Raw genomic sequence first — 230,686 nt, 5'->3', positions numbered from 1 at the left:
GTCAAGCCCAGGGTGTACCTGGGCCAATGCCGCGAAGAACATCGGTGCCTGGCTCCTGAGCCGAATGAAGTACGGCTGTTTCTTCTTGGGGTTGTCCGGATCCTTGACCCACTCGTACCAACCGTCTGCCACCACCAGCGCTCGCCCATTCGGCCAGAGCTGCTTGAAGAACTTGCCGGTGGTGACGGTCTCGACTCGGGCGTTGATCGGGTCAGGGCGTTTGCCCTTGGCCCAGAAGGGCGCCCAGCCCCAGTGCACCGGATCAATCCGTAGGCCTTCCTCCACGGTGTGCAGAATCAGCACGCGGGTAGTGGGGGCGATGTTGTAGCGGGCGATCGGCTCGTTGTCGTAGCCGCTGATGACGTCCTGCTCGGCCTCAAGCTCGCGCAGGTAGTCGGCCATGCCCTGGTACTGCGCAAATCGTCCGCACATGCTGACCACCTCCGCCTGTCGCCATCCCACTCATTTGAATTGACCGCAAGACACCTACACTATTAACTGTATATTCGTACAGGTATATCGGAAGTCGTGCGTCATGAGCTTTACCATTCTAGGTCCTTTGGCAGGGGGCGGCGTTGCGCTGCCGCTCTGTGCCTTCAAGGTGCCGGCGGGATTCCCGTCACCGGCCGCTGATCACATCGAGCGGCAGATCTCATTGGATGAGCTTTTGAATATACGGGCACCCCATGTGTACCTGGTCTCGATCCAGGGCGATAGCATGCAGGGGCGGGCATCTTCGACGGTGATCTGGTCGTAGTGGACCGGTCCCTGGAGCCGCAGCACGGGCATATTGTCGTCGCCCTGCTGAACAACGACCCGGTGTGCAAGCGACTGCGCAAACAGGGGCCCGAGGTGATCCTGATGTCGGAGAACCCGCGCTACCCCTCCCGTTACGTCATGGAAGGCGATGAGCTGTCGATCTGGGGGGTAGTGACCTTCAGTGTGCGCAGCCATGGCCATTAAGCCCCCAGCGCCAGCCTTTGCGCTGATCGACTGCAACAGCTTCTACGCCAGTTGCGAACGTGTGTTTCGGCCAGACCTGGCCCATACCCCCATCATCGTCCTGAGCAACAACGACGGCTGCGTGATCGCCCGCTCCGCGGATGTCAAGCCGCACATCAAGATGGGCGAGCCGTACTTCCAGATCCGGGACAAGATCCGTCAGCACGGGATCGTGCCGTTCTCCTCCAACTACGCGCTGTATGGCGACATGAGCCAGCGGGTCATGACCGTGATCGAGTCCATGGTGCCGGCGCTGGAGGTCTACAGCATCGACGAGGCCTTTGCTGAACTCACCGGCATGACCGAGAACCTAGAACAACTGGGACGCCGTATACGGGCCCAGGTGCTCAGGAGTACCGGCATTCCGGTGGGGGTGGGGATCGCCGGGACCAAGACCCTCGCCAAGCTCGCCAACCATGGCGCGAAGAAGTGGCAGGCGCAGTTGGGCGGTGTCCTGGATGTGCGGGCACCTCACCGCCGGGAGAAGCTGCTCAAGGCCTGTGATGTGTCGGAGGTGTGGGGTATTGGCCGCAAGATGACCGCGCATCTGGCCGGGATGGACATCAGGACCGCCTGGCAGCTCTCCCAAGCTGATCCCTGGATGCTGCGCAAAAATTTCAGCGTGGTGATCGAGAAGACTGCCCGGGAGCTGGCCGGTACGCCGTGCCTGGAGCTGGATGAGCCAGACGCACCCAAGCAGGAGATCTGCTGCAGCCGGATGTTCGGCCAGCGTCTGCAAACCTTGCCGCCGATCAAGGAGGCGGTCGCCACGTACATGATGCGTGCCTCGGAAAAGCTCAGGGCCCAGCAGTCCCTGTGCAAGAAGATTCGGATCAGCATCCGCACCGGGATGTTCAACCCGGAGGAGGCCAAGTACGCCAACGGGGTGGTGATCGATCTGCCGTACCCCACGGACGATGTGCGCCTGCTGACGAAGAGGGCCGTCGACGCCCTCGACCAACTCTTCCGTCCTGGCTTTCGGTACAGCAAGGCCGAGGTGTTGCTGCTCAATCTCTGCCAGCGCGGTGAGTACACCGACGACCTGTTCGCCGAATCACAACCTGAGCAAGCCACCAAGGTGATGACCGTCCTGGACCAGATCAACCAGCGCTGGGGCAGGGGCACCCTGCGCGCTGCCAGCGTTCCGACCAAGCCAGAATGGGGCATGCGTCGGGAGATGATGAGCCGCAGCTTCACGACGCGGCTGGATCAGTTGTGGAGGATCTCCTGTACCTGAGTACCGGTGCCGATTTTTGGTGTTAAGTCCGGGGTCTATTCGGCTATCTCATGGGGGGATCGATGAGCACGGTGTGGTAGTTGGCCAAGGAAAACCATCAGCATAGATGTTCTTTTTAGGCGTGGAGTACAAATGTACTCTTTGCCTTTTCAGCGTTGCCTCTCTTCGTGCGAAGGATATTAATGTGCCATCATTGGTTCAGTACGCCCAAATCAGACAATGGCAGTCGCGAGTTTTGACAAGGAGTAAGGCATGCTTGATCTCATCTACATCGTGGAAACCCCTCTCGTACCGAATTCGGGGAGGAATGACGATGGCAGCTACGAGCCAAATTTCACTATGGGTGGGCGCGATGGCGTTTCGAAAGTAGGTACTGCAATCGGTGGCAGTGCTGTTGCGACAGCAGCGGCTTTGGGTTCATTCGGTGTTCCAGCGACAGTGATCGCCTCCGCGCTGGTTGGGATACCCGGTGTACTTTCACTATTTTCTAAAGACCCGACAGAGAAGGTGACGGAAGAATCTGCCGAAAATCAGCAAGCATGCGCATTGGCCGCTTATGTGGCCAAGCACTCTTTCTCTCCTGAGGAGGTCAAGACCAAGGGCTATCGCTTTCAGCCAGGTCATCCGATTGTGGGCAAGGCCTATCGCAAGCACCCGCTCATGGAGTATCCAAACTCGGAGAGCAGTAACCTCTACATCCCGAGTGATAGTTATGACTCTATTCTTCTTGAGGAGCGTGAGTCTGAACTGATCAAGCTACTGGTGGCGCTGGGTGCCACCAAAATCACCATCACCAAGAAAACTTCAAATAAGCACAATGAAGAAACCAGTGGTGGTTTGACTGTGACGGCGGGAGTGGCTGGGGGAGGAGGGGCGGAATTTTCCGTTAGCAACGAAAAGTTGAATGATGGGCTTGATACCCGTGAGTTCACGCTCTCGGGGAAAAAATGGAGCACAGAGAGCCGGGTTGGGAGAGAAAATTTCCTCTGGCTCGCCTATGAGCCCTCCTGGAAGGCCGTTGTGTTTGCTCGAGAGTATGGAGGTTGCCTGTCGGCCTCTCTTGAGATCAAAGAAAACACCACGTTCTCTACAGACAAGAATCTGGAACTGACGGTCAAGGCGAAGCTCGCCGAGGTTGGTGCCCACGCGGGACTGTCAGCCAAAAGCGCTGAAGAGAAGAGTTACTTGGTCCGAGTCGAGTTCTCACCGATTGAAGCCATTGGTTAGCTTGACTGCTCTGTTGCTTACCCAAGAGACCAGCGAAATCAGGCAACTGCTGCCACATCAGTGGCTGGCAGCATAGAGCCCTGCAAAGAGAGCGATATGATTCGGTTAGCCCAAGCCAGTGATGAACCCGATATCAGGCATTATGCTGAACAGGCCTATGGTCGTTATGAACCACTTATGGGGCATAGGCCTGTATCGAAGACCGCCGATTTCAGCCTGCAAATGGATGCTTAAATAATATTTGAGTAGCGATTTTCTGTAAGAGTGATGAGGATGTGGTATTTATGCAGCAGCTTGATTTCCCTGTTCCGTATAAGGATCGTTGTTTAAGAACTTCAAGTGGTACCTATGTGGTTTGGCCCTTCCTGAATGCAGAGAAAGGTGCTGGACCTTATGAGCTATTCTTGGATACTAATGCGCTCACCAATGTTGAGTGGGCTTCACAGTTACCAGCGGAAGTCCGGCTTCAGTCGATTCTCAATCCACTGCCTGCTTTGCAGGAACAATGGTTTTCTAATCTTGAGCTTAGAAAAAATCCTGTTCAGAAAATTGAGGAGATGATTCAGGAGTTGGTTGAGCTTGGCTTTGTGTTTCGCCAAAATTTTGCTCGGGATCAGGTCGCTTTATTAGAAAAAAATGAGGCTGCGTTGAGAGCACAGTTCAGCCTTTTATTTCCCTACATAGCAATCATGAAATCGTTGCTCTCAAAGAAGACACCGGTTGACTTAGCGATTGAGCAGCTTAATAGACTCGGTAATGCCGATATTCCTCGATTTACATCTAGTCTGATGCTGACAGCCCTTGGTGTCGTCTTGAAAAGCCGGCAAGCACTAAAGCTGAATGATGATGCGAAGCCAGCATATTCGTATTTTGAGTCTTTTTTGGCATTTCAGCCAGGAAAGAAAGGAGAGACCGACCATATGACTATCTCCTATTTGCGCAACCGTGCAGGAGATCTGAATCTTTGGTTAACACTTCCGGTCTTGCGAGAGCAGAGATATGAGTTCGTTGGAGTGCCAGCCGTAGTAACAGGCGATAAGGCATTGCATAGGCTTATTTTGCGTGTCCTACCGCCTTTATGTCATGAAAGCCATAAAGCCGCTTTTACCATTTACCCGGAAGGACTGGAAGATCCTCTTTGGAAGAAGATTTTGCAGGTGGTGAACTCTGTTGAGGTTAGAGGCCGTGGCACGAAGGAGGAACATGCGCAGCGGCTGTCTAAATTGTTCGAGCTGGCTAAGGAATTTTGTGCTAATCCGGAAGAACGTTTAGTTTTGGATGAGGCATGGCAACAGTGGTGTTCGCCAGGTCTTGGTCTAGCGATTGAGCTATAGCTTGCTGGCTGTTAAGGTCTCAATAGCTTTGTATGATAGTTTGGCTGCTTAAATTAGCAACCATAATAATTAGCTGTCTATAGACTTTTCTGAGGGGTTCTGATTCATAACCTCTGGAAAGTATAGAGGTCCACTAATCTCGGGCACGGTTTTAGGCGAAAATAATCACCACACGACGGTGTTCAATGAACAGACGACGTACCTTCGCTTCTGCGTTCAAGCGTGAGGCAGCCAACCTGGCTCTCGACCAGGACTACAGCCACATTGAGGCTGCCCGATCACTTGGAAGCCAGACGCGAGTCTCGTTTTAAGGTTGTTGCAGGTACATTCGGCCCCCTTGATCGAGCGATTCGAACGTTGGGCCCGAACACACCTTGCCGCTGGGTTTTCTCTCCAAGGCGCGGCAGAGGCCTTATACGTGCATCCCCGTACGCTCCAGCGCTGCGCGGAAGCGATACTGGGCAAGTCCCCTCTGGCATTTTTCCAGGATTTGCGGGTGGAGCAAGCAAAGCACCTGGTCGCCACTGGGCACGACCTAGAGGTGATTGCTGAAAAGGTCGGCTATTGCGACGCCGCCACGCTGCGTAATCGACTGCGCAGAAAACTGGGACGTGGTGTGCGCGAGCTCCGCTCGGAGTTGGGATAGTTCGGTGACCCAGACAACTTTCGGGGCTCTGTCGTTTTCTACGCCAAGGGGCGTTCTTGTTGGATAACGTGGCAGTCCGGCTCAGTACTGTGGGGCAAGGTGTTGGAAGGGCGTTGATCCGGTTTGTGAGGATGCCGACCGACAGTGAAATGGATACGGTTCATTTCCACAGAGCATGGAAATGGTGAACCGGTCCGTAGCCACCTCCCACCTGTAATTGATCAGCTGCACCAAGCGCGGCCGTCAAATACTCCTTGGCGCCAGAGACTGCCAGCGCCATCGTCGACCCGGGTAGCAGGGCCGTGATCGCTGCCGAAAGCGTGCATCCTGTACCGTGCGAGTTGCGTGTAGCGATTCGTGGGGCATCCAGCTCCAGTGTGTGTCCCTTGCCCGCCAGCAGATCGACGCTACGTTGCCCCTCCAGGTGCCCACCTTTGAGCAGCACCCAATCCGCGCCCAACTTCCCCATTTCCCTTACTGCGACCCGCATGGCTTGCAATGATCGAGGTTCTTCGCCCTGCAGCAGCACGCCGGCCTCAGGCAGGTTTGGAGTGATCAGAGTGGACAGCGGGATCAGGCGTTCCCGAATGGCCGCAACAGCCTCAGGATCCACCAGCCGATCACCACTCTTGGCGACCATGACGGGGTCCAGCACGATGGGACAGTCGGCACGCGCTCGTAGACACCGAGCAATGACTTCAACAATGCCAGCGTTGGCAACCATGCCAATTTTCACGGCATCGACCCGCACATCGTCGAAGACGGCCTCGATCTGCTCGGCAACGAAGGAGGGGGCCAGGGGCACGAAGCGACGTACCCCGTGCGTATTCTGCGCGACGACCGCGGTGATGACGCTCATGCCATAGGCGCCCAGGGCGGAAAAAGTCTTCAAATCGGCCTGAATGCCTGCGCCACCGGTAGGGTCGGTGCCTGCGATCGTGAGTACATTGGCTATCACGTTGTGACAATCTCCTGGGCGTAAGCGACCCGCGTGCTGCGTCAGCGGCGCATGATCAAGACTCAGCGCGCGTCTGGATTCATTCAGATCGATTAGGGCGAGCCATCGGCCTGGGCGGTCCGCTGCGCGATGGCATGGATCACCGCCACCATGTCCAGTCCACCCTGTCCCAGCGCCTCGGTTTCGCCATACAGCGCGTGGCATACGTCCAGCAGCGGCGAGGCGATGCCGAGGTCACGTGCGGCTTGTGCCACCAGGCGACTGTTCTTGAGAACATCGGTGATGGCGGCCTGAACCGAAAAGTCCTGCGCCACCAGCTTACCAAGCTTGCCCCGCGAAACGTCGCTGGCCATGGGGCCCGCGTTCAGGGCCTGGGCGAACTGCGCCAGATCGACACCCTGGCGTTGGGCAAAGTGCGTGGCTTCGGCCAGCCCCGTGACCATGGTGATGAGGAACAGGTTCACCGCGAGCTTCATTGTCAGCGCACCAGGTACGTCGCCACACACTAAGCTGTCGCGGCATAACGGCTGTATCAGGCTTCGTACCGCCTCGACCGGTTCGGGCATGCCCGCCAGCATGACGACGAGCTGGCCGGCTTCGGCAGGTTTGCGCGAACCGGAAACCGGTGCCTCCACGTACTGACCGCGGCCTCTGCCGATCTCATCGGCCAGCAAGCGCGAGTAGCCGGGCGAGGTGGTACTCATGTTCACGATCAACCGTCCCCCCATCCGTTGCTCGAACAAGGGCGTGTGTCGACCGAGTACCTCATCGATCGCTGCTTCATGCGCCAGCATCAGAATGAGGGTCTCGCACTGGGAGAACAGGGCGTCCAGGCTGTCAGCCACCTCGGCGCCAGCCGCGCGCAGCGTGTCGTAGTGGTTGTTGGAGCGACTCCAGACAATGAGTGGCACGCCACTGCGAGCCAGGTTGAGGGCCATCGGTGTCCCCATCACGCCCAGGCCGATAAATCCGGTCGGTTTGTTCATCGGATGCAGCCTCTGTAGTCGTTTGAATGGTTCATTTCGACCTCGTGTTTGTGGCATCGGCCGGGACCACTTCTGTTGGCGTCAGCACTCCAGCGGTTTTGAAAAGCGCTCACGAATGGAGCGGATGATGCCTGCGCCATCCAGGCCACACTGGGCGAGCAGGGCGCTGCGCTCACCATGGTCAATGAAGTTGTCCTCAAGGCCAAGCTGCAGCACAGGACAAACCGTGCCGCCCATCAGCATGGCTTCCACGCACGCCGAACCCGCCCCACCCATGACACAGCCTTCCTCGACGGTGACCAGGACATCATGCGTACTGGCCATTTCCTGGACCAGTTGCGTATCGATCGGTTTTACAAAGCGCATGTTGACCAGCGTCGCGTCCAGTTCTTCGGCGGCCACCCTGGCGGGTGTGACCATCGACCCGAAGGCAAGGATAGCGATACGTGCGCCTGCAAGCCGCGTGGTGGTGCGGCGGATCTCTCCCTTACCGATCGGGATGAGTTGCATCTGCGCAACGGTCGGTACACCCACACCTGCGCCGCGGGGGTAGCGCACAGCCGTCGGATTCGGTTGTTGCAACGCCGTGTGCAGCATTTGCCGACACTCGTTCTCGTCCGACGCAGCCATCACCGTCATGTTGGGAATGCAGCGCAGGAAGGCTAGGTCGTAGGCGCCGAGGTGGGTGGCGCCGTCAGCACCGACAATGCCCGCGCGGTCGATCGCAAAGACGACAGGCAGGTTTTGCAGCGCGACGTCGTGAATCAACTGATCGTAGGCCCGTTGCAGAAAGGTCGAGTAAATGCCGACTACTGGCCTCAAGCCTTGCGCAGCGAGGCCTGCGGCGAAGGTCACGGCATGCTGCTCCGCAATGCCCACGTCGTGGTAGCGTTGCGCGAAGCGCTTCGAGAACTCCACCATCCCCGAGCCTTCTCCCATCGCCGGCGTGATACCCACGACGCGTGGGTCCTGTTCTGCGGCGTCGCACAGCCATTCGCCGAACACCTGTGAGTAGGTCTTGGGCGGCGGCGAGGCGGCCGCTTTGACGCCATGAGAGGGGTCGAATCGTCCGGGGCTGTGATACCGCACGGGATCGGCCTCGGCGGGCGCGTAGCCCATGCCTTTGCGGGTCACGACGTGCAGCAATTGAGGGCCGCGCAGGCTCTTCATGTTGCGCAGCGTGGACACCAGTACGCCGAGGTCATGACCGTCCACCGGACCGATATAGTTGAACCCCAACGTCTCGAAAAGCGTCGACGGCAGCAGCAGTCCCTTGAGCTGCGTTTCCAGACGATGAGCCATGTCGCGCAGCGGCGGCGCGGCGAGCAGGGTATGCCCGACCCCTGTGCGCACCGCTGTGTAGAAAGGGCCCGACATCAGTCGCGCGAGATGGCCGCTGAGTGCACCTACCGGCGCCGAAATGGACATCGCGTTGTCATTCAGGACCACAATGAACGGCAGGTCGTGCTCAACGCCTGCATTGTTCATGGCTTCGAACGCCATGCCTGCGCTCATCGCCCCGTCACCGATTACCGCCACCGCATGACGTTCCTGGCACTGCAGCCTGGAGGCGAGCGCCATTCCCAGCGCGGCCGAGACGGACGTGCTCGAATGGGCGGTGCCGAACGTGTCGAATGGCGACTCGGCGCGTACCGGGAAGCCCGAGATGCCACCAGCCTGGCGCACGGTGTGCATGCGGTCGCGACGGCCCGTCAGGATCTTGTGCGCATAGGTCTGATGGCCTACGTCCCAGACGATGCGGTCGTGTGGGGTGTTGAAGACATAGTGCAGCGCGATCGTCAGTTCAACGACACCCAGGTTCGGCGACAGATGGCCACCTGTGTTCGCAACACTGTTGAGTAGGAAGGTGCGCAACTCGTTCGCGAGTTGCGGCAGTTGGCTGGGATTGAGGCGACGCAGGTCGGACGGCCCATCAATGCTGTGAAGCAGGTCGATCATGGAAGGTCCTTGACTGAAGAGGCGGAGGCTGGCATTCGCTACGGAGCAATATAATTGCATTTGCAACTATATTAAGTCCGACGCGCTGCCGTCGGCAAGGATGACCGCGCCGTACGCCGCTTGAGACAGCCCGTCAGTTGAAAGCGTTGAGGGTTCCCAGCGTGATGGCGGTACGCGCGGCTGAGTGGTAAGAGCAAGAACATCGTAGGGAGGACGCTGGAACAAGCCCTTTGCATCTGTGTCGTCGTTGACGTCTCAATGGGCGTTGACCAAGGCGCAGAGCCGAGCATCCTTGATGGCGAGTACATCAAATAAACCCAAGGCGCGCAGCGCAGGAAGCGATTCGATGATGTCGCGCTCCGCTTTCGCTCGTTCCTCGTCAGAAGTTGATTCAGACCACGTCCTCGCGTTATGCAAGAACGCGGCGACTGTGCCTTTGCGTACGTTAAGACCGGCGAAATAGGTGCTGTTCACGTCGTCTGGCAGAATGTCACTGGCTTTCATGGGATTCTCTCGTGGGGAGGTAATTGATCTCGAAACTGACTTTAGCGACATGCCGTTGGCTTGACTGCCGTAACAATGCCTACCTATCCTGCGTTTGTGCCACGCCGACATCGCTTCCTCATTGACACATCGCCCACTACGCAGGCCCCTCGGATGTCTTCTCCGCTTGTCGCACCGGAACTGATCACCAGGCTCTCTGCGCGTGACATCCTTGCCGTTTGCCAGCGAAGTGACGCGGTACGTGAAACGCCCATGCATAGCCATTCCCAAGGGCAGTTGCTCGGCAGCGCCGAGGGGTTGATCGCGGTGGAAACGTCCGCCCAGCGCTTCGTGATACCGGCGACTCACTCCATTTGGTTGCCACCGAACTGTGAACACGCTTTCCGATCCTGCGCAGGTTTTTCAGGCTGGTCGGTTTACGTGGCGCAGGAAGGATGTGCTGAGTTGCCTTTGCAACCAAAGATCATCCAATCAAACAACGTTCTGTTATCGCTGATTGATCGGGCAACGCGGTGGACGGGATCCGTCAGATCAGGTCCTGAACAGCGTTTGGCGAGTGTCATCCTTGATGAAATCACGTCCTCCCCTGAAGAACCGCTTGGGCTACCTATGCCCCAGGATCCACGTCTCCTACGAATCGCCACTGCTTTACTGGGCGATCTGTCGAGCATCAGCGGGCAGAGGTCGTGGGCGGACTGGGGAGAGATGTCGACGCGCACCCTCGCGAGAAAATTTGTCGCTGAAACCGGGTTCAGCTTTACCTCATGGCGCCAGCGGGCACGTGCTCTGCGCGCCATCGAACAACTGAGTCGTGGAGACTCTGTAACCAAGGTTGCACTCGACTTGGGTTATGAGAATGTCAGCGCATTCATCGCCATGTTCAAGCGAGTGTTGGGGGTGACACCGGGGCGTTACATTGAGGGGGCCAAGCCCTACCGCTCAGAACTTGAACGCGAGAAGGCCCGATGAGGTGCCCGTCGGCAGCTTGAGGAGCGGATGCCAGCCTTTCATGACAGGCGCATCGACCTTTACCGGTGACCCTTGAGGGGCGCGGCGTGCGTTTGCAGAGGCAGTGGCCTGCACCGTCTCACCCTTGCCGGTCGCCGCCCACACTTAGGCCGCCTGGAGGCGATCCAGCCGCTTTTGGGTGTAGGAGCAATTGATTTGGATGATTATACGCGGGGCACCACGGCGCCAAGGACTGGAGCTCACACCAACGGCGGTTATACCTGCTCGATGAGCCGACGATTTCTCAGCACTGGGGACGCTGTACGTCGATGGGTGGTGAAAAGATCAGCGTGTTTTCCAGTCCAATATGAGTCTTCATCACAGAGTTGATAGGTTATGGGAAATCCGGTTTTTACGTTCAGTACTCAGGCGCTCCCTCCCAGGTCGCGATTCGAGGCCTGGCGTGAGGAGGTCAATGCCATCTTCGACATCAACATCGGCAAAACGGAGTCATCAGGATTCAATTACCGTCTAACGACCAGTTTTTTAGGCGAAATCTTGATGGGCTGTGGTGTCTGGGAGGGAGAGTGCGCGCCGGTGCACTACGGTGTGAAACGGCCTCTGCAGATGATTCGCCGTGATGGACTCGATCATTACTACCTCTGCCTGAGCCTCTCCCACTCAATCCATGGCTCGGCAGGGCGCACAACACTTGCTGCGGGGCGTTCGCAGATCTACGTGCTCGACCTGGCACGCGAACTCGACAGCGTGATTGCCGCCGGCGACACGATCATCCTCACAATCCCTCGCGATGTCCTCAGCGCCCGCCTGGGCGCCAAGGACCTTCATGGGCTGGTGCTGCAAGGGGCGTTAGGCGACTTGCTTGCCGATCACATGCGCGCCTTGCAGCATCGACTTTCTTGCCTCCAGCACGATGACATCCCCTACGTTCAAGAAGCTACGCTGGCCATGGTCGCCGCGGCACTGGCGCCCAGTGCTGCCAACCTCACGGATGCCGAGGGGCCAATCGATCACACGCTGCTCCATCGCGCGCGTCAACTGATTGAACAGCATCTGCACCGACCCGATCTGTCTCCGGCCTTCGTGGCCGGGCAGTTGGGCCTTTCACGGGCACGGTTGTACCGACTGTTTGCACAGGAGTCGGGAGTGTCGGCTTACATTCAGCTCCGCCGGCTGAACAAGGCCCGGGAGCATCTTCAAAGCGACCTCGGCAACCAACAGCGTATTTCCAGTCTGGGGTTCCAGTTCGGTTTTAAAAGCGATGCGCATTTCAGTCGCTCGTTCAAGGCGGCGTTCGGTTACTCACCCACGCAAGCCCGGGAGCAGGCCGCCGCCGGGCGGCTGCGTCATGAAGAAAAGTCAAACCGTGCACATACCGGATTTTCCCTGCAAAAGATCCTTGATCAGATGCAGGCCGATTGAGACGCACAGTCAACAGTTTGAGACGCTCAGGCAAGAGAATTTTCTCGGGCGTTCAGGTGTAACTTTATAATCGGTATCAACTTGTTTCGGGGCTGGTTCAGCTCTTGTTGCCGGGTATTGAGGGCGTATTTTATGCGCCTTGGGCTGGTGGATAGTTCGTGTGCAGGGCTCGTTCGCGAAAGAAGAAGTAACTGTCTAGGAATATGGCTAAGGGGATGGTAATGAAAAGATTGGTTTTAATGGCTGTTTTAAGTTCGGCTATCACCAGCGGCTGCAGCTCAATGCCATCAATGCCGTCAATGCCCATGGTGATGGGAGATGACAAATTTTCAGAAAGCTACGTGGCCTCACATATCTTCAAGGGCAAAACCACTCTGGCTGAGGTCTCAAGCTTGTATGGGGAGCCGGACTCTAAAAGTAATTACAGCGATGGCAGCTCCAGCGTCATTTACAGGAAGCGTACCGCACGAGACAACCTGACATCGCTTTATAATTTGGTGGGCACGATTCCTGGTACTGACTCTGCAAAGTCAGCGCTCGCCCAAGCCAGCAACAAAACTTATGACCTGGATAAGGCGAACAATTCGATTAAAGAGCTCTCAGGAAATAAAGGCCATGATAGCAACTACCTTAATGTGACGTTCGACAAGAACGGTATTGTCAAATCATGGTCGCAATAATTGAGCGTTGATGAGGCTAGAGTCGGGGCCCCGTTCACTGCCCAGGGGCTGGTCAGCTGTCGTCCCGCTTGGCGTAGGCGACACTGGCTGGGCAGTAGGCTCATAGGCTGGGGTAACGTGAAGATGACCAAGCCCCTGGCCTCTATTAGCAGCCGATGTCCTTCACCAACTGTCCACGAACCGGCTTGAGCGCCGCCTGTTCAGCTGCTGGCAACGTCGTCCAGACCTTCAACCCGGACCGCTGCTCAATCTCTTCAACCGTGACCTGGTAGCTGCAGAAGTTGGCTGCTCGAGGGGTGTCCTGGTCCATGATGAAGGCCGCAAAGGTCCCCTCAGTCGGCGTGCTGTTGGTGAAGATGATCTTCCAGTAGCCGCTGGGGATGGTGTGCGGCTTGGTGGTGCTGGGCAGGGTGCCGATGTACCGCTCGTACAGCGTGCCCGTCAGCACATACACCGAATCAATCCCCACCCGTTGAACCAGGGCCCGTTCCTTGTCTTCCAGCCGTGCCCAGGCGCCCTGGTTCAGATCGCTCTTTTGCGGGGTGATGTTGGACAGGTAGTTCAGCGTCTGCCAGTCACTGACGCCGGCCATGGAGGCAAGGTTCGCCTGGTGGCCGCGGTCGGTCTTCAGCGTTTCATTGGCCAGCTTGTAGTCGGCATCGTCCAAGGTCTCGCCGGCCGGAATGTCCGGATCGGTTTTCCAGTTGCGCGGGCGATTGGGGTAGGGGGTGTCCTTGGTGACGCGATACGCCACCCACTTGGCAAACTTGGTCTGCGCATCGTTGTTCAGCGTGTAGGCGGTTCTGACCAGCGTGACGTTGCTGCCTCCGGTGGGGCAGCCCACCGAGCAGTTATCGATCTGCGGGGCGGGCCCTGTAACCTCAGGAGGAGGCGCAGGTGCCGTTTCAGGAGCGCGGTAGGGCTCAAGAGTCGAACAGGCGCTGACCAGGGCCAGCAGCAGATAAAGGCCGGTGTGCTTGAGATTCCGATTCACGATGAAGCTCCATTGATTTGATGTGCAGTAACCGTTCACGCAATGCCCACAGCGGGGCCGCGCGGTAGTAAAGCAACATGGTTAAAGCATTGCCTAGTTTGGGGGGGAGTGACTTTTAAGTCAAAAAAACGACGCTTTATGCGCGATGTTCTTTATAAAAATAAATATTTTTCAACCACTTAGGTTTGTATCAGGGTGAGTTGGATTAGCCATTTTTTTGACTATTTTCTGGTGCGGTCTTAGTTAAATTTATGGCTGGGTGATGGCTAAATGGTGGCTTATGTGGCAGGCTGGACCGAATCGCATCGATAGCCAGCGCAGGGAGCAAAAAATGAGTCGGGCATTCTTATCTCATAATAGCTTTGATAAGGATTTTGTTGGTGAGGTATTCAATAGGCTTGGAGCGGCTAGGGCGGTATATGATGCTGAGACTTTCCAAACATGTTGTGATTTATCCATTCAGATAAGGGATGGTTTAGAGGACTGTGATGTATATGTCTTGTTTCTCTCTAAGTCCTCAGTAGAGTCTGGATGGGTGAGGGCGGAGCAGGACCTAGCTCGAGAATTGCAGACTAGATGGAAGCTGAAAAGCGTTCTGGTGTTTCAGCTGGATTCGACTGGCTGGGGTGAGCTTCCTAAATGGGCGACAAAATATGTTGTTTCATGTCCCCCCTCTCCCGAGCATGTGGCGCTAAGAATTAGGGATGAGCTTAGGAAGGAGGTTTTTGAATCTCCAGTTTGTTATGGTCGAGATGAAGAAATAAAGTCTCTTAATCTGAAGATACTTGAGCTTGATGAGGCGCCAACGCATATTTTCTTATCAGGTCCGACGGGTATAGGACGGAAGACTCTAGTAAATAGTTTGTACTCGACCCTTTATAAGCACGTTTCGTCGTTTAAGATTTCAGTGTCTTATGGTGAAAATGATGATGTATACGCATTGTATCGGAAGCTTCTAGGGTATTCTGCACATTGGCGAGCCCGAGAGTTAGTTGAAAAAGTTAATGATTTTGCTAAGCTTTCAGATAAGGATCAGGTTGTTGCGCTCGGTGATTTAATTGTTTCTATAACGACGAAGTTTGATCAGGTTCTGTTTGTTGACGTCGGAAGTAATGCCTTTGGTGAGGATGGCAAGCCTCTAGGGTGGCTTTCGGTTTTGTTAAATATATTGGAGCCGAAAGGCTATCCCTATCTTGTAATTTTGTCGAATAGATATCTATCCTCATCTGGAGGTGTTTCTCATCAGGTTAAACCGCTAGATGATGAAAATTCTAGGTATCTTTTTAAAATACTTTTGGCTCAGAGTTCAATTGTTTTTCCAAATGCGCAGGAGAGGCGTTTAGTTGAAAATAGTGTGATCGGGCATCCGGGGTTGATAAATGCGGTTGTGAATTATCTTAGGGTTAATCCGAGATATCGCCCGAATAGGACACATGCAAGTATTCTGCAGATTATAAATCAGCAGGTTGAGAAAATGCTTGTGGATTTTATAAAGAACAATCCAGGCCATGAGAGAGCTGTGGCTCTTTTTGGTGATGCATTCATTCTCTCGTATGCTGAAATTATATTGCTGGTATCGCATTGGCCCGACCTAGAAGAGTCTGTTGATCAATTACTTGATGCAGGATTTCTATCGGATGTTAATAGCTATTATCAATTGGCGCCCTATCTTCAACGGTATGCTCAGCGTTTGAGTGAACAGCTTACTGCACAGATGTACGAGGTGCGGAAAATTCTTTTATCCGACTCGGCAGGTAATGATGAAAATTCTTATGTTTCTACTGAACTGCTGGATGCGAGGATTATAGAGCATTTGGTGTCAGGTACGCCAATTCCTGATTATATGTCCGGTTTGGTCATGCCTGCTCAGCAAATTAAGGCGGCTAAGCGAGAGTATGATATAAGGAACTATAGAAGTTCTTTTTCACTTGCGAAGGAAGCTTACCTGCAAACTAGTAAGCTTAGTCAAAGTGGTAGAGTGGAATCCTGGCGGTTAATAGGACTTTCATCTGCGAGGATTCCCAATGATGAGGGGCTGGCTTTTTTTGAAGCAGAGGCGGTTCGATTGCCGGAAACGGGTAGGAAAAAAGCTACTTTCCACTTTGTGAGTGGTCTCAAGGCTCGCTTGCAGGGTAACCTCAGAGATGCACTCCCATGTTTTGTGAATTGTTATGACGTTGGCGATGCAGACGCTCATGTATGTAGGGAGCTAGCCTATATTCATGCGTTTGAAGGTGAGTTGGAGAAGGCTCAGGAATATATTCGTGAAGCCAGGAGGCTGGCGCCATCAAGTCCATATATTATTGATATAGAAACTTTGATTTTGTTAGAGCGTTATCGTAGGCGTCGTGATCCAGTGATTTTGGATGAAATTGATAGCTGTATAGAAAGACTTGAGGAGGCTGATGTAAGGGAGAATAAGCAATTTTCGCAGATTCGTGCAAGTATGCGAGATGTATTGGCTAATGAGGGGGCGGAGTCGCTAAGGAGGACATTTAATGGGCGTCATCATCTGCCCATACATGCAAAAATCTCTCTATTGGGTGTTCTTTCGACTAAAGGGAAAACTGAGCAGTATTCGCAGTTATTAGGCGAGATAAAGGAGGCGCTTAGGTCTAATTCCAACAAAATGGCTGAGATTGAACTCGCAAAAATGCAAATTACACATTTGGCATATGCCAATCAACATGGTGAAGCGCAACAAATTTTAGCGCGTCATCGGAGAAGGTTTACGGAGTATGGTGCGAGTGAGTTGGAAAAATTAATATCGGACACGCGATCTGCGCTTGGTGCTAACAAATAATTCTTCTCCCTAAGGTCGCTGATTTTTCGTGAGCCCTCACTTCGGCGAGGGCTGCTGTAGTCTTGGTTTTTAACTGAGCCAGGTGTTAGTGTTTTTTTGAAAGTTATAAAAATATGGGTTTTGTATAATTGTTTTTGGATTTTAAGGTTTTGGTTGTTTCTGCATTAAGTAATTGAGGGTGTTTTGATGTGAGCTTTTTAGGGTCTCAAGGGTTCCCGAGACTTTCGTTAAATTTAATTATCAAGTAGTCGATTTGCAGATGAGATATATGCAATGAGCACAGAACTGAGCGAGGAAGACATGCGCCTGGCGCTTTTCGGTCCCTCCACTCCAGTCGCCAAACCAATCCCCGCGCCAGCACCTGAAATTGAGTTCGAGCCGACTCCACCTTCGGCGCCGGTGCCGACGCCAACGGCTGCCCCCAAACGCCGACCCACCTCCAAGCCACTCTCCCAAAGCTGCGCGTGATCCTGCACGCCACCAAGGAGTTCGAAGGCAAGGTCGAGGTCCTCACCTACGACGCCAACACCCTGAGCACCTTCACGGCCGAGCAGGAAGCCAAGGCCGAGGCGAAAAAGAAGAAGTTCCGGTATTTTGAGGTGGTGTCGATCAAGCCGGTCTGATCCCCCGGGCTATCCATCCCTAGCTTCGGCGCGAGGGTGTCCTTCCAGCCAATTCGCTCGGGGCACAATGCAATCCAGCCGCCACGGGCGCCACGCCACAACGACCTTCCGGAGTATGAGGGATGACGAGACTTCCACTTGTTGAAGTCGATTTGAGTCACGCGACAAACTCGGGTGAGGTCCACACCCTCTTGAGCAATGCTCTTGATTTTCCTGGGTGGTACGGCTGCAACTGGGATGCCTTCTGGGACGCCATAACCGGTCTGGTCCCAATGCCCCTGAAACTGAAAATCCTGGGCTGGGACAGCTTTTCCAGGCGCTTGCCAAACGATGCCAGATTGCTGAAAGAATGCCTGGATGATATGCAGGCGCAGTACCCTGAAGATGCATCTGATGTCGAGTTCGGTTGAGCTGAGGGCTGGCCCTACACCCTAGAGTGTCACCACATCCATTGGAAGACCAAGTGCCCATCGATACGCAAGCCATTGCCACATTCCGCGTGCTGCCCCAGAGCCAACTCGACGAAGAGGCATTCGATGACTACCCCGTCTGGTCGGAGTATTACGACCACGAGGAAATCGATGATGTCGTGCGATGGGGACTGGATCGGGAACTGGTCCTCCAGCTGTTCAAGTTGAACGCCGCCGGCAACGAGCACTGCGTCTACACCCTGCTGGAATCCAATCCATTTCCACCGCGGATGCGCCTGTTCGTGCGTGCCTCGATCGAGACGGCCGATGGGAAGCGCCTCAAGGGCTACGTGGTGAATGAGGACGCTTACTGCCTCACGATCTTCCATGAAGGTGAGAGCTTCCACTTCAGCACGCATCCGTTGCTGAAGGATTTGAACCACGAGCACGAGAGGGCTCTGCTGGCTGCCCTTGGGACCGAGGCGCAGGTCTTTCCCGTCAGGTACCACACCGAATTCAACGACACCGACGGCCAACTGATCGCCGGGACATTCCTCTATGGCGGGCAGAGCGCTTCAATCGGGTAATGCATCGGGTGGGCAGGACCATGGACCCAGTAGCCGGCATTCTGTAGCCTGCCGGGAGCATGGAATCGAACACGGAAGACAGCCCCCTCAATGAACCGCCTGACCATCGTTCAGCACACCTCCAAATACATCACCCAGCCATACCCGACGTTCGCCATTGATGGCCTGCCGTTTGAGGTCTGGCTACCGCAGCAAAACCCAGACACGGAGATGGACCTGGTGAGCGCGCATTGGGGGCTCGACAACGATAGGGATGTCGAGCTGATCTGGGACCGGAGCTATTCAACGGCCCCAGGCTGGAAAACACTGGTTCCGCTGCTGGTCTGCTCGGAGGACCTGGATCTGAACTGCGCTGTCGTGGCGGTTGAACAGGTAGCGGATCAAGAGCGTATTCATTGGCAGCGGTTCGGGGTAATGCGAGGCTGGATACATGACGCAGACCCGAGGTCGGCTGGTTTGAGGGTGTACCCCCCGTCTCGTTTGAACGAGCGGAGTTCATGAGCGCCCTGGACAGCTTTCGCAAGGTCATTGGCCTCAAGCTCGACTGGTACGACTAACGTGGAAACCGTCGAGCATTGGCACAGGCTCAGCCACCGCCGATAGCACCTGCCCACGCAGTCGTCTCTCTGCTGAGGGAGCGACCCACTTCCTGCTGTTCGAGATTCCATGAATACCCAACTTGGCCGTTTGATTTCTGACTACCAGGCCAGCGTCCGAATGGCCGTGCAGCTCATGCAACGCTCGGGTTTCGAACTGCCGGCGACCCCTACCGATTGGGTGGCTGCTGACATTCCCGAGCAAGGAACGCTTGAGGGCGGCGTACGCTACTTCAAGCATGGCCATGGCTGCGCCGTTCTGCTTTCCACGGGCGCCGTGAGCTTTGACTTTGGGGCGCAGGGACAGATCGACGGTTTCAATGTGGGACGGCTTGCAGGCTTTGCAGCATCCCGATTGCCCGGGTACGGCTTTGCGACGGAGGATGCGCTCAAGGCGTGTTTCAAGGCTGAGGTGGAGCAGGGCGCGCTGGTGTATTCAGGGGACGTCCTCTACTACGTTGCCGGTGCGGCTCATTCATACGCCGTCGACCTCTACACGGGCAGCCCATCGCGGCTGGAAGTTGAGAGCGCCAGCTACCACGAGTTTCTCGAACGATGGGAGCAAGGCTTGTTTGCTGGGCAGCGACTGGGCCAGGCGTTCTACAACCATTTTCGCCTGTATCGACTCGCTGACCAGGCCTGTTTACAGGGCCTGTATGAGGCCGACGGCGATAAAGCCCGTGCTCTGATTTCTCGGGTTTTTCAGATCCGCTAGCACGGGGCGCCGGCATCGGCGTCAGGCCCGACGGATACGAGTAGAGCGGGAAGCTGTGCTCCTGCTTCCCGCTTTTCCCTGAAGCCCGTCGTGATCAGCTGCTGGCGCTGATCGACTGCCCATTCAGGAACTGATCCATCCTCGACTGCGCCAGCTCAATCAGGTACACCACGCCCATCGCCACCTTGCGATTGGGGCCGGTCTGGTTGTCGGCGTTCTCATAGGCCGTGGCCGCGGCCGACTGCAGGATTGAGTGGATGTCGACCAGGACCTCTTCTTGGCCGAGCAGCGTAGGTGAGTTGCATGGCGGTATCACTGCGGGCAGAGGAGTAGGCTCCGTACCTGCATCCGGGCCGAGGTTGTGGTGGGCCAGTGCTCGATCGGCGATGCGGGAGTCGATGATTGCTGCGTTGCGTTTCGCCGGCGGATTGGGGGTTACTTTGAACATGTCTGCACTTCCAATGTTAAGTGGAACTGCCTGCGTCGCGACTAAACGAGTGGGAGGCAGCTGTACGCAGGTTAGTCGTACCGGAACATTGGGAACCCGGCGCGCTCGAAAGCGCCCTACGCACAGCCACCATCAAGCAGGGCACAGAAATGCCCGATTGGGAGGTGACGCTTGTGCGACCAATGTAAGATTTCCAGGCGACTAAACCTGATCACTGATGAGCAGTGACGGGCCGAAGACTAGCGGCGAGATTTGGCGCAAAACAAGCACTTGGGATTGTCTCGGAAATTTCACTCAAGGGAAAGCGAGTTGTCTTGCAGGAGGCTGAATAAGCCAAACTTCTTTGCTCTTGCTGCCGAATCCACCGTTATTTGGGAAAAATCCTACAAGCCCATATTAGAGCCCTCTGCCAAGCTGATTTGAACGTCGTACTGGCCGTCGGTACGACGACAGAAATCTCAATCGCGAGGTGGAAGCATGGCTACCGAAACAAAGAAAAAAGGACTCATCTACCGCTTGGGATACGCATTCGGCTGGTTCTCTGGTCGCTATCGCAGACTGGAGGAACCGGTCCTTCGCTGGGCAATGAAAAAAGGCATGCCCGCCACGTTGGCGAGCTTGCTGAGTGGGTTGGTGCGACTATCTCTGATCGGTTTGTTCCTATACCTAGCGTTTTGGGTTGTGGTCGTGATTTTTGGAGTATACATAGTCAAAGAGATGGTTAACTATGAAATAGACTCCAGTGAAGATGAGGGAAAATTTGATGATACAGATTTTTGCCCTGATCGATTCTCTCCTGAGTATATTCATGACCCGAGATTTGATCATAAGCCATGAGCTTGATTTTTCACTTCTTCGAAAGCAGCTTAGTTGCGGATTTCTTTAGTACGTTCTTGCCCGCGCCTCCGTATTGTCGAACATCGCTAGTACCATCTGCGAATCCTCGAAGAGCTGATCCAGCATGTTGCCCAGCCCAACCTAAAGCCGTTATCCAGAAAGTTGGCAGGAAAATAAATATCGCTCCCATCACCATACTCAACAGAAAATCCGCCTGCTCATTGTTCAGTCCCATCAACGGGTTCAGGGTCGCGTGGGGCGAGCCGGATCCGTACAGGGCATCGAAGATGGTGCTGTCCATCCAGCGTGCCAACTGGAACCAGAAATCCACGAAGATCAGTGCGAACTGCACTACCGATATCGTGACCAGCGCTTTCAAGTCGTAGCTGCCGAGCACCAGCACCAACGGAATGCATATCACCAGCGCCATCTTCAAGAAGGCCATGATCATCGGCAGCGCCTGGCGAACCACATCCATGGCTGGCATGTTCGTCAGCGTGCCCATGGTCGTTCCCACTGCTCCTGTTACCCTGGCGGCAACGTCAGGTATCGAGGAACCGATCCTTCCGCCGTAGTCGGTATAGACCTTGCCCTGGGTCATCTGCTGGTTCCTCGGCGACACCACCTGCCGAATGAGTGCTTCGTCCACCTTGTCCTTGCTGGTAAAGGTGGCCCACTTTGTGAAGCGCTCCAGAAGGGAGCTGTCCACTTCGGCAAGTAGTCGGCTTTTCAGTCCCTCCTTTTCGTCACTCCACCACTGCTTGCACGTCGGGTAGCCGCCACCGCTGGGTACTTTCGCCAGGCCCGCGTCCCGCTCTGGATCGTAAGGCCATGCGTCGCGTGGAGTCTTGGAATGATAGGTGTCGTAGAAGCCCGTGTTCTGCAGGAAATACCGCGAGCCAATCCAGTTGGTGTCGTTGGTCTGCTCCTCGGTCAGGGTCGGTTGCTTCATGAACAGCTTGGCTCGGGAGTAGCCATAGCAATTGTCGACGAAGTCGGCCACCTCCTGGGCCAGCAGCGGGTTTTTCAGGCGGGTGTTATTCACTTCCATGCGCATCTGCCGCAGATCCGTCCCGCAAGGTATGGCTGCTACGGCGGCACCACTGATCGCTTTGGATACCGAATGCACAAAGAACCACCAGATCGGCACTTTCGCACTCTGGCCGTTCAGGGTGGTGAAGGACTTTGACCAACCGGTGTTCTGGGGCAGGGGGGCCTGATGCTGACACTGTTCCGAACGACTCTGGTCGAACTTGAGGGTGCTCAGACTCACCGTGATGAAGGGCACCCCGGCGAACATCACCACCGCAGTCGCCAACCACAGGCGATGCTCGATGCTGGCGCTGGCCGCCAGCGCCGCATCAGCACCACCGCCTTCCTCTCGGCCCTGAACCATTCCTGCAGAATGATCACCAGGAACGGCAACGCGAAGAAGCCTGAGTCCATCAGCACGTTCCAGATGCCATTGCTGACCAGCCAACCCACCAGGGTCAGGTAGAACTCCAGGTAGTCGTTGGTGTAGAGCGTCATACCAGGCTCTCCCACAACGCACTGATCCGCACCAGTTCGATCAGCAGGATGCCGAAGACCGCAGTCACTTCAGCCCTTTTCACAGTGTGGAGAAAGACCGGTTGAACCTTGAGCGTCCGGCGGCGAAACCAGACCCACCCCCACGCAGCGAGACCGAAGAACACGATGCGAGCGATCAGAAAGAGCCAGTAGTTGTGGATCTGCCACTCCTGCCACTGTGCAAAACGCATCAGGGAAAGCCCACCGATCGTCACAAGGCTCCCCACGAGCACGCTCAATAGAGCGAACACCATGGGCACAAAGACAATCAGCGCCAGGAGCTTGAGATATTTGCGCGTGGTCAGGTTCATGGCTTCACCGCCTGTGTCTGCGCACACCGTACAGCGGCATAGCCATACTCAGCGGCCAGTGGCAGCTCGCGGCGTTTAGACGATGGACCTAATACCGCCGGGGCATAGCGCAGGAGGAGGGCGCTTATAGACCTGGCTACGGCCGGCGCAAGCACGGTCCTCTGCATTGAGGCGGTATTGGAGGCCGCAGCTGGCGTGTGTAGGAGGTGGAGTTGAGACATGGTGAGGCTCCTGAAAGAGAAGCCTCAAATCCTCCCCATGGCTGCGCGTAGGCGCAGCAGGAAAACTGGTTTCACGGAGGCTCTTTTGGTACAGGGGATCGCTCGTTGAAGACTGACTGCTTCCTGAAATTCAAACGGGTTTCAGGGCTTTCACACAGCCTGGGTCAAAAGCAGCCGCTCGCCAGTGACCGCTTCAGACCTGATGGCTGCCTCATTATGCCGGTTGGGCCGTTCCCTGCTTCTTGCGCAGATTGTCTGTTCAGACAACCGCTACCTGCGAAGTAAAACGTTGAACGGTGTTGTCCACGTCCGCAAGGATCAGATCAGCCCCTTTTCAGCGACCATCATGACCGCAGCGTTGGTGTTACCCGAGGTCACATTGGGGAATATGGACGCGTCGACGATGCGCAGCCCGTCCAGCCCATGCACCGCCAACCGTGCGTCCACCACCGTGGTCGCCGAATCGTTGCCCATCGCGCAACTGCCGCACAGGTGATAGATCGACCCGCAGTTCTCGCGAAAGTACTGCAGCATGCTTGCATCGTCGTCCACGGCGGGCCCCGGCAGCACTTCCTCGACGGTGATCGCCTGTAGCGCCGGGGCCTGCATGATCTTGCGCATCAGGCGGCTGCCCTGGATGGCTTCGTCGATGTCCTTCTGCGTGCTCAGGTAGTTTGGGTCGATTAACGCAGGCTCACGCGGATCGCGCGAGGCGATGCGCACTTCGCCGCGGCTGGTCGGTCGACACGGGTTAAAGCACAGCAAAAAGCCCGAGTAAGGCTCCGGTTGCAGACTGGCCTTGTTGTTCTTCGGGATCTGATAGGACAGCGGGTTGAAGTACAACTGCAGGTTCGGGTGTGCCTGTCCGGCATCACTACGAAAGAACCCGCCGGACTGGTTGACGCTCAAGGCCAGTGGCCCTTTGCGGGTCAGCAGGTATTGCAGGCCGAGTTTGAGCTTGCCCAGCAGTGAGCCGAACACATCGTTCAGGGTCGGGATGTTGGCTTTGTAGTAATAGCTCACGCACAGGTGGTCTTGCAGGTTCTTGCCCACCGCCGGCAGGTGATGGCGGGTTTCGATGCCGTGGCGCTCGAGCAGGGCACGATCACCGATGCCTGATAGTTGGAGGATCTTCGGTGTGTCTACCGCACCTGCGGCCAGGATGACCTCGCGGCGGGCGTGGAACTCGCGCTGCACGCCGTTCTGCGAAATACGCACGCCGACCGCGCGCTTGCCCTCAAGCAGCACCTGCTCGACCAGCGCATGATGCTCGATGTACAGATTCGGGCGGCCCATTGCCGGGTGCAGGTAGGCAAAACTGCTGGAGCTGCGCCGGCCGTCACGCACGTTGACGTCATAGATGCCGGCACCTTCAAAGTGCTTGCCGTTGAAGTCTTCGCTGCGCGGGTAGCCCAGTTGCTCGCAGCCTTCGAGAAACACATCGCAGATCGGATGGGCCTGGCCCTTCATCGGCGTGATGCCGATCGGCCCGCTGGCACCGTGGTATTGGCTGGCGCCGGCCGGGTGCGATTCAAGCTTGCGGAAATACGGCAGCACGTCCTTGAACGACCAGCCCTCGGCACCTTGGGCCGCCCAGTCGTCGAAGTCGTGGGCCTGGCCGCGTACATAGATCATCGCGTTGATCGAGCCCGACCCGCCCTGGACCTTGCCCCGCGGCGCATACAGGTTGCGCCCGGCCAGTTGGGCCTGTGGCTGGGTGTAGTACATCCAGTTGAACGTGGGGTTGTAGTAGAGCTTGGCAAAGCCCACCGGCAGCTTGAACCAGGGCGAGCTGTCCTTGCCCCCGGCTTCGAGCAGCAGCACGCTGTGGCGCCCCGACTCGCTCAGGCGTGCAGCGAGGATGCAACCGGCCGAGCCCGCGCCGGCGATGATGTAGTCAAAATCGTTCATGTATTGCTAACCCTGTGAATAGAAGGCCGCCCCGAGCCCGAGGCGGCTTGACGCTCAACCTTTGGCCGGCGAGATGTCCTTGACGTCGACCGGGTGCGGCGCCATCTGCAGATGCAGGCGCTCGCCTTCATAGCCCGAATGACGGTGCACCACGTCCATGTTCAGCTCGACCCCCAGGCCCGGCTCGCGGGAAGGAATGATGTAACCGTCCTCCCACTGCAGGGGTATTTTGAGGATCTGGGCGTGAAAGCCATCCCAGGTACCGATGCTTTCCTGGATCAGGAAGTTCGGCGTACAGGCAGCCAGTTGGAAGCTTGCCGCGGCGCCGATCGGACCGTTGTAGAGGTGCGGGGCGATTTGCGCGTAGTAGGCCTCGGCCATGCTGGCGATCTTCTTGCCCTCAAGCAGGCCGCCGCAGCGCCCCACGTTCATCTGCAGGATCGATGCACCGCCGGCCTGCAACAGCTTGAAGAACTCGTACTTGGTGGTCAGGCGCTCGCCGGTGGCAATGGGTATGCTGGTTTTGGTCGCCACATGGGCCATGGCCTCTTCCTGCCCGGGCGGGATGGGCTCCTCGAACCACAGCGGGTCGTACTTCTCCAGGCGCTTGGCTAGACGGATCGCCGAGGACGGCACCATCTGCCCATGGGTGCCGAACAGCAGGTCGCAACGGTTGCCCACCGCTTCGCGGATGCGCTTGCAGAAGGTTTCGCAGCGTTCCAGTACTTCCAGCGACAGCTGGTGGCCAGAGAAGGCGGTATAGGGGCCGGCCGGGTCGAACTTCAGCGCGGTAAAGCCCAAGTGCATGTTCTGCACGGCGCATTCTGCGGCCAGGTCCGGGTCGCTGTAATCGTACTCCCCCTGAGCGTTGACCGGGTAAAGGTAGGTGTAGGAGCGCAGACGCTCGTGCACCTGGCCGCCGAGCAGCTCGTATACCGGTTTGTTCGCGGCCTTGCCGATGATGTCCCAGCAGGCCATCTCCAGTCCGCTGACCACACCCATCATGGTCAGGTCCGGGCGCTGGGTGAAACCGCTGGAGTAGGCACGGCGGAAGAAACGCTCGATATGGTGCGGGTCCTGGTCGAGCAGGTATCGCTCGAACACATCCTTGATCACCGGCACCATGGCGCGGGGGTGGAAAGTCGCGGCGTAGATCTCGCCGACACCCTCGATGCCGCAGTCGGTCTTGAGCGTGACGAACAGCCAGTACATGCCGCCGATGTGCGGCGGTGGCACGGCCACCACGTGGGTCTGCAGGGATACGATCTTCATGCTTTGCTCGCCTTGGACTTGATGCGTTTGTTCAGGATGAGGGTGGCGACGACGCCGAGCAGGCCCATCACCACGACGTAGGAGAAGTAGATCTGGTAGCCGACGACGCCTGGGAAGTGATCGATGATCCAGCCGTTGAGCAGGGGCAGGAACACGTCCGGTGAGTAGCCGACCAGAGAGATGATTCCGATCGCCAGGCCCGTGACCCGCAGTGGAACCTGGCAGTCATCGAGGATGGCCCAGTACAGGCCGCGGATGGCGTAGGTCATCAGACCGATAAAGATCACCAGAAACACCAGCACACCCAGCACATGCAGGCTCGGCAACACAATCAGGCCGATCATCCCGACGGCGGCGAGGACCATCGCCCAGGTCAGTACGCCGGTCTTGGAGAAGCGGTCGCCCAGCCAGCCGCCGCCGATGCCGCCCAGCGGGCGCATCCACAGTTTGATGGTGGTGATCAGGCCGGCGGCCGTGGCGCTCAGTCCGAAGCCGCCCTCCTGCAGGTAGGCCGAGAAGCTGTAGGTGGCCCAGAAGAAGTGGTAGCCGCAGAACACGATGGCGGTGACCAGCCACAGTTCCGGGATGGCCATCAGGGTGCGCAGGTCTTGCAGCAGGTTGGCCTTCTCGCGCACCTGGGCGGCGCTGGCCTTAACCTGTGGGTCGCGCACCAGCATCAGTGCCAGACCCAGTATCACGCAGCAGGCGGCATAGAAGTGGATGACCCGGGTCAGGCCCTCGGCGCTGCCAGCGTTAGTGTCGGCCACCTCGGCGAACAGGGCGATGGCGATGGTCGCCAGCAGCGCCTCGACCAGACCACGACCGCCGTCGAGCACGCCGAAGAAGCGGCCTTGCTCACTCTCGCCAGCAATCATCTTGACCCGCTTGATCAACGAGGCCCAAAAGGTCAGGCCGGTGGTAATACCGAAACCGCAGAAGATCGCCAGCAGCGCTTCAAAGCCTGGCAGTTGCGCGTACCAGATGCCTAAGAGGCCAGTGCCGACCAGCGAGAAACTGATCAGCAAGCGCGGCGAAAGGCGGTCGGCCAGCCAGCCGCTGGGCAGATAGCTGACCAGGAAGGCCGTGCCGAGGATCGAGTACAGGTAGCCCAACTCGCTGTTGTTGATCGAAAGCGCCTCAAGCATGGTGCTCTGGTACACCTGGCGCAGGTACAGCATCGGGTAGATGGCGCCTGCGGCCAGTACCAGCAAGGCCAGTTGCAGGTAGCGCGACAAGTTGGCGGAAGGAGTGGGCACGCTGAGCGCCTCGGCGTTTATTGTCTTTTTCATTGTTGTTCTCGTGGACGGATCTGTCGTCGGGGGTATCGCTGGGCAGTGGAGGGCGCGCAGGCAGCGCACCCTCGATGGTTCAGTGCTTGAGCACGACCAGACGGGTCTGGGTGAACTCGAGCATCCCGTGCTTGCCGTCATCGCCCCCCAGGCCCGAGCGTTTCCAGCCGGCGTGGTAGCCCTGGTACGGGTCGGCAGGGGTTCGATTGACGTAAAGCTCGCCGGCCTCAATGGCGTTGGCCAGCTTCATGGCGCTGCGGTAGTTCTCGCTGTAGAGCACCGACGACAGCCCGAACTGGTGGTCGTTGGCCATGGCCAGGGCCTCGTCGAGGGTGTCGTAGGCCAGTACCGGCAACACCGGGCCGAAGGTCTCTTCCTGGACGATCTCCATGTCCTGGCGGCAATGGCTGAGCAGGGTTGCCGGGTAGAAGTTGCCCGGGCCCTCGGGCAGGTAGCCACCGGCTTCGATGCGGGCGCCCGCCGCCACGGCGCGCTGCACCTTGGCGTGGATTTCGTCACGCGAACCTGCGCTGATCAGCGGGCCCATGCAGGCCGCATCCTCGGCGCGGTTGCCGATGCGCACCTCGGCGAACTTCTCGCGCAGCAGCGTCAGCAAGCGCTGGTGCACACTGGCCTGAACGTAGACTCGCTCAATGGCAGTGCACAGTTGGCCGCAGTGGGTGGTCTTGGAGGCAACGATGGCGCAAGCCGCCGCTTCCAGGTCGGCGTCGGCCTCGATGATGGCTGGGGTCTTGCCGCCCAGCTCCAGCGATGGCTTGGCAATGTTTGCCTTGCAGTACTCAAGCACGGTACGACCGGCACGCACGCTGCCGGTGAGGGTGATCATACCCACTGCCGGCTGGGTGCAAAGGGTGGCGGCGACATCGTGCTGCATCGCCAGGATGTTGATTACGCCGTCCGGCAATTGTGCCTGCTGCACGGCCCGGGCGATGGCGAAGGCTGACAACGGGGTGTTGTTGCTCGGACGCACCACCACGGTGTTGCCGGCAATCAGCGCCGGGGCGAGCTTGCGCAGCAGGGTGTAGACCGGGTAGTTGAACGGGATCAGGCAGGCGACCACGCCTATGGCTTCGCGCTTGAGCAGGATGGTTTCGTCAGGGCTGTCACTGGGGATCACTTCGCCTTCGATACGTCGTGCCCATTCAGCGTGGTAGCGGGTGATCTCGGCCGCGTACAGCGCTTCGTTGCGGGCATCGCTGGGTGCCTTGCCGGATTCGCTGGCCAAGGCTGCACCGATGTCGTCGGCGCAGGCTTCAAGGGCGTCGGCCAGACGGCGTAGGTGCTGTGCGCGTTCGATCGAGGGCAAGGCGCCCCAGGTGCGCTGGGCGCGACTGGCGGCTTCGACGGCCAAGATGGCTTGGTCATGGCTGGCGGCGCTGACGCTGCCGACCACCTCGTCGGTGGCTGGATCGAACACGCTCAGGGCGGGCTGTTCGGGGGCGACGATGAAGCGACCATCGATGAAGTTGTGTTCTATACGCATGAAGGGGTCCGCTTGCGGGGTGAACAGGCCCACAAGGGCTGGCGAACGGGCACGAGGCCGCGCTGGCGCAGCGGTTTTTCTTGTGGGTTATGGCGGACAATTTGTCGCAGGCGGGGGCGGGGGACAAACGATTAATGCGTGAGGGTAATGTGCTTAAAACGCATGTTACTCAGGTGCAGCGAGGATGGCTTGGCTGGCAAGCTCGACAAGCCACGGCCCCCCTTATTCACACCTGGCCACCTCTGAAACCCCGCCCAGGTTGCGCTCGGCCAGCCACACCTCCTGCATCAGCCATTCGCGAAACTGCTCCACGTGCGCCGGCAACTGCTGCTCCGGCCGGGTTACCCACCAGTACGACTGGTGCCCGTCGACCTGCACATCCAGCACTTGCACCAGTTGCCCAGCCGCCAGTTCCCTGGCGACCATCTGCCGGTCGGCGATGGTGATGCCCAGCCCGTCGATAGCGGCGCGGATGGCCATATCCAGCAGGTCAAACTCGTAGCCGCCCCTCAGGTCCACGCCCTGGATTCGCGCTGCATCCAGCCAATGGCGCCAGGTCAGAAAGCGTTGGTCCTCGCGGGCCAGTACATGCAGCAAGGTCATGTGGTGCAGGTCAACCCGGCGTTCTTCCTGCTGCGCCAGCAGCGACGGCGAGCACACGGCGATGTGCCGCTCGTGCATCAGCAGCGAACTGTCCAGACCGTCCCATTCGCCATTGCCGAAGCGGATCGCGCAGTCAAGGGTGGCGATTTCCGCCAGGTTATCCTGCAGGTGAGTGGTGAGCGTCACCTCGAGCCCGGGGCAGGCTTCGCGCAGGCGCCCCAGGCGCGGCAGCAGCCAGCGGCTGGCGAAGGTCGGCGGGGCGTTGAGGCGGATGCGCGTGGGGTGCTGGCGCTGCTGGATGCCGCGCACGGTCAGTTCGATGCGGTCGAAGGATTGTTGCAGGGCGTTGAGCAGCGTGCGCCCGGCGTCGGTGAGCTGAAGGTGATGGTGGCGGCGCTGTAGCAGTGATTCGCCGAGCTGCTCTTCGAGCTGACGCACTTGGCGGCTGACAGCGCTCTGGGTGACGTTGAGCAGCTCGGCGGCGCGGGTGAAACTGCCGGTGCTGCCAGCCACCTCGAAGGCTTTGAGGGCGTTGAGTGCGGGAATCTTGCGTTTCACTCGCCGGTTCTCCTGGGATGGGCTGCTGTGCAGCCCCAGGGTTTAAAAGTAATAGCCGATATTCATGTACAGCTGGTTCTCCCATTGATCGCTGCCGCCCTGGGCGAGGCTTTCGGTGTAACTACTACCGCCGATGTACGGATCGTTGCGTCCGTTGAGCCACTCCAGCGCGATGTAGACGCTACGCACCGAGAACGAGGTGCCGAGGATAAAGCGCTCGGAGCTGTCAAAGCCGGCGGCGGACTTGTCGAAGCGGCTGTAGTTGCCGTAGAGCTTGACCCCACTGACCCAATCGCCGAGGAAGGTGCCGGGCACGCTGTAGCTGAGGTCGCCGACATACAGGTTACCGCGACTGGCGACATTGTAGGTGCCGTCGTAGCCACCGAAGGTCACTTGCTCGCTGTTATCCGGGTTGCGTGGCGACATCTGCTGGCGGGCGGCAAGCATCTGCACGCCCCACGGGCCGTTCGTGCCCAGGTAATGCACGCCGATCACGTTGCGCCGGCCATCATCGTGGGTGTCGCGGTTTTCCAGGCGCGAGGTCAGGCCGGAGAGGCCCGCCTCGGATTGCCAGTCTCCCAGCTTGAACGACCGCGCCAGGCGGGCGACGGCAATCTGCCGTTCCTGATTGCGGCTGCCGTTTGCGACATAGTCGTCAGCCGAGGTCACCACGCTTGAGTAGGTGGTGCCGTTGCTGGTGCCGCGTCCTGGCCAGGCGGGGCGGCCATACACGCCCAGTTGAAGGTTCCAATCGCCTTGCTGGTGGATGTACTTGGCGCCCACCGCCTCGACGTCCTCAAGGCCTATGACGTTGCCCAGGGTTTCGTAGAAGGTGCTGCCGAAGTAGGGCTGCAGGCCAAAGGGGATCTTGTTCAAACCCACCTGCACCTGGCGATTCTCGTCGAACTTGTAGCCGACCCAGGCGTACTCCGCGAACTGGATATCGCCGACCTTGTCGGTGTACTGGTAGGGGTAGGCCTGGCCGTAGAAGCGGTAGCGCACCGCGCCGATCCAAGTGTCGGAATCGTAGTTGGCGCGCAGCATGATGGTGTCAAGGCCGGCCTTGTCGATGTTGCGGTCCGGGTCGTGGTCAAATCGCGCGCGGATCGCACCGCCGACATCGAGGTGCTCGGTGATCGGCACGGCGTGGGCGACAGCGCTGAGGGTCAGCAGGAGGGGCAACAGGGTGTGACGCAACGCGAGTGCGGGCATGGATGGGATACCTTTGGTGGTTTCTTATCGTTATCGGGGCTGCTGTGCAGTCCATCGCGGGGCAAGCCCGCGATTGGGGGCGACCCTATCCAACGCCCCTGCCTCGGCACAAACGAGCAATACGCACCGGTAACCCGAGAAAAACGCATGTTTGCAGGCGGTCGCACCCCTGTAGAATCGCCCTACAAAAACAACGATCATCAGACACTCATCATGCGAACCCTGCCGCCTTTGAACATGCTCAAGGTCTTCGAGGAAGTTGCCCGCCATCGCAGCTTCAATCGTGCCGCTGATGCGCTGAATGTCACCCAGGGCGCCGTCAGTCGGCAGATCAAGCAGTTGGAGGATTACCTGGGCGTTGTGCTGTTCGTCCGGGGCCCGCGTGGCTTAACCCTGACCGAGGCCGGCAACACCCTGGCCCCGCTCCTGGGCGAGGCGTTCGACCGCATCGAGCGGGGTTTGGAAGCGGTGCGCGTGCCCAACCTGCGCCAGCGTTTGCGCATCCTCGCCCCGCCGACCTGGGCCACCCGTTGGCTGTCGCCACGCCTGCGCGGCTTCATGCAGCGCTACCCGGACATGAGCCTCAGCGTCACCAGCCAGCGTGATGACGAACATCCCGGCGAGCTCGACTGCCGCATCCTGTTCAGCCGCGAAGCAGAGGGCTTCGCCAATCGCCGCCTGCTGGTGATGGAGCGGCACATGGCTGTGGCCAGCCCCGAGCTGTTTCTGGACGGGCGCGAGCCTTGCCTGCGCGATCACCCCCTGTTGCATATCCTCCACGAAGGACGCCGTCTGCACGTGTGGGAGAACTGGCTGGCGGCCACCGGCCGCAGCGATGTCGATGCCGACAGCGGTATCGAGTTCGGCACCCTGGACCAGGTGATCCATACCGCCTTGGCAGGGGGTGGGCTGGCGGTGATCGACCGCCAGATGATTGAGCGCGAACTGGCCAGCGGCAGCCTGCTGCCGATCACCCCGGTTGAGGTGATCGGGCCTTATGGCTACTGGCTGGAGGTGCCAGGCGACAAGCGCGGGTTATCCAAGGTGGAGCGGTTTGCAGATTGGCTGGCGGCTGTGAGCAACCCTTGAGTCCTCGGGACAAGTCGTAGCGGCAAGCTGTCCCACCGGCTGGCAGCACTACCCCTGTGGCAGTGGGCTTTTTCCATGATGGGGCTGCGCAGCAGCCTGCTTATCCCCACGGCATGCATCGGCCAGCGACAGGCTCTTGGTCTCCGGCGCCCAGGCCATCGACACCAGAGCGCCGAACAGCAGAATCCCGGCGAGGATCGCCATGGTCGGATTCAGGCCGATGCCTGCCACGCTCACCGGTAGCAGGAAGGTACTGATCGCCGACCCCAGCCGGCTGGCCGCCGTCGCCAGGCCGATACCACTGGCGCGCACTTCGGTGGGGAAGCTCTCGGCCGGATACACTCCGACCAGGTTGCTCACGGCCGACAGCACCAGGGTGAACAGCCCGAACAGCGCCACCATCGCCCAGGCCAGGCTGCTGGGCATCAACACCAGCAGGAACAGCGCCGCCGCCAGGATCAGGAAACTGTTGATCAAGAAGCCCCGGCGGCTGAACTTGATGGTGCACCAGATTCCCAACAGCGCGCCGACGATCAGGAGGGCATTGAGCATCATCTCGGTGCCGAAGCCTTCAGCCAACCCCATCTTCTGCAGGATCGCCGGCAGGAAGGTGTAGATGGCGAAGTAGGGCATGACGATGCAGATAAAGAACAGGCAGTTGAATGCCGTGCGCTTACGGTACTCACGGCTCAACAGGGTGCCAAAGCCTGTATGGCTGGGCTGGGCCACCTCATCGTCGAGTATCACGTGGGCGCCCAGGTGCTTGCGCACGATGGCTCGCGCTTCTTCGACCCGGCCCTGGTGCATCAGCCAGCGTGGCGACTCGGGTGTGCCGATACGGGCAATGAGGATCATCGCCGCCGGAATGGCCGAGGATGCCAGCATCCAGCGCCAGGCATCGTCGCCCAAGGGGAGCAGGGCAGTGCCGACAAAGGTGGCGGCGACATAACCGAAGGTCCAGATCACGCTGAACGAGCCCAGCAGTACGCCGCGGTGCTTGCGCGGCGAGAACTCGGCGAGCATGGCGTGACCGACGCTGAAGTCGCCGCCCAGCCCGATCCCGATCAGCACCCGGCAGAGGAACAGCTGCATCGCGCTTTCGACGAAGAACTGCATCACCGAGGCCAGGGTTATGAGCACGAAGCTGATCAGGAATATCTTCTGGCGCCCCAAACGGTCGGAGATCCAGCCGAAAAACAGGCTGCCCAAAAACAGCCCGAGCAGCGCCGAGGCGCCGATGAGCCCTTGCCAGAAGGGGGTCAGTTGCATCTGCGGATTGATCAGGGTGAAGGCGATGCCGATCAGGCCGAGGATGTAACCGTCGGTGAAATGTGCGCCGAAGGTCAGGCCGGCGATCTTGATATGAAAGGGTCCGATCGCCAGGTCGTCGATCTTCACTGTCTGTCCCGTCATGTTGACACCTCGTTGTTATTGTTTGGGTCAGGGAAAAGGTTGATCCCTGTGGGAGCGGGTTTGCCGGGGGGCAGAGCCGCCCCGAACACCGATCGGGCCGTTGTCCGGGGCCGCCGTTGCCCTCTTGGCGGGTCACTCGCTCCCACGGAGGGATGGCGTTGCGCGAAATCTCAGCGGTTCAATCCACCCATGAGCACGTACTTGATCTCCAGATAATCTTCCAGGCCATACCGGGAACCTTCACGGCCCATGCCCGATTCCTTGATGCCACCAAAAGGCGCCACCTCGGTGGAGATAATCCCTTCGTTGACCCCGACGATTCCGGCCTCCAGGCCCTCGGTCATGCGCCAGACAAGGCCGATGTCGCGGCTGTAGAAGTACGCCGACAGGCCATAGGGGGTGTCGTTGGCCAGACGCAGGACTTGGGCTTCATCCTGGAAGCGAAAGCACGCCGCCACCGGACCGAAAGTCTCCTCGCTGGCGATCAGCATGTCCGGTGTGGCCTCGGTCAACACCGTCGGCTCGTAGAAGGTGCCGCCCAACGAATGCCGACGACCACCGCAGAGCAGGCGCGCGCCTTGCTCCAGGGCATCGCCTACGTGCTGCTCGACCTTGGCCAGCGCTGCGCTGTTGATCAGTGGGCCTTGCTCGGTCTCACCCTGCAGTGCATCCCCGACGCGCAGGGCTTGCACGGCCTCGGCGAGCTTGCGGGTGAAGACGTCGTACACGCCGTCCTGAATGTAGAAACGGTTGACGCACACGCAGGTCTGCCCGGTGTTGCGGAACTTCGAGGCCATGGCCCCGCGCACGGCGGCGTCCAGATCGGCGTCGTCGAAGACGATGAACGGCGCGTTGCCACCCAGTTCCAGCGAGACCTTTTTCAGGGTGTCGGCGGCCTGGCGCATCAGTAGCTTGCCGGTGTGGGTGGAGCCGGTGAACGACAGCTTGCGCACCACCGCCGAGGCCTGCAGTGCACCGCCGATGGCCGGTGCATCGCCGGAGACGATGTTGAACACACCCGCTGGCACACCGGCCTGCTCGGCCAGTAGCGCCAGGGCGAAGGCTGACAGTGGGGTTTCCTCGGAGGGTTTGAGGATCAGTGTGCAGCCGGCTGCCAGGGCCGGACCGACCTTGCGTGTGACCATCGCCAGAGGGAAGTTCCACGGCGTGATCGCTGCCACCACCCCGATCGGCTCCTTGGTGACCAGCACCCGGGCATCGGCCTTGGGCGTGGGAATGACGTCGCCGTATACGCGTCGGCCTTCCTCGGCGAACCACTCCAGAAAGCTTGCCGCGTAGGCCACTTCGCCCTTGGCTTCGGCCAGCGGCTTGCCTTGCTCACGGCTGAGCAGCGTGGCGAGGGCGTCGCGCTGCTCAAGCATCAGTTCGGACCAGCGGCGCAGGACCTGCGCCCTTTCCTTGGCCAGCTTGCCGCGCCAGGCAGGCAGGGCGCGATCGGCGGCGGCGATGGCCGCGACGGTTTCCTCGGTGCCGCCGCGTGGCACCTGCGCGAGTGTCTCGCCCGTGGCCGGGTTGTATACCGGGTAGGTGGCGCCACCGGTCAGCCATTGACCGTCGATGTAGTGACCCGCTTTGAGCAGCGTACTCATGCCACGGCCTCCTGAATCGCAAAGTCGCCACGCGGCGGCCGGCCGACCCGCAGGATGCGTTTACCGGCGGTGTAGTCATTGATCAGGTCGCAGGGCGTATAGTTGCGTTCCAGCTCGTACAGATCCTCTTCGTCAAGGCGCATCTCCAGCGCCGCCAGGGCGCTGTCGAACTGCGCGGTGGAGTCGGCGCCGACCAGCATGCTGTCCACGCCTGGGTGTTGCAGGACCCAGGCCTGGGCCACCTGCGCGTTGGACACGCCGTGGCGCTGGGCCACGCGCTGCACCGAGCGGGCGATGTCGAACGAGGTTTCGTCGCTGTACATCTGCTGGGTGAAGAAGTCGGTCTGGTTGCGAGTTGACTGCGCATCACCCGTTAGCAGGCCGCGGGCCAGCGGGCTGAACACGGAAACGCCCAGACCCTGGTCGCGGCAGAACGGGATCATCTCGCGTTCTTCTTCACGGTAGGCGCAGTTGAGCTGCAACTGCATGTTGATGGGCTTGGTCCAGCCGTTGCGCTCGCAGGCCAGGAGGATTTTCGCCAACTGTCCGGTGAGCATGGTCGAGACTCCGATGTAGCGGGCCTTGCCGGCGCGAACGATGTCGTTGAGTGCTTGCATGGTTTCTTCGACCGGTGTGTTCACGTCGAAGAAGTGCAACATGTAGATGTCGAAGTAATCCATCCCGGCGCGCTGCAGCGAGGCGTCGATGCCCTCGAATATGTGCTTGCGCGAGTGGCCGCTGGCGTTGATGCCGCTGCGGGTGCCGTAGCCGACCTTGGTGGTGACCACTACGTCGTCGCGCCGTACCAGGCGCTTGAGGATGCGTCCAACCACTTCCTCGCCAACGCCGGCGGAGTAGAAATCGGCCAGATCGATGAAGTTGACCCCCTGGTCCAGCGCGTAGCGCACGATCGGCTCGCTGGCCGCCTCGTCGAAGATCCATGGCTTCCACTGGGGCGTGCCCATGTTCATGGTGCCGAGGCACAGCTTTGAAACCTGCAGGCCAGAGTTGCCCAAACGGATGTATTTCATGGCGCGACCTCAGGCTTTGGGGGTGTAGAAAGGGTTGGCGATCTGGTTGACCACGTCGGCCAGTTGCGAGCGTGCCGGCAGCCCCTGGAGGGCGGCGCGGATCGCGGTGCGGCAGGCGTTGTAGTTATTCAGGTACACGGCATCAAGGTCATCGCAGGCCGGGTTGACCCAGTTGGCGGTGACGATGGCCCATTCGTCTTCGGCTTCGGCCGGCAGCGTGCCCTCGAGCAGGGCTTCGGTGATGGCTTTGGCGATACCGGCCTGGGACGCGCCCCAGGTGGCGTTGGCGTGCAGGTCTCCGTCGATTACAGCCTTGTTGACGTAGAGCGTCATGGGTTTGACCGGAATGTTCGGCTGGGCGATGACCATGAACGGGCAATGGCCCTGGCTGGGGGACGCCAGGCTGTTGGCGAAGGCCTGGCCGGCCGGGCCGTTGCGCGGTCCCATCATGATGTTGATATGCGCGGCATTGACGCCGGGACCTTCGAAACCTTCGCCGATGTACAGGGCAAGTTGCTTCATGACAAAACCTCGATCACTCACGGGATGAACGAAGCCTCGGCGGCGCTTGCCGCGCGAGGCCCGAAATCAGGTGCTCGACACGCAACAAGGGCGAACGGGGCCTGCAATGCAGGCAGGGCGCGATGCTCTTTGTTGTTGTTGGGCGAGCGGTGCTGGCGGTGGCCAGTCGCGAGGATTTTTATCAGACGGGTAACAGCGGGGAGTATCTAGAAGTAATCACAGGGGTATGAGGGCAGGTAATAACCCTGATTGCGTTGTCGCGACTGGAGCCCAGCACAATGCGATGTGTGCTGCGCGCGAAAACCCCCAACGCTGCTCACCGTAGGGGGGACGGACATCGCCCCATTGGGTAAGGAAATCCTTATGGATGAAGGTTCTGGTCTCGGCAATGCACTGGCGCAGGCACCAAAGCACCCGAAATTCAAACCGCAAAAGCGACCAGCAGCCGGTACGAGCGAACAGCAGCAGAGTAGGGTACGCATGCAGCTCATAGAAGCGCGACATGCACAACGCAATCGCCTCCTCAAGCAAGCCGCAATACCCCACGACGTACTCCCCCCGACACTTGATTGAAACCCACGTGCGGTTCGTCCTCCGGCGAGCTCAGCGTTCCCGTACAGACAATCGTGAACTGCCGTTGGAACCGGTCCAGTCGCAACGCCGAACCGGCTAGGTAGGGGGCATAGGCTTTCATATGTAAATGAAGAGTCTTGTTCTTGTGCATAAAGGGTGAAATATGCTTCTATCATTAGAGTGATCTCAAAATGATATTATTTCGGGCTGAGAGGAGAGTCTGCTGTGAGTGAAACGGAAGTTGCTGTGGAGATTTTGAATTCTCGGTTTGATGACTTGTTTAATTTTGGCAAGGGGATGTATAAGGCATTCGACGAAAATAAAAGAGTAAAAACTTTTCAAGCCTACGAAAGGTATATACTGAATGCGCGTAGCAAACTTTCTAAGGTGAAGTCTTTTTTTGTTTCGGATAAGCCGACAGGCTTTTATGATTATTATGCCCCGTTAGATATTTCTTGCGGGGGGACTTCTCTTGAAGGCCCGGGGTTTTTGCAATGCATAAGTTCGAGTGAACGCGTAGTCGTTATCGGTACTGGTGGGTGTGGTAAATCTATCTTTATGCGTCACATTTTCCTTGATTGTATTAAGGTGGGGCAGTACGTACCGGTTTTCATTGAGCTGAGAGATTTAAATGACTCCCCGCGAACGTTAGAGGAACATATATTTTATGTCCTGGAGAATGGGGGGTTTGATGTAGAGGGTGAAATTGTCTCCAGGTCAATGAAGGCTGGGAAGTTTTGTTTTTTGTTTGATGGTTTTGATGAGCTTGTTGAGGGGCGTCGTCGAGAGGTTGGTGGTTATATCAAGGAGATTTCTTCAAGGTTCTCCGGGTGCCCGGTTATAACTTCCTCGAGGCCGGATGAAATTTTTAAAGGCTGGAATCAGTTCAGTGTTTTTTGTGTTGAGCCCTTGAGTAAGGGGACGGCTGCTTCATTGGTTGATAAATTGCCAGTGGATGAGGAGGTGAAGAGAAGGTTCTTGAAGGAGTTGGATGAAAGACTGTATGAGGAGCATAAGTCATTTTTGTCAAATCCCTTGCTCCTTTCTATTATGCTACTTACATATAATCAGAATGCGGATGTTCCAAGAAAGTTAAGCCTTTTTTATAGTCAGGCGTATGAGGCGCTCTTTCAGAGGCACGATGCTGCCAAAGGGGCGTATTCAAGGGAAAGAGCAACCGATTTAGATATTCTTGATTTCTCCAAGGTGTTTTCGCTGTTCTCGTTGATTACCTATGACAAGCGGCTCTTTAGGATGTCTAGAGTTGATTGTTTGGATTATATTGAGGGAAGTAAGAAGAATCTCGATTTAAAGCTTGATTTTGATCGTAATGATTTTTTGAAAGATCTGTTGGGTTCTACGTGTTTGTTAGTTGAGGATGGGTTGCAGGTTGCTTATTCTCATAGGTCTTTTCAGGAATATTTTGTTTCTCTTTACATCGTTAGAGAGGAGCCTGGCGTGCAGGCTGAGTTGTTGAGTCGTTATTGGGATCCGTCAGGGGATGAAAAAATTGTTGCCTTGTCGTATGAGCAAAACTCTGCGGTGGTCGAAAGAGGTTTGCTAATTCCTTATTTGGAGAAAACTTTCAATGCTCTTGGGGTGGACTCGGAAATTACACCGGCTCATCACTATGAGTACATTTGCCAGACGTATGATTTTATGATGTTAGATAGTAGGGGGATGGCGTTTTTTCATGTCAATGATAAGTCAAGTGGTAATAGGGTTGCTCATGGTATAGTTAGTACGGCAAATAGGATTTGCGGTAGTTGGGATTTTCCACCTCTTGAGGTTTACAAGACGCTCGAGAGTAAAGTTCGTGACGGTTTTGGTTGTCGAGATCGTGATTTTCATATAAAGGTTCGTGATATTAAATTTGACTCGGACGTCTTCAGGCTGCTTCGTGACTCGAACACCCCTTATGGTATTTCTTATCTTAAAGCAGCATTTGAGTTGTACGTTAAGCTCAAGGAGAAGCACTCTGGGCATGCCAAGGGGCTATTTGATTTGCTAGGCGGAAGAAGAGAATTCTGACTTGTGTTGCCGCGACTTGGCTTGGGGCTGTTCAAGGGAAAAATGTTATAACCAAGCCAACTGCGTGCTCAGCTTCCGGTCCGAAATTTACGTGGCAACGCGGTACCGGGTAGGTAGGGGTTGCGAATGAACGGAAACGGCAGTCCCGGTCCTTCAATGTATCTCTCGGACGGTCACGAACGGCTGCTATGGGCCGCTGCCACTCACAAACGACCGTTTTCGGCCAAGAGCGGACGTTTTGGGCTACTCTTCGCTCCGGTAGACGCCTGCATAAGACGCTTCGACCTCAGCAGACCTATTCCTACCGTGTGGCGTAACCCACTTGCAATAGACACGCTCAGTGCGAATCGAGTAGTGTCTCAGATAAATTAGCTTAATCGTTATGCACAATTTGATTCCGGCAAAATGAGTGAAGAAATTAGAAACTGGTATATCTATATTTTGAAGCTTGAACTGAACTCATGGTACGTGGGCACAGCTAAGGGGTTGAGATCAAGGCTGCGAAGCCATGGTAAGAAAAGCCCTTACTCTACATTAAAGAAAAAGGGCGCTTTCAAATATATGGAGAGAGGCCTCACGGGAAAAAGAAAAGCAACTCATTTGCATGCGGCTTTTAGAACGATTGGCGATTGTTTCTGGGTTACAGAGGTTGAAAATACTATCACCGTAGCCATGGGGAGAAAGTATGGCTTCGATAAAGTCAGGGGCGGCTCTATAATTCAGCCTTGGAGTTACGAGTTAAGTAATATTGAGGTGGAGGATCTAATTCGACAATTTAATTGTAGTGATATTAGGTTAAAGTACAAGCTAAACGAAATAAATTTAATTCAAGAAAAGCCATTTGTCTTCCCGCTTACTCGGCGAAGGAATGCATAGCAAGGCATTCAAGTACGCTCGCCGGGAAGCGCTTTCAGTGTACCTCTTAATTTCGTGCTATGCACTACAGGGAATTTTCAATGTCTGAGCAATGTATTAAATTAAAGTGTGAGTTTTGCACGTCTTCAGATATAAGGGCTTTCGTTCAGCATGGCAGTTATTTTTTGCGCTGCATCTCTTGCAGTCAATCACATGTCGCCACAAGCTGGCTTGCGCTCTCTTCAGGAATCACAGAATTATTGCGAGCCACCGTCGTAGGCGAAGACTTTCAAGAAATAGAATTTCTTGCTGAGGGCGTTGGCCCCAACTTCATTTCAAAAGTTTCTAAAGCAGCATATGCAGGCCAGCTTGTAATGCTTACGTCGAGCAGAAAAAATGCATAACATGCCAATCAAGTTCGCGCCTTCGGCGCCGGACGTTGCTACGCAACGCCACTTGTTTCATCGTTATAGGTCGACAGCTGCCGCTCAAGATGCTCCGTTTGCGCTGATCAGATCCGATGCAAACAGCTGGTCAAGTCGAATGCAAATGACCGGTCAGCGGCAATGCAAACGGGTGGTCGAGTGGAGTGCAATTGCCCAATCTGTCGGCTGCTGCTGTGTTTGTGTGCAGAAACAGGCCGTAATCAAGGCAAGACGCTACGTTTCGCGCTCCTCAGTCACTGGCACTGCCCATCAGAATCCATCGCTGCCCGTCAGCGTGAATGTCGAAGGCAAAATCCCACCACACCGGGTAAGCCGGATGACCTTCGGCGAGCCAGAACGAGCTGAGGGTGTCGGCCTGGTCCAGGCGCACACGGCTGAGCAGTGCCTCGGCCAAACGGATGATCTCCAAGCGCTTACCCGGTAGATCCACCGGCCCATAGCCGCCATCTCCCGAGTGCAGCAGGTGCTCCAGTACCTCGCTGCGCACATCAATGGCAGACACGGGTGTCACTCTGCCCACGACACTGTGTTGGCTGACCGAGTGGCATAGCTGCTCCTCGAGTGAGCGATCGGCGTCAAAGGGGCCGTAGATGCCTACCCAGACGGTGTAATTCATCCCCTCCAGCAGATGCTCAAGTCTCTGAATTTCGGGTGCCCGGGTGTCTGCGGTCATTCGCATCGTGGCGACTCCATCCTGCGGCGGGTGAGTGGGTAGTGTGCGGCAAGGCGGACGACAGCGGTAGGGCGTTGCCGCGATGTCGCCCTCAAGCGATTTTACCTGTCGGTCGGCGGCAGGTTTGTGGGGGATGCACAGACTGCCGGCGCTATCGAAAGATGAAAAAAATTTCATCTTCCAAATTTGGAAAATTTCATTGTTCGTATTTAGCAAAAACTATTCCAATTTATGTAGTAGCTCCTGAAGTTTCATCTAATTATCTCATGCTGAACCGCGGCTGAATGGAAATGTTAAAAACTGTTCTTGCGAGAAAATTCGCAGGAAAAGCCCCGTGCCGCCTGATAGAAATATGGCGTTTTGATAACACTCCAAAGCCTGATTAAAACCGGGGGAAGAGGGCTTTGTTCAGCCTTTAATTTAACGGTTGCCCTCAGTCAGAACCCTTGAAGCGTTGTTAAGTATCGAGTCAGTTACGAAGTCAGGCAGGCATGCTGACCTAGGGATTTTTTGTGTCAGGAAGCGCATCAATGGACAGGGCTCCCCATCCCGCTGAAATCACCCAGGGCGACAGCGGCATTGCCTCGCTTGTGGTCATTGCCCAACTTTCGGGTGTGGCGGTCAGCGCTGAACGTCTGCGGCACCTGTCCGGGCTCTCCAAGCCGGTCGACACCCTGACCCTGGTGCGCCTGGCTCGACAGATCGACCTCAAGGCCCGTGCCACCCATACCCAGATCAGTCGCCTCGCACAGACACCGTTGCCAGCGATTGTCGAGATGGGGGATGGCCGCTTTCTGGTGCTGGCCAAATGCGCAAACGAGCAGGTCCTGCTGCACGACGAAGTGCAGCAGCGGACCTTCCAGATCAGCATGAGTGACTTCGAAAAAGTCTGGTCCGGTCGTTTGATCCTCATCACCTCGCGTGCGGTGCTGGCGCAAGGCGGTGGGAAGTTCGACCTGTCGTGGTTCATTCCCTCGATCGTCAAGTACCGCAAGCAGTTTCTGGAAGTGCTGACCGGGTCGTTCTTCCTGCAATTGTTTGGACTGGTCTCACCGCTGTTCATGCAGGTGGTCATCGACAAGGTGCTGGTGCACAAGTCGATGTCGACCCTGGATGTCCTGGTGTTCGGCCTGGTCACCATCTCGGTGTTCGAAGCGTTGCTGGGCGGCCTGCGTACCTACGTCTTCAGCCACACGACCAACCGGGTCGACGTTGAGCTGGGGGCTCGCCTGTTCAACCATCTGCTGGGCCTGCCACTGGCCTACTTCCAGGCCAGGCGTGTGGGCGACAGCGTGGCGCGGGTACGCGAACTGGAAAACATCCGCAACTTCCTCACCGGCAATGCGCTGACGGTGGCGATGGACCTGTTCTTCACCTTGGTGTTCTTCGCGGTGATGCTGACCTATTCGCCGTGGCTGACCCTGATCGTGTTCGTCTCGCTGCCGTGCTACGTCGCCTTGTCGGTGCTGGTGACGCCGGTGCTCAAGGCGCGGCTCGATGAGAAATTCCGTCGCAGCTCGGAAAACCAGTCGTTTCTGGTCGAGTCCGTAACCGGTATCGAAACCCTCAAGTCGATGGCTGTCGAACCTCTGATGCAACGGCGCTGGGAGGAGCAACTGGCGGCCTATGTCTCCAGCGCCTTCAAGGCCTCCAACCTCTCCAGCTCGGCCAACCAGGTGGCCTCCCTGATCAGCAAGCTCACCACGGCGGCATTGCTGTGGTTCGGGGCTCGACTGGTGATCGGGGGCGATCTGTCGGTGGGTGAGCTGATCGCCTTCAACATGCTCTCCGGCCGCGTCAGTGGCCCCATCCTGCGCCTGGCACAACTGTGGCAGGACTTCCAGCAGGTACGGCTGTCCATGGCCCGGCTGGGCGATATTCTGGACAACAAGGCCGAGTCCGGCGCATCTGCCGGGCAAGCCTCGATGCCACCGGTGAAAGGTGAGGTGGTCTTCGACCGCGTGGTGTTTCGCTATCGCGCCGATGGCCCCGAGATCCTGCGTGGCCTCTCGCTGACGGCCCAGGCCGGCAGCGTGATCGGTATCGTTGGTCCCTCCGGCTCAGGCAAAAGCACCCTGACCAAGTTGATACAGCGCCTTTACTCACCTGAGCGCGGACGGGTGCTGATCGATGGCATGGACCTGTCCGTGCTCGATCCTGCGTCACTGCGCCGGCAGATCGGCGTGGTCCTGCAGGAGAACATGCTGTTCAAGGGCACGGTGCGCGACAACATCGCTTTCGCTTCGCCCGGCATGGCCTTCGAGCAGGTGGTCGAAGCTGCGGAGTTGGCCGGCGCTCACGATTTCATCCTGGAACTGCCCCAGGGCTACGACACTGAACTGGGAGAGCGGGGTACAGGCCTGTCCGGTGGGCAACGGCAACGCATCGCAATTGCCCGGGCCCTGGCGACCCAACCGAAGATCCTGATCTTCGATGAGGCCACCTCCGCGCTGGACGCCGAGTCCGAATCCATCATCCACGGCAACATGCACAAGATCTGCAAGGGGCGCACGGTGTTCATCATCGCCCACCGCCTGTCTGCCGTCAGGATCGCTCAGCGCATCATCACCGTCGAGAAGGGCGCCATCGTCGAAGAGGGCAGCCACGAGGAACTGCTCGAACAGAACGGCCGCTATGCCTCGCTGTGGCGCCACCAGACGGGGCATCTCCATGTCGCTGCTTGATCGCTTGTTCCCCCGGTTGCGGCATTACCGCGACATTGCCCGTGCGGCCCTCGAAGCAGAGAAGGCCCAGGGCAGCAGTGTGCAGCGAAGGCGCGATGAGGTCGAATTTCTGCCCGCAGCACTGGAGGTGCTCGAAACCCCCGCATCGCCCATAGGACGTGGCTTGATGTGGATGTTGATGCTGCTGTTCGCGATCGCCCTGATCTGGTCCATCGTCGGCAAGCTGGATGTGGTGGCGGTGGCCGAGGGCAAGGTCGTGCCCAATGGCAACAGCAAGACCATCCAGCCGCTGGAGGCGGGAATCGTCAAGGCGATCATGGTCGACAATGGTCAGCACGTGACCCAGGGCCAGGCGCTGATCGACCTGGACCCGACTGAGGCCACCGCCGATGTCAGCAAGTCCAGAACGGCTCGAATCGACGCGATGCTGGTGATCAATCGTGCCCAGGCCTTGCTGGATACCCAAACGACCAACCGGGCGCCGGTGGTCGAGGCGGTGCAGGATGCGAGCGAAGACCGCCAGCGTGATACCCAGCGCTTTGCCGAAAGTGCCTTCTACGAACAGCGCAGCAAGCTCACGGGCCTGCGTTCGGAACTGCAAAAGCGCCTGCAGGAGCTGCAGACCACTCAGCACAAGATCAGCGGCCTGCAGCAGACCTTGCCCATGACCCGTGCGGAGGAGGAGGACTACAAGACCCTGCTGCAGCAAAGCTATGTGCCACGGCACGCGTACCTGGAAAAGATGCAGGCGCGCATCCAGCAGGAGCAGGAACTGGCCGCGCAGCAGAGCTATGCCAAGGAGCTGCAAGCCACCATCCAGGAACAACGCGACGATATCGATACGGCGATCGCCCAGTTTCGTCGTGAACAACTCGACCTGCTCAATCAGGCGCAACAGCAGTTGGGCCAGGACCAAGGCGATGAAACCAAGTCCCGGCAACGCCAGGGCCAAACCCACCTGACCGCTCCCGTGAGCGGTACCGTCCAGGAGCTGGCGGTGCACACCATCGGTGGGGTGGTGACACCTGCCCAGGCCTTGCTGGTGATCGTTCCGGACGACGTTGGGCTGGAAGTCGATGCGCAGATTCTCAACCGGGACATTGGTTTTGTCCGGCCGGGGCAGGAGGCCGAGATCAAGCTGGACGCCTTTCCGTACACCCACTACGGGACGATCGCCGGCAGGGTCATGTCGATTTCGCAAGACTCGGTGAAGGACGACAAGCTGGGACTAGTTTATCCAGCCCGAATCGAACTCGGTGCGCACCAAATTCTCGCTGACGGCAAGAGCATTCCGTTGGAGCCGGGGATGACCAGTTCGGTGGAGATCAAGACCGAGCAACGGCGGATTATCGAATACCTGCTGACACCGCTGTTGAGGTACGAAAGCGAGGCACTGAGAGAACGATAAAACTCATTCTATCTGACGGTTCCTCAGAGTGAGTTTTTTTATTAATGGGGGTTTTGCTTTTAAACTTTTCCGGGAAGAGATGGGGGGTTTAAGAGCGGTATAGGAGATGAAGTAGTGATAAAGCCAGCGCCGTCCCTGAGCAGCAATGAGGATGAGTTTTTTTATGGTGCGCATGAAGGTCGTCTAATGAAAGTCATGAGGCGGCCTGCAGGCTCTCTGCGAGGCTGCTGGAAAGCGCTATTGATCTTGGCAGTTTTCACTTCTCATGAGGCCTGCGCTGATTCTTCCCCAGGTGACAATAATCCTCTGTGGGTGACGAGCGTTTGCAGTAAATTTGATTTTTCTGCATGGGATAAAATAAGTGCGCATCCCCCCTATCGTCTAAAGTATGTCGTTAAGCGTACTCTCTATACATATACTGCGGAGAAGTTCTCTGATAATTCGGGGTCTTCACCCAAGGCGAAATTTCCAGACGATTTTGTTGACGGTTCTGGTCGGCCTGCGCATTTAACGAGTTCATGTGCTGTTGGAAAAATGACCTATGAGATTTACGTTGATGGTACTCGACTGGAGGCCGGCGAGATCAATGTTGGATTAAAGGTTGATAACTGATTAATTCTTATAGGTGCAAGGAGTGTAGCATGGCAAATAGCATGTCGGGCTTGAACGCTAATCAACTGGACGTAGCCAATCAAATTATAGCTGCGGGTATCCAGGCCGGAGAGCCAGCAATTGTCATCCAGTCGGCCGTTCTGATTGCATTTTCAGAGTCATCGCTTGGTGAGCATATGCACACGGATGGTCACTCTGCTACGGGGCTTTTTCAGTTTCAGCCACCCTCATGGGAACCACTTTGGAATAATTTTGTAATTGCCAATCCTGATAATCCTTTGTCAAGCCTATCGGCGGAACAGGCCATAAATGAATCCGATGCACAAATTCAGATTATGTATAAGAATCTGAATAAGTGGTATGCCGGATACGATGAAGGGAGCTTGGCTAGAAACTATCTGCCGGGTCACGATTTATACACGAGTGTGACAGTTCCTTTGCAGAATTCCGGTATCGATATTTTAACGAATTTTCTCGATTACTCATACCTGCGTCACAATACGACTGTTGATCAAACGACCAAAATTATAAATGCTGATTATACGCCAGAAAATCTCGGGATTTCTTCCCAGATGATCTCGTCGCAGATGCAGGGTTCTTCGGCTGGGCAGGAAAATTCATCAGTGAGTGAAGATGGTCTAACGGTGACCACAAGTATCAAGGATGATAACGGTACTGTAATTGGTCAAGATATACAGACGTACACAGACGCTGATCGGGATACGTTATTATCTGAAGTCGTAACGGAGAAGAGCAATGTGGGTGGTACGGCAGCCACGACTACGACCACGATCAGTTATAACCCCGACGGTAGCTCTTGCACGTTTGATAGCACAGTCACAGACAGCAATACTGGCTCGGTGCTGAACTCCACTTCGGGTACTCAAGATAGCAATGGTTCTGTTAGTGAGAATGTGGCAGGAAATAATGCCAACGTTAATCTTTCTGGCGCAAATTTATCGATCGCCGATGACACATCAGCCAATGTCAATGGCTCTCATAACGACATAACCGCCGGCTCAGACTCGAAAGTCAGTCTGTCAAACGATTCGGATTGGGATGTCCTGACCATGATGAAAAACGGCGAGGTGATCCTCGCTAGTGCAGACGACGATATTGAAGTTCACGCCACTGGTGGCTCTGTGGCCATGGGAACAGGCAACGGTGTTGCCATTGATGGCGACAACGTCAAGATCATCGGTGGTGATAACAACCAAGTCACCACCCAGGGTGCCGATGAAGATGTCACGTTGGGCAATGGGAGCACCCTGAAAGTCGAGAGTGGTTCTGCAACGGCAAACCTCAGCGACAGTTCTGTTGATGTTGCGCAAGGGGCCAAGGCCACTATCGCCGGTAGCGAAGACTCAGTCGGGGCCGGTGCGAACGATACGATTACACTGGCATCAGGATCAGACAATGATGTGCTCTCCTTGGCCGGAGCTGGCACAGTCAATATTGCTGACAGCGATATCGGGGAAGCCATTAGCGCAAGCGGCAGTACCTTTTCATTGGGGCAGGGGGTCAGTGCTACCATCAGCGGTAGTGCCGATTACTTCGCAGGGAGCAACGACACTTTAACCCTGCTGGGCTCAGGCGATTTGATCACAGGCGCTGGCAATACCATCAACGCCAGTAACGCTAGCCTGACTCTCTCTACGGGAACCGGTGTAGCGAGCGATGTGCTCATCGGAGACAACAACTCCATTTCGGCCAACGGCAGTGTGCTGACCCTGGATGGTTCCGGTGAGTCCATCATTGGGGGCAGCAATACCCTGGAGTTTTCTGGCAGCAACGAATCCGTGTCAGGAAACTTCGATACCATCCACCTGGATGATGGTGGCTCTGCCACGCTGAACACCTACGGGGCTTCGATCACCTTGGGCGATGGTGTGACCCTGATCAGTGATGGCGACGGTTCCAACACCATCACTGCCACCGCTGACGACAAGCTCACCATCGGCAACGACTCCTACTACACCGACACGCTGATCGTTTCCAATAACCAGAACATCGCGTTGGACGGTGGTGTTTACCTCAACCTGGTGGGGACGGGCAACGCGCTGACAGGCGCCGGCGGTGACACTATTTCGGGTAGCGGTGATACGTTCACGTTCCTCGGCTCAGGCGACTCGGTGACCGGCTCCGGTGACACGATTGCTGCCATTAACGACTCGCTGTTCATTTCCGGGGGAGCCAGTGGTGCCGCAGACGTTGTGATCGGTGACAACAACTCCATTTCGGCCAACAGCAGTGTGTTGAGCTTGCAGGGATCGGGTGAGTCTGTCACTGGGAGCGGCGACACCGTTGAACTCTCTGGTACCGGCGAGTCTGTCTTTGGCAACTTTGAGACCATCACGCTGGACGACGCTGCATCGGCTGTCTTGCATACCTACGGTGCTTCAATCAGCCTGGGCGCCGGTGCGACACTGACCAGTGATGGTGACGGTTCCAACACCATCACTGCCACCGCTGACGACAAGCTCACCATCGGCAACGACTCCTACTACACCGACACGCTGATCGTTTCCAATAACCAGAACATCGCATTGGACGGTGGTGTTTACCTCAACCTGGTCGGGACGGGCAACGCGCTCACAGGTGCCGGCGGTGACACCATTTCGGGTAGCGGTGATACGTTCACGTTCCTCGGCTCAGGCGACTCGGTGACCGGCTCCGGTGACACGATTGCGGCCATTAACGACTCGCTGTTCATTTCCGGGGGAGCCAGTGGTGCCGCAGACGTTGTGATCGGTGACAACAACTCCATTTCGGCCAACAGCAGTGTGTTGAGCTTGCAGGGATCGGGTGAGTCTGTCACTGGGAGCGGCGACACCGTTGAACTCTCTGGTACCGGCGAGTCTGTCTTTGGCAACTTTGAGACCATCACGCTGGACGACGCTGCATCGGCTGTCTTGCATACCTACGGCGCTTCAATCAGCCTGGGCGCCGGTGCGACACTGACCAGTGATGGTGACGGTTCCAACACCATCACCGCGACCTCTGACGACAAGGTCACCATCGGCTATGACTCTTACTACACCGATACGCTGAACGTTTCCAACAACCAGAACATAACGTTGGACGGCGGCGTCTACGTCAATATTGTCGGGGCAGGAAATACGATCACGGGTGCCGGCGGTGATTCAGTGTACGGCAGCAACGACACATTCACGTTCCTGGGCTCGGGCGATTCAATTTCGGGTGCAGGCGACACCATCAACGCCAGTAATGACAGCCTGAGTATTACGATGGGAGCTGGTGGCGCGAGCGATATTGTCGTGGGGGATAGCAACTCCATTTCGGCCAATAACAGCGTGCTCACCTTGGAGGGATCGGGTGATAACCTATCGGGTAACTACGACTCGTTGAGCATCGGGGAGGGGGATAGCGCGTCTCTCAATACCTACGGGGCGACGGTGACCTTGGGTGCCGGTTCTAGCCTGGTCAGTTCCGGCAGCGGTTTCAACTCCATTTACGCAGCTTCCGATTCCACCGTGCTGTTGAATGCAGTGGCGAACTCGAGTTACTACTTCAACGATACGCTGTACGCCAATGATAACCAGAGCATCACGCTGGGTACCGGCGCCTCGGTCAATGTGGTGGGTAGCGGCAATACCCTGGCAGTGGATGGTGGGGATGTTGTAACAGCCAGCAACGACACGCTGAACATTTTGGGTAGCAACGACTCCATCACCGGTGGTGGTGATGCAATCTCCGCCAGCGGCGACAGCTTGTGGATTTCGAACAATGGCGCTGCAAGTGACGTCGTCACTGGCGACAACGACACCCTGTCGGCCGACCACAGTGCCGTAACCCTTGCGGGTGCTGGTGAGTCGGTCACGGGCACTTTTGACACCTTGTCGCTGACCGGTACGGACGAAACCGTCTCAGGTAACTACAACTCGGTCACTTTCGGTCCTAACACCACGGCATCGGTGACGAGCTACGGCGACACGATCTCCTTGGGAGCAGGCTCGAGCCTGAGCAGCGTTGGTGACGGTTTCAACACGATTTACGCTACCTCGGACGACACGCTGTCTATTGGGGCAACAGTTAACTCTGACTACTACTTCACCAATAAGCTTTACGTGGATGATAACCAGAACATCAGTCTGGCCAGCGGTTCATCCCTCAACGTTGTGGGCAGTGGCAACACCGTCACTGCCAACGGTAGCGACAACATCATCGCCAGTAACGACACGCTGGACCTGGTGGGCGGTGGCGATGCAATCACCGGTGCGGGTGACGCGATCACCGCTAGTGGCGAAAGTTTGTCTATCTCCAATGCCGGTGGTGGTGCCAGCGACGTCATCACGGGTGACGGCAACACGGTGTCGGCCGATAACAGTGCCGTGACCTTGGTGGGCTCGAACGAAACCCTGTCGGCTAGCCATGCCGCTGTATCCATGACTGGCACAAACGAGAATGTGGTCGGTTACTACGATTTCTTCAGCTTCGGAGATGGCAGCTCAGTCAATCTCAATGGCTATGGCCATGGCATTACACTGGGCAGCGATGTCGCGTTGATCAGCGATGGTTGGGGCGACAACACCATCAATGCCAGCACTGGGGATCTTATCCACATTGGGACCACGGGGGGCAGTGAGTACAGCACCGATACTATCAATGCCAAAGGCGACCAAGTCTTTCTCGATACAAGCGCAGCGGTCAACGTCGTAGGCTATGGTAACGACATCACGGCCAGCGGCTCGGACAGTATCTCGGCCAGCGACAATAACATCAGCGTCCTGGGTGATGGGTCTGTTATCACGGGGTCGGGTGACGCGATTTCGGCCAATGGGCAGAGCCTGACCATCAGCAACCGGTATAGCAATGCCACGGATGTTGTCACAGGCAACAACAACGCGATCTCCGCGAACAACAGCAACATCACGCTCGACGGTTCCTCCAATGTGCTGTCCGGTAGCAACAACACCCTTACCGTCAGCTTCGGGAAAGCCGTATCGATCAATGGCTCGGGGAACGTGATACAAGGGTCATCGGATCAGATCACCCTTCTGGGCGATAACAGCACGATGGTCGTCCAGGGCAACAAGGATAATTTCTCCGCGACCGGCATCAATGACCGCATCATCGATGACCGCGCTGATGGCACCTCTGTCGTTTACAACTGGAGCGGCAGCGGTGTTGAAACCGACACCGTCTACTCCGGCGCTGACGGTTCGGGCGACATCATTGGTGGTTACGGCTACACCGGTAGCGGCCCCGGGGAGGACCTGCCGGGCAGCTACGGTGGTGGGGATGAGGGGGGCGGATACGGTTTTGCCGGTACGCAGTCCCTGGTGTCCTCTCGTGTTGGGGCCGACATTGGTTCTATCGCGCAATACGACCTGAGCCACGGTAATTTCTCCGCCGCGCAATCGGCGGAGGCGGCCCAGCACCAGGCAGCCAGCATTGCAGCGTTGACGCCCACCGCAGGCTCCGGCTCTGCCGTCTTGGAAGGCGCCAAGTGGGACCAGCAGGTCATCACCTGGAGCCTGGCGGACAGCCCCGGAACCCAGGCTGCTCCGTTCTCTGGCTACATGGGCAGTGCTGAGGCGTCTGTTGTGCAGGCGGCCTTTGGCGCCTGGGCCAGTGCGATGCCAGGCGTTACGTTCGAAGAGGTGACCGACTCCGCGCAGTCTGATATCCGGATCGGCTTTGGCGATTTCGATAGCGCCAACACCGGTGTGGTTGGCTACACCAGCTATCAGGCCAAAGCCGGCCAGTTGGAGTCGAGCACCATCATTCGAGTTGAAGACACGGCGCAGGACACACTGACCACCGGCGCCGATGGGCAACAGACCTATGCCGGCACCGACGCCACGCTTTCCCAAGTGCTGCTACATGAAATCGGTCACGCCCTGGGCCTGGCGGACAACGCTGACCAGAACTCGGTGATGAACTACCAGCTCACCGCCAGCAACCGTACGTTGGATCAGACCGACTTGGCGGGTATCGGGTCGCTCTATGGCGGCAGCGCCAACACCTCGCCAGTGGGCGGCAGCGGCGTGAGCCAGCTGATTCAGGCGATGTCCACGTTTGGTGCTGACGGTGGGGTGGCTGACACCACGTTGTTGCCGCCTTCGTTGGCAGACCAGAAGGTGACACTGAGCGCGTCTTCTCACGCGGCTTGATTGCCCGACCACGTCCTTCCATCAACCGATCGATACCCCTGACGGCGATCAGCCGCCAGGGGTGTCGCCTGTCAGCGTACGGTGATTTCGGCGTGCTGTTCCGAAGTCGAAAACGCCTAAGGAGTGCCCTTTGGCTACTCAGTTTCACGCGATATCGGGTTTGCCGCGCTCGGGGTCGACGCTCTTGTCGGCCTTGCTGCGCCAGAACCCACGATTTTCTGCCGCCATTACCAGTCCGGTTGCCGCACTGGTGGGGGCCGCGCATGCCAAGATGTGCGGCGGTGAGTTCGGTGGCTTTTTCGATGACCATAAACGCGCAACGATCCTGCGCGCGGTCGTCGAGTCCTACTACACCGAGCAGATTTCCGACATGCCCGATGACAGGGTGCTCTTCGACACCAACCGCACCTGGACGGGGCGGGCGGCGCTATGGGGAGCCCTGTACCCCCAGTCACGGATCATCTGCTGCGTCCGCGAGGTCGGCTGGATCATCGACAGCATCGAGCGCATGCTCGCCAAGAATCCCCTGCAACTGTCGCGCATGTTCAACTTCCAGCCGGGCGCGTCTGTCTATGCCCGGGCCGAAACCCTGATGAACTCCGACACCGGCCTAATCGGCCTGGCCTGGAGCAATCTGCGCGAAGCCTGGTTCGGCGAGCAGGCCAAGCGCCTGATCCTGGTCCCATACGATCACCTGGTCAAAGAGCCGCAGCGCACCCTCGAGCGGCTTTACGCCGAATTGGGGCAGCCCTGGTTCGAACATGACCTGCAGAACGTGGTGTACGACGAGCCGGAATACGATGCCCAACTGGGGATGCCTGGCCTGCACGCCGTGCGTAAAACTGTCGAGTATCAGGCCCGTCCACTCTGCATTCCGCCAGATCTTTTTGCTCGCTACGCGACGACCAGCTTCTGGAACCATACCGAACTCAACACGCGTGGCGTGACGATCATCTGAGTAGGAAGTGAAGGGCCAGGATGAGTGCGCAAAGCATGCTGAAAACTCGTAAGGCGATGTCGTTCACTCAGAGCGTGACCTTCGCGCTGGTGATCGGAATGGGGCCGGCAGCGGCTTGGGGATTCGGACCTTCCGATCCGCTGCGCCAGTTCAATGATGTGCCGGCCACCGCCGCCAACCACATGTTCGATTCAGCACCCGAGGTGGATGGCTGCACGGACAATTCCAGGGTCGACCTGAGCCTGCTGGACATCGTCTCCGGTGCGCTGTGCCACAACCCCAAGACCCGCGAGGCCTGGGCCAACGTCAAGGTACAAACCGCACAGGTGGGCGTATCCAAGGCCGCCTACCTGCCGACCCTGAGCAGCACGCTACAGGAGGCCAAAGACAGCTCGACCAGCCACGGCACCTCGTCCAATCCATTCGTGATCCAGTCCAACAGCCATTTCCAGAACGCCGTCATGACCTTGAACTGGGTGCTGTACGACTTCGGTGCCCGATCGGCAGGCGTCGACTACGCCCAGAGCAAACTCGCCTCGGCGCTGGCCGAGCAGGACAATGCCCTGCAGACGGTCTTCGCCAGCACCGTGAAGGACTACTACGCCGCCCTGGTGGCGCAGAAGGACCGACAGGCGACCCGGCAGATCGAAGCCGATGCCAAGCAGGTGCTGGATGCTGCCGCCTTGCGCGTTCGCCATGGGGTGGCAGCGATCAGCGACCAGTTGCAAGCCCAGACCTCCTATTACCAGGCCACCTTCAATCGCAACAAAGCCGAAGGCGACTGGAGAAGCGCGCTGGGGCAGGTGGCGATCGACATGGGAAGGCGTCCTAATCTAGCCCTGCATCTGCTCGGAGAGGAGGGCGTAGCCCCACCGGACCTGGCGTTTGAAGAGTCCGTCGAGGACCTGCTCAAGACCGCCCAGCAACGACACCCCTCACTGATTGCCGCTCGTGCCGAACTGGCCGCAGCCCAGGCCAACGAACAGGTGGTCCGTGCCCAGGGGCGGCCGACGATCAGCTTCGTCGGCAAATACAGCTACGACAACCAGCCCCAAAGCTCCGGTGCCGGCCAGCAGTTCACGGGGGAGACGGTGCGGGATCGATCGGTTTCCCTGCAGGTGAACATCCCTCTGTTCGAGGGCTTCACCCGGACCTACCAGGTCCGCGGTGCACAAGCCCAGACCGAGAGCAAGGAGGCGGCCCTGAACGATGCCGAACTGCAGGTGGCCTCCAGCGTCTGGACGGATTACCAGACCCTGAAAGTCGATACCGAAAACGTGCGCACCAGTCAGCAGGTGCTGGAGAGTGCCAGGCAATCCTTCGACGCGGCGCAGGCACGCTACGCCAAGGGGGTGACCGGCATTCTCGAAGTCATCACCACCCAGACGGCTTTGGCCAACGCTCAACAGCAACAGATCAGTGCCCTGGCCGGCTGGCAGAACGCACGCACTCAGCTCGCATCGAGTCTGGGTAACCTGGACCTGAAGAGTATCTACCCATAGTCGGATGAAACTGATCTACCCAGTCGGTGTAGTGCAATACACCCCGTTATCGGAACGGTGCGCGTTGCTGGATATCAAGGCATCTTAGAGGGGGGAGGTTTGGGATGAGCGTGTTCGTGAAAGTGAGAGCTGTATTGGTTTTTAGCATGCTCGGTATTGGCAGTTGTCTGAGCGTGTTTGCAGATGACCAGACATGCTCGCTGAACACTACGCTAGGCGTGGCACAGTGCTCGGGAGAGAAGCTCAAGATACTGGAACAACAGCTGCAATCGAGCTACGAGGCTGCCCTTGATGAGCTGCCTGAAACAGATAACTGGGATACGAGAAAGACCAAGGGGCAGTTGATCAGGGCGCAGACTGCTTGGAAGACCTTCAGGGACGAGCACTGCCGCTATGTGGGTGGGCTTCAGGGAGGGAACAACATGATGGTGAACGTGTTCTCTAACGAGTGTGCGATTGAGGAAACGAAAAAACGAATTGGTTTTTTCAGCCATCTACCCAGGGGCGGTTGAGAGCCCATTTAGTCGTGATGCAGACCAGGCAGCGGAGCACACGGACCAGAAAAGGCTCGAGAGGGAAATCGGGCGTTGCGCTCTTGCTGAGTGATAAGGGGTGGAGAACCCAACGCCCGAAGGCGAAGGGTTTCCGTTCAAGATGACACGCGAAATCAAGGAGCGCGTCTGTCGCAGACGTCCATGAGCCGCAACACGGATAGCATCGCGACCTGAGGGCACATGCGGCGACGGCACCGATTAGCCCTCAGATTCCTGGTTCATTGGCATGCTGCTGACAAGCTCAGCAGTACGCGCCCAGCACAATGATTACCCCGGTACAGGTCTGTCAAAAAACGCTCTGCAACAAGCTTTTTCCGCAGTGGGGTGTTTGTATGAAACTTGAGATATCGCTGCCGTGGGGGCTCCGGGAAGCATGTAAGAAACCTCTTGCATTGCCTTACGCTGTTGCTGCTTCTCGTGTGCGTAATGCTCAATCGGCCCGGACTGACGCCTGTTCGCCAGGGTAAGCACTGCTGGTCGTACCCAACGTCGGCTTGCATTCGTTCAAATCCCGTTGATACCAGTGAGCCAGTCACCACTTCTATCGGTGTCGGCCGGTCGCACGAGCGATGTCGATCGTGGCAAGTGGGCCTGCCGCCAATGCGAAACTCTGATTCAAGCGCCGGTACCGGCACAGGTGATCGACAAGGGCACACCCACCGACGGCTTGTTGGCTCACGTGATGGTGGCCAAATTCGCCGACCATCTTCCGCTGTACCGGCAGGAAAAGATCTTCGGCCGTGCCGGTTTGGCGATCCCGCGCTCGACGCTGGCTCAGTTGGTGGGCCAAACCGGCGTACAACTGCAACCGCTGGTAGATGTAGTGCGCGAGTCCGTGTTGGCCCGGCAGGTCATCCATGCCGATGAAACTCCGGTGCAGATGTTGGCGGCAGTCGAAAAAAACGCATCGTGCGTATGTCTGGGCCTACTGCACGGCACCATGCTGCGCATTGAAAGCGGTGGCCTACGACTTCAGCCCCAGCCGTGCCGGCGAACATGCGCGCAACATCCTGGGCACCTGGAACGGCAAGTTGGTGTGCGATGACTTCGCGGGTTACAACGCCGGCTTCGAGCAAGGCATCACCGAAATCGGTTGCATGGCCCACGCCCGGCGTAAATTTTTCGACCTGCATGTGGCGAATAAAAGCCAGTTGGCCGAACAAGCGCTGTCGCAGACTGGCTCATCGCTCGATCGTCAGCAAATCGGTGCTGGCACCCTGTTGATAACGGGGCCCCTATGCATTTTGACCATGGTCAGCTAAGCAGGTGAATGGCCACATTTGCCACGTTGCGGGCATCATCGATGCCGCGGTGGTAGGTGCCTTCCCATTCGAGCCCTAGCATCTCCACGGCAGGCTGCAGACCCATCGCGCGGCACTCGAAAACTTTCCAGTGCCATTTCTTCAAATTGGTGTGAAGCATACCGTCCAGCATCGGTTTGCACCGTAAACGTTCGGCATCTTTCTGAAGCTGTTTGTAGTCGTAATCACCCCACGAACACCACATTGAATTGGGGTAGGCCTCTAGGAAAGCATCAAGCATCTGAGCAACCCTGGCATAGCCAGGAGCAGCATCAACATCGCTTTGCTTGATCGTGGTTAGCTTTCGGCAGAAGTCGGTAAGTACCGGGTGCAGGGTGGGCCGGACAAAGCTCTGAAAGTGGTCGACCACCTGGAGCGATGAGAGGTCGATCACAACCAAGCCAATCTCAATCGTTTCCATATCCTCACGATGCACGAGCAGTCGGCGTGGAGGCTCTCCCGGCTTGGCTTCCTCATCGCACGTAGCCTCAAGGTCGACGCAGAGTAGGTAATCATGGGGGTGTAAAACCTCCCTTAGCGCACCTAAATGCTGGGGCTTACGAACAGGTACCATGGTCAGCTCTATTTTTTGGATTGATGAAAAATACCCAACACCTTGTTGGCCGTCGGGAAAATTATCCGATGCCAATGCGCATTGTCCACCGGATGGCTCATCCTGAGAGTGCTGCATAGGTGAGCGTATATCCTGGGCAGACTGACAACGTTTCGCTCCGCTACGGCTCAGCAGGGTAGCCGCAGACTTTTCTTACAGACGATGTCGGTGAACCTGATGCACCGTATCAGCCAGTCGCCATCGCCCACGCGTGAGTGGCAAGTGAAAATAACGAACAGTGCGACTCCACTCAGGCCAATGGGGCCTTGTCCCAGCATGCGCCTGCAGAAACGGCTCCTCCCGCCGATACATTCACGTTCAGATTCTGCGAGCCACTGACTTCATGAACCTCTCCGACGCTGTCCTGATTCTGCTCCTGGCCGCCCGTATCCATGGTACGGACGAAGCCGTGCGGGCCTCAGCCAAGAGCTGCGTGAAGAAGCTGCCCCGGTCCAAACGTGACCCGATCTACAATGTGATCAACAGCCGCAGTCCCATGGAACTGATCGCTTTCCTGGCCGAAAACCTCGAGGATTGAAAACGCCTGCATGAACACCGGCTTCCGGGCGCACGTCCGGTCCTTCATGCAGCTTGATGTCAGGTGCCAGGCGCTCGAAGAGAGTCGCTCCTCTAGGGGCAAATTGAGCATTTCAAGGACAGGCGGGTAGGGTGGGCGCACTACCTGCAAAAACGAGATTTCTGGAATGAGTGATACCTACACGGCCTACGAACATGCCAATCGCAATCAGGCCGAGATCGAAAGCAGCAGCACCTGCGCCTGCTATGGCTGCTACGCCAGCTTTGCCGCTAGCGAGGTCACTCGGTTCACCCACACAACGGCCTGGTGTCCTCGCTGTGAGGCCTGGGCCACGGTGATGGGTGATGCCTCGGGACTGCCTCTGGAACGGGCTTTCCTTGAGGCGGTGCACGATCACTGGATCGGCCCCCAGGAATGGCTGGACGAACAGGCTGAGCGGACTCACCTGATCGCGAAAGCGCTCTATGAGAAACCGGACAGTCCTCCTGCTACGCCTGCGAAAACCCGGCCATGGTGGCGGTTGTGGTAAATCTCATCGACGGCAAGGTCCGGGTGCCCGATTGCCGGTCCATCCTGGAAGTTATCCGCCTGATCAAGCGTGAAGGTCCTGTGTGGGCATCACGCTACGTCACTCTCCGTTTCCCCAGTCCAGTTGATGCCTGGGTTCTGGTGTATCCACTCTGGGAAAACAGCGCCCCGTATTTTGACGTCATGTACACCCAGGCTCTGCCACCTGAGACGGCGCTGGCTGGACTGTTGGAGAGGTACCCGAAGTGCTCCATTCTGGACTGGTCACCTGGCCGACTGGCCTGTGTTGAGGCCCTTGATGCAAGCGTAGAGACGTTCGCGCAGATCATTCAGGACGTCGTTGAAACGATCAGCGGCGAGCGCATTACAGGCCTCGAAGCTTTCTACGAACACGCCAGCAGAGCGTGAGCTGCTCACTTGCATACTCGATGGCGCTGACCCGTCTCTGACCGGCGATACTCTTCATGTTCAAGCCGTTCACCTTACACGGATAGCGGGGACGTTATTGGGATGCTGGCACCGCTTTGGCTGGACGCCCGCGCACAACGGGCTTGGCCGGCACGCTCTTGCCGTATTCATTCCACCAGGCGGCTAGCGCCTGCATCGTGGGGCCCAGGCCGCGGGCCTTGGTCGTGATCTCGTACTCTACGCGGGGTGGCACTTGCGCAAACACAGTGCGCGACACCAATCCGTCCGCCTCCAGCTCGCGCAGTTGCGCCGTCAGCATATGTTGGGTGATGCCAGGGATGGCCTTTCTCAGCTCACCGAAGCGATAGATTCGCTGGTTGAGCAGCCACATGATCTCCAGTTTCCACTTGCCCGACAGTAACGCGAAAGCACGACGCATTTCCTCGTGCATGTTGACCCCATCGGCTTCATTAGTCTGGTTTTCCATACTAGGCATCACTTTTTCATCCTACTTGTTGGATTTCATCTTAGACAACATCCTTGGGCCAAGTCGATATGAACCCCTTGGAGTCCTCTCATGGCTGCGATCTACGCCTATTGGATCAGCACGGTATTGCTGAGCCTTCTCTACCTGATGTCTGCGACGCTGTACGTCATCAAAAAGGACTGGGTGCACCAGACCCTGACTGAGCTGAACTATCCGGCCAGCTATCTGGTGCCCTTCATGGTTGTTGTGAAGGTGCTCGGCCCGTTGGCGATCCTGTCGCGGATCAACGTGCCGCTGAGTGATTTGGCCTATGCCGGCATGTTCTTCCACCTTTTGCTGTCCGGGTCGGCACACCTGGGCGTGCACAAACCCAAAGGCGTATTGCCGGCGCTCATTGGTCTCGTTCTCCTGATCGTTTCCTTCACCACTCAAAACGCCGCCCGTGACGTCCCGTCGCCCTATGGCGTAGTCGCGGCAACACCTCAATTCATCCCTAACTGAAAGGAGCCAGTCATGGCCAGACTCAACGGAAAAGTCGCCATCGTCACGGGGGCCGGCCGCGGTATTGGCTGTGCTACCGCAAAGCGCTTCGCAGCCGAAGGCGCAAAGGTAGCCGTTCTCTCACTGACCCCGGCGAATGTGGAGGCGGTCGTTGCCGATATCACTGCCGCTGGCGGCACAGCTCTTGGCGTGGCTTGTGACATCGGCAGCGCTGAACAGATCAAGGCGGCCGTGGACACGGTGGTGGCCGCCTACGGTGGTATCGACATCCTGGTGAACAATGCCTTCGATCCCAGCGCACCGTTTTCCTCCATCCTGGACCTTTCGGTGGAGCAACTGCAGCGCAATTTCGAGATCGGTCCTGTCGCCTACCTGAGGACGATGCAGGCGGCCTACCCCTACCTCAAGGCCAGCGGGGAGGGCCGCATCATCAACTTCGGCTCGCTGGCAGGCGTCACTGGCCTGGCGGGATATGGGCCCTACAACATGGCAAAAGAGGCCGTACGGGCCCTGACCCGAACCGCTGCGCGCGAGTGGGCTGCCGACGGGATTACGGTGAACAACGTCCTGCCGGTTGCTGAAACCTGGGGGCCGGAGGTCAACGCACCGGCACCGACCAACCCGATGGGGCGCTATGGGTCCCCAGAGAAAGACATTGCCCCCGTCGTGTTGTTTCTGGCCAGCAAGGATAGCCAGTTCATCACTGGCTCAAGCCTCACCCCCGACGGTGGTTCCATCATCGACAGTGCCCGCTGATACCAATCCAGATCGATAAGCGCGAGGTCATGAAAAAGCCCGGCAGAGCCGGGCTGGAGTGAGGTACCGCTACAGCTTGAACCCAGTCATTTCTCGACCGGTTCTCCCTGGAGCGACAGGAGCAAATACGGCACTCCCTGCGGTGGATCCATTCGCCTCAGCGTCAGTGCCAGAGCACCTTCCTTTTGCTCTGAGGAGGACAGGGCAAAATCCACCTGCCTCGCCTGAGGGTTCTGGTTGTGGGCCCTGGCCACTGCCTGAAACAGATCCATCAACCGACTCTCGTACGTCGAGCGCCGACGATCGGCCGGATCCAGCAGCACCTGGTCCCACACCTGCGCAGTGATCGCGATGCCATATTCCATTACCTGGTCAACGCGTTGTTTCTTCATTCGGGGCATCTGATTTCTCCTTCAATGTGAGAAACCACCTGCCCCAACCGGGAAGTGGTTTCCCGGTGACAGCGATTACGATTGCAGCGTCAAGCGTTGCAGCAGGTGACGCCTGTGTTGTCGAGCGCTTGCAGGGCAAACCCTCGCCATCTGGGTGAAATCAGAAAGCCCCTGAGTTCCATGGCTTCCCGGCGGGCCCTCCTGGCCGATTCAAAAGCCTCCTGGCTCATGTCCTGGTGCGCCTGCTCGTAGAGCGCCGCCATCCGCTGTCCAACAGCCCACACTTCAGCTGCCGTCCGGCAGGGACGTCGCCACACGATCTCCGATGCCTGAATGACACCGGACAGCACTCGTCGAGCGTCATCGCTGGCACAGGCCATGGGCTTGCGCCGATAGACCTTCGTCAGCGTGTCGTAGACCTCCACCGTCCGTGGATCGAACGAGGCCACGGCGCCGAGCTTTGGATACGCATGCAGCTCGTAAAAGCGCGACTCGCACAACGCAATCGCCTCTTCAAGCAAGCCGCAATATCCCACGACGTACTCACCCGACACGGAGTAGAACCCCACGTGCGGTTCGTCCTGGGGCAAGCTCAACACGCCCGTACAGACAATGGTGAACTGTCGTTGGAACCGATCCAGTCGCAACGCCGTACCGGGTAGGTAAGGGTTACGAATGAACGGAAACGGCAGCCGTAGAACATTCACAGGTTTTTCCATGTAGCTCTCCTCAGGGGCGGGATGGACCTCGCCCCATAGGGCAAGGAAATCCCTATGGATGGATGTCAGGTTCAGGCCGCGGCTATGCACCGGCACAGGCGCACAAGGCACCCGAAATGCAAACCGCGAACGCGATCAGCATCCGGTACGAGCGAACAGCAAAGTGGGGTATCTGCCACACCACAAACCTGACGAAAAATCAGGGGGCAGGGCAGTGCGTAATGGGTGGGCGATGCCAACCGGTAGCACGCCCATGAAGTGGATGCCGACGAACAACGAACCTCACAGGAGGCCAGCGTTCGGATCAGCGAGTCAGCCCAGGGCCGACGCAGTCAAAGAAGAGCGATCAACGCTCGAAAGTGCAAAAGCAGGGCATCGCGATTCTCCGGGTTCAGAAACAGAATGCGGAGAACACTTCGCCCGGCGGGGAGTGTTCCCCGCGTGGGTGGTTACAACAGATGGTCCTACTTGAAGAACCTGAGTGCAGCGAACAGCAAGCTTCCTGCAATCCCTTGCAGTGCGGTCATGACGACCACCATCCTTACGGTGAGTGTGGTGTTCAGGTTGGCCATCTCTTTCAGCAGGCTCAGTTCCACAGTTTTCAGCTCTGTGCGGACCTGAGCGATATCCGCCTTCAGTTCAGAGCGAACTGCTGTGATCTCGGCCTTCAGTTCAGATCGAACTGTTGTGATCTCAGCCTTCAGATCATTCCGAACTTCTGCGATCTCAGCCTTCAGATCATTTCGAACTTCTGCGATCTCAGCCTTCAGTTCATTCCGAACTTCTGTGAGATCGGTTTTGTTTGCCAATACTGAGGTCACATCTCTCTCCCAGGCTTCAACGAGCGCAGTAGCGTTTTGCTCTGAGACGTTGGATGCAACCATCGCCTTGTACAGAGCTGTTTCCATTTTCATTTGACCTCCAGATTTCAGTAGGAGGGCCAGCCCATACGGGCTAGGCCCGTATGGGGGAAACATCAAGTTCAGCGTGCTTCCACCGACCGCAATGGCAGTCGATTGGTCGCATCACTGGAAGCTTGGCGACCTGTTGGTTGGATCACGCGCAATGGCGCATCGTAGCCCCAGATCCCAGCTACTTTGGCATGTTGCTGACAAGGCCAGCAGTACGCCCCTCCACCATGAATGTCCCAGCCGCTGGCAGTCAAAGTGCTCTGTGCAACAGGCTATTTCTGGAGCGGGGCATCCGTAGGAAACAGGGACAGAGTCTATTGAGTCCGTCCTTATGGACGCTGTAGGAACACCTCTGCATTGAGTGTCGGACGCTGCTGTATTTCACGTGCGGCTGGTTCTCGCTTCAGGGCGGGAGCAGGCGCGAATGGCTGCTATGGACCCAAGCCGTCGTGATGCAGCTTCCGAGTCATGGCTTGAACGGATCGATCCAGCCAGGCCGAAGTCCTGCCTCGTATTCTTGGCGTACGTATTCGAGCGACTCTGCGCATCCCATTTGCGCCTCGGTAGCGCCTATGCATCCCCAGCAATCCCCGCCGGTATTGCCTGATAGCGGATCTTGCGGATTGTCGAGTAGGCGTGCGCAGATCGTGCAGTGTTGCGGCTTTTTGCTGTTTGTCATATTACTCTTCCGATATGTTCCTTCTTAGCCCTCGCGTGCTACCTCGAGGGCAGGAATGGCAGCCGCTCAGGGGATTGCAGCCACGCCGTCATTGTTGCACCCTCATCACTCATTCTGGCACGGGAGGGCAGCATGGACTGGAGTGACATGCGGATCTTCCTGGCGATTGCTCGCAGTGGCTCGTTGGGAGGGGCCGCCAGGGCGCTGGAGGTCAGTCACCCGACGGTCGGGCGACGCTTGCAGGTGCTCGAACAGGCCAGTGGGCAAGCGTTCTTCCTGCGCACTGCCCAGGGGCTGGTGCTCACCGACAATGGCGAGCGGATTCTCGACCTGGCGCTGGCCATGGAGCACAGTGCGCTGGCCATCGAACGTCGCCTGGCGGGGCATGGCGATCAGCCGGAGGGGCTGTTGCGCATCTCCTCGGCCGACTGGTTCGCCTGCCATGTCCTGTCGCCGGTGCTGGCCGAACTGGCACGACGGTATCCATTGATCGTGCCCGAAGTCATTGCCGGGCATCGGCTGTTCGACCTTGCCCGCCGCGATGCCGACATCGCTTTCCGGATCGTGCCCTTCACCGAGCCTGACATCGTCCAGCGCAAGTTGACGACCTTGCCGTACGGGCTCTACACCGCAGTGCATGCCCCAGCGCCACACCCGGACGGCGAGGGCCTGGGGTTGATCCTGATGAACATTGCCCAGGCCCATTACCCGGATGTGCACTGGCTGCAGCAGCGTTACCCGCAGGCCCGCACCGTGTTCACCAGCAGCAGCCGGACGGTTCAGGCACAGATGTGCGCGCAAGGGCTGGGGGTCGCCGTGTTGCCACGTATGCTCGGCGACTCGGTACCCGGCCTGCGGCTGCTGGACGAGCACCAGCCACCACCGGGGCGGGACATCTGGATGGGCTATCACCGCGACATGCGTCAACTGGACCGGCTGCGTGCACTGGCCGACCTTGCCTCCAGCATGATCGGCGCAGGGTAGCAGGTTGCCGCCGCTCAGCTCGGGCGCATCGACGCTGCCTCCGCCAGCGGTGCCGGCTGCCGCGCCAACGTCAGGCTCAGGGCAACCCCTACAGCCAGGCAGGCGGCCATGCACAGCACGGCGACCGTGAAGGCGTGGCTGATGCGGGCTGCGGTTGCCTGCTCCCCCAGCACGGTATAGAACACGCCACCGATGACAGCCACGCTCAGCGAGGTGCTGATCTGCAAGGTCGCGCTGGTGATGCCTGCGATCATCCCGGCATACGCCGGTGCGACCCGGCCCGTGACCAGGCGCATCAACGTCGGCAGGGCCAGGCCCTGTCCCTGCCCGATTAGGAACAGGATGACCGCCAGGGACGTGAAGGGCGGGGCAAGGCCAGGGGGAGTCACTGACATCAGCCAACCCAGCCAGAGCAAGCCGATGACCTCCAGCGCCATGCCTACCGGGTTCACGTAACCGCCGAGCACGCGCCTGAGCAGGGGAACCGAGAGCGGTCCGATCAGGAAGCCGGCGCCGAACGGCAGGAAAACCAGGCCGGCATGCAGTGCGGTCATATGCAGTGCACCTTGCAGGTAGATCGAAAACAACAGGAAGAACACGCCAATGGCGTAGAAGCACAGCGCTATGGATAACGCCCGGCCCAGCCCGGGGGCTTGCAGCGCGGCCGGTGTCAGCAAAGGGGTTCCGCCGGCGCGGTGCAGGCGCGCCTCGTAGCGCCAGAACAACGCCCCAGTACAGGCGCAGCGGCGAGCGACAGCCACGCCCACCACGGCCATCCCGCTTCGCGGCCCTCGATCAACGGCACGACCAGGGCGCCGAGGGCCAGCATCGACAACGCCGTACCCACCAGGTCCAGTTTGCTTGCCTGCAGCGCACGGGTGTCCTTGAGCACGGGGATACCGAATGCAATCACCAGCAGTGCAATTGGCAGGTTGACCAGGAATATCGCGCGCCAGCCCATGCCGAAGAGGTCGAGCGCGATCAGCACGCCACCCAGCGCCTGGCCGATCACTGACGCCAGGCCAAACACAGCCCCGTACAGGCTCAGGGCCAATGACTTTTCCGCTGCCGGAAAAATCGTCTGTACCGAGGCGAGTGCCTGCGGCGCCATCACGGCAGCGCTAACGCCCTGCAAGGCGCGCCCGAGCACCAGTACCCATGGCGCAGTCGCCACGCCGCACAGCAGCGAGGCAGCGGCGAAGCCCAGCAGGCCGACGAAGAACATCCGCCCGCGCCCATACAGGTCGCCAAGGCGCCCGCCAGTGATCAGCGTCACGGCATAGAGCGTCGCGTAGGATGCGATCACCAACTGCTCGGCAGAGGCACCTGTGCCCAGGTCGGCCTGTATCGAGGGCAGCGCGACGTTGACGATGAAGAAATCCAGCGGAGGCAGAAACGCACCGACCAGCAAGATGGCGAACATCAACCAGCGCCGGGGTTCGCTGGCTTCGTTTTCGATTCGAGACATGACAGGCATCCTGTGTGGCAACTCAGGTTCGATACGCGTGCAGGCCAGGTTTCCTGGAGCAGGGTTGTCGCCCCGCTCGTGCCTGGCCGATGGGCCACACTCTAGGGAATCACATCCCGGCGCGCGCCTTACGAAACTGCACGGGCAACGTTCATTGCTGTCAGTCTCGCTGGCACCTCAGCATGGGGTAGGGTGGTTGGGCTTGCGCTCATCGCGGCTGGCTTGCCGGGCCTCGGCGCGTACCACCAGGCAGATGCCGACCGCCGATAGCGCCATCTCCGCTGCCATCGGCCAGGACAACGGCTCATCGAACATCGCCCAGGCCCAGAGCAGGGTGATCGGCGGGCTGAGGTACAGCACGCTGGCGACGCGGGTGGCCGAGGACCTGCGCAGGCAGACCCAGTACAACCCATAGCCGCCAAGCGGCGACAGGACTGCGGTCCACGACACGCTCAGTGCAGAGCCTGCGCTGGTAACCGTGCCAGGCTGCGTTGGCTGCCTTCGAGGGCGGCGAAGGCGAAACTGGAGACGAAACACTGCAGCCAGAGGTTGGGCAACAAGCCCAGGGGTAGAGACGCCACACGTATTCAACCTGATCGTGTATTGGGCGTCACTTGCAGACCACACGCCTGGTTTCGAAGCCAGTGAAGACCATCGCCTGTTCATGCTGGGGCTGGCGCGTACTTGTCGGAAGAACCGCAGGTTTATCATGTCGACGGTGCCGGCTTTCCCACGGGTGTTTGATCGACTTACAGGGGGGGCGAGCAAGGCCGTCGGGTCAGGACGCACTTGGTTTTTTCTCGAATGCGGCCTCCAGTACTTGCTCGATCTCGGCCAGCTTGTGTTCGGTGCCTGCCACCACGACCGCAGTCTGATTGGCGCAATTCACCAATAGCTCCAGTGTCGCCGGATGGTGATCGCCCGGAAATTTCCGGAGCACGAAATGAACCGTCGCATGACTGCGCCAGGTGGCCTGATCCATGGACCAACGAGGGTCGGCGAATGCAAAAATGACCGCCTGGGTTTGCCTATCAAGGAGCGAGGGCACATACACCCATTGGCTGTTGCGCGCTTCCCAGGCGGCGACCTTGACCGCGAATCTGCCGCCTGGAGCGATGATTTTTTCCATTTCTTCCATTTGCCACAGCTCCTGGGGCAGGTTGTTCAGCGTCTGGAGGTAGGCTGCGGCAATTAGCCGGCAATGGATAGCGAAGCCGTAGAATTGCTGGCCTTTGCAACTGTCCGCTTTCGACCCAAAGCAGCCCTCCATGGATTGCTGCTATCGGCGAAAGGCGGACGTTCCCAGCAGGGGGCCGCAGCTCCCGCTACTGCCGTATTCCTCCTCGCCTACTTTTTGCCCCTCATGGCTCCTGTAACCAGACTTGATCTTGCTTTTTTCCACCTTCTACGGTGCCCATGTAAAATGAGAGCTCTGGATACAATAGTGTCTTGTTAACTGTCAGTATAAACATTGATGCTGCGAATGATTTGAAATGACTAAATAGATTTGTGTCTGGCCATTGAAACCGAACCAGTTGACGTTGGCCTGCCACTTCAGGGTAGGCCGAATCTCTGCCTTCCTGATCAATGTATATCAACAAGCCATCTTCGATACTGAGAACCATATTGTGCTTGTGTCGCTGCTCGACGTCAGGCTCATATAAATCGTCAATGAACAAGGGAAGCCCTTCCAACTTGAAGTCGAGTTTCTGGCAAATCAATATTGTGGGGATCAGATCGTGTGGGTCATGCAGTGGGTTGAAGTCAGTGTAGCTCTGCTTGTAAAGTACGCGAGGGTGCGAGATCCTTTCGCTGAGGGCCTTTGTCCTCGCGAGTTTATTTAGTGATTTGCCAAACTCAGCGCGAGATAGGGTCGATTTCACCTCGGCAACGCAGAATACGGTCTCGACTGGGTAGAAGCGGTGTCGATCGCCCTCCTGAAATAGTGGGGTCATTCGCGGATCGAACACAACTACATCACATTGTGTGCTCACGTCATTCATCGAAGTGATGAGAAATCCTGTAGATAGATCGAGCGATCCTGGGATCAGGAACCTCAAGAAATCTTTGACAATGTTTTCGCGGTACATGCCGTATTCGCCTGAATGGCGAAGACGACCAGCCTCAGGGTTGAAGAATACTTCAGTAGCCAGCGTCGAAAACGCTGACTTGAATACACTGATCTTCTCTCGAAGCAGCGCGTCGAAGATATCGTTGCTCATGTCGCTCCCATCGAGATACTCACAGCAAACTGCTTTATATATAGCCGCTCTTTACGCACACGATTGCAGGAGGGCGATAGCTTACACATTAGCTCCTTGTCGAGAATCACACCAGCCTAGGCGCATGGCCGCAACGGGTCAAAAGCTGCCTGCCGTGGAGATCCTTTTGGTCGGAAGCAGTCTTTTGATGAATGACAGCTTTTTTGGAGAGGGCAAGTCGTTACGGTAGCAGCATTTCCAAACGTTGCATCGAGATCCCGCCCAAATTGACGCAATATCTTCATTAACGGCTACCGAACGAACTATTTGCGGTCGTTAGTCAGGGATTCTTTAGGCCAAACTTATACAGTAGGATGCCTTGATCGCTGATGGTAAGTTTCGACCCATCCCTAGATGCAACGCCAATCGAGAGGAGTAGAGGCTCTTCCGTCGGATTGCCATTATGGAGATAGGGAGTTCCTTGTGTTCGCTCGAAAAAAGATTTTAACGCTTTTAAAGCGGGAATCGAAGCCAAATTGACAATATGAACAAGGTTATCATAACTTGCATATTCTATTTGCTCTCGCATCATCTCAGCTAGCAACCTACCGACTAAGTCCGCCTTGAAAGGTTTTTCGCTTTCCGTGGCAATCAGCAAGAGGGTATCGGCAAAATCCTCAAATCTCTCGGGATCTGCGGATAGTTTATCCATCGCTTTGGCTCTTGCTTGCACATCAACTTTCTCACAGGCATTCAATAGGGCTATGCAGTTTCTACGAAAACGATGCTCCATAAACGTATCCCGAGCCTGAAGAACCTTCAGGCCAGTTCCGACTAACGGAATCTCGCTCAAAACCTCCGTATCGCTGGCGGCGGAAATGCCGGCGTCGATCACCTCTGCGGCCATATCCATATGGTTCTTTAGAGTATCTCCAACTGCTTTGATCCAAGTGGGAGAATCCATTTTCTAGCTCCGTGCAAAATTAGGTCATCCATCTTATACCCGTCCAGCGGTCCGTGAGCGCCATTTTACTCTGGATGTCGTGACTTGCCGATAGCCGCAAGCTCGCTGACGGGTTATGCAAATATCGAGTATGACCTGGGTGTCTGCTACTGGCCGATTGTAGCCTGTCGCGAAAGGCTACATCGACCCAAGGCAGCCGCCAGCACCCGGCAACTCACGCGGCTGAGCATCCGTGCGGCGACTTACCGCCCAAGTAATCGCCGCGGTTGGACTCATCGATCACCACCGACATGGCGATACACGGATCAAGGGTTGCTCGATGCGATTTTGTCCAGCAACTGCCGGGCCAGCGCGTGGTACAGCGAGACTGGGGCGATCCAGCCGGAAATGGTGGCGGCCATGACCGTGGCGGCCAGCATGGGGATGAGCAGGTCGGGACTATGGGACAGTTCCAGCACGATCACCGAGGCGGTCAGCGGCGAGCGGGTCACGCCAGCGAGGTAGGCGCCCATGCCCAGCAGCGCACAGGTCTGTGGGTTGAGGTTGGGCAGCAACGACAGCAGCGGGGTGAAAGCCGCGCCTATGCTCAGCGAGGGCGAGAAGAGGCCGCCAGGAATCCCGGAGAGATAGGACACCACGTTGGCCAGGAACTTCCACAGCAGGAAGTCCTGCCCGGTCATCGGGTGGCCTTCGAGCAGGGCGCGGGTTTCTTCGTAGCCGGTACCAAACACATGGTTGCCGGAGACCAGCCCCAGCAGCGCCAGCAACAGGCCGCAGGCTGCGGCGAAGGATACCGGGAAGCGCTCGCGCAGCCGGCACATGCGGCCAAGCCAGCCGGCCTGGGTGGGGAGCACCAGTTTGACGTAGAGCCCGCCCAGCAGGCCGCCGAGCAGGGCGCAGGCTGGCACTTCGCTCCAGCCCCAGCCGGCCGGCAGGCTGCCGCCGATCTCACCGAAGTACGAGTAGTGGCCCATCAGGCCGAGGGTGATGGATCCGCCGATTAGAACCGCTGTCAGCACTAGGCCGCTGAAGCGTTGCTCGAAGGTGCGGCTGAGTTCCTCGATGGCGAAAACGATACCTGCCAGCGGCGTGTTGAAAGCTGCAGCGATGCCGGCGGCGGCGCCGGCGAGAATCAGTCCTGCGATGGTGCGCCTGCCGTGCAGGCCCAGACGTCGACCGAAGGCATAGATGACGGCGGCGCCGACGTGCACCGTAGGCCCTTCGCGGCCCACCGAGCCACCGACCAGCAGGGCGGCCAGGGTGAAGAGCATTCGCGCGGCGGCAACCGGTAACGCTAGCACCCTGGCGCGCAAGCGCCGCGAGGGCGACTCCAGTGCGGCAATTACTTGGGGAATGCCGCTGCCCCTGGCCTGAACGAGCCAGCGCTGGGTGATCCAGGCCAACAGGGCGAAGCCCGCCGGGGTGACCAGCAGCGGCAGCCAGGAGGCGACGCCGAGCATGTGCTTAAACAGAGCGAAGGATTGGTCCGCCAGCCAGGCGAAGGCCAGCGCGACCAGGCCCACCAGCAGCGCGCCGACCCAGAACGCCAGGCGTTGTCGCCACTCCAGCCAGCGTGGCCGTCGGAAGCGCCGTGGCTGGGTGGTGGGGACGGGTTCTACGTTTGGGGTGGGTTGTTCGGACATCGGCGCGACCAGGATCGTGGAGCAAGGGGCAATTCTACTCAAATCTGCTGCCCATACAGGTGATACAGCACGTTGTCATTGGAAGACCAGGCCGTGCATGCATTGCTCCAGGAGTTGGTACTGATCTTGATCCGCACCGAGCACCTCTTGCTGCTGGGCAAAAAACGGGAAGCTGGGCTTCCCGCTCCACGGCAGAATGACGTCAGCCATTGGCACAGACGATCGACTTCTCCAGAATCGAATCCATCCTCAATTGCGCCAGCTCTATCAGGTGCACCACACCCATCGCCACCTTGCGATTCGAGCCGGTCTGGTTGTCGGCGTTCTCGTAGGCCGTGGCTGCGGCTGACTGCAGAATCGAATGCAGGTCGAGAAGAGTAGCCTCGTGGTTCAACGAGAGCGGAGGCTGCCCAGGTGGCGTGGCTGCCGCAGAGACAGCAAACGTCGGTACGGCTTTCGGTGTTGCCTCTGGCCCCAGGTCATAGTGGGACAGTGCCCGGTCGGCGATGCGCGGATCGATGGCTCCGGCGTTGGATCTTGCCGGCGGATTGGGGGTAGGTTTGAACATGTGGCGTGACTCCAGTCAGTCAGCTGAGAGAGCCGCATCCATCGCTACTAAACGATAGGGTGGCGGCCGAACGCAGGTTAGTAGACCGGTGACTAGGCCCGGCGCGCACGAAGGCGCCCTGCGCACGGCCACCATAAAGCGAAGGCTGAAAAACGAGCCTGTCAGAAGGGGGCACTTTGCGCCTAGTCACATGGCGGGCTACTAAACCCGGTCACTGAATTGGCAGTGACAAGCCGGAGCCTAGCCTCGTGATCAGGCACAAAACAAGCGCTCGGGATTTTCTAGGAAATTTCACTCAAGGGAAAGGGAGTTGTCTGGTTTGGAGGCCAGCTGCAGTTCGTACTGTGTACTCCGGTTTTTTTCAGCACAGGCCATCTCTGCTTCGACCTGGCTATGAAACAGAGTAATGATCCGACATTTTTCTTCGTTGTCGTAAATGTCGAAGCGGGGGGAGCCGGTTCAGCGCTGTACGATGTGCCGCGACGAGGATAGGAAACCCTGTTTTGAGAAACCGCCGGGATCACCACGAATCTGGACTTCATCGAAGGCCCCCTTTTATTCAGCTCTTGCGAGAGATCGGGAGCATGCGTACCAGCGTATTGTCCCTGACCCAGTAATGGTGGAAGAGGCCCGCTGCGGCGTGCATCGCGATCAACCAGTAACCCGCACTGCCGATGAATTCATGCCAATGCTTAAGCTGTTTCGCCAGGTCAGGGCTGACCTGGACCGGGGCCCACACGCTGAAGCCGAAGTAGGGAAACGGTTTGTCCGCTGCGGCAAGCATCAGCCAGGCGAACAGCGGTGTGGCGATCATCAGTCCATAAAGGGCCAGGTGCATGACTTGGGAAAGGTTTTCCTGCCATTTCACCAGCCTGGGAGTAATCGGCGGACGTGGAGTCAGACGTCCGAGCAGGCGAAGCCAGACCAGCGTAAAAATGCTCATTCCGAATGCGCCGTGCAATCCCAGCAACAGGCTGCGAGCATTGCTTCCCCGAGGTAGATAGCCCTTGATCTCTATACAGGCATAGACACCCACAAACAGAGCCAGCATCAACCAGTGCAAGGTGATGGAAAGTGTTGCATAGCGCTGAGGCTTCGTATCTCTGGTCATGACATACCTCATGAAATCCTAGTGGGGAACGACGATGTGCTGAGCCTACTGACGAAATCTTAAGCCCATCTGAAGGCCTTCTCGGGTCTAGCTCAATCATCAGGGGATACCTCCGTTCCACAGCCGCTGTCGCGTTCGGTGCTTGGAGGCGATGGAGCGGTTCTGGAGACCTCCTGCCGGCCTGTACTTGCGGGATAATCACTTCTATCGTAAAGCCAACGGGGATGCCTGGAAGATCAAACTATTGAAGGGAAAGACCGTGCGGCTATTGCTGATCGAGGACGATGTGGCCTTGCGAGAGGGTGTCCACCAGGCGCTGGCCCGTGAGGGCTATACCGTCGATTGGGTTCACGACGGACAGGATGCGCTGCATTCTCTGCTCAGTGAGACCTTTGACCTGGCCGTGCTGGATCTTGGGTTGCCGCGGCTTGACGGCCTGGAGGTGTTGCGTCGGCTGCGTGAGAGCGGCTCGACCCTGCCCGTGCTGGTACTGACCGCCAGGGATGCGACGGATGACCGTATCGCTGGCCTGGATGCCGGGGCCGACGACTATCTGGTCAAACCCTTCGACCTCGCTGAACTTAAGGCCAGGTTGCGCGCGTTGCTGCGGCGCAGCGCCGGGCGGGCCAGCCCGCTGATCGAGCATGCCGGCATCACCCTTGACCCGGTCAGCCAGCAGGTATGCTGGGGAGGCCAGCCGGTTACCTTAACACCCAAGGAATACCAGCTGCTTTACGAGTTGCTTTCACCGCCGGGACGGGTGATGACACGCGAGCGCCTGACTCAGTTGCTGTACGGTTGGGGGGATGAAGCCGAGAGCAATACGCTGGAGGTTCATATCTACAATCTGCGCAAGAAGTTCTCCACCGATTTGATTCGGACTATCCGCGGTGTCGGGTACCGCATGGAAAAGACTTCATGATTTCGATACGGCGTCGCACGGTGACGCTGATCATCGGGATACTGTTAGTTGGGAGATTGATCATTACCTTGCTCAGTCTGCACGATAGTAATCGGGAGATCGACGAGGTCTACGATGCGCAGCTGGCGCAGAATGCCCGTCTGCTTCAGGGCGTGATGCGCATGCCGTTGGTACCGGGCGACGAGAGCAAACTCTATGAGGCCTTTAACCAGGCGCTGGGGGAGGGCGTGTCGGAGGCCGATGGCCACCCCTACGAGCGCAAGATTGCCTTTCAGGTCTGGAGCCCCCGAGGAGAAGTGCTGGTGAGAACGGCCAGCGCTCCGGTCTTTGAGCAACTACCGTCCGTGGCAGGCTTCAGTGATGTCGTGGACCTCAAGCAACATGCCTGGCGGGCCTTTCTGCTCGAGGATAAGCAGAATCACCAGCGTATCTGGGTCGGCGAAAGGGATGATGTTCGTTCCGACCTGGTCTATCGGATCATCCGCCACACCCTCTGGCCCAATGTCTTTGGCACATTAATCCTGGCCATCCTGGCCTGGCTGGCCATTGGCTGGGGGCTGGGCCCCCTGGCGAAGATGGCCATGATCCTGAGAGGAAGGCATCCTGGCTCCCTAGAGCCGCTACGCCTGGAGCCCTTGCCCTCGGAGCTTGAACCCATGCAGTCGGCCCTCAACAGGGTGTTGGTGCAGGTGCAAGAATTGCTGGGGCGCGAGCGCCGTTTTATCGACGATGCGGCCCATGAGATGCGCACCCCGCTGGCGGTATTGCGTGTCCATGCCCAGAATCTGCTGGAGGCTGAAACCGAGCAGCAGCGAAGCCAATCCTTGCATCACCTGATCAGCGGCGTGGATCGCACCACCCGGCTGGTCAATCAACTGCTGACCATGGCCCGCCTTGAGCCATTGAGGGACGTCACGGCGACGCAACTGATCGATCTTGAGCAGGTCCTGCGCGAGAACCTGTCACAGTTGGGGGCCTGGTTGCTGGACAAGGGGCTGGAGTTCGAGTTCGATGTTGAGCCGGGCGAGTACCAGGCCCGGATCAGTGCCGATGCACTGGCGATTGCCTTGCACAACCTGATCACCAACGCGGCCAATTTCTCCCCGGCCGCAGGACTGATCTCTGTCCGTCTGTCGAGCAGGGCGGGGCAATTCGAGCTGTCTGTGCAAGATCAAGGCCCTGGCATCGATGAGAGCCAGAGAGAGCGGTTGTTCGAGCGTTTCTACAGCCGGGGGAACGACCAGGGAGCAGGGCTGGGACTGACTATTGTCCAGACGATTGCCCTACAGTTCGGCGGCCAGGTCCGCCTGGAGAACCGTGATGCGGGCGGACTGTGTGCCTCGTTGACGATTCCGCGTCCCTAGAAGCATCCTGGCCGTTTGCTCAGGAAAGGGAGCAGTCTCGGTGCCCGATCAATCCACCTTCAGATTTCCTTAAGGTTGTAATGTCATTGTGACATCAAGGCTTTCAGTCGCCACGTCTATCATCAATCTGTGGGCGCTGCACTGACGTTCTGATGCGTTGATGACCTGTTGATCTGACGCATTAAAAGCCGCCGTGAGCCGGGCCTATATCGAAAATGGGATAAACGGGTGAGTAAATGAACATGCGTAGACTAAAGGTTTCTACACGGGTTGTAGCAGGCTTTCTCAGTCTTATCGTACTCATGCTTGTGATCGGGTTGGGATCCCTGGCCCAGATGAGGAAGATGAACCAGAGCTCCCACGAAGTTGATAGCAACTGGTTGCCCAGCATTCTGGCATTGAACGGCATCGATGAGGCTGTCATGCGCTTGCGAACCCTCACCTTGCGTGCGGCCATCGGTTTCAATTCCCAGACGCCCAATGATGTGACACGTGCCCGGGAACAACTGGATGATGCAGTGCGCACCTACAGCGCATTGATCTCCAGCCCGGAAGAGCATGCGATCTACGAGCGTTTCCTCAAGGCCCGCCAGGATTACGAGCAAACCCAATCCAGTATTGTCGTCCTGCTGGCCAATAATGAAACCGGCAAGGCGATAGAGTTGATCAACAATGTCCTCAATGCCAAGGGCAGTGCCGTCGTGGCCGAGGTGGATGCCTTGGTCAAGCTGAACACCGCGGGAGCCAGGCAGGCGACCCTGGCCAGCGCTGCTGCCTATGACCAAGCCAACCTGATGGTGATCGGAATACTGGTGGCCTCCGTGATAGCTGGGGCGATTCTGGCAATGATCTTGTCGCGCAGCGTCGTATTGCCTCTGCTGCAAGCGGTGCGCGTTGCCCGGACCGTCGCCTCGGGGGACCTGACGCAGAGCATTCCCAATGAGGGGCGTGATGAGGCATCGCAACTGATGGACGCCCTGCGAGACATGCAAGGCAGCTTACGCGGTACCTTGGGCCTAATTGCGGACTCCTCGGCTCAGTTGGCTTCGGCTTCACAGCAACTGCATGCCGTCACCGAGGATGCCCACCGCGGAATTCAGCAACAGAGCCACGAAATCGAACAGGCTGCCACTGCTTGCAATCAGATGAGCGCAGCCGTTGACGGAGTTGCCCAGAACGCGGCGACTACGCTGGAAGCTTCCAGGGAGGCGGATCGGGCTGCCAGCCAGGGTCGAAATCAGGTCGACGAGACGGTGGTCTCGATCGGCAACTTGGCCAATGACGTGCACTCCAGCGTTTCTCGAGTGGAGGCTCTGGCGAATGAGATGCAGGAAGTCGGCAAGGTGCTGGATGTGATCCGCGCCATCGCCGAGCAGACCAACCTTCTGGCGCTTAACGCGGCGATCGAGGCTGCGCGGGCCGGGGAGCAGGGGCGAGGCTTCGCGGTGGTGGCAGACGAGGTTCGCATGCTGGCCCAGCGCACCCAGCAGTCAACACAGGACATCGAGAAAATGGTGTCCTCATTGCAACAGCAGGCGGTCGAGACCGTCCAGACGATGCAAGGCAGCGCCAGGCAGGTTCGCGCGACCGTCGAGAGTGCTGAAGCTACCAAGGCGTCGTTGGGCGCCATCGTGCGTACCATTGCCGCGATCAACGAGCAGAACGTGATGATCGCCAGCGCCGCGGAAGAGCAGGCAGCCGTCGCCAAGGAAGTCGACCGTAGCCTGGTCAGTATCCGCGACCTGTCCTTCCAGACCAGCGCCGGGGCCAATCAGACCAGTCATTCCAGCCATGACCTGTCTAGGCTGGCAACAGACTTGAAAGGCGTTGTCGCCGGGTTTCGCTTCTGAAATCCGACTACCGGGTCCTGTCTCTAGCGTATTCGACTATAACTGGGTGATGGCTTTTTGCTCTGTTGCTGACAGGGGATCCGCCCATCAGGAGGCTTAATGAGACAGGGTGTCCCAAAAATCCGCTTGCGCCAATGGATCTGGCGCGCCTTCCTGAGCAGTGCGCTGATACCACTGATCCTGGTGGAAACGGTGTTGATTGCGAGCTACTTACTGACCAACCAGGTCATACGGGAGGCACAGGTCGATTATCTCAAGCGTAGTGCAGTCGATAGCTTGAGTGCCAGTGTCGAGCAGAATGCACTCATTGTCGAGAGCAAGCTCGAGCACCTGACCGGCGTGGCCGGCCTGCTGGGGACAATGACAGAGCAAGCACTGCTGACGCCGGCCAGCGTACCAGGCGAAGTGCTGGCCGTGACGCCCGAAGGTGCGCGTTACAGCGCGACGGATCTAGGTGGTGCGGCCTCTTTCTATTCAGCAGCGACACCTTTGGCCCGTCAGGATCTGGACAAGGTACGGCGGCTTGCCAGTCTCGATACCCTGTTCAAGCAGATCAGACAGGCTGACCCGATGATTGCCAGTCTCTATTTCAACTCCTGGGACAGCTACAACCGGATCTACCCTTGGTTTCGCACCAATGAGCAGTATCCGGCTGACATCCGTATTCCAGAGTTCAACTTCTACTATTTGGCGGACGCGACCCACAATCCACAAAAAGCGACCCGTTGGACCGAAGTCTACCTAGATCCCGCTGGACATGGATGGATGATGTCCGCTGTATCACCTGTATATCGTGGTGATTTTCTTGAAGGAGTCGTTGGGCTCGACATCACCGTCGACGGCATGCTGAATGAGATTGCGCACTTGAGGGTGCCATGGTCCGGGTACCTGCTGCTGGTCAGCAATGAGATGACCATCATGGCGATGCCGCCCCAGGCTGAGGATGATTTCGGCATGAGTGAACTCAAGGCTCCTGATGCGAAGACGGTGGTGTCAGGGAATGTCCTAAAACCTCGCACATTCAACCTCGGGCAACGTGATGACGCGGTAGTAATGGCAAACGAGCTCGAGACGGCTGACTCAGGATTCAGTGAGGTAACACTGCAAGGCCGCCCACATCTGTTTGCCTGGCGAACGATCAAGAATACTGGCTGGCGGCTGGTTGCCCTGGCCGAGAAAGAAGATGTCATGGCTGAAACGTACGGTTTGGCCAGGCATTTTCGCAACATAGGCTATCTGATGATTGTCGGCCTGGTATTGTTCTATATCGTGTTTTTCACGGTCCTATGGCGTCGTTCCCGCAAGCTGAGTGAACGGCTGCGCCAGCCCATTTCGGGCATCGTCCAGATGCTTCGCGAGATCGGCCAGGGGCGCTGGCAACCGGCCCGCGTCGAGTCCGGGATCGCCGAACTCGACGAGATGGCCGGCAATGTCCTGACAATGGGCAGCCAACTGGCAACCAGTGAGCAACAGCGCCATGTTGCACAGGAGCGTTTGGCGCTGGTAATGGAAAACGCCTCAACCGGTCTGTGGGAGTACCACCTGGATGATGACAGCCTGACCTTGCGTGGGGGATTGGTCGTCAGGCTCGAGCTGCCCGAAACGTCGATGAGTCGAGAAGCTTTCCTGGCCCGGTTGGATGCCAACGATGCGCGGGCCGTGATGCAGGCTTTCGACTCGCTGCGCATGGGGCAGACCAGTCGTATCGATATCGAGTTCAGGCTCAGTCGTCCGGATGGCAGCTTTCTGTGGCTGCTCGGACGTGGCCGGATGATCAAGGGCGTTCTGGACGGTGGGAACGTAGCGGTGGGCACCTTGGTGGACATTGATGCGCTGAAACTGACGGAAATGGAGCTGCGTGAGCGCACCTTGCAGGCCCAGGCGGCTAGCCAGGCCAAGTCACGCTTCATTTCCAGCATGAGCCATGAACTGCGAACTCCCCTCAATGCCATCCAGGGCTTTACCCAGTTGATGCGCATGGGCGCGCGTCATGAAACGGACGAGCAACACCTGGACGAGATACTGGGCGCCACCACGCACCTGGCGCAACTGGTCGATGACCTGCTCGATTGGTCCAGCCTGCAGGCCGAGCCCCAGAAACTCACGCTCAAGCCCGTCCCGGTTCTTAGCATATTGAAAGAATGTGCCGACATGGTTCGTTCCCAGGCAATGGCGGCGGGCCTGTTGCTTGAGCTGGAGCTCGAGCTGACGGATACGCCGGCAGAGGTGTATGCGGATGCGCGGCGTTTACGCCAGGTCCTGCTGAATCTCTTGTCCAATGCAATCAAGTACAACCGTCCCGGTGGTCGCCTGTTGATCGGTGCACTGAGGGTCGGGGAATGGATACGCCTGTTTGTCGAGGATGGCGGGCTGGGTATCGAGCCTGCTCTGCAAACGGCCTTGTTCGAACCGTTCCAGCGGCTTGGCAAGGAGAACACGGCTATCCAGGGGACAGGCATCGGCCTGGCCCTGTGTCGTGAGCTGGCCGGGTTGATGGGCGGGCAGATGGGGCTTTCAAGTGAGCCCGGCAAGGGCAGCCGATTCTGGATCGATCTTGTCCCCACGCACCTGGTCGAGCCCTCTGGCATTCGGGAAAAACGACGAACTGCGATTTTCTATGCCGGGAACGATGAGTCTATTTTGCCATTCATTTCTACCATTGCTGGAGAGCGTGCCACGCTCAAGTCCGGAACATTGGAGGGCTGTGTCGTTGACTCAGGCACCGAGGGTGCGCCTGGCATCCTGCTGCTCGATTGCGATGATGAAAATACCAACCGTTCGGCCCAGCTTGGAAGGCTAAGACGTAGTCTGAACGCCGAGTTCATGTCGGTCGTGCTGTTGGGGTCTGCACCCAAGGCATTGGCCTGGGTGGGCTTTGAGTTTCAGGCCGTGCTGAAAAAACCATTGGAAGTGGAAGCGTTGCGTGAGGTTCTTGACGCGCTGCTGGAGAAGGAGAGCTCGAATGTTCACTGATATTCCTCTCGATACCCGTATTCTTATCATTGATGACGTCGCGGCCAATCTGCGCTTGCTCTCCTCGAGTCTCAAGGCGTTTGGGTTGAATGAAATCGTCAGCTTTTCCGACTCAGGGCAAGGGCTGGAGTGTGCCCGGCATGAAGATTGGGATCTTCTGCTGCTGGATCTGGATATGCCTGAACCGGATGGGTTCGAGATTCTGCGACAGCTCAAGGACCGCGACCGGTCACGGCAGCCGATCATCATCCTGACGGCGTTGAGCGATGCGAACAGCCGGCGATTGGGGTTGGAGTTGGGGCCAACGACTATCTGACCAAACCTCTGGATTTACCTGAGCTGATCTTGCGTGTACGCAATTGTCTGCGTCTGGCACAAGCGAGCAAGAAGCTGCAAACACTGAATCTTGAGCTCGAGATGAAGGTCGTGGAGCGCACTCTGCAACTGCAGCAAAGTCACCAAGCGGCGATCAGGGCCTTATCTCGCGCAGCCAGCTATCGCGACAATGAAACCGGCAATCATATTCGCCGGATTGGCGATGCATCGGCATTACTGGCAAAAACCATCGGTATGCCAGCTCAATGGTGTGAAAGGCTGCGTTTGGCGGCCCCTATGCATGATCTTGGAAAGATAGGCATATCGGATGAAATACTTCTGAAGGAAGGGCCGCTTACCCCGGATGAGCGACAGAACATGATGAAGCATGCCGCCATCGGTCATGAAATTCTGCATGAGGAGCAAGGAAGTGACCTGACCCGCATGGCGGCAGAAATTGCCTACTGCCACCATGAAAAATGGGACGGGAGTGGCTATCCTCGCGGGCTTGCGGGTGAGGAAATTCCTCTGTCGGCGCGTATTGTCGCGTTATGCGATGTTTACGATGCTTTGCGCATGCCGCGTCCCTACAAAAGCAGTTGGTCCGCTGAGAGAGCCCAGTCCTACCTGGCCGAGCAGTCTGGGCGACATTTCGATCCCTCGCTTGTCGAGGCTATTCAGAAAGTCTTCGGTGAAATAGAGAACCTGTTCCAAGAGGACACGGAAGTTACATTGCGAGGGATGGCATAAGTGCACACCTTAATATCCATGTGGAAGCCACACTTGCTGATGTAGTGGAATGATTTGATGTCAACACTGAAACAACCAAGGCTCAAGCTGAGAACGCTTATTCTTTTGTTTGCCTTGCTTTCGGCATGCGTGACGCTGGCCAACAGTCTATGGGTTATCTATACGGGGCAGCGTGACGTGGGCATCAGCGATGTCCTTGAGGACAAAACCCCCTATGGCTACCGAATACCCGTGAGCGTGGATCAACTGCTCAGCGCCGAATTGTTCAGGCTGGACTAAAGCGCTGACAGGATAGCCGGCAGTGCGCGGAACAAGGCAGGGTGAAGGAACAGCCGATTGCCAGCGCCTCACTGATGGAGGCTACCGAGGTGGCAGAGCGACTGCGGCGAACTGTGGAAACCACGGATATCGAGCGCATCACGATTTCGGCGGCTGTTGCACGCTGGCGTCTGGATGGCAAATTCACTGCTACTGTGTTTGAAGCCGTAGATCGGCTGCTGTACCAGACCAAGGAATCAGGTCGAAATGCTGTCGTCGTGCAGTACCTTGACTCTCCCATGTAATCATTTCTGCAGTGAGCGCCGGGTCGATGAAAGCAAACTCTTTCAAGTGGTCGGTGGGCTGGATGGCCATGATACTAGTGGTAGGCCTGGCAGCCAGCTACGTCGTCAGCTACCAGCAGGCCAAGACCATCGAGGGTCATGTCGGGTCGGTTCTCAAGGACGCCGGGGAAGCAATCGGTGACAACCTGCAGACACGCTTGAAACTATATGAGTACCGTCTTCGTGGCATGCGCGGTGCTATCCAGATGCTGAACCTGGATTACGTCAGCAACCGCCAGATGGCTCGTTTTGGCCAGGGGCGTGATATTGAAAAGGAGTACCCGGGGGCGCGCGGTTTCGGCTTCATTCGTCGGGTACCGGCTGACGGCGAAGAGCAATTCATGCGTAACGTCAGGGCTGACGGTCAGCCTGATTTCAAGTTCACCCGGCTGGGCGCTCACCCGGGAGATCGTTTCATCATTCAGTTCATCGACCCACCTGCTGGCAACTCCCAGGCCCTTGGGTTGGACATCGCCTCGGAAACACGTCGTCGTGAGGCGGCTATCGAGGCAATGCGCACAGGGGTTTCAAGGCTGACTGCGCCGATCACGCTGCAGCAGGACGCTCAAGAGAGCCTGCGAGCGTTTTTACTCCTGTCGCCGGTTTATAACACGCCGGAGACCCCAACCGATGTTGCGCTGCGGGAGAAGAACCTGATTGGTTGGACCTATGCTCCCCTGACCATGCGTGAGGTGATGACCAGCCTGGACCCGGCGAATCACCGGTTGCATCTGAAACTCTACGATGTCGGGGATACCAGGCAACTGATCTATCAGACCCCGGAAAATGGCCAGGACCCTCAAGTACTGCAAACCTATACCTTTGAGCGAGAGATCTATGGGCGCCACTGGCGGATGGAGGTGGGCGCACACCAGGCGTTTGTCGATGCGCTTGATCCGGTACCGGCGAGCCGGGTCTTTGCCATCGGCGCAGCGGCCAGCTTCCTGTTGACAGGGCTGGTTGGCACGTTGCTGATCTCACGGCAGCGCAAACAGCAAGTCGTGGCCGGTCAGGCCCGACTCGCGACCATCGTTGAAAACTCCAGCGATGCGATCATCGGTGAGGCGCTGGATGGCCGGATCATCACCTGGAACCGCGCCGCCGAGCAGATGTTCGGTTACACCGAGTATGAGGTACTGGGGCAACCGTTGGCACCGTTGTTGGTGCCAGTGGAACGCGTGCATGAGGACGAACAACTGCTGGAACAGGTCGCTCGCGGTGACCGCGGTTCGACCCTGGAAACCCAACGCCTGCACAAGGACGGTCGGCTGATCGATGTGACCATCACCTGCAGTCTGATCCGGGAGGCCGATGGCGCTATCCTGGGCGCGGCGAAGATGATGCATGACATCACCGATCGCAAGCGGGTCGAACGCTACCTCATGGAGTTCAATGCCCAACTCGAGAAGCAGGTCAGCGAGCGTACGGCCGAGCTGTCCAGGCTCGCCGGGTTAATGCAGGCGGTTCTGGATGCGTCGTCGGAGGTTTCGATCATTGCCACCGACACCCAGGGGCAGATTGTCGTGTTCAACCGCGGCGCCGAACTGTTGTTGGGCTACAGCCATGCCGAGATGGTCAGGCGCAAGACCCCGGCGGATTTTCATCTGCCTGAAGAGATCGCTGAGCGTTCTGTCGAACTGACCCAGGAATATGGCATTCCCATCGAAGGCATCGATGTCTTTTGCTACAAGGCTGCACTGCAAGGCTCCGAAACCCGGCAGTGGACCTATGTGCGCAAGGATAGCTCGCAGGTGCAGGTGTCGATGGTCATCACCCCGATTCGCACCGCCGATGGTGAATTGACCGGTCATCTGGGCATTGCTCAGGACATCACCGATCGCCTGCGCCACAGCGCCGAATTGCAGACGGCCAAGGCCAGCGCGGAGGCGGCGAATGCGGCCAAGAGCCTGTTCCTGGCGAACATGAGCCATGAAATCCGCACGCCCATGAATGCCGTGATCGGCATCGCCCATCTGTTGCAGAACAGCTCCTTGAACGAGCAGCAGCGCCAGTTGCTGACCAAATTGCAGATCGCTGGACGATCCCTGTTGGGCATCATCAACGACATTCTGGACATCGCCAAGATCGAAGCCGGCGAGATGCGTCTGGAGCACAACCCGTTCAGCCCACGGCAGTTGCTTGAGGACTTGGGTGATCTGTTTGCGGCTCAGGCCGAGCAGAAGGGGTTGAGCTTTGCCGTGAAAGGAGCGCTGCAGTTGCCCGGGCTGCTGATTGGCGATGCATTGCGGATCAACCAGATCCTGATGAATCTGGTGGGCAACGCCCTAAAGTTCACCACGCAAGGGCGGGTCGAGGTGATCGTCAGTCACGAGCCAGATGCCACCGATCACTGTTGGCTGCGCTTCAGCGTACAGGACACCGGTTGTGGCATCGCTGCCGATGCCCTGGGCCAGTTGTTCACCCCGTTTACCCAGGCGGACGCCTCCACTACCCGTCGCTTTGGTGGAACCGGATTGGGTCTATCCGTTGTTCGTGGGTTAGCCGAGCAGATGGGCGGCCATGTGTTGGTGCGCAGTGAGTTGGGCAGCGGCAGTGAGTTCCAGGTTTCCTTGCCCTTCCAGGTCTGTTCGAGCGAACTGGAGGCGACCATCACCGGTGGCAGCCTGGAAGTGTTGATGCTCAGTGATGATACCGCCTCGGCGCAGGCACTGCAGCGGGTCTGCCGAGGCCTGGGTTGGCGGGTGTCGAGCGTGACTGACGAGCAGGCATTGCGGCTGATGCTTCAGGAGCGCCATCAGGCCCAGGGGCCTTTACCGGATATCCTGCTGGTCGATTGGCTTGACCCGATCGAGCAGGATCTGCGGCGCTTGCGCGAAAGCACGCAACTACCGTTGATTTTGGTGACCCCGTGCGCTGCGGAGCTGATGCTCGATGACCAGGTCGACCGTGTGCTGTCCAAGCCGCTGGACAGTTCCGCACTGTTCAATGCGGTCAACGCTTGTATTGCCCGGTACCAGGGCAGCACGGAACGGGTCCTGCAGTCCACGCGACTGGATACCGGCATGACCCACTGGTTGAGCGGGCTGCAGTTGCTGTTGGTCGATGACAGCGAGATCAACCTGGAGGTGGCGACCCTGCTTTTGGAACAGCAGGGCGCTCAGGTGCAGACTTGCATCAATGGTTTGCAGGCTTTGGAGCGTCTGCGCCAAACCCCCGATTTCTTCGACGCGGTGCTGATGGATGTACAGATGCCGGAAATGGATGGCTACGAGGCGACCCGGCGCCTGCGCAACGAGTTGGGACTCAAGACCCTGCCGGTGCTGGCGCTCACTGCCGGAGCGCTGGCTGAGGAGCGTCGACAGGCCGAGATGGCGGGCATGGATGACTTCCTGACCAAACCGCTGGAACCGAGTGCCCTGATCCGTGCCATACGGCGGGCCGTCGAAAGGGTGCGTGGTACCTCCGTTGCGGTCAGTACCATCGCGACCTCTCAGGATGAGCCCGCTGAGCAGTGGCCTGTGATAGAGGGGCTGGATATGCGCGAAGCCGCCTACCGCTTTGGCAACGACGTGCAGTTGTTCCGCACTTCGGTCCGACGCTTTTTCAATGAGTTTGCCGGATTTGCCGATAGCGAGGCGGTGTTGCAGCGCAAGCAGCAGCCTGGCCCGTTGATCGCGGATCTGCATAAGTTGCGTGGCGTGGCAGGCCTGCTGGGCGCCACCCTGGTGGGACAGTTGGCTGGGCAGGCTGAATCGCTGCTGCGCGACGGGCAGGGAGCCGAGCCGGTGCTCAGCGCCTTGAGTGCGGCGCTCTCAGCACTATTCAAGCAGACGGTCAACGTACAGGAGTCCGTGCTGGCGGTGCCGAGTACAGAGACGGACCAAGAAGCCGCTCAGCAGGCCTTGGCGAGGTTGCATGCCTTGCTCGAAAACCACGATCTGGCCGCGCTGGATCAGTTTGCAGCGGCTGCGCCGGCACTGCGGGCGGCAGCCGGGCAGGTGCTGGTTGAACAGCTGTGGGAGGCCATCGAGGAATTGGAGTTCGAGCGAGCGCTGCACATGCTCGAACGTGCGAATTTGTGAACGGAGAGCCACTCATGATGCAACGCACACCTAGCTTGCTGATCGTTGATGATGATATTTCTGCCATCCGCGTGCTGAGCCGTATCCTTCAGGGCCTGGGCCAGATCCGTTTTGCGACGGGGGGGGAGCAGACACTGAAGATTGTCCAGGAAATGCGTCCAGACCTGATCCTGCTCGATGCCGAGATGCCCGGCATGAGTGGATTCCAAGTGTGCGAGAAGCTCCAGTCCGATCCACTGCTGCAGGGTGTACCCATCATCTTCATCACCAGTCATACCGAAACCCAGGTGGAGGAGGCCGGGCTGGCACTCGGGGCGGTGGATTTCATCGGAAAGCCAGTCAAGCCCGCGATCGTCACGGCTCGGGTCAAGACGCACCTGAACCTGAAAATGGCCATGGATCAGCTCAGCCTACTGGCCCAGACCGATGGACTGACCGGATTAGCCAATCGTCGCTTGCTTGACCAGCGTATCGAGTATGAGTGGCTCCGCTCACTACGCAACCAAAGTGCATTTTCGGTGTTGTTGCTGGATATCGATTTTTTCAAGCGCTACAACGACCGCTATGGACACCTGCAAGGCGACGAGTGCCTGATTGCAGTTGCCCAGACGCTCAAGCGCTGTGTGCAGAGATCCACTGATCTGGTAGCACGCTATGGCGGGGAGGAATTTGCCGTACTGCTGCCAGAAACGGGCGAGGAGGGGGCTCGGCAGTTGGCAGACGAAATTGTTCAGAGCGTCCACAGCCTGGGCGAGGTGCACGAAACCAGTGACTTTGGCAGGGTGACGATTTCCGTGGGTGTCGCAAGCTTAGAGGCGGGCTCGCTACTGCCCCCGAGCACGCATACCAGCGATGTACCATCCATCGCTGCAGCGCTGCTTGCTGAAGCCGACCGGGCTTTGTATCAGGCTAAGCATGATGGTCGAAATTGTAGCCGCTTTGTACCCATAGAGCTTGCACCCTGAAGGTCCATGCTTTTTGGTGCCAAGCACCGCTGTAAATTACAGGGTTCTACCCCACTAATACGGACACTTTCGAGTAAGCTCGCACCGAGCTGAAGGAGTGTTCATGAAGCGCAAGAAATACAGCCCCGAGTTCAAGCGGGAAGCCATCGAGCTGGTTCGTCGTTCAGGAGCGAGCTGTCGACAGGTAGCCCTGGAGATTGGTGTTGCTCCCAACCTGCTCACACGCTGGGTACGGGAGGCACAACCAGATACTGAGAAAGCCTTTCCTGGAACGGGAAGCCCGCGAGATGAGGAGCTTGCCCGCCTCAAGCGCGAGTTAGCCCGAGTCACCAAGGAACGTGATTTTTAAGAGACGCGGCAGCGTACTTTGCCAAGGAGTCATCGAGCGGTACACGGTGATCCAGCGCTGCCGCAAAGACTACCCGGTACGATTGATGTGCCGTTGCCTGAAGGTTTCCGCTAGCGGCTATTACGCCTGGCAGGATCGTGAACCAAGCCCGCGAGCTCAGGAGAATGCGCGCTTGGTGAAGCGCATTCGGGAGATTCACGAAGATAGCCGTGGTGTGATCGGAGCGCCACGTATGCATGAGGATCTGCTCGACGAGGGCGAAGCCGTCAGCCTGAACCGAGTTGCTCGCCTGATGGCGGCTGAGCGAATTCAAGGCTGGCCACGCCGGAAGCGGCGTGGCTTTGGGAGAGTCGCCAGCAGCCGTCCAGCAGGCGTGAAAAACCTGCTGGAGCGCAACTTCACCGTGCAGGAACCAGAGCGCAAGTGGGTCACGGACCTCACGGAAATCGCCACCCAGGAAGGCAAACTCTTTCTATGCGTGGTGCTCGACTTGTACAGCAAGTTGGTGATCGGTTGGTCGATGCACCACCGCCAGGATCGGCAGATGGTGATTCGAGCGGTGGAGATGGCGATCTGGCAGCGCCAGGGTGACTGGTCAGTGATCCTGCATTCGGATCGCGGTAGCCAATTCACCAGCGGCGACTACCAGCGTTTTCTGAATCGCAACACACTGGTTTGCAGCATGAGTGCCGTCGAGCACTGCGGCGACAACGCGGCCTGTGAAGGCTTCTTCGGTCAGCTCAAACGGGAGCGCGTTGTCCATCAGTCGTATCGAACTCGTGATGAGGCACGAGCGGATTTATTCGACTACATCAAGCGGTTTCATAACCCACGAATGCGTCGTAGAGTTGCCCGGCAAGATCTGAAGTTTTAAGCCCTTTTCAAACCGTCCGTGGAAATGGGGTAGAACCCGCGTTTGAATCGTAAGCGAACGGCAAACACGCCTACCGAACTCCAGTTTTAAGGGCGATGGTGTCCGTCTATTTTTGCCGTTTTTCTATAGCTCTCTAAGTCGATGAAATGCTTCGTTGTAATCGAGCCAGCTGAATTTTCAGATCCTCGACTTCAGCCTCCAACTGACGGGCACGTTCGCTAGCCTCAACCTGGACGGTAACGTCCTTTTGGATGCCGATGTAATAGGTGAGTTGATCCTCGTCGTTAAACACTGGGGTTATCGAAAGCTCATTCCAGAAAACACGGCCGTCTTTGCGATAGTTTCGAATGATATGCCGGCAAGGCTGAAAATTTTTTATTGCTTCGCGGATAGCAGCAATGCCTGGTTGGTCTCGATCATCGCCCTGCAGGAACCGGCAGTCCTGATACAGGGTGTCATCAATGCTATAGCCGGTCAGGTGCTGAAAGGCTTGGTTGGCGTAGATGAGGATGTGTTCATCGCCTTCCTGCTCTGCCACCACAATGCCATCGTTGGAAGACTCGATCATCAGTTTCAGCAGTTCTGCATCGATCATTTTCGGAGCCCTTATGAGTTTCAAAGAAGTCTATACCAACCTTTCCGATCTGACCTTGAGAGGCGATTTGCGCCGGCAACGCTTCGAGCAGTAACGCACTTCATCCCAGCAGAGTGCCCATTTCTTCCTCCCAGCTGGTAGATCACGGCGTGATCAGATCACCGCTAAAAATTTCCCGAGCGCCCTTGAATTTTTGTCTTCGATTCCTACTTAGGATTTTGCGCGATGCCGAATGCGGGTCGCGCCTCAAATCACTTGGAGAAAACTCAGGAGATTTAGCAATGGCTACTACTCTTTCGTTGGCCCCACTTTTCCGTCACTCGGTCGGCTTTGACCGTTTCAACGATCTTTTCGAATCGGCGCTTCGCAGTGAGGCCGGAACTTCCTATCCTCCTCACAACGTTGAAAAACACGGTGATGACCAATATCGAATTGTCATCGCGGTGGCTGGCTTGGCTGAGGAGGACTTGGACATTCAGGTTGAAAAGGGCGTTTTGACGGTCGCCGGCGATAAGCGAGAAAGCAACGGAGATGTCACTTACCTGCACCAAGGTATCGCTCAGCGTGCTTTCCGGCTGTCGTTCCGCTTGATGGATCACATCGAGGTGCAGGGCGCGAAGCTCGCTAACGGTTTGCTGAACATAGACTTGCTTAGAGTGGTACCGGAGGAAGCGAAGCCTAAGCGCATCATGATCGGAGGGGCTGAGTCTGCTCACTCCAGGCCGGTCAGTGAGCAGTAAGGTGAATAATGGGGCGCTCTTCGGAGCGCCTCTTTCTTGTGGGTATCTCAGGCACCTTCCTGACGGCGCATCAGTGACCTTGACCTTCAGAGCATGGCGGTTGCGCTATGCAATCTCCTGATTGTGGAAAGCGTCCGCCCAACTCACCTTGCGTAAGTCAGGCCGGCATCCACTGAGGCGGCAGCAACTGCCCGATCTCACTGGCCCGTTGGGTCGGCAAACGGCGCTGAGGTGCGCACGCTGAGGTGCTTAGCCCGGCTGATAGCCGATGCTGAGTGTCCAGGCCGCAAAGATCAGCGCTACGGTCAGAACCAGGCCCGACAACAGGGTGGTGCTTTCTGCTGGCGTGAAACCGCCCATGGCGTGCGTTCCTGATCCGAGGGTTCGGTCCGCACCCCCATACGCAGCAGAGCTGGCTGAGGGCGCGAGACGTCGAAGGTGTCTGAAGGCAAGGGGCATGGGAGCGGCTCGCTGGGATAAGGTTCATCGTGCGTGCCGAAGAGCGCTGACGAGGACAGCAGGAAAACAGGAATCGGGGTGACTGGGTTTTGCGCAGTGTTTAGCGGTTCACAATAGGGTCTAGACGACCCTCGCGAACGGTATGACGCTGAGTCGATTCGGGTTATTCCGATCGCGATCAACTGGCGAAAATGTTGAAATGGGCTTCGAAGCATGAAGCTTCAAGCGAAAAGTGAGGTGATAGGTGAATATCAGTGAGGTTCTTGAGTACTCGGTGGAAGGTATTTCCGAGGAGGACGAGGATGCTTCGCGAGAGGGCGTTGAAGCGTTAAGCCGAGCGATGTCGGAGCTGTCGCGCAAAGTCCACAATGGCGAGGACATTGATATTGAACCCTCTCGGGTTCACACCTACGTCTTCGAGTAACCTTGACCCCATTTGGGGACGTAGGCCTTTGAGGAGACAATAGGTTTTCCGCTGAAGTGGTCCACAATTCCCGGGTACCGAATGAGCTGTTCCTGTCGCAACCGCCGGCAGCCCGAAACAGTGGCTTGTGCAGCAAGCGAAATCTGATCGGCACGCTTGATTAGGTCGCCGCCGTATTTATGCGTTACCTTCGCATCAGCCCTTGGACGATAGAAGATGAGTCCGACTCTCCATAAGGCAGCTAACGGTCATCTGTCACTTGATGTCAACGAGTGGCCAGAGACGTGCTGGCGATCGCTGGAAGACGAATTGATAAAGCGCCGAGGATTCACGCGCGTGGGCGCCTCCGTCATAGGCATGGATGAAGAAATTCATCCAACCTTCCACTGTGCCGAGTTCAGTCTCTCAGTGGGCTGGGATCATTGGTCGGGTCGTTATTTGCTGTCAGATTCAGTGGAGGGCGATATTTTTCTGCAAGAGCTATTCGACCAGCTCCGTGTCTGACAGAGGACGTCGGGAGGTATTCCTAAGCAGCCAGTAGCGAGAGTCAAATCATGGAGGACATTTTGACGAGTAAAAAGACAAGCGCAGCGAGCGTTCAGCGTTTTGATGAATCGGTCTGGGCCAAGGCCCACTGGCTCAATGAACCCAAGCATTATCTCACCCACCCAGACGGCTCACTTGAGGTGATGACGAGCCTGCAGACCGATTTCTGGCGTGAAACCCACTATGGCTTCATACGGGACAGCGGACACCTACTAGCCTTTGAAACCGAGGGAGACTTTACAGCCCAAGTCAGGGTGAACGCCGATTTTCGTGAGCTGTACGATCAAGCGGGCCTGATGGTCAGACTCAATGAGCAGACGTGGGTAAAAGCGGGCATCGAGTTCAACGACGGGAACCCCATGATCAGCAGCGTCCTGACCCAAGGCCAGTCGGACTGGGCGCCCGCTCACTTTGCTGGAGACCCCAACGGCTTTTGGCTGCGTGTAACGGTCTCTGACGGTGTGCTGCGCGTGCAGTATTCGACCGATGGGAAAGTCTGGCCGCTTCTCAGACTGGCACCGTTTCCAAAGGCAAACCATTACCAGGTGGGCCCGATGTGCTGCACACCGGAGCGTGAGGGCTTGAGGGTGAGGTTCTCCGAGTGGTCTCTAACACGTCCGTTGGGCCGAGATCTGCATGATTTGAGCTAGGCAACCGTTCGCGAGCAGGTCCCATCTTGCTCGCTAATCTCCAAGCTCGTATTGCTGAACCCCCACGCGCGTGACCTGCATCACCTCTTCTTGAGGTGGTGGTGCGCCGGCAAAACGACGCCGGGAAGGCGAAAGAATGGATAACGGCTTCTAGCGCAGACAGGTTCCGATGACCTTCAGATTGATGGGCGTCCACGCACTTTTGAGGGGCTTCATTTTTTGGTGCGCCGGCAGCGTTCCGAACAATAACGAACCTCCTCCCAGCAGCGAGCCCACTTCTTGCGCCAAGTGAAGGGAAGGCCGCAGGTGACGCAGACTTTTACTGGAAGCTCGCTTTTTTTCAAAATGATCCACCCTCATTCGATTAGGCATGTACAACGGACCGCGTCGGCGCTGCGCGTCCTGTTCAGATCCACCCGTTCGGTCACGATTGTATGATCGTGGCCCTACGCTCATTGCCTGGCAGACGATCGTCGTGGCGCTTCAGGTGATCGGTTCTCAAGCGAGGCGCCGCCGGTTAATTGTGAAATGGTTTGGGTGTCGGGTCCACGCCACCGATCACCATGAATGGGGAGCCCCAGCGCAATAACTATCGATGTTTAGCGAAGTGGCAGGCCATCGCCCCTGTCCGCACATGGCCACTAGCACCTCGACAGTGGGGCAGTGGAGCACCTTGTCGTTGCAATGCGCCGAGCCACATCACGAGCAGCTTCATGGACGCTGTGAGCAATCTTGCGAATCGAAGTGCTCGGGCAGCACTTGGCTTTCACCGAACATGCCGCGCAGTCGGTCTGTCTGGGGTGGAAGATGACGGTGTTGGCTTTGGTGACGTGCGAACGCTCGTTCTTGGTATTGTGCTCTCTGAAGGGCATGCATTTGAGGAGCGAGCATGGGAAAAAGGGCTAGCAATTTTAAAGGTGACACCCTGAAGCTGATCAGTAAGCTTCCAGCCGAATGGGGCTTTGCTTTTCTGCTGGGTACGTTGCCGATTTGGGTGTTCAGCAAAACTTCCAAGGACTTCGAAGAGATGGTGTCGGGGCTTCTGGCAATCGGGCCATTGATTGAATACTTTGGTTGGATGTTGATTCCTTATGGTTTGTTGTTTGTCTTCAAGTACGAGATGCGCTTTGGTTCAGATCGGGGTACGCAGGTATTCGGCTTTTTTCATAAGCTCATCGCTGAAGTAGGGACCGGTCTGTTGACCATTACCCGAACAGGCTTAGGCGTAGCCGCTGGCATCTTTTTCCTATCGGATGAGGTGGTGACGCTCACTCAAGATCAAATGGTGCGTTTGTGCTGGATGATTGGCGTGCTCACCCTCGCCAACTGTGCCCTGGCGATGCTGAAGGATGAAATGATCGAGAAGACCAGCAGGCCGGCTTACAAGAATCCCATCAAGCTCTAAGAGCGGCCCGCCGCTCGCGCACTTAGGTATCACCCCTGAGTATCGTGGTGTTGGAAATCCCACGGGCCTGATCTATCCGGCGCGCCACGGCCATGGCCGCTTCCAGCTCACTGAGTCCCTGGGTTTTCATGAGCTCGAAGCGCTCGGCGTTCTCTTCCGGTTCGGTCATGGCCATGGTCAGGTAGAGGCTAGGCGGGATCGCACGAAACAGCACCTCCATCGACTTGGAGAGGATCAAGCACCACGGACCAACCGTCCCATATGTCAATCATCGTGTGCGGACCGTGGGGCAGCAACTGGTCCTTGTCGGTGGCGCAGCCGCTGACCCGCAGCGCGCTCATCAATAAGCCAGGGCCGGGCCTTAATCGAGGCTGTCGGCAGGGGAGGCTCCTGCCAACTGCCGCACCTGACGGCCTTCAGGTTCATAATCGATCTCCAGTTGCTGATCCAGGTGCACGGCCACCTGGGCGCCGGGTTGCACATAGACCGCGGCAAAGGCTTGGCCGTAGAGCTTGTTGACCCAATCGCCGATGTCCTTCACGCCCCCGGAGAGGATGCTGTTGAGCGCCGAAGGTCCGGTCTTGACGGCGCTGCCGCCCGGTGCGACCACGTTGCTGACGTCGGGCTGATCGGCTTCAAGCAGCTTGGCCACCCCGGCGCCGGCGGCGGTGATCAGGCTCTTGGTGCCCAGGTACTGCTGGGCGTTTGAGCGCCGTTCACCGGCGATACACGGCACCCCATAGGGATCGCTGAGCCAGCCGATACCGCCCTGGATCTTGCCCGGTGCGGCATTGCCGCTGGCGCTGTTGCCCTGGCGACCGGTCAGCTTCTGGGGCGCGGGCAGGGTGCGAATACGCCCATCGTTGAAGACAAAGGTCAGGCTCACGATATGGCCGCGCACGCAGGACAGGGTCCAGTCGCCGGCGGCGGTACCACTGAGGACCGCACCGGCCACATCCGGCAGGTCAATGCCGTTGGCGGTGAGGTTGTCCGGGCCGATCAGCACCTTGAACGGGTAGGGGTCATTGACCACACCGTCCACCGGGACCCGGCCGATCAGGGCTGTCATGGCGATGGAGCCGGTCAGGGTGCTGTTTTCCGGCAGGGTGTAGACCGCCCTGGCGGGGGCCTTCTTTGCGCTGACGGTGGGATTGCCGCCCTCCAGGACGGTACTGTCCTTGAGCTGACGCTGGCCTGGGGTGGGCGGCTCGATGAAGGCGTTGGGGAAGCTCACCCCCTTTGCCGGCTGGCCGGAACCGGTGGGCAGGGGTTTGCCATTGGCGTCGACGGCGGTCGCATCCTGAGGCTCGATCCAGATCAGCTCGTGTTCGTCCGTGGAGAATGATGCACTGTCGCCAGCCTCAAGCCCCAGGCCAATCGGCAGGTCCTCACTCGACTTGCTGAGAAACTCGGTCGACAGCGCCTGCCTGAGGTCGTCCAGCAGGTGCTTTTTCTGCTGCGGGCTCAGGTCTGGTCGACCGCCGTTGCCCATTTGCTCCCGCTCGGCACTCACGGCCTTCTGGATCCGCAGATCCACCTCGCTTTCGCGCAGCCTCAGGCGATCGTTTTCCTCTTTCTGTTGCCGGTTTTCCGAGAGCAGGGTTTTGAGTTCCTCGCGCATGGCCTTGGTCTGGGCCACCAGGGTGGCGACCGTGTCATGCGGCGTGTCGCCGTCGATGCCCAGTTGCTTCATTTCCTCAGGGGTGAGGCGGTATTGATGGGGATCAGAGTCATTGGAGGCGCTCTGCTGGCTGCTGCAGGCCTTGATCAGGCCAAACAGCGCGAGCGCTACCACGGGTAGCAGCAGCCACTTGAACAGGGCATTACTTTTCATGGGGAAGTCCCTCTACAGCGTTGGGCCCCGCAGGGGCAGCGGGCGCACTGACGACGGGCAGCAGGGCCTGCGCCAGGTCGCGTCCGCGCATGACCCGATACACCAATGAGGTGTCACGACTCGGGTGCGCCGACCCCAGGCACGGAGGCTGAAAGGCCGCACGGGTGAAGTTGCTCGGCAGGTGCGGTGAATCGAGGTGCAGCGGTACGTTCAGGAGCAGACGGTCATAGGTCATCAGTTCGACCGCCTGGGCGGTGTAACCGAGCAGCCAGAGCGCTGGCCGTACCGTAATCGAGGCCTCAACCCTCTGCGTCCTGCGCGCTTGCAGCCGTCCCTGATGAGCCTGCGGACAGGCGCTTGGGGACGCCGTCGTAGCAATCGATGGCGAGGCCGAATGGATTGGTTTCCGGGTCCACATCGCGACGCACCACCTTGATGGGGTAGCGCACGAAGGTCTGCTTGATCCGCTCCGAGCCAAAGAACTCCTCGGTCGCCAGATCCAGGTTCAGCAGCCATTGGTCGCGTCCCTGCACCTGCACGCGTAGCTGAGGCGAGCGGCCGTAGTTACGATCCGGAAGCTCGAACACCCCACGGGTGCGGTTGCGCAATTCACCGGCGATCTGACGCTTCTGGGCATCCTGTTCCAGCTGGGATTTGCAACTGGGGGTCAGGTAGGCTGACAGCCGATGGATGGCCGAGGGATAGTCCTTCTCCCCATCCGCCGGCCAGCGGTTGAGCTGCTGGAAGATATACAACCCGAAGGTGTACACCGACTCCGGCGGCACCTCCCACCATTTGCGGGTACTGCCTGAGCGCAGGTCGGGCGGGATGTTGATGGTCAGGTTGCGTGGGGCGTCCCACCAGCCCAGTCCCGAGAGCAACGTCGTGCCCAGCAGCACCGCGCAGCCGATGCGCAGGGACGTGACATGGGCCTGCAGTCGGTTCACCTCGTTCTTGAAGCGACTCATGCCCCAGGGCCCCGGCGTGTGCTCCAGAGCCCCGAGCGCCTCACCAGACCGGTTGCGCCGATCCAGGGAGCCAGCCAGGGCCAGGCGAGTGTCAGGCGCCATTGCAGATGACGGTACAACCACGTCTGGGGCTTGCCGCGCTTGTGCCGACGCAGCAGCCTGCCGCCGACCAACAGGCCGCCGCCAATGCTCAGCACAATCCCCGTGGGGGCCAGGGCAATGCTGTTGAACCCGATCGCGGCGGCGGTACCCAGACAGGCCCCACCAGGGTGGCGGCGATCACGGTGAGCCACATTTCGTCAGCGGTGAGCCCCAGTACAATGACCGGTTGGTGATTGAGGCGCGAGGGCAGAAACCGAATGGTTCCGTCGGGTAGGTAATGGTCAGCGTCATGTGTCATGGTGATTTCTCCTCACAGCACCGACGTGGCTTTGGTCAGCAGCCAGATACTGATCACCAGCAGCGCGGCGCCGACACCGCAGGTCAGGCCGAACTGGCCCCAGGTCTTCTTGCCGCTCTGAACGTCGGAGTAGGTGGTGTAGGCGTGGTAGGCCACGCCGCAGAACGAGGCCGCGGCAATCAGCAGAGCGATCAGCGAAACGATGTCATACGCATGGTTTTGCAGGGTCTGGATGATGCCGGTGCCCGGTCGGCTGGGGGTTTCCAACTCGGGCAGCCCGGCAAGGCTGCGCGAAGGCGATAGCAGATGGCTGGTGAGCAGACCCAGGGTAATGACCCGGCGAGCCAGGGAATGGGAATGGGATTTGAGGGAGGAGAAGCGGTTCATCAGTGCCTCCATGGCGTGGTTGAGTGTGTGTCGGGAAATCAATTGAGCAGGAGCAGGGTGAGCAGGATGTAGATCAGCGCCACCTTGGCTGTGATTTCCGCCCATCGGCCCTGTGACAGTTGTCCGCGAGCCCACGCGCGGTAGGCACTGCCAATGGCCCAGGCGGCAAACACCAGGGCCAGGACCAGGCCACAGAGCAAGGGGGTGGTTTGCGCAGGGGTAAAGCCGCCCATGGCGCCAAAGGCCTTGAGCTGAAAGTCCGTCATGCTCATGGCATGGCCTCGGTGGACTGGGTGTAGTGGCCGGTCAATTCAGGCAACGCCCGGGGCTGGGCGCGCGAGGGCGTGAGGTAGTGCTCGATGCCCTGTTGGATCAACTCCAGATCAGCGGCCAGGCGTGGGTAGTCGAAATGAAAACGCGCCTGCTCATCGACGGGCTGGGCCGCACGGGTGTGGACCTGTTGGGTCAGGGTGTCGAGCTGGCGCAGCCAGGCACTGAGCAGCGTGCGTTCTTGAGCCGTGGGCTCGGCCTGCGCCATGGTCGCCTTGAGGCTGAGGACGAGACTGAGTGCGATGTAGCGCGGGAGGGGGATGACAGCAGGCATCGGGGCATTCCGCTCAAAGAAAGTTCTCCGAGCGTGCCGTAGGACATGAGGAGCAACAGCAAGAAAACTGGATCGGGCCGCTCAGTTTTAGTACCAGAATGCGGCCCGAACACACAGGGCAGGGCATCGTCGGTTTATTGTCAGGGGGGCGGCTCATGCTGAAGGCCTGCCTTGAGCAGAGCAGCTCAATGCCCAGTGTGTCCCTACACCGTTTGGTTGAATGGGTGATCGACTCGGTCCGGCATTCGATACGGCTGTCAGAACCTGTCAGCAGATTTGGGATCTGTAAAGGACGTGAGCGCTGGTATCGAATCGGAGCGGGTGGTGGGCCGTGACTGCTCATTGCCCGGTAGCCGAGCACGAGCAGTGAAGCGGGTGTCCGAATGGGATACTTCGCTTTAGCGATTAGCCTTTCTGATCATCTCGACTAGTTCCTGAATCTTTTCCTTCAGATCGAGAGGGTATTCGGTGCTGGCGCTTGCGCAGACTAGCTTTGCCACTTTGACCTTGTCGACGTTCTTGAAGGGTTCTTGCGCTTTGCTCTCGAAGGGCAGCACATGATCGAATTGCCCTGTTTGCAGGCGCCTCTCAAACTGATTGTAGGCTGCACTTAAGGCATCAGTCATAGTGTCTTCAGGAACGTAGTTCTCGATCTCTCGCCCGGCGGTTATCCACACGACGCCCCCGTCCTGCTCGACTTCCTGTTGGATTCGGCGCTTTGTCTGGTTCACGGTGCCATCTGCTGAGGTCTTGTCGCTGTCGATGACGATCGCCAGATTCCGATTGAGCCGCTTCACCGCAATGAGGGCATCGAGATCTTCCTGACTTGGCTCGGCGTCAGTCGCGCTCAGATGGCTTAGCAACCTGCCGCCGTAGAACATGATGGAGTAATCGATGCCTTCAACAAAGTCTGGCGCGGCCTGGTGAAGCCAGTGATTGATGTAGACCCGGTCTGAGGGGCCTTCCACCCAGATGATCGAGTTGGCCTGCAGCAGGTCCGAGGCCTTGTAGCCCAGGTCCTGTAGCACGTTAGACTTGTTGTTCGGGGTTAGGCACAGCTCAATCTTGCTGCAGCCGTCCACATTAGAAACATGGAAAACCGAAGCCTCAACCATGTCGATAATACTGGCCGAGTGTGTGGCAATGAAATACTGGTTGGTGGTGTTGTCTTGCAGGTATTTCACGAGCCGCCGCTGAAGGATAGGGTGCAGGTGCAGTTCGGGTTCTTCAATGCAGACGATCTGGTTTTCGGCCAGGGTGCAGAAGGCTGCAAGCATGACCACCTCATGAATGCCAGTGCCTAGTGACTCTATAGGCAGCGTTTTGTCATTCATGTGGACCAGAATGTGCTCTCTGTCATGAGGAATCTCAATTTCAGCGTTTTGGGTTTCAGTAACCGACTCTAGAAACGCATTTATTTTCTTGAATTTCTCAAGATTTTGACGCTCATGAACACCGGGGTTCTGCAATTTTGCTAGTTCTTCGATTAGTCCTTTTCCACTCCAATCCGAGAAACTCTCTCCTTTAGGGGAAATTTCTCTGATCGCAGGTATTAAGTTGGTTTTCATTTCTTTCTGATCCGTCGCGTATGCAATCCAACGAGTAATTCTATCGATGGGATAGTCGCTGGTGCTGTTGTATACAGATCGTGGGAGGTGGCTACATATTCTCTCAAGTTCAAATTCTGGTACTAAATCATGTATGTCTTTTGTTCTTTGTAAGTTTAGTGGCGTTACTTCTCTGGTGGTTTTTTTTATCCAAATGGTTTCGTTTATTTTTAAGTGATCAATGGTTTTATGTAAGTTTTGGAGTTCTCTTGGGTGTTTCTCGAATATTGATTCGGCTTCAGATTTTAGTTTTTTTACTGGGATCCCTATTTCAGCTACAACGTCCGAATGTATAGCTCCCAGGTGGATGTCTAGTGGATCTAGAATTAATTCAGATTTCTTTATTTTCGACTGTTGTATTTTTGTTATATTTTTGGTTATGAAATTTAATACGCAGGATTTCCCGGCGTTGTTTGGTCCTATGAAGAAATTGAATCGACAGAATGGAGCAATATAATTTATTTCTTTTCCAATGCCTTTGTAATTGGCGAGAGCGAGGCCATGCAATAAAACTTGTTCTTCCATGAGTGTAAAGCTGCCTGAATTTGAAGTGATGGCAAAATCATATCGCCTACAGATACTTTTTAAAACTGCCCACCGTAATACTCACCACCAGGCCTAGGGCCAGCGCACTGGGCAGTAGCACCAGCATGGGATTGACCGTGATGGGCAGGGCCGGGTAGATGATCCAGGGCGCCACCCACAGCGGCATGATCAGCATCTTGGCCCGGTGGTAGATGAACCCGGACTCACGGCCGGCGCCGAAGCGTCGCAGGTCTCGGCGCACCAGGCCATCCGCGGCACCAGTAAAGACTGCGACCAGCACCATCGGCATTGTGAGGATCAGGATCATCACGCGCGCCAGAAGGGTCAGCACGGCGTACACGGCCGCCAGGCCATAGTCTTCGAGGTACGCATAGGCCTTTACCAGATGCCGCTGAGGCCCGGCCATTGCGGGGTGGGTCTGTTGGGCGGGTTGGACGATCCACTCGATCAGGCCGGTTTTCTCAAAGCCCACTCGTAGACCTGCACGATGATCCAGCGGGCGTTTTGCTCCACTTCGTTCAGCAGCAGGCTGTTGGGGAAGGCCGTCGAGATCCAGGTCAATTCACTGTTGAGCATGTCCTGGGAATGGCGCCAGCCTTCCTCGGGCCAGAAAAAGAACAGGCCGACCCACTCGCTGACGATGCTGAAAAACAGCGCCACCATCAGGATGCCGAGGAGGGTGAAGGGCAGGCCCAATAGTCGGCTGATCGGCCCCTTTTCACGGTAGGCCTGCTGGTTCTTTGCGGTGTCAGTCGTATTGGCCATGGGCATCCGCGCTCAAGGGGCGTGAACGCCTGCCGCTCGACAGATGCCGGCAGCGGGGCGGGCAGGAGGTGAGGGCCCAGGCGTGTTCACGTGAGATGGGGCACAGGCTTGCACATCGACGGGGCTATTACGCCGCAGAAACGAGACCCGCCTTGGAGCGTTTTGCCGAGCAGCACACGCCCAGGGCACACGGCGTTTGAAGCGGATGAGGGCACTGCGATCAGGCCCAGACTCACTCAGGTGAGGGTAGTCACCAACCGGGGCGTGGCACAAAAGAAAAGCCCGACAGAGTCGGGCTGAGGTGAGGGTGATTCAGAAGGTCAGGCGCGGGGCCTGACCTGGAGGGTTGTGCAGCGACCTTGTCTCAACGGCCACTGCTGGTGGGGTACTGCTCCGTCACGCAGGACACGCCCGTTTGATCGAGCGCCTTGAGCGCGAAGTTCCGCCATTTCAGCCGATCGGCAAACTTCTTCAGCTCCGGGGCTGCTCGGCCGACGATCCTGGCGATGTCCACCTCGTCGGTGCAGGTCTCTGCGGTGAACTGACGCTGAAACGTATCCAGCCAGTACTGGAACTCGTGGATCTCGTTCACCACCTCATCAGGGCGGCGCCAGATGATCTCCGACTCCTCGACCACCCCCACAGAACGCAGGGAACGCCCAGGCCCAAGGCTTGGGAGCTGGCTCTGTAGGCCTTGCCCGCGGTGTAGAAGATCTCCACCAGATGCGGCTCAAACGCTGCACCGGCCTTGATCTGCGGGTAGACATACAGGTCGTGGAACTTCGAGGTACAGAAGCGGATGGCGTCCTCGATCGAGCTACGATGACCCATGGTGTATTCCGCACTGACCTGGCGATAGCCCAAGCCATGATCGTTGAGTGGCAGTTTCATCTCGCCGGTACAGACGACGGTGAACTGCTTGTGAAACGCATCCAGTCGCAGAAACGAATGGGGTGCGTAGGGGTTACGGACAAACGGAAACAGCGGCCGCAGCACGTCCAGTATTTTTTCCATGGGGATTCTCCTGTTCACAAAGGCAAACGCGGAGAACCTCTCGCCCGACGGGGAGACATTCCCCGCGTGGGTGGGTTGAAGCAGAGGGTTAGGCCAGGTACTTGATGCTCAGGGCCGTCACGGTACCGAGCGCCAGCGCCAGGGCTGCGAACGACTGAAACAGCCGTACGGTCAGCTTGTGGCTCATGGCGTCCATCTTGGTGTTGATCATCATTAGGCTCGTATTGAGCGCCAAGGCTGTGTCTTTCGACTCACCGCGCAGGGTGGAGGCGTCGAGCAGAATCTTCGACAGGTCCGACTTCATCTCTGCGCGAAACGCCGTAATCTCCAGCTTCAGGTCATGACGAGACTCGGTGACATCGGTTTTGCTGGCGAGCAATGAGGCTCTTTCGAACTCCAGGGCTTCACTCACATCGTGTGCGTTTTTCTCCGGGACACCGGCGGCGACCAGGGCTTTGTAGAGCGCCATATCCAGTTTCATCAGACCTCCAGATTTATGGGATGGGCCTGCCCCGACGGGCAAGACCCGTGCGGGGAAAACAAGAACAGCGATGCTTCCGCCGACCGCAATCGCCGTCGGTTGGTCGCATCATTGGAAGCTTGGCGACCGATGGGGTGGATCATGCGCAATGGCGCATCGTAGCTCCTCCGATCCCAAGCTACTGTGCATGTCGCTGACAAGGCCAGCAGTACGCCCCTGCACAATGAACACCCCCACCCAGGGCTGTCAAAACACCCTCTGCAACAAGTTTTTGCCGGCGCAGACACGCTGTGCGAAAGCGCGCCTGCGCCTTTTGAACGCCATCCTCGACAGGCGCAGGAAGGCGCGCGCTGCATCGGTCAGACATGGCTGATTCCTCTGGCAGCAAAGGCGCACGCGCGCGGTAGCCTGCTGGCCGACATCGCGCTCCAGGTGCTGCTCAGCGGGCATTGGCGGTGAGTTCAAACGCTGGCGACGACTCTCTGCCAGGATCAGCTCCACCCAATAGATGACTGCCCTGTTCAAGTCTTCGGCTGGCAACCCTCCAGGGCTTAGGCCTGCGAGCCAATCACTGCCCCAGCGTTCCACCGGCCAAGGGCCTCCCACAATGCCTCACACACGACGCCTGCTTTTCCTCGCTGGCGCGATGCTTTGCCCTACAGAGGGTTGTGGTCCCAGCAACTACATATTCATGGGCAACACACAATTGAGCAGCAGGGCAGGCGAAGGGCGCTCCCGTCATGGGGCCCATCGCGCACTGCCTGGGTGAAGCCTCACGGCCTGCTCATCCATCAAGCCCGTCGCAGATGGAGGCGATAGGCATCACAGGGAGTACTCACCTATGGACATGAGTCCTGAACACACCGCTGAAAAGACCTGCCAGATCCTGCTCAAAATCAGCGTGCAGGCACGCCGGCGTGACGGCCTGCTGCTTGAGCTGGTCGGCCACATCGAAGGCTTTGCAGGCGCTGAAATCCTGGGCTTCGAATTTGGGCGCACAGGCGAACCTGAGCCTCGCCCAAAGGCGTACCTTGCTTGAAACACACCGGCCCGCGCGCGGGCCATCACTGACCATGGAGTGGTTGATATGCACCCTTTGAATATGGCTGTCGCCTTTCAAATCATGAACAACATCAAGAGCGGCCAGTTGCGCAATTGTCTGGCCATGGGGTTTCAGGAGCGGGACCTGGAGGCCCTGATCGATCCCCGTTGCGTCGGGGCCCTGGTGAATTCACCGGTGCCCTGGTTCAAGCTGCTGGTCGACAGCGATGTCGTTCAGCGCCTGATGGCCCATGTCCGGAGTGATGACGAGGAGGGCCTGATCCGCCGGGCTCTCACCCTCGGCGCCAGCTCTCCCATGCTTCACCAGCTCTTTGGGCTGCCGCCCAAGGAGGTTGCTGTACGCCGCAACATGCTGGGCCTTGAACACCGCCGGGGGCGCTGGCCACTCATTGGTCATGATGATGAAATGCGCCTGTGGGAACACTGGCGACGGATATCCAAGGAGCAGGGCACCCACCCGAACGATCCGCGCTCGGTGCTGCATGTCGCGATGCTGATGACCGAGTGCGAGCCGACCTTGAACCTGGCGATGATCTGGAACCAGATCCAACAGTGGATTTCCGACGACCTGGTCTGAGGTTTGGCAGTGGTACCGAGAAAGCAATTCATCGCTCTGCGGCAGGCGACACCGTGAACTGTGCCGGCTTGCCTCAGGCCACCGCGAGAACGATCGATCGTTGTTGAACGCCGTCTGGCATCGCAAAAAGCCTACTCACCGGTGACGGTGAGTAGGCGAACAGTCAGATTAAATTATCTCTGGGTCTGCAGGTGTTGCATGCAGTCAAGCTCGTCTGCCAGCAACATCAACGTAAAGGCCCGGCTTGGGGCGCTGTAGAGGTACAGGCAGATTTCGTCATTGCCACCGGCGTAATAGATCGAGAGCAGTCCTTCACCGTTTTGTAGCGATTGCAGGTTGACCGCCCATTGTGCAGCCTTGAGGTTTCCCCAGTCGCACAGCAGATGCCGTATCAGGTAGGGAAGGCCGTCGAGTAGACCTACGGCTTGAAGCGCCTGGACTCCGTCGGTCATCAGCAGCCTGCCCGGTTCAAAGAGCAGTCGCAGATCTTTCGGGATATCCAGTGTCTGCAGGATCAACGTGGCGTGTGTGTCGCAACACTCAGCCGCCAACAGTGCTTGGTACATCGTTGTTTGTGTCTTCATTCAGACCTCCAGATTTCACAGGGGAGGGCCTGCCCATACGGGCATGACCCGTATGGGGGGAAAACATTCAGAACAGCAGTGCTTCCTCGACCGCAATGGCAGTCGATCGGTCGCATTACCGGAAGCTTGGCGACCTGAGCATGGATCATGCGCAATGGCGCATCGTAGCTCTCAGATCCCGGCTACATTGGCATGTTGCTGACAAGGCCAGCAGTACGCGCCTTCACAATGGACAAGCTCAGGAGGGCTGTCAAAAGTCCATCTGCAACGGGCTGTTTCCACAGTTTTGGTGAGCGACGTACGACAAATATCAAGCCGGTGCTTGGTGAAGGAGACTGTGCGGGAAAAGGTTCAGGCGCGGCTCTATCTCGTGTGGGAAAACGCGACTCGCTCGTTTGTTTATCGACGCTGCTTGGCGCTGTCACTAACCTTGATGCCGTTCTGATCAGCCCAAGTAGATGAATGGCTGATGAACGTTAGGCGAGGCCCTGCAATCCTGAGCCGAGTAGATGATTGGGTCCTTCAGTTCAGCAGTTCTAGTGAAATATATAGATATCTAGCTATGTATAGTGAACTCAGCTAGACATAGCTCTATTTGTGTAGAGATCAGTATTCTTGAGGCCGCTGTGGATCCGTTCCGAAACCCTTTTGCACCTTGCGCAGGCAGTAGGCCACCTGAGTTGGCGGTTGGGACGTATGGGTTGGCCTTCAAGAAAGCGCAGTGTTTGATTGCTGGCACTCAGGGGCCAAACCTCAACGCCACCGTGCCGTCGTGAGCGATCGCCACCATCCAATTCAGGCTCTCGTCGAAGATCTCAATGTCGTCAACACCTGGGTACCAGATGCTGGAGAACACCTTGAAGAGGTCCGTGGTGCGTAAGGCGTCGATGTCATCGAATCGGCCCCAGTTGAGGAACACCCGCTCTCTGGATCGTATGCCCAGGTATTGGAAGCACTCGCTCAGTGAGAAGTGATCATCCGCTGCGTTGTCGGGGTGAACAGAAACGACAATCTTCTGAGTTTTTGCCATTTCGTGGGGCAGGACTATTTCGAACCTGATGGAAAATAGATGGAAAATCCTGCTCTGGAGCGCGGCGAGATCATCTCCAAGAACCTTCTGAACATTGGGAAATGGATCGGCAGTCACGTCGCTGTGATTCTTGATTTTATGAGCATCCATGCTTGTCTCCTAAGGGGGAAGGCGATTGCTTACGAATTTTCCCGGACTGGTAGGCAACCGCTGACGCGACAGCGGTTGCCATGGCCCTCAAATGACCGCTAGTTGTACATTGAGCGGTTCAGACGGATTGGTGGATTGCAGTGCTTCGCCACCAGCCGACGGGCTGAACGCGGCCATGCTGCTGATCAACATTTGTGTCTGCTGTTCCACGACCGGATCGATCGAACTGTTAGTCGTTGGCTTATCTGACACCGCCGAAGCCGGTTTACTGTAGCTGAAATAGACGTCTGCGATCTCGCGGGTCTCGCCCGATTCCAAGGTGTACTCGGAGATCCACTTGATAGTGTTGCCGTTCATGTCGGGGCGATGGGTACTCTCAACGTCATTCAGCGAAATCGATTTGATGCCCGCATCGCGCAACGTCTTGAGTTCTCCTTCGTCTGAAATGGCGTTCTGATTGGTATCCTGCCAAACCAGTAGCTTTTCGAAGAGCTCATCGGAGGCATCGATATGCCCATCACCATTGGAGTCAAGTCGGCGTAAAGCAGTAAAACCATCCTCTGTTGGGCCGCCGAACAGCTCGGTTCCATCATCGATCGTGCCGTTGCCATTACGATCCAGGGCCAGGAACCCACTGTTGGCATCTAGCCAGCCGTGGTAGGCACCTTTTTCTCCTGGAATAAATTCGAAGCCCTTGATGCCATCGAAAATTGAGCGTGTCCCAATCCCATTTCCGCTGAGGTCAAACGCCAGCGGTGTCAGCTCCGCTAGTGCGTCCTGAATGATGCTAGATGTCTCACCGGCTCTGTCAGCAAGAGCGGAGGCCTGACCTGCCAACGCTTCGTTAGCCCGGCCGTAATTGTTATTAATGAACTCTTCCATATTTCTGGCCGAGTCGACCAGATTGGTCAGTTTTTCATTGAAAGCGCTTTGCCAACTGTCGCTGCCTGAGAGATCAAGCCCACCACGATTGAACGCGTAATCTTGAAGTGCGTTATAACCTCCATTCCACTGGAGCAGGCCATTTTTGTCATAATGAAGGAAATCATCGCCTGGCTTGATCAGGCTTGAAAGTGAGAAGTTAAAATTATTGATTTGATTTTGTGCCTGCTGAAGGAAGCCTCGGTCCAAGCCTCGCTGATAGTTGTCAATAAACCTCTGAGTACCTTCTTCGATGTTATACCCATCATAGTGCCCATTGACGTAAGTTACGTCGAGTTCCAGCACTGGCGGTCGATTGATATCGAAGTTTTCGGGTAGCGAAGCTGGGTTGAGCTTCATGAATGTATAGACAGTTCTTGCCGCTTGCTTGCTCCAGTCACTTGCCGCTAGCTTGCTCAAACCATAGATCCCTTCGGCTGCTTTGCTACCAGCCCATCCGGCGCCGTAGAGGAAGCCGCCTAATGCGAGGGTTCCCACGATGGGATATACCGTAGTAAGGGCGCCGATCCCTAAGGCAAAAGGAACCGACATGGTAATCAGGGCTTCTAGTGCCGCCACTCCAGCCACAGTCCCCAACATCCCGGCGGAAACTTTTGCCGCGCTATCGAGCACACTCGCTATGTCCTCCGTCGACTCAGCCATACTGGCAAAGTCGGACAATATACCGCCGATGTCTCCTGAATTGGCCAGTGCCTCACCCAAGGCCTTCAGTTTCGGATTTCCGTTGTTTTTGAGCGAGTTTCCCATCGCGGTTACAAGATCCGAGATGAGTTTGGCTTGCTCGATTTCCTTGGCTGTAAAGGCCATACGTTTATTTCCTTCTACTCATCCACACGCCGGATGACTTGCGCGCATGATGGCTAACCCATCATGACGTCCTAGCCGCCTGACCCTGTCCTTTGGGTGTCTTCATGATGCGTTGACGAAGAGACCTATGGCGAAAAGCCGGCATGTATGCCAAGATGGCTACCCCTTGTCAACAGCGATTATCGTTTGCGATTGGTGTTGGTTTGCATTATCGGCCCGGTTGCTGCAGCGCAAAAGTTGCTGATCAGGTGCTGTACGCGTATTTGAAATGTGGTGGAAGGAATTCAGGGATGGGGCTTAAAGCTTTGCTGTACGGCTGGATAACCTATTGGGTTATTTCTTGGTTGACCAGCTTGGGTATTTTTTATAGCGACATAGCGCTCGACAGCGATTTGCACCGTTGGTTGCCTGTCATTGCCCGTGCAGAGAGCTACTTTGTTGCTAACGGTCAGTTGGACTTTTTGAAAAAAGCTGCCTGGATCTACGAAAAAGACTTTATGCTGTTGACCTGCATGATGGTGTGGGTGTGTCTATTTTGTCGGTTCTCGCTAAAGGGAAGTTTTCTCACCTTCTTCAGAGTCTCGAGCTATCGGCAAAGCTGGATATCGTTTGCCGGGCTGTTGGTTTGTGCTGGTCTGATCTCGACAGTAATTTTCGGACCTGATGTGGGGCAGTCCACGCGAGGTATTTACGAAAACCAACTGTACCGCCTTAGTGTCTTCTTTGGCGCAATGCACAGCACGCTAGTACTGCCTCCTTTGGTGTCAGCCATTGCTTTTAGTCTTGGTAGCTTTCTTGATCCCATTAAGGATCGTACAACTGCCCTGCGTCACTAAGTGGCTTGGGCGCTCATCAGACCACCCACTTGGTTGAGCGCCTGAGTACGAATCTCTTCTTTGGTGGAATGGAAAAACACCTTTTTCAGCATTTCTGAAGATCGCGCAGCGAGCTATGCGTAGACTTGCAGCCCACCGTATTTCGCAGGACTATTTCGTTTCTTTCTGAGTGTGATGAAATTGACTTGCCGCATGCACTGACATAGCGTGCTCGCCCGCGAGGCCACTGTGCCCCTTTCTCGTTTTTTGGCCTCACAAAAGGACTTGTTCATGACCCGCAGGTATTGCGTCTGGTTGATGGTGTGTTTGACGCCTGTCAGTGTACTGGCAGCTCAACTGGAATCGCTCCCATCTGACCGCGCCGAACTGATGTCGGTTTATCGCGAGGCGGTCTCGAACAACGCCGAACTCAAGGCTGCCCGGGCCGGCTTCGAAGCACAACAGGAAGCGATTGCGCAGGCACGCGCCAACCTGTTGCCGGCAATCAACACCAGTGCAACGATCGAGTCGACTCGACTGGAGCGCGATGCTCCCGAGCTGACCCGCGCCCGCAGTGGGACTACCTACCAGGCCAACCTGAGGCAGCCACTGTTTCGGGCGGATGCCTGGTATGGTCTGAAGGCCGCCAAGGCCAGTGTCTCCCAGGCCGCTATCGAGCTGTCAGCGACGGAGCAGGAACTGATCCTGAAAACCGCCGAGACCTACTTCGAGACATTGCGCGCCTCTGACACCCATGCTGCGGCGCTGGCTGAAGAGGTTGCCTTCAAACAGCAGATGGAACAGGCCCGCGGGCGCCTAAAAGGTGGTTTGGCCAGCATCACCGACGTGCTCGATGCAGAGGCTGCCTACGACAATGCCCAAGCCAATCGGGAACTGGCGGCGCGCAAGGTCGACGATGCCTTCGAACAACTGGTCCATCTGACCCATCACGACTACACCAGCATCGAAGGGATTGAGCATCATTTGCCAGTGCTGGCACCGGTTCCAGCCGACGCCAAACAGTGGGTCGATGCCGCAATGAAACAGAACTTCAAACTGCAGGCCAGTGACATGGCCGTTGAGTCGGCTGAACAGGTGCTCTCCCAGCGCAAGGCTGGGCACGCTCCGACACTGGATGCAGTGGCCTCTTACCGCAAGGGCGACAACGATAGCTTCGGCTACAGCAACCCTAGCGACTTTGGTCGGGACGGTTATCGTGACAACGTCACCCAAAGCTCGATTGGCTTTGAGGTCAACTTGCCGATCTACAGCGGTGGCCGAACCAGTTCCCAGGCTCGGGAGGCTTACAAGAAGCTGAGCCAGAGTGAGGAACAGAGGGAAGGGCAGCGCCGGGACGTGGTGCTCAATACCCGAGGGTTTTATCGCGCTGTCAATTCGGACATCGAGCAGATTCGGGCCCGAAAAAAAACTATTCTGTCGGCCCAAAGCTCGCTCAAGGCTACCAAGGTCGGCGCTGATATCGGCAGTCGCAACACGGTAGACGTACTCAATGCCCAGCGGCAGTTGTTCACCTCGGTCCGTGACTACAACAACGCCCGGTACGATTACATCCTGAACAACCTTCGCCTGAAACAGTCGGCTGGCACGCTCAGTCCTGCAGACTTGCAGAGCCTGGCCCAGTACCTGAAGGCGGACTATGACCCGCAGCGCGATTTTTTGCCGCCTGAAATGGCCAACACCAACCTGGATTCGTCGCGGTTTTCAGCACCTCGGGCAGACAGCAAAAGCCTTTAATTCGGGCGTTAAACCATATTTTTGAGTGTCAAGTGAAATATTGTTTGGGAAATGCATGGCTGATGTCGTTTTGCCCTTCCGCCGTTGAATCCGTCCGCATATTATCTGCCTGCCCCGCGTCTGACGGGGTATTACGGGCTTGAAGCTTTTAGCAAGGATGCGGTTGTATGCACGAACAAGGCGGGGGGCTGCTCGGTCCTCGGATACTGTTGATACTGGCCTTGCGTGCCTGGTCATGTTGGCAAGGTTTCACAGTGTTGCCGCATCGCCGGAGCAATTGGCGCACGAATATGTCGCGGAAGGTCAGCGATTTTCAAAGCCGGACATCCTGTTGGCTGCCAAGCAGCTAAAGCTCAAGACCAAGGCCGTCCGTACCTACGCCGAACGCCTTTCGCAAACCCCTTTGCCCGCCATTGCCTGCTCGAACGACGGTAGCTTTTTTATCATTGCCCGTGTCGACCAGGAAAAAACACTAGTCCACGATCCGCTTCTGCAGCGCCCGACGGTACTCAGCACCGAGCAGTTGCAGGCGCGTTGGAATGGTGAGCTGATTCTGGTCCAATCGGCTTCCTCGCAGGCCGGTGAGGTTTCACGGTTCGATTTCACGTGGTTCATTCCGGCCATCGTCAAGTATCGAAAGCTGCTGGGCGAGGTGTTGCTGGTATCGCTGGTTCTGCAGATTTTCTCCTTACTGACGCCGTTATTCTTCCAGGTAGTGATGGACAAGGTGCTGGTGCACCACGGGCTGACCACCCTTGATGTCGTGGCCATCGGTCTGTTGGGCATCATGTTGTTTGAGTCTACGCTCAGTGGTCTGCGCAGTTACGTGTTTGCCCACACCGCCAGCCGGATCGATGTCGAGCTCGGATCGCGGTTGTTTCGTCACCTGGTGACCTTGCCCCTGGCGTACTTCCAGGCTCGGCGAGTGGGGGATTCCGTGGCACGCGTGCGGGAGCTTGAGAACATTCGAAGCTTTCTGACCGGCAATGCCATCACGCTGCTGCTGGATGTGCTGTTCTCGGTGGTCTTCATTGCGGTGATGTGTTTCTACAGCGGGTGGCTGACCCTGATTGTGCTGGTGTCGTTGCCGCTGTACTTCATCGTGTCATTGTTCATCACGCCGCTGTTGCGGGCTCGACTGAACGAGAGCTTTGCCCGCGGTGCCGAGAACCAGTCCTTTCTGGTCGAAACGATCAATGGCATCGACACCGTCAAGTCGATGGCTGTCGAGCCGCAGGTCACCCGCAAATGGGACAACCAACTGGCGGCCTACGTGTCGGCTGGTTTCAAGACCCAGACGCTATCCACCATCGCTAACGAGGCCGTTTCGCTGATCGGTAAGTTGGTTACGGTGGCGACTCTGTGGTTGGGGGCACGTCTGGTGATTGATGGGCAACTGTCGGTCGGCCAACTAGTGGCTTTTAATATGCTGGCCGGCCGTGTCGCCCAGCCGATCATGCGCCTGGCGCAGTTGTGGACCAACTTCCAGCAGACGGGCGTTTCGGTCCAGCGCCTGGGCGATATCCTCAATACCCGCACCGAGCTGTCCCAAGCCACACGCAGCGCGCTGCCCACCCTCAAGGGACGTATCGAATTTGACCAGGTGCACTTCCGTTATCGCCCGGAGGGCTCGGAGGTGCTGCGTGGCGTGAAGCTGGTGGTAGAGGCTGGCGAAGTCATCGGCGTGGTTGGGCGCTCAGGCTCGGGCAAAAGCACCCTGACTCGCTTGTTGCAGCGACTGTACGTACCCGAGCGAGGGCGTGTACTGGTTGACGGCATGGACCTGGCACTGGCGGACGTGTCCTCGTTGCGTCGGCAGATCGGGGTTGTGCTGCAGGACAACATGCTGTTCAACCGCAGCATTCGCGAGAACATTGCTCTGACGGATCCCGGTGCGCCGCTGGAGGCCGTCATGCACGCCGCCAAAATGGCCGGTGCGCACGAGTTCATCCTAGAGTTACCCGAGGGCTACGACACCGTAGTAGGCGAGCATGGCGCCTCCCTGTCCGGCGGCCAGCGTCAGCGTGTTGCCATCGCCCGGGCTCTGATCGGCAACCCCCGTATTCTGATCTTCGACGAGGCCACCAGTGCCTTGGACTATGAGTCGGAACGGATCATCCAGCAGAACATGCAGGCGATCTGCAAAGGGCGGACGGTGATCATCATTGCTCACCGACTTTCTGCTGTGCGTGATGCCAACCGAATCATCGTCATGGACCGTGGGCAAATCGTGGAGCAAGGCAGTCATGCCGAACTCCTGACTCTTCAAGCAGGGCATTACTCGCGTCTGTACCGTTTGCAACAAGGATAAGTTGTCATGAGCCAAGCTTCAGCAGGTCGTGAGCTGTTTCGACGGTATTGTCGTGTCTGGAAACAGGCGTGGGCGCAGCGCAAGTCGATGGATGCACCCAAACGCCTGCCCCATGAGGTGCAGTTTCTACCGGCGGCGTTGGCGCTACAGGATCAGCCCGTTCACCCCGCGCCTCGTTACATCCAGTGGGTCATCATGTTGTTTGCGCTGCTGGCTTTGCTCTGGTCCATTTTTGGCCAGATTGATGTTGTTGCCACCGCCACCGGGAAGGTGGTTGCCAGCGGTAAGAGCAAGACCATCCAACCCAGTGAGGTTGCTGTCGTCAAATCGATCAAGGTGCACGACGGGCAGGCTGTGAAGGCCGGGGAGGTGCTGGTCGAGTTGGACACCAGTGCCACCGGAGCTGACATCAAACGCTTGCAGAGCGAGTTGCTTGCTGCCCAGGTGGACACCGCACGTGCGACAGCCCTGATCGAAGCCATTCAGACCGGCAAGGAACCTGGCTCACTTGTTGGGCGCATCCCTCAGGCGGCTCCTGAGCAAGAGCTGGCGGCCCAGCGCTGGTTACAGGGGCAATACCTAGAACTGCGCAGCTCGATGGAACAGATCGACGCAGAAATCGAACAGCGGTCCGCCGAGATACAGTCCACCAAGGCAACGCTGGCGTCCTTGCACAAAACGTTGCCGATCGCCCGTCGTCTGGCTGAGGACTACCAGCAGATGCTGGAGCAGCAGTACGTGCCCCGTCACGCCTACCTGGAAAAGCAGCAGGCTCTTTTGGACCAGGAGAGGGACATGGCCGTGCAGCAATCGCGCCTCGCCGAAGTCGAGGCCTCGAAAAAAGAAGCCGAGCGCAGGCGGTCAGTACTGCTGGCCCAAACGCGGCGCACGATGCTGGACCTGCAACAGCAGTCGGAACAGAAGGCGGCGTCACTCACCCAGGAACTCAACAAGGCCGAGCAGCGCGATCATCTGATGAGCCTGACCGCTCCTGTGGACGGTACCGTTCAGCAATTGGCGGTGCACACCATTGGCGGCGTGGTGACCGCGGCGCAGCCGCTGATGGTCATTGCTCCAAGTGACCAGCCAGTTGAGGTCGAGGCGATGTTCGAGAACAAGGACATTGGCTTTGTGCGGCCTGGGCAGCCGGTCACCGTGAAGGTTGAGACCTTCACTTTCACCAAGTACGGCACAGTCGATGGTGAGGTGGTGAGCGTTTCCAGCGATGCCATTGAGGACGAGAAACGCGGGCCGATCTATAGCAGCCGTATTCGACTGCTCAAGGATAAGGTCAATGTGCAAGGGAAAGAGGTTTTGCTGTCTCCCGGCATGTCGGTGACGGCGGAGGCGAAGACGGATAAGCGACGCGTGATCGAGTACTTCTTGAGTCCTCTGGAGGCCTATGCGAGTTCAAGTTTGAGCGAGCGATAATCGCGCTGTGCCGGTTTTCTCCGATGGGAGTTTAATGCGAATGGATAAGTGTGCGCGATCAAAATTGTTCTCTCCGCTTCTCTTAACGGCTGCCATTTTTTTGTGTGGCTCGAAGGCGTTTGGTAGCTGTGATTTTTACTTTGATAGTGGCCCGAAGGTGGTGTTCAACGGGGCGGGTGCGGAGTGCAAAAAAGCTAGATTCAATGGGGCTGTTTTGACGTTCTATGTTAATTATCCAGGTGGTGAAGTGTTGAGTGGTAGGGCTATTGATGGCTCTGTGGTTGTTGATCGTGTACGCAAGATTTCGAGCGATTTGGTACGTGGTGATGTAAGTATTAAATACATGTCGTTAGCTTCCAGTGTTGACGGTGTTGAGTTTTATGAGGCAGGTGATAGGAAGCTATTTAGGTTCAAGGGCGTAGATGGTCAGCGGGTGTATGTTGGTGGAGGGCATGTTAGTGAGGGTAATCGGGCGTTTCAGGGATTAGAAATTCTTTATCAATTTTCAAAGGGGTATGTGAATTTCAAGGTCATTGATGATTTTGTGTTGGGTGTGTTGACTTCAAGAGTAGCCATTGGAAATTAATGGAGTGAATGATGGTCTTATTGGAAATGAGTGCCTCGCTGTTGGGTGGGTTGAGTCGTCTTCGGTCTGTTGAAGCATACCCTGAAACTTATTTTCATTCGTCTGCTCAAGGATAAGGGGTGATGAAAATATTATTTAAATGGACTTTGGTGTTGCTTGGCTAGCGGTTAATTTTCTAGTGCGGGTGGAGGTTTTTAAATGAGTTTTTTGGTTATGTTTTTGGGGTTTCTTCTGTTCTTGCCTTACTATGCTTCTGGGATTGAGGCTAGATTTGATGTGGATAAAAAATTCAAACCTTATGATTTGATGGGGAATCTTAGGGCGCGGAAGAAGGGGGCACTGTACTGCCGGTATTTGGTTTGCTTCTGATTGTTGCTAGCCTTGTATTATATTTTGTTCTGCCTATTGGTCCTCCGGTTAGTTTGCGTGATCGAGTTAAAGATCTCGCTTGTTTATTGTTGTTTTTCTTGATCTTTTTCTATGGGTATATGCAGGAGTTGTATCTTGAGAAATTCGATAAAGGGATGGGGAAGGTGAAGTTCTCTGAGTTATTTGGGGTTATTCCTTTCTCGGAAAAGGTCTCATGTTTTGTGCGGGCAGCACGAAGCTACTCTGTGGTTTTGATTTTCTTTGGTGTTGTTGTTTTTATTAAAAGAATTTTGCCTTGAGGTAATTGGGTGTGGCGAGAACAAAGTTATTTGAAGATTTAATAGATGTCTTGATGATCAACAAGTCTGGTGATGACCTGATTGATTCAAAGACTGTTTTTGAAGGTGTGACGAATTCTTTTGGTCTGATTTCAGCAATTTTTGCAAAAAACCCCGGCCTGCAGCTTTCTAATTTGATTTGGCAGGGAGGTGTATTAATAAAAGGTGGTAGCGAAGGTTCCATATCTGGTAAAGATATCTTGGGGGCCACAGGGGCCATTATTGGTACCGTGGCTGCATTTGCGATTGTCCTTGAAGCCTCTGTTCCGGTCGCCATTGTCAGTGCTGTGCTTGGGTTGATGTTGTCAAGAGATGAGCTCAGTGATGTTCTAAAGGAAGTGTCAGATTGGCTTTCCGAACCGGAGAATATCGATGGGCTGGCAGATGGTTTGCGCGATCTTTACCCTGACATCGATGTTGCTAAGGTAATAGAAGATCTTGCGTCAGCCGGACGGTCAACTGAAGAAGTTATTGAGGAGGCTTTGGGTGCAGGCTATGACTGGATCTCTAAGAGCGTGAAATCCATGCTTGCATCTAGCCTTGGAGGGGGCAGTGAAGTAAGTAGTGGGGTGAACGACTCCTTTGTTGGAGCGCTAAATTTCGTCCCGCGAGCTGATCCGCTTACGCTAGATCTAGATGGTGATGGAATCGAGACGGCCTCTGCAGATACCGGTATTACATTCGATTTCGATGGTGATGGCGTTAAGACTGGTACTGGATGGGTAAAGGGCGATGATGGGTTCTTGGTCCTTGATCGAAATGGTAATGGACTGATCGATAGTGGGCGTGAGCTGTTTGGTGTCGATACAGTCAAGTCAGATGGCGCGAAAGCTCGCAATGGTTTTGATGCCCTAAGTGACTTGGACAGTAACGGCGACGGTGTGTTCGATGCCCAAGATGCCGAGTTCAAAAATGTCCTTGTCTGGCAAGATAAAAATCAAGATGGTATCTCGCAAGCCGGTGAGCTAAAAAGCCTGAATGAATTACATATTCAGTCGATAAATCTGGCATCGACTGATTCTAATAAAAACTCAAATGGCAATATCATCAGTGCTACCGGTACTTTTACTTTTGCTGATGGACATACTGGCACGGTAAATGGCAATCAGAGCCTCGCTGCAAATCTGGACCTGGCGTCCAATCCGTTCTATCGAGAGTTTACTGACAAGATCCCTTTAGATGAGACAGTCAAGGCTTTGCCTAATATGACTGGCTCTGGTGCAGTGCGCGATCTGCGTGAGGCATCAATGCAGGATGATCAGTTGAAAACCACATTGTTGGCCTACAGTCAGGCGCACAGTCGTGATGAGCAGCTTGGTTTGATTGACCAGTTACTTGCAGATTGGGCAAAAAGTGCCAACTATGCCACCTTTGACAAGCGTATTGATGCACTCGATACGGCTGGCTTAGACGTTCGCTTTCAATACTCATGGGATGTAAGTGGCGCACCGCCCACACTTGCTCAGCAGGGCGCTCGGCAGCTTTTGGAACGAATAAAGGTACTGGAAGTCTTCAATTCTCAGAATTTCTTTAACTTTAATTCTGGAGTGGTTGTTAATAATTACTACCAGCTGTCAATGACTTTCGGAACACTTCATGGGCTTGGTTTGATCTCTTCCCAAGATGGAAAGGCGACTGTTACGGAAGCGAATCTGGGAATAGATGGAACCCAGGCATCTTTTATCAATCGTGCATACGAAGAGTTACGTCGGTCCGTCTATGCCGGCTTGCTTTTTCAGACTCGCCTAAAACCGTACATCGATAGCGTCGAAATGAAGCTCGAAGGCGGAACGCTGAGTATGGACTGGTCTCCTCTCAAAGCGATTTTTCTGGAACGATCCGCCGTATCGTTGACTAACGCCTTCGAGGAGTTTCAGGACCTGATCCAAAGCCCTTTGCTGTCCGGAGAAGTAAAAAATCAGATTATTTCTGAAGTGGGGTTGTGGCTTAAAGATGGGAAACTTGATGTTGTCGGCTCAGAAGCGAATGACAAGATTACCAGCATCGATGGTTACTACAGTGTTTTAAACGGGATGGGTGGCGATGACACGCTCATTGGTGGTTCGGGCAATGACCAGCTTGATGGCGGCGAGGGCAACGATAGCCTAACCGGAGGTGCTGGAAACGATACGCTGATCGGCGGTGCGGGTAACGACAACTTGGACGGTGGTGAGGGTAACGACACTCTCAACGGAGGCTTAGGCGACGATACGCTCAATGGTGGGTATGGTATCGACATCCTGTCAGGCGGCACCGGTAACGATGTGTTGATAGGCTCCACTGGCAGCGACACCTACCTCTTTGATCTGGGGGATGGTCAGGACACTATCTATGAAGCAGAGTCCATGTGGAGCACCGACGTGTTGCGTTTCGGTGCTGGCATCAAGGCTTCGGACATCCAGGTCAGTCGAGACGGTGCGAATCTGGTGCTGCAGCACATTAATGGTCAAGACCGTGTCACGATCATGAACTGGCTCCTAACGGCCTATAGCTTCAGCAACTACTCACAGTTGAGCCGTATTGAGTTCGCGGATGGAACTGTCTGGGGACAGCAAGAGCTAACTGCTGCCGTGATCACGACTTACGGCACGGGAGATGACGACACACTCACTGGTATGGATCAGGTTAATGACGACCTTAGGGGCCTGGGAGGAAACGACTCTCTTCACGGCCTGAGTGGCGATGACCGCCTGGAAGGCGGTGACGGCGACGACAAGCTCTACGGTGGCCAGGGCCACGATGTGCTCGAAGGCGGTAATGGTAACGATACGCTGGATGGTGGGGAGGGCGATGACACGCTCAATGGGGGCGCGGGCAACGACACGCTCGACGGTGGTAACGGCAACGACACCCTCAGTGGTGGCGCAGGCGACGACACACTGAACGGTGGCTATGGCAACGACATCCTGTCCGGTGGTGTAGGTAACGATCTGCTGATTGGCGCCACTGGCAGCGACACCTACCTCTTTGAACTGGGGGATGGTCAGGACACGATCTCTGATGTGGAGTCGATGTGGACCACAGACGTGTTGCGTTTTGGCTCGGGCATCAAGGCGTCGGATATCCAGGTGATTCGAGACGGCGTGAATCTGGTGCTGCAACACAGCAATGGCCAGGATCGAGTGACGATCGCGAACTGGTTCCTGAACGCCTACGGCTACAGCAACTACTACCAGTTGAGCCGTGTCGAGTTTGCCGATGGAACCGTGTGGAGCCAGCAACAGCTCACGGCCGCAGTTCTGACGACTTACGGCACCGAGGGAGATGACACCCTCACTGGTCTGGACAATGGTAACGATGACCTGCGTGGCCTGGGGGGCAACGATACGCTCAGTGGTCTTGGCGGCGATGACCGCCTGGAAGGCGGTAACGGCGACGACAAGCTCTACGGTGGCCAGGGCCACGATGTGCTCGAAGGCGGTAATGGTAACGATACGCTGGATGGTGGAGAGGGCGATGACACGCTCAATGGGGGCGCGGGCAACGACACGCTCGACGGTGGTAACGGCAACGACACCCTCAGTGGTGGCGCAGGCGACGACACACTGAGTGGTGGCTATGGCAACGACATCCTGTCCGGTGGTGTAGGTAACGATCTGCTGATTGGCGCCACTGGCAGCGACACCTACCTCTTTGAACTGGGGGATGGTCAGGACACGATCTCTGATGTGGAGTCGATGTGGACCACAGACGTGTTGCGTTTTGGCTCGGGCATCAAGGCGTCGGATATCCAGGTGATTCGAGACGGCGTGAATCTGGTGCTGCAACACAGCAATGGCCAGGATCGGGTCACGATCGCGAACTGGTTCCTGAACGCCTATGGCTACAGCAACTACTACCAGTTGAGCCGTGTCGAGTTTGCCGATGGAACCGTGTGGAGCCAGCAACAGCTCACGGCCGCAGTTCTGACGACTTACGGCACCGAGGGAGATGACACCCTCACTGGTCTGGACAATGGTAACGATGACCTGCGTGGCCTGGGGGGCAACGATACGCTCAGTGGTCTTGGCGGCGATGACCGCCTGGAAGGCGGTAACGGCGACGACAAGCTCTACGGTGGCCAGGGCCACGATGTGCTCGAAGGCGGTAATGGTAACGATACGCTGGATGGTGGAGAGGGCGATGACACGCTCAATGGGGGCGCGGGCAACGACACGCTCGACGGTGGTAACGGCAACGACACCCTCAGTGGTGGCGCAGGCGACGACACACTGAACGGTGGCTATGGCAACGACATCCTGTCCGGTGGTGTAGGTAACGATCTGCTGATTGGCGCCACTGGCAGCGACACCTACCTCTTTGAACTGGGGGATGGTCAGGACACGATCTCTGATGTGGAGTCGATGTGGACCACAGACGTGTTGCGTTTTGGCTCGGGCATCAAGGCGTCGGATATCCAGGTGATTCGAGACGGCGTGAATCTGGTGCTGCAACACAGCAATGGCCAGGATCGAGTGACGATCGCGAACTGGTTCCTGAACGCCTACGGCTACAGCAACTACTACCAGTTGAGCCGTGTCGAGTTTGCCGATGGAACCGTGTGGAGCCAGCAACAGCTCACGGCCGCAGTTCTGACGACTTACGGCACCGAGGGAGATGACACCCTCACTGGTCTGGACAATGGTAACGATGACCTGCGTGGCCTGGGGGGCAACGATACGCTCAGTGGTCTTGGCGGCGATGACCGCCTGGAAGGCGGTAACGGCGACGACAAGCTCTACGGTGGCCAGGGCCACGATGTGCTCGAAGGCGGTAATGGTAACGATACGCTGGATGGTGGAGAGGGCGATGACACGCTCAATGGGGGCGCGGGCAACGACACGCTCGACGGTGGTAACGGCAACGACACCCTCAGTGGTGGCGCAGGCGACGACACACTGAACGGTGGCTATGGCAACGACATCCTGTCCGGTGGTGTAGGTAACGATCTGCTGATTGGCGCCACTGGCAGCGACACCTACCTCTTTGAACTGGGGGATGGTCAGGACACGATCTCTGATGTGGAGTCGATGTGGACCACAGACGTGTTGCGTTTTGGCTCGGGCATCAAGGCGTCGGATATCCAGGTGATTCGAGACGGCGTGAATCTGGTGCTGCAACACAGCAATGGCCAGGATCGGGTCACGATCGCGAACTGGTTCCTGAACGCCTACGGCTACAGCAACTACTACCAGTTGAGCCGTGTCGAGTTTGCCGATGGAACCGTGTGGAGCCAGCAACAGCTCACGGCCGCAGTTCTGACGACTTACGGCACCGAGGGAGATGACACCCTCACTGGTCTGGACAATGGTAACGATGACCTGCGTGGCCTGGGGGCAACGATACGCTCAGTGGTCTTGGCGGCGATGACCGCCTGGAAGGCGGTAACGGCGACGACAAGCTCTACGGTGGACAGGGCCACGATGTGCTCGAAGGCGGGAATGGTAACGATACGCTGGATGGTGGGGAGGGCGATGACACGCTCAATGGGGGCGCGGGCAACGACACGCTCGACGGTGGTAACGGCAACGACATCCTCAGTGGTGGCGCAGGCGACGACACACTGAGTGGTGGCTATGGCAACGACATCCTGTCCGGTGGTGTAGGTAACGATCTGCTGATTGGCGCCACTGGCAGCGACACCTACCTCTTTGAACTGGGGGACGGTCAGGACACGATCTCTGACGTGGAGTCGATGTGGACCACAGACGTACTGCAATTCGGCGCCGGTATTAAAGCGTCTGATATCCAGGTGAGTCGTGACGGTACGAGCCTGGTGTTGCAGCACATCAACGGTGAGGATCGAGTGACGATCGCGAACTGGTTTGCGACCGCCTATGGCTACAGCAACTACCACCAGTTGAGCCGTGTCGAGTTTGCAGATGGTACCCAATGGTCCCAGGAGAAACTAACGGCGGACGCCCAAGCGAGCACTATGACCATTAGCGCTGTTACCGCCATGGCGAAGGCGAATGATGGCGGCAGCCAGGTTTCAAGCTTGAGCGGAGATGCAGATATGGAGAGGCAGACCAACATTCTGATTGACGCTATGGCGGGCTTTGGCGTTCAGGCAGGCAGTCTGTCAAGTTTTGCCGTAAACCAAGCGTCTCAGCTCGACGCTGTGATTGTTTCAAACGCGAGCTAAGTGCCTACAGCAATGGCGGCTGAGTACCTCTGGTTCTCGGTCGTTTGAGCAGGTCTTGAAATTACCGTTCGTTCTTATAAGCCACTTCATGCCCTGCCAGTTGGGTCGGGGCATGGAGTGGCTCAATCGTTCAGGTACGTCCATGTAAAACACCTTGTAACGCCTAGGCAGTTCGAACCTCTCCTTAGCAAGGGTACAGTCAACCAGCAGCCTCCGCTGTATGACGTACCAAGGCAAGGAGTGCCTGCGCATGGTGTATGAGCGATTCCCCGTCGTCATCGACGGCAAACCCTTCTCGACGGTTTTCCAGACGCAGGAGGCGTTCGCCAGCGCCTGGAAGGCCGTTCTCGAAAAAGCCTACGGACGCACCCATGCCATCTGCCGGTGCCCAGGCAAGGGCGAGCGCAAGTTGGCTATCAAGCGCCGTGAGGACACCGATGGTTTTCACCTGGCGCGGTTCGCTGGCACAGGACCTGAGCACGCCAACGAATGTCGCTTCTACGCCCCCGCTCCTGAACGCTCCGGCATGCAGGGCTATGAGGTAGGCGTGATCGAGGAAACTGGCGACGGCACCCTGCGTGTCCGGCTGGCCCGCGGCCTGGTCGAGCTGCCCGCTAGAGCGAGCAGCCTACAGGGCGAGCGCCTCACCCTGAACACCAGCAGCCCACGCAAACGCGCCATGACGCTTCTGGGGCTGCTCTGCCTGCTCTGGCAGGAAGCCCGACTGAACATCTGGTACCCCACCATGGAGGGCAAACGCAACAGCGGACAGGTCCATGGCCTGCTGCGCAAAACGGCCCGCCGCATCCAGGCTGGCCACGTGATGCTTCACGAGGTGCTGATGGCGTGTGCGACACCACGCTCGCGTGCCGAGGCGACCAACATGGCCGTCGCGCAACGGACAAGCAATGCTGGGCGCAGGGCCTTGGTGATCTCCCCGCTGGCGCACTTTGACGCCCGTAAGCACGATGGCTCGATGACCAAGCTCCCCGTGGCAGGCCCCTATGGCATTCCGCACCTGAGCATGGACCACGAGATCTGGGAGGACGCCCAGAAACGTTTCCCTGTCGAGGTGGCGGCCTGGAGGCGGGGCGAGCGCATCATGGTCTTGGCTCAACTCAATATTGAGGCTGACAAGAACCAGCTATGGGCGGGGGTGACGGACCTGGCCCTGATGCACATCAGCAAGCGCTGGATCCCCGTGGACTCCGCATACGAGTCCATCCTTGAGTCGGAACTGGCCGCTGCCGGCCGCAGCTTCGAGAAGCCCCTGCGCTATGACGCAGCAGAGTGCGAGTTCTTCCCCGACTTCTGGCTCCTGGACATGAAGCGAGACTTCCCCCTGGAGGTCTTCGGGATGGACACCCCTGAATACCTCGCCCAAAAGGCTCGCAAGACCCAGTGGTACAACCGGGTCTATGGCCATGAAGGGTGGTGGCGTTGGGAGGCGGCAAAGAGCGATGATATCGACCTGATTCCTGCGTTTCCGGTATCCAAACGCTGGTAGTCACCGATATTGCAGATCTGGCGCAGAGTGAACAATCGCGCGATGGCGGGATGATGCCGGTACAAACAGGAGACCGCCTACTCGCCCCAGGGGCCAGTAGACGGTTTAGAAGCCCCCGCTAGGCAGGGGCAGGGTGGAATCAGTACTCCGACGGCAAGAGCAGCGTGGTGCAGCTTCTGTCCGCTTCAGTGATGATCCAGAGCTTGTCTTCTCCTGCGGCGTCTATCTTGTACGCAGAGAACAAACGTAGACCATGCTCCAGAGCATGTTCATTGCTCTGTTTGTCCTCATCGCACAGATCTCCCCAATCACCTACCAGGTGGCGACTGAGGTAGACCGATGGGTCCAGCAGTTTTTGTTTCACTAAGGCACGCACACCTTTCGATAGCACGAAGCGGCCTGGTTGGAAAAATATCCCAGGTATAGGTTGTTCAGGATCAAAAACCTCATCCCTGAGCATGATCTTCAAGCCTCTGGGCTCACCCTGTTTGCGCACCACGACAACACGCAGTTGCAACCAGTGATCTTCGAGCGGATCACCCGTGGTGACCACACAAGGCACCTCAATATCATAGAACTCCTGAACCTCGGGTGAGGTGCATAGAGCAAGGGCCTCCAGCGCCATATAGATCGTGTCATTCCTGCGCTCAAGCATCTGCGCCGATGTGGCATGGCCTTCCAGGTTCATGGCTTGCCAAGCGTTATCGGAGATAACGATAGGCCATTTGATTACCTGAGCCTGTTGCTCGGTTGGTTCTTCAAACATCATGGAGCTCTCCGGAATATCCCATCGCGCAGAGACACCTCGCCCTTGCGGGGAGTGTTCCCCGCATGGGTCGTTTCAGATCAGCGCTTTAGCAGCGCCGTTTTACGCAGACATGCCTTCCCAAGGGACGGTATGCCTGTGTGTGAGTAAGGCGCCCATGTGAGCGCCTTGGTTGAATGAACGATCAGACCGCTTGTTCAGCGTCTGTCGTGGGCGGTAAAGCACAAGCCCCAGAGGGCCCTGGGTTATCAGGAGGATCGCTTGGATCCGTTGGTTCAGCGTTTTCAGCTTGTGTCGATGACTCCGAGCCAGCTTCTGCTTTCTTGTCCGGCGCGGTGTAGATCATCTCGCCATTAATGATCATGTTTTTGATCGAAATCAGGTCTGCCCTGATACTCGATCCAAGCTGTCCCTCTTTATCACCTGTTGGGTAGATGAAGGGCATGACCCAAAGATTACTAAGGACGAACCGCACGAAGACGGTTTCTCCCGTATTGATAGGTCGAGCGCACAGCTTGATGATCTCCTTGGCTGCGTTACCAGTCACCCGGCAATCGAAGTAGGTGTAACTGTGGTCTCCTTCGGGACCTTGTATCGCGGCAATCTTCACCACCAGATAGGGCGTCTTGTTGGGTGGTGAGATGGTACGGACATTGTTGAGGTAGCCAATGCCGTGTATGTAGTAATTGAAGTATCTCTTTTCTTCTATGTTGCTTTCACTCATGTGCTTCTCCTTACTCAATACGATAAAGGGGAAGCACTTGCCCCAAAGGGGAAGTGACTTCCCCCATGGGTTATTCAGCATGCGTTCGCTCACCAGCACGTCTGGGGAGTGACCGCATCTCTGAACGCTTCAGCGGTCTTCATTCGATCCCGCGACTGGCACGGAGCAACCTCTCAGATCGTGGCTACCTAACAATGTCGCCGACAATGTCAGCTGAACACGCTTCAAGCATGGAAAAGTCGCCAGGGCCGGTCCAGTCCTCTTCTTCGACAACCGCTGTAGGAGAACTCACTTCGTAGGTCCCGGTACGAACCGCAGAAGTCAACGGCCGTTACGTCGCAAAACACGCCCAATTGCATCCCGTTTTCCCCTCGAATCGCCCGCGCCGAAAGGGACATAACGCAAAGGGAAAAAGGGGAGAAATGGGCAAAGGGAAAGGCCCAGAAGGGAAACAAAACGAAGGGTAAAAGGCCTGCCCGAAAAGGTTGCTGATCCCCCAAAGGGAGCGCTTTCCACGACGACACACACGGACGAGACTGCATGCTCTGGCGCTGGATGCTGAGAAAAAAGGCCGCAAACCCCACCACAGACGAAGATGATGAACCACCGGCCCAATACACCACGCCTCAGTCGGCCAGCGAACTGCTCTCGACTCCGCGCCGCAAGAAACTCATGGCGCAGATCTGGCAGCTCACCTCCCTGTCGCGCCAGCAGTTCGCCGATCTCTATCAGTACCCCATCGAACGCTACGCCGAGCTGGTCCAGCAACTGCCCGCTTCGGAGAATCACCACCATGCCTACCTGGGCGGCATGCTCGACCATGGCCTGGAAATCGTGGTGTACGCCCTGAAACTGCGTCAATCGCACCTGTTGCCCGCCGGCGCTGGTGCTGAAGCCCAGGCCTCCCAGACCGAGGCCTGGACCTTGGTGATCGCTTACGCCGCGCTGCTGCACGACATGGGCAAAATCATCGTCGATGTTGAGGTGCAATTGTCCAACGGCACCTGGTGGCATCCCTGGAAAGGCCCCCTCAACAAACCCTATCGCTTCAAGTACGTCAAAGGCCGGGAGTACAAGCTCCATGGCGCCGCTGCGGGCATTTTGTTGACCCGTATCCTGCCCGAATCAACCCTCGACTGGCTGATCACCTACCGTGAGCCCTGGAGTGCGCTGCTCTATGTCCTGGCCGGGCAATACGAGCACGCCGGCATTCTGGGTGAACTGGTCGTGCAGGCTGATCAGGCCTCGGTCGCCAAGGAGCTGGGCGGCGACCCCTCCAAAGCCCTGGCCGCCCCGAAATCATCCTTGCAGCGTCGACTGGTGGAGGGCCTGCGTTTTCTGGTCACCGAGCAATTGAAAATCAACCAGACACGTGCCTCCGACGGCTGGCTGACCGAGGATGCCCTCTGGCTGGTCAGCAAAACCGTCGCCGATCGGCTGCGGGCCCACTTGCTGTCCCAAGGTGCCGACGGTGTTCCATCTTCGAATGCGACGCTGTTCGACATCATGCAGGACAACTCGCTGATCCTGCCCAATGCACACGGCAAGGCGATCTGGAACGTCACGATCCAGAACGGCAAATGGAGAAAGACCCTGACCTTCTTCAAGGTCGCACCGGCGCTGATCTGGGACACCGAGCAGCGGCCGCCGGTCTTCGCAGGCTCGGTGACCATTGAGTTGGACTCTGAAGCAGGCGAGGAGGGTGTACCACCCGCTTCAGGCCCGCAACCCATGCCAGAGAGCAGCGCACCCACGCAAGAGCCATCGCAGAGCCAACAGCCGCCTGTCCAGGGCGCTTTTGCCCTGGAAGTACCCTCGCACCACCTCACTGATGTACCGGATTTCGACGAACCACCCTGGGCAGAGGACCAGGGTGATCCCACAGCGTTCGGCCCGAGCCCCGATACCCATACCACCTGGAGCGAGGAAGAGGCTGAGGTGTACAGCATTCAAGCTGAGCCCAGACCGGCATTCCCTCAGGCGCCGCCGCCTACACCGTCGCAACCTTCAAAACCGCCTCAGCCGACCAGCCCCCACCCAAATCCCAAGGCTCATTCACCACAGCCGACCGCAAGCGCGGATGACCTGGGCAAGGCCTTCATCAAGTGGCTGCGTCACGGCATTCTGAGCAACAAGATCCCCATCAACGACGCCACGGCCAAGGTGCACAGCGTGGCCGGTACGGCCTTTCTGATCTCACCAGGCATTTTCAAGCGCTATACCGAAGAACACCCTGAAGTCGCCCACCTCGCCAAGTTGCAGGGCACCAACGACTGGCGCTGGCTGCAGCGCTGCTTCGACAAACTGGGTGTCCACCACAAGAGCGAAGACGGCCAGAACGTCTGGACCTGCGAAATCAAGGGCCCTCGCAAGACCCGCGACATCAAGGGCTACCTGCTCAAGGATCCGATGCTGATCTTCAGCGAGCAGCCCTATGACAATCCTTACCTGCGGGTGAAGGAATGAGATTGCACACTGGCCCCCAAAGCGCCAACGGCACTGGCGCATTAAATGGTAGGGAATCAGCGTCAACGCTTTCGCCTCCTGCCGGTCCTGCTAGTGGTCAACCTGGCTACCTGGGCTATCCTGCGCCGCCCCCGTGTCGCTGCCCAAGGCGATCTGCACCTGGCGGACAAACCAGGTCAGCGCAGTGGACTGGGCGCTGCGTGAATGCCAATACAGAGTGACGTCAAAGGCCGGGACATCGAAGGGCAACTCGAGCATCTTGAGCTTCCTGGGCAGCGGCATTTCACAAAAGCTCTGGGCGATCTGGTGGGGCAGGATGCCCAGCAGATCGGTGCCCGGAATCAGTCGAGGCAGTACCGAAAAATGCGGCAGACGCAGTTTGATCCAGCGCTCGATGCCGAGCAGCTGCAGCGCGTCTTCAGCCATGCCATGGCCGGAGGTGCCTGCAACCGCTGGTCGTGCTTTCAGAGCATATTTTGAAATTTACTTGCCCGTATCTGCCTCACTGAAAGTAAGCGAGTGCCCGAATTAGGGGACCGCTTTCATTTTCTTAGAGAGGAATAACGCCATGGCTACCCCACAGGAAAACGTACTCGACTGGCTACGCGATGCTCATGCGATGGAGCAGCAGGCCGAGAAGATGCTCAAGGCGCAATCCGAACGCCTGGAACATTACCCCCAGCTCAAGGCACGAATCGACCAGCACATCCAGGAAACCCTTGGCCAGCAGCAGCTCATTGACGAATGCCTGAGGCGCCTGGGAGGGAGTCCTTCCACCCTGAAAGATCTGGGCGGCAAGCTGATGGCTTTCGGGCAGGCGGTGGGTGGCTCACTCATGAGTGATGAGGTGATCAAGGGCGCGATGGCCGGTTATGTGTTCGAAAATATGGAAATTGCAAGTTACACGGTGCTCATAGCGGCCGCGAAGGAGGCGGGTGACGCGCTGACCCTGGCGGCGTGCGAAGAAATTCTGCCCCAGGAAATTGCCATGGCTCAATGGCTGCTGGAAAAGTTGCCCGAACTGACGCAGGCATTTCTGGAGCGTTCTGCCGATCCCGACGCACAAGCCAAACGCTAACGCTAAGCCCGGCGCCCAACTGCGATAGGGCGCCGCGCTGGACGCCTCATTCCGCTGGCACAAACGGCTGTGGGTTTTTGAGTGGCTCCTCTGACGGCCTACAACGGCGCACAAAATTTTCCCACTGCTCAGGTTTACGCTGTTCACCACAGTGCATACAAACATACACACCCTGATCCACTCCCAGATAATAGCCTTTGCGGATATAAGGGTGGTCGCACTGGCCGCAGGTATTGTCTTGACCAGGCTGAGGACACTGGTTACTCATGCACATCACCATAAAAAAGCCCGTACTGCGTACGGGCAAGACGGGAGCGTATCAAGAGTCTGCACGGGGTAGACTCATTATTGGGATGAAAAATACTGGGAGTAGTTTATTCTTTCGCCGTAAGCTGCGGCGAATGGTAATTACCATCTTGCTCAGCGCTTTTGTTTGGATGGTTTGAAGGGCATGGTCCATTTTTTTGTTATGTGATGTTTGTACTGCGGTGATTTCGTCATATGCTTTGGTATGGGGCCGCTTGGGCAGAGCAAGACTACTTTCTACCGAACCTGGAAAGTTTTAGTTTAGTTAAAGCCGTTTTTACATAATCTTTGGCATTGTAGCCAACGCCAAAAGTACGGGGCGTCAGGCTTGCCTTGCTCTTCCAAAATTCGGTAGACCGCGAACCGAAACGAACTGCGCAGTCAGAGCGATAGCTAGGCTCGGTACGAAATTTATCTGTATTCGCCCAGGCTGAGTTGGAGACAGGATCGGAGTGCGCATTTACTCCCGTAACGTCGGGATTAAAGAACTCTCAGGAAGTAGAGGTCATGATAGCAACTACCTTCATCTGACGTTCGATAAGAACGGTGTTTTCAAATCATGATCGCAATAATCGAATGTTGCTCGCCGCTCGCGGAAGGGCCGTAGGGATCGTCCGCCTCACGGTTGTCGCCGGGGCGGGACGGTATAGGGACTTGAAATCCCTCTAGGCGTGCTCGATCCCAGTGCATCACACGCCTTGTCTCACGAACAGTTTCGAGCAATGAAAGTCTCGCGGGCGAGTGTCATCAGTGCGGCCCGCTTATGCGGGAAGTCGAAATGCTTTTCAAATTCGAAGTCGTGGCGCCGAAGCAATGCAATTGTTTTAGCATTATCTGCCCGAGGCTCCACGACAATACGATTGGTCCTCGTTTCATCTGAAAATAAGTATCGCACTATTGAGGACAGTAATACGTCAGTTCGTCCTCGGCCCAAAAAGCGCTTTTCGCCAACCAACAAGTGAAAACCGCGGTCATAGTCCTGGGCATCGCAAAAGGGAGCGATACGATCCTCCTTTGCCCAGTATGCTTCAAGATAAGCAAAGGGTTCACTTTGAAAACAGGCTATTATTGAATAAATGTGGGGGTCGGAGTCAATCCGGCTGAGATACTCGTAGTGATCATCAAGGCTTCCTTCCTCCTGCCAGTAATGTGCAACTCTGGGATCGTTTTGCCATTTGTTGAAGATCTCTAGGTCATCATCAATACAAAGGCTTCGTAAGCTCAGCGTTTCATTTAGCATCGGATCGAAGTGATGATAAAGCTCACCTCTTGGCTTAGCAGGGCGAGTAGGAGGAACGTGAGGGGGTGCAGTCATAGTCTCATTTTTCCGTAATTGTGGAATTTGTAAATTTTCCGCTTGAGAGAATATGTAGCGATTTAAGGTTTTGTCGATTGGCGTGATTCTTGAGGCTCTTGCGGCAAGGTCGCTCGATAAATATTCGCATTGCACAAAGAAGGCTTCCGCGTCGCGATAAAGCGTTGCTAAATGATGAAAAAGTTCGCGTAGTGCTTTATCTCTTATAGCTGGGTCTATAAATGAAATTTCTCCACCGGAGATGTTGTCAGTTTTTCTGATTCTGGCTACCAAGACTTTTCTGTCATCGTGGGCTAACGTCAGGAAAGCCCCATCCTGATCGACAGTCAAAATCATTCCGTTCTGTGTTGACATTGTCGGTGCTTGGTCAGTCACGTGGGGGCTCACTCTTGATCACAAAATATTTAACCAGCGCGGGGCCGAGGTGAATCATGCGTAGGTGAAATGCTGACAGACATTACGATTTTGAAGGGAATACTAATGCAAAGAAAGGTTGGTGACCATTGGGTTGTGGAGGGGAGTTTTGGCTTGTCTTGGCGTGGGCGGCAATTGCCTCGGCAGGTCTGACAGGTTGGTTAAGATCAGCTTTCTCCCCTTCAAGCTGCTTTGGGCTGATCGCTGGCGAACCTTCGGCGGATTTTGTTTAGATTGAAATGGTCGCTATCTTCGTAAGTCAATTGGATGTCATTTCAATGCTGGATTTGGTTGTTTTTTCTTGCTAGCACCTGCTTGTTGAGTGCCTTTGATGCTTCGGTTTAGGCTGCTCAAGTGGTGTCTGTCTCCACTCCTGGAGCTGCTGTGAGAAGAGTGGACGGCCCCGGATTCATGCCGTTACCGATATGCGCTTCGGCGCCATGGGTAGGCTATCTTGGCTTGCTTAATGGTCTGCGGGCGGGACGAATACGATGGCGAGTCTGCTGAGCGTTTTCATCGACGGATGACAGTTTCTACTCTGCCAGTTTGTCACTAGGAACAAGATATCTCGACGTACGTCCTTGCATTCAGCGCTACCACTAGGGTGGCTGAGCGGGTGCAAGCATGGTGCCACCATCCGCGCAATCCGGTCGAGCCAACCTGGGAGAATTGTCGAATGCGTGTTGATTTTCCAGTGTGTCTGCGTATTATTGACGCCATCGCTAATGATACAGGGACTGTACGTGAAGCATCATCTAAATCACAGTTCATCTTGTCCTGTCCTGAACTTGGCACAATATTTGCCCCGTTGGCATTTGTGTTGTGTGCTGTCTTGCCTATGTGCTTGCATTTGCCTCCCGCTGTGGCGGTATTTGATGTTTTTCGCTGGGTATGCGAAAAGGTTGATCGGTTGTAATGCCTGTAATTAGTGGGTCATCTTTGAATGGTATCCATGGCTTTTTTGGAGGGAGAGTATGGCAGAGGTTAAGGACGTTCTTCTGAAGGCGGTTCCGATACTTGCTTCTACGGATATTGCGCGTACGATAGATTTTTATCGTTCGCTGGGGTTCAAGGGGCATTATTTCGAAGACTTCTCCTACGGTATGGCTGGGTGGGGGAGGTGGAGCTGCATTTTTGGAAGTGTGAGGACAAGCGGATTGCTGAAAGCACGTCCTGCTACATACGGGTTTCTGATATCAATGTGCTACGCGAAGCTTTGGTCCAGGTGTTGCCAGAGCTTCCAGAGGTCAAGCGCACTGCCTGGGGTACGGCGGAGCTTTATATTCTCGATCCTGACGGGAACCTTCTTAAGTTTGGCGAGTCGCTTGATGACGAGGAGCATCACGACTGAGCTGTACTGACGCCTTGGTCGTTCGCCTATTGGTGCTGTACAGGAAGTTTGTTAGAGACTTTATGGTGATCGGTCGCATGGGGGCTCCCGCGTTAGCTGCTATTGCACGTAATTAACCTTTCGGATGGCGAAGCAACTTTAATGGAATCGTTTAGTTCAAGGATGAACCCCGGTACTGGGAAGTTTGTTTCGTCTGCTGAAAAATTTCGGGTTACTCATTTGCAGGAGTCTATTTGGCTCCGAGAGCAACGGGCGCCTGGAGAATCTGCTTACAATTCACCTGTAGTTGTGCGCGTTAAGGGGTGGTTGCGCTCTGATGTGCTTGCTTCGGCGCTGGATAAAGTCCTTGCGTCGAATGAAGCGCTGCGTGCCTGCTTTATCGAGAACAGTGGGCAAGTTTGGCAATATGCTGCGACGGGGCGATCTGTTCCCTTTGTTGTGGAAGATTTCTCGACGTCTAGTCGCGTGGATCGCTGGCGTAGGTTGTACGCTGCGATAAAAAATGAAGTCGACAAGCCCTTTGATTTGCAGCAAGGCGTATTGTTGCGTTGTGCTCAGTTTATATTGAGCGAAGACGAGTGCGTACTTGTGCTCGTGGTGCATCATATCGTTTCGGATGGCTGGTCGCAGGGTATACTGCTCTCTGAGCTCATCCAATACTATCGCCAGAATGCCTTGCCCACGCAGGCCAAGGTGAGTTTTTTCGAGTACGCACATGCCCGTCGGCTGGGACTCGATTCGCAACCTTCGTTCGAAGCGTCCCGCGATTATTGGCATCAGTTCATTGAGCAGCATCAATGTGCGGCGATACATTGCGATCACGTGCGGGCAATGGATCAACTGAGTGTGGGGCGCAAGCAGTTCTTTTCTCTCGATTCCGCCAGCGCCATGCGGCTCAGGGCCTTGTGCGCATCATCAGGTACATCGCCATTTATTGTGTTTTTGGCTGTGTTGGGGCTGTTGCTGGAAGAACGCAACACGAGCACTGGCAGTTGGTGCATTCCCGTAACGGTTGGATATCGCGAAGATGCGCAGTGGTTCAATGTCATCGGCTGCTTCGTTGATCATGTGCTGGTACGGCCTCTTGCCGATGCGACGCTTCCTTTTTCTGCTTATCTGAATCGTGTCTATTCCGCTTGGCAAGCGGCTTTCGAGCACCGTGATTACCCGTTTGATCGGTTGCGGATGGAGGGGTTCGAGAAGGGCCTTTCGCTTGAACCTTCAACCGTATTCGTTTATCAGAATCTGACCCCTTTCGCTGGCCTCGATGACATTGAACTGATCCCCCTGGTATTGCCTGAGGCTCCGGCCAAGTTCGATATGACCTTTATGGTTGCCGAGCAGGTCGATACTTTTGCATTGTCGCTGGAGTACGATTCCACGCTTTACGATGAAGCGACCATCGGGGAGCTGGGCGAACGTTTCATCCATCTCTGCGAGAGATTGCTCGGCGCTTCCGATGAGCCTGTAGCGGATATCCTGCATGCAGACGCAAGGCTAAAGCTGCCCAGCGTAGCCGAGGGTGAGCGTTGTGAATGGCCGGTGCAATCCTTTGCCCAGATTTTCGATGCGACCGCTCGGCGTCAGCCCGAGAAGGCAGCGATACGCTCTGGTTCCACCGTCCTCAGTTATGGCGAGTTGAAAGCGCGTGTTGATGCTCTAGCAGCCAAGCTTGGGAGCCTCGAAGGGCAAGGCGCCAGGGTGGGGGTGCACCTGGATCGCTCGATCGAGTTGATCGTGTCGGTTCTTGCGATTCTGTCCGAAGGGCATTGCTATGTGCCTCTGCCCCCCGCGTATCCTGATGCCAGGCTTGCCCTGCAGATCGCTGATAGCGACCCTGTTGTGATATTGACCGATGCTCAAGGTCTCAAGCGTCTGAGCGGGGTTACCCCAGGTCGCCGGGCTTTCGACGTTAACCAAGTGGAAGTGGTTGAACCTCGGCAAGCCTCATTATGTCGCCGTCACGGCCCCGATGCGCCCGCATACTTGATCTATACGTCGGGAAGCACTGGTCAGCCAAAAGGCGCCTATGGGTTGGCAGATGCCTTGCTCAATCGACTCCATTGGCAATGGAGCAGCGCGCCTTACGAGCCCGATGATCGTGTCGTCCTGCGCAGCCCGCCGATGTTTGTGGACTCCTTCATCGAAATGCTTGCACCCATCCTGGGCGGTGCATGCGTAGTTGTGGCTTCCCAGGAGTCGCTGAGCGATCCCCGACAGTTCTGGCGCCTGCTCGCAACCGAGCGGATCACCCACCTGACGATTGTTCCCTCCTACTTGCAGTTGCTTCTCGATACATCAGTCTCCGGAGCGGAGCTGGCCTTAAAGCGTGTGCATTGCAGTGGCGAAGCGTTGCTAGAGTCGACTGCCCTGGCGTTTCGCAAAGTGCTTCCCGGCGTTTCGCTCATCAATTTGTACGGTTCCACCGAGGTGACTGCTGATGCCACTTGGCATGTCGTGGACGGCGGGCGCCTTTCGATTGGCAAAGCTATCAGCAATACCTCGCTCTATATCGTGGATGCCCATGGGAGGGTGGTGCCGCGGGGGACACACGGCGAGATCGCGGTCTCGGGAAGCGCGGTGGGTGGCGGTTACCATGATGCACCAGCGCTGACTGCTGATCGGTTCTGGCCTGCACCCGAGGGCGGCAGAATGTTCCGCTCTGGCGACTATGGCTTCATGGATGAAACAGGGGCCTGTCACTATCTTGGTCGCCTCGACATGCAGATCAAGGTGCGCGGCATGCGCACCAGCGTGTTGGAGATCGAGGTGGCCATGCGGACACTGCCAGGCCTGCGGGATATTTGCGTGATCCTTGATGAGTCTGACCGTGGGGGCTTGATTGCCTTCTACTCCGCCGATATCGAGCTGTCCAAAGCACGTTTGAACGAGCACGCCCGAGCGCTCCTTCCCGCGCATGCCATTCCTACACTTTGGCTGAAAGTGGCGGATATACCACGTACCGACTCGGGCAAGGCCGTGCGTGACGTACGTGCCCTCAAAGCACTCGCGTTGCCTACCGGTGCATACGAAGACAGTGCTGACATCTCCTTGCTGGAGCGAGACGTCATGCATGTCTGGAAGGATGTACTCGGTGCTGGAATGTTGTCGATCGACGATCACTTCGATCAGGTCGGTGGCCATTCTCTTTTGGCGATTCGCCTGGTTGATACGTTAAACCTGCGGTTCGGCTGCTCGATGCGCCTCGCAGAGTTTTTCGCAGCGCCCACGGTGCGTGGCATGGCCTTGTACATCGCCGAACACACCGGTGAACAGGTCGCTGCGCGTGCCCCGTTGGTGGTTGATCCCAGGTCACGGTACGAGCCATTCCCGCTGCTGCTCATGCAACAAGCCTACCGAATAGGCCATGACGTTGAGAATCATGCTCAGATGTCGACAATCTGCGCATTCTCGATGGACTACGATTGCCTGTCGTTGCCGGACTTCGCCGAGGCGCTCAACCGTTGCATCCGTCGACATGACATGCTGCGAGCCGTACTCGTCGGTGAGGATGCGCAGCGCATTCTTAGCGAGGTACCGATTTATCAGATCGAAACCCAAGACCTGTCTCAATTGGCCGAGCAAGACTTGGCCATAAAGCTGGATCAATGTCGCGACGAGTTTTCCTGCACACGTTTCGAGCCGGGACAATGGCCATCGTTTCGCGTCGCCGCTGCATACTTAGGGGGCGAGCGCTATCGGCTGTTCTTCGCTTTCGACATGTTGTTCATTGACCTCTTCAGTGCACGGTTGTTGATGCGTGAGCTGGAGGCAAGCTACCAGCGGGACTTGGTGCAATTACCGCAGATCGCGCTGTCATTCCGTGATTATGTGATCGCGAGTCAATCTTCGCAGCAAGGCGCGACATTCGAGCGAGCCAAGGCTTACTGGCTTGAGCGCATGGAGTCGTTGGGCAAGACGCCGCAATTGCCCATGGCGCGGCGCCGCCCCAGCGATGAGACGCCGATGCGCTTCAATCGACGAGGCATGAGACTTTCTGGCGTTCAATGGCGGGCTCTGCAGGCGCGTGCCGCGCAATCAGGAGTCTCGGTTACCAGTGTCCTGCTGGGTGCCTATGCCTCGACCATTGAGGCGTGGTGCGCCAGTGAGGCATTCTCGCTGGTTCTGACGCTTTTTGATCGTCAGTTGCTGCACTGCGACATCGACAAGGTGGTCGGCGATTTCACATCCTCATTGGTTTTCAGCTGCGAATCCTGCGCAAACGAAGTGGCATCTCAAACCTTCGTTCGTGTGCAATCGCAATTACGGGAGGTGCTCGAGAATCGAGCCTTCTGTGGTGTTCAGGTTCAGCGTGAGCTGACTCGACGCAATGGCGGCGAACGAATCGCCCTGCCCGTGGTATTCACCAGCGCGTTGGGGTTGCCTGAAGCGATGAGTGAGCAGACGAGTCGACTTTCTGGGCGCCTTGTCCATAGTGTCACGCAAACCTCGAACGTATGGATCGATTGCCAGATCGAAGAGGCGGGTGGTGAGCTGGTCGTCAATTGGGATGCCGTCGATGAAGCGTTTCAAGCCGGCGTCGTCGAAGCGATGTTCGCTCATTACCGTTGCCTGCTTTGCGCGCTAGCGACCCAAGATGATGCCTGGATGACTAGCCTTCGTACGACACGAGATGCGGATGCCTGGCCGTCGTTCGATAACCGGCAAGTGATCAGCAGCACGCTGCCTGAACAAGTCATCAAGGCTGCCTACCTCTACTCGGATCATGCCGCGATTATCGCGGCTGATCGAACACTTAGCTACGCGCAATTGCTGGACCTGGCTCAGCGCTTGCGTGCGACGTTGGAAGCTGCAGGCATGCGGCCCGGAGATCGGGTTGGTCTGCTATTGGAAAAAGGCTGGGAAGCTGTGGTGGCTATGCTCGCCATCAACCTGGGCGGTTGCGCATATGTGCCTATCGATCGCGCCTGGCCTAAGGCACGCCGCGATACGGTCATCTCGGCAGCACGGCTTTCATTGCTGATCACCCATCCGGGCTCGACCGAGGGCTTGGGAGGGGGCTATTCGGTGGTGGTGCTCGATGACGCTGCGTTTGAATCCGCGCCGAGTTCCTGCCCCGTCGAGGCTATGCCAGACGGCATTGCCTACATCATCTTTACCTCGGGCACCACGGGAACGCCCAAAGGTGTCGTGATCGAGCATGGCGCCGTATTGAACACCATAGAGTCTGTCAACCAGTTGTTCGAGGTGACAGAACATGATCGAGTTCTTTGCGTTTCTTCACTGTGCTTTGACCTTTCCGTCTACGATATCTGGGGGCCGCTCTTCGTTGGTGGCGCCTGTGTGATGCTGACCTCTGAGGAGGGCGCACGCCCCTGGCGATGGCCAGAGCTGATCAGCAAGCATGACGTGACGGTGTGGAACTCCGTTCCGGCACTGATGGAATTGCTGATCGATAACTGCAAGGGCCGGGGCGACGCCCTGGCAAGTCTTCGCTTGGCGTTTCTTAGTGGCGACTGGATCGCTCTGACGCTGCATGCGCGGTTGAGCCAGATCGTGCCTGCTATGCAGCTCGTCTCTCTGGGGGGCGCAACCGAAGCATCGATTTGGTCAATCTACTTCCCCATCGACGCCATTGACCCGCAGTGGGTCAGTATTCCTTACGGTCGCGCCTTGCCCGGTCAGAGCATGTATGTGCTCGATGTGCTGCTTCAACCCTGTCCGGTGTGGGTGGCGGGTGAAATCTACATCGGTGGCGCGGGGCTGGCGCGTGGCTATTGGGAATCCCCACAGAAAACAGCCGCTCAGTTCATTTGCCATCCTGTCACGGGCGAGCGTCTATATCGGACAGGTGACATCGGCTGTTACATGCAAGATGGCAATATTCGCTTCATGGGGCGCCAGGATGGACAGGTCAAGCTCAATGGTTTGCGAATCGAACTCGGAGAGGTGGAGGGGGTACTTCAGGCGCACCCGATGGTAAAGAGCGCTGTTGCCATCCTCAACCATGCTCGACAACTGAATGCTTATGTCGTACTGACACCTGACATCGGTGTGACCGATGAAGTCCGGCTTCGACGCTCATTGTTCGATCATGCACAGGCACACCTTCCGGGCTATATGGTGCCTGCTGCCTTGCAGATATTGACGGCCTTGCCGATGGGCGCCAACGGCAAGGTCGACCGTGCGATGCTCCAGAGTGAAGCTCTGCCTGAACACAAACTCGAACGAGAGCGGGGCTCGAGCGATGTCATCGTGGAGCCAGTCGTTGCCGAGTTGTGGCAGGTCATGCTTGGTGTCATGCACCCCCAAAAACAAGAGAACTTTTTCAGCAGCGGTGGCGACTCGCTCGTCGCCACCCGATTCGTCGCCAAGCTCAACTCGATCTTCGACCTGGATCTGACTGCCCGGGCGATTTATGATCACCCCACCCTGCAGGCAATTGCCGAACACGTTGAGCGTTGCCGAGACATGAGCGGGGGAGCGGTTGCGCCTCTGCCGATGGCCATCGCCGCCGAGGCTGCCGAGCAGTTCCTGCCGTTCCCGTTGACGGATATCCAGCGCTCGTATCATGTTGGGCGTCGTGATGATATGACGCTGGGCGCGGTTGCCGCCCATTCCTATATCGAGATCGATTATCGTGGGTTGGAACTGGCGCGTTTCGAGGAGGCTCTGAATCGCACCGTCGAACGGCACGGTATGTTGAGATGCGTGTTCAAAGATGGCGAGCAACGCATTTTGGAGCGTGTACCGCGTTATTGCATAGCCGTGGATGACGTGCGTGCCCATTCGCTCCAAGTCCAGGCGCAGCGCCTAGAAGCCAACCGCCGGAGACAATCGCTGGCGGCGAAAGATCCAGCTCAATGGCCGCTGTTCTCGATCACCGCGACTCGTCATGCTGACGACGTAGTACGCCTGCATATCAGCCTGGATATCATCATCGCGGATGCATGGAGTACCAACCTCATTGCGCGTGATCTTCTCGCGTTCTATCGAGAAAACGAAAGCACGCTGCCGAGATTGGATTTCTCCTTCCGTGATTACGTCAACTACATGGCATCGTTGCGCCATTCGCTGCACTATGTGCGCATGCGTGACTACTGGCAGGAAAGGCTCGACAGCTTGCCGCCGCCACCGGCCTTGCCGGTCCGACGCGTTGGCGACGAAAGCGCCGCTGCCCGATTCACGCGTTACACTCAGGTCATTGAGTCACAGCAGTGGGCGCGTTTGAAGATGCGATCCCTCGAATGTGGTGCGACGCCGTCGTCAATGTTGTTGACCGTCTTCGGTCGGGTGTTGCGCTTGGCTTGCGACAACGCATCGTTTGTCATCAATGTCACCCACTTCAATCGTCCTCCTATTCATCCTGATATCAACGATATCGTGGGCGATTTCGCTTCGACATTCTTGCTCGAATACCGGTGTAACGATGGAGAGCCTCTGGATGCATCGATTGGCGCTCTGTGCCGGCAAGTTCTTTCGGATCTCGATAATAGCCAGTACAGCGGTGTGCAAGTGCTTCAGGACCTGTCGAAGCGGCGGGGGCGTGTGGCCTTGGCGCCGGTTGTATTTACCAGCGCCCTGGTACTTCCGGTAAACAGTGGGGCCTCGTTGACGCTTGAAAATGTTCAGGGCGAAGTGGCCTATGCGCTGACGCAGACGCCTCAGGTTTGGCTCGACCATCAGGTGTACCAGGAGCATGGCAATCTGCTGTTGGCCTGGGACGTGCGCGATGACGTGCTGGATCAACCATTGGTGCAGGCGCTTTTCAATCTTTATGTCGCTGCGCTTGAGCGCTTGAGCGACAATCCGATGGCCTGGCGTGCCTCTGAGCTCGAAGTGCCAGAAACCTTGATCGCCGCTTGTCATGATCACTTGGCACGTATCCGCGCAGAACAGGATCCTCTCGATGCCATGGTGGCCTGCCTGCAGGCTCATCCTCGTGTTGCTGAAGCGTGGCAGCAGTCGCCTGGGCAAGGTCTTGCGCCTACGGTAGGCGTGCGCTTGGCACCCTTGGCATTGGAGCTTTGGGCCAAAGGTGCGCTGGACATGCCAACGAGTCCGCTTTCGTGGGTTGATCGTCTGGAGCAAAAACGCCAATGGATGATCGGGGCCAGGAGTACCGAGATCAGTTGTTCGCTACCTGAGCGTGATGACGCATCGAGGACTCAAGTATTGGGGCGTCGCAGCTATCGCACGTTCTGGGGTGCTGCCTTGCAAGATGCCCAGATCATGGAGTGGCTGGAGTCCGCGCGCGCGAGCCCGGTCCTGGCGCTGCGCTCACGGCGCATCGAGTCGAGCGATGTGTTGAGGTGGATCGGCAGCTTGACGGCTGTGGAGAGTATTGCGCTGCCGTTGCCCAAATACCCTTATCCCTCCGCCGGGAGCTGCTACGCGGTACATGCCTATCTGGCCGTAACGGATGGCTATGGGCTGGCGGCTGGATGGTACGCCCTCGACCCGATTGCCCGTAGCCTTACGCGCTGTGTGGACCCTGCGATGGAACGTGGGTTGCCAAGTGAAGGTGTTCATCTGCTGTTGGCCGCCGACCTTGAGCGTATTGCGTCGCTTTATGGTGAGAAGTCGCAGGCGTTCGCCCAGTTTGAGGCGGGAGCAATGCTTGCTGTGCTTGAGCAGGCTGCTAATCGGCATGGATTGCGTATCTGTGAGCAGATGCTTGATAGCACGGTGGCCGTTTCGGGCCTGACGTCGCTGGCCACGGTTACACTGCTTGCGGGTGACGCGCCTGGGCAAGGGCTGATGGCGATGGCGGAACCTGTTCGTACTCGCATCTATCGGCGTGATGGCGCGCATTTGAAGATTGTTGGTCGCGAGGGCGCGGAGCTGCTCAGCGAGCAGATTCTCAGTGGGCCTAATCCAATACTCGACGGACTCATCGGGGACGCAAGTCAATGCCTGCTCGAGCTGTACGTCGAGGGCAATTTCATCGATGAAGATGCTCAGCGCCGGGCACGGCTGGCAATCGGCGGCTATGCGCAGCGGCTGATGATGCAATCGGGGCATCGTAATCTTGGCATGTGTATGCTCGGTTTCACCCCTGGTGGCATGGTCGATCCGAGCGGGGCGGGGGTCCGCTGCGCGGTGCTGGCCGGCGCGCTCGACCCGCGTCAGCAAGAGATTCCACAGGGCGACACGAAAGCTGAGTATGAACTGGCTTCGACGTCACTGGCGATGTATGCGTCTGAGCTGCTTACGCATGTGCCTGCTGCGATTCTCATCGAGCGTGGCGAACGTCCGGTGATCACTGACGAGGCACATGACTACGACATGGCGGCGAGTGCCAGCGAGCCTGAGGATCTGGTCGACCAGGCTATCCGCATGATCTGGTGCGAGGTGCTGCGTGTGCCCCAGGTGTCGCTCGACTCCAATTTCTTCCGCATTGGCGGAACATCGATCGATGCTTTGGGCATTCTGGGGCGCTTGCACGAACTCTATTTCATCGAGCTGCGACTGCATGACGTCATGGCGGAACCGACCGTGGGGGCGATGATCCGACTTGTGCGCAGCGATAACCGCTGGGTGGAAACCATTCACGAAGTTCATGCGATGCTCAATGAGTTGAATGAAGACTCCGGCCATCTGCATGCTGTCATAGATATCGAGGCGCCAGCGATACGGCGCTGAAGCAACATTCACTCACTGAGTATCAACGGAAGGAAAACTTGATGTTTGACGATAATGACCAAATCACTTTCTGTGTTGTGATGAACGATGAAGAACAATATTCGATCTGGCCACAGGATCGTGCTTTGCCAGCCGGTTGGAGAACAGTAGGCAAGTCGGGTACGAGGCAAGCCTGTCTCGACCATATCGACCAGGTCTGGACCGACATGCGACCACTGAGCCTGCGTCGCTGGATGCAAGAGAACGCACGCTGAGTATGAAGCTCGCGATACCAGGAACGGCCGATGACATCGCCGGGCATCTCGATCTGGAGGCCAGCCATCCTTTCTTTGGGTCGGTTAGCGATGCCGATCATTTTGCCTGTACGGCAATGCTGCCCAACCTCCCTACGAAACCTGGGCCAGTGCGCATCATGGATTTCGGGGGCGGGCAAGGGCTATTGCTGGAGCGGTGCATGAGGCTGTTGGCCAAAGAGGGTGTTCAATGCGATGCGCTGCTCGTCGATGCGAACCCCACCTTCGTCGCGCGCGCCCATGCTCGAGGTATCGCGGCTGTCGTGAGTGATATCTCCTCCTACGTAGGTCAACCGGCGGATATCATCCTCATGCGCTTGGTATTGCATTACAACAGCGAGGCCGCGCAACAAGCGATGATCGCCAATGTGCGTAGGCACTTGCGCCCCGACGGGCTGTTCATCCTTCAGTATGAAACGAGCCCGGCGTTGGGCTGCGAGCTTCGAAATCGCGTGGCCACATTCTGTGCCGAGGCTACAGGAATGCGTGCTCGTTACTGGGCCAGTGCCGAGGTGCTGAAACGATGGTTGCATGACGCCGGTTTTGCCCAGGTGGTCGACGTTGCGCAGCATCATTATGAGAGTGATGTCATTGCATTGTTGCGCAATGCATGGCAGCGACAGGCTCCTGTTCTGGTTTCGCATGGCCTGCGTGAAGAGGCGTTTCACCGGGCGTGCGCTGACATTGTCTTCGAATACTACCCACTAGCGGGGGAGAATGTCCTCTATCGCAAGGAAGGGCGGCTAATTCTCAGCACGTCATATCCCATCGTCTGTGCCCGGCAGGCGACGTCAACAGTTGCACAGACGTCTGGAGGATCATCCGATGAGCAATGACAGTATTCAGCTCCTCTCGAAGGGCTCCGATGAGCGGGTTCGTCTGCTTTGTTTCCCTCACGCCGGAGCAGGAGCTTCGATTTATCACGTCTGGAGCAATCACCTGCCGTCTTGGGTTGGCGTCCATGGGGTGCAATTGCCCGGACGCGAACAGCGCGTGCATGAGGCTGCGCTGATGGATTGGCAGCCTCTGGTAGAGCAGATTTGCCAGGGGGTGGCTGAGTGGGATGACACGCCATTCATTTTCTATGGACACAGTTTGGGCGGGCTGTTGGCATATGAAGTTGCCAGAAGCCTGCAGCTTAGAGGCGCTACCGGTCCAAGAGTTTTGGTTACGGGAGGAGCCTATGCACCCTCAGCCGTGCGCAAGGACAAGACACGTTTTACCAACCAGGCCGAATTGATTGAGTCGATTCGCCGTCTGGGGGGCGTCGATGAAGCGGTGATACAGGACAAGGATTTCATCCAGCATTTCATGCCGATGATTGCGGCGGATTTCACGTTGTTCAATCGCTATGTTCATGATGCCGACGCTACGCCGTTGGCTTGTCCAGTGGTCGCACTGTTCGGTCGTTACGATGAAAACCATGATCGTGAAAATGCCCTGCAATGGCGAGCGCATACGAGCGGCAATCTGCATGTGCGTGAGGTGGCAGGGGGGCATTTCTTTCATCGCGAATGTGTGGGTGAGACACTCGATATCGTTAAGCGATTCGCCAGTGCTGGAGCATGGTGAACAGAGTTTAAGCCTGTTTCTTCCGGGTCGTTAATTGGAGCAAACAATGAATATGGACAGCACGGAAGAGGGCCTTCGTGCACGAGCTAACGAACTGATCGGGCAGATGGCTGCGTGTGCCGATTGGACGGCGGCGCGAAGGCTCGCTCAGTTGATGGCTGAGCTGGGCTATTTTCCCAGCGCATTGCAACGGCCGATCCGTTACCTCAGGGAGGTGGCGGGACCCGCGCTCTACCGCGCAGGAGATTTCGAGGTGGTTCGTCATCTTGAGGCCCATGGGCACATCATCGTCGATGAAGTAATGGCCGCTGTGGCTGGGGGCTTCGAGAGCTTCTCCGATGTCGAGGAGCCGCTAGTAGAGCCGGGAGGGCAATGGCAGCAGTTGGTCTTCTTCGAGGCGGGGGTACGTTCTGAGCGCGCCGCGTGTCATTTGCCTGCGACCTTTGCCGTGCTCAATGCGTTGCCCACCGAACTGCTGGGCGCCGGGGTCGTAATGTTATCCAGGATCATTCCCGGGACGCATATCGTCCCCCATTGTGGCGAGACCAACGGTCGTTTGCGTTTGCACATGGGGATCAATACACCTGCTGATGCCATGATGCGCGTCGGTTCAGAAACAGTACGTTGGCAAGTAGGGCGCTGCATTGTGTTCGACGACTCATATGAGCATGAGGTGTGGAACCTGAGTGATGAGGATCGAATCGTATTGATTTTCGACTTCCCTCATCCAGAAGCGAAAAGCTCATGCTCGTCAGCCAGATCGCCTGCCGAAGGCTTGCAGGAGCGAGTAGCTGACTTGCTCAGGGAGGCACATTTGAAAGGGATCTATATGGACGAGCAAAGTACTGAGCCACGGTTGTTGCCTGATGCTTTTCTGGAAGGAAAACTCCGCCGCTACATGACTGAGCTCGGCGCTCGGAGGGTTGAACTCGATGGCCTGAAACGCCTGCGCATTTCCACCAGCGTATGAGGCCAGCATGTATTCACTAGCGGATGCCCGGCGGCGACTGGGTGTATGCCAAGCCTTGATGCCATCGGGCGTCACCCTTGAATTGCTCGATGACCAAGCTGCCTGCGTGGTCGTGCGCGCGGCTACGGCCAACATGGAATTGTCAGCGTTGCTAAGCGAGGTCGCGGGCTCTTTGGTCGATTTGGTGCAACACGTCGGGGCGATTTTGTTCCGCGGCTTCAGTGTGTCCACTCTCGATGAGTTTTCTGCCGCATTGCAGATGTTTGGCAGCGAGTCGCTTGAGTATGAAGAGCGTAGTACGCCTCGAACTGAGGTAGGTACTCATCTGTATACCGCCACCGAGTACCCTGCTCGTGAACCCATTTTTCTCCATAACGAGAACGCTTACGCCTCGAGCTGGCCGCGCTTGCTCGGCTTTTATTGCGAACAACCTGCCTCGTCGGGAGGATCGATGATCCTTGCCGATACCCGCCAGGTGTACGCCGAGATTCCTGCTTCCTTGTGCGAGGCATGCGAGCGCCAGGGCTTGAAATACCGGCGTCGTTTCATCGAAGGCGTTGGATACAGCTGGCGCCAGGCGTTTGCGGTGCCAGATGAGGAAGAGTTGACTCTGTTGCTTTCGGCGCGCGGCTATCAATGGTTCAAGTTGGAAGACCAACTTGTGGTGGAGCGCGCTGCGAGGTGGTCTTTTCAGCACCCTCACACCCATCAGTCAGTTTGGTTCAACCATGGCGTTTTCTTCAATGCACTATCGCTTCCTGAGTCGACGCGACAGGCCTTCAATCAATTGTTCGGTCCAGATGTCTATCCCTTTCAAACGTTGTATGGCGACGGTTCGGCAATTGAGCCGCAGACGTATCAGGTGCTCAGGGAGGCTTACGAGCGGGCACTTTATCGGCTGGCACTGCAACGAGGTGATGTACTGATTATCGATAATATGCTGACCGCGCATGGTCGTGATGCTTACACGGGACTGCGCAAACACTACGTGAAGATGCTTGCCTGACCTGGTTTCGCCGTGCCGAGGCGGCGAACGGGTTGTATAAACAAAACTACGAACGGAACGAAGCCAATGATTATGGATCATCAACAAGCCACCCTTACGTCCACATTGTCGCTGTTCGACGAGCAGGTGCGGTATGCACCTGATGCTGTCGCATTGCGTGAGGACGCGCGAACTGTCTGCTACCGAGAGCTGGCCGAGCGTGTGCAAGTAGCCAGTAACGCCCTGCTGGTAAAAGGTGTAGAGCCTGGTAACCATATCGTGTTGTTTATGCCGCGCTCGATCGAGTTCGTAGTGGCTGCTCTTGCGACCCTCAGGGTCGGGGCTGCGTATGTGCCGGTGGATCCAAATTCGCCAATACAGCGTTCACGAACCATTATGGCCCGTTGTGCACCGGCATTGGTTCTCACCGCCGGAAGCACCGCCTTGCCTGGGATCGATTGGCCTGCGCTGTCGCTTCAAGAATTGTGTGAAGAGCAGAGTCAGGCACCCGCTCAGTTCCAGGCTTTGGGGACTGGCGACGAAATCGCTTACGTTCTACACACCTCAGGTACGACCGGTGAACCTAACGGGGTACAGATAACCAACCGTGGTCTGGTCAACTATTTGACCTGGGCTGCGCGAAGCTACGCGACCGAAGGTGCCTACGATGCAATCTGGCACACAGCCACGACCTTCGACCTTTCCATCACCAGCTTCCTGGTACCGCTGATCGCCGGTGGCTGTGTGGACATCGTCCCAGGCGATTCGGCCTTGGAGAAGCTTCTGCATCGTCTGTTTGACGCCGCTCAACCTGTTGTCGTCAAAGTCACCCCCACTCATGTGCGAGCGATTATCGACTGGTTCGATGCTCAGCAGCATGTCCGCGAGGTGGCACACGTGTTCGTGATCGGCGGTGAGGAACTGCTCGTTCGTGATTGCGTAGCGCTGCAGCGAATCTTCCCCAATTGCCGTATCTACAACGAATACGGGCCAACCGAAGCGACCGTCGGTTGCTGTGTTCAAGCATGGGGCGGCGCGACTGCTGCCAACTTGGAAAGTGTGGCCATCGGCACACCTATCGATGGCATGGCGCTGTATGTGGTCAATGAGTCCGGTGAGCAGGTGCCGGCTGGAACGCGTGGAGAGCTTCTGATTGCTGGTGTGGGCGTCATGGCGGGTTATCTGGGTAACCCTGAGCTTTCGGCGAAAAAACTCCTTAACGTGACATGGGACGATCGGCTTTGTTATGCGACGGGGGACATGGGCGCGTTGCGTGAGGACGGTGTCTTCCTTTATTTCGGGCGCACAGACACTCAAGTCAAACTCAATGGCTATCGTATTGAACTGACGGAAATCGAAACGCAGGCGATGGCGGTCGCGCAAGTGAGCAATGCCGCCGCGGTCGTCAAGCGTGAAGGTGGCGGCAGTATCTTGGCACTGTTCGTCGAGACCCAGGCTGATCCCGCGCAGGTGGAGCAATCTGTGGCCAAGCATTTGGGCGATGCACTGCCAGATTACATGCGCCCGTCGCGCATCATGGCTTTGCCTGCGTTGCCTGTCACTGCCCATGGCAAGATTGATCGCCGTAGTCTTGCCGAGTTGCAAGTGGCGCAAGCGCAGGCCAGCGCTGAGTTTCATACCGACAGCATCGAGGAGACGCTGATTGCCGTATGGCAACGTGTACTGCAACGCGACGTCGTCACGCTGGACGACAATTACTTCGCCCTCGGAGGGGATTCGTTACGTAGCATCGAAGTCACCGCATTGGCTGAGCAGCGTGGAGTGCGTTTCACCATCGCGACGCTGCACATGCATCCGACCGTGCGCTCCCTGGCCAAAGCCGTACGCGAGGCGACAGCGCCGGTCGATCTGCCAGTCTCCGAGCCTTTCTATTTGGTTTCCGAGCAGGACCGAGCGCGAATTCCGTCTGACGTGGAGGACGCGTATCCTCTGAACCTTCTGCAGGAAGGGATGATCTATCACCGCGAGTTCGCTGCAAAGTCGGCGGTTTACCACGCCATTTGCTCATATCATGTGGAGATGCCTGTTGACGTGGACGCGATGCGCGATGCCGTGCATGAGCTGGTTGCCCGTCATCCATTGCTGCGTACTTCGTTCGACCTGACGCATTTCAGCCGTCCGCTGCAACTGGTGCACAAGGCAAGCGAGCCGGAGTTCGGCTACCTCGACCTCAGGCATGTCGACCCACAGACCCATCAGGATTACGTGGACTCCTGGTTGGAAGATGAAAAGAAGCGCGGCTTCGAGATCGAGCAGTACCCGCTGATTCGATTTATGCTGCATCATTTTTCAGAGGGCACTTGTCAGCTCAGCTACAGCTTCCACCACGAAATCATCGATGGCTGGAGCGATGCCTTGATGGTGACGGAGCTGGTCAATCGTTACATGGCCCGTGTCAGTGGCGAAGTGTTCGAGCTGCCCGAACTGCGCTCGACCTTCCGTGATTCGATTCTGCTTGAGCAGTTGGCGGTCAACGACGATAGCTACCGAGAGTTCTGGAATGAGCGGATGCGTGATGTCTCGGTCATGCGCCTTCCCAGTTTCGTCCCACCCCGTGCGGATCTCGGTCAGCGAGAGATCATCAAGTTCGAAGTGCCCATCAGTGGCGAGTTGTCCGATGCCGTCAAGCAACTGGCCCGTGAGCTGGCCGTTCCCCTCAAGTCCGTGTTGCTGGCGGCTCACATGAAGGTGATGAGCCTGCTGGGCGGTGTGGATGATGTCATGTCATACACCGTCTCCAATGGGCGGCCTGAGAACCGTGATAGTCATGCGGTCATTGGTCTATTCGTGAACAGCTTGGCGTTTCGCATGAGTCTGCCGGGTGGGAGCTGGCGAGAGTTGATTCTCGATACCTTGCACAGCGAGCATGAAGTTCTGGCAAGGCGTCGTTACCCTATGGCGGAGGTCAAGCGACAGCACGGTAGCGAGCCACTTTCCGAAACTCTGTTCTTCTTCAACCACTATCATGTCACCGATGAGCTCGAGCGTTGGCCTAACCTCAAGATGTTGGGGCTGAAGGTCTACGCTGAATCGACTTTCCCCTTCTGCGTTAATGCCTTCCTGACGCCTTTCGAGAAAGATCTGCGTATCCGCCTGGAGTACGACAATCTGCGCTATGACAAGGCAGTGATGGACGTCGCCGGCGATTTCTACCTGGCGGTGCTGACGGCGATGGTTAAAGATCCGTCGGCCGACTACCATGCCGATGCTTTCCTGGCGCGCGAGCAGCTCGACCGTGTTCTTGGTGTGGCTTCTGGCGCTTTGAAACGTGAACAGCGTCCATTCCTGTCGGTTGTGGCCCAGATCGCCGAGCATGCTCGTCGCACACCGGAGCACATCGCCGTTGTCAGTGGTGAGTCGCGTATCACCTATGCAGAGCTGGACGCAATGGCGGCCCGGTTCGCGAAACACTTGGTGGAAGAAGAGCATGTGCGTCCCGCCGACATGGTCGGGGTGCTCATGTCCCGTGGTTTGCCTGCGATCGTCGCCATGCTAGGTATCCTAAAGAGCGGTGCGGCCTATGTACCGCTCAATGTCGATCAGCCGGCTGCAAGGCTTGCGTGCGCAATCAAGCAGACTGGGAGCCTGGTCGTTTGCGATGACGCTGCGTATGCTCATCTGGTCCCAGGCCTGGATAGCGAGATTCGTTTCGTACGCTATTCGGATGTAGATGCGGATGCGGACATTCATGATGATGTACCTGTTTGCGCTCAAAGCGCCGCCTACGTCATCTTCACATCGGGCTCGACCGGGGTTCCCAAGGCGACGGTAGTGTCCCACGCCAACCTCGACAGTTCGACACGTGAGCGGGTTGCCTACTACGGGCTGGGAGGGCGGGACCGTTGCGCGTTGTTGTCCTCGCAAGCTTTTGATAGTGCCGTTGGCGTTATCTTTGGGGCGTTGGTCGGTGGCGCGACCTTGGTCATTCCCGATGAGGAAACCCTGCTCGACCTGGCGGGGCTTGTGCAATACCTGCGTGCATCGCAGGTGACAATGACACTTTGCACACCTTCGTTGCTTGATACGTTGCTGGCGACGGACGATTTCATCACGCTGAAGTTGCGTCAGATCATCTCTGCAGGGGAAGCGCTTTCGTGTGACACCTACGCGCGTGCTGCGGCGATTCCGGGCGCCACTGTCTACAACGAGTACGGACCAACAGAGGCAACGGTCTGGGCGAGCGTGTGGCAAGGACAGCCTTACCGTCCGGTTTCGACGATGCCGATCGGCCGCGCCATCCCCAGTGCAAGGCTCTATGTTCTAGATCAGCGCATGCATCCAGTGGCGGTAGGCGTACCTGGAGAGTTGTACATTGGTGGCGAAGGGGTTGCTCAGGGCTACCTGGGCGCTCCGGCGCAGACGGCTGCCGTCTACCTGCCGGATCCGTTCGGCGATGTACCTGGCGCTCGGCTCTACCGTACTGGCGATCTGGTGCGACTGGATCTTGAAGGGAATATCGAGTTCCTGAGTCGTCGCGACCGACTGGTCAAAGTCCAGGGTTTCCGTGTCGAACCGGGCGAGATCGAGCATGTCCTAGCCACCCATCCGCAAATCCACCGGGCTGTCGCCGTGGTCAAGGCGATCAACGGGATCAAGCAACTGGTTGCCTACATCGTACGACGCGATACCGCACAGGCGCTTTCGGTGGATCAACTCAAGGCATTCTGTAAGCAGAACCTGCCAAAATACATGCTGCCTGCCCAGTTTGTGTTCGTCGATGCGGTGCCGGTCTCTAGTACCGGCAAGGTCGATCTGGCCTCTCTCGAACATTCGGCCTCCCTGGCTGCGGCTGACCATTCTTCCGCCGCGCCGCAGTCTCCACTGCAGGCAATGCTGGCCGGCATCTGGCAGACTGCCCTGAATGTGGAGCGCGTAGGCATTCATGACGACTTCATGACATTGGGTGGAGAGTCGCTGGCAGCCTTGCGTATCGCCGCTAAGGTGCGCAGTACGCTCGATGTTGATATTCCAGTACGCACACTGCTGGCGGCGATGGATAACATAGCCATGTTGGCGGAGGCGCTGGAGGCGCATTCGGCGTTGCAGGGCAGTCAGAAGCGCCATGAAGAACTTGAAAGTGGCACGCTGTAACGCCACAGAGGTCGCCGGGGAGCTTGTTGCCGCAGGACTTACCCTTTGGAGCGAGGAGGGCCGGCTGTGTTATGCCGGCCCAGCCGGGGCCTTGAGCGATCGGCTCAAGGCTCGGGCCTCTGAAGTACGGGATGCTCTCGTTGAGCGCCTGATGGCTGAGCGCCAAATCCTGGCACCTCCCTCACTTGCGCAGCAACGGATCTATGCGGCTCACGTGATCGGAGGGGAAGGGGCGAGTTATTCGGTGCCCATGGCTTGGCAGATGAACGGGCCGTTGGATATCGATCGGGTGCGTAACTGCATGCAAATGCTGGTCCAGCGCCATGAAGTATTGCGACAGTCCTTCGTGCGTTTTGGCGGAGAGTTGGTCGGTGTCATCTCGCTGCGCGCCGAATTGGATTTCACCGCGCTGTCGCTCCTGGATGTGCCAGGCCAAGCCCCGTCGGCGGTCGCACACAGATGGCTGGAGGAGGAGGCGAGCAGACCTTTTGATGTGGCCCACGGCAGGCTTTTTCGAGGCCGTGTCATCAATGCAAGGGACGGCAGCAGCTATCTGCTATGGATACTGCACCACCTAGTGTGCGATGAGTGGTCCACCGCGCAGTTGCTGGAGGAATTCGTTGCTTTGTACAACGACGGCCTGGTGGCATTGCCGCCGCCATCAGCTTATCGGGACTACGTGCAGTGGGAACGTCAGCAAGGGGACAGCGACGGCCTGACCCATTTGTTGGAAAAATGCGTAAAGCGTCTGGAACGGGCCAGTGCTGAACCAAGTCGTGTTGTGCGCAATGACATGACTAACGGTAATCGGACTGCCCTGGAACAGCGTGAGCTTGGCTGTGAGGCGAGTGCCGCCGTCAGTAAGGCCGCACGAGCTCTGAAGGTTTCAGAGTTCGTTTTCATGCTGGCCGCCTTCGTCATGTTGCAAGCACGTTACTCGACTACGCGCAATGTTTCACTCATCACCCCTGTGACGGCGCGCTTGGACGAGCGATTGATGAGTGTCGTTGGACCTGTGCAGCAACTGGCGCTCATTGGCGAGAGGGTAGCGCCGAATCAAGCGTTTTCGGACGTATGCCAGCGCATTGCCCGGCAGGTCGAGGAAGCGATGTCGCCAGATTACCCTTCGATGAACCGCGTTTTGAGCGAGCATGCCTTGCGCAACAGCGGGGCGCGCGCCGATTTACCCGGAACCCTCTTTGTGATGACCGGTCCGGCCATGGACTTGCAACTGGGGGGAGTTCAAGGCTCATCGTTGGGGCTGCGCAACCGGGAGGCCAAGACGAACCTCTTGGTGTGTGCAAGTCGCAGCAATGGCGTTGTGCACTTGGCTTTTGAATATCGGCAGGAGGTGTTCGACCAGGGGATCTGCGAGCAAATGTTGGCCGACTATGCGCATTTGCTCGAGCTTTGTGCTAACGATGATTTGACCTGCGAACAACGGGTGGGGCAAGCCTACCCGTCACACCGACCAGTCAACCCTTTAGCGCAGGCGGTTCCTCGAGGGAGCGTGCCACAATGGCTGGCCGACGTTGCACGTAGCAATCCCGAAGCTGTCGCGATCACCGGTGCCGAACAGGTTACCTACGGCCAGCTTGATCAGTTCTCCGCAGACGTCGCGCAGCGCCTAGCCACCATGGCCTTGCACGGTGAAGCCTGTGTAGCGGTATGGGGCCGGCTGAGCGCTCGGATGATCGGTGCGATGTGGGGGGTGATGCGATCTGGCGCTTGTGTTGTGCCATTCGATGCCGACCTTCCGTGGTACCGCGTAGAAATGCTCTGCCAGCGCGACGGTATCCAGTCGCTGGTGATCTGCGACCCGTCTTTGGTGGCAAATTATGCCCCGCAAGACATGGGCATGCCTGTGGTGGTGCTCGATCAGGCGTTGGCGGTGATGCCGTCCTGCCCGGTTATCGAGGCGATGGTGCCTGTACATGCAAGCTCACTGGCCTATGTAATGTACACCTCTGGATCCACTGGTGAGCCGAAGGGGTGAGCGTTTCCCATAGTGCTTTCGCCAGCTTTATCCATTGGGCGACAAACGCTTTCGAATTCAGGCGCATCGAAGCGTTCAACGTACTGACGCATGCGTCGTTTGATGTGTCGCTGTTCGAGGTGTTCGCGCCCCTTGCAGCGGGTTGCCCGTTATACATCGATGCTGGTAAGACCTATCATGACCGGCTGCGTGGCTTAAGCGCCGGAGGGTTCGCAGCTGTCCCTTCGGTACTGCGGTCAGCTCTTGCAACGGGTATCTCGCTGCAGTCCGTGACACACCTGTTTGTTGCCGGTGAGGTGTTTTCTCCGGCATTGGCCGCCTTATTGACCAGCGAGGCCCCCGAGAGTTCGGTGTGGAACTTGTACGGTCCAACGGAGGCTGTGGTCTACACAAGTCTTCATAAAGTGGTGGGCCAGGGGCCGGTTCCAATTGGCGTTTCTCGCGATGGTCTCCAATGCTACGTGATACGAGACGACTGGACTCGGCTGCCTGATGGTACGGTAGGGGAATTGGCCATCGGTGGGGCTATCGCGCGTGGGTATCGCGACATGCCTGCCTTAACCGCCGCGCGCTTTGTACCTGATCCGTTTAGCGGTCAGATCGGGGCGCGAATGTACTTGACCGGTGACAGCGTATTCGTGGACGGGCGCGGCATGCTCAACTATGTCGGGCGACGGGACCGGCAGCTCAAGAGTCTAGGCGCGAGGCTGGAACCAGAGGAGATCGAGCGGGCTTTGCTCGATCATCCGCAGGTCACGGCTGCGTTCGTCTGCGGCAGCTCGAAAGAAGGGCTGCTTGTCGCCTTTGTTGAGGCCAGAGCGGCACAGTTGCAGGAGCATGATTTGCGCCGCTTCTGCCTTCAACGTTTGCCTCGCGCGATGACCCCCAAGCGTTTCGTCATCAGCGATCACCTCGAACGCACGGCCGCTGGCAAGCTCGATGCGTCAGCACTACGGGGGCGGTTGAAGCAGCTTGAGTACCAGGCCCTGACAGCAGGGCAGCCGACGACCGAAACCCAAAGGCTACTCATGCAGCTCTGGGGCGAGCTGCTTGGGCACACGGCTTTTGACATTCGCACCAACTTTTTCGAGGCCGGCGGCAATTCATTGATGCTGCTGGCGCTCCATGACCGATTGCCGGGCAATAAAAGTGGTGTCGATGCACTCAGCGTGATCGATCTGTTCACTTACACAACAGTGGAACAAATGGCAGCTCGGCTGGACCATACCGTTCGTCCCATCATGGATGAAACGTCTTCGCGCAGTGCCAATAACTACCGGGCGGCTTTGCGTCGTCACAAGGTCAAGTATGGAAACGATGAATCGATTTGAAGATGAAGAACAATGGCTGGGCAAAGCCGCGATTGTCGGCATGTCATGCCGGTTCCCAGGAGCGTCGGATGTGCGACGGTACTGGACGAACTTGCTTGAAGGGGTTGAGTCTGTCGAGCGATTTGACCCCATGCTCAGCACCCGTAGTCGTTTCGCCTCCAATGAGCTGCCTGATGGCGGGGTAGTCGGTGCCGAAGCCGTTATGCCGGATGTCGATGCGTTCGACTACGAGCTCTTCGGTTATACCCTTGGCGAGGCCCGACGATTGGACCCGCAGATGCGCATTGCGCTGCAATGCGCTCATGAGGCCCTGGAGGATGCTGGCTGCGCGGGGATGAAAACTGGTGACGGCAAGGTCGGCGTGTTCTTTTCCGCCAGCATGAGCACCTACCTGCTGGAACACTTGCTCGAAGAGAACATGGACGGGCTCGGTGCCTTGCTGGGTAACGACAAGGACCATATTGCGACCACCATCGCCTTTCGACTGGGGCTCACTGGCGCTGCTGTCAGTGTCGGAAGCGGCTGCTCCAGTTCGGCGGCAGCGCTGCATTTCGCGTGCCTGGCCCTGGCGACCTACCAATGCGACGTGGCGGTTGTCGGCGGGGCATCGATTATCTTCCCGCAGCGTCAAGGTCATGTCTATCGGGAGGGAGGGGTCTATTCCAAGGATGGCCACTGTCGACCTTTCTCCGCGGACGCGACCGGTACGGTAGGTGGAAGTGGCGTCGGAGTCGTTGTACTCAGGCGACTGGACGATGCCGTGCGTGACAATCATTCCATCTATTGCGCCATTGCCGGAAGTGCCTGTGGCAATGATGGGCGACGTAAGGTCGGCTACGCAGCGCCTTCGGTCGAGGGACAGGTTGAAACGATTCGTCTCGCCCTTGCTACAGCCCAGGCAGACCCCAAGGCATTTGCATTCATCGAGGCGCATGCCACCGGTACGGCGTTGGGAGACCCGATTGAACTCGATGCTCTGCACAGGGCCTTCGGTGCGACCTCGGATCATGAGCCGTACTGCGCCCTGGGTTCCGTGAAGGCGAATATCGGGCACCTCGACAGTGCCAGCGGCATAGCCAGTGTAATCAAGGCTGCCTTGTGCGTATCCGAGCGTAAACGACCCGCTCAGATCGGCTTCAGAGAAGGCCACCCGCTGATTCCATGGAAAACCTCGCCATTCCATGTTGTCCCCAGTGCAGGCGCGCTGTTCGACACTGAGCAGGCGCGCTATGTGGGGGTGAACTCCCTCGGTATGGGTGGCACGAATGTCTTTGTGGTCCTGGAGCCGGCCCCGAACCTGTTCCCCGGCTACTCCAAGCGCCCCCGGCCTTGCCAATTCTACTGAGTGCGCATCGACCGGAGGTTCTGGAGGAGGTCGTGAAGGCGCTACAGGTCTTCGTCATGACACATAGACCTGATTTGGCTGACTTGGCTTATACCCTGAGCGTGGGGCGAAAATGCTATGACTGTCGCGCGGCGTTCATTTGCACGGACCTGGACGATTTGCTCCTGCAACTGGAGCAAGGCCGGTCTGCTAAGGTTGCAGAGAGTGAGCTGGAGTCTCGCGTAAGCGCTTGGTTGGTAGGCGAGGCCGTGGATTTCAGCGATCTGTTTCCGGCGAACTCGCGGCGTCTGCATTTGCCTGCCTATCCCTATCGCCGTACCGAGTGCCGTGTGGAGCGAAGCGAGGCGCCACGCGCGTCGAAATGGTGGCAAGTTGCGAGCAAGGTCCCCGATGTGCCATTGCCGCCGCAGGATCCCGTTACCGAGAGACTGCTGGAAGACTACAGTGCCGGCCTGATTCGCGATTTTTTGCTCGATCGGGTGACGGCTCTCAGCGCAGATCCAACCATCGAGCGTGCCCAATTGATCGATCAGCTTGGGCTTGATCCCGACTATCAGCGCTTCGGTGAGTACCTGGTCGAAAGCATGCTGGCGCGTGGCCTTCTATTAGGCGAGCAGTCAATGTTGCAGGCAAGTGCTCTGATGGGCCTACCTCAGTCGTCGCAGTTGGCCGCATCGGTGCTTGAGCGCTGTCCCGCCCGTGCGCCGTTGGTGCGACTGCTTGCAGATTTGGCAGAGCAGCGTGCATCGATCATGTGTCAAGGATGCCCCGCGCTGGAGGTTTTGGCTGAACAAGGCATGGACCGACTTAGCCAGGCCATTGGCAGCGATGTTCAGCGCAACGCTATCGTGGCCGATCAATTCGCTCAGGTCGACCTGTTCCTGCGTCGGTTCTGCGCCGAGCTGGGCAGACCGCTGCGTATCCTCGAGATCGGCTGCGGCCACTTGGCCTTGACCCAGCACTTGCTCGCTGCTCCGAACACGGAGCATCTGGCCGAATACTGGATTAGCGATGAGAGTCAGTCTTTGGTCGAGCGGGCCCGAGAGAGACTCGAGGAAAAGGTACAAGCAACGCTTGGACAACTGCGTTTCGCACGTTTCGATATAGACCGTCGGCCAGCTGCCCAGTCGATACCTGTCGATCACTTCGACGTGGTGATCGGTTTCAATGTCTTGCACGTAGCGACGAATCTGCAAGCCGCGTTGGCCAATCTTGGTGAGTTGATCAACGATCAGGGCGTACTGTGCCAAATCGATTCGACAGATTCGCGGCTCTCCACGCAATTGATCTGGGGCATGCTTGCGCAGTGGTGGCGTTACGAAGACAAACGCGCTCATGGCCCTTTGTTGTCGGTCGCGGGCTACCAGCAGTTGCTGGCATCCGCATGCGGTGAATACCTGCTTGCGGGGTCGCCCAGCCAAGAGACCGAATCTTTGCTGTGGTGGGGGCGACCCAATCCCTACGCCAAAGAGCACACCTATATTCCTCAATGGCGACGTTTTACCGGAGCGTGCGGGCAGCGCTGGCCGACCGGTGATGTTGTGCTCGCATTCGTCGATGATGCAACGCTGCGGCGCGGGATCGAAAACCTGGCCGAGGAAAGTCAAGCGAAGGTCTTTGCGGTGGTCAGTGCCGCGAGTGATGCGCTATCCCCCGAAGATCACATTGTATCTATGGGCAACGAGGAATACGTCCGCTTGGCGATAGATGCATGCCTGCGGCGTCATGGCCGGATCGATCGGGTCGTGTATGCCTGGACTCGCCCCGTCCCGGGTCGTGAGTTGGAGGCTGCTGTAACTACTTCTCTGGGTACTTTGCACTGGACCGCGAAGATCCTCGATCAGATGCAGGGTGATAAGAGCATCGAGTGGTTGGTCATTTCCCGCGGTCTTTTCAGGGTGGCGGGCGATGAGCCTGTATACGCTTCCCAGAGCTTGGCTTACGACATGTCGAAAATGATTGAGCTGGAATATCCCCAGTTTCATCTGCGTCATGTCGAGCTGCCGGCCGACGGTGCATTACCACCGGCGTTTGCCACCGCATGTACCTGCGCAAACGTCTCTGGGACGCTAGCCGTTCGGGGCGGTACCTCTGGCAGCCTTACCATGCGCAGGTGGATCTCTCCCCTGATGAACCCGATCTCGATGGTGCCGTCCTCGTGCTGGTTGGAGGACTGGGTGGCATTGGTTTAACTGTCGCGCAAGCGCTCGTGCGTCGCTTTGCCGTCCACCTGGTCATCCTCCATCGCGCGCAGTGGCTGGATCGCCCCGAGTCCGAGAATGATGAGCGGCAGGTGGCGATTCGCCGGCAGCTTGCTACGATCCGTGGCCAAGCCTCCTCCCTACAACTCGAGCAGCTTGATGCCAATGATCGAGAAGCGGTGTTTGCCGCAGCGCGACGCATCGGCGAACGCCATAGCAAGATTGACGGCGTGCTGTATCTGGCGGGCGAGATCGATCGCGAAGGCGTGTTGCGCAATCGTTCGTTCAGCATGCTCGAACGCTCGATTCGCACCAAGACTCATGGCGTTACCAATGTTACTGAAGCATTCGCCCACTTGCGCCCGGATTTTCATGTGAATTTCTCCTCAATCGGTGCGGTCTTGCACAAGGCGAAGTTCGGGGAGGCCGGTTACGTCATCGGGAATGGTTATCTGAATGCTCATGCGCGAGCCGGCGCAGCAGACTCTACGTGCCGATTCATTTGCATCAATTGGACCGATTGGCAAACCGACGGGATGTGGGCCTATGCGCAGAGCGAGTTCCAGTCACGCTACAGGTTGAACGACGAAAAGCGTGAGAGCACGACGGACACCTGGGGCGATAGCCACTGGCTTCAGAGCGTATCTGCTCGGCAGGGTGTCGAAACGCTCCTCAGAGTCATCGCGAGCGACCATGAAGAAGTGGTGGTGTGTGCCCAAGACTTGCCCTCGCTCATGGCCTATCAACAACAGGCGACGCACGCCGATTATGGGCGCTACCTCGATAGTCTGAAACTGAGCGCTGCCGTGCAGCCCGGCTCTCGAGAGGGCGGGTTGGCATTTGTGTCGCACGACACTGCTCGATCACTGGCGCAGATATGGGAGGAGTTGCTGGGCGTTGCAGTGCAGGGCAATGATGACAATTTCTACAGCGCGGGTGGTGATTCGTTGTTGGCGTTGCGACTGTCGGCCCTGGTGAAACAGGCACATGGTGTCGATCTTTCGCTCTCCACGTTGCTTGACACGCTCACGTTTGGTGCTCTCGTGGCCTACATCGACATGAAAATTGCCGAGAAGGCGCCGTCTTCGGAGGTTGGTATTGAACTCTGAGTCGCAGACATTCGAATCGCTCGTCGAACTCTATCGACAAGGGGGGCGCGTTCTACTGCAGGGGGAAGCGCTACAGGTCAAAGGACCCAAGGAGCATTTGTCGAGTGAGCTGCTACAGGCCTTGGCGCGGCACCGGAGTGAGCTGAGGCAGTTGCTTGGTGCTTCAGGTAAGGGGGCCGGTGCCTCGGTCGGTGTTCCGTTGTCCAATGCTCAGGAAGAAATATGGGCTATGGAACGGGCTCGCCCCAGCAGCTCGCGATTTGGCTTGACCAGCTGTGTATTGATCCAAGGGAGTTTGGACCCAGGCATCGTGACTGAAGTTGTGAATGCCTTGATGGAGCGGCATGTTGCCTTGCGCATGGGGTTCAATGCAGAGCATGGCGACGCCCGCCAGCAGGTGCATCCGTTCAGGCCTGTCAAGGTATCGGTCGAGCGTGGTAGCGAGCAGTTACCCGATAACATGCTCTCGGTACTGCGCCACCTCGCCGCCGAGCACGCCACACGGCCCTTCGACCTGTCGACTGGCCCATTGCTGGACGTCAATCTCTGCACCCTGGGCAGTGAGCACACTCTGTTGACATTGCGTCGGCACCACATTGCCAGTGATGGAACTTCCTTCGCGATCATCGTCGATGAGTTCTGCCGGGGTTACCGGGCGTTGCATGCCGGTCAGGCGCTGCCGGAAAGCGCCGGATCCTTGGGGTATCCCGCATTCGTGGCGTATGAGCGAGCGACGATTGCCAAGCAGGGGCGGGCGGCACTGCTCGCTTGGTGGCGAGCACAAATGTGCTGCGCGCTGGAAATTGCGTCCGCGGCGGGGCGTCCGAGCCTCGAACGAGCAGCGTTGATCGGCGGTTCCGGCAGTATGCGTTCGTTCGAGTTCACCTTGCAGGCCCCCGTAATTGCCGGCCTGCAAGCGTTGTCGCGACGGTGCGGTGAAACACTTTATTCGACAATGTTTGCCCTTTTTCGATTGTTGCTCGAGGCCAGGCAATCGCCCGGTGCCGAGTGTATTGGGCTAGATGCCTCGATGCGTGACGCCGCCGAGTTCGAACGAACCGTGGGCTTGTTCGTCAATCGTGTACCCATCGTCCAGGGCGTGGAGCCAGCCATCCCTTTCACGGCAATGGTCGCACAGGTCGGCAGAACCCTACGCGCCGCGCTGGCTCACAAGTGGCTGGCGCATCATGAAATCGATGCGCAAGCCACAGCTGCCGGGCTGTCGGGCTTGAGCTATCTCTTCGGATTCCATAACAACGCACATGCCACATTTTCGTTACCTGGGTGTTCAGTAGCGGCAAACCATGTTCATAGTGAGCAAGAGCACGATGTGCCCTTCGTCTGCTATTTGAGTGATGCAGGTACCTCATTTCGCATCAGTGTGGCCTATCGCATCCTCGCGCACACCGAGGCCTTGGCCAGCGATTTCGATGTACTGTACCAGCAGGTGGCCCAACTGGCAGTCGATTGTCCAGACGCGAGCTGCAGTGAGTTCATAGGGGCTTTGCAGGCTCGACAAGAGCAGCTGTATAGCGGACATCGAGCAGCTTTCGCGCGGATGAAACAGCGGCGGTTTGCGCGAACCAGCGGGAGTGGCAGCGATGCATGAATGGAAAAAGCGGTTTTCGCTCGATCGTTCGGCTCAGCCCAGCGGACACATGTCCGACTGGCGGGACAGCCTGGTGCAGGTACCGGCTGAGGGGCCTTTCTTGTCGGTGTTCATGCCCGCACGTCCAGATGTTCGGCTGGCTGAGGTGTTCCGCCGGTATGCTGCGTGGATCGAGGCCCGGCTCGACGAGCGTGGCGCATTGCTGTTTCGTGGTTTTGAAGTCGGTGGCGCGCGCGAGTTTGAATTGTTAGGCCAATGGCTGGGTTGTACCCCCACCATCAGTCGTGAGGAAACCTCTCCTCGCACGCGTATTTCCGGCAGCGTGTTCACCGCCACGGAGTACCCTGGTGCCTACCCCATCGCGTTTCACAACGAAAATTCCTATCAGCGGGCGATGCCTGCCAAGCTGCTTTTTTACTGCAGCCAGCCTTCGCAAACAGGGGGGGCGACATGGCTTGCCGATTGCCGAGCGGTATGGAAGATGCTACCTGAGGGCATCCGGTCATCTTTTGCCCTTGGCGGTTATCAACTGGTACGCAGTTATCACCCTTACTTCGGTATGTCCTGGCAGCAAGCTTTCGGTGTGAATGATCGAGCCGCTGTTGAGGCCATCGCCGCTTGCGACGAGATACACCTAGAGTGGAAGGACAATGGCGTGTTGACCACGACGCAAGTTCGTCCTTGTGTGGCAGTGCACCCGCGTACCGGTGCGCTCTGTTGGACCAATCATGTGTTTTTCTTCCACCACTCGAATTTGCCGCTGCATGCGCGCGAGGCTTTGGCTGTCGAGGCGCGGGGAGATCAACTGATCAATGACACGCGTTACGCCAACGGCGAGGCTATCGAACTCGACATACTCATGGCGATCGGGCAGGCTTATGACGCTAATACGGTGTCAATCGAATGGCAGCCTGGTGATGTGCTGTTGATCGATAACCTGTCCATAGCGCATGGCCGCGCACCGTATGCGGGTGCGAGGATCATCTATTTTTCCCAGTTGGATCAGATCGAGTGGGCGCAACTGCGTACCCCATCGTGTGTTCAGGAAGAACCATCATGAGCTTTTCCTCTCTGTCTTTGCCGCAGTTGCAGGCTTATGGCCGTCGTACTACGGGTGAAGAGTCCTCGGAAATCATCTGCTGCACCTTTTCTCTTTCCGGCGACCTCAGCATCGATATGCTGCGACAATCTGCCTTCGATGTGCTGTCGCGCAGTCGGATTTACCTGCCGGGAATCAACGTCGAATGCTCGGTGCAAGCGATCGAGGCGTCAACTCTGCAAGGTGCATCTGAGCGCATGGCCAAGGCGCAGTTGCTGGCCAGTTCTGCGTGCGCTCTGGCATTGGTTAGTATCGACCAGCGCAAATGGTTGGTCGCAGTTTCCCGCGCCTGGGTTTTTGACGCGGATGGCTTATCGCTGTTCGTCGTACAGGCACTTGAACAGATGTCGAGCGGCGCATGTGGGTATGAGGGGCGCATATGCTACGCGGACTACATGAACTGGCAGCACGAGTTGATGGCCAGTCCAGAAGCCCAGTTCGGCAAGCAGTTTTGGACCCGGGCGGCCGCTTCTTTCGAACCGCTCCTGGAGCTCCCGATCGAAGAGCGCCTGAAAGCGCCTTTTGCCACCAGCGCGACCTTTTCAACGTGTGCATTGAGTGAGGCGCTCGGGCAACGCCTCGATTCAATCGCCGCTCGGCTACAAGTGTCTGCCCAAAGCTTGGTGCTGAGTGCGTGGCTAGTGGTGCTTGAGCGTCTGCTGCCGGAGCGAAGCAAAGACCTGATCGTCGTCCTCAGTAACCGTGAAGAGATGTTCGAACATCTGGTCGGCCGGTTGGACTACGAACTGCCGGTGACATTCGAGGTTTCCAGCAGCACGTCGTTCGCCGGGCTGGCCAAGCATGTATTCAAGAAATTGGATGAGTGCGGTGAGTGGAAGGAGTGCTTTTTTGAGCAACATTTGGCGATTGATGCCGATCGACAGAATATTCGTTTCTCCACGCGCACGCTGCGAACTGGGCAAAGTCGGGAGTTGAGCTGGGAAGAGCACCCGCATGCCTGTTTCGCGCCGTCCAGCCACCTCGAGGTGACCTTTGCCCGCGGGGCGCGAGCGCACCTGGTAATGAGTGCGAACCCCGCTCGTTATTCCCAGGCGACCGTCGATTTTCTTCTGGATGAATTGCACGACATCCTGACCCGGGCAATTTCGGATGTATCGGTCCAGGTCGGTCAGTTGAACGTGGCTGATCTGCAGGCTGATGGATGGATGGTGTCGAGGCGGCGAGGACACACCGAGCACGCTTTAATGATGGTTGATGACCGTATCCGGAATGTCATTGAGCAGCAGGGGCAGCAAATCGCGCTCGATTACGGCGCTCAGGCATGGACCTACGCTGAGCTGGGTGAGCTTGTTAGCGAGCAGGCGCAAGCGTTGCGCGACATCGGTATTGGCATTGAGGATTGCGTGGGCTTGTCCGTTGCTGACCCGGTGCGCTACCTGATCGGCGCCTTGGCAGTTTGGCGGGTTGGCGCTCATTTCGTTGCGCTCGGCGAGCATGTGCCGGCGGTACGTCGACAGCACATCATCGATAGTTCGAAAGTGAAAGCGATCATTGAGATCGACGGCGGCGTCCGGGCGCAGTCGGCACTGGGGGCCACCACGCCGCGCGCTCAGGCGCGACGATGGCCTCTGGACGTGCTGGCCTACATAATCTGCACGTCCGGCACCACCGGGGAGCCGCGGGCGGTCGCGGTATCGCAGAGGGCGCTCGCCAACCAGGTGGAGGCCTTGACCAGACACTTCCCCCTCATGCCGGGTGAACGCGTACTGGGGCGCACGCCTGCGACCTTCGATGCCTCTCTTTGGGAGTGGGTGCTGACATTCTGCCGTGGTGCGCGGCTGCACCTGCTGAACGTCGTGGATGGCGCCTCGGAGCGCGCTGTTATTGCGGCGCTCGAGGCGTTTCCATTTCACATCGTGCAAATGACTCCCAGTCTTCTGTCGCGTTGCTTGCATGCGGGCGGCGCGCCAGCATTGGCGAAAGTTGCGCATGTGGTCATCGGTGGTGAGGCTCTCCCGGGGACTTTCGTTGCCGCGTTGGCTCAGCACGGTGGTTCGCTGATCAATGCGTATGGGCCTGCAGAGACCTGTATTAACGCCAGTTTGTATCGAACCACGGACGACGTGCATTCCAGAACTGTGCCCATTGGTGAACCATTGGATGAATACGTCTTTTATGTCGTAGATACCGCCTGTCGGCCCACTCCAGTGGCCGGCATCGGCATGCTGTGCATTGGTGGTGCAGGATTGGCGAGGGGGCTGGTGGGGGCATCTGCTGCTACTGCTCGTCACTTCGTGCCGGATCCGTTCACCTCTTGCGCGGGTGCGAGAATGTACGTTACCGGTGATTGGGTGCGTCGCCTGCCAAACGGCACCATCGAGTTCGTCGGGCGCCAGGATGACCAGATGAAACTCAACGGTGTACGCATCGACCGAGCGGAAATCATCGCTGCCATTAACGCTGAGCCTGGAGTGAAGCAGGCCACGCTCATAAAACTGAGCGAGCCATTGCCTTGTCTGGTCGCGTTCGTGGTTCCTGTATCGCCTAACCATTTCAGCGTTGAAGCACTGAGCGCTGCACTAAGGGTGAAGTTGCCGATGAGCATGTGTCCGGCCAGGATCGTCGTGCTCGCGGACTTGGCGCTGGACCCGCACGGTAAGGTCGATCAACAAGTGTTGCGTGATCTCGCCCAAGCAGATCGGCAATCCGAGTTCGTGGCGCCGCGCACGCCGACCGAAGCTCTGGTCGCGAAATGTTGGTGCTCGGTGCTCGAGATGGAGCAGGTGGGTGTGCATGATAACTTTTTCATGAGTGGCGGCCATTCACTTTCGTTTAGCCGCCTGATCGTCGCATTGCGTGAAGCCTTTGGTATCAGCCTTTCGCTAGGCAGTGTGATTGATGCGCCGAGTGTCGCTTCGCTGGCACGTCACATTGATGAACAACTGAACCGAGGCGTATGAGCGTGCCGGATGATATTGCGATCATCGGTGGGGGACAGTCAGCCAAATATGTGCTGCTGGCACTTGCCCATGCAATCGTGTCCGGACGGTTGCCCAGCAGTTTGCGCGTTGCTGTCTATGAGCAGGGCAGGCAATGGGGGACGGGACTGGCCTGGTCTCCGGAGGCTGTTGGAGACGCGCATCTGTCGAGCCTTGCAGCACCCTCGCTGCGGGCAGAGGTGGGTCGCCAAGAGGGGGGTAGGTTCGAACAGATCGTGGCGTTTCTACGCAGTCAGGGGGCTCGGGTAACCACCGAATTGCAAACGACGATTGAAGTGATCGAGCCCGCTGCTGAGGGCTGGACCTTGCACGGCAATCGGGGGCCTGTGCCGGGCGCTCGACACGTCGTGTTGGCGATCGGGCATAGCGCCTTTGCCCAGAAGAAACCCGTCGACGGAGTGCTTCACTGTCCTTGGCCTTTCGCTCAGTTGTGCGCTCGTGTCGATGCGCAGGTTGCCCAAGGCGGGGCACGCGTCCTGATTTTGGGCAGCTACCTGACGGCGGTAGACGTGGCGGTGGGGCTGGGGGCGAGCGCAGAAGCGGGTCAGTTGCACCTTAGCGTGCTATCCGGTAGTGGGGAGTTGCCGAAGGTTTGGGGGGCTCCGCCACCGCCTTTGGATGTCGACGCACTGTGCCAAGAGGTCATGCGCGAACCTATCGCCCAGTGTCGCGCGCAGGGGAGACTGGATCTAGCGGCAATTGAGCGGATGATCCTATTCGCCGCATTCGGTGAGTTGCATGGGACGGGCGCTTCGTTGGCGGGAAAACTGCAGCGACTCTGTGCTGGTGAGCCCGGGCAGCGTCTGAAGGAGGACCTGCGGGAAATCGAGCATGGAGCGGTATTGGCGTGGCAGACGGGATTGTTCGGTGGACTGCCTTTATTGAGTGAGGCGTTCCCAACATTCAGCGATTGCGACAAGCTCAGATTCCTCTCGTTGCGCTCTCGCTACTACCGTGCGGCGATGCCCATGGCTGGTGAGAACGCACGGCGACTCAATGCCCTGTTCGAGGCTGGCTCGCTTGATGTTCTAGCTGCACCACAAGGATATCGCTTGATTCAGGATCAGAAGCACAATGTCCAGTACCTCGAGATCCAGGACGACGCTGGCAATTTCCTAAGCGTTGGGGAATTCGATCTGGTGGTAGCTGCCGCTGGGTCGGATGTACGCCTTGAACGAACGGTTTCCCCTTTGCTGCGTGACCTGTACGAGCGCGGCCTGGCCTGCTCGGTCTACGCCCAGGATGCAGGCAAAACCGTCGAGCTGGGTGGGATTAGGGTGAACCCGCGCACCTGTGAGGTGGTGCCGGCAGAAGAGGCTGCAGGGCCGGCAGAGGGCAGCCTGTTCGCAATCGGGCCTTTATTAATCGGAACCTATCCGGACGCGCAGAGCGTCGGTCATATCGCGCGTGATGCCGAACGCATCGCCGAGCGGCTGGTGGCCTTGATCGCAAGGGATTGACGGTCGCCCCTCTGATTTCAAGGGGTGGCTCAAAGGAATTGAATAGCACAGCGAGAGAACATGCAGTCGATTATCCAGCTTCTTCTCCTTCAAAATCAGCTCTGCAAGCGAGGTTCCGCAGTAGCGATCAGCGCTCGATTGAGGAGCCCTCGTGCGCCAGATAGGCTGGTCAGCGTAGGCCGTGAGGCACGAGTATGAGTTGTAAGCTCGGTCAGGCAGGGCGCACCCGTTCCAACAGCATCCATTATCTGCGTGACGGTGTGAACGCTTCCACTTCACTCACCTTCGCGGAGTTGGACGAGGCCGTTCGCGAGGCCGCTGCGTTTCTCCAGCATGGCTGTGATGTACGTGCCGGGCAGCATGTGATGATAACGCTGCGAGACCCGCTGCGCTTTGCCACCGCATTCCTGGCCTGCCAGTACATCGGTGCCGTGCCGATTGGCCTCTCATCCAATTTCAAGCGTTTCAGTGTTGGCGATCATTTGCTGGCGATCGCTCGCGACGCTCAGGCCAGAGTGCTGCTGGTTGATGCGATGCAACAGCAACACGGGGCGATCGACGTGTTGCGCCAGTACACCGATGTCTCGGTGGTCGCAATCGGGGAGCGCTTTGAGTGTGGCTTTCGCGCAGCCGCTCGAGTGGACTCCCCGGTCGCCTTTGTCCAGTACACATCAGGTTCTACCCGCGATCCGAAAGGATCGGTGGTCAGCCGCAAGGCGCTTGAGGCCCAATTTGACTTGCTGATGCGTACATTTGGCTTCGACGAGCATTCGCGATTCGTAAACTGGCTGCCGCTGCACCACGACATGGGATTGGTAAGCAAGTTGTTGCTGCCCTATCACCTGGGCGCGACAAGTGTGCATATGCTGCCAGCCACTTTCATGCAACGTCCGTCCCGTTGGTTGCGGGTCATCGATGAGTTTGGCGGCACGGTCAGCAGCGCCCCGAACTTCGCTTATGAGCTTTGTCTTCACATACCGGAGCATGAGCTGCAGGGCATCGATCTTTCAAGCTGGTCCAGCGCCGTGTGTGGTGCGGAAGCGGTTCGCCATGACACGCTGGCAAAGTTCGCGACTCGGTTTGCCAGCCATGGCTTCGATAGCCGATCCCTGTGCCCTGCTTACGGCATGGCTGAAGCCACCCTCATGATCAGCGCACGGCGTGGTCTTGCACATGACGCCCCGCGCAACGGGGGGAGCAGGCTGCCGGTGAGTCTCTCGCTACCATGGGCGCACTTGCCAGCTGTGGGATGCCTGAGGACACAGATGTCGACATCAGGATCGTTGACACGGCAACCCGTCGTGAATGCGAGCCTGGTCAGGTCGGAGAGATTTGGGTTAGCGCTCCGAGTCTTGCGCAAGGCTACTTGCGCAATGGGCAAATCGATAGCGATGCGTTCGACCATTGCCTACCTCAGGTCCCCCGTAGGCGCTACCTGGCCACTGGGGACCTGGGTTACATCGCAAGCTCCGGCGTTCATGTGCTGGGCCGTATAGGCAGCGCGATCACGGTGGCCGGACGCAAGTATTTCTTCACCGACATCGAGTTTGCCATGCTGCAACTCGATTCACGCTTTACGCCTAACAGCGCGGCGGCGTTGAGCCGAGATGGTGGACAGACGGTGACACTCGTCTATCAAGTGCGACCGAGCGCCATTGCGTTGGACGACCTTCCTGTACTTGGCGAGCGTTGTGCCTCACGGATCGAAGCCATGTTCCCGATCGCCGTTGCCGGGGTGTTGTTCACTCATCGCTCCTTGCCTCGTACCAGCAGCGGTAAGCTGCAACGCGATCGTGTGCGCGAAATGTTCGAGGTTGAGCCTTTGCAGGGCTCTTATATCATGCGCGCACATCGGCAGTCGGCCCCTGAGCCCGGTGCCGGGGCGGGCCCGCTGGAAACTGTTGCGCATCTGCTCGGACGCGCCGCGCACGAGCTTGATCTAGAGCGAACCCTGGTCGAGCTGGGAGCGGATTCGTTGACAATTGTCCGTATCCAGTTTGAGTGGGAGCGTCGCTTTGCTTGTGTCCTTGATCGGGCACGGATGTATGCCGGCGCTCGTCTTGGCGATCTGCTCGATGAAATTCACCCATCGGTACCACAGGTCATAGCGCCCCCTGAACCTGTAAGCGCTCGCAGCGTTGCGGCGACGCATTACCAGCGTGCCTTGGTGTTTGCGCAGACATTGGCGGGTCAGCCGATTTACACTCTGCAACGTGCAGTGTGTATCGAGGGGCAGATCGAGCCAGATCGGCTGCGGCTCGTGCTGGCTCGCCTGGAAGAACGGCATGAGGCTTTGTGCGGGCATTTCAGCCTCGCGTCCGGTGAGCTAAGTTATGTCGTCGACGCTGATTGTGCGCCCTCGCTCGTTTTTGAAGACCTGGGCATGCAGGATGCAACTGCGTCCGCCCGTCTGCATGAATGGAGTGTTCAGGGTATAGAAATCGATGCTGCTCGACTTTATCGGGTGGTACTGCTACGTCGACGCGAGGGTGGGGCGTTTCTCTTGCTTCAAGTCCACCATGCTATTACCGACTTTTGGTCGTTCGTCATTATCTGGCGTGATCTGTTCGCGTTGTATGAAGCCGTCTCGCGCGATGAGCTTGTGCACAAGTCGCCTGACGCTGCGCTCTATCGGCATTTTTGTCAGGAACATCAGGCTTATCTGGGGTCTCAGCAAGCCCAGAACGATGCACATTACTGGCAGTCAAAACTGAACTCGGCCTGTGATCCGCGCCTACCCCTCCTGGCGCAAGGTCTTGAACGGTATGAGGCGCGTAGGCATCGCAGTGAGTTGTCGAAGGACCTGGTCGCGGCGATTCGTGTTCGAGCGGCCGAAGTGGGCGTGACGGTTGGCTGTGTGTTGCAATTGGCAATGGAGGCAAGCCTCGGCATTCTCACGCGTCGCGAACGCGTCCGATATGGCGTTGCTTTACTCAATCGTGCTGCTCGGTATCGTGACACGGTGGGGATGTTCGCCAACCTGATACCAATGGAAGCCGAGGTAACTGCTAATGCGTGCATCGATGACGCGCTCCTAGATGTCAGAAATCGGTTGGCTAGCGCGCTGGCCCACGAGGCCGTGCCGCTTTCGCAGTTGGGCACGGACCTGGCCGCCAGCGGCAGTACGTCGGGCACCTGCTTCGATGTCGTGTTTGCCTACTTCGATATGGCAGGGCTCGATGTCGGCGCCGAATCCGTTGGGATTGCGTTTGAACGAGAGTTCGCCTCCTTCGATATTGGTGGACTGAAGGTGTCGCCCTTCCAACTGCCGCCGGCCTTTGTGCATTATCCCATGCAGATACAGTTGCTGGGTGACGATGACCATTTGCAGTTGTGTGTCGACTATCGTCATGACGCGCTGGATTCGCTGTTGGTGTGGTCATGGGTCCAGCAATTCCATTCGGCGCTGGCGGTCATTGCCCAAGGCAGTAATCGTCGGCTGTCCGCAGCAATGGCACTGCCCGCAACGATCCTTTGTAAATTGCAGGCGTGGGGTGAGGAAGCGGGCAGCCCCCCACCATCCACTATGGCGCGAATCGTCGGGCAGGCTTTGGCGCATCCCGATGCGATCGCTCTGATCCCCGCTGGTGAAGGTGAGGTGTGGACCTACGGGCGTTTGCTGGTCATGGCTGACGCCTATGCCAGGCAGGTGCGTGCGCATGCCACTGATAAGCGCCAGGTCGTAGTGGCCGTTATGCTGCCGCGCAGTCCGTTGGGCGTCGCTGCTTGCCTGGGGGTGATGTTGGCGGGGGGTATCTATCTTCCGATTGACCCATCGACACCCGTGTCCAGGCGTGACTACATGCTAAGTGACAGTGGTGCTGTCGCGGTGATAGCGAATAGTGAATCACTCCAGGCGGGCCTGACCCTGCCCTTGATCGCTACGCCGGATGATGCGAGGGACTCATTGGCATCAAGCGATTCGATGAATCTATTCGCGTGCGCTAATGCGGGTGCCTACGTGCTTTACACATCCGGTAGTACGGGGCAGCCCAAAGGGGTTCTGGTCGACCACCGAGCTCTTGATCATCGACTCGACTGGATGATCGAGCGCCTTGCGCTTTCAGCCGATGATGTGTTCGTACAGAAGACGATTTGGACGTTCGATGTTTCGCTTTGGGAAATCCTTGCCCCCTTAGCACTGGGCGCCAAGGCTGTCTGCATACAACCCCAGCACGAGCGATATCCCGAAGCGGTGGCCGATGCGGTCTTGCGCAATGGGGTCACCATCATGCATTTCGTTCCCTCTGTGCTGAGCCATTGGTTGGGCATAGACGGTGTACGCAAGGCAATCGCAGGGTTACGGCACGTAGTGTGCAGTGGTGAAGCGATGCTGCCGGCCCATGTCCAAGCATTTTTCGCCTGCGCGCCCCACGTACGCCTTTTTAACTTTTACGGGCCCACGGAGGCCGGTATCGATGTGACCTATGCCGAGCTGTTTGCGAACTCGACAGAGGTTTCCATCGGGCGGCCTGCACCGAACTGCGAGGTGTCGATAGTCGATGAACAGGGCGTTCCGGTACTTCCTGGGGCTGAGGGTGAACTTGTGGTTGCCGGGCCACAAGTGGCGATTGGCTATATCGGTAAGCCGGCGTTGACCGCTGACCGATTCATCCCGCCACCCTTGGGAAGGGGATCGCGGAGCTATCGCACCGGCGATCGGGCTCGTTTCGATGAGCATGGCAACATATTCTACCTCGGACGTCTGGACGGTCAGGTCAAGCTCTCTGGATATCGCATCGAACTCGGCGAAATCGAGCAGACACTCAGCCGTCTACCGGGGATTCGCAACGTGGTGGTCATGCTTGTGGAAGAGGTTGGCCCTGCACGACTTTGCGCATTTGTGCACATCGACCATCAGGTAGCGTTGACCAGGATAGAGATCGAGGCGCATGCGCGGGCATGGTTGCCTGAATTCATGGTCCCTCGAGAGTGGCGATTGCTGACGGAATGGCCATTGCTGACTAACGGTAAGGTCGATCGCGCGCAGTTGCGCGCCGAGCGACGTCGTGACGGCGCTGACGCGCCGGTTGTTGGCGCCACCGGCCTTCGCGAGCAACTTGCGCTGCATTGGCAGGCCGTGTTGGGCGGGCCTGTTCCTTGCGATGCTGATGATTTCTTCGAGTGCGGTGGCGACTCGATCTTGGCATTGCATCTGATTGGTCGTCTTCGCGAGGCCGGCATTGCCTTGTCGGTTCAAGCCTTATTCCGTAGCAGCAGTTTCGCTGGGATACAGGAGACCCTCGCCAGCAGCGGGAATGTGCAGCCCGCTGTCCCAGCCGTCGCGCCGTTCAGTCTGCTAAGCGAGCAGGAGCGTTCGGTTCTGGAAACGGCTGAGTTCGAGGATGCTTACCCGCTGAGCTATTTGCAGCGGGGAATCGTGTACAAGTTTTTCAACGATGATCACTACGAGGTCTTCGTAACAACCTTGGAACTCGTTGCTCGTTGGGACGCGCCGGCGTTACACCGTGCGTTGCGCCATGTCGTTGCTGAGCATGGTTTCTTGCGAACCTCTGTCGATTTGGAGCGCTTTGCCGAACCGGTGCAGATCCTGCACCGGTTCGTGGAGGTGGAACTGGCGGTCGAGGACTTGACCGAGTTCACCGAGGCCGAGCGTCAGCGCCAGTTGAAGTCCTGGATAGAGGCGGAGAAAAAAAGGCCTTTCACGTGGGAAGTGGCACCCCATTTCCGCTGCACTGTCCACTTGCTCGATCAAGAGCGCTTTCAGTTGACCTTTGCCGATGCTTCGCTCGACGGCTGGTGTGTGGCAACCGTGTTGACGGAGCTGCTAGAAGTCTATTCTGCCTATAGCATGGGCAAGGTGCCGGATACGGCCAGACGCCCACTGCTCGGCTATGCCGAGTTCGTGGCTTTGGAGCGTCAGGCGCTGACCAGTGCGGCCCATGCCCAGTTCTGGGCTAATGTGCTTGAGACCGGGTGTTTCGCCGATACACAGGCACCGTCGCTGTCCGCTGGTGGGCTGCACCGTCGGCTGACCTGGCAGGCCACGGCCCGACCGGTGGAACGTCTCAAGGCTATCGCCCAAGTGGCACGGGTACCATTGAAGAATCTGCTGATGGCGATCCATTTCTACGCATTGGCTCGCGTCACCAACAGTACGTTGCAGCGCAGTGGAGTTGAATTCAATGGCAGGCCAGAGCTGAGCGGTGGCGACCGTTGCATCGGGGTATTCAATAATCTGCTCCCGGTAGCTATCGATCTGCAAGGCATGAGTTGGGGGCAATTGCTGCGCACCTGCTTTGACATAGAGAAGAGCTATTTACCGTACCGGCGCTTTCCCTATGCTCGACTGGTCGCTATGAATGACGGGCGTCCGTTGTTTCAGGCGCTCTTCGTATATACGCATTTTCATGTGTATCGCGGCTTGCAGGCACTTCCACTGAAGGTGGCCAGTCACTATGCGTCCGACCAAACTTATGTGCCGCTGACCGTCCACTTTAACCAGGATCACCTTGGAGACGGTCTGCGGGTTCTTTTCGATTACGATGCACGGCATGTCTCGCGTGATCAAGTCGAGCAAGTCCGCGCGGCTATCGCTACGACGTTCGAGTTTTTGTCCCAGTACGACTCCATCAAGGACATGCTGGGCGAAGCGGTCTTTCCTGGTCCGGCGCTACCTGCCCCCCTTTCACTTAACGTTACACTGGACGAACCTTATGCATAGCCGTTCCAAGCCCACCGGTTTCAATGAGCAGAAGGAAAAACAGCAGTTTCTCTCCGAGCTTCTTGGGCAAACGGTGGCTGCACCGAGCGCCACCAGCCATGAGGTGGAGGGGGAGCCGCTGTCCAATCTTGAGGCTAAGCTGCTAGATATCTGGAGTGAGTCGTTTGCCCGTCCCGTCCAGGTGGAGGACAACTATTTCGCGCTAGGCGGTGACTCGCTCAAGAGCATCCGCATCTCTGCGCGGGCCAGGCGCGCAGGGCTTGATATAGCCATGCAGGACATCATCAATCACCCCACGGTGCGCGCGCTTGCCCAGCATCTGGCGGCTTGTGCGACGAGCACCAGCCTCTCGATTGATACCGTTGTGACGGCAGGCCAGGCCGAGAGTGGTATTTATCCCTCCACGGCTGCCCAGGAGGGTATGCTGTACCACTGCTTGGCCAACCCGCAGGATTCGCTCTATGTCTCGCAATTCAGCTGTGTGCTGGTGGGCGCGCTTGATCCTGGGCGTTTCGAGACCGCGTTGCGTCTACTGATAAAGCGACACCCCGCGTTACGTACGGCCTTTCCAGAAAGCCTTCGTGCTTGCCACAGCCAGCAAATCCATGAAAATGTGACGGTGATGCTGCGCTATGAGTCGCCTGACGTACAGACAGGCGTCACGGAGCTGGATCAGCTCAAGCGTCGCGAGCGCGAACTTCCTTTCGAATTCTCCCTCCCACCACTGTTGCGCATTTGCCTGGTGAGGTTGTCCGCAGAGCGGCATTTGTGGATTTGGACACAACACCATCTAATCGCCGACGGACGAGCTCAAGAATGTCTGATGATCGAGCTTGCGGACTTGTATGCCGGTCTGGCGATAGACTCAGCGTTGCACGTAGAAGAGGATCCGAGTTATCGCCATCTTCTGCTCGACACGCGAGCAAGAGCTCGGGCTGAACAACAATTCTGGGCCGATTATCTTGCGCATGTCGATGTCACGGCATTGCTAGGCAGGCAATCGGATGTCACCACGCCCGAGGAACTCTCGTTCGAGCTTTCTCAAGAAATCACTGGTGCGCTTGGTGATGCGCTAGTCAGTGCGCAACTGACGATGGCCAGCGCCTTTGCTTCCTGGTTTGCGTTGGCGCTTGCGGTAACGTTCGACCGCCGTGACCTGTTGGTGGGCCTAGTGACGTCTGGACGACATGCCGAGCATTCGGACTACGCCGACACCGTGGGTAACTTGATCAGCACACTGCCTTTGAGAGCGACGCTCAACGGCGGCCGAAGCTTGAAGCAGTGGACGCGGGCCATGCAGTCCAGCATCGCCTGTCTGCAACAGCGCGCACATGATTCGCTGCCTGACATCAAGCGCAGTATCGGTTGGCCGGCCGAGTCGGCGCTTTTCGATGCCATCTACGTGCACGAGAACCATGCCCCTGTGGGGCGGTTATTTGGAGTGGCGACAGGACTGCAGGTAGAGGACATGCAGTTTCACATCAACGAGGGCTACCCACTGGTCATCGTCTGCGAGCAAGCGGAGCGTGTGCGTTTCACTCTGCGTTATCAATCGCAGGTCTGCTCCAGTACTCAGGCGCAAGAGTTGATCAGCCGGCTACAGCAGCTGTGCAGCACTTGGGCGGATAAAGCATCGCTGGATCTCTCGAGGGTCGTTGAACTCATTCGATGAGCGCGATTTTCCAGCCGGCCGCGCCGTTTCAGCCGATGGCGGCGACGGCCTGGTCCAGATAGGCAAGGTTTGCCCGTTGTGCAGCTTGTTTGACGCGTTCGAGATTGGCTCGATCAATGAAGTTCTCTGTGATTGAAATGCCGCCTCGTTCGTTCAGAACCTGGTGCCACCAGCCACTGGGCGTGAACACAAGATCCCCGGGTTGTTGCACGCATTCGATCGCTTGGGCCTGGGCGAAGAGTGGGTGGGCCGTCAGGTCAGGTTCGAAAGTGTTTACATGACCTTGATACATCAGGGCCTGCTGATCCGGAGAATAGAAGCGCCAGCGCTTGCGACCCGTAATCACGACATTCCAGGCACTGGTGTCGAGAACATCGACGTGCAGATGAGTGCCTGATCCAGCCGGTCCGATGAACATCCAGCGCCATTGCGGTCGCAAGTTTTCAGGCAGTTTCGCTTCTAGACGCTCGAACAGGTCGAGTGCTTCGTAATCGTTCAGTAGTTGCGGGCAATTGCGTTCGAAAATCCAATTGCACAGATACAAAGGATCGGCTTCTTGAGTGCACTCGAGATACTTCAGGTATGTGGCAAGCAGCATGTCTTGCGCGTCGCGGCCCCTTTGGCGGCTGACCGTTACCGTTGTATGGCCGGCATGTTTGGCGAAGTACTCATGGGACCATTTCCAACGCGCGGGCCAATGATCCGTTACGCCGCGAATGAGCACGGGTTTGCCCGGTGTGATGTAGAGACTGTTGAGCGTCTCGGGTGTGGGGGCGGTGATAATATCTATCGCCAGCGGCGCAGGTGGTAGGGGGTGATTTGACATGATCAATGAGGCCGAGATCGCGAGGGAGAGAGTATTCTATTGTCTTGGCGCTGTCGTTTGACAAGACATCTTAGAAGGATCTATGCGACTCTATCAATAGACATTTCAGAACAGCTCGATCATTGCTGATCGATGTGCCAATCAAAACAATTGTTCAGGGAAGAATGTATGCGTGATGAACCCTATGTCAACGCGCCATCGTTGACGGCGGAGCAGCGCGAAGCGTTACGCCAGAGGCTTGTCAAAAAGAACCTGATCGACTCGACACAACACGAGGCAGCACAAACCTTTATTTGCGAGGCGCGTGATCGACAAACGATTGTTTCCTTGGTGCGGGGGGAGAATCGAACCTCGAAGGCATCTACCCTCTGACCTCCCTACAGGAGGGGTTGCTGTACCATCATATGTTGGCTGGCGATGCCGACCCATATTTACGTCATCAGATTGTTCATTTCACAAGCCGCGATGCGCTTGATCGTTTTGTCCTGGCTCTGTGTAAGGTGGTTGAACGCCATGCGGTCCTGAGAACCGCAGTGCTGTGGGAAGGGCTCGCTATGCCCTTGCAGGTGGTGCTACGTGCCGTTGAGTTGCCGATACTGGAGCTCCAGGCTCCGGTGCAGGGTGCCAGCGATCAATGGCTGACCGACCAACTAGGACCTGAGCATCGCATTGATATCAGTACCGCTCCGCTGATGAAAGGGCTTTTCGCCCGATCGAATTCCGGTGGCTGGTCATTGTTGATCCTGTCTCATCATCTGGTGGGGGATCGCACCTCCTTGCGTCTGATGCAAGACGAGTTGTCCCTGATCATGGCTGGTGATGAGGCACGCCTGCCGATCGTGAATCAGTTCCCAGATTACGCAGTAAAGGTTTGGGCGCTCGGTACGCAACGCGATGAGGCGTTTTTCCGCGAACGGCTTGGCGATCTACGTGAGCCGACTGCACCGTTGGGACTATTGGACGCGGTGGATGCACGAGCGGTGCTCGGTGAGGCCAGGACAGTGCTTGATGCTTCTCTGGTGACACGTCTACGTGAGCTGACGAGGCGTCATGGTGTCGGCATCCCCGCAATTCTGCACGTGGCATGGACGCTGGTGCTGTCGCGCCTGAGCGGGGTACAGGACGTGGTTTTCGGTACGGTGTTATCTGGGCGTATGAACGACCGGGCTCGTACTTCCAACATGCTAGGTATGTTGGTCAATACCTTGCCTTTCCGTCTGAACTTGCTGAGCCTGGACGTGAGCCAAAGTTTGATTCAGGCACAACGACTGTTAGGTGAGTTGGTCGAACACGAGCATGCGCCGTTCTCGCTGGCCCGTCGCTGTAGCGGCGTTGAGGGGAGCGGGGCGCTGACGGGGGCACTGCTCGATTACCGTTACCTGCCCGCATCGTCCGCAGCGCCATTGGCCGAGCGCTCGGAAGATGACCTGGTCAGTGAGCGCACGAGTTTCCCTCTGGTGCTTACGGTCGATGACTCCGGTCAGGCGCTGGTGTTGAAGGTGCAGACCTTGGCCGATCTGCAACCTGAGCGGGTTGCGCTCTACTGTGAACAGGCGTTGGAGCAGTTGGCGGTAGCGGTGGAGCACGCACCTTATCGTGCTGTCAGCGATCTGCAGGTGATCCCGGAGGAACAAATGGCTCGTCTCGTCCCTTCGAACGGGCGAGTCGATGATTTTCTGTTAGCCGGTGACAGCGTACATGGCCTCTTTGAGGCGCAGGTTGCACGTACGCCAAGGGCACCTTGTCTGATCAGCGACGCGGAGACCATCGATTATCTCGAGCTGGATACGCGAGCGAGCAGATTGGCGACGCACCTGCGCAATCTTGGACTGCGCGCGGAAGACCGGATCGCGTTGTGCTTGCCTCGCGGGATCGAGATGATCGTGGCGATGCTCGCGGTGATGAAGTCTGGAGGGGCCTATGTGCCGCTTGATCCTGGCTATCCGCAAGCACGTCTGCGTTTGCTGATTCGGCTTGCGCGGCCTGCTCTTGTATTGAGCGGGGCCGAGGGGGCTGAGTTGGCCCGCGAGTTGGGGCTGGCTCATGTTGACCTGCGGCAGCTCGAACGCTGGTCTGGCAGCCAGGACGTCGATGCACCGTCGTCTTTGCCGCGCGTGTCTGCGCAGCAAGCTGCTTATATCATGTTCACTTCAGGCTCTACTGGGGAGCCGAAGGGCGTTACGGTCGAGCACCGCAACGTCGTCACATTCATGCGTGCGCATGCGCGATGGTGTCGGCTGGGGGAAGAGGATCGTGTACTACATTTCGCTTCGCCCTCGTTTGACAATGCCATTGCCGAGATTTTCCCTGCCTTGAGCGTGGGCGCCGCCATCGTGGTGCGCCCCGATGGTCCGGTGGCGCCTGACGATGCCTTCGTGCGCTATTTGGCGCGTCATCGTGTCACCGTGGTAGATCTGCCGACCGCATTCTGGCACCTTTGGGCACAGCAGGTCGCCACGGGTGACCAAGGCTGCCTGCCCAGGCCGCCATTGCGTCTTATCCTGGCGGGTGGCGAGAAGCTGCAGCATGACGCCTTGCGCGACTGGTTCAAGGCCTCGGGGACTCAGGAAATACGCCTTGGCGATAGCTATGGCCTGACCGAAACGACGGTCAATTCCATCATGGGCGAGCTGACTGCGGATCATGCCCGCTCAGAGAGAACATTGCCCCTTGGCAACGCTCTCGATAACAGCCGTACCTATATTCTTGATAGATACGGACGTCTGGCGCCACAAGGCTTGGCCGCAGAGATCTGCATTGGTGGTGCAGGCGTCGCACGAGGTTATCTCGATCGCCCCGCGTTGACCGCTGCCCGCTTCTTGCCTGATCCCTATGGGCCGCCCGGCGCGCGTCTGTATTGCACGGGCGACATCGGGCGGCGGAATCGGGACGCGCAGTTCGAGTATGTTTGCCGCAACGACAAGCAGATCAAGTTGCGGGGCTATCGCATTGAACCGGAGGAGGTGGAGTCGACACTCCGAGGTGTTGGCGGCGTTCGAGATGCCAAAGTCATTGCTGATCAACAGCGGCTGATTGCCTATATCATCTGCGAAGACGGTGCAGCCCTCGACAGCGAGCGCTTGCGTGCTGGATTGTGCGAGGTGCTGCCCGCCTACATGGTGCCGGCCCTGTACCTTGAAGTAGCGCGATGGCCGGTCAATACCCATGGCAAGATCGACATCTCCGCATTACCTTCGCCTGATGTCAGCCGGTCCGACGAGCCTATGTTGCTGGTGTCATTGACGCCGATGCAGTCACTGCTGGCAGGCGTGTGGCGGGAGTTGCTGGAGCGCGATGTATTTGGTGTCGATGATGACTTTTTCGCATTGGGCGGTCATTCACTGCTGGCTATCAGGGTGGTATCGAGAGTTCGCTCCCTGACACAGGTCGCGCTCAGCGTTCGTGATGTATTCGCCTATCCGTTGCTCAAGGATTTCGCGCTCGCCCTCGAACGAGCTAAACCACAAGAGGAGCGTGTGATCAAGCGCCAGGGAGGTCCGGCTAGATTGTCGTTTGCCCAGGAACGACTGTGGTTCCTGAGTCGGCTCGATCGTCGCCAGAGTCTTGCCTACCATCTGAGCGGCGGCTTGCGGATCCGGGGAGCGCTCGATAGCGCTGCCTTAAGGGCCGCCTTCGCGGAGGTGGTCGAGCGCCACGAAGTTCTTCGCACCGTATTCATCGAAGAGCGAGGTGTTGTGCAGCCGGTCGTTGTCTCTGCCGATGAGGGGTTCAATTGGCGCGTCGAAGCGATAGCGATCGAGGAAAACGCCGAGTTGCACGTGGCCAAGCTGTTCGCCCATGCTGCCCAGCGACCGTTCGACTTGGCATGTGGGCCCCTGATTGACGCTACTTTGCTTCAGCTCGCGGCTGATGAACATGTGTTGCTCGTTACAATGCACCATATCATCTCCGATGGCTGGTCGATGAGCCTGCTCGCCAGCGAGCTGTCCGGGCTGTATGGGCACTTCGCCCACGGCGACATGTACCCTCTGATGCCGATGACGCTGCAATATTCGGACTACGCGCTGTGGCAACGTGAGACCATGGTTGTGCATGATGAAGATCTTCGTTACTGGCGCAAACATATGGCCGGCGCGCCAGCCTGTCTGAAGCTGCCTGCGCAACGTGCTCGCCCCGCGATTCAGGATCCAGCAGGGAAATGTCTGACCTTCACTCTCGATTGTGCCTTGACGGCTGCCCTACGTGAACTGGGGAGACGTCACGGTGTAACGCTCTACATGATTTTGCTGGGTGCCTATGCCGTGTTGCTGGATAGGCTGGCGGGGCAGACATCGGTGGTTATTGGTACGCCAGTGGCCAACCGTACTACGCTTGAGCTCGAGGGGCTCATCGGTTGCTTCGTCAACACCTTGCCCCTGCATATACGTCTGGGCGACAAGCCTTCGGTGGCGCAGCTGTTGGCGCGCATCAAGCAACTGACGATCGATGCGCAGGAGCGACAACACGTGCCGTTTGAGCAAATCGTCGACGCGGTACGCCCTGTTCGTGACCGTGCCTACAATCCCTTTTCCAGGCCATGCTGGTCTGGCAGAACACACCGACCGCCAAGTTTCGGCTCGAAGGGCTGGAAATCAGCGAGGTGCATCCGCAGATTCAAACCACGCAATGCGATCTGGCCCTGATGATGGAAGAGCGCACCGATGAGGTGGGGGGGACATGGGTTTACGCGACTGCGTTGTTCGACGAGGACACTGTCGCTGACTTCCTTCAGACGTTCAAGTGTGTGCTGGTGGCATTGGTTGAGGAGCGCAACCTGTTTTCCGATGCGAGTTCCGGTCTAGCATCTGATCGTCTGCTCCGCGCTCACGATGTTGCCGCCATGATTCCTTCATCGAGTTCCGCCTGTCTGCACGATTGCGTGTCCCATTGGGCGCGAATGACCCCGAATGCCGTTGCGATCGAAGAGGGTTCGCGACAACTCGGTTACTTGGAACTGGATGCCTCGGCGAATCAGCTGGCTCGCTATCTGCGCTCACGCGGTGTCGGCGCTGGCAGTCATGTCGCGGTGGCGATGTCGAAGAGCATCGAACTGGTCATCGCAATTGTGGCGATACTCAAGGCCGGTGGCGCTTATGTGCCGCTTGAAACGCAATCGGTTAAGGGCCGCATGCTCGAGATCATCGAAGACAGCCAGCCTCTGCTGGTGATCATCGATGACGAGGGGCGCCAAGCGCTGGCGGGAGAAAGCGATGCTGCATGGCTTGACTATCACATGGAACATGCAGCCTGGGGAGGGCTTGCGGCTCACGGGCTCGATGTTGAAATCGCCGGCGCAGCTGCGGCTTATGTCATCTACACCTCTGGCTCGACAGGGCGTCCAAAGGGAGTGGTTGTGGAGCACGCCCAGGTCCGCTCGCTGCTGGACGTTCTCGTGGGCACGATAGGCGCGTTACAGGACGATGTCTGGAGTCTCTTCCACTCGATCGCTTTCGATTTTTCGGTATGGGAATTGTTCGGCGGTCTGCGCGCCGGGTCGAAGGTACTGATGGTCCCTGCAGCGCTAACACGCATCCCCGGAGAACTGTACCGTTGGCTCTGTGAGCGGAGGGTGACGGTATTCAGCCAGACCCCAGGTGCGTTCGCGCAGATAGTGGAGGAGCACCTGCGTGCACCTCGAGCCCATAGCTTGCGTCAGGTGATTTTTGGAGGTGAACAGCTGGATCCGGCACTGCTTCGTGGTTGGTTCGATGCCGATGCCGCTGGCCAAACCCAGTTTATCGACATGTATGGTATCACCGAGGGCACGATCCATACGACCTGGCATCGCTTGAGCGAGGACGACACACAACCATGGGCCCAGAGGTCGGTCGGCAAAGCGATCTCGGGGCGGCATGTGTATGTCCTAGATGAGCAGTTGCAGCCTGCAGGCAACGGCATCTTGGGCGAGATTTGGATTGCTGGTGAAGGGGTTGCTCGGGGATATTACAGGCTGCCGGCATTGACTGCGGAGCGTTTCGTGCCCGACCCATTTTCTGCCCGGTCAGGGGCGCGCATGTATCGCAGTGGTGACCTTGGACGCTTGCTCGACAATGGCGAGCTGGAATACGCAGGGCGCGCAGATGAACAAGTGAATGTCCGTGGCTTCCGTGTCGAGCTTGGAGAGGTTTCGGCGCGGCTGGCCATGCATCCTGCCGTCGGACAAGCTCACGTCGTTGCTCTTGCATCAGCAAGCGGCGGGATTCGACTCGTTGCTTATTATCGCCTCGGTCAACCTGATGAAGTCCCACCCTCACCGATTGCGTTTCGTGAGTATTTGTCCGGTATTTTGCCAGCTTATATGGTGCCGGTCGCCTATGTGCAAATTGCACAGTTTCCATTAACGGTGAATGGCAAAGTCGATGTGAAGGTCTTGCCTATGCCAGCGTCGGAAGATTTTTCCAGGCGCTTGTACGAACCCGCGATCAATGACACCGAATCTTGGCTGGTCGCGACATGGTCGCAGCTATTGGCAGTCGACGATATTAGCCGGCACGATGACTTTTTCGAGCTGGGCGGCCACTCATTATTGGTTGGGCAACTGGTGGCGCGCATCCGTGATAAATTCGATATCGAGGTGTCTATGGGAGACATCTTCGATATTCCCGTGCTGCATGCCTTCGCCGCACGCCTCGACGAGCTGTCATGCGATGAATTCGAAACGTTCGATTTTTGATAGTCCATCCTATGGTCGCCTGCGAGGTGGTCTGTGGTAGGCGGCGCATGAGGTCTCCACTAGGCGGTCAGCACAAGGCCGCCCACATTCCAATGAGGGGATAGAATGAGCGATTTGCCCGCGCGTATAACAGTGGTCCTATCCTGTAAGGCCTTGCCAGAATTCGAGGAGGCAGTCCAGGTTGGCTTGCAGGATAAGAAGCAGGTGGTTCATGAAGGTGTGGAAAACCAGGCTGGTATTCATGAATTCACATGCCAAGTTCAAGTGCGGTCCAAGGACCACGGGCAGGTCGATTTTTCAGGGCCTTTCGTCCATGGAGTGGCCCAGGCACGCTTCCTCTATTTGAGCTGGAGGCGTGGCGGAGATTGCGCAACGCCATGGGTGCAGCGCGTCAAGGTTCCCTTGCAGTTCACGGCAGCAGACCTGACTGGCGCGACTCGGTTGCGCGCCGACATAACAGGGCGAAAGCCCCATGCACGAGAGGCTGTGGCATGGCAAATAGCGTGATATGAGCGCTATTTGCCGCTAGTGCGGCTCAGGCCTGTTCGCAGGTGTGCAGCCTGGTCGCTAGTGCATGAGAAATCTCTGCCGACCGGGTAGCGAGGATCGACAGCAGCGTGTCGCTCAGGCCATGCGAGTTTTCACAGGCCCCTTGGAGGAAAATCGAGGGTTGAAAGTCATCTGTCGTATGCAGGCGATAGTGCCTGTCTACGCGCAAGTCGCTCAGATACGAGGCCAAGGGTTGGAGTAGGGTGCGATGATGGTCTCGTTGATAGCCTGTGGCGAGTATGACCAAGTCGTACTGCTCAGTGGTGCGCGTATTGTCGTGCATATCGCGTAGCGCGATATTCACTCCTTGTGCCGACGTTTCGACGGCAGTGATTTCTTGGTCGTTGAGAACACGATGGCGCTCCACGCCGTTGACCTTCTGCTGATAGATGAGCTGGTAAATGCGCTCGACTAAGTCCAGGTTGGCAGCAGCGTAATTGGTATGGCGAAAATCTTTGACATAGGCACTGTTTCGCTCGGGGTTCTCAAATAGAGAGTCGACTATGTCGGCGTCGAAGATTTCGTTGACGAAAGGGCTGTCGTCCGAGACCCGCAAGGCACTCTGACGCATGATCAAATCGCACTTTACGTGGGGCAGGCGATTCGGCAGATCCATGAATATTTCTGCAGCGCTCTGCCCGGCGCCTACCAGTGCGATGCGTTGGGCGCCGCAGTGCTCGGCGATGTGTTTCAGATAGCTGCTTGAGTGAAATATCCTTGGATCGTGCTTATAAGGCGAGAACTGCTCGGGTATGCGTATGCTTCCGCCAACGCCCATGACAAGATGGCGCGTAAGGTAAGAGCGTTCGAGCCCCTGGGTATCGCGCGTGTGCACATTCAACAGTTTGACGGAGCGCGCTTCTGACACGGGGGTGACATGGATGACCTCTTGGCCATATTCGATACAGTCATCGAAATGACTGGCGGCCCATGCCAAGTAGTCGCTGAATTCCTGTCGGCTGGGATAGAAAGTTTTCAGGTTGATGAATGCCTGAAGACGGTTCTTCTCATGAAGGTAGTTGACGAAAGTAAAGTGACTCTTGGGGTTGCGTAACGAAACCAGATCCTTGAGAAATGCTACTTGCATACGCGTGTCGGGCAGCAACATGTGCTCATGCCACGAAAAGTTCTTTGACTTTTCGAGGAAGCGTATGTTCTGAGGGCGTCTGTCCTGGTGTTGTTCGTGCAGCGCAATGGCTAGCGCCAGATTGGAAGGGCCGAAGCCAACTCCGATGAGATCATGTATTTCCATATGCAACCGTATCCTTTGGCTTGGCGTTCGGCGCCGACGAGTATGGGGCCTGTACGACTCTCTTGCGCAGTTTCTCAAGTAGCGCAAAGAAAACGAAGTATACACACCTGTATAATCGAGAAAACCATATTTCGCCTGTCCCGCTCAACACTTACACTTCGTTTAGGAGGGGGCGCCGCGGCGCGCTACGCCTGTGACAGGTCAGGGGAGCGGGTTTGCGGCTGCATGGCTTCGGCATAGGCCAGTCATTGCGTGCAACGAGTTGGGGACTTTCGGATCCGGGCTCCGGAGCGCTCAGGTACGACCTGAAGCGCTGTACGTAGGAGTCCGCCCTGTTTATCAGGACTTCAACACTTTCGGCGGCGATGGATGCCCGGATGTAGGTTAGTAGGCTGGGATGGGCCGATCGCGCCAAGGTCTTTCGACAGTAGATTCCGCTTGGTCATTGCGTTAGGATGCTAACCGTTTGACACGTAACTCATATTAAATGGAATTATTGAAGGTTATGCGGTTATTTGATGATTTGGTGTTAGTTTTGCTGGCGAATAGTGTTGCAGCGAATCATTGCTCGCAGTCGTTAGGCTCTCGGTTGGATACTGGCTTGTTGATATGAGTCGGTGGGATGGACTTGTATGATTTTAGGTCGGCGATGAAGAGTTTTCGTTAGCCTCCATCCCGTTGAGAGAAAGGATTCGTTGTGATCAATAAGTTTCCGCTGTTGTCTCGTCTGTTGCTGATCATCATACTTCCTTTGTTGATCGTGCTTGGGATTGGGCTGTGCTATCTGCACTCATCATTGCCTCAAGCAAAGGCAACGTTGTTCTGGCGCGGTCATGATCCGGGCGCTGTGACCATCACCCGTGATGCGCACGGTATGCCGCATATTCGCGGAGCATCGGATCTCGCCGTCTTCTATGCGGCGGGGTATGCTCAGGCGCAGGACCGCTTATGGCAAATGGAGGTTCAACGTCGCATCGCGCAGGGGCGCCTGAGCGAAATACTGGGTCGTGGCTCGGTCAAGCAGGACGCTTGGTTTAAAACCCTGGGCCTCTATCGTGCAGCAGGCAAAGCATGGGAATCGTTGAGTGAGGCGTCGCGCGCTTCCCTCTTGGCGTACGCCGAGGGCGTCAACGCCTGGATCTCCGAGCAGCGGGCCTTGCCACCCGAATTCATCGCGTTCGGGATAAAACCGCAGCCATGGACTCCGGTGGATTCGCTGGCTTGGATCAAAGTATTCGCCCTGAACCTGTCGGGGAACTTCGACGACGAGATGCAGCGCTATATAGCGAGTGCCTATTTCAATTCCGATCAGATCAACTTTCTTTTCAGCCGGCACCAGGACGGTGGGGGGACGCAGAGCAATGGGGTCGATAACGCTCATGTGCAGGCCCTGGCGGCTGTGGTCGAAGGGCAGCGGGTCTTGCGGGAAGATCTGAACTTGGGAGGCAAATGGCTGGGGAGCAATGCCTGGGTGACGGCCGGGCGATTGGCTGCGGATGGTCGACCTACGCTTGCCAATGACCCGCATCTTGGATTGAGCATTCCGTCCTGGTGGTATCCGGTCGCGCTCGAAGGGGAGCATCTAAAAAGCGTCGGCATGAGCTTGATCGGGTTGCCGGTGGTGGTGCTGGGGCTGAACAGCGACATCGCTTGGGGGGCTACCAGCATGACGGCTGACGTACAGGATCTATATTTCGAGACGCTCGATGCGAAGCGGCCGGGTCAGTATCTCCGTGATGGCCGATGGGAGCCGCTTGAAGTGCGCACCGAGGAAATACAGGTCAAAGCGGACTTTCCCGCAGTGCTGCGAACAGCGCTCGAGCCTGTGCGCTTGCAGGTCAGAAGTTCCGTCCATGGACCTATTATCACCGCTATGGATCCTGCCCTTGAAGCGGTGGCGTCATTACGCTGGGTGGCCTTCGATGATAACGACACCACCTATGAAGCCTTGCTCAGGTTGAACTATGCCAAGGATTGGCAGGCCTTCAAGTCGGCATTGTCCTTGTTCGTTTCACCGGCGCTGAATTTTTTATACGCTGACGTTCAAGGTAATATTGGCTACCAAGGCGCCGGTCGGATTCCTATTCGTAAGAACGGACATGGACTTGCTCCTGTATCTGGCGAAACGAGTGAATTTGAGTGGGAAGGCTATATCCCTTTTAACGATATGCCTCAGCGTTTCAATCCGCCAGAAGGATACTTGGTGTCGGCAAATGACGACGTAACGGGGGCGGATTATCCTTATTTCATTTCCAGTAACTGGGCTCCACCCGGTCGAGCCTTGCGTATTCGCCAGTTGATCGCCGAAAGCCTCGAGCGCTCGGGCGGTCTTGACTTGGAGACCCACCAGCGAATTCAGCAGGACGTGATGAGTCTACCGGCTTTGCGAATGGCCACAGCCTTGGCAACGCTCGAGGGGCGTACGCCGCGACAGAGTCTCGCCTTGACGCAACTGCGTGGTTGGGATGGAAACATGTCGTTGGACAGTGTGCCAGCGGCGATCTTCAACGTCTGGATGCGCCATGTGGTTGATCGAGTCTTCGCGGCTAAGGCACGCGTTCCGTTCAACCAGCGAGGTCATCTGGTCGACGTCGAAGCGTTGTTTGCGCGATTAAGTACGGATGATGTGTATGCGGCGTTGGACGGTACCTCTAGCGCATGGTGTGACCTTAAGGAAAAACCCAGGCCTTGTGCCGCGGCACTTTATGAGTCCTTGGATCTGGCGTTGGATGAGCTGGAGAAGCTGAAAGGCGGAGATATGAGTGCTTGGCGCTGGGGGGGCTGCAGCACGGGCTATACGAACATACCCCATTCAGTTTCATAAAACCGTTGAACGCGATTTTCGAGCGTAGTGTCGCCGCCGCTGGTTCTACGGATACAGTGAATGTTTCATATTATTCATTCATGAACGCCAATAGCTATGTGAAGCATGTTGGGGCTGGCTTCCGCCAGGTCATGAGCATGGGGGCGGTGGAAAACTCGTATTCCTACATGAACTCCACGGGGCAGTCGGGGAGCGTGCTAAGTGCTCACTACGCCGACATGCTCACTCCGTTCGCTCTGGGGCAGTATTATCACATGACGCTGCGCCGGGATGACGTCGAAAACAATTCGGAGAGCAGTCGCCGGCATGATGCTCATCAGTGAATTTGGGCGCAAAGCCCCCAATCGATTGTTTTTTGCATTGATCCTTGGTTCCCTGGCGGGTATTTGCTATGCCTTCCTCATTCCAATTGTTTTGAGTACTTTGGGTGGTCAGGACGATGGCCTTTCGCCAGTGAGTGAGGAGCGTTACACCTTCCTGTCGATCGAGATTGCGAACCACAAGATGGCGGCGGTCTTCCTGGCGCTATGCGTGATAATCGTGCTGGCGCGAACGGCATCGCGCACAATTCTGATGCGAATCTCCGCAGAGCTGACGTTGAATCTGCGCATCAAACTTTATCAGAAGATATCAGGGGCAGATCTGCGTAACCTCGAGGGTGTCGGACATTCCAGGATCATTACCGCCATGACTGAGGATGTTCGTCGCGTGGTGTTAGGGGGGCAGTTGCTGCCTGACCTATTGATGAGCAGTGTCACGCTACTGGGTATGTTGACTTTCTTGGCGCTTCTGAATACAGCAGTGTTCGTGTTCGTCGTTCAGGCTATCTGCGTGGGCGTGCTCATGCATCAGTTGCCGGTATTCTTCGGCAATCGTAGCTTCTCCCGATCACGTGCAATACTGGGCAAACTACAAAGCGCCATGACCGGTTTGGTCTATGGCGCTAAGGAGCTGAAATTAAACTCTGAGGGGTTGAAGTACTACATGGAAAATGTGGTACTTGCGCACGAGCGGGACCTGCTCAAGGCCGACAGAACCACTTATACGTTTTTGGTCGCGGCGAATTCGTATGGTGACTTGCTGAGTTTCTTCGTGATTGGGGTCGTTTCGTTTATTTTCGTCAATTACCACGCTATCAGCTCGACGGAACTGGTGGGAGTGGTAATGGCTCTGCTCTACGTAGCGGGCCCTGTGGCGATGATCATTGATGTGACGTTTCCTATCATCATGGGTAAGAACGCATTGCGCCAGCTTGAGCAATTGTTCGGTGAGCTGTCCGAGGATCGATCGCTTGAAGGTGTGGAACCCGCAGGGCCTTGGCAGTGCATGGAGTTGTCCAACATTGTCTTCCAGCACGAGTCTCAAGTGCATGGAGAGATCTATAAGGTTGGGCCGGTCTCCCTGAGCGTACGCCGTGGCAACTTGACGTTCATTGTTGGTGGCAACGGCTCCGGTAAGACGACACTGTGCAAGATGATTTCACTGCATTACTCGCCCCTGAGTGGGAGCATTTCATTCGATGGGCGTGCTGTTGATGATTCTTCACGTGAGGGGTTTCGTCAGGAAATTTCGGCAATTTATTCTGACTACCATTTGTTCGAGCAATTACTGGCTCCAATGACGGAGCATATTCATGAACGAGCCCGTGGCTATTTGTCTATGCTCGGCCTGGAAAACAAGGTAACGATCAATGATGGCGTGTTCTCCACCCTGGCGTTGTCGGATGGGCAGCGTAAGCGTCTGGCGTTGCTGGTCGCTTTGCTGCAAGACCGGTCCTTGTACATCTTCGATGAGTGGGCGGCAGATCAGGATCCTGGATTCAAGGAGGTATTCTATCGCCGTGTTCTCCCCCTCTTGCGAGCGGAGGGCAAGGCTGTGGTCGTGATCAGCCATGATGATAGATATTTCGATGTGGCCGACCAGATCGTTGTGATGGAAGATGGCTCGCTGGTTGATTTCCAAACGGTTGGCTCGGATCACAAGGGGCGGACGAAGACGTCACCGGGGGTAGTGCTCGGCGAGAGGTCATGAACGATTTGATCTGTAGGGGCTATTCATATTTAGAACATAGGGTGTGGTGTTTTAATTTGTAGCGGACTCATTTCCCAAGGTCTGGCAGGTTTTGGGTATAGGTTGTACGGCCATTGATACTGCGCTGGCTGATTATTGGGTGAGCGGGGCGATGCTGGAGTAGCGCGGTGTCGGATGGCCATGCTGGCGCGTCTTTTTTCTCATGGATTGGAGTTCTTCATTGTGCACGCTGACGGTTTAGTTGTTCCGCAGGATCCCGTAATCTACTTGTTGCGGACATTGGATCAGTCAGGAGTTCGTCTTAGCGTAAACGCAAATGGACAGCTCAGCGTCAAGGCACCCAAGGGAGGTTTGACTCCCGAGCTCAGACAATTGATCAGTGACAACAAGGCAGCGCTTGTTGCTCAGTTGCGCGACAGTGGCGCGCCTGTGCGTTTGTCGGTCGAGCAGCGTTCAACTCCCTTCCCGCTTTCCTCGGGGCAGCAGCGCCTTTGGTTCCTTGACCGTTACTCACCGGGGGAAGCACGTTATACGATCTCGGCCGCCGTTAGCCTTAGGGGCGCTGCTTTTCAGGTAGGACTGCTCCAGTACGCGGTCGATGCCTTATGTGAGCGCCATGAGGTATTGCGCACCACATTCATTGAAGTGAATGGCGAGCCGAGGCAGTGCGTGCAACCCACGTCGCGCCAGCCGATAGCGGTTATCGACTTGGAAGCATTGGAGCCGGCGGCCCGTACCGCGAAATTATATGCGACGCTAGAGTCTGAGGCGAATAAACCGTTCGACCTGGCGCTCGGACCGTTGCTGCGCGTTGGGGTTATTCGGCTGGCACCGGCAGAGCATGTTCTGTTCATCAATATTCACCATATCATCGCTGATGATTGGTCGATGACATTGTTGGTCCACGAAATAGCCGAGTTTTATAGTCGCGGTGTGGCGGGTATGGCCTGCGAATTTACGCCCCTGGCCCTGCAATACCTCGACTATGCAGCGTGGCAACGCAGGCAGGTGCAAAACGGCCTATTGATTCCGCAGATCGAATATTGGCGGACGCAGTTGGCGGATGCACCAGAGTTATTGCACTTGCCCACGGATCGTTCACGTCCTGCCGTGCAAACCTATCGAGGGGCGAGTCTACCTTTCCGCCTGAAGTCGCAGATGGTTTCTCGCTTGACGGCGATTGCTCAATCTCGCGGAGCGACGCTTTTTATGGTATTGCATGCGGCATTCTGCGTGTTGTTGCATCGCTATAGCGGGCAGACAGATTTATGCATTGGCGTCCCCGTTGCCGGTCGTGGCAGAGTGGAGTTCGAGCCCCTGATAGGCTTTTTCGTCAATACTCTGGTATTGCGCACACGTATTGAACCTTCCGCCAATTTCAGTGAATTGTTAGAGCATGTGAAAGCCACGGCGTTGCAGGCCTACGCATGCCAAGACGTTCCTTTTGAGCAGTTGGTCAACGAGCTTAAACTACCTCGTAATCTGAGCCATTCGCCGTTGTTCCAGGTCATGCTGGTGATGCAAGGTGCCAGCAGAGGAGCGATCAACATTCCGGGTTTGCGTGTTGAACCGTTAGATGTGGCTGTACAGGTGAGCAAATACGATCTCACCTGTATGTTCATGCAGAGTGGCCAGGAAGGGCACATGCTAGGCAGTATGGAATATAACTGCGATCTATTCGATGTGCTCACCATCGAACGCCTCATACGGCATTTCCAGGCAGTGCTTGAAGATGTCATGGAGCGCCCGGATGTACCGGTTCATAAGCTACGCATGCTTTCGCACGATGAGGTGCGGCAGACACTCTATGGCTGGAATGATACACGGGTTGCGCTAACCAAACCTTTGCTGGCGCATCAACAGTTTGAGCGTCAGGCCCGGCAAAACCCCGCGAAGTGTGCAGTCCTTCATGAAGGCAAAGAGCTTACTTATCACGAGTTGGAGGTCTACTCCCGTCAGTTGGCAGGGGAACTTCTCCGGCATGGTGTCGGTGCAGGGACATATGTTGCGGTAATGCTTGAACGCGGTCTGGACATACCCATTGCACTACTGGGTATTCTTCGCGCTGGTGCGACATATGTACCTTTGGATCCAAGCCACCCTGTAGAACGAATCAATTTCATGCTTGAGGATTGTGGCTCGGCATTTATCTTGGCGGGGCGCGATGCCTTCAACGGGCTCGAATCGATTGTGGGATGTACAAGGCTCGAACCCTGGGCATTGTATGGCCCGGATGTGCCAGTACCGTTGCCTGAGAGTCTACCCGTCGTTTCGGAGAGTGGGCTTGCTTATGTGATTTATACATCTGGGTCCACAGGCCTGCCTAAAGGTGTCATGGTAGAGCACCGCAACCTAATGAATCTCCTTCGGGCTATGCAGCGGCAAATTCCATTGGGCGTTGCAGATCGATTCCTGTCTGTGACCACACTGTCATTTGATATTGCCGCACTTGAGCTGTTCCACCCACTTATCCATGGTGCTCTTCTGCTGCTTGCTTCTAGGCAAACGGCGGCCAACCCGCAGTCACTAGCGAAAATCGTCGATGATCATGCCGTCACGGTGATGCAGGCGACTCCTTCTACCTGGCGTATGCTCGCCGAGCAGGGCTGGCCTTCGCGTAGGATGCAGATCCTTTCAGGTGGAGAGCCGTTGCCGGCAGGGTTAAGGCAGAGTTTGCTCGATTATGCCGGTGCATTCTGGAACCTCTATGGCCCCACTGAGACGACCATATGGTCTACCTGCCATCGTTTCGACACGGCCGATGGGAGAGACACAATCATTGGTGCCCCGATCGACAACACGCAAGTGTATGTGCTCGGACCCGCTGGCGAGTTGCTGCCTATCGGGGTAGTGGGGGAGATTTACATAGGTGGTGCAGGTGTGAGCCGCGGTTATCTGAATCGCCCAGCCCTGACCGCCCAGCGGTTTGTGCCGGATCCGTATGGAACGGAGCACGGTGGCCGTCTTTACCGGACGGGAGACTTGGGGGTCTGGCGGGCTGACGGTAGTCTCGAGTACGTGGGGCGATACGATTTTCAAGTCAAGATACGCGGTGCGCGTATCGAGCTTGGCGAGATCGAGTCGGCTCTGGCCAAGCACGAACAGGTTAGGCAAGTCGTAGTGGATGCCCGCTTTGACGCTGAAGGGAATCAGCGGCTGGTTGCTTATGTCGTGTCTCGCCAAGCCGATCAGGACATGCTGGTTACAACGTTGCGTGCTCATTTGCGCGCAACTCTGGCGGAACACATGCTGCCGAGCGTGCTGGTGTTTCTTGACGCCTTGCCATTGACGGCGAACGGGAAAATTGACCGTAAAGCCCTACCGGCTCCCGAGCGGCTTTTGCCGATGACATCGAACGACACGGCGCCTCAGTCTGAGTATGAGCAGGTTCTGGTAGAGGTGTGGAAGGGGCTGCTGGGGCTGGAGCGAGTAGGGCGCAATGATAACTTTTTTGAAATCGGCGGGCATTCTTTGCTCGCTGTTTCAATGGTCGCGAAGCTGCGCAAGTACGGATTGGAACTGGACATCCATTCGATTTTCGCCAGGCCTCGTCTGGCGGAGATGGCCGATGTTTTGCGAGAGGCGAGTAATGTCGAGGTACCGGCAAACCTGATTACATCCGAGACATCCAGCATCACGCCTGAGATGTTGCCATTGATTGCATTATCCCAGGCCGATATTGATTTGCTGGTCCAGCAGGTGCCTGGAGGTATTGCCAACATTCAAGATATCTATGCCCTGTCGCCCATGCAGGACGGCATTTTGTTCCATCACTTGTTGGCCCCTCAAGGGGACCCCTATCTGATGGTCTACGAGCTTGCCTTCGCCGAACGCGCCATGCTCGATCGCTACCTGAGTAAAGTCGAACAAGTCATTGGTCGTCATGACATCTTGCGTACCTCGTTTCATTGGCGTGACCTCCCTGTTCCGGCGCAGGTCGTCTGGCGTCATGCCCCTCTACAGACGACTTTCCTTGAGCTGGATGCCCGGCATGGCCCTGTCCTCGAGCAGCTTCGTGACCGTTTCGACCCGCGTAAACATAGTTTAGACATCAGCCAAGCTGGGTTATTACGGGCGGTTGTTGCCGAGGATGCCGAGCAGGGACGATGGTTGCTGCATTTGCGTTTGCATCATCTGATTGGTGACCATGTCACGCTGCAAATGCTCAATAACGAGGTCTTCTCCCTGCTTGCCGACCAGCAGTGTGCGCTGGCGCCGGTGCGTCATTTTCGAGATTTTGTGGCCCATACCTACCTTGAGTCGGCTGTTGGCCGCTACGAACGATTTTTCCGCGATTACCTTTCCTCGGTTAGTCAGCCGAGCTTGCCCTTCGGGATCGCGCAGGCGTCGCCTGAACATTTCCAGGAACATCGACAATGGGTGCCAGCCCAACTCCTCGGGCGCCTGAATCACCATGCGCGTCGCCTCGGCGTCAGTTTGAGTAGCCTATGCCATCTTGCTTGGGCGCTGACAGTTGCGCGGACCAGCCAGAACCGCCATGTGGTGTTTGGCACTGTGTTGCTAGGACGGGCATCTTCCTCAGCATTCGACGAGCCCGCTATGGGACTCCTGATCAACACGCTTCCCTTCAGCCTCGCCGTGCAAGATGTCTCGGTTGATGAAGCTGTTCGCAATGCCCATGCTTCCCTGGCTCTGTTGCTGCGTCATGAGCACGCGCCGCTGACGTTGGCGCAGCGCTGCGGTTCCATTCCCGCGTCCACGCCTCTGTTCAGCGCGTTGCTCAACTACCGACATAATCTTGCGAGCGTCGTCGGTACTGAGGATGCCCTGCCTGCGGGAATTCAGTGGTTAGGCGGACGTGTGGGCGTGACATACCCCTTCAGCATGACGATCGAGGCTCATGAGGAGTCGATGGAGCTTATCGCGCATGTCGTTGCGCCAGTTCCAGCGCGGCGAATGGGTGACTACATGCTGCGGTCATTGCAAGCCTTGGCAAACAGCATGGACGATGATTCACAGGCGATGCTCGATGGTCTTGATATCCTGTCACCCGATGAGCGGCGCCAGGTTTTGCAAGGCTGGAACGCAACGGTCACGCCGGTGCCGGCCGGTGACTTGATCGAGTTGTTCGAGGCCCAGGTAGCCCGCACGCCATCGGCAGTAGCGCTCAGCCATGGCGAGCGTCAGGTGAGCTATGCCGAGCTCAACGCGCAGGCCAATGCCGTGGCCCATGCCTTGCGGGCCGATGGAATCGGCGCCCAGGATGTGGTGGCGCTGGCCCTGCCACGCTCGCTGGAGCTGGTGGTGGGCATCCTGGGGGTGCTCAAGGCCGGCGCGGCCTACTTGCCGATGGACCTGAATCACCCGGCGGAGCGGTTGGCCTGGATGCTGGAGGATGTACGTCCACGGGGCGGATTGTGCCTGGCCTCGGCGTGCGAGCGCTTGCCGGCGCTTGTGGCCTGGCAGCCCCTGGATGGGCGTGCGGGTGAGCAATGGTTGGAGGGACGCGATCGAGGAAACCCGCTGGGGTGCCGCCAGGGTGATGAGCTGGCGTATGTCGTGCATACCTCCGGCTCGACGGGGCAGCCCAAGGGTGTGATGGTGACGCACGCCAGCCTTGCCAACAAGATCGCAGACGCGGCGCGCCACCTGTCACTCTCGGCCAGCGACCGCTTGAGCCTGCTCAGTGGTCCGTCGTTCGATGCGCTGATCATCCAGATGGGCACGCCCCTGCTTGCAGGGGCTTGCGTGGTGGTGATCGAGGACACGGTGCGCGATGATCTCGACCGGTTCTGGGCCTATGTGCAGGACCAGGCGATCAGCGTCCTTAGTTGCGTGCCATCGTATCTGACCCATGCGCTGCGCAGTGGCCATGCCAAGCCGTCGGTGCGGCATGTCATCCTATGGGAGGAGGCGTGGCCCTCGGAGCTGTGCCAGAGTATCCGCCAGGCGCTGAGGGCTGAACGCGTCACCAATCTGTATGCGTCGGCTGAGGCCGGTAGCACGGGCGCGCAAATGGTGCCGAATGAGACGGGGGAGGACAGTGATTCGCCGATCAATACCTCATTCGGCGGTTATCAAGTCTACACCATGGCTGTGCGCAAAGAGGGTAGTCGCGCCGCACGCAACGACCATGAATTTCTACTCTGTCAGCTTTTTGCCCAGATGCTTGGGTTGGACACAGTAGGCATCGACGATAGCTTCTTTGAATTGGGCGGGCACTCGTTGCTGGCCATGCGTCTGGTCAATGCCGTGCGCGAGTCGCTGGGCGTGGAGTTGCCCCTGCGCAGTGTGTTCGAGACACCGACGGTCGCTCAACTGGTCAATGAGTGCCGAAACCTGAACGCGCAGCGTCCGCGGCTGGTTGCCATGCAGCGGCCCGAGTTGTTGCCGTTGTCGTTCGCGCAGCAGCGGTTGTGGTTTCTGGCACAGCTCGAAGGGGATGCCTCGACCTACATCGTCCCGACGGCCCTGCGCCTGCAGGGCGTGGTGGATTCGCAGGCGTTGCAGTCAGCCCTGGCCGACCTGGCGATGCGCCATGAGACCCTGCGCACCTGCTTCCAGGTGCGCCACGGTGAGCCATGGCAGGTCATCGCATCTCAGGCGCATGTGGACTTCGTCCAGCTCGACACGGACGCGGCGGCGCTGGAGGGCCTGCTGGCCGCCGAGCTCGAGCGGCCATTCGCCCTGGATCTTTCGCCGCCCTGGCGAGTCCGGTTGTATCGTTTGGGAGCCGAGGATCACGTGCTGCTGCTGGTGTTGCACCACATCGTTACCGATGGTGCTTCTCAAGGTCCCCTGTTGAATGACCTGGTACAGGCTTATCGAGCACGCTCGACCGGAAGGTCGCCGGACTGGACGGCGTTGCCGGTGCAGTACGCGGATTACAGCCTGTGGCAACGGGGCTGGTTGGGCGAGCTTGAAGACGAGCAGAGCGCACTGGCCCACCAGTTGGGCTATTGGCGTCAGGCGCTGCACGAGCTGCCCACGCAGATTTCCCTGCCGACGGATCGGCCTCGCCCAGCCGTCGCCAACACGGAAGGTGGCGTGGTCCGCTTCCAGGTGCCAGCCGCGTTGCACCAGCGGTTGCAGGCCTTGGCCCAGTCACGGCGGGCGACCTTGTTCATGGTACTGCAGGCGGGTTTCGCAGGGCTATTGAGCCGCCTGGGCGCCGGGACCGACATTCCGATCGGCAGCCCGGTCGCAGGGCGGATCGAGGAAAGCCTGGAGCCACTGGTGGGATTCTTCGTCAACACCTTGGTGTTGCGCACGGACACCAGCGGCAACCCTGACTTCCTGAGCTTGATCGACCGTGTGCGGGCAACCGACCTGGAGGCCTATTCGAATCAGGACCTGCCGTTCGAGCGCCTGGTCGAGGCGCTCAACCCTGTGCGTTCGTTGGCGCACCATGCGTTGTTCCAGGTCACACTGACCTTGGAGGCCAGCCAGAGCGCGGATCTTGAGCAACTGGCGTTGCCGGGCTTGGTGGTGAGTCCGCTGGCGGCCAGTGGCACTCGAGTCAAGTTCGACCTGTCCCTGTCGTTCACGGAGCAGGCTGGGCAGCAGGGCATGCAAGGTGCGCTGGAGTATCGCCAGGATCTGTTCGACTCGGCCACGGTCGAGACCTTGGCGCAGCGCTTGCTGATCCTGCTCGAGGCGGCCAGCCAGTCGCCCGAGACCTCACTGGGTGAACTGGACATATTACGACCCGATGAGCGGCGCCAGGTGTTGCAAGGCTGGAACGCAACGGTCACGCCGGTGCCGGCCGGTGACTTGATCGAGTTGTTCGAGGCCCAGGTAGCCCGCACGCCATCGGCAGTAGCGCTCAGCCATGGCGAGCGTCAGGTGAGCTATGCCGAGCTCAACGCGCAGGCCAATGCCGTGGCCCATGCCTTGCGGGCCGATGGAATCGGCGCCCAGGATGTGGTGGCGCTGGCCCTGCCACGCTCGCTGGAGCTGGTGGTGGGCATCCTGGGGGTGCTCAAGGCCGGCGCGGCCTACTTGCCGATGGACCTGAATCACCCGGCGGAGCGGTTGGCCTGGATGCTGGAGGATGTACGTCCACGGGGCGGATTGTGCCTGGCCTCGGCGTGCGAGCGCTTGCCGGCGCTTGTGGCCTGGCAGCCCCTGGATGGGCGTGCGGGTGAGCAATGGTTGGAGGGACGCGATCGAGGAAACCCGCTGGGGTGCCGCCAGGGTGATGAGCTGGCGTATGTCGTGCATACCTCCGGCTCGACGGGGCAGCCCAAGGGTGTGATGGTGACGCACGCCAGCCTTGCCAACAAGATCGCAGACGCGGCGCGCCACCTGTCACTCTCGGCCAGCGACCGCTTGAGCCTGCTCAGTGGTCCGTCGTTCGATGCGCTGATCATCCAGATGGGCACGCCCCTGCTTGCAGGGGCTTGCGTGGTGGTGATCGAGGACACGGTGCGCGATGATCTCGACCGGTTCTGGGCCTATGTGCAGGACCAGGCGATCAGCGTCCTTAGTTGTGTGCCGTCGTACTTGGCGTATGCGCTGCGCAGTGGTCATGCCAAGCCGTCGGTGCGGCATGTCATTCTGGGGGGCGAGGCACTGGCCACGGAGTTGTGCCGCAGTATCCGCCAGGCGCTGGGTACCGAGCGGATCACCAACCTGTATGGGCCGACCGAGGCGACGTGCGATGCCACGGGGCACCGGGTCGGGTGGGACGAATTGGAAGACGCCAGCCAGTTACCGATAGGCGTGCCGGCGGCGAACTACCAGGTGTACGTGCTGGACGCACGGCTGGAGCCCGTGCCGGCCGGTACGGTCGGCGAGATCTATCTGGCCGGTGTCGGCCTGGCGCGTGGTTATTGGCAGCAGGGCGGGCTGACGGCGCGGCAGTTCGTGCCCAACCCCTACGGCGCAGCGGGTAGTCGGATGTACCGCACTGGCGACCTGGGGCAGTGGCGTGAAGACGGTTGCCTGCTCTATCGCGGGCGTCTCGACCAACAGGTCAAGATCAATGGCGTGCGCATCGAGCCGGGAGAGATCGAGGCGGTCTTGCTGAGGCATGAGGCGGTGGCACAGGCTGCGGTGCTGCTGCGTGGTGCCTCGCGCCTGGTGGGGTATGTGGTGTTGCACGAAGGGCAAGCGGTGGAGGTCGATGTCTTGCGTCAACACCTGTTGCAATGCCTGCCGGCCTACATGGTGCCCAGTGCCTTGGTGTTGCTGGCGTCGCTGCCGCGCACGGCCAACGGCAAGCTCGACCAGCGCGCCTTGCCGGAGCCACAAGCGCACAGGCCGGCCAGCCGTGCTGCGCGCGACGAGCAGGAAGCCTTGCTGTGCCGCCTGTTTGCCGAGGTGCTGGGCGTGGAAGCGGTGGGCATCGACGACAACTTCTTCGAAATGGGTGGACACTCGTTGCTGGCCATGCGTCTGGTCAATGCCGTGCGCGAGTCGTTGGGCGTGGAGTTGCCCCTGCGCAGTGTGTTCGAGACACCGACGGTCGCTCAACTGGTCAATGAGTGCCGAAACCTGAACGCGCAGCGTCCGCGGCTGGTTGCCATGCAGCGGCCCGAGTTGTTGCCGTTGTCGTTCGCGCAGCAGCGGTTGTGGTTTCTGGCACAGCTCGAAGGGGATGCCTCGACCTACATCGTCCCGACGGCCCTGCGCCTGCAGGGCGTGGTGGATTCGCAGGCGTTGCAGTCAGCCCTGGCCGACCTGGCGATGCGCCATGAGACCCTGCGCACCTGCTTCCAGGTGCGCCACGGTGAGCCATGGCAGGTCATCGCATCTCAGGCGCATGTGGACTTCGTCCAGCTCGACACGGACGCGGCGGCGCTGGAGGGCCTGCTGGCCGCCGAGCTCGAGCGGCCATTCGCCCTGGATCTTTCGCCGCCCTGGCGAGTCCGGTTGTATCGTTTGGGAGCCGAGGATCACGTGCTGCTGCTGGTGTTGCACCACATCGTTACCGATGGTGCTTCTCAAGGTCCCCTGTTGAATGACCTGGTACAGGCTTATCGAGCACGCTCGACCGGAAGGTCGCCGGACTGGACGGCGTTGCCGGTGCAGTACGCGGATTACAGCCTGTGGCAACGGGACTGGTTGGGCGAGCTTGAAGACGAGCAGAGCGCACTGGCCCACCAGTTGGGCTATTGGCGTCAGGCGCTGCACGAGCTGCCCACGCAGATTTCCCTGCCGACGGATCGGCCTCGCCCAGCCGTCGCCAACACGGAAGGTGGCGTGGTCCGCTTCCAGGTGCCAGCCGCGTTGCACCAGCGGTTGCAGGCCTTGGCCCAGTCACGGCGGGCGACCTTGTTCATGGTACTGCAGGCGGGTTTCGCAGGGCTATTGAGCCGCCTGGGCGCCGGGACCGACATTCCGATCGGCAGCCCGGTCGCAGGGCGGATCGAGGAAAGCCTGGAGCCACTGGTGGGATTCTTCGTCAACACCTTGGTGTTGCGCACGGACACCAGCGGCAACCCTGACTTCCTGAGCTTGATCGACCGTGTGCGGGCAACCGACCTGGAGGCCTATTCGAATCAGGACCTGCCGTTCGAGCGCCTGGTCGAGGCGCTCAACCCTGTGCGTTCGTTGGCGCACCATGCGTTGTTCCAGGTCACACTGACCTTGGAGGCCAGCCAGAGCGCGGATCTTGAGCAACTGGCGTTGCCGGGCTTGGTGGTGAGTCCGCTGGCGGCCAGTGGCACTCGAGTCAAGTTCGACCTGTCCCTGTCGTTCACGGAGCAGGCTGGGCAGCAGGGCATGCAAGGTGCGCTGGAGTATCGCCAGGACCTGTTCGACTCGGCCACGGTCGAGACCTTGGCGCAGCGCTTGCTGATCCTGCTCGAGGCGGCCAGCCAGTCGCCCGAGACCTCACTGGGTGAACTGGACATATTACGACCCGATGAGCGGCGCCAGGTGTTGCAAGGCTGGAACGCAACGGTCACGCCGGTGCCGGCCGGTGACTTGATCGAGTTGTTCGAGGCCCAGGTAGCCCGCACGCCATCGGCAGTAGCGCTCAGCCATGGCGAGCGTCAGGTGAGTTATGCCGAGCTCAACGCGCAGGCCAATGCCGTGGCCCATGCCTTGCGGGCCGATGGAATCGGCGCCCAGGATGTGGTGGCGCTGGCCCTGCCACGCTCGCTGGAGCTGGTGGTGGGCATCCTGGGGGTGCTCAAGGCCGGCGCGGCCTACTTGCCGATGGACCTGAATCACCCGGCGGAGCGGTTGGCCTGGATGCTGGAGGACGTACGTCCACGGGGTGGATTGTGCCTGGCCTCGGCGTGCGAGCGCTTGCCGGCGCTTGTGGCCTGGCAGCCCCTGGATGGGCGTGCGGGTGAGCAATGGTTGGAGGGACGCGATCGAGGAAACCCGCTGGGGTGCCGCCAGGGTGATGAGCTGGCGTATGTCGTGCATACCTCCGGCTCGACGGGGCAGCCCAAGGGTGTGATGGTGACGCACGCCAGCCTTGCCAACAAGATCGCAGACGCGGCGCGCCACCTGTCACTCTCGGCCAGCGACCGCATGAGCCTGCTCAGTGGTCCGTCGTTCGATGCGCTGATCGTCCAGATGGGCGCGCCCCTGCTTGCAGGGGCTTGCGTGGTGGTGATCGAGGACACGGTGCGCGATGATCTCGACCGGTTCTGGGCCTATGTGCAGGACCAGGCGATCAGCGTCCTTAGTTGCGTGCCGTCGTACTTGGCGTATGCGCTGCGCAGTGGTCATGCCAAGCCGTCGGTGCGGCATGTCATTCTGGGGGGCGAGGCACTGGCCACGGAGTTGTGCCGCAGTATCCGCCAGGTGCTGGGTACCGAGCGGATCACCAACCTGTATGGGCCGACCGAGGCGACGTGCGATGCCACGGGGCACCGGGTCGGGTGGGACGAATTGGAAGACGCCAGCCAGTTACCGATAGGCGTGCCGGCGGCGAACTACCAGGTGTACGTGCTGGACGCACGGCTGGAGCCCGTGCCGGCCGGTACGGTCGGCGAGATCTATCTGGCCGGTGTCGGCCTGGCGCGTGGTTATTGGCAGCAGGGCGGGCTGACGGCGCGGCAGTTCGTGCCCAACCCCTACGGCGCAGCGGGTAGTCGGATGTACCGCACTGGCGACCTGGGGCAGTGGCGTGAAGACGGTTGCCTGCTCTATCGCGGGCGTCTCGACCAACAGGTCAAGATCAATGGCGTGCGCATCGAGCCGGGAGAGATCGAAGCGGTCTTGCTGAGGCATGAGGCGGTGGCACAGGCTGCGGTGCTGCTGCGTGGTGCCTCGCGCCTGGTGGGGTATGTGGTGTTGCACGAAGGGCAAGCGGTGGAGGTCGATGTCTTGCGCCAACACCTGTTGCAATGCCTGCCGGCCTACATGGTGCCCAGTGCCTTGGTGTTGCTGGCGTCGCTGCCGCGCACGGCCAACGGCAAGCTCGACCAGCGCGCCTTGCCGGAGCCACAAGCGCACAGGCCGGCCAGCCGTGCTGCGCGCGACGAGCAGGAAGCCTTGCTGTGCCGCCTGTTTGCCGAGGTGCTGGGCGTGGAAGCGGTGGGCATCGACGACAACTTCTTCGAAATGGGTGGACACTCGTTGCTGGCCATGCGTCTGGTCAATGCCGTGCGCGAGTCGCTGGGCGTGGAGTTGCCCCTGCGCAGTGTGTTCGAGACACCGACGGTCGCTCAACTGGTCAATGAGTGCCGAAACCTGAACGCGCAGCGTCCGCGGCTGGTTGCCATGCAGCGGCCCGAGTTGTTGCCGTTGTCGTTCGCGCAGCAGCGGTTGTGGTTTCTGGCACAACTCGAAGGGGATGCCTCGACCTACATCGTCCCGACGGCCCTGCGCCTGCAGGGCGTGGTGGATTCGCAGGCGTTGCAGTCAGCCCTGGCCGACCTGGCGATGCGCCATGAGACCCTGCGCACCTGCTTCCAGGTGCGCCACGGTGAGCCATGGCAGGTCATCGCATCTCAGGCGCATGTGGACTTCGTCCAGCTCGACACGGACGCGGCGGTGTTGGAGGGCCTGCTGGCCGCCGAGCTCGAGCGGCCATTCGCCCTGGATCTTTCGCCGCCCTGGCGAGTCCGGTTGTATCGTTTGGGAGCCGAGGATCACGTGCTGCTGCTGGTGTTGCACCACATCGTTACCGATGGTGCTTCTCAAGGCCCCCTGTTGAATGACCTGGTACAGGCTTATCGAGCACGCTCGACCGGACGGTCGCCGGACTGGACGGCGTTGCCGGTGCAGTACGCGGATTACAGCCTGTGGCAACGGGACTGGTTGGGCGAGCTTGAAGACGAGCAGAGCGCACTGGCCCACCAGTTGGGCTATTGGCGTCAGGCGCTGCACGAGCTGCCTACGCAGATTTCCCTGCCGACGGATCGGCCTCGCCCAGCCGTCGCCAACACGGAAGGTGGCGTGGTCCGCTTCCAGGTGCCGGCCGCGTTGCACCAGCGGTTGCAGGCCTTGGCCCAGTCACGGCGGGCGACCTTGTTCATGGTACTGCAGGCGGGTTTCGCAGGGCTATTGAGCCGCCTGGGCGCCGGGACCGACATTCCGATCGGCAGCCCGGTCGCAGGGCGGATCGAGGAAAGCCTGGAGCCACTGGTGGGATTCTTCGTCAACACCTTGGTGTTGCGCACGGACACCAGCGGCAACCCTGACTTCCTGAGCTTGATCGACCGTGTGCGGGCAACCGACCTGGAGGCCTATTCGAATCAGGACCTGCCGTTCGAGCGCCTGGTCGAGGCGCTCAACCCTGTGCGTTCGTTGGCGCACCATGCGTTGTTCCAGGTCACACTGACCTTGGAGGCCAGCCAGAGCGCGGATCTTGAGCAACTGGCGTTGCCGGGCTTGGTGGTGAGTCCGCTGGAGGCCAGTGGCACTCGAGTCAAGTTCGACCTGTCCCTGTCGTTCACGGAGCAGGCTGGGCAGCAGGGCATGCAAGGTGCGCTGGAGTATCGCCAGGACCTGTTCGACTCGGCCACGGTCGAGACCTTGGCGCAGCGCTTGCTGATCCTGCTCGAGGCGGCCAGCCAGTCGCCCGAGACCTCACTGGGTGAACTGGACATATTACGACCCGATGAGCGGCGCCAGGTGTTGCAAGGCTGGAACGCAACGGTCACGCCGGTGCCGGCCGGTGACTTGATCGAGTTGTTCGAGGCCCAGGTAGCCCGCACGCCATCGGCAGTAGCGCTCAGCCATGGCGAGCGTCAGGTGAGTTATGCCGAGCTCAACGCGCAGGCCAATGCCGTGGCCCATGCCTTGCGGGCCGATGGAATCGGCGCCCAGGATGTGGTGGCGCTGGCCCTGCCACGCTCGCTGGAGCTGGTGGTGGGCATCCTGGGGGTGCTCAAGGCCGGCGCGGCCTACCTGCCGATGGACCTGAATCACCCGGCGGAGCGGTTGGCCTGGATGCTGGAGGACGTACGTCCACGGGGTGGATTGTGCCTGGCCTCGGCGTGCGAGCGCTTGCCGGCGCTTGTGGCCTGGCAGCCCCTGGATGGGCGTGCGGGTGAGCAATGGTTGGAGGGACGCGATCGAGGAAACCCGCTGGGGTGCCGCCAGGGTGATGAGCTGGCGTATGTCGTGCATACCTCCGGCTCGACGGGGCAGCCCAAGGGTGTGATGGTGACGCACGCCAGCCTTGCCAACAAGATCGCAGACGCGGCGCGCCACCTGTCACTCTCGGCCAGCGACCGCATGAGCCTGCTCAGTGGTCCGTCGTTCGATGCGCTGATCGTCCAGATGGGCGCGCCCCTGCTTGCAGGGGCTTGCGTGGTGGTGATCGAGGACACGGTGCGCGATGATCTCGACCGGTTCTGGGCCTATGTGCAGGACCAGGCGATCAGCGTCCTTAGTTGCGTGCCGTCGTACTTGGCGTATGCGCTGCGCAGTGGTCATGCCAAGCCGTCGGTGCGGCATGTCATTCTGGGGGGCGAGGCACTGGCCACGGAGTTGTGCCGCAGTATCCGCCAGGTGCTGGGTACCGAGCGGATCACCAACCTGTATGGGCCGACCGAGGCGACGTGCGATGCCACGGGGCACCGGGTCGGGTGGGACGAATTGGAAGACGCCAGCCAGTTACCGATAGGCGTGCCGGCGGCGAACTACCAGGTGTACGTGCTGGACGCACGGCTGGAGCCCGTGCCGGCCGGTACGGTCGGCGAGATCTATCTGGCCGGTGTCGGCCTGGCGCGTGGTTATTGGCAGCAGGGCGGGCTGACGGCGCGGCAGTTCGTGCCCAACCCCTACGGCGCAGCGGGTAGTCGGATGTACCGCACTGGCGACCTGGGGCAGTGGCGTGAAGACGGTTGCCTGCTCTATCGCGGGCGTCTCGACCAACAGGTCAAGATCAATGGCGTGCGCATCGAGCCGGGAGAGATCGAGGCGGTCTTGCTGAGGCATGAGGCGGTGGCACAGGCTGCGGTGCTGCTGCGTGGTGCCTCGCGCCTGGTGGGGTATGTGGTGTTGCACGAAGGGCAAGCGGTGGAGGTCGATGTCTTGCGTCAACACCTGTTGCAATGCCTGCCGGCCTACATGGTGCCCAGTGCCTTGGTGTTGCTGGCGTCGCTGCCGCGCACGGCCAACGGCAAGCTCGACCAGCGCGCCTTGCCGGAGCCACAAGCGCACAGGCCGGCCAGCCGTGCTGCGCGCGACGAGCAGGAAGCCTTGCTGTGCCGCCTGTTTGCCGAGGTGCTGGGCGTGGAAGCGGTGGGCATCGACGACAACTTCTTCGAAATGGGTGGACACTCGCTGCTGGCCATGCGTCTGGTCAATGCCGTGCGCGAGTCGCTGGGCGTGGAGTTGGCCATTCGCAGCTTGTTCGAGGCACCGGCAGTCGCCCAGTTATCGGAGAGGCTGGCAGAGCCGCAAGCCTCTTCGCTCGCCATGCTGTTGCCTCTGCGCGTACTAAAGGGGACACCTACTCTGTTCTGCTTGCATCCAGGTCGCGGATTATGTTGGTCGTACTCTCAATTCATCAGGTATCTGCCTGGTGTATCGATGTATGGTCTGCAGGCGCGTGGAATCGAAAACGACGAACCACCAGCGGCAACCCTGGCAGTCATGGTAGAGGAATATATCGAGTGCATCCTGCAGACTCAACCGACCGGCCCCTATCATTTGATGGGATGGTCTTTCGGCGGCAGGATTGCCTTCGAGGTGGCGTGCGCACTTAAAGGTTTGGGGCATGAGATTGGCGAAGTTATCTTGCTTGATGCTCGGGTGCCGTTCGAAGGCTTTAACCACAGTTCAATCACGGAGCGGACGGTGTTCAATGCGATACTTTCAGAAAATGAGCCGCTTGGCCCGGGCGTTGAACGAGCTATCGGTAGCATGTCGGCGTTTCATGAATATTTGAAGCGCCAAAACAACCCGCTGGGGATGCTGGATGTTGAGATATTTCGACGAGTCGTTAAAACCACTATAAATAATACATGGCTGGGGGAAACCTCCATTGAGCGATGCTATCCGGGAACGCTTACCTATTTCAGCGCAGGCCGCAGTGCGCCGTCCGGTATGACGCAAAGCGACCAATGGTCTGGCTTTACATCCATGCCAATTCGGAATATTACGCTCGATTGTTCGCACGATGATATTGTCAAGGTTCCTGCCGTTCAGGAGGTCTGCCGCTATATTTCGAGTCGGCTGGGGCAGGGCGAGTGGCAATCAATTGAAACGATTGCCGCGATGAGAGTCTAGTCGAGGGCAATGACTGTTCGATGATGACACGCCCCCGGTGGGGATTATCTACTGCCGGGAGCGTTGTGCCTGCGACGCAGTGTTTAGATGCCTGTCAAGATACCTTTCAAGGTTTATGCAAGGGCCAAAGGTGTGTCTGGCGTCCATCGATTTATGGACAATGAGAAATCCAGTGCCTTGACATGATGGAACCAACCGGCAGGCAAATAGAACAGATCTCCTGGGTGCAGAATGCATTCAACGAAGTCTACGGTGCTGGCTAGCGGATATCTGTCATAGTCTGGTTGATCTGGATCGAAGGACGAAACGCATAAGGTGGGTTCGACCGCTTCGACGTAAAGATTGTCGACGGTAGCCGGTGAAGCAAGAAGGAAGCGCTTGCGTCCCCAGATTTGGGCGAACAAGTTATCTTCATAGTCACAATGTAGGCAGGTCACCGTACCCGCTGGCCCCAGCCATACGCGAGGGGTGTGCCAGCTATCGAAATAGGCGGGCCATTGGCATAAAGCATCCATCGGCAACGGGTGATCTCCGACGTAAGGGGGAACGGCGAAGTCGTTGTGATTGATCAGATCAAGATATTCCTTGAGGCTCATGTCATTGGGTGCGCTACCATCGGGCAATATGGGCGGAACATAGTCGCCGTACCGTGGAACGACCCTAAGCTCACCAAAGTGATGGTGCAGATCATCTGGACGATACATGTTGATCGGCCACATGTTGACGATTCCTTCGATGATGAAGGGTAAGCCGCCTGTGGCTGTTCGCTCAAAGTCGATTGAAGTGAAGGAGTATCGAGGTACCGACTGCAGCGGTGAAAGTTGAAGAGCGGTGTTCACTATCTGCTTACGGATATCGACGGCGCTACCAATGTTTGCGGGCATCGATGTATGAGCGTCTTGAGGGATTACGGGCTCGAGATTTTTCATAGGAAGAAAATGGCTATATTCTAAAGGTCCGGAGAGGCGCCCGCATCTATGCAGGCATGAAGGCCAGAATCTGATCGGGACTGCAGGTCGCGTTGTAGCCAAAGTAATCGGTGAAGAAAGTGTCTACACGATATTGATTTGGGTTGAGCAACAAGTGCTGGCCAATTTCCGATTCGGCATTTTCATCCTCGATAATGAAATAGTCCCCAGGCTGCATGTGTGCGGAAAAATGAGCAAGAATTCCGCCGATATTGACATGTGAGTCCTCAATGACCAGCCAGGGATGAGGCGCCTGACGCAGAAAATCGGCAGGAAAGGTTTTCTCCGGCGAGTGGGCGTCACCTTGAATAAAGGTCACCTGGTCGTGGCGAGTCAGTGGTGGAGCAAGGTCCACTGAATAGACATGGCAGTCCAGGTTGAACATTCTCATGAGGTCTGCCAGCCACACAGCGCTGCCCCCCGCTTCGCTACCGAATTCGAATATTGTCGCCGGCTTTATGTGCTCAAGCATCAGTGGGTACAAGGTGAAATCATATACCCCTTTCAGCAAGGGTAATCCTTTCCAGCGGTTGGCACCGTTGACGCCTTGGGAGAAAACTTGCATTGCTCCGCTCAGTACGGTTCCTGATAGGACTTTTCGTGCGAAGAAATCGACAAATCGACCCATGCCCCGCAGTTGAATGAACTTCTCCAACGCGGCTTTGGCCTGCAAGGTTGACTCTTCAGTAAGGCCAAGGTGGTCGACATGTCCCGATAGGATAGCGCGCGCATAGTTTGAAAAAAATGTCGCTGCGGCCGAGAACGTCTGATTATTTTCCAAGTCTTCGCGCATTTCAGAGATCACCTGCTCTCGCTGAGCCCCCACTAGCGGCTTTATCCCTGGATATAATGTGAGGTTGGCAAGCCCGTTTGGCAGAGCATGGGCGCAGGCCACGCATAGATCTTTATGATGTTGCAGGCAATGGTAACGATTAGCAGAGATCGCTATTTCAACAGAACACGCGTCACAAAAGGTTTTGGCGAAACCGACGGGACACTGGGAATGCATTTCGTAGCTGCGCATGGAGTGGCCTTAGAAGTTAGCAAGCGACATGAAGGTGTAGTGTGTTCTGGCTGAGCATTGAAACGCGCGACGTCCGTGCACGTAGCGGGTATTGTCAATCAGCATGATGTCACCTGCCTGCCAATGAACTTCCTGCACTAGCGCTCGGTGAACGTCATCGATTTCATCGAGGACGCACTGTGGAATCGCCGTACCATCTTCGAAGGTTACCGTGTGATTGTAGGGCCCTCGCAGGCTGTTGACGAAAGCGGCTTGCTGGCACCATTTAGGGGAGACAACCGCAGGCGATATGTACTCTCGAATCAGCGTGTCATCGTCATCGAAGCGCACGCTGGAACCCTTGAGTCTCAGTGACCCCACATGCATGCGGGCATCGAGAAACCCATCTGCTGTCAACCATGCTTCTCGGGGAAGGCAGTCGGAGTACTTGATCTTTTGAGCAAGGAAGCGCTCGCGGGTTTCTGCCGCCAGGGCTTGCCATATCGCGATACCGTCCGCATAGGTGGTTTGGCCTTGGCTGGCTGCCGGGGTTGCGCAGTAAAACCATAACAGCTCAGGGCGCGACGCAATCGCACCATTTTCCTGATGAAGGTCCTGCTCTGCGCCGTCACGGGCGATCATTTGCATACCGCTGCCGACGGCACTGCCCAATTTGGCTTCGCCGGGGCTGATAATGGTTTGGCTTGAAAACTGGCTGGCGAAGGATTCGAAAATCTGTGGAGACGTTTCGAATCCTCGGAAAAGCAAAAGGCCGGCGCTTTTGAAGGTGTCTTCGATAGCGCTGCGGTCAAGTTTGAAGAGGTCACGACAGTTGCCGCTGGAGCATAGTTTTGCGGTGCCGCAGGAAAGATCAGATAAGTCCATTTTTACTCGGTCCAGTCTTCAATCGTATCGAAGGTAATGTATACCCTGCAAAGTACTCATGCCATCAAGACATTTATTCAATGCGTGGATAGGGCGTGCGCGGGATTGAGGCGCGCAGCTTTGCGTGCCGGAATGAAGCCAAATACAAGCCCGGTCAGGACGGCACAGGTTAATGCGCCCAGACAAGCGAGTAGCGAAAGTTCAACGGGAACGTCGATTATCTCCAAGACCTGAACGGTGCCGACTCCCGAGACGACACCGATAATGCCGCCTATTGTCGTGACCATTATCGCCTCTATCAAAAACTGCGCATGAATATCTATTTGGCGGGCTCCGGTCGCCATTCTCATGCCAATTTCGCGAATGCGTTCCCGAATGTTCATGAGCATGACGTTCATTACACCAATGCCGCCCACGATCAGTGAGATGGCCGCCACTAGGCCGAGCATACGTGTCATGGACTGGGATGAATTTTCTTGGGCTTGGACCGTTTCGATCGGGTTCCAGACTTGGATATCCCTTGTGCGCCTCTGGCGTGCCAGTGTGTTTTGAATTGATTCTATGGTTTCGCTTGCCTTGTCGATCTGCTGCAACTGCACGGCTATCCAGGCGGGATAAGGGTGGCCGAACAGCCGGGCCGTCGCAGCGCGGTAGGGGACTGTCACCCGGTTGTCTTGATCCACGCCCCCACTAGGACCTTTGGCGGAGAAGACACCGATGACAAGAAACGGAACGCGATCAATCAGGATCGTTTGTCCTAGCGCAGAAGAACCGTCGGCAAACAGGGCTTTCTTGACCGTCTGGCCAATGATCGCAACTTGGTCGGTTCCGCGATAATCCTGCTCGTTGAAGAGCTTTCCCTCCGACACGCTCCAATTCAGAACGCTGGGACAATCAGAGGTGGCACCGCCGCCATAGGTTTCATGGTCGATATTGCCGCGCCGTACTATCACGCTCTCCTGGCTATAGGGCGCGACGGCCTGAACATTGGGTAGGCTCCTGATGGCCTCGGCGTCTTCTAGCGTCAACGGTGCGCTTCCCGAGCGCGTGCTGGACGGCTTGGTATATACAAACATCGTTCTGACGCCGAGCGTGTCGAACTGGGCCATGACCTGCCTCTGTGCACCACTGCCCACGGCTAGCATGATGATGACCGAGGCGACGCCTATGATGATTCCAAGTAGCGTCAAACCGGCCCTGATGCGGTTCAAATGCAAAGATCGCCAAGCAGTTCTAGCGAGTTCGAAAAAAATATGAGCGTGTTGATAATCGTGCTCGACGCGGTGCTTGGTCACGGATTCAGCGGAAGATGGCGCGAGGGCCGGGCGTGATTGGGTAGTGTCCCCACGATCTGTCCGTCATGGATCTCGACAATTCGCTGAGCTTGAGCCGCGACATTGGGATCGTGGGTTACCAATATGATGGTATGGCCCTTTTCTGACAGTTCGTGGAGCATGCCGAGGACTTCGCTGCCGCTGCTGCTATCGAGCGCTCCGGTGGGCTCGTCTGCCAGTATGATGTGCCCGCCATTTATGAGTGCCCGGGCGATAGCCACGCGCTGTTGTTGGCCGCCTGACAATTGACTGGGTTTGTGTTCTATACGTTCAGCCATTCCCAATCGTCGCAGCAGTTCAATGGCGCGGGTGCGACGTTCGGTGGCGGTCAGTCCGGCGTAGAGTCCCGGGAGTTCGACATTTTCCCTGGCGGTTTCCGTCGACAGCAATTGGTAGTTTTGAAAGACGAAGCCAAAGGTATTTCTGCGCAGTGCGGCTGTCTTGTCGCTATCGAGGTCAGCGGTGAGTTCTCCGTTCAAGCGGTAAGTGCCGGTGCTCGCGCTGTCGAGCATGCCGATGATGTTCATCAGCGTTGACTTGCCCGATCCTGACGCGCCAACGATCGCGACGAACTCTCCGGCGTAGATGTTCAGATCAATGCCGCGTAAGACGTCCGAGCTGACGGAAGATTCCCCGGCGATGCTTGTAGGCGACGCGTACCTTTTATGCACACCACGCAGTTCAATCAGTGGGACACTGTTATCGATCATTGCTGCTTTGAAGGCCGTCATCCGTTAGGGCCTGTCTTGTTATTTTCATTCTGCAGCACGACGTCGCCAGGTGTCAGCCCCTCCAGCACCTGGGCCGTGTCTCGATTGCGAACGCCGATGCGAACATGGCGAACGTCAACGCTGCCATCAGCTTGCTGAACGCGGGCAGTGTATTGATCCTGGCCAGTCCCCGTGAGTGACAATGCAGAAATAGGAACGGTCAAGGTGTTCTTTGCCAGTTGGCGAGTGAAGACAACTTGGGCGGTCATTTGCGGCAAGAGCGCGGTATCGGCGTTATCAACATCGAACAGTACCGTGTATACGACCACCTTGCTATTCGCTGGCATCTTGCCTTTGCTTGCGCCAATATCCATGGAAGCCGGCGGAGCAGGTAGCAACTGGCGCACCTTGCCCTGCCAGTGCCGTTGATCATCAGAAAGGGTTGTAAATTGCGCGGGCATGCCAGGCTTGATCTTATCAATGTCGGCTTCTGATACTTCAGTCCAGACCGTCATTTTTGTCAGGTCGGCGATTCGCAAAATATCGGGAGTCTGATAATTGGCATTCAATGTCTGGCCTTCCCGCGCATCAACAGAGATCACAGTGCCTGCCATCGGTGCATAGATTTTTGTATAACTCAGTCTCGCTTCATCAGCTTTCAATGTTGCTGAAGTTTGCACAATCTCAGCTTGAAGTTGTTCAATTTGAGCGCCGGTAGAGGTTAGCGTCGCCTCGGCACTTTGTAGGTCATCCAGGCTCGTGGCACCGTTCTGGGCGAGCACGCGAAGCCGTGCCAATCGCTGAGATGCAAGCCAGTGCTGTGCCCTTTGATCTAATAATCGTGCTTTTAGGGCTTTGAGGGAGGCCCGGCCAGCATCCACCGCTGCGGTTAAAACGCTCGGATCAATCTCAACAAGGAGTTCACCCTTGGCTACAATATCTCCCGGCTGTACATGCAGTTGCATGATCTGCCCTGAAACTTGGGCCCCTACATCGACATATTTTTTTGGTTGTAAATTGCCTAGTGCGGTGACATTGGTTTCTATGTCAGAGAGGCTGACTGATACGAATGTTGGGATAGTAGTCGCTTGAACTTGAGATTGTCGCCATAGTGTGGCTCCTGCAACGGTCAAGGCCAAGGTTATAAATGAAACTGCCAACTTGTGTTGTAGTGCTAGATGGGGTTGAAAGCATTTAAAAAAAGGCATTGCACTAGACTACCATGTCGATTGACAACTTTAAGGGCGTTCCTTACGGGCCCAGTATACGCAGGAAATGACTTTTTGCACTAGTGTGGTGTTTCAGAAGTGCCACTGAAATCACCCACCCCGTGCTTGTGCCGTGCGGGCTACTGAGCAAAGGATGTCTTCGCCGTGCTGTGCTATCTGAACGGCTTCGAGTTCCGGTGGTAATTTTGCAGGTTGTGCACAATCGACTCTTCAAGAGCTTTGACGCAGCAGCCTTATGACAACCCGCATCCAAGGGTGAAGGAGTAAGGGCAGCTATCGCCAACGCCGATACCAGGTAACGCAAAACACGCCCCCTCCAGACCTGGCACACAGGTATAACTCCCTCCATGCGCTACCGACGTCTGGATCTCAACCTGCTGGTCGCCCTGGATGTGCTGCTCGAAGAGCGCAGTGTCAGCCGGGCGGCACAGCGTCTCAACCTTGGCCAATCGGCGACGAGTGCGGCGCTGGGGCGTTTGCGCGAGCACTTTCAGGACCCGCTGCTGGTGCCGCTCGGGCGTGGCCTTGAGCCCAGTGCCCTGGCCCGCCAACTGACACCCAAGGTGCGCGAGCTGCTGAGCCTGACGGGCGAAGTGGTGGAAATGTCCCTGGCCTTCGAGCCGGCCCGCTGCGACCGACGCTTCGTGCTGGTGGCCTCGGACTATGTGTCCGCTACCCTGGTACCGGCGGTCAGCCGCACATTGGCCCGCCTGGCGCCCGATGCATCGCTGGTGGTTCGCGATTTGCCACTGCCGCGTGAGGGTGATGTGGTGGCCGAGGCACTGGATTATCGCCGCAGCGACCTGGTGATTGTGCCGCAGCGGCGCCTCAACACCCGCTATCCACACACCTCCCTGCTCCAGGACGAACTCTGCTGCATCGTCTGCGCGCACGAACCGCTTTATCAGGCGGGCCTGGACCTGGCGGACTACTGCGCGGCCGGCCACGTGGTGCGCGAGTTCACCGATGGCCAGAACCTCTCGCTGGACACCCAGTACCTGCGCGACATGGGCATCGAACGGCGGGTCGTGGTGGCGGTGCAGAGCTTTGCCCTGATGGCCGAGTTCGTCGTCGGCACGCCGCGTATCTCGACGTTGTTTCGCCGCCAGGCCGAGGCGCTGGCACGGCGCTATCCGTTGCGGGTCTGGCCGTCGCCGATCGCTTTTCCAGGGGCTCAACAGGTCTTGCAATGGCACCCGCAGCAGGCCAATGACCCGGCGCTGACCTGGCTCCGTCAGGTGCTGACGGAGCAGGCCGCGGCGCTCGCTCAGGACTGAAGATCGCCGGTGTCACCAACCAGGCCAAGCTCCTCGATTGCCAGCAGCGCGCAACGCTCATCGTTGTCCGAGGTATCTCCGCTGACACCCATGGCGCCCAGCAGTTGCCCTTCGTCATCGCGCAACAGCAGGCCGCCGGCCACGGGGATGACGTCGCCGCCGGTCAGGCTGTTGATGGCATCGAAGAACGCCGGCATGGCCTGGGCGCGGCGCGCCAGCTCCCGTCCGCCGAAGCCCAGGCCCAGGCAGCCGCGGGCCTTGCCGGTGGCGATCTGTGGGCGCAGAAAGCTCGCCTGTTCATCACGCAGCACGGCCAGGGGATGGCCCGCAGCGTCGAGGATGGCGACAGCCAGCGGACGCACGCCCAGCGCGCGGGCATGCCGCAGGGTCGAGGCAGCCAGGCGCGCGGCCCGTTCGAAATCAAGGACGATCATATTCACAGGCTCCATTTACCGAGTTCGGCCACGCGATCGCGGGTGTAAAGGTCGGTCCATTTCAGCGAGTTGAAGTCCGACACCTGCTTGGGGTTGTAGGCGGTGCGTTGCAGGCGTACCGGCTCGCCGGCCTTGTAGACGGCCTGCAGGCGCTGGCGATCCTGCAGGATACGAATGTCGTCCAGGGGCGAGCCGTCCAGGATCAGCAGGTCGGCCTGCTTGCCCACTTCCAGGGTACCGAGGGACTCGCCCTTGGGCATCAGGCGCGCACCGACGTGGGTGGCGGCAAACAGCGCTTCGGCCGGGGTGAAGTCCAGGCGCCGCACCAGCAGCTCCAGCTCGCGCGCGTGCCATTCACCGTAGGGCGTGACGGCAAAGCCGCTGTCGCTGCCGCAGGCGAAGGGAATACCGGCGGCCTTGGCGCGCTTGAGCACCGGCGTACCCAGCTCCAGCGTGCGCGCACAGTAGCCGGCATAGCCGGTGGTGATGGCGGGGTCGTGAGGCTGGCAGAAGTCCACGGTGTTCTGCGGGAAGGTCAGGGTCGGGGCCAGCACGCTGCCGGCCTCCAGCAGCGCCTCGATGCAGGCGTCGTCCATGTAGAAAGCGTGAAACACCAGGTCGACACCGGCCTTGGCCGCGTACATCACCGCTTCTCGGCCGTAGGCGTGGGTGGCGACACGGCACCCCAGGCGGTGGGCCTCATCGACCATTTCGCGGGTTTCATCGGCGGTGAAGGCGGCGATGATTTCACCGTTGGGGCGCCGGTGGGTACCGTCCATGGCGATCTTGATCAGGTCCACCCCATCCTTGGCCTGCTTGCGGATCTGTGCGATGGCTTCGGTGCGGCTGGTGACCAGAGCGGCGGTGAAATACTCCGGGGCGCCGACCCGGCTGGGAAACCAGTCGTTGAGGCTCTGCCGGTTGGTGATCACCCGGCTGCTGGCGGCGATACGCGGGCCCTCGAACAACCCGGCGTTGACGGTGTTGCGCACGGCGATGCTGAGCTGACCGCTGTCGCCGGGGCAGACCATCGAGGTCACGCCGGCGGCCAGCACGTGCTGGGCGAAGAACAGCCCGCGCAAGGCGCGAAATTCGTCGCTGGTCCAGATGTCGATGTCTTCCTCGCTCTGGGCGTTACCGAATGCCAGGTGGGTGTGCACATCCACCAGTCCCGGCATGACGAAGTGGCCATGTTCTTCGCGGTCACCGGGTTGCGGGCGGGGCGCCTCCGACGTTGGCCCGACATGGCGGATCACGCCGCCTTCGATGATCAGCGTCTGTTGCCGGCGGGTGTGCAGGCCGGTGCCGTCGAACAGGGTGGAGCAGTGCAGGTGCAGGGTGCCCATGGGTGGTCTCCTCGTCTTGTTGTTGGCCGGCAGGCTAGGCTGGCGGTGCGACCCAGCACCATCAGATGCTGTCGATGGCCAGCCATCGATGCCATCGATACCTGGCGCAGAGCCGTGTATGGGTTGGGGGCGCCCGTGGCAAAGGCCCGTCAAGGGCGGGTATCGGGAGTGGTGATGCCTGGCATGGCCAATGGCGATTTTTCCGCAGGGCAAGGCGGGGTGAGGATGCGCCCGCCAATCCACTATCAAGGACAATCCCATGAAGGCGATTCACGATCTGTTGCTGAACCTGGAAACCGAGCGCCAGCGCGCCCTGGTCGAGCAGGACCATGCCCGGCTGCATGAGCCGTTCGACGATGAGCTGCTCTACGTGCACACCACCGGACTTGTTGCCGATCAACAAAGGCGCAGCGGGGCGACCTGCACGAACCTTGCGCAGGTCCCCTTGCGTGCAACCTGTCAGGCGGTATGACCGCCCAGGGTCTCGGCCACCCAGTCGGCGATGTAGTGGCCGGCGTTGATGCTGTTGTCGAAGCTGGAGTGCTGCACGCCACCTTCGCGCTCGGTGAAGATCTTCAGCTCGCGTTTCGGGCTGTTCACCAATTGCTCGTAGGTGCGATGTGCCCATTTGAGCGGGATCTGCGAGTCCTTCTCGCCGTGAGTGACCAGGAACGGCACGCGGATACGGTCCAGCACGCCGTCGAGGTGTACGTGTTCGGCGATGCGCATGAACTCGTCCATGTCATTCGCCCCCCAGACCCAGCGCACGTGTGCCCAGTAGTGCGGCACCGGGAAGTTGCCTTCCTTCTCCAGGCGGCGCTTCTGCACATCGCGCCAGTCATGGTTGGCGCCCCAGACCACGCCACAGGCAAAGCGCGGCTCGAAGGCCACGGCGCGCGGGCAGTAGTAGCCGCCCAGCGACACGCCCTCCAGGCCGATACGCTTGGGATCGACCTCGGGGCGGGTCTCCAGCCAGTCCACCACGCGGCTGGCCCAGTGCTCGCTGTCGTAACGGGCCGTCAGACCGTGCAGACGCAGCGCTTCGCCGGTACCGGGCTGGTCGATGATCAACGACGATACGCCGCGCCTGGCCAGCCAGGCGGGCAGGCCAACGCGGTATTTCATCTCCTTGGTCGAGTCCAGGCCATTGACCTGAACCAGCAGCGGCGCAGGGCCGCTCACGCCCTCGGCGCGTACGAACAGGCCTGAGAGGCACTGGCCTTCATAAGGGATTTCCACCCGTTCGCAATTTTCCCTGGACAGGTCGATGCCACGGGCGAAGGTCTCCAGGAAGCGCTGGTACAGCTCGGCGCGTCCCGGCGCGCCGTGGGCTTGAAGGCGTTCGCAGGTGAGGTAGTAGGTGGCGGCGCGGTTGTACTTCTCGCCAGCGGAGAGGCGGCGGCCGGCGGCCTCATCCTCTTCGGCCAGGGCGCACAGCTTGTCGGCCATTTTCGACCAGGTTTCGCGAAAAGCCTGGGTGCCGGCGGCGTCGGGCTGCTTGGCGGCCTCCTGCAGCGGGGCGCACATTGCCTCGATCTCACCCAGGCGGGCACCCATCTCGATGGCCAGGTCCACCGAGAGATTCCAGACGTAGTTGGTGGGGAAGTAACGGAACATTCTTATTGTCCTTCTGCGGTCGTTGAGTCCGGCGCCGTTGAACTGCGGCAGGCACGCAGGGCGCGGTTCCACGATCAAGGTACGCAGGCCGGGCAGGCGGGGGCCAATCGTGAGTCGGGATGCGAGGTATCGCCAAACGCGATGCCCCGCCGCCGTAGCGACGGTCGAGGCGATGAGTGGGGCTCAGGCGGTGGCGCGAAGGGGCGCCGGGTGCTGGTCGGCGCGCTGGATGAAGTCGCCGATGCGCTCACGTAGCCAGCGGTGCATGGAGTCGCCGTCCATGCTGCGGTGCCACAGCATGAATTCGCGCATCACCGGGACTTTCACCGGTGGTGGCAGGATGCGCAGCGGCAGGTAGCCCGCGTAGAGTTCGGCCAGTCGGCGGTGCATGGTGGCGATGCGTTGAGTGCCCACCAGCAACTGCGGCAGGGTGTTGAAATCGTTGGTGATCACTTCCAGGCGGCGGTTGAAACCGTACTGGCTCATGAACCAGTCCTCGATGCTCAGGTGCCGGTTGCGGCCAAAACCCACCGAGATATGCCCCATTTCCATGTACTGCTCCAGGGTCAGTTGGTCACCGACCTCGGGGTTGTCCCGCCAGACGACGCAGACATGGTCTTCCTCGAACAGCAGTTGCGCCGGGTGGCCCTCGATGAGGTAGCGCTCGGGCACGATCATCATGTCGACCTCGCCGCGCATCAGCAATTCGGCACTGTTGTCGCCAGGGCTGACCATTTCGAAGGTAATGTGCGGCGCCTCGCGGTGGATGTTCTGGATGACCTGGGCGAACAGCACGCTGATCAGGTAGTCCGAGGTCACCAGGCGAAAGTGCCGCTTGCTGCTGGCCGGTTCGAACACCGGCTTGGCGGTGATCGAGGAGCGGATGGTCAACAGCACCTCGCGCACCGGTTTGGCCAGCTCCAGCGCATACGGCGTGGGCTGCATCTTGCGGCCGACCTGCACCAGCAGTTCGTCCTCGAAGAAGGTCCGCAAACGCCCCAGCACACCGCTGGTGGCCGATTGGGTCATGTGCAGGCGTTCGGCAGCTCGGGTGATGTTCTGCTCCTCGAGCAGGACATCCAGGGCCACCAGCAGGTTCAGATCCAGGTGGTGAAAGCGCATGGCGATGGCTCACGGTTCTTGTAGTTATTTTCGCGATACCTTCCGGCTCCCTGACCCGCACGTCAAGACCCATTCGCTGCCCGAATGAGCCAACAGCCCACGCCATGGGCTGGCGTACAGGTATCGCAATTGCCGATGCCTCGCATCCTGACACGCGATTGGTCAGCCAGCCCCGACAGCCTTCAACCTGCGCTCCAGTCGAGCGACCTGCCGTCGCCAGACCCCTTACCGGGCGACCTGCCTGGCGCCCCATAATAATTTCAACGGAGTGGTAGCCATGAACATTCTTGGACTCGACGCGCTGGTGTTCGGCGTCGACGATATCCAGGCCTGTGCCGATTGCCTGCGTGACTACGGCCTGACGGCCACCGATCTGGAGGCCGACGGTGGGCGTTTCGAGGCCCTGGACGGCACCGCGATCATCATCCGCCGCGGGGACGACCCGAGCCTGCCGCAGGCCCTGGGCCCGACCCCGTCATTGCGCGAGACGGTTTATGGCGTGGCCTCGGCGCAGGAGCTGGAGGCCATCGCCGATGAACTGGGGCGTGACCGCGAACTGCGCCGCGATGCTCACGGCGTGCTGCATACCGTCGATGACCTGGGCTTTGCCATCGCCTTCCAGGTCTCGTGCCGCCGGGCCTTCGACGCGCCGGCCGACCTCACCAATGCGCCTGGCAGCGCGCCGCAACGTCCCCTCAACCAGTTGGGCATTACCCCGGACATGCCGGCGCAGCCGCGCACCTTGTCCCACGTGGTGTATTTCGTACCCGACGCTGCCAAGGGTGAAGCGTTCTATCGCGACCGCCTGGGCTTCGTCACCACCGACAGTTTCGTGGGAGTCGGTCCTTTCATGCGCACGGCGGGCATGGACGACCATCACTGCCTGTTCATGATCCAGACTCCGCCGCACATGCAGGGCTGCGAGCATTTCACCTTCCACATGGGCAGCGGCACCGAAGTGCTGCTGGCCGGCACCCGTTTTCAGCAAAAGGGCTGGACCAGCTTCTGGGGCCCGGGCCGGCACCTGCTGGGCTCCAACTGGTTCTGGTACTTCAACAGCCCGCTGGGCTGCCACATCGAGTACGACGCCGACATGGACAAGCATGACGACGACTGGGGCGCGCGCCAGGCGCCGATGTCGGCGGACAACTCGCAACTGTTCCTGTTTACCTCCCGGGAGAAGTGGGCACCCGGTGGCCCGCCGCCCAGGAAGGACTAGGTCGTGGGCTGCGTAGCACTGTGCCCGCTCGAGGCGCTGGGCGATGGCCAGGCCCGTGGCTTCGACCCGCAGGGCCGGGGCGCCGACAGCCTGTTTGCCCTGCGGCATCAGGGACAGGTGCGGGTCTACCGCAACCTCTGTCCGCACCTGCTGGTGCCCCTGGAGTACCGCAAGGACCGCTTTCTCAGTGCCGATGGCCAGTGGGTGATCTGTTACGCCCACGGGGCGCGCTTTCGGCCGGACGACGGCACCTGTGTCCACGGCCCTTGCCGCGGCGATGTGCTGCACGCGTTGGAGCACCGTGAGGTGGACGGCTGGCTGCTATTGCCGCTGGCTCAGTTGGAACGCTGACCTATCGCGCCGCGCGATAGGTCGCATCCCAGGACTCGATTGGTCAAAACCCGGCGCTGCCGGGAAGCTGTGCCCAGGCACAGGAAACGGCCGCCACGCATGACGGGGCGGACAACAAGAACAAGACGTGAGACATGCCATGAATACTGTGAACAACGTGCTGATCGTGGGCGGCGGAATTGGCGGGCTGTGCGCTGCCATTGCCCTGCGCCGCAAGGGCATTGCGGTCGACCTGGTCGAACTGAAAACCGAGTGGACCGTCTACGGCGTCGGCATCATCCAGCAGAGCAACGTCGTGCGCGAAATGCACCGCCTGGGCCTGCTCGACGCCTACCTTGATGCGGCCTACGCCTTCGAGGACGTGGCCATTTACACCACCCAGGGCCAGCAGTTGGCGCGTATTCCCGGACAGCGCCTGGCCGGCCCGCAGTACCCGGCCAACGTCGGCATCTCCCGCCGTGCTCTGCACAAGGTGTTGAGCGAAACCGCCATCGAACTCGGCACCCGGGTGCGCCTGGGCACCTCGGTGGAGAGCTTCGAGCAGGAAGCCAGTGGCGTGGACGTGCTGTTCAGCGACGGCAGCCAGGGCCGCTATGCGCTGATGGTCGGTGCCGACGGGCTGTTCTCGAAGGTACGTGGGCTGCTGTTCGGCGACCGCTACCGGCCGCATTTCACCGGGCAGTCGGTATGGCGCTACAACTTTCCCCGGGCCGCCGGCATCGACCATCTGGCCAACTATCAGGGGCCTGCGGGCAACGCCGGCCTGGTGCCCCTGGCCGACGACCTGATGTACCTGTTCACCACCTCCCACGAACCGGGCAACCCCTGGATGGAGCCCGCCAGCCTGGCCGATGGCCTGCGCCAGCGCCTGGCCGGTTTCGGTGGGCTGATTGGCGAGTTGCGCGAGCAGGTCCGCGACAGTGCCGAGGTCGTCTACAAACCGCTGGAAGCCGTGTTCGTCGACGAGCCCTGGTATCGCGGGCGTGTCCTGCTGATTGGCGATGCCGCCCATGCCACCACGCCGCACTTGGGACAGGGCGCCGGCATGGCCATCGAGGATGCCGTGGTGCTGGCCGAGGAAATCACGGCCGGTGGCGGCCTGGACGAGCAGTTGCAGCGTTTCATGGCACGCCGTTTCGAGCGTTGCAAGTTCATCAGCGACATGTCCCTGCTCGCGGGCGAGAAGGAGGTCCAGCGTGACCCGTCCTTCGACCGCATCGGCCTGGTCAAGCAGATGCTGGAGGTCACCGCACGACCCATCTGAATGCCCGTAGCCGGTGTTCCCTGCCTTGCTGGCGCGCCGGACCTTACGCCAACACCGACGTACAAGAACAAGAAAGAGGAAGCCCCGATGTTGACTCGCAAAGGTGCAACCGTGCGGCCGCTGCCGCCGCTCAAACCCATGACCCTGGCGCTGCTTGCACTGGCTGCAGGCCAGGCCCAGGCTTTTGAAATCGACACCGGCAACCCCGACCTGCGGGTGCGCTGGGACAATACCCTCAAGTACAGCGCCGCCTGGCGCACCCAGCACGCCAGCAGCCAGCTCACCGAAGGGCAGACCGCCCTGAACCTGGACGATGGCGATCGCAACTTTGACAAGGGCCTGATCTCCAACCGCCTGGATTTGCTGTCGGAGTTCGATATCACCTATGGCAACGTCGGTGCGCGGGTCAGCGGTGCGGCCTGGTATGACGATGTCTACAACCAGGGCACCGACAACAGTGACCCCAGCCGGGCCAACAGTTATTCGGTCGGCCACGACACGTTCACCGACGACACCCGTACCCTGCACGGGCGCAAGGGCGAGCTGCTCGACGCCTTTATCTTCGGCAAGACCGAGATTGGCGACAGACCCGTGTCCGGAAGGCTGGGCCAATACGCCATGCAATGGGGCGAGAGCCTGTTCTACGGCATGAACGGCATTGCCGGCGGCATGGCGCCGGTGGATGTGGTCAAGGGCCTGTCGGTGCCCAATACCCAGTTCAAGGAACTGATCCGGCCGGTCAGGCAGATGTCCGGTCAACTGCAACTGACCCCCGACGTTTCCCTGGGCGCCTACTACCAGTTCGAGTGGGAGGCCAACCGCCTGCCGGCGGCCGGCAGCTATTTCTCCAACGATGATTTCTTCGGCGACGGCGGCGAGCGCATGTACGTGGGCAGCGCGGTCATGCCGGGCGGTCAGCCGCTGGCGTTCTACCGTGGCCAGGACAAGAAGGCCAAGGACTCGGGGCAGGGCGGGGTGCAACTGCGCTGGCGCACCGAAACCGTGGACTGGGGTGTCTATGCCATCCGTTTCCACGACAAGTCGCCGCAGCTCAACGTGCGCCCCGATTTCGCCAATCTGAACCCGGTCACCGGCAAGGCCGGCGAATTCTACTGGGTCTACCCCGAAGGCATCGAGGCCTTGGGGGCGAGCTTCTCCACGACCCTGAGCAACTTCAACATCGCCGGTGAGCTGTCCACCCGCTGGAACCAGCCGTTGGCCTCGACCAACCAGCATGCCTTGCTCGTCGGTGAGGCGATCAACAACAGCGACGACCCGCTCTACGCCACAGGCCGCACGCTGCACGCCAACTTCTCCTGGCTGGCGAGCCTGGAGCCGAACTTCATCGCTCCCGAATCGAGCTTCCTCGGTGAGATCGCCTGGAACCGGGTGATGAGCATCAGCCAGAACGCCGATGCTGTCGACCCCAACGCCGACCGCGACGCCACCAGCCTGCGCCTGGTTTTCGAGCCGATGTACCGGCAGATCCTGCCCGGCCTCGACCTGTCCGTGCCGGTCGGTGCCAGCTACACCCATGGCGCCTCCATGGCGTTGGGAACCGGCTTTGGCAGCGACCACGGTGGGGACCTGAACATTGGCCTGAAGGGCAACTACCTCAACACCTGGAACCTGGGCCTGACCTACACGCATTACTACGGCCCGCAGAACACCTTCCTCGACGCCAACAGCCACTACACCTTCGAACAGTCGCTCAAAGACCGCGACTTCATCGCCTTCACCGTCAGCCGTACCTTCTGACCGAGGATTACCCGATGAAACACAACAAGAAAGTCGTTTGCCTGCTCACTGCCCTGAGTGCTTCCCTGCTGTTTGCCCACGGCGCCCTGGCCGCCGTCTCTGCCGAAGAGGCGGGCAAGCTCAGGACCACCCTGACACCGCTCGGTGGCGAGCGGGCCGGTAATGCCGACGGCAGTATTCCGGCCTGGACCGGTGGCTACACCCAGGTCGACCCGGCCTACAAGGACGGCGGCAAGCGTGGCGATCCGTTCGCCAGCGAGCAGCCACAACTGACCATCACCGCGCAGAACATGGCGCAGTACGCCGACAAGCTGACCCCGGGCATCCAGGCGATGCTGAAGAAGTACCCGGACAGCTACCGGTTGCAGGTCTACCCCACCCATCGCAGCGCCGCCGCGCCGCAATCGGTGTACGACGCCACCTTTGCCAACGCGACCCAAGGCAAGCTGGTCGATGGCCCGGCAGGCCCGATGCCGGAAGGCGCGTCCGGGGGTATTCCGTTCCCGATTCCGGCCAATGGCGTGGAAGCCATGTGGAACCACCTGCTGCGCTGGCGGGGTGCCTCCTGGCACGCCAGCTTCAATCAGTACCTGACCACCGCCGACGGCAAGCACGTGCTGACCAACGACTCGCGCTCCGATTTGCAGATGCCCTGGTACCTGCCTGGCGGCAGTGGCGAGAAGGGCGTGTTCTGGTCCATCCGCATGACCAACGACGGCCCGCCGCTGCGGGCTGGCGAAGCCATCACCGGCCTTGAAAACCTCAACGCCGACAAGGCCGCGGTGTGGACCTATCTGCCGGGCCAGCGCCGGGTGCGCCGCCTGCCCAATGCCTGCTGCGACACCCCCACACCTGCCACCGCCGGGGTCATGAGTTTCGACGAGCTGTACGTGTTCAACGGCCGTCTCGACCGCTTCGACTGGAAGCTGGTAGGCAAGAAGGAAATGTACATCCCCTACAACGCCAACAAGGTCTTCACGGCGGCCAACGCCGAAGCACTGCTCGACCCGCATCACCTGAGTCCCCAAGTCATTCGCTGGGAGCTGCATCGCGTCTGGGTGGTGGAGGCGACGTTGAAGAGTGGACAGCGCCATGTGATGCCCAGGAGCACCTACTACCTCGACGAGGACACCTGGGCTGCCGTACTGGGTGAGCGTTACGACGCGCGCAACCAGTTGGCCAAGGTGGTCTGGACTTCGCCCGTGGTGCTGCCTGACCTGCCCGGCGTCGTGACCCTCACCAACGGCTTCTACGACCTGCTCTCGGGTGCCTGGTTTGCGGGCGACCTGTTCGCCGGCAAGAACGAGCAGTACCGCATCGTGCCGCCCTACAAGGACTCGGTGTTCACCGCCGACGCCATGGCGGGCGAGGGTGTGCGCTGAGGGGGGGCACCTCCTGCTGCGGCTGTACCGACTACAAGAATAAAGGTTGCGTGCGATGAAGAAGATCCTCTACGGCTGGCTGCTCGCGGCCTGTTGCGGGCTGCCCCCGGCTTTTGCCGGGAACAGTGTGAATATCCTGGCGCAGCCCGCGCTGCAAGGTCCCCAGGCACTGCGCGCGGTGCTGCTGGATGTGGCCCGGGCCGGCCAGCGCCTGGTGGCGGTGGGCGAGCGCGGTGTGGTGCTGCTCTGCGATGACAACGGCACGACCTGGCGCCAGGCCACGCAGGTACCGGTGAGCGTCAGCCTGACCGCCGTGCAGTTCGTGGATGAACACCACGGCTGGGCGGTCGGTCACGCCGGGGTAGTGCTGTACACGCAAGATGGCGGTGAGCACTGGGCCTTGCAGCTTGATGGGCAGCGCGCCGCCGCCCTGGAGCTGCAGGCCGCCGAGGCTTCCGGCGACGCCAACCGCGTCGGCGCCGCACAACGGCTGCTGGCCGACGGTGCCGACAAGCCGTTGCTGGCCCTGAGTTTTGCCGACGCACGGCACGGCCTGGTCGTGGGCGCCTATGGACTGGCCCTGAGTACCGCCGACGGCGGGCACAGCTGGCAGTCGAGCATGGACCGGTTACCGAATCCGCGCGGGCTGCATCTCTATGCCCTGGCGCGCCAGGGCGCCGACCTGTACATCGCCGGCGAGCAGGGCCTGCTGCTGCGTTCGCGTGACGGTGGTGCCCATTTCGAGGCCCTTGAGGGGCCTTACGACGGCAGCTACTTCGCAGCCAGCGTGCTGCCCGACGGTCGGCTGCTGGTCGGTGGGCTGCGCGGTTCGCTGTTTGCCTCCGATGACGCGGGCGCCAGCTTCCATGCCCTGGCCAATCCCGTTCCCGCTTCGCTCAACGGCATTCGCGTGGCCGGCGACCAACTGCTGCTCGCCAGCCAGGCGGGAATATTACTGCGCAGTGATCTCGATCACTTCACCGCGCAGCCCTTGCCGGTGTCCGAGGGGCTGCCGCTGAGCGCCGCGACCCTGGCCGCCGATGGGGCCGTTGTCGCCGTTGGCATGGCCGGTGCCCGCCGCCTGACGCCTTCCTCCCACTCCACCACGACGGACTGAGCCATGCACGCCACGAACTCTCCTGCGCCGTCCAGCGGCCGTCTCGATGACTTCGACAGCACCTCCGGTTCGCTGCTGGAACGTGCCTTGTTCAACCATCGTGCGCTGGTTCTGCTGCTGTGCCTGGCCGCGACTCTGCTACTGGGCTGGCAGGCTTCGCGCCTGACCCTCAACGCCAGTTTCGAGAAGATGATTCCGGGTGACCACCCGTTCATTCACAACTACCTGGAGCATCGCCAGGAACTGGCCGGCCTGGGTAACGCGGTGCGCATTGCCGTGGCCAACCCGCGCGGCACGCTCTATGACAAGGACTACCTGCGCAGCCTGCAGCAGCTCAACGACGCGGTGTACCTGCTACCGGGCGTGGACCGCGCGGCGATGAAGTCGCTGTGGACACCGTCCACCCGCTGGACCGGCGTGACCGAGGAGGGCCTGGAAGGTGGCCCGGTGATCCCCGACGGCTATGATGGCGGTGAAGCGAGCCTGCAGGCACTCAAGCGTAACGTGGAACGCTCCAACGAGATCGGCCAACTGGTGGCCTTTGATCAGCGTTCGAGCATCCTCTACGTGCCGCTGCTGGACAAAACGCCGGACGGCCAGGCGCTGGACTACACCGCTTTCGCCCATGAGCTCGAGGCGCTGCGTGAGCGCTTTGAAGGACAGGGCGTGGAGATTCACATCACCGGCTTCGCCAAGGTGGTGGGCGACCTCATCGACGGCCTGAAGCAGATCCTGCTGTTCTTTGCCGCCGCCATCGCGATCACTGCCGCGGTGCTCTACTGGTACACCCGCTGCGTGCGCAGCACCGCGCTGGTGGTGATCTGCTCGCTGGTGGCGGTGATCTGGCAGCTCGGCCTGCTGCCACTGCTGGGCTACGAACTCGATCCGTACTCGGTGCTGGTGCCGTTCCTGGTGTTTGCCATCGGCATGAGCCACGGCGCGCAGAAGATGAACGGCATCATGCAGGACATCGGCCGCGGCATGCATCGCCTGGTGGCGGCGCGCTTCACCTTCCGCCGGCTGTTCCTGGCCGGGCTCACCGCGTTGTTGTGCGATGCGGTGGGGTTTGCCGTGCTGATGATCATCCGGATTCAGGTGATCCAGGACCTGGCGGTTATCGCGAGCCTGGGGGTGGCGGTGCTGATCTTCACCAACCTGATCCTGTTGCCGGTGCTGCTGTCCTACGTGGGCGTCAGTGCCCGCGCGGCACGTCGCAGCCTGCGGGCCGAAGAGGCCGAGGCGAGCGGGGCAGGCAGGCAGGCGCTGTGGCGCTTTCTGGACCTGTTCACCCGTCGCCGCTGGGCTGCAGCCTGCATCGCCCTGGCCGCGCTGATGGCCGCCGGCGGATACGCCGTGAGCTTGCACCTGAAGGTGGGGGATCTCGACGCCGGTGCCCCCGAACTGCGGGCGGATTCGCGTTACAACCGGGACAACGCCTTCATGGCCCGGCATTACGGCGCCAGCAGCGACGTCTTCGCCGTGATGGTGCGCACGGCCCCTGGCGGCTGCTCGGCCTACGACACCCTGAAACGGGTGGATGACCTGGACTGGCAGTTGCGTGGCCTGCCGGGGGTGGACTCGACCAACTCGCTGGCGCTGCTCAATCGCCGGGTGCTGGTCGGCCTGTCCGAAGGCAACCCGAAGTGGTACGAGTTGGTGAACAACCAGGCGACCTTGAACATGGTCACCGCCAACGCCCCGCGTGGGCTGTACAACGATGATTGCAGCCTGCTCACGCTCTACGCCTACCTGACCGACCACAAGGCCGACACCCTGGCGCGGGTCGTCGACAGCGTGCAGGCCTTTGCCAAGGCCAACGACAGCGAGCAGGCGACCTTTCTGATGGCGGCTGGCAGCGCCGGCATCGAGGCGGCGACCAACCAGGTGGTGAAGCAGGCCAACCGCGACATGCTCTGGTGGGTCTATGGCGCGGTGATCCTGCTTTGCCTGGTGACCTTCCGCTCTTGGCGGGCGGTGCTCTGCGCGGTACTGCCGCTGGTGCTGACCTCGATTCTTTGCGAGGCGCTGATGGTGGCGCTGGGCATGGGCGTGAAGGTGGCGACGCTGCCGGTAATCGCCCTGGGCGTGGGTATCGGCGTGGATTATGCACTCTACGTGATGAGCATCGTGCTGGCCCAGTTGCGCCAGGGCGCGAGCCTGTCCGAGGCTTATTACCGGGCTCTGCTGTTCACCGGCAAGGTGGTGATGCTCACCGGCGTCACCCTGGCCATTGGCGTGGGAACCTGGATCTTCTCGCCGATCAAGTTCCAGGCCGACATGGGCGTGCTGCTGGCCTTCATGTTCATCTGGAACATGGTGGGGGCGTTGATCCTGCTGCCGGCACTGGCCTACTTCCTGTTGCCGCGTCAGCAACCCCGGACGCAGGTGGAGCCGGTGTTGCCGGTTCAGGAGCAGAGGGCCCGGCTGCACGAGCAGCGCGTCGACCCGGTTCGTCACTGCACCCGCCTGCGCACGCTTGAGGAGGTGAGTCATGGGCGCTGAACGCACTGCGGGTAACGCGCAAGCCTTGTTGTTGCTGTTCGGCAGTTGCCTGCCCGTGCTGGGCGCGGTGCTGATTGCACCGGTGCTGCCACGCATGCAGGCGCATTTCGCCGAGACGCCCGGTGCTGCTGTGCTGGTACCGGTGGCCCTCACGCTGCCAGCCCTGGTGATCGCCTTGCTGGCGCCGCTGGCTGGCGTGCTGGCGGACCGTATTGGCCGCCGCCCGCTGCTGTTGGCCAGCATGTTGCTGTACAGCCTCTGCGGAATAGTGCCGCTGTGGCTGGACTCACTGGGCCTGATCGTGGCCAGCCGTGCCGGTATTGGCTTGGCCGAGGCCGGCATCATGACCTGCTGCACCACGCTGATGGGCGATTACTTCGAGGGGCAGCGCCGGGAGCGGCTGTTCGCCTTGCAGATGGTGGTGACCTCGCTGTCGGCTGCGGTGTTCATGGGGGTAGGGGGGCGCTGGGTGAAAGTGGCTGGCGTACGCCGTTCACGCTCTACGCCGTGGGCCTGTTGTGCCTGCCGTTGATGGCCGCGCTGCTCTGGGAGCCTCGGGCCCATCGTATCCAACCTGACTCGACCTGCGTGACACGCTTTGCGTGGGCGGCCTTGGCGCCGTTGTACCTGCTCACGGGCCTGGCCGGTGTCAGCCTGTTCATCGTGCCGGTGCAGGTGGGTTACCTGCTGCAACTCCTGCACGTCGACGCACCGCAACAAGTTGGCTTGACCATGGGCGCCAATCAACTGGGCGTGCTGGTCGGTGCACTGGCTTTTCGCCGGTTGGGTCGCCTGCCGGCGGCGAAGCTGCTGGCCCTGGGGTTCGCTACGGCGGGCTTGGGCGGCGCGCTGATGGCCTTCTCGAGCAGCCATGCCCCCGTGGTACTGGCGGTGCTGATCAATGGCCTGGGTGTCGGCCTGCTACTGCCGACGCTGATTACGCAGGTGATGCAACAAGTTGGCTTCGATCAGCGTGGTCGTGCCACGGGCGGCTTCACGGCTTCGATTTTCGCCGGTGAGTTTGCCAGCCCACTGCTGGTGCTGGCCCTGACCGACGGTGTGACGGCGCAACTGCCGAACGTGCTGTGGTTGATCGCAATCGGCCAACTGATCCTGGCACCGTTGTGCCTGTGGTGGCTGCGTCGTCATCGGCCGGCGGCGATGGCAGGTGTCCAATGAGCGAGCTGTTCTCCCTGGCGGGCAAGACCGCACTCATTACCGGCGCCACCCGTGGTATCGGCTTGGCGATCGCCCGCGAGTACGGTCGGGCCGGCGCACGTATTGCCATCAGCAGCGAAAGCGCCCAGGACTGTGCGCAGGCTCGGGTGCAGTTGAAGCAGGAGGGAATCGAGGCCATCACCCTGGTGGCCGACCTGCGTGACGCCGAGCAGGTGAAAGTACTGGCACATCGTTGCCTGGACCATTTCGGGCGCCTCGATGCCCTGGTGTGCAACGCCGGTGTCGCCCCCCACATGGGGCCGCTGGCGACCGCCAGCGCTGCCGAGTGGGAGCTCACCTTCACCGTCAACCTGCGCAGTGCTGTCTGGCTGACCAGTGCGTTGCTACCGGCCATGGCCGAAGGGGGCGGCGGCAGCGTGGTACTGATGGCCAGCATTGCCGGTGTGCGCGGCAACAAAGGCTTGGGTCTCTACGGACTCTCCAAGGCAGGCCTTGCGCAACTGGCGCGCAACCTGGCGGTGGAATGGGGGCCCTCGAACATTCGGGTCAACGCCATCAGCCCGGGCGTCATTCACACCGAATTCGCCCGACCACTCACCGACAACCCGGATGTCCTGCAACGACGCCTGGCCCTGACCCCGCTGCGCCGGGGCGGCCGCCCTGAAGAGGTGGCGGCCCTGGCATTGCTGTTGGCGGCGCCGGGAGGCGCCTTCATCAGCGGACAGAATCTTATTGTCGACGGTGGCACGACCATCGGCGACGGCAATTGAAAGGAGACAGCATGCAATCTCTTCCAGCATTCAAACGTGTGGTCACCGGCCACGATGCCCAGGGGCAGGCGGTTGTCGCCAGTTGTGGCCCGACGCCGAACAACTTCCCGCTCAAGGCGGTGCCCGGGACCCTGTTCTACGAGGTCTGGAACAGCCTCGGCAGCCCGGCGTTGCTGGATAACGGTGACGATCCGACGGCGCAGCCGCTGCAACTGAGTCCCGGCCCGCTCGGGAGTGTGATCCGTGTGGTGGACATTCCGCCGGACAGCGTGCAGAACCAGGTCAGCGCCGAGGACGCGGCTGCTGTCTTCGCCGAAATCGGTGAAGCCCATGCCGGCACAGGCAAGAGCGATTCGAAGCACAAATTGATGCACCGTACCCAGACCCTGGATTACGGCATCGTCACCGAAGGCGAGGTCTGGCTGGTGCTGGATGGCGACGAGGTGCACCTCAAGCGTGGCGACATCGTGGTGCAGCGCGGTACCAATCATGCCTGGAGCAATCGCAGCGAACAGATGGCGCGGATGGTCTTCATCCTGCTCGATGGCCGTTACGCCGAGGGCCTGAAGGAGTTGCTGCCATGAAGCTCGCCACCCTCAACGACGGTAGCCGCGATGGCCGTCTGCTGGTTGTCGCCCGTGACCTGGGACAGGCGGTCGAGGCCAGTGGCATCGTTGCGACGCTGCAGGCGGCGCTGGAGCATTGGGCGCTGGTCGAGGCCGACTTGCAGCACCTTTACCAGCGGCTCAACGCCAATGAGGTGGAGCAGGCCTTTGCACTCGACCTGCAGCAGCTTGCCGCGCCATTGCCGCGCGCCAGCCAGTGGCTCGACGGCTCCTGTTTTCTCAGTCACGGCGAGTTGATGCAGAAGGCCTTCAACCTGGAACCCATCGAGGGTGTCGAGCACACGCCGCTGATTTATCAGGGGGCCAGCGACGATTTCCTCGGACCGTGCGTGGACATTCCGTTGCCCAGCGAGGCCCATGGCATCGACTTCGAAGGCGAGTTCGCCGTATTGGTCGGTGACGTGCCGATGGGCTGTCCGGCTGAACACGCCCTGCAACATGTGCGTTTGGTGCTGCAACTGAACGATGTCAGCCTGCGCGCCTTGGCACCGCGGGAGATGAAGACGGGGTTTGGCTTTCTCCAGGCCAAGCCGGCCAGCAGCTTTGCGCCGGTGGCGGTCACCCCGGATGAGTTGGGCGATGCCTGGCGCGACGGCCGTGTGCACCTGCCCCTGAACGTGGAGTGGAACGGCGAGTGGTTCGGCCACCCCCACGGGGGCGCCATGCACTTCGGTTTTCACGACCTGATTGCCCACGCCGCGCTGACACGACGCCTGAGCGCCGGCACGCTGATCGGTTCCGGCACCGTTTCCAACGCGGACCGTGCCGTGGGGTCGGCCTGCATCGCCGAGCGCCGCGCCATCGAAACCCTTGCTCACGGCGCGCCGCGTACGGGCTTCATGCGTTTTGGCGACCGTGTCCGGATGGAGGCGCTTGGGGCCGCGGGCGAGGTGCTGTTCGGGGCGATTGACCAGCGTGTCGTGCAGGGGGGCGGGCCATGCGTGTGATGGTCACGGGGGCCAATGGTTTCGTCGGTCGCCAGTTGGTCCATCGTCTGCTGGAAAGGGGCGGGTTGCGCGGCCGGCGTATCGAGGCGTTGTTGCTGCTGGATCAGCAGTTGGAGGGGTTTTCCGAAGACGAACGCCTGCGCCGGCATCAGGGCAGTGTTACCGACCCTGCCTTGTTGCGTCGGGCATTGGCCGATGGTGTCGATGTGGTTTTCCACCTGATCAGTGTGCCGGGAGGGGCGGCCGAGGCGCAGTACGAGCTGGGTTACCAAGTGAACCTGCAGGCCAGCCTGGAACTGATGAACCAGTTGCGCAATGCGGTTTGTCCGCCCGTGCTGGTGTACGCCAGCAGTGTGGCGGTATACGGCGGCGAGTTGCCTGCACGCATGGATGAACATCACCCGGCCTCGCCGCAACTGTCCTATGCCGCGCACAAACGCATGGTGGAAATTGCCTTGCAGGACCTGGCCCGGCGCGGCGAAGTGGACGGCCGTGCACTGCGCCTGCCCGGTATCGTCGCCCGTCCCCGTGAGCCGAACGGTTTGCGCTCGGCATTCATGAGCGACCTGCTGCACGCCTACGCGGCAGGGGAGGCCTATACCTGCCCGGTCTCACCCCAGGCGTGCGCCTGGTGGATGTCGGCCCGCTGCTGCGTGGACAACCTGATACATGCCGCTGAGCTGGAGAACCCCGGCCGCCAGCGTGTCTGGCAACTGCCGGTGCTGCATCTTTCCATTGCCCAGGTGCTGGCTGGCCTGGCGGCCAGTTTTGGCGAGGCCAACGGCGAGCACATCGCCTTCGCCCCCGACCCGCAACTGGAAGCACTGTTTGGCCATTATCCGCCGCTGCGCACCTCGCTGGCCCGCGCGTTGGGTTTCAGCCACGACGGCTCGGTAACCGGCCTGTTGAACAACGCCCTCGATCTGCCCGTGCGCCGCAGCCGCCGCGCGACCACCCGTAAAGGAATTTCCGCATGAGTCTGCACAAACGTCGTCTGCTGGACCTGTCCGTGACTCTGGACAACAACCCCTATACCGATCCGCCACCGCTGCTGCCCAGGATTGATTACATGGACCACCAACAGGGCTGGCCGGAAATGGCGGCGATGTTTCCTGGCCTGCGCAAGGAAGACCTGCCGGGTGATGAGTCCTGGGCGGCGGAGCGCCTGCAGATCACCACCCACAGTGGTACGCACATGGATGCGCCTTGGCATTACGCATCCACCACCGACGGCGGCAAGCCGGCCTTCGGCATTGATGAACTGCCGCTGGAGTGGTGTCTGCAACCGGGGGTGAAGCTGGATTTTCGTCATCTGCCGGATGGTCACGTGGTCACGGCGGCGCAGGTCGAAGAGGAACTGCTACGCATCGGTCATCCATTGCAGCCGCTGGACATCGTGCTGGTGAACACCCGTGCGGGCTGCCTGTTCGGTCAGCCAGGCTATCTCGACGCGGGTGTGGGCATGGGCCGCGAGGCCACGCTGTACCTGCTGGAGCGAGGGGTGAGGGTGGTCGGCACTGACGCCTGGAGCTGGGACGCGCCGTTCAAGTACACCCGCGAACGCTTCAGTGCGACGGGGGATGCCTCGATCATCTGGGAAGGGCACAAAGCTGGTCGCGACATCGGCTACGGCCAGATGGAAAAACTGGCCAACCTGGATCAACTCCCGGCGTTTGGCTTTCTGGTCAGTTGCTTCCCGTACAAGATCCGCCATGCGTCTGCGGGGTTTGTTCGGGCCGTGGCAATCTTCGAGTAGCGGATCGATGTCCGATCTCGCTGCTGGGAAACTATTGAAGGCTACAGACGCATTTTCCAGAAGGCCATTTCGTGTGTCAGAACCGCTCTCGACCCCGCACCCACCGCAACACTCAACCCACCTTATCCGGCTCGGTCGCATTAAAGAACAACGTCTGCGCCAGGCTCCTGTTCAGAATCTGCCCCCGATGAATCTCCAGCGTCAGCTGCGCTCTGCCACCTTGTCCGGCCTGAATCCTCGTGGCTGCCTGTTCCCGGGCCGCCGCCTGGGAACGGGCACCCAGTCGGCGTTGCGCCAGCGTCTTCAAGTGCGCACTGGCGAACTCGCTGTCCACCGTCGTGGCCGTTGGGTAATGAAAGTGCGCGTACCACAGCGGCCGGCCGTCCTTGTTGCTGATCACGTACTCCTGCAGGAAGTCATCCCGGCGCAGCATCTGCCGCCCTCCGGCCCGGTGAATGTCGACCTGGTCCTGTTCCTTGAGATATTGCAGGCGCGTCAGTTGCGGCAGGTTTTTCTTGATCGCGGCGATGCGCGCCGTGCGCCCCTCGCTGACCAACAGCGCGGCGTCCTGGCGCAGGCCGTCGCGCAGGTCTTCGGCGGTTTTAACCTGGTCCGGCTTGGCGCCGCCCTCGGTCAGCACCTCCTGGATATCGTCTGCCAGGGTCGTCAGTTTCTGCGCCTTGTGTTCCAGCAGTTCCTGCAGGCTCTGGGGCTCCTTGCTGGTTCCGGTCAACGCCATCACCTGGCGGATCAAGGCCTGCACGCTCTCCCGTGCGGCACGGCCCTGGGTCATGAGGCGAGGTAGCCCGACCTTGCCGCGTCCGGGAGCCGGGGCGGGCGCCGGTTTTGCCTTCACTTCCTCCCAGAAGCTGTTCTGGGCATCCTCCCGGTTCTCCTTGAAGGCCGACACCAGCCTGCCGTTGGGGTCGGTGATCTCGACGATTTCATCCTCCTGCTCGGGCGTTTTTGCGCGCACCCGGCCGACGAATACCTCCCGGTTGCGGGTGCGGATGAATTTCTTCCTGCCGTTGCCGGCCGACGGCCCCGGCCTGGGCGCCGTTGCCCCCGGCGCCGGTGTGGTGTTGTCCCACAGCCCGGAAAGGCTGGTCAGTGCCCGCTCCCGTAGCTGTCCCAGTAATGTCGACAGGCGAGTGGCGTACTCGCGCAGTTGCTGCTCGGGCATGCGGCCCCGCAGGAATTGCAGCAGGTCGAGGGTTTCGTCGTAGCGTCCGATCGCCGTCTGCAAGGCGTCGATACGATCCTGGCGGGAGTCTTCGGCCGTCAGGCGGTTGATGGTGTTGGTCACGTACTTGGTCTGTTCGGCGCTCTGCTTGATCGCGGCGAAGACCTGGTCGTCCAGTTGCTGGGTGATCTGCGACGGCAGTTCGTCTATGGCCAATGCCAGCAGTGTCGGCAGTTGCACCGCCTGCCAGTCCAGTGGGGTGAAGGGCTGTACCACTTCCCGCTCCAGGACGGCGGCTTCTGCCGGCCCGATTTCCGGTAGTGCGCGCAATTCGTCGAGCGCGGCATATTCGCGGGTGCTCCAGGCGATCTGCCGGTCGGTGAGGTCGGCATTGTTCTTCAGGTTGGCGATGACCTGGTCGTAGTGGGTCGCCGTGTCG

At 58.4% G+C, this 230,686-nt stretch carries 158 protein-coding genes and 18 pseudogenes (2 of these 176 only partly in view); 106 read left to right on the top strand and 70 right to left on the bottom strand.

All coding sequences use genetic code 11. The features are described from left to right. Positions 1 to 432, bottom strand: partial view of an SOS response-associated peptidase family protein gene (locus ACZ5KU_RS20025; RefSeq protein WP_464736119.1) — the 5' portion only. 255 nt of this gene lie to the left of the window's left edge; the window shows 432 of its 687 coding nt (coding positions 1–432); its start codon is at positions 430 to 432; the stop codon falls past the left edge of the window. 103 nt (positions 433 to 535) lie between these two features. Between ACZ5KU_RS20025 and ACZ5KU_RS20020 the strand changes: the two are divergent. The 6 genes and pseudogenes from ACZ5KU_RS20020 to ACZ5KU_RS19995 all read left to right on the top strand — a co-directional run bounded on the left by ACZ5KU_RS20020 (position 536) and on the right by ACZ5KU_RS19995 (position 5,446). Next, positions 536 to 963, top strand: a pseudogene (locus ACZ5KU_RS20020) (LexA family protein). Next, on the top strand, positions 953 to 2,239 hold the full coding sequence (gene umuC / locus ACZ5KU_RS20015; protein ID WP_464736118.1) for a translesion error-prone DNA polymerase V subunit UmuC: 1,287 nt from the start codon (positions 953 to 955) through the stop codon (positions 2,237 to 2,239). Before ACZ5KU_RS20020 ends, umuC begins: the two are co-directional and overlap by 11 nt. A gap of 252 nt (positions 2,240 to 2,491) precedes the next feature. Further along, positions 2,492 to 3,466, top strand: a complete 975-nt coding sequence (locus ACZ5KU_RS20010; RefSeq protein WP_054064509.1) for a hypothetical protein — start codon at positions 2,492 to 2,494, stop codon at positions 3,464 to 3,466. Positions 3,467 to 3,750: 284 nt separating this feature from the next. Next, positions 3,751 to 4,800 carry a hypothetical protein gene (locus ACZ5KU_RS20005; RefSeq protein WP_054057712.1) on the top strand — a complete coding sequence of 350 codons (1,050 nt, stop codon included), beginning with the start codon at positions 3,751 to 3,753 and terminating at the stop codon, positions 4,798 to 4,800. Between the two features lie 185 nt (positions 4,801 to 4,985). After that, positions 4,986 to 5,111 carry a transposase gene (locus tag ACZ5KU_RS20000; protein ID WP_464736117.1) on the top strand — a complete coding sequence of 42 codons (126 nt, stop codon included), beginning with the start codon at positions 4,986 to 4,988 and terminating at the stop codon, positions 5,109 to 5,111. Positions 5,112 to 5,113: 2 nt separating this feature from the next. Then, positions 5,114 to 5,446 carry a helix-turn-helix domain-containing protein gene (locus tag ACZ5KU_RS19995; RefSeq protein ID WP_054057711.1) on the top strand — a complete coding sequence of 111 codons (333 nt, stop codon included), beginning with the start codon at positions 5,114 to 5,116 and terminating at the stop codon, positions 5,444 to 5,446. A 160-nt stretch (positions 5,447 to 5,606) separates the two neighbouring features. Here ACZ5KU_RS19995 and thiD read toward each other — a convergent pair whose 3' ends face one another. The 4 genes from thiD to ACZ5KU_RS19975 form a co-directional block, all read right to left on the bottom strand. After that, positions 5,607 to 6,404 (bottom strand): bifunctional hydroxymethylpyrimidine kinase/phosphomethylpyrimidine kinase, encoded by a 798-nt coding sequence (gene thiD / locus ACZ5KU_RS19990; protein ID WP_464736116.1) that lies wholly within the window; start codon positions 6,402 to 6,404, stop codon positions 5,607 to 5,609. Between the two features lie 92 nt (positions 6,405 to 6,496). Further along, positions 6,497 to 7,447 (bottom strand): NAD(P)-dependent oxidoreductase, encoded by a 951-nt coding sequence (locus ACZ5KU_RS19985; protein WP_416769590.1) that lies wholly within the window; start codon positions 7,445 to 7,447, stop codon positions 6,497 to 6,499. A gap of 24 nt (positions 7,448 to 7,471) precedes the next feature. Beyond that, positions 7,472 to 9,349, bottom strand: coding sequence for a 1-deoxy-D-xylulose-5-phosphate synthase (dxs, locus tag ACZ5KU_RS19980; protein WP_464736115.1), 1,878 nt, complete (start codon positions 9,347 to 9,349; stop codon positions 7,472 to 7,474). Positions 9,350 to 9,604: 255 nt separating this feature from the next. Continuing rightward, complete coding sequence (locus ACZ5KU_RS19975; RefSeq protein WP_054057707.1) at positions 9,605 to 9,853, bottom strand: hypothetical protein; 249 nt, start codon at positions 9,851 to 9,853, stop codon at positions 9,605 to 9,607. Positions 9,854 to 10,006: 153 nt separating this feature from the next. On the opposite strand from ACZ5KU_RS19975, the gene ACZ5KU_RS19970 reads away from it, so the two are divergent. The 3 genes from ACZ5KU_RS19970 to ACZ5KU_RS19960 all read left to right on the top strand — a co-directional run bounded on the left by ACZ5KU_RS19970 (position 10,007) and on the right by ACZ5KU_RS19960 (position 12,924). Then, positions 10,007 to 10,822, top strand: a complete 816-nt coding sequence (locus tag ACZ5KU_RS19970) for an AraC family transcriptional regulator (protein WP_054057706.1) — start codon at positions 10,007 to 10,009, stop codon at positions 10,820 to 10,822. Between the two features lie 375 nt (positions 10,823 to 11,197). After that, positions 11,198 to 12,244 (top strand): helix-turn-helix domain-containing protein, encoded by a 1,047-nt coding sequence (locus ACZ5KU_RS19965; protein WP_239687944.1) that lies wholly within the window; start codon positions 11,198 to 11,200, stop codon positions 12,242 to 12,244. A 221-nt stretch (positions 12,245 to 12,465) separates the two neighbouring features. Beyond that, complete coding sequence (locus ACZ5KU_RS19960) at positions 12,466 to 12,924, top strand: hypothetical protein (protein ID WP_239687943.1); 459 nt, start codon at positions 12,466 to 12,468, stop codon at positions 12,922 to 12,924. A gap of 145 nt (positions 12,925 to 13,069) precedes the next feature. Here the strand turns inward: ACZ5KU_RS19960 and ACZ5KU_RS19955 are convergent, their stop codons facing one another. After that, positions 13,070 to 13,921, bottom strand: coding sequence for a DNA/RNA non-specific endonuclease (locus ACZ5KU_RS19955; RefSeq protein WP_464737428.1), 852 nt, complete (start codon positions 13,919 to 13,921; stop codon positions 13,070 to 13,072). A gap of 259 nt (positions 13,922 to 14,180) precedes the next feature. Here ACZ5KU_RS19955 and ACZ5KU_RS19950 point away from each other — a divergent pair, with 259 nt between their 5' ends. From ACZ5KU_RS19950 to ACZ5KU_RS19925, 6 genes and pseudogenes are all read left to right on the top strand, one after another. Continuing rightward, on the top strand, positions 14,181 to 16,721 hold the full coding sequence (locus tag ACZ5KU_RS19950; RefSeq protein WP_464736114.1) for a TIR domain-containing protein: 2,541 nt from the start codon (positions 14,181 to 14,183) through the stop codon (positions 16,719 to 16,721). Between the two features lie 273 nt (positions 16,722 to 16,994). Then, a pseudogene (locus tag ACZ5KU_RS19945) lies at positions 16,995 to 17,344 on the top strand (hypothetical protein). 122 nt (positions 17,345 to 17,466) lie between these two features. After that, the gene (locus tag ACZ5KU_RS19940) at positions 17,467 to 17,754 is read left to right on the top strand and encodes a barstar family protein (protein WP_464736113.1); all 288 of its coding nucleotides are present in this window, start codon (positions 17,467 to 17,469) and stop codon (positions 17,752 to 17,754) included. A 53-nt stretch (positions 17,755 to 17,807) separates the two neighbouring features. Then, positions 17,808 to 18,341, top strand: coding sequence for a hypothetical protein (locus ACZ5KU_RS19935; protein ID WP_464736112.1), 534 nt, complete (start codon positions 17,808 to 17,810; stop codon positions 18,339 to 18,341). A 90-nt stretch (positions 18,342 to 18,431) separates the two neighbouring features. Beyond that, entirely contained in the window at positions 18,432 to 18,842 is a 411-nt protein-coding gene (locus ACZ5KU_RS19930) for a hypothetical protein (protein ID WP_464736111.1), read from the top strand. A gap of 165 nt (positions 18,843 to 19,007) precedes the next feature. Further along, the gene (locus tag ACZ5KU_RS19925) at positions 19,008 to 19,652 is read left to right on the top strand and encodes a DUF6896 domain-containing protein (RefSeq protein WP_464736110.1); all 645 of its coding nucleotides are present in this window, start codon (positions 19,008 to 19,010) and stop codon (positions 19,650 to 19,652) included. Between the two features lie 94 nt (positions 19,653 to 19,746). Here the strand turns inward: ACZ5KU_RS19925 and ACZ5KU_RS19920 are convergent, their stop codons facing one another. Further along, positions 19,747 to 20,100, bottom strand: coding sequence for a DUF6124 family protein (locus tag ACZ5KU_RS19920; RefSeq protein ID WP_464736109.1), 354 nt, complete (start codon positions 20,098 to 20,100; stop codon positions 19,747 to 19,749). A 477-nt stretch (positions 20,101 to 20,577) separates the two neighbouring features. Between ACZ5KU_RS19920 and ACZ5KU_RS19915 the strand changes: the two genes are divergently transcribed. After that, the gene (locus tag ACZ5KU_RS19915) at positions 20,578 to 20,937 is read left to right on the top strand and encodes a DUF3742 family protein (protein ID WP_464736108.1); all 360 of its coding nucleotides are present in this window, start codon (positions 20,578 to 20,580) and stop codon (positions 20,935 to 20,937) included. Between the two features lie 10 nt (positions 20,938 to 20,947). On the opposite strand, the pseudogene ACZ5KU_RS19910 reads toward ACZ5KU_RS19915, so the two are convergent. From ACZ5KU_RS19910 to ACZ5KU_RS19875, 8 genes and pseudogenes are all read right to left on the bottom strand, one after another. Beyond that, positions 20,948 to 22,467 (bottom strand): annotated as a pseudogene (locus ACZ5KU_RS19910) (conjugal transfer protein TraG N-terminal domain-containing protein). Next, positions 22,464 to 22,817, bottom strand: a complete 354-nt coding sequence (locus ACZ5KU_RS19905; protein ID WP_464736107.1) for a hypothetical protein — start codon at positions 22,815 to 22,817, stop codon at positions 22,464 to 22,466. The pseudogene ACZ5KU_RS19910 and the gene ACZ5KU_RS19905 overlap by 4 nt, the downstream one beginning before the upstream one ends. Positions 22,818 to 23,297: 480 nt before the next feature. Then, positions 23,298 to 24,949 (bottom strand): annotated as a pseudogene (locus ACZ5KU_RS19900) (GMC family oxidoreductase). 54 nt (positions 24,950 to 25,003) lie between these two features. Next, positions 25,004 to 26,221, bottom strand: a complete 1,218-nt coding sequence (locus tag ACZ5KU_RS19895) for a mandelate racemase/muconate lactonizing enzyme family protein (protein ID WP_464736106.1) — start codon at positions 26,219 to 26,221, stop codon at positions 25,004 to 25,006. After that, a complete protein-coding gene (locus ACZ5KU_RS19890; protein ID WP_464736105.1) occupies positions 26,218 to 27,510 on the bottom strand; it encodes an MFS transporter in 1,293 nt (430 codons plus the stop codon). Before ACZ5KU_RS19890 ends, ACZ5KU_RS19895 begins: the two co-directional genes overlap by 4 nt. 79 nt (positions 27,511 to 27,589) lie before the next feature. Continuing rightward, positions 27,590 to 29,014: an aldehyde dehydrogenase gene (gene aldA / locus ACZ5KU_RS19885; protein WP_464736104.1), complete on the bottom strand. Its 1,425-nt coding sequence runs from the start codon at positions 29,012 to 29,014 to the stop codon at positions 27,590 to 27,592. A 222-nt stretch (positions 29,015 to 29,236) separates the two neighbouring features. Next, a complete protein-coding gene (locus tag ACZ5KU_RS19880) occupies positions 29,237 to 30,175 on the bottom strand; it encodes a LysR substrate-binding domain-containing protein (protein WP_464736103.1) in 939 nt (312 codons plus the stop codon). A gap of 42 nt (positions 30,176 to 30,217) precedes the next feature. Next, complete coding sequence (locus ACZ5KU_RS19875; protein ID WP_464736102.1) at positions 30,218 to 31,387, bottom strand: porin; 1,170 nt, start codon at positions 31,385 to 31,387, stop codon at positions 30,218 to 30,220. A gap of 213 nt (positions 31,388 to 31,600) precedes the next feature. Here ACZ5KU_RS19875 and ACZ5KU_RS19870 point away from each other — a divergent pair, with 213 nt between their 5' ends. Next, a complete protein-coding gene (locus ACZ5KU_RS19870) occupies positions 31,601 to 32,476 on the top strand; it encodes a LysR substrate-binding domain-containing protein (protein WP_464736101.1) in 876 nt (291 codons plus the stop codon). A gap of 48 nt (positions 32,477 to 32,524) precedes the next feature. Here ACZ5KU_RS19870 and ACZ5KU_RS19865 read toward each other — a convergent pair whose 3' ends face one another. The 4 genes from ACZ5KU_RS19865 to fae all read right to left on the bottom strand — a co-directional run bounded on the left by ACZ5KU_RS19865 (position 32,525) and on the right by fae (position 37,052). Then, complete coding sequence (locus tag ACZ5KU_RS19865; RefSeq protein ID WP_464736100.1) at positions 32,525 to 33,889, bottom strand: MFS transporter; 1,365 nt, start codon at positions 33,887 to 33,889, stop codon at positions 32,525 to 32,527. Between the two features lie 170 nt (positions 33,890 to 34,059). Continuing rightward, positions 34,060 to 35,499 (bottom strand): NAD-dependent succinate-semialdehyde dehydrogenase, encoded by a 1,440-nt coding sequence (locus tag ACZ5KU_RS19860; RefSeq protein WP_464736099.1) that lies wholly within the window; start codon positions 35,497 to 35,499, stop codon positions 34,060 to 34,062. Beyond that, positions 35,496 to 36,530, bottom strand: coding sequence for an aldo/keto reductase (locus ACZ5KU_RS19855; protein ID WP_464736098.1), 1,035 nt, complete (start codon positions 36,528 to 36,530; stop codon positions 35,496 to 35,498). Before ACZ5KU_RS19855 ends, ACZ5KU_RS19860 begins: the two co-directional genes overlap by 4 nt. A 9-nt stretch (positions 36,531 to 36,539) precedes the next feature. Further along, a complete protein-coding gene (gene fae, locus ACZ5KU_RS19850) occupies positions 36,540 to 37,052 on the bottom strand; it encodes a formaldehyde-activating enzyme (RefSeq protein WP_464736097.1) in 513 nt (170 codons plus the stop codon). A 798-nt stretch (positions 37,053 to 37,850) separates the two neighbouring features. On the opposite strand from fae, the gene ACZ5KU_RS19845 reads away from it, so the two are divergent. Further along, entirely contained in the window at positions 37,851 to 39,656 is a 1,806-nt protein-coding gene (locus ACZ5KU_RS19845) for an NACHT domain-containing protein (RefSeq protein WP_464736096.1), read from the top strand. A 405-nt stretch (positions 39,657 to 40,061) separates the two neighbouring features. Beyond that, complete coding sequence (locus ACZ5KU_RS19840; protein WP_464736095.1) at positions 40,062 to 40,532, top strand: GIY-YIG nuclease family protein; 471 nt, start codon at positions 40,062 to 40,064, stop codon at positions 40,530 to 40,532. 654 nt (positions 40,533 to 41,186) lie between these two features. Here ACZ5KU_RS19840 and ACZ5KU_RS19835 read toward each other — a convergent pair. Then, a complete protein-coding gene (locus ACZ5KU_RS19835; RefSeq protein WP_464736094.1) occupies positions 41,187 to 41,630 on the bottom strand; it encodes a hypothetical protein in 444 nt (147 codons plus the stop codon). 530 nt (positions 41,631 to 42,160) lie between these two features. On the opposite strand from ACZ5KU_RS19835, the gene ACZ5KU_RS19830 reads away from it, so the two are divergent. The 8 genes and pseudogenes from ACZ5KU_RS19830 to tnpC form a co-directional block, all read left to right on the top strand. Continuing rightward, the gene (locus ACZ5KU_RS19830; protein ID WP_464736093.1) at positions 42,161 to 44,314 is read left to right on the top strand and encodes a type I secretion system permease/ATPase; all 2,154 of its coding nucleotides are present in this window, start codon (positions 42,161 to 42,163) and stop codon (positions 44,312 to 44,314) included. After that, on the top strand, positions 44,301 to 45,722 hold the full coding sequence (locus tag ACZ5KU_RS19825) for an HlyD family type I secretion periplasmic adaptor subunit (RefSeq protein ID WP_464736092.1): 1,422 nt from the start codon (positions 44,301 to 44,303) through the stop codon (positions 45,720 to 45,722). Before ACZ5KU_RS19830 ends, ACZ5KU_RS19825 begins: the two co-directional genes overlap by 14 nt. Before the next feature lie 114 nt (positions 45,723 to 45,836). Continuing rightward, positions 45,837 to 46,334 (top strand): hypothetical protein, encoded by a 498-nt coding sequence (locus tag ACZ5KU_RS19820; RefSeq protein WP_464736091.1) that lies wholly within the window; start codon positions 45,837 to 45,839, stop codon positions 46,332 to 46,334. 29 nt (positions 46,335 to 46,363) lie between these two features. Continuing rightward, positions 46,364 to 52,471 carry a beta strand repeat-containing protein gene (locus tag ACZ5KU_RS19815; RefSeq protein WP_464736090.1) on the top strand — a complete coding sequence of 2,036 codons (6,108 nt, stop codon included), beginning with the start codon at positions 46,364 to 46,366 and terminating at the stop codon, positions 52,469 to 52,471. Between the two features lie 130 nt (positions 52,472 to 52,601). Continuing rightward, positions 52,602 to 53,429, top strand: coding sequence for a sulfotransferase family protein (locus tag ACZ5KU_RS19810; protein WP_464736089.1), 828 nt, complete (start codon positions 52,602 to 52,604; stop codon positions 53,427 to 53,429). A gap of 35 nt (positions 53,430 to 53,464) precedes the next feature. Next, positions 53,465 to 54,931 (top strand): TolC family protein, encoded by a 1,467-nt coding sequence (locus ACZ5KU_RS19805; RefSeq protein WP_464736088.1) that lies wholly within the window; start codon positions 53,465 to 53,467, stop codon positions 54,929 to 54,931. Positions 54,932 to 55,035: 104 nt separating this feature from the next. Continuing rightward, positions 55,036 to 55,443 (top strand): lysozyme inhibitor LprI family protein, encoded by a 408-nt coding sequence (locus ACZ5KU_RS19800; protein WP_464736087.1) that lies wholly within the window; start codon positions 55,036 to 55,038, stop codon positions 55,441 to 55,443. Positions 55,444 to 56,062: 619 nt separating this feature from the next. Continuing rightward, positions 56,063 to 56,654: pseudogene (gene tnpC, locus ACZ5KU_RS19795) on the top strand (IS66 family transposase); the annotation flags it as partial. A gap of 85 nt (positions 56,655 to 56,739) precedes the next feature. Here tnpC and ACZ5KU_RS19790 read toward each other — a convergent pair. Continuing rightward, positions 56,740 to 57,360, bottom strand: a complete 621-nt coding sequence (locus ACZ5KU_RS19790; RefSeq protein ID WP_464737427.1) for a 3'-5' exonuclease — start codon at positions 57,358 to 57,360, stop codon at positions 56,740 to 56,742. 382 nt (positions 57,361 to 57,742) lie between these two features. Here ACZ5KU_RS19790 and ACZ5KU_RS19785 point away from each other — a divergent pair, with 382 nt between their 5' ends. From ACZ5KU_RS19785 to ACZ5KU_RS19775, 3 genes are all read left to right on the top strand, one after another. Continuing rightward, positions 57,743 to 57,937, top strand: coding sequence for a DUF7740 domain-containing protein (locus ACZ5KU_RS19785; RefSeq protein WP_416769541.1), 195 nt, complete (start codon positions 57,743 to 57,745; stop codon positions 57,935 to 57,937). Between the two features lie 166 nt (positions 57,938 to 58,103). After that, a complete protein-coding gene (locus tag ACZ5KU_RS19780; protein ID WP_464736086.1) occupies positions 58,104 to 58,466 on the top strand; it encodes a hypothetical protein in 363 nt (120 codons plus the stop codon). After that, the gene (locus ACZ5KU_RS19775; protein WP_464736085.1) at positions 58,460 to 58,873 is read left to right on the top strand and encodes a hypothetical protein; all 414 of its coding nucleotides are present in this window, start codon (positions 58,460 to 58,462) and stop codon (positions 58,871 to 58,873) included. Before ACZ5KU_RS19780 ends, ACZ5KU_RS19775 begins: the two co-directional genes overlap by 7 nt. A gap of 94 nt (positions 58,874 to 58,967) precedes the next feature. On the opposite strand, the gene ACZ5KU_RS19770 is transcribed toward ACZ5KU_RS19775, so the two are convergent. Continuing rightward, positions 58,968 to 59,369, bottom strand: coding sequence for a winged helix-turn-helix transcriptional regulator (locus ACZ5KU_RS19770; protein WP_464736084.1), 402 nt, complete (start codon positions 59,367 to 59,369; stop codon positions 58,968 to 58,970). Positions 59,370 to 59,450: 81 nt separating this feature from the next. Here ACZ5KU_RS19770 and ACZ5KU_RS19765 point away from each other — a divergent pair, with 81 nt between their 5' ends. Both ACZ5KU_RS19765 and ACZ5KU_RS19760 read left to right on the top strand, forming a co-directional pair. Beyond that, a complete protein-coding gene (locus ACZ5KU_RS19765) occupies positions 59,451 to 59,861 on the top strand; it encodes a DoxX family protein (protein ID WP_464736083.1) in 411 nt (136 codons plus the stop codon). A gap of 12 nt (positions 59,862 to 59,873) precedes the next feature. After that, the gene (locus ACZ5KU_RS19760) at positions 59,874 to 60,617 is read left to right on the top strand and encodes an SDR family NAD(P)-dependent oxidoreductase (RefSeq protein ID WP_464736082.1); all 744 of its coding nucleotides are present in this window, start codon (positions 59,874 to 59,876) and stop codon (positions 60,615 to 60,617) included. A gap of 86 nt (positions 60,618 to 60,703) precedes the next feature. On the opposite strand, the gene ACZ5KU_RS19755 is transcribed toward ACZ5KU_RS19760, so the two are convergent. The 3 genes from ACZ5KU_RS19755 to ACZ5KU_RS19745 form a co-directional block, all read right to left on the bottom strand. Further along, positions 60,704 to 61,009, bottom strand: coding sequence for a hypothetical protein (locus tag ACZ5KU_RS19755; RefSeq protein ID WP_464736081.1), 306 nt, complete (start codon positions 61,007 to 61,009; stop codon positions 60,704 to 60,706). Between the two features lie 89 nt (positions 61,010 to 61,098). After that, on the bottom strand, positions 61,099 to 61,728 hold the full coding sequence (locus ACZ5KU_RS19750) for a hypothetical protein (protein ID WP_054057692.1): 630 nt from the start codon (positions 61,726 to 61,728) through the stop codon (positions 61,099 to 61,101). Between the two features lie 464 nt (positions 61,729 to 62,192). Further along, on the bottom strand, positions 62,193 to 62,642 hold the full coding sequence (locus ACZ5KU_RS19745) for a hypothetical protein (RefSeq protein ID WP_464736080.1): 450 nt from the start codon (positions 62,640 to 62,642) through the stop codon (positions 62,193 to 62,195). 808 nt (positions 62,643 to 63,450) lie between these two features. Here ACZ5KU_RS19745 and ACZ5KU_RS19740 point away from each other — a divergent pair. Then, positions 63,451 to 64,302: a LysR family transcriptional regulator gene (locus ACZ5KU_RS19740; RefSeq protein WP_054064768.1), complete on the top strand. Its 852-nt coding sequence runs from the start codon at positions 63,451 to 63,453 to the stop codon at positions 64,300 to 64,302. 14 nt (positions 64,303 to 64,316) lie between these two features. Here ACZ5KU_RS19740 and ACZ5KU_RS19735 read toward each other — a convergent pair whose 3' ends face one another. From ACZ5KU_RS19735 to ACZ5KU_RS19725, 3 genes and pseudogenes are all read right to left on the bottom strand, one after another. Then, positions 64,317 to 64,979 (bottom strand): MFS transporter, encoded by a 663-nt coding sequence (locus tag ACZ5KU_RS19735; protein WP_464736079.1) that lies wholly within the window; start codon positions 64,977 to 64,979, stop codon positions 64,317 to 64,319. Then, a complete protein-coding gene (locus ACZ5KU_RS19730; protein ID WP_464736078.1) occupies positions 64,973 to 65,770 on the bottom strand; it encodes an MFS transporter in 798 nt (265 codons plus the stop codon). The genes ACZ5KU_RS19735 and ACZ5KU_RS19730 overlap by 7 nt, the downstream gene beginning before the upstream one ends. Before the next feature lie 177 nt (positions 65,771 to 65,947). Continuing rightward, positions 65,948 to 66,345: pseudogene (locus ACZ5KU_RS19725) on the bottom strand (EamA family transporter); the annotation flags it as partial. Here ACZ5KU_RS19725 and ACZ5KU_RS19720 point away from each other — a divergent pair. Next, positions 66,333 to 66,514: pseudogene (locus ACZ5KU_RS19720) on the top strand (antibiotic biosynthesis monooxygenase family protein); the annotation flags it as partial. The pseudogenes ACZ5KU_RS19725 and ACZ5KU_RS19720 sit on opposite strands and share 13 nt — an antisense overlap. A gap of 34 nt (positions 66,515 to 66,548) precedes the next feature. On the opposite strand, the gene ACZ5KU_RS19715 reads toward ACZ5KU_RS19720, so the two are convergent. The 6 genes from ACZ5KU_RS19715 to ACZ5KU_RS19690 form a co-directional block, all read right to left on the bottom strand. After that, positions 66,549 to 67,040: a hypothetical protein gene (locus tag ACZ5KU_RS19715; protein WP_464736077.1), complete on the bottom strand. Its 492-nt coding sequence runs from the start codon at positions 67,038 to 67,040 to the stop codon at positions 66,549 to 66,551. A gap of 91 nt (positions 67,041 to 67,131) precedes the next feature. After that, complete coding sequence (locus ACZ5KU_RS19710; RefSeq protein WP_464736076.1) at positions 67,132 to 67,992, bottom strand: DUF6602 domain-containing protein; 861 nt, start codon at positions 67,990 to 67,992, stop codon at positions 67,132 to 67,134. A gap of 319 nt (positions 67,993 to 68,311) precedes the next feature. Next, entirely contained in the window at positions 68,312 to 68,935 is a 624-nt protein-coding gene (locus ACZ5KU_RS19705; protein WP_464736075.1) for a hypothetical protein, read from the bottom strand. A gap of 305 nt (positions 68,936 to 69,240) precedes the next feature. Beyond that, the gene (locus ACZ5KU_RS19700) at positions 69,241 to 70,578 is read right to left on the bottom strand and encodes a chloride channel protein (RefSeq protein WP_464736074.1); all 1,338 of its coding nucleotides are present in this window, start codon (positions 70,576 to 70,578) and stop codon (positions 69,241 to 69,243) included. Positions 70,579 to 70,780: 202 nt separating this feature from the next. After that, complete coding sequence (locus ACZ5KU_RS19695) at positions 70,781 to 71,146, bottom strand: DUF6124 family protein (RefSeq protein WP_464736073.1); 366 nt, start codon at positions 71,144 to 71,146, stop codon at positions 70,781 to 70,783. A gap of 559 nt (positions 71,147 to 71,705) precedes the next feature. Continuing rightward, positions 71,706 to 72,257, bottom strand: a complete 552-nt coding sequence (locus ACZ5KU_RS19690) for a cytochrome b (protein ID WP_054063188.1) — start codon at positions 72,255 to 72,257, stop codon at positions 71,706 to 71,708. 259 nt (positions 72,258 to 72,516) lie between these two features. Here ACZ5KU_RS19690 and ACZ5KU_RS19685 point away from each other — a divergent pair, with 259 nt between their 5' ends. From ACZ5KU_RS19685 to ACZ5KU_RS19635, 11 genes and pseudogenes are all read left to right on the top strand, one after another. After that, the gene (locus ACZ5KU_RS19685; RefSeq protein ID WP_054063197.1) at positions 72,517 to 73,179 is read left to right on the top strand and encodes a response regulator; all 663 of its coding nucleotides are present in this window, start codon (positions 72,517 to 72,519) and stop codon (positions 73,177 to 73,179) included. After that, positions 73,176 to 74,543 carry an ATP-binding protein gene (locus ACZ5KU_RS19680; RefSeq protein ID WP_464736072.1) on the top strand — a complete coding sequence of 456 codons (1,368 nt, stop codon included), beginning with the start codon at positions 73,176 to 73,178 and terminating at the stop codon, positions 74,541 to 74,543. Before ACZ5KU_RS19685 ends, ACZ5KU_RS19680 begins: the two co-directional genes overlap by 4 nt. Before the next feature lie 236 nt (positions 74,544 to 74,779). Then, positions 74,780 to 75,535: pseudogene (locus tag ACZ5KU_RS19675) on the top strand (MCP four helix bundle domain-containing protein); the annotation flags it as partial. Beyond that, complete coding sequence (locus ACZ5KU_RS19670) at positions 75,512 to 76,393, top strand: methyl-accepting chemotaxis protein (protein ID WP_416773525.1); 882 nt, start codon at positions 75,512 to 75,514, stop codon at positions 76,391 to 76,393. The pseudogene ACZ5KU_RS19675 and the gene ACZ5KU_RS19670, both read left to right, overlap by 24 nt. A gap of 99 nt (positions 76,394 to 76,492) precedes the next feature. Further along, the gene (locus tag ACZ5KU_RS19665) at positions 76,493 to 79,366 is read left to right on the top strand and encodes a sensor histidine kinase (protein WP_464736071.1); all 2,874 of its coding nucleotides are present in this window, start codon (positions 76,493 to 76,495) and stop codon (positions 79,364 to 79,366) included. Next, positions 79,356 to 80,431 (top strand): annotated as a pseudogene (locus tag ACZ5KU_RS19660) (HD-GYP domain-containing protein). The gene ACZ5KU_RS19665 and the pseudogene ACZ5KU_RS19660 overlap by 11 nt, the downstream one beginning before the upstream one ends. Before the next feature lie 57 nt (positions 80,432 to 80,488). Next, complete coding sequence (locus ACZ5KU_RS19655; protein ID WP_054063183.1) at positions 80,489 to 80,710, top strand: hypothetical protein; 222 nt, start codon at positions 80,489 to 80,491, stop codon at positions 80,708 to 80,710. A 41-nt stretch (positions 80,711 to 80,751) separates the two neighbouring features. Further along, complete coding sequence (locus tag ACZ5KU_RS19650; protein WP_152973036.1) at positions 80,752 to 80,994, top strand: GGDEF domain-containing protein; 243 nt, start codon at positions 80,752 to 80,754, stop codon at positions 80,992 to 80,994. Between the two features lie 26 nt (positions 80,995 to 81,020). Beyond that, positions 81,021 to 85,076: a CHASE domain-containing protein gene (locus ACZ5KU_RS19645; RefSeq protein WP_464737426.1), complete on the top strand. Its 4,056-nt coding sequence runs from the start codon at positions 81,021 to 81,023 to the stop codon at positions 85,074 to 85,076. A 17-nt stretch (positions 85,077 to 85,093) separates the two neighbouring features. Further along, positions 85,094 to 86,041 (top strand): GGDEF domain-containing response regulator, encoded by a 948-nt coding sequence (locus ACZ5KU_RS19640; RefSeq protein ID WP_054063195.1) that lies wholly within the window; start codon positions 85,094 to 85,096, stop codon positions 86,039 to 86,041. A 103-nt stretch (positions 86,042 to 86,144) separates the two neighbouring features. Beyond that, positions 86,145 to 87,264 (top strand): IS3 family transposase gene (locus ACZ5KU_RS19635; RefSeq protein ID WP_464736070.1). Its coding sequence is split into 2 segments (ribosomal slippage): positions 86,145 to 86,386 and positions 86,385 to 87,264, totalling 1,122 coding nucleotides; the frame shifts between segments, so codons are not numbered across the junction. Between the two features lie 133 nt (positions 87,265 to 87,397). Here ACZ5KU_RS19635 and ACZ5KU_RS19630 read toward each other — a convergent pair. Together ACZ5KU_RS19630 and ACZ5KU_RS19625 are read right to left on the bottom strand one after the other, a co-directional pair. After that, the gene (locus tag ACZ5KU_RS19630; protein ID WP_416769509.1) at positions 87,398 to 87,859 is read right to left on the bottom strand and encodes a PAS domain-containing protein; all 462 of its coding nucleotides are present in this window, start codon (positions 87,857 to 87,859) and stop codon (positions 87,398 to 87,400) included. 30 nt (positions 87,860 to 87,889) lie between these two features. Further along, a pseudogene (locus tag ACZ5KU_RS19625) lies at positions 87,890 to 87,985 on the bottom strand (DUF2256 domain-containing protein); the annotation flags it as partial. A 155-nt stretch (positions 87,986 to 88,140) separates the two neighbouring features. On the opposite strand from ACZ5KU_RS19625, the gene ACZ5KU_RS19620 reads away from it, so the two are divergent. The 4 genes from ACZ5KU_RS19620 (at position 88,141) to ACZ5KU_RS19605 (ending at position 90,678) form a co-directional block, all read left to right on the top strand. Further along, the gene (locus tag ACZ5KU_RS19620; protein ID WP_054063179.1) at positions 88,141 to 88,599 is read left to right on the top strand and encodes an Hsp20 family protein; all 459 of its coding nucleotides are present in this window, start codon (positions 88,141 to 88,143) and stop codon (positions 88,597 to 88,599) included. A 703-nt stretch (positions 88,600 to 89,302) separates the two neighbouring features. After that, a complete protein-coding gene (locus ACZ5KU_RS19615; RefSeq protein ID WP_464736069.1) occupies positions 89,303 to 89,482 on the top strand; it encodes a hypothetical protein in 180 nt (59 codons plus the stop codon). A gap of 216 nt (positions 89,483 to 89,698) precedes the next feature. Beyond that, entirely contained in the window at positions 89,699 to 89,986 is a 288-nt protein-coding gene (locus tag ACZ5KU_RS19610; protein WP_464736068.1) for a hypothetical protein, read from the top strand. A 50-nt stretch (positions 89,987 to 90,036) separates the two neighbouring features. Further along, positions 90,037 to 90,678, top strand: coding sequence for a DUF1349 domain-containing protein (locus ACZ5KU_RS19605; protein ID WP_464736067.1), 642 nt, complete (start codon positions 90,037 to 90,039; stop codon positions 90,676 to 90,678). Between the two features lie 212 nt (positions 90,679 to 90,890). On the opposite strand, the gene ACZ5KU_RS19600 is transcribed toward ACZ5KU_RS19605, so the two are convergent. Together ACZ5KU_RS19600 and ACZ5KU_RS19595 are read right to left on the bottom strand one after the other, a co-directional pair. Then, a complete protein-coding gene (locus ACZ5KU_RS19600; protein ID WP_081009867.1) occupies positions 90,891 to 91,022 on the bottom strand; it encodes a DUF2256 domain-containing protein in 132 nt (43 codons plus the stop codon). Positions 91,023 to 91,352: 330 nt separating this feature from the next. Then, a pseudogene (locus tag ACZ5KU_RS19595) lies at positions 91,353 to 91,520 on the bottom strand (IS5/IS1182 family transposase); the annotation flags it as partial. A 47-nt stretch (positions 91,521 to 91,567) separates the two neighbouring features. On the opposite strand from ACZ5KU_RS19595, the gene ACZ5KU_RS19590 reads away from it, so the two are divergent. Next, on the top strand, positions 91,568 to 92,083 hold the full coding sequence (locus tag ACZ5KU_RS19590; protein ID WP_464736066.1) for a hypothetical protein: 516 nt from the start codon (positions 91,568 to 91,570) through the stop codon (positions 92,081 to 92,083). Positions 92,084 to 92,105: 22 nt separating this feature from the next. On the opposite strand, the pseudogene ACZ5KU_RS19585 reads toward ACZ5KU_RS19590, so the two are convergent. From ACZ5KU_RS19585 to ACZ5KU_RS19525, 13 genes and pseudogenes are all read right to left on the bottom strand, one after another. Beyond that, positions 92,106 to 92,321 (bottom strand): annotated as a pseudogene (locus ACZ5KU_RS19585) (hypothetical protein); the annotation flags it as partial. Positions 92,322 to 92,444: 123 nt separating this feature from the next. Then, positions 92,445 to 93,917 carry a TIGR03752 family integrating conjugative element protein gene (locus tag ACZ5KU_RS19580; RefSeq protein WP_464736065.1) on the bottom strand — a complete coding sequence of 491 codons (1,473 nt, stop codon included), beginning with the start codon at positions 93,915 to 93,917 and terminating at the stop codon, positions 92,445 to 92,447. After that, positions 93,907 to 94,335: a DUF3438 family protein gene (locus ACZ5KU_RS19575; protein ID WP_464736064.1), complete on the bottom strand. Its 429-nt coding sequence runs from the start codon at positions 94,333 to 94,335 to the stop codon at positions 93,907 to 93,909. Before ACZ5KU_RS19575 ends, ACZ5KU_RS19580 begins: the two co-directional genes overlap by 11 nt. Next, positions 94,217 to 94,885: a PFL_4703 family integrating conjugative element protein gene (locus ACZ5KU_RS19570; protein ID WP_054063172.1), complete on the bottom strand. Its 669-nt coding sequence runs from the start codon at positions 94,883 to 94,885 to the stop codon at positions 94,217 to 94,219. The genes ACZ5KU_RS19575 and ACZ5KU_RS19570 overlap by 119 nt, the downstream gene beginning before the upstream one ends. Continuing rightward, positions 94,882 to 95,285: pseudogene (locus ACZ5KU_RS19565) on the bottom strand (TIGR03750 family conjugal transfer protein). Before ACZ5KU_RS19565 ends, ACZ5KU_RS19570 begins: the two are co-directional and overlap by 4 nt. A gap of 12 nt (positions 95,286 to 95,297) precedes the next feature. Then, the gene (locus ACZ5KU_RS19560) at positions 95,298 to 95,672 is read right to left on the bottom strand and encodes a TIGR03745 family integrating conjugative element membrane protein (RefSeq protein ID WP_054059682.1); all 375 of its coding nucleotides are present in this window, start codon (positions 95,670 to 95,672) and stop codon (positions 95,298 to 95,300) included. 38 nt (positions 95,673 to 95,710) lie between these two features. Beyond that, a complete protein-coding gene (locus ACZ5KU_RS19555; RefSeq protein ID WP_464736063.1) occupies positions 95,711 to 95,944 on the bottom strand; it encodes a TIGR03758 family integrating conjugative element protein in 234 nt (77 codons plus the stop codon). Then, positions 95,941 to 96,276 carry an integrative conjugative element protein, RAQPRD family gene (locus ACZ5KU_RS19550; RefSeq protein ID WP_081009866.1) on the bottom strand — a complete coding sequence of 112 codons (336 nt, stop codon included), beginning with the start codon at positions 96,274 to 96,276 and terminating at the stop codon, positions 95,941 to 95,943. The genes ACZ5KU_RS19555 and ACZ5KU_RS19550 overlap by 4 nt, the downstream gene beginning before the upstream one ends. Positions 96,277 to 96,674: 398 nt before the next feature. Next, complete coding sequence (locus ACZ5KU_RS19545) at positions 96,675 to 98,408, bottom strand: AAA family ATPase (RefSeq protein ID WP_464736062.1); 1,734 nt, start codon at positions 98,406 to 98,408, stop codon at positions 96,675 to 96,677. A 46-nt stretch (positions 98,409 to 98,454) separates the two neighbouring features. Then, positions 98,455 to 99,194 (bottom strand): annotated as a pseudogene (locus ACZ5KU_RS19540) (TIGR03747 family integrating conjugative element membrane protein). A gap of 364 nt (positions 99,195 to 99,558) precedes the next feature. Next, positions 99,559 to 99,786 (bottom strand): hypothetical protein, encoded by a 228-nt coding sequence (locus ACZ5KU_RS19535; RefSeq protein ID WP_464736061.1) that lies wholly within the window; start codon positions 99,784 to 99,786, stop codon positions 99,559 to 99,561. Next, positions 99,783 to 100,208: a hypothetical protein gene (locus ACZ5KU_RS19530; RefSeq protein ID WP_464736060.1), complete on the bottom strand. Its 426-nt coding sequence runs from the start codon at positions 100,206 to 100,208 to the stop codon at positions 99,783 to 99,785. Before ACZ5KU_RS19530 ends, ACZ5KU_RS19535 begins: the two co-directional genes overlap by 4 nt. A gap of 88 nt (positions 100,209 to 100,296) precedes the next feature. Next, positions 100,297 to 100,689, bottom strand: a complete 393-nt coding sequence (locus ACZ5KU_RS19525) for a hypothetical protein (protein WP_054059686.1) — start codon at positions 100,687 to 100,689, stop codon at positions 100,297 to 100,299. Between the two features lie 841 nt (positions 100,690 to 101,530). Here ACZ5KU_RS19525 and ACZ5KU_RS19520 point away from each other — a divergent pair. Together ACZ5KU_RS19520 and ACZ5KU_RS19515 are read left to right on the top strand one after the other, a co-directional pair. Then, on the top strand, positions 101,531 to 101,728 hold the full coding sequence (locus ACZ5KU_RS19520) for a hypothetical protein (RefSeq protein ID WP_054063167.1): 198 nt from the start codon (positions 101,531 to 101,533) through the stop codon (positions 101,726 to 101,728). Positions 101,729 to 101,776: 48 nt separating this feature from the next. Then, positions 101,777 to 102,328 (top strand): STY4526/YPO1902 family pathogenicity island replication protein, encoded by a 552-nt coding sequence (locus tag ACZ5KU_RS19515; RefSeq protein ID WP_054063166.1) that lies wholly within the window; start codon positions 101,777 to 101,779, stop codon positions 102,326 to 102,328. A 173-nt stretch (positions 102,329 to 102,501) separates the two neighbouring features. Here ACZ5KU_RS19515 and ACZ5KU_RS19510 read toward each other — a convergent pair whose 3' ends face one another. The 3 genes from ACZ5KU_RS19510 to ACZ5KU_RS19500 form a co-directional block, all read right to left on the bottom strand. Further along, complete coding sequence (locus ACZ5KU_RS19510; protein WP_054063165.1) at positions 102,502 to 102,912, bottom strand: hypothetical protein; 411 nt, start codon at positions 102,910 to 102,912, stop codon at positions 102,502 to 102,504. A gap of 739 nt (positions 102,913 to 103,651) precedes the next feature. Next, the gene (locus tag ACZ5KU_RS19505) at positions 103,652 to 104,092 is read right to left on the bottom strand and encodes a hypothetical protein (RefSeq protein ID WP_464736059.1); all 441 of its coding nucleotides are present in this window, start codon (positions 104,090 to 104,092) and stop codon (positions 103,652 to 103,654) included. A gap of 87 nt (positions 104,093 to 104,179) precedes the next feature. After that, entirely contained in the window at positions 104,180 to 105,841 is a 1,662-nt protein-coding gene (locus ACZ5KU_RS19500) for an EF-hand domain-containing protein (RefSeq protein ID WP_054063163.1), read from the bottom strand. 143 nt (positions 105,842 to 105,984) lie between these two features. Here ACZ5KU_RS19500 and ACZ5KU_RS19495 point away from each other — a divergent pair, with 143 nt between their 5' ends. From ACZ5KU_RS19495 to ACZ5KU_RS19455, 9 genes and pseudogenes are all read left to right on the top strand, one after another. Continuing rightward, positions 105,985 to 106,677 (top strand): hypothetical protein, encoded by a 693-nt coding sequence (locus tag ACZ5KU_RS19495; RefSeq protein WP_152973032.1) that lies wholly within the window; start codon positions 105,985 to 105,987, stop codon positions 106,675 to 106,677. Between the two features lie 270 nt (positions 106,678 to 106,947). Then, positions 106,948 to 108,411 (top strand): TolC family outer membrane protein, encoded by a 1,464-nt coding sequence (locus tag ACZ5KU_RS19490; RefSeq protein ID WP_054063161.1) that lies wholly within the window; start codon positions 106,948 to 106,950, stop codon positions 108,409 to 108,411. Positions 108,412 to 108,568: 157 nt separating this feature from the next. Continuing rightward, positions 108,569 to 110,722, top strand: coding sequence for a type I secretion system permease/ATPase (locus tag ACZ5KU_RS19485; RefSeq protein WP_464737425.1), 2,154 nt, complete (start codon positions 108,569 to 108,571; stop codon positions 110,720 to 110,722). Between the two features lie 6 nt (positions 110,723 to 110,728). Continuing rightward, on the top strand, positions 110,729 to 112,153 hold the full coding sequence (locus ACZ5KU_RS19480; protein ID WP_054063159.1) for an HlyD family type I secretion periplasmic adaptor subunit: 1,425 nt from the start codon (positions 110,729 to 110,731) through the stop codon (positions 112,151 to 112,153). Positions 112,154 to 112,193: 40 nt separating this feature from the next. Continuing rightward, positions 112,194 to 112,739 (top strand): hypothetical protein, encoded by a 546-nt coding sequence (locus ACZ5KU_RS19475; RefSeq protein ID WP_464736058.1) that lies wholly within the window; start codon positions 112,194 to 112,196, stop codon positions 112,737 to 112,739. A gap of 359 nt (positions 112,740 to 113,098) precedes the next feature. After that, positions 113,099 to 113,407 carry a hypothetical protein gene (locus tag ACZ5KU_RS19470; RefSeq protein ID WP_464736057.1) on the top strand — a complete coding sequence of 103 codons (309 nt, stop codon included), beginning with the start codon at positions 113,099 to 113,101 and terminating at the stop codon, positions 113,405 to 113,407. Between the two features lie 53 nt (positions 113,408 to 113,460). After that, positions 113,461 to 118,608: pseudogene (locus tag ACZ5KU_RS19465) on the top strand (calcium-binding protein); the annotation flags it as partial. A 242-nt stretch (positions 118,609 to 118,850) separates the two neighbouring features. Further along, positions 118,851 to 119,570, top strand: a complete 720-nt coding sequence (locus ACZ5KU_RS19460; protein WP_464736056.1) for a calcium-binding protein — start codon at positions 118,851 to 118,853, stop codon at positions 119,568 to 119,570. Positions 119,571 to 119,820: 250 nt separating this feature from the next. Continuing rightward, positions 119,821 to 121,077, top strand: a complete 1,257-nt coding sequence (locus ACZ5KU_RS19455) for a DUF1173 family protein (RefSeq protein WP_464736055.1) — start codon at positions 119,821 to 119,823, stop codon at positions 121,075 to 121,077. A gap of 139 nt (positions 121,078 to 121,216) precedes the next feature. Here the strand turns inward: ACZ5KU_RS19455 and ACZ5KU_RS19450 are convergent, their stop codons facing one another. Continuing rightward, positions 121,217 to 121,846 (bottom strand): hypothetical protein, encoded by a 630-nt coding sequence (locus ACZ5KU_RS19450; protein WP_464736054.1) that lies wholly within the window; start codon positions 121,844 to 121,846, stop codon positions 121,217 to 121,219. A 181-nt stretch (positions 121,847 to 122,027) separates the two neighbouring features. After that, positions 122,028 to 122,567: a DUF3577 domain-containing protein gene (locus ACZ5KU_RS19445; protein ID WP_054063157.1), complete on the bottom strand. Its 540-nt coding sequence runs from the start codon at positions 122,565 to 122,567 to the stop codon at positions 122,028 to 122,030. Positions 122,568 to 123,107: 540 nt separating this feature from the next. Between ACZ5KU_RS19445 and mobH the strand changes: the two genes are divergently transcribed. Continuing rightward, complete coding sequence (mobH, locus tag ACZ5KU_RS19440) at positions 123,108 to 125,033, top strand: MobH family relaxase (RefSeq protein ID WP_464736053.1); 1,926 nt, start codon at positions 123,108 to 123,110, stop codon at positions 125,031 to 125,033. A 90-nt stretch (positions 125,034 to 125,123) separates the two neighbouring features. Here the strand turns inward: mobH and ACZ5KU_RS19435 are convergent, their stop codons facing one another. After that, entirely contained in the window at positions 125,124 to 125,501 is a 378-nt protein-coding gene (locus ACZ5KU_RS19435; RefSeq protein WP_464737424.1) for a LysR substrate-binding domain-containing protein, read from the bottom strand. Positions 125,502 to 125,601: 100 nt separating this feature from the next. Between ACZ5KU_RS19435 and ACZ5KU_RS19430 the strand changes: the two genes are divergently transcribed. Beyond that, positions 125,602 to 126,111, top strand: coding sequence for a ferritin-like domain-containing protein (locus ACZ5KU_RS19430; RefSeq protein ID WP_054063155.1), 510 nt, complete (start codon positions 125,602 to 125,604; stop codon positions 126,109 to 126,111). 1,009 nt (positions 126,112 to 127,120) lie between these two features. Here the strand turns inward: ACZ5KU_RS19430 and ACZ5KU_RS19425 are convergent. Further along, positions 127,121 to 128,107, bottom strand: a complete 987-nt coding sequence (locus tag ACZ5KU_RS19425) for a GNAT family N-acetyltransferase (RefSeq protein WP_241494370.1) — start codon at positions 128,105 to 128,107, stop codon at positions 127,121 to 127,123. Positions 128,108 to 129,266: 1,159 nt separating this feature from the next. On the opposite strand from ACZ5KU_RS19425, the gene ACZ5KU_RS19420 reads away from it, so the two are divergent. The 20 genes and pseudogenes from ACZ5KU_RS19420 (at position 129,267) to ACZ5KU_RS19325 (ending at position 171,502) form a co-directional block, all read left to right on the top strand. After that, positions 129,267 to 129,497: a VOC family protein gene (locus ACZ5KU_RS19420; protein WP_464736052.1), complete on the top strand. Its 231-nt coding sequence runs from the start codon at positions 129,267 to 129,269 to the stop codon at positions 129,495 to 129,497. A 141-nt stretch (positions 129,498 to 129,638) separates the two neighbouring features. Continuing rightward, positions 129,639 to 139,103 (top strand): non-ribosomal peptide synthetase, encoded by a 9,465-nt coding sequence (locus ACZ5KU_RS19415; protein WP_081009862.1) that lies wholly within the window; start codon positions 129,639 to 129,641, stop codon positions 139,101 to 139,103. Positions 139,104 to 139,144: 41 nt separating this feature from the next. Next, complete coding sequence (locus tag ACZ5KU_RS19410; RefSeq protein WP_054063151.1) at positions 139,145 to 139,357, top strand: MbtH family protein; 213 nt, start codon at positions 139,145 to 139,147, stop codon at positions 139,355 to 139,357. A 2-nt stretch (positions 139,358 to 139,359) separates the two neighbouring features. Beyond that, positions 139,360 to 140,232: a class I SAM-dependent methyltransferase gene (locus tag ACZ5KU_RS19405; protein WP_054063150.1), complete on the top strand. Its 873-nt coding sequence runs from the start codon at positions 139,360 to 139,362 to the stop codon at positions 140,230 to 140,232. After that, positions 140,222 to 140,968 (top strand): thioesterase II family protein, encoded by a 747-nt coding sequence (locus tag ACZ5KU_RS19400; protein WP_054063149.1) that lies wholly within the window; start codon positions 140,222 to 140,224, stop codon positions 140,966 to 140,968. The genes ACZ5KU_RS19405 and ACZ5KU_RS19400 overlap by 11 nt, the downstream gene beginning before the upstream one ends. A 46-nt stretch (positions 140,969 to 141,014) precedes the next feature. Next, positions 141,015 to 141,938 carry an aspartyl/asparaginyl beta-hydroxylase domain-containing protein gene (locus ACZ5KU_RS19395; RefSeq protein WP_054063148.1) on the top strand — a complete coding sequence of 308 codons (924 nt, stop codon included), beginning with the start codon at positions 141,015 to 141,017 and terminating at the stop codon, positions 141,936 to 141,938. Between the two features lie 7 nt (positions 141,939 to 141,945). Beyond that, positions 141,946 to 142,944, top strand: coding sequence for a TauD/TfdA family dioxygenase (locus ACZ5KU_RS19390; RefSeq protein ID WP_054063147.1), 999 nt, complete (start codon positions 141,946 to 141,948; stop codon positions 142,942 to 142,944). 66 nt (positions 142,945 to 143,010) lie between these two features. Continuing rightward, positions 143,011 to 148,035, top strand: coding sequence for a non-ribosomal peptide synthetase (locus tag ACZ5KU_RS19385; RefSeq protein ID WP_054063146.1), 5,025 nt, complete (start codon positions 143,011 to 143,013; stop codon positions 148,033 to 148,035). Next, positions 148,007 to 150,994, top strand: a pseudogene (locus ACZ5KU_RS19380) (AMP-binding protein); the annotation flags it as partial. The gene ACZ5KU_RS19385 and the pseudogene ACZ5KU_RS19380, both read left to right, overlap by 29 nt. A 65-nt stretch (positions 150,995 to 151,059) precedes the next feature. Beyond that, positions 151,060 to 151,362: an acyl carrier protein gene (locus tag ACZ5KU_RS19375; protein ID WP_464737423.1), complete on the top strand. Its 303-nt coding sequence runs from the start codon at positions 151,060 to 151,062 to the stop codon at positions 151,360 to 151,362. Further along, the gene (locus ACZ5KU_RS19370) at positions 151,340 to 152,707 is read left to right on the top strand and encodes a beta-ketoacyl [acyl carrier protein] synthase domain-containing protein (RefSeq protein WP_464736051.1); all 1,368 of its coding nucleotides are present in this window, start codon (positions 151,340 to 151,342) and stop codon (positions 152,705 to 152,707) included. Before ACZ5KU_RS19375 ends, ACZ5KU_RS19370 begins: the two co-directional genes overlap by 23 nt. Before the next feature lie 32 nt (positions 152,708 to 152,739). Then, complete coding sequence (locus tag ACZ5KU_RS19365; protein ID WP_464736050.1) at positions 152,740 to 154,899, top strand: class I SAM-dependent methyltransferase; 2,160 nt, start codon at positions 152,740 to 152,742, stop codon at positions 154,897 to 154,899. Next, entirely contained in the window at positions 154,821 to 156,017 is a 1,197-nt protein-coding gene (locus ACZ5KU_RS19360) for a KR domain-containing protein (protein ID WP_464736049.1), read from the top strand. Before ACZ5KU_RS19365 ends, ACZ5KU_RS19360 begins: the two co-directional genes overlap by 79 nt. Next, positions 155,974 to 157,626, top strand: coding sequence for a condensation domain-containing protein (locus tag ACZ5KU_RS19355; RefSeq protein ID WP_464736048.1), 1,653 nt, complete (start codon positions 155,974 to 155,976; stop codon positions 157,624 to 157,626). The genes ACZ5KU_RS19360 and ACZ5KU_RS19355 overlap by 44 nt, the downstream gene beginning before the upstream one ends. After that, positions 157,619 to 158,686 (top strand): TauD/TfdA family dioxygenase, encoded by a 1,068-nt coding sequence (locus ACZ5KU_RS19350; protein ID WP_054063142.1) that lies wholly within the window; start codon positions 157,619 to 157,621, stop codon positions 158,684 to 158,686. Before ACZ5KU_RS19355 ends, ACZ5KU_RS19350 begins: the two co-directional genes overlap by 8 nt. After that, entirely contained in the window at positions 158,683 to 161,646 is a 2,964-nt protein-coding gene (locus ACZ5KU_RS19345) for an amino acid adenylation domain-containing protein (RefSeq protein ID WP_464736047.1), read from the top strand. Before ACZ5KU_RS19350 ends, ACZ5KU_RS19345 begins: the two co-directional genes overlap by 4 nt. After that, positions 161,643 to 163,145 (top strand): FAD/NAD(P)-binding protein, encoded by a 1,503-nt coding sequence (locus ACZ5KU_RS19340; RefSeq protein ID WP_054063140.1) that lies wholly within the window; start codon positions 161,643 to 161,645, stop codon positions 163,143 to 163,145. The genes ACZ5KU_RS19345 and ACZ5KU_RS19340 overlap by 4 nt, the downstream gene beginning before the upstream one ends. Positions 163,146 to 163,339: 194 nt before the next feature. Next, entirely contained in the window at positions 163,340 to 164,641 is a 1,302-nt protein-coding gene (locus tag ACZ5KU_RS19335; protein ID WP_464736046.1) for an AMP-binding protein, read from the top strand. Next, entirely contained in the window at positions 164,626 to 169,830 is a 5,205-nt protein-coding gene (locus tag ACZ5KU_RS19330; protein WP_464736045.1) for a non-ribosomal peptide synthetase, read from the top strand. The genes ACZ5KU_RS19335 and ACZ5KU_RS19330 overlap by 16 nt, the downstream gene beginning before the upstream one ends. After that, positions 169,823 to 171,502 (top strand): condensation domain-containing protein, encoded by a 1,680-nt coding sequence (locus ACZ5KU_RS19325; protein WP_416769462.1) that lies wholly within the window; start codon positions 169,823 to 169,825, stop codon positions 171,500 to 171,502. The genes ACZ5KU_RS19330 and ACZ5KU_RS19325 overlap by 8 nt, the downstream gene beginning before the upstream one ends. A gap of 28 nt (positions 171,503 to 171,530) precedes the next feature. Here ACZ5KU_RS19325 and ACZ5KU_RS19320 read toward each other — a convergent pair whose 3' ends face one another. Beyond that, positions 171,531 to 172,328 (bottom strand): cupin-like domain-containing protein, encoded by a 798-nt coding sequence (locus ACZ5KU_RS19320; protein ID WP_054063137.1) that lies wholly within the window; start codon positions 172,326 to 172,328, stop codon positions 171,531 to 171,533. Between the two features lie 168 nt (positions 172,329 to 172,496). Here ACZ5KU_RS19320 and ACZ5KU_RS19315 point away from each other — a divergent pair, with 168 nt between their 5' ends. The 4 genes from ACZ5KU_RS19315 to ACZ5KU_RS19300 all read left to right on the top strand — a co-directional run bounded on the left by ACZ5KU_RS19315 (position 172,497) and on the right by ACZ5KU_RS19300 (position 179,508). Continuing rightward, entirely contained in the window at positions 172,497 to 172,700 is a 204-nt protein-coding gene (locus tag ACZ5KU_RS19315; protein WP_464736044.1) for a hypothetical protein, read from the top strand. Positions 172,701 to 172,717: 17 nt separating this feature from the next. Then, a complete protein-coding gene (locus ACZ5KU_RS19310; RefSeq protein ID WP_464736043.1) occupies positions 172,718 to 176,971 on the top strand; it encodes an amino acid adenylation domain-containing protein in 4,254 nt (1,417 codons plus the stop codon). Next, positions 176,866 to 179,001 carry a non-ribosomal peptide synthetase gene (locus ACZ5KU_RS19305; RefSeq protein ID WP_464736042.1) on the top strand — a complete coding sequence of 712 codons (2,136 nt, stop codon included), beginning with the start codon at positions 176,866 to 176,868 and terminating at the stop codon, positions 178,999 to 179,001. Before ACZ5KU_RS19310 ends, ACZ5KU_RS19305 begins: the two co-directional genes overlap by 106 nt. Before the next feature lie 105 nt (positions 179,002 to 179,106). Further along, positions 179,107 to 179,508, top strand: coding sequence for a DUF5990 family protein (locus tag ACZ5KU_RS19300; protein WP_054063135.1), 402 nt, complete (start codon positions 179,107 to 179,109; stop codon positions 179,506 to 179,508). Positions 179,509 to 179,536: 28 nt separating this feature from the next. Here the strand turns inward: ACZ5KU_RS19300 and ACZ5KU_RS19295 are convergent, their stop codons facing one another. Next, a complete protein-coding gene (locus ACZ5KU_RS19295) occupies positions 179,537 to 180,802 on the bottom strand; it encodes a lysine N(6)-hydroxylase/L-ornithine N(5)-oxygenase family protein (RefSeq protein ID WP_464736041.1) in 1,266 nt (421 codons plus the stop codon). A 697-nt stretch (positions 180,803 to 181,499) separates the two neighbouring features. Between ACZ5KU_RS19295 and ACZ5KU_RS19290 the strand changes: the two genes are divergently transcribed. The 4 genes from ACZ5KU_RS19290 (at position 181,500) to ACZ5KU_RS19275 (ending at position 202,268) form a co-directional block, all read left to right on the top strand. Then, positions 181,500 to 183,626: a penicillin acylase family protein gene (locus tag ACZ5KU_RS19290; RefSeq protein WP_464736040.1), complete on the top strand. Its 2,127-nt coding sequence runs from the start codon at positions 181,500 to 181,502 to the stop codon at positions 183,624 to 183,626. A gap of 5 nt (positions 183,627 to 183,631) precedes the next feature. Next, the gene (locus ACZ5KU_RS19285) at positions 183,632 to 183,949 is read left to right on the top strand and encodes a penicillin acylase family protein (protein WP_464736039.1); all 318 of its coding nucleotides are present in this window, start codon (positions 183,632 to 183,634) and stop codon (positions 183,947 to 183,949) included. After that, the gene (locus ACZ5KU_RS19280; protein ID WP_054063132.1) at positions 183,933 to 185,657 is read left to right on the top strand and encodes a cyclic peptide export ABC transporter; all 1,725 of its coding nucleotides are present in this window, start codon (positions 183,933 to 183,935) and stop codon (positions 185,655 to 185,657) included. Before ACZ5KU_RS19285 ends, ACZ5KU_RS19280 begins: the two co-directional genes overlap by 17 nt. A gap of 174 nt (positions 185,658 to 185,831) precedes the next feature. Further along, the gene (locus ACZ5KU_RS19275; RefSeq protein ID WP_464736038.1) at positions 185,832 to 202,268 is read left to right on the top strand and encodes an amino acid adenylation domain-containing protein; all 16,437 of its coding nucleotides are present in this window, start codon (positions 185,832 to 185,834) and stop codon (positions 202,266 to 202,268) included. 113 nt (positions 202,269 to 202,381) lie between these two features. On the opposite strand, the gene ACZ5KU_RS19270 is transcribed toward ACZ5KU_RS19275, so the two are convergent. The 5 genes and pseudogenes from ACZ5KU_RS19270 to ACZ5KU_RS19250 all read right to left on the bottom strand — a co-directional run bounded on the left by ACZ5KU_RS19270 (position 202,382) and on the right by ACZ5KU_RS19250 (position 208,376). Further along, positions 202,382 to 203,152 (bottom strand): cupin-like domain-containing protein, encoded by a 771-nt coding sequence (locus tag ACZ5KU_RS19270; RefSeq protein ID WP_160320663.1) that lies wholly within the window; start codon positions 203,150 to 203,152, stop codon positions 202,382 to 202,384. Between the two features lie 91 nt (positions 203,153 to 203,243). Then, entirely contained in the window at positions 203,244 to 204,260 is a 1,017-nt protein-coding gene (locus ACZ5KU_RS19265) for a CmcI family methyltransferase (RefSeq protein WP_464736037.1), read from the bottom strand. 9 nt (positions 204,261 to 204,269) lie between these two features. Next, positions 204,270 to 205,124 (bottom strand): TauD/TfdA family dioxygenase, encoded by an 855-nt coding sequence (locus tag ACZ5KU_RS19260; RefSeq protein WP_054063638.1) that lies wholly within the window; start codon positions 205,122 to 205,124, stop codon positions 204,270 to 204,272. A 77-nt stretch (positions 205,125 to 205,201) separates the two neighbouring features. Continuing rightward, positions 205,202 to 207,168 (bottom strand): annotated as a pseudogene (locus ACZ5KU_RS19255) (ABC transporter permease). 17 nt (positions 207,169 to 207,185) lie between these two features. Continuing rightward, positions 207,186 to 208,376 (bottom strand): efflux RND transporter periplasmic adaptor subunit, encoded by a 1,191-nt coding sequence (locus ACZ5KU_RS19250; protein ID WP_081009893.1) that lies wholly within the window; start codon positions 208,374 to 208,376, stop codon positions 207,186 to 207,188. A 368-nt stretch (positions 208,377 to 208,744) separates the two neighbouring features. Here ACZ5KU_RS19250 and ACZ5KU_RS19245 point away from each other — a divergent pair, with 368 nt between their 5' ends. Then, positions 208,745 to 209,674, top strand: coding sequence for a LysR family transcriptional regulator (locus ACZ5KU_RS19245; protein ID WP_416769448.1), 930 nt, complete (start codon positions 208,745 to 208,747; stop codon positions 209,672 to 209,674). Here ACZ5KU_RS19245 and ACZ5KU_RS19240 read toward each other — a convergent pair. Together ACZ5KU_RS19240 and ACZ5KU_RS19235 are read right to left on the bottom strand one after the other, a co-directional pair. Next, on the bottom strand, positions 209,665 to 210,108 hold the full coding sequence (locus ACZ5KU_RS19240) for a GlcG/HbpS family heme-binding protein (protein ID WP_416769446.1): 444 nt from the start codon (positions 210,106 to 210,108) through the stop codon (positions 209,665 to 209,667). The two genes, ACZ5KU_RS19245 and ACZ5KU_RS19240, sit on opposite strands and share 10 nt — an antisense overlap. Before the next feature lie 2 nt (positions 210,109 to 210,110). Further along, the gene (locus tag ACZ5KU_RS19235) at positions 210,111 to 211,454 is read right to left on the bottom strand and encodes a metal-dependent hydrolase family protein (protein ID WP_416769445.1); all 1,344 of its coding nucleotides are present in this window, start codon (positions 211,452 to 211,454) and stop codon (positions 210,111 to 210,113) included. Between the two features lie 259 nt (positions 211,455 to 211,713). Here ACZ5KU_RS19235 and ACZ5KU_RS19230 point away from each other — a divergent pair, with 259 nt between their 5' ends. Continuing rightward, positions 211,714 to 211,926, top strand: a complete 213-nt coding sequence (locus ACZ5KU_RS19230) for a nuclear transport factor 2 family protein (RefSeq protein WP_416769443.1) — start codon at positions 211,714 to 211,716, stop codon at positions 211,924 to 211,926. Here the strand turns inward: ACZ5KU_RS19230 and ACZ5KU_RS19225 are convergent. Both ACZ5KU_RS19225 and ACZ5KU_RS19220 read right to left on the bottom strand, forming a co-directional pair. Continuing rightward, positions 211,914 to 213,071: an alpha/beta hydrolase family protein gene (locus ACZ5KU_RS19225; RefSeq protein ID WP_416769442.1), complete on the bottom strand. Its 1,158-nt coding sequence runs from the start codon at positions 213,069 to 213,071 to the stop codon at positions 211,914 to 211,916. The two genes, ACZ5KU_RS19230 and ACZ5KU_RS19225, sit on opposite strands and share 13 nt — an antisense overlap. Positions 213,072 to 213,254: 183 nt before the next feature. Further along, positions 213,255 to 214,193: a LysR family transcriptional regulator gene (locus tag ACZ5KU_RS19220; RefSeq protein ID WP_464736036.1), complete on the bottom strand. Its 939-nt coding sequence runs from the start codon at positions 214,191 to 214,193 to the stop codon at positions 213,255 to 213,257. Between the two features lie 277 nt (positions 214,194 to 214,470). On the opposite strand from ACZ5KU_RS19220, the gene ACZ5KU_RS19215 reads away from it, so the two are divergent. From ACZ5KU_RS19215 to ACZ5KU_RS19155, 13 genes and pseudogenes are all read left to right on the top strand, one after another. After that, entirely contained in the window at positions 214,471 to 215,412 is a 942-nt protein-coding gene (locus ACZ5KU_RS19215; protein ID WP_464736035.1) for a VOC family protein, read from the top strand. Between the two features lie 3 nt (positions 215,413 to 215,415). Then, entirely contained in the window at positions 215,416 to 215,763 is a 348-nt protein-coding gene (locus tag ACZ5KU_RS19210) for a Rieske (2Fe-2S) protein (protein WP_464736034.1), read from the top strand. 139 nt (positions 215,764 to 215,902) lie between these two features. Further along, positions 215,903 to 217,027 carry an FAD-dependent oxidoreductase gene (locus tag ACZ5KU_RS19205; protein ID WP_054063647.1) on the top strand — a complete coding sequence of 375 codons (1,125 nt, stop codon included), beginning with the start codon at positions 215,903 to 215,905 and terminating at the stop codon, positions 217,025 to 217,027. Between the two features lie 87 nt (positions 217,028 to 217,114). After that, entirely contained in the window at positions 217,115 to 218,785 is a 1,671-nt protein-coding gene (locus ACZ5KU_RS19200; RefSeq protein WP_054061249.1) for a DUF1302 domain-containing protein, read from the top strand. Between the two features lie 14 nt (positions 218,786 to 218,799). Beyond that, on the top strand, positions 218,800 to 220,167 hold the full coding sequence (locus tag ACZ5KU_RS19195; RefSeq protein ID WP_054061250.1) for a DUF1329 domain-containing protein: 1,368 nt from the start codon (positions 218,800 to 218,802) through the stop codon (positions 220,165 to 220,167). Positions 220,168 to 220,222: 55 nt separating this feature from the next. Next, positions 220,223 to 221,284 carry a WD40/YVTN/BNR-like repeat-containing protein gene (locus tag ACZ5KU_RS19190; protein WP_464736033.1) on the top strand — a complete coding sequence of 354 codons (1,062 nt, stop codon included), beginning with the start codon at positions 220,223 to 220,225 and terminating at the stop codon, positions 221,282 to 221,284. Between the two features lie 3 nt (positions 221,285 to 221,287). Beyond that, on the top strand, positions 221,288 to 223,786 hold the full coding sequence (locus ACZ5KU_RS19185; protein WP_464736032.1) for an efflux RND transporter permease subunit: 2,499 nt from the start codon (positions 221,288 to 221,290) through the stop codon (positions 223,784 to 223,786). Beyond that, positions 223,776 to 224,965: pseudogene (locus tag ACZ5KU_RS19180) on the top strand (MFS transporter). Before ACZ5KU_RS19185 ends, ACZ5KU_RS19180 begins: the two are co-directional and overlap by 11 nt. Next, positions 224,962 to 225,735, top strand: a complete 774-nt coding sequence (locus ACZ5KU_RS19175; protein ID WP_054063651.1) for an SDR family NAD(P)-dependent oxidoreductase — start codon at positions 224,962 to 224,964, stop codon at positions 225,733 to 225,735. Before ACZ5KU_RS19180 ends, ACZ5KU_RS19175 begins: the two are co-directional and overlap by 4 nt. Before the next feature lie 11 nt (positions 225,736 to 225,746). Then, positions 225,747 to 226,319 carry a cupin domain-containing protein gene (locus tag ACZ5KU_RS19170; protein WP_054057536.1) on the top strand — a complete coding sequence of 191 codons (573 nt, stop codon included), beginning with the start codon at positions 225,747 to 225,749 and terminating at the stop codon, positions 226,317 to 226,319. Next, positions 226,316 to 227,308, top strand: coding sequence for a fumarylacetoacetate hydrolase family protein (locus tag ACZ5KU_RS19165; RefSeq protein ID WP_464736031.1), 993 nt, complete (start codon positions 226,316 to 226,318; stop codon positions 227,306 to 227,308). The genes ACZ5KU_RS19170 and ACZ5KU_RS19165 overlap by 4 nt, the downstream gene beginning before the upstream one ends. Further along, on the top strand, positions 227,299 to 228,285 hold the full coding sequence (locus ACZ5KU_RS19160) for an NAD-dependent epimerase/dehydratase family protein (protein ID WP_464736030.1): 987 nt from the start codon (positions 227,299 to 227,301) through the stop codon (positions 228,283 to 228,285). Before ACZ5KU_RS19165 ends, ACZ5KU_RS19160 begins: the two co-directional genes overlap by 10 nt. After that, positions 228,282 to 229,064: a cyclase family protein gene (locus ACZ5KU_RS19155; protein ID WP_416769429.1), complete on the top strand. Its 783-nt coding sequence runs from the start codon at positions 228,282 to 228,284 to the stop codon at positions 229,062 to 229,064. The genes ACZ5KU_RS19160 and ACZ5KU_RS19155 overlap by 4 nt, the downstream gene beginning before the upstream one ends. Before the next feature lie 112 nt (positions 229,065 to 229,176). Here the strand turns inward: ACZ5KU_RS19155 and ACZ5KU_RS19150 are convergent, their stop codons facing one another. Continuing rightward, on the bottom strand, positions 229,177 to 230,686 hold the final stretch of the coding sequence (locus ACZ5KU_RS19150) for a dermonecrotic toxin domain-containing protein (RefSeq protein ID WP_416769428.1). 3,266 nt of this gene lie beyond the right edge of the window; 1,510 of the gene's 4,776 nt are visible here — the last part of the coding sequence; its start codon lies beyond the right edge, outside the window; it ends in the stop codon at positions 229,177 to 229,179.

It is taken from the genome of Pseudomonas sp. Tof1 (genome assembly GCF_055390395.1).
Note: the sequence above shows the minus strand (reverse complement) of the source record. Positions and strands in the feature narration are given on the sequence as shown.

Excerpts from the sequence above, each read along its gene's own strand:
- ACZ5KU_RS19695 (WP_464736073.1), bottom strand. The coding sequence starts at position 71,146 with ATGTTCAAACCTACCCCCAATCCGCCGGCAAGATCCAACGCCGGAGCC.
- ACZ5KU_RS19825 (WP_464736092.1), top strand. The coding sequence starts at position 44,301 with ATGTCGCTGCTTGATCGCTTGTTCCCCCGGTTGCGGCATTACCGCGAC.
- ACZ5KU_RS19605 (WP_464736067.1), top strand. The coding sequence starts at position 90,037 with ATGGAGGACATTTTGACGAGTAAAAAGACAAGCGCAGCGAGCGTTCAG.
- ACZ5KU_RS19875 (WP_464736102.1), bottom strand. The coding sequence starts at position 31,387 with ATGCCCGCACTCGCGTTGCGTCACACCCTGTTGCCCCTCCTGCTGACC.
- ACZ5KU_RS19405 (WP_054063150.1), top strand. The coding sequence starts at position 139,360 with ATGAAGCTCGCGATACCAGGAACGGCCGATGACATCGCCGGGCATCTC.
- ACZ5KU_RS19315 (WP_464736044.1), top strand. The coding sequence starts at position 172,497 with ATGCGTGATGAACCCTATGTCAACGCGCCATCGTTGACGGCGGAGCAG.
- ACZ5KU_RS19215 (WP_464736035.1), top strand. The coding sequence starts at position 214,471 with ATGAACATTCTTGGACTCGACGCGCTGGTGTTCGGCGTCGACGATATC.
- ACZ5KU_RS19410 (WP_054063151.1), top strand. The coding sequence starts at position 139,145 with ATGTTTGACGATAATGACCAAATCACTTTCTGTGTTGTGATGAACGAT.
- ACZ5KU_RS19790 (WP_464737427.1), bottom strand. The coding sequence starts at position 57,360 with ATGGTACCTGTTCGTAAGCCCCAGCATTTAGGTGCGCTAAGGGAGGTT.
- ACZ5KU_RS19905 (WP_464736107.1), bottom strand. The coding sequence starts at position 22,817 with ATGAACCTGACCACGCGCAAATATCTCAAGCTCCTGGCGCTGATTGTC.
- ACZ5KU_RS19525 (WP_054059686.1), bottom strand. The coding sequence starts at position 100,689 with ATGAAACTGGATATGGCGCTCTACAAAGCCCTGGTCGCCGCCGGTGTC.
- ACZ5KU_RS19305 (WP_464736042.1), top strand. The coding sequence starts at position 176,866 with ATGCTGGTCTGGCAGAACACACCGACCGCCAAGTTTCGGCTCGAAGGG.
- ACZ5KU_RS19300 (WP_054063135.1), top strand. The coding sequence starts at position 179,107 with ATGAGCGATTTGCCCGCGCGTATAACAGTGGTCCTATCCTGTAAGGCC.
- ACZ5KU_RS19235 (WP_416769445.1), bottom strand. The coding sequence starts at position 211,454 with ATGGGCACCCTGCACCTGCACTGCTCCACCCTGTTCGACGGCACCGGC.
- ACZ5KU_RS19445 (WP_054063157.1), bottom strand. The coding sequence starts at position 122,567 with ATGAGTGAAAGCAACATAGAAGAAAAGAGATACTTCAATTACTACATA.
- ACZ5KU_RS19260 (WP_054063638.1), bottom strand. The coding sequence starts at position 205,124 with ATGGACTTATCTGATCTTTCCTGCGGCACCGCAAAACTATGCTCCAGC.
- ACZ5KU_RS19740 (WP_054064768.1), top strand. The coding sequence starts at position 63,451 with ATGGACTGGAGTGACATGCGGATCTTCCTGGCGATTGCTCGCAGTGGC.
- ACZ5KU_RS19220 (WP_464736036.1), bottom strand. The coding sequence starts at position 214,193 with ATGCGCTTTCACCACCTGGATCTGAACCTGCTGGTGGCCCTGGATGTC.
- ACZ5KU_RS19170 (WP_054057536.1), top strand. The coding sequence starts at position 225,747 with ATGCAATCTCTTCCAGCATTCAAACGTGTGGTCACCGGCCACGATGCC.
- ACZ5KU_RS19665 (WP_464736071.1), top strand. The coding sequence starts at position 76,493 with ATGAGACAGGGTGTCCCAAAAATCCGCTTGCGCCAATGGATCTGGCGC.
- ACZ5KU_RS19430 (WP_054063155.1), top strand. The coding sequence starts at position 125,602 with ATGGCTACCCCACAGGAAAACGTACTCGACTGGCTACGCGATGCTCAT.
- ACZ5KU_RS19245 (WP_416769448.1), top strand. The coding sequence starts at position 208,745 with ATGCGCTACCGACGTCTGGATCTCAACCTGCTGGTCGCCCTGGATGTG.
- ACZ5KU_RS19860 (WP_464736099.1), bottom strand. The coding sequence starts at position 35,499 with ATGAGTACGCTGCTCAAAGCGGGTCACTACATCGACGGTCAATGGCTG.
- ACZ5KU_RS19325 (WP_416769462.1), top strand. The coding sequence starts at position 169,823 with ATGCATAGCCGTTCCAAGCCCACCGGTTTCAATGAGCAGAAGGAAAAA.
- ACZ5KU_RS19805 (WP_464736088.1), top strand. The coding sequence starts at position 53,465 with ATGCTGAAAACTCGTAAGGCGATGTCGTTCACTCAGAGCGTGACCTTC.
- ACZ5KU_RS19520 (WP_054063167.1), top strand. The coding sequence starts at position 101,531 with ATGGACATGAGTCCTGAACACACCGCTGAAAAGACCTGCCAGATCCTG.
- ACZ5KU_RS19835 (WP_464736094.1), bottom strand. The coding sequence starts at position 41,630 with ATGACCGCAGACACCCGGGCACCCGAAATTCAGAGACTTGAGCATCTG.
- ACZ5KU_RS19350 (WP_054063142.1), top strand. The coding sequence starts at position 157,619 with ATGCATGAATGGAAAAAGCGGTTTTCGCTCGATCGTTCGGCTCAGCCC.
- ACZ5KU_RS19915 (WP_464736108.1), top strand. The coding sequence starts at position 20,578 with ATGGCTACCGAAACAAAGAAAAAAGGACTCATCTACCGCTTGGGATAC.
- ACZ5KU_RS19275 (WP_464736038.1), top strand. The coding sequence starts at position 185,832 with ATGGCCATGCTGGCGCGTCTTTTTTCTCATGGATTGGAGTTCTTCATT.
- ACZ5KU_RS19865 (WP_464736100.1), bottom strand. The coding sequence starts at position 33,889 with ATGACGGGACAGACAGTGAAGATCGACGACCTGGCGATCGGACCCTTT.
- ACZ5KU_RS19815 (WP_464736090.1), top strand. The coding sequence starts at position 46,364 with ATGGCAAATAGCATGTCGGGCTTGAACGCTAATCAACTGGACGTAGCC.
- ACZ5KU_RS19190 (WP_464736033.1), top strand. The coding sequence starts at position 220,223 with ATGAAGAAGATCCTCTACGGCTGGCTGCTCGCGGCCTGTTGCGGGCTG.
- ACZ5KU_RS19830 (WP_464736093.1), top strand. The coding sequence starts at position 42,161 with ATGGACAGGGCTCCCCATCCCGCTGAAATCACCCAGGGCGACAGCGGC.
- ACZ5KU_RS19750 (WP_054057692.1), bottom strand. The coding sequence starts at position 61,728 with ATGGAAAAACCTGTGAATGTTCTACGGCTGCCGTTTCCGTTCATTCGT.
- ACZ5KU_RS19890 (WP_464736105.1), bottom strand. The coding sequence starts at position 27,510 with ATGAAAAAGACAATAAACGCCGAGGCGCTCAGCGTGCCCACTCCTTCC.
- ACZ5KU_RS19785 (WP_416769541.1), top strand. The coding sequence starts at position 57,743 with ATGAACCTCTCCGACGCTGTCCTGATTCTGCTCCTGGCCGCCCGTATC.
- ACZ5KU_RS19855 (WP_464736098.1), bottom strand. The coding sequence starts at position 36,530 with ATGAAATACATCCGTTTGGGCAACTCTGGCCTGCAGGTTTCAAAGCTG.
- ACZ5KU_RS19715 (WP_464736077.1), bottom strand. The coding sequence starts at position 67,040 with ATGGAGGGCTGCTTTGGGTCGAAAGCGGACAGTTGCAAAGGCCAGCAA.
- ACZ5KU_RS19320 (WP_054063137.1), bottom strand. The coding sequence starts at position 172,328 with ATGTCAAATCACCCCCTACCACCTGCGCCGCTGGCGATAGATATTATC.
- ACZ5KU_RS19480 (WP_054063159.1), top strand. The coding sequence starts at position 110,729 with ATGAGCCAAGCTTCAGCAGGTCGTGAGCTGTTTCGACGGTATTGTCGT.
- ACZ5KU_RS19670 (WP_416773525.1), top strand. The coding sequence starts at position 75,512 with ATGGACGCCCTGCGAGACATGCAAGGCAGCTTACGCGGTACCTTGGGC.
- fae (WP_464736097.1), bottom strand. The coding sequence starts at position 37,052 with ATGAAGCAACTTGCCCTGTACATCGGCGAAGGTTTCGAAGGTCCCGGC.
- ACZ5KU_RS19705 (WP_464736075.1), bottom strand. The coding sequence starts at position 68,935 with ATGGATTCTCCCACTTGGATCAAAGCAGTTGGAGATACTCTAAAGAAC.
- ACZ5KU_RS19940 (WP_464736113.1), top strand. The coding sequence starts at position 17,467 with ATGACGAGACTTCCACTTGTTGAAGTCGATTTGAGTCACGCGACAAAC.
- ACZ5KU_RS19780 (WP_464736086.1), top strand. The coding sequence starts at position 58,104 with ATGAGTGATACCTACACGGCCTACGAACATGCCAATCGCAATCAGGCC.
- ACZ5KU_RS19590 (WP_464736066.1), top strand. The coding sequence starts at position 91,568 with ATGGGAAAAAGGGCTAGCAATTTTAAAGGTGACACCCTGAAGCTGATC.
- ACZ5KU_RS19515 (WP_054063166.1), top strand. The coding sequence starts at position 101,777 with ATGCACCCTTTGAATATGGCTGTCGCCTTTCAAATCATGAACAACATC.
- ACZ5KU_RS19225 (WP_416769442.1), bottom strand. The coding sequence starts at position 213,071 with ATGTTCCGTTACTTCCCCACCAACTACGTCTGGAATCTCTCGGTGGAC.
- ACZ5KU_RS19400 (WP_054063149.1), top strand. The coding sequence starts at position 140,222 with ATGAGCAATGACAGTATTCAGCTCCTCTCGAAGGGCTCCGATGAGCGG.
- ACZ5KU_RS19610 (WP_464736068.1), top strand. The coding sequence starts at position 89,699 with ATGAGTCCGACTCTCCATAAGGCAGCTAACGGTCATCTGTCACTTGAT.
- ACZ5KU_RS19295 (WP_464736041.1), bottom strand. The coding sequence starts at position 180,802 with ATGGAAATACATGATCTCATCGGAGTTGGCTTCGGCCCTTCCAATCTG.
- ACZ5KU_RS19265 (WP_464736037.1), bottom strand. The coding sequence starts at position 204,260 with ATGCGCAGCTACGAAATGCATTCCCAGTGTCCCGTCGGTTTCGCCAAA.
- ACZ5KU_RS19620 (WP_054063179.1), top strand. The coding sequence starts at position 88,141 with ATGGCTACTACTCTTTCGTTGGCCCCACTTTTCCGTCACTCGGTCGGC.
- ACZ5KU_RS19690 (WP_054063188.1), bottom strand. The coding sequence starts at position 72,257 with ATGACCAGAGATACGAAGCCTCAGCGCTATGCAACACTTTCCATCACC.
- ACZ5KU_RS19370 (WP_464736051.1), top strand. The coding sequence starts at position 151,340 with ATGGAAACGATGAATCGATTTGAAGATGAAGAACAATGGCTGGGCAAA.
- ACZ5KU_RS19200 (WP_054061249.1), top strand. The coding sequence starts at position 217,115 with ATGTTGACTCGCAAAGGTGCAACCGTGCGGCCGCTGCCGCCGCTCAAA.
- ACZ5KU_RS19895 (WP_464736106.1), bottom strand. The coding sequence starts at position 26,221 with ATGAAGATCGTATCCCTGCAGACCCACGTGGTGGCCGTGCCACCGCCG.
- ACZ5KU_RS19800 (WP_464736087.1), top strand. The coding sequence starts at position 55,036 with ATGAGCGTGTTCGTGAAAGTGAGAGCTGTATTGGTTTTTAGCATGCTC.
- ACZ5KU_RS19385 (WP_054063146.1), top strand. The coding sequence starts at position 143,011 with ATGATTATGGATCATCAACAAGCCACCCTTACGTCCACATTGTCGCTG.
- umuC (WP_464736118.1), top strand. The coding sequence starts at position 953 with ATGGCCATTAAGCCCCCAGCGCCAGCCTTTGCGCTGATCGACTGCAAC.
- mobH (WP_464736053.1), top strand. The coding sequence starts at position 123,108 with ATGCTCTGGCGCTGGATGCTGAGAAAAAAGGCCGCAAACCCCACCACA.
- ACZ5KU_RS19280 (WP_054063132.1), top strand. The coding sequence starts at position 183,933 with ATGATGCTCATCAGTGAATTTGGGCGCAAAGCCCCCAATCGATTGTTT.
- ACZ5KU_RS19655 (WP_054063183.1), top strand. The coding sequence starts at position 80,489 with ATGTCAACACTGAAACAACCAAGGCTCAAGCTGAGAACGCTTATTCTT.
- ACZ5KU_RS19165 (WP_464736031.1), top strand. The coding sequence starts at position 226,316 with ATGAAGCTCGCCACCCTCAACGACGGTAGCCGCGATGGCCGTCTGCTG.
- ACZ5KU_RS20010 (WP_054064509.1), top strand. The coding sequence starts at position 2,492 with ATGCTTGATCTCATCTACATCGTGGAAACCCCTCTCGTACCGAATTCG.
- ACZ5KU_RS19870 (WP_464736101.1), top strand. The coding sequence starts at position 31,601 with ATGCGAACCCTGCCGCCTTTGAACATGCTCAAGGTCTTCGAGGAAGTT.
- ACZ5KU_RS19160 (WP_464736030.1), top strand. The coding sequence starts at position 227,299 with ATGCGTGTGATGGTCACGGGGGCCAATGGTTTCGTCGGTCGCCAGTTG.
- ACZ5KU_RS19840 (WP_464736095.1), top strand. The coding sequence starts at position 40,062 with ATGAGTGAAGAAATTAGAAACTGGTATATCTATATTTTGAAGCTTGAA.
- dxs (WP_464736115.1), bottom strand. The coding sequence starts at position 9,349 with ATGATCGACCTGCTTCACAGCATTGATGGGCCGTCCGACCTGCGTCGC.
- ACZ5KU_RS19240 (WP_416769446.1), bottom strand. The coding sequence starts at position 210,108 with ATGATCGTCCTTGATTTCGAACGGGCCGCGCGCCTGGCTGCCTCGACC.
- ACZ5KU_RS19965 (WP_239687944.1), top strand. The coding sequence starts at position 11,198 with ATGGGAAATCCGGTTTTTACGTTCAGTACTCAGGCGCTCCCTCCCAGG.
- ACZ5KU_RS19630 (WP_416769509.1), bottom strand. The coding sequence starts at position 87,859 with ATGATCGATGCAGAACTGCTGAAACTGATGATCGAGTCTTCCAACGAT.
- ACZ5KU_RS19960 (WP_239687943.1), top strand. The coding sequence starts at position 12,466 with ATGAAAAGATTGGTTTTAATGGCTGTTTTAAGTTCGGCTATCACCAGC.
- aldA (WP_464736104.1), bottom strand. The coding sequence starts at position 29,014 with ATGCGTATAGAACACAACTTCATCGATGGTCGCTTCATCGTCGCCCCC.
- ACZ5KU_RS19155 (WP_416769429.1), top strand. The coding sequence starts at position 228,282 with ATGAGTCTGCACAAACGTCGTCTGCTGGACCTGTCCGTGACTCTGGAC.
- ACZ5KU_RS19640 (WP_054063195.1), top strand. The coding sequence starts at position 85,094 with ATGCAACGCACACCTAGCTTGCTGATCGTTGATGATGATATTTCTGCC.
- ACZ5KU_RS19395 (WP_054063148.1), top strand. The coding sequence starts at position 141,015 with ATGAATATGGACAGCACGGAAGAGGGCCTTCGTGCACGAGCTAACGAA.
- ACZ5KU_RS19985 (WP_416769590.1), bottom strand. The coding sequence starts at position 7,447 with ATGCCACAAACACGAGGTCGAAATGAACCATTCAAACGACTACAGAGG.
- ACZ5KU_RS19495 (WP_152973032.1), top strand. The coding sequence starts at position 105,985 with ATGTATGCCAAGATGGCTACCCCTTGTCAACAGCGATTATCGTTTGCG.
- ACZ5KU_RS19345 (WP_464736047.1), top strand. The coding sequence starts at position 158,683 with ATGAGCTTTTCCTCTCTGTCTTTGCCGCAGTTGCAGGCTTATGGCCGT.
- ACZ5KU_RS19560 (WP_054059682.1), bottom strand. The coding sequence starts at position 95,672 with ATGAACCGCTTCTCCTCCCTCAAATCCCATTCCCATTCCCTGGCTCGC.
- ACZ5KU_RS19195 (WP_054061250.1), top strand. The coding sequence starts at position 218,800 with ATGAAACACAACAAGAAAGTCGTTTGCCTGCTCACTGCCCTGAGTGCT.
- ACZ5KU_RS19505 (WP_464736059.1), bottom strand. The coding sequence starts at position 104,092 with ATGGATGCTCATAAAATCAAGAATCACAGCGACGTGACTGCCGATCCA.
- ACZ5KU_RS19250 (WP_081009893.1), bottom strand. The coding sequence starts at position 208,376 with ATGCCTTTTTTTAAATGCTTTCAACCCCATCTAGCACTACAACACAAG.
- ACZ5KU_RS20000 (WP_464736117.1), top strand. The coding sequence starts at position 4,986 with ATGAACAGACGACGTACCTTCGCTTCTGCGTTCAAGCGTGAGGCAGCC.
- ACZ5KU_RS19555 (WP_464736063.1), bottom strand. The coding sequence starts at position 95,944 with ATGAGCATGACGGACTTTCAGCTCAAGGCCTTTGGCGCCATGGGCGGC.
- ACZ5KU_RS19270 (WP_160320663.1), bottom strand. The coding sequence starts at position 203,152 with ATGCCCGCAAACATTGGTAGCGCCGTCGATATCCGTAAGCAGATAGTG.
- ACZ5KU_RS19950 (WP_464736114.1), top strand. The coding sequence starts at position 14,181 with ATGGCTAAATGGTGGCTTATGTGGCAGGCTGGACCGAATCGCATCGAT.
- ACZ5KU_RS19680 (WP_464736072.1), top strand. The coding sequence starts at position 73,176 with ATGATTTCGATACGGCGTCGCACGGTGACGCTGATCATCGGGATACTG.
- ACZ5KU_RS19700 (WP_464736074.1), bottom strand. The coding sequence starts at position 70,578 with ATGTCCGAACAACCCACCCCAAACGTAGAACCCGTCCCCACCACCCAG.
- ACZ5KU_RS19375 (WP_464737423.1), top strand. The coding sequence starts at position 151,060 with ATGCAGCTCTGGGGCGAGCTGCTTGGGCACACGGCTTTTGACATTCGC.
- ACZ5KU_RS19730 (WP_464736078.1), bottom strand. The coding sequence starts at position 65,770 with ATGTCTCGAATCGAAAACGAAGCCAGCGAACCCCGGCGCTGGTTGATG.
- ACZ5KU_RS19760 (WP_464736082.1), top strand. The coding sequence starts at position 59,874 with ATGGCCAGACTCAACGGAAAAGTCGCCATCGTCACGGGGGCCGGCCGC.
- ACZ5KU_RS19510 (WP_054063165.1), bottom strand. The coding sequence starts at position 102,912 with ATGAAGACACAAACAACGATGTACCAAGCACTGTTGGCGGCTGAGTGT.
- ACZ5KU_RS19500 (WP_054063163.1), bottom strand. The coding sequence starts at position 105,841 with ATGGCCTTTACAGCCAAGGAAATCGAGCAAGCCAAACTCATCTCGGAT.
- ACZ5KU_RS19185 (WP_464736032.1), top strand. The coding sequence starts at position 221,288 with ATGCACGCCACGAACTCTCCTGCGCCGTCCAGCGGCCGTCTCGATGAC.
- ACZ5KU_RS19230 (WP_416769443.1), top strand. The coding sequence starts at position 211,714 with ATGAAGGCGATTCACGATCTGTTGCTGAACCTGGAAACCGAGCGCCAG.
- ACZ5KU_RS19975 (WP_054057707.1), bottom strand. The coding sequence starts at position 9,853 with ATGAAAGCCAGTGACATTCTGCCAGACGACGTGAACAGCACCTATTTC.
- ACZ5KU_RS19415 (WP_081009862.1), top strand. The coding sequence starts at position 129,639 with ATGGAATCGTTTAGTTCAAGGATGAACCCCGGTACTGGGAAGTTTGTT.
- ACZ5KU_RS19645 (WP_464737426.1), top strand. The coding sequence starts at position 81,021 with ATGAAAGCAAACTCTTTCAAGTGGTCGGTGGGCTGGATGGCCATGATA.
- ACZ5KU_RS19970 (WP_054057706.1), top strand. The coding sequence starts at position 10,007 with ATGTCTTCTCCGCTTGTCGCACCGGAACTGATCACCAGGCTCTCTGCG.
- ACZ5KU_RS19770 (WP_464736084.1), bottom strand. The coding sequence starts at position 59,369 with ATGCCTAGTATGGAAAACCAGACTAATGAAGCCGATGGGGTCAACATG.
- ACZ5KU_RS19930 (WP_464736111.1), top strand. The coding sequence starts at position 18,432 with ATGAACCGCCTGACCATCGTTCAGCACACCTCCAAATACATCACCCAG.
- ACZ5KU_RS19570 (WP_054063172.1), bottom strand. The coding sequence starts at position 94,885 with ATGAGTCGCTTCAAGAACGAGGTGAACCGACTGCAGGCCCATGTCACG.
- ACZ5KU_RS19455 (WP_464736055.1), top strand. The coding sequence starts at position 119,821 with ATGGTGTATGAGCGATTCCCCGTCGTCATCGACGGCAAACCCTTCTCG.
- ACZ5KU_RS19920 (WP_464736109.1), bottom strand. The coding sequence starts at position 20,100 with ATGTTCAAAGTAACCCCCAATCCGCCGGCGAAACGCAACGCAGCAATC.
- ACZ5KU_RS19530 (WP_464736060.1), bottom strand. The coding sequence starts at position 100,208 with ATGGAAAAAATACTGGACGTGCTGCGGCCGCTGTTTCCGTTTGTCCGT.
- ACZ5KU_RS19450 (WP_464736054.1), bottom strand. The coding sequence starts at position 121,846 with ATGATGTTTGAAGAACCAACCGAGCAACAGGCTCAGGTAATCAAATGG.
- ACZ5KU_RS19550 (WP_081009866.1), bottom strand. The coding sequence starts at position 96,276 with ATGCCTGCTGTCATCCCCCTCCCGCGCTACATCGCACTCAGTCTCGTC.
- ACZ5KU_RS19925 (WP_464736110.1), top strand. The coding sequence starts at position 19,008 with ATGAATACCCAACTTGGCCGTTTGATTTCTGACTACCAGGCCAGCGTC.
- ACZ5KU_RS19205 (WP_054063647.1), top strand. The coding sequence starts at position 215,903 with ATGAATACTGTGAACAACGTGCTGATCGTGGGCGGCGGAATTGGCGGG.
- ACZ5KU_RS19745 (WP_464736080.1), bottom strand. The coding sequence starts at position 62,642 with ATGAAAATGGAAACAGCTCTGTACAAGGCGATGGTTGCATCCAACGTC.
- ACZ5KU_RS19335 (WP_464736046.1), top strand. The coding sequence starts at position 163,340 with ATGAGTTGTAAGCTCGGTCAGGCAGGGCGCACCCGTTCCAACAGCATC.
- ACZ5KU_RS19580 (WP_464736065.1), bottom strand. The coding sequence starts at position 93,917 with ATGAAAAGTAATGCCCTGTTCAAGTGGCTGCTGCTACCCGTGGTAGCG.
- ACZ5KU_RS19175 (WP_054063651.1), top strand. The coding sequence starts at position 224,962 with ATGAGCGAGCTGTTCTCCCTGGCGGGCAAGACCGCACTCATTACCGGC.
- ACZ5KU_RS19485 (WP_464737425.1), top strand. The coding sequence starts at position 108,569 with ATGCGGTTGTATGCACGAACAAGGCGGGGGGCTGCTCGGTCCTCGGAT.
- ACZ5KU_RS20005 (WP_054057712.1), top strand. The coding sequence starts at position 3,751 with ATGCAGCAGCTTGATTTCCCTGTTCCGTATAAGGATCGTTGTTTAAGA.
- ACZ5KU_RS19340 (WP_054063140.1), top strand. The coding sequence starts at position 161,643 with ATGAGCGTGCCGGATGATATTGCGATCATCGGTGGGGGACAGTCAGCC.
- ACZ5KU_RS19765 (WP_464736083.1), top strand. The coding sequence starts at position 59,451 with ATGGCTGCGATCTACGCCTATTGGATCAGCACGGTATTGCTGAGCCTT.
- ACZ5KU_RS19575 (WP_464736064.1), bottom strand. The coding sequence starts at position 94,335 with ATGTGGACCCGGAAACCAATCCATTCGGCCTCGCCATCGATTGCTACG.
- ACZ5KU_RS19545 (WP_464736062.1), bottom strand. The coding sequence starts at position 98,408 with ATGGAAGAACAAGTTTTATTGCATGGCCTCGCTCTCGCCAATTACAAA.
- ACZ5KU_RS19710 (WP_464736076.1), bottom strand. The coding sequence starts at position 67,992 with ATGAGCAACGATATCTTCGACGCGCTGCTTCGAGAGAAGATCAGTGTA.
- ACZ5KU_RS19755 (WP_464736081.1), bottom strand. The coding sequence starts at position 61,009 with ATGAAGAAACAACGCGTTGACCAGGTAATGGAATATGGCATCGCGATC.
- ACZ5KU_RS19390 (WP_054063147.1), top strand. The coding sequence starts at position 141,946 with ATGTATTCACTAGCGGATGCCCGGCGGCGACTGGGTGTATGCCAAGCC.
- ACZ5KU_RS19475 (WP_464736058.1), top strand. The coding sequence starts at position 112,194 with ATGGATAAGTGTGCGCGATCAAAATTGTTCTCTCCGCTTCTCTTAACG.
- ACZ5KU_RS19490 (WP_054063161.1), top strand. The coding sequence starts at position 106,948 with ATGACCCGCAGGTATTGCGTCTGGTTGATGGTGTGTTTGACGCCTGTC.